Raw genomic sequence first — 213,271 nt, 5'->3', positions numbered from 1 at the left:
GACGAACACGGCGCCTTTGTCCATGCCGGTGGCGCCGAGGATGCTCGGGTTGACGAACAGGATATAGGCCATGGCGAGGAAGGTGGTGGCCCCCGCGAGGATTTCGGTGCGCACAGAGGTGTTGTGCGCTTTGAGCTTGAACAAGGTTTCCAGCATGTCGGTCCCCGGTGGTGGCCGGCAGGGCGCCTGGCCAATCGATAATGTGCGTGGTTGGAAGTGAACTTTATGGTCAGCTTTTCAGCTGGCGCTGCCGAAGCAGTTTCCGGGCCAACCCTTGAAAACCCTATGCCGTGTTTGTTTTAGTTGACCGTTTGGTCAGCGTTATGCACTGAATCCGCGCACCACCGTTCAGCAGCGCACTAACTGAACGCGCTTAAGCCCTGGCCGGCTTCGCCGATAACCCGTCAAACGGTTCACTTCTTGCAGTGATTCCAATTTGCCATACCGCTGTAATGGCGGCATGGCCAGGCTCGTGGAGAAGTTGGCACTATGCAATCGCTTTTATCCCCCGGAATTCGGCTGCTCAGCCGTTTTAGCTTTGCGCGTAAGTTCCAGCTGTTGTTTCTGTTGTTCATGTTACCGCTGGCCGCCAGCTTGCTGCTGCTGGGGCGCGACTACCAGCAACGCCTGCAGGTGATCTCGGGCGAGCGCACCGGCGTTCGCCAACTGTTGGCCTTGGAACAGGTGGATAACCTCTTGGTCGCCCAGCGCAATCGGGCGGCCCGCTGGAAGGCGGTGGATATTCTGCGCGAGCCCACCCCCGCTGCCCGCCAAGCCATCGCCGCACTGCAGGCCGGCGCGCCGTTACTGGCCCGGGCCGTGGAGCAATTGGGCGCCGAACTCAAGGCGAGCCATGCCAGCGAAGATGCGACCAAGCGTTACCAGGCGTTTCAGCAGGCCAGCAAAGGTTTGGACCAAGACGGCCTGCACACACTGGGCTGGTGGCCCGATGGCTATGAAAAATTCACCGCCGCGGTCGCGTCGCTACAGTTGTTACGCGAGCAACTCGCCATGGACAGCGGGCTGATCCTCGACCCGTGGATGGAAACCTACCTGCTGATGCAGATGAGCACTGAACAGATTCCCGATGCGGTCGAGCGTATCGGGCGCCTGGCCAGTGTGGGCGAAGCCTCGGTGGTCGCGGGGCAGTTCAGCCTGCAAAGCCGCTTGCAGATGCGTGACCTGCGCGGCCGCATCGGCGATGCCCGCGAACAATTGGTCAAGAGCGCTGAGGTGCTCAAGGCGCGCTTGCCCGACAGCATGCAGGGCTGGGCCCAGCAATACACTAAAAGCCTGCAGCACTTGGATGTTGAGCTCAAACGGCTGGACGATAACCTCTTCGGCGGCAGCGTATCGCTCTCGGCAGCCGATTTCGAGGCGAGCCTGGACGGCCTGATGGCGGACATGGCCACTTTGCGCCAGCAGTCGCTGGCATCGTTGGAGCAACGCCTGGGTTATTACCACGACCAAGCTATCGCCCAATTCGTGCCGGTGGCGGCGGCCTTCGCGGTATTGCTGTTGGCGGCGCTGTACCTGTTCATGTGCCTGCAGGCGTCCATCCGGCGAAATGCCAACGGTATTACCACGTTGGCCGAGTCGCTGCGCGACGGCAACCTGTGCGTGCAAGTCGTGGTCAGCGGGCGCGATGAATTGGCAACGATCAGCACCGCGCTGAACACGGCAGTGGTGCAACTGCGCGGCAGCCTGAGCAGCGTAGACCGGGAAACCGTGCAACTCGGCTCGGCCGTGCAAATGCTCAACACGCAATCGGCGGGCACCTTGATGGAAGTCGAGCTGCAACAACAGCAAATCAGCCAAATCGCTACCGCGGCCACGCAACTGGCAGCCACCGCGCAAGGGGTCGCGCAAAGCTGCGAGTTGGCCGCTGGCAGCGCCCAGCAAACGCGGCAGATCGCGATGGACAGCAGCCGTGACAGCCAGCGCACTACTAGCAGCATCCGGCAATTGAACCAGCGGCTGGCCGACACCGCCCAAGCCTTGGGCCGGGTCAGCGAGCAGGGCCAGCAGATCCAATCGGTGGTTGACGTCATCGGCGGCATCGCCGGGCAAACCAACTTGCTGGCGCTCAATGCGGCCATCGAGGCCGCCCGCGCCGGTGAGCAGGGCCGCGGGTTCGCCGTGGTGGCCGACGAAGTGCGCAGCTTGTCGCAACGTACCCAGGCGTCCACCGCACAAATTGCCAGCACTGTGGACAGCCTGCGGGCAACGGTACAGCAGGCGGTAGAGCTAATGGAGGCCGCCTGCGTGCAGGCGCAGCAAGACGCCTCGGCCGTGACCGGCCTGGGCGAAAGCCTGGGCAAGATCGCCGGTGCGGTGCAGGCTGTGACCGACAACCTGGCCATGATCGCTACGGCGGTGGAGCAGCAAGCGGCCACGGCCGATGAAGTGAGCGCGAACATTCAGCAAATCGACCAGGCGGCGCTGCGCTTGCTCGACGGTGCGCGGGCGGTGAACGGTGCGGCCGATAAACTCAGCGAAGGCAGCCAGGCCCTGAGCGGCAACACTGCGCGATTCCAGTTGGCTTGAGAAACATTTTGTAACTTTGCGTGGCGCGGGGCGCGACAAAATGGCACAGTGGCGCACCTGAACAGTGCGTCATTCTTCTCAGGTACTCGTGATATGGCCATGACCAACGCCTCCAGCCAGGCGGCCCCCGCTGCGCCCTCAGTATCCAACCCCCTGGTAATGAGCATCGTTGCCTCGTGTGCGCTGGCCCACCTGATCAACGACCTGATCCAGTCGGTGCTGCCCTCGATTTACCCAATGCTCAAAGAGAACTACGGGCTCACCTTTGCCGAGGTCGGGCTGATCACCTTGACGTTTCAGGTCACCGCCTCGCTGCTGCAGCCATGGATCGGTTTTTACACGGACCGCCACCCCAAACCCTTTCTATTACCGGCCGGCATGGTGTGCACCCTGGTGGGTATCGTACTGCTGGCGTTCGTCACCAGCTTCCCGACCATCCTCATGGCGTCTGCACTGATCGGCATCGGTTCGTCTACCTTCCACCCGGAAACCTCCCGGGTGGCACGCCTGGCCTCCGGCGGGCGCTTCGGCCTGGCGCAGTCGACCTTCCAGGTGGGCGGCAACGCTGGCACCGCGATTGGCCCGCTGTTGGCAGCGGCCATTATCATCCCCTTTGGGCAAACCTATGTGGCCTGGTTCGGCCTGTTTGCGGTGTTCGCCATTGGCGTGCAATACCGGCTGAGCCGCTGGTATCGGAACCACCTGAATGCCTCCAAGGGTAAGAAAACCAGCCGCAGCACCCACGGCCTCAGCCCCGCCCGGGTCAAGTTCGCGCTGGTGGTGCTGGCGCTGCTGGTGTTCTCCAAATACATCTACATGGCCAGCATCACCAGCTACTTCACCTTCTACCTGATCGAACGCTTCGACCTCTCGGTGGCCAGTTCGCAATTGCACCTGTTTCTGTTCCTCGGTGCGGTGGCTGCCGGCACCTTTTTCGGCGGGCCGATCGGCGACCGCATCGGGCGTAAGGCGGTGATCTGGTTCTCGATCCTGGGCGCGGCACCGTTTACCCTGGCCATGCCCTACGTCGACCTGTTCTGGACCAGCGTGCTCAGCGTGATCATCGGCTTTATCCTGGCCTCGGCGTTTTCCGCCATCGTGGTATACGCCCAGGAATTGGTGCCGGGCAATGTGGGGATGATTGCCGGGGTGTTCTTCGGTCTGATGTTTGGTTTCAGCGGCATCGCTGCGGCGTCCCTTGGCGAACTGGCCGATATCCATGGTATCGAGTTCGTCTACAAACTATGCTCGTTCATGCCGCTGCTAGGGATGTTGACGGTGTTGCTGCCATCGACCGATGGCAAGCGTTAGCGGACGATATATAACGTCGTATTATCGGTGGGCGCCGCCATGGCACTTGCGCAACTGTCAGCGATTCTCGGTCATGACAAGCGCGCGGCGCTGATGCAGGGGGCGTTGGCGAGTACATCGTGAAACACCGGCCAATAGCACGCCGCTGGCAGGGTATTTGGCCTGTGGCGCCAGCGCGCGGTCGACGGTGCAGCTTCTCAGGAGGCGATGCGCTCTGGATGGTAAAGGCCTTGTTCCATACCGATAGCTAAATTGCCAGGCGCCACCACCTGGGCAACTGCACGCGTTCACGGTGCACCTTCTGGTATCGCGCAACCTCAAGGATTTCCCTCCCAGCGAAACAGATGCACGCGTGCCACGCGCGCCGACACGGCTCAAATCTGCCCCAACAACCACCCCCTGAACGCCCGCAACGACGGCAACGCCTCGTTACGCGGCGGGTACAGCAAGTAATAGCTGCGCCGGCTGGCAAACGGCTGGCCGCTGCAGCGCAATTCGCCGCTGGTCAGTTCCTCCTCTACCAGCACGCGGGGCACCAAGCCGATGCCGATACCTGCGCGCACTGCCTGGACCAAGTGCGAGGTGAGTTCGAAACTTGGGCCCAGGTGCATCGCCCGGTGCGGCAGGCCGTGGTGGCTGAACCATTCCGGCCAGGCCTGCGGGTTGTTCGCCACGTTCAGCAGCAAGTGTTCGGCGATTTGGCCTGGGGTCAGTTCCGGCCGATCGGGGGTGTGGATCACCACCAGCTCTTCTGCCTGCAGCCGGTGGCAGGTAAGCCCTGGCAGTTCGCCCACGCCCACGCCGATGGCGGCATCGATTTCGCTGGTGGCAAAGTCGATTGGCTCGATGCGCGAATGGATGTGCACCAACATGCCCGGGTGGGCGCGGTAGAACAAATGCAGGCGCGGCAGCAGCCATTTCGAGCCGAAGGTGGGCAAGGTGGCCAGGCGCAACGTGCCCACGCCAGACTGGAACGCCAGCGCCTGGAGGGTGGCGCTGCGCAGTTGCCCGAGCGCTTCGGCCACTTCCCGTTGGTACAGGCGGCCCACGTCGGTGAGTTGCACCTGCCGCCCGGCGCGGCGAAACAGCGTCAGCCCCAGGCTTTGCTCCAAGGCTTGTACCTGCCGGCTCACGGCGCTTTGGGTGAGCGACAGTTCCTCCGCGGCGCGGGTGTAGCTTTCATGGCGGGCCGCTGCCTCGAAGGCCAGCAGCAACGACATCGACGGCGTTAGGCGGCGGTAATTCATTCAGAGAAGTCATGGGTAATGGGCTTATTTTCCGTTTGTCTTGCCCGGGTAAACGCGCGAGCATGACAACATCGAATGAGAGAGGCTGCCGCAGCCACCGCCTGATGGCAAGCGCGCCCGTGTGTTTTACGCTGACAGAGGCCATCGACCGATGATCGCCGCATTGCAACCGGCCGCCGCCGCGGCCAGCTACCGTGACTTTCTCGCCGCGCTCAAAAGCGCCGGCTTCAACGGCGACATCAGCACCGATTACGCCAGCCGCACGGTACTGGCCACCGACAACTCGATTTACCAGCGCCTGCCACAAGCGGCGGTGTTCCCGCGCGATGCCGGCGACGTCGAATTACTCGCCCGGCTGCTGGGTGAGCCGGCGTTCAGCGCCATCAAGCTGGCGCCGCGCGGTGGCGGCACCGGCACCAATGGCCAGTCGCTGACCGACGGCCTCGTGGTCGACCTGTCGCGGCACATGAACAACATCCTTGAAATCGACGTGCAAGGGCGCTGGGTGCGGGTGCAGGCCGGGGTGGTCAAGGACCAGCTCAATGCCGCACTCAAGCCCCACGGGCTGTTCTTCGCGCCGGAACTGTCCACCTCCAACCGCGCCACCATCGGCGGCATGGTCAACACCGACGCCAGCGGCCAGGGCAGTTGCACCTACGGCAAAACCCGCGACCATGTGCTCGACCTGCACAGCGTGTTGGTCGGCGGGGGCGCGTTGCACAGCCGCCCGCTCGACGCTGCCGAACTCGACCGCCAATGCGCGCGTAATGACCGCGTGGGCCACGTGTACCGCGTGGCACGGGAAATCCAGGATACCCAGGCCGAGCTGATCGCCGCTCGCTTTCCCAAGCTTAACCGTTGCTTGACCGGCTACGATCTGGCGCACCTGCGCGATGAGCAAGGCCGTTTCAACCTCAACAGCGTGATGTGCGGGGCCGAAGGCTCGTTGGGTTTCGTGGTCGAGGCGCGGCTGAACGTGCTGCCCATTCCGAAATACTCAGTGCTGGTCAATATCCGCTACGCAGGTTTCATGGATGCGCTGCGCGACGCCCGCGCGTTGATCGAACACAAACCCCTGTCCATCGAGACGGTCGACTCCAAGGTACTGTTGCTGGCGATGCAAGACATCGTCTGGCACAGCGTGGCCGAGTACTTCCCCGCCGAAGCCGAGCGCCCTACATTGGGCATCAACCTGGTGGAGTTCAGCGGCGACGACCCACAGGATGTCGACGCCCGGGTGGCCGCCTTCGTCGCGCACCTGCAGCGCGATACCAGTGTCGAGCGCCTAGGCCACACCTTGGCCGAGGGCCAAGACGCCGTGAACCGCGTGTACACCATGCGCAAGCGCTCGGTGGGGCTGTTGGGCAACGTTGAAGGGGAAATACGCCCGCAACCGTTCGTGGAAGACACGGCCGTGCCGCCGGAGCGGCTGGCCGATTACATTGCGGATTTTCGCGCGCTGCTCGATAGCCACGGGTTGGCCTATGGCATGTTCGGCCACGTAGACGCCGGCGTGCTGCACGTGCGCCCGGCGCTGGACATGAAAGACCCGGCCCAAGCTGCGTTGGTGCGGCCGATTTCCGATGCGGTGGCCGCGCTGACCCAGCGCTACGGCGGGCTGCTGTGGGGCGAACATGGCAAGGGCGTGCGCTCGGAATACGCGCCGGCGTTTTTTGGTGAGCTGTACCCCTCGCTGCAAGCGCTGAAGGCAGCATTCGACCCGCACAACCAGCTTAACCCCGGCAAAATCTGCACCCCGCTGGCCAGTGCCGAGCCATTGCTGAAAATCGACGAGGTCACGATGCGCGGCGACCTCGACCGCCAGGTCGACGAGCGGGTGTGGCAAAGCTACGGTACGGCCGTGCATTGCAATGGCAATGGCGCTTGCTACAACTTCGACCCCAATGACGCCATGTGCCCGTCGTGGAAGGCCACCCGCCAGCGCCAGCATTCGCCCAAGGGGCGCGCTTCGTTGATGCGCGAATGGTTACGCTTGCAGGGCGAGGCCGGGGTAGACGTATTGGCGCCGGCCCACCGCCGCCCCGGTTTTTTCTCGAACCTGGCGCAGCGCGTGCGCAACACCCGGGAACAGCGCCGCGGCCAGGCAGACTTCTCCCACGAGGTGTACGACGCCATGGCCGGTTGCCTGGCGTGTAAATCTTGCGCGGGGCAGTGCCCGATCAAGGTCAACGTGCCGGAATTCCGCTCGCGCTTTCTGGAGCTGTACCACGGCCGGTACCTGCGCCCAGCACGCGATTACCTGGTTGGCTCGCTGGAGTTCACCCTCCCGTACCTGGCGTACTTCCCCAGCCTTTACAATGGCCTGATGAGCGCCGGCTGGGTGCGGAAGCTGTTTGCACGCCAGTTGGGCATGGTCGATAGCCCTTTGCTCAGCCGCTTCGACTTCCAGGCCGTGATCCGGCGCTGGAACGTGCAGCCGGCCACGGCCCAACGGTTGATCGGGCTGAGCAGCGAACAGCGCGAGCGCAGCGTGATCATTGTGCAGGATGCCTTCACCCGCTATTTCGAAACGCCGCTGCTGGGCCAGTTCATCGAGTTGGCCGCGCGCCTGGGGTACCAGGTGTTCCTGGCGCCGTTCAGCGCCAATGGCAAACCGCTGCACGTGCAAGGCTTCTTGGAAGCTTTCAACAAGGCGGCCATCCGCAACGCCAGCCAATTGCAGGCCCTGAGCGGTTTCGGCGTGCGCCTGGTCGGGCTCGACCCGGCCATGACCCTGGTATACCGCCAGGAGTACCAGAAGGTGCCGGGCATTGCCCAGGCGCCGAAGGTCGAGTTGCCGCAGGAGTGGCTGCTCGACGCCTTGCCGGCGAAACAGGGCGGCAGCGGCGGGCGCTTTCGCCTGCTGGCGCACTGCACGGAAAAAACCAACGTGCCAGCCAGCACGCGCCAATGGGAAACCCTGTTTGCCCGCGTGGGCTTGGCGTTGACCACCCAAGCCACCGGCTGCTGCGGGATGTCGGGCACCTATGGGCATGAAGCGCGTAACCAGCACACGTCGCGGGCCATCTTCGACCAATCTTGGGCGCGCCAAGTGGCGGCCCCGGCCGAGCAGCAGGGTGAAGCGCTGGCCACCGGTTACTCGTGCCGCAGCCAGGCCAAGCGCTACACCCAGCAAAGCTTGCGCCACCCGTTGCAGGTGCTGCTGCAACTGCAACGAGGCTGATCGTTCGGCACCGGCTGGGGTCACAATGGAGTGAGAGACCGCCCCATTGCCCAAGGAGGCTTCGCCATGGCCACCCAACCTCGCCGCGACTTCATCCGCCTGCTCGCCGTTGTCGGCTTGGCCGGCGCCGTGCCGCTTGGCCGCGCCCAGGCCGGGCAGCCCCAGGTAGAGCCGCTGTTGCTCGAACGCAACGGTTGGGTGCCGAACAACCCGCGCCTGCCCGTATTGCTGTACCGCCAGGCGCTGCCAGCCAGCGAAACGGCCATGGCCAGCGCGTTCGAGGCGCTGTTCGGCCGCAACCAGTGGCCGGCGCAGTGGCGTAACGGCGTGTACCGCTACCACCATTACCACTCCACCGCCCATGAGGTGCTGGGCTTTGCCGCTGGCCATGGGCGGCTGCTGCTGGGTGGGCCGAATGGCCATGAGGTCACGGTGCAGGCCGGGGATGTGGTGTTGCTGCCCTGCGGCACCGGGCATTGCTTGCTTGATGCCAGCGGCGACTTTTTGGTAGTGGGCGGTTATGCCCAGGGCCAGGATTGGGACATTTGCCGCCAAGCGCCCACCGCGGCGCAAGAGCAACTGATGGCCGGCTTGGGCTTCCCGGCCAGTGACCCGGTGGCGGGGGCGCAAGGGCCCTTGCTGTCGCTGTGGAAAGCGGCCTAGCCGCGCCACTAGCCCAACTTGATCACGCCAATTCCGACCGCCACCAGCAGCGCCGCCAGACCGCGGCGCAGGCCGAAACGTTCCTTGAACACGACCGTGGCGATCACCGCTGCGATGATCACGCTGCTCTCGCGCAGCGCTGCGACCTTGGCCACGGCGTCCAAGCGCATAGCCACCAGCACCAAGGCGTAGGCGGCGGTGTAAGTGAAGCCACCGAACAGCGCCGGCCGGCATTGCCGGCGTAACTGCTTGAACAGCGCCGGGCCGCGGCGGGCTGCGGTAAGCGCCGGCACCGGTAGGCTCAGCACCAGGGTGAGGTACACCGCATATTGCAGGGCGCTGTCGCTCTGGCGCACGCCTTGGGCATCAATCACGGTGTAGAGCGCGGTGCACAGGCCTGCGGCCAATGCCGCGACGGTAGCCGGCCAATGGCCGTGGCCGTGCAGCAAACTCAAAATGCCGGCCGAGACCAAGCCAATGCCCAACACCGCTGGCGCGCTCAAGCGCTCGCCAAACCAAAACGCGGCGATGGCGGCCACCAACAGCGGCGGTAATCCACGCACCAAGGGGTAAACTTGGCCGAAATCGCCCACCCGATAAGCACGCAGCAGAAAGAACCGATACGCGAGGTTTACCGCCATCGACAGGCCGATCAACCCCCACACCGGCGCTGCCGGTGGGGCAAAGAACGGCACCAGCAGCAAGGCGCTGAACAGCGCCACGGTATCCAGGGCGGCCATGGTCGCCACGCGGTCGCCGCTGGCCTTGACCACGGCGTTCCAACTGGCATGCATCAGCGCGGCCATCAAGGCGAGCAGGGTGGCGAGTTGGCTGGGCGTCATACTGCTTCGCTGGCAAAGGAACGTGCTTGCAAGGGTGCCGGGTGTAGGGGGGCGCGGTCCAATCGTTATGGCTGCGCCGGCGCATCAGCCCGGGTGATGGCAGCGTGTGATAACGCAACGTGTCACACTATCGGCCCCAATGGCTCGCTGTGAGAAGACGAGGTAGCACGATGCAGCACGCCCACTGCTTGCCCGCTGGTTTCATGATCGTGCATGGCAACCGCCTGGACGACTTGCGTGCGCTGGCGGTCAACTGGATGCAGCGTTATCCGCTGGCCCCTTTGGAAAACGAAACCGTGCTGGTGCACAGCAATGGGATCGCCCAATGGCTCAAGCTGGCGATGGCCGCCGACCGTGCCGAAGGCGGCTGCGGCATCGCCGCGGCGCTGGATGTGCAATTGCCTTCGCGGTTTCTCTGGCAGGCCTACCGCACCGTGCTCGGGCACGCGTCCACCCCGGAAACCTCGCCGCTGGACAAAGCCCCGCTGCTGTGGCGGTTGATGCGCTTGCTCCCGGAGTTGCTCGGGCAACCCGCGTTCGCTGGGCTTGCGCGCTTTCTGCGGGACGACGACGACGGCCGCAAGCTGCACCAATTGGCCGAGCGCCTGGCGGACCTGTTCGACCAATACCAGGTGTACCGCGCCGATTGGCTCGATGATTGGGCCGTGGGCCGCGACCAACTGCGCAGCCTGCGCGGTGTGGCGCTACCGCTGGACGATGAGCAGCGCTGGCAGGCGCAGTTGTGGCGCGAGGTGCTCGCCGATGTGGGCCCAGGCGCATTGGACCAAAGCCGTGCCGGGGTGCACCGGCGCTTCCTGGCCCGCCTGGCCGAACCGGGCCCGGCACCGGCCGGGCTGGCGCGGCGGGTGGTGGTATTCGGTATCTCATCGATGCCGGCGCAGGTGCTCGAAGCGCTGGCCGCGCTGGCGCGCCATAGCCAGGTGCTGCTGTGCGTACACAACCCGTGCCGGCACCATTGGGCCGACATCGTTGCCGACAAAGAACTGCTCGGCCATGCCTACCGGCGCCAACCGCACAAACTTACCCCTAATGCGGCGACCGGCTACGGCCAGCCGCTGTTGGCCGCGTGGGGCAAGCAGGGCCGCGACTACATCAACCTGCTCGACAGCTACGATGACCCCAGCCACTACCAGCCGCTGTTCCAGGCGGTGAACGGCGGGCGCATCGACCTGTTCGACGACAGCCCGCCGCAGCACCTGCTTGGCCAGTTGCAAAACGACATACTCGAATTGCGCCCATTGGCTGAGAGCCGTGACCTATGGCCGCCCGTGGTGCTGGCCGAAGACCCTTCCGTGCGGTTTCACCGGGTGCACAGCGCGCAGCGCGAGGTCGAGGTGCTACACGACCAATTGCTAGCGCGTTTCGCCGCAGACCCTGCGCTGCAGCCGCGCGACGTGATCGTGATGGTGCCCGACATCAACGCCTACGCACCGCATATTCAGGCGGTGTTCGGCCAACTGCCGCGGGAAGACCGGCGCTATATCCCGTTCACCTTGGCCGACCAGGGCCAGCGTGGCCGCCAGCCGTTGCTGATCGCCCTGGAGCACCTGCTGCGGCTGCCACAAAGCCGCTTCAGTGTCAGCAATATTCTCGACCTGCTCGACGTGCCGGCGGTGCGCGCGCGGCTGGGTATCGAGGAGGCCGACCTACCGACCCTGCAGCGCTGGATCGACGGCGCCGGTGTGCGCTGGGGGGTGGACGCCGCGCAGCGCGAAAGCCTGCAGATGCCGCCTGGGTTGGAGCAGAATACCTGGCGTTTTGGCCTGCGCCGGATGCTGCTCGGCTACGCCAGCGGGCGCGCCCCGGCACTGGGCGGCATCGAGCCCTACGATGAAGTCGCTGGGTTGGAGGCCGCCTTGGCCGGGCCGCTGTTAACTTTGATCGAGCGCCTTGACGTGGCCCGCCAAGACTTGCTCCATGCGGCCACCCCCGAGGTGTGGATCGAGCGCCTGCAAGCGCTGTTGCGGGTGTTCTTCAAGGCCCAGGGCGAGGCCGACCAACTGTTGCTCGACCAACTGCTCGGCTTGCTCGAACAGTGGCGGGTTACCTGCGAATTGGCCGGCTTTGCCGAGCCGATACCGCTGACGGTCGCCCACGAAGCCTGGCTGGCCGGCATGGAAGAAGGCCGCCTGACACAACGGTTTTTGGCCGGCGCGGTGAATTTCTGCACGCTGATGCCGATGCGTGCCATCCCTTTCAAGGTGGTGTGCCTACTGGGCATGAACGATGGCGATTTTCCCCGCCAGCAGCCGGCGGTGGACTTCGACCTGATGCGCAACGATTACCGCCCTGGCGACCGCTCGCGCCGCGAGGATGACCGCTACCTGCTACTGGAAGCGTTGTTGTCGGCGCGCGACCAACTGTACGTCAGTTGGGTGGGGCGCAATATTCGCGACAACAGCGAGCGCGTGCCCTCGGTGCTGGTCGGCCAATTGCGCGACCACGTGGCCGCCGGCTGGTCGCTGGCCACGCCCGGTGGTGGCCAGGCGCTGTTGGCCGCGCTTACCCAGGAGCACCCGCTGCAGCCCTTCAGCGCCCGTTACTTTGCTGGGCAGCGTGGCCCGGACGGCCTGTATACCTACGCCCATGAATGGCGCCAAGTGCATGCGCCGCAGGTGGCCGGCAGTGAGCCGGCCAGCATGCTTGCGGCGCTGTTGCCCGAGGTGCCGCTGTCGCTGCGGCAGTTGGGTAACCTGTTGCGAGACCCAGTGGCGGCCTTCTTTGCGCAACGGCTGAAGGTGCAATTCGCCGAGCAAGCGCTGGCCAGCCGCGACGACGAAGCCTTCGCCCTCACCGGCCTGGAGGCGTGGCGGCATCAGGATACACTGGTTCAGGCGCTCAAGGGTTGGGTCGAACAGGCGTATCAGCCCGAGCAACTGCCGGCCCAGTTGGCCGCCGAGGTTGAGCGCCTTGGGCGCCAGGGTGAATTACCCCTTGGGGCGTTCGGCATGCTCAACGCCGGGGTGTTGGCCGCGCCATTGCCGGATATGCTGCAGCGCTACCACGCGCACTTGGCCCTGTGGCCCACCGTGGTGGAAGGCCAAGCCGCGGCCAGCGTGCCCGCGCAAGCGGATGCGCCAGGGCTGGAGGACTGGCTCGGCGGCCTGCGCCGCAACGCGCAGGGTGCGCTTGCGTATATCCAACTCGACAGCAAAAAGCTCTGGGTGGACGGCCACTACCGCTGGCACAACCTGGTCCGCCCCTGGGTACGCCACCTTGCCTTGCAACTGGGCGAGCGGCCCTGCACCAGCGTGTGGGTCAGCCTCAAGGGCGATGTGGTGTTCCAGCCGATGGCCAGGGCCCAGGCCCAGGCCCAACTGCAAGGTTTGCTCGGCGCCTGGCTGGAGGCCATGCGCGAACCCTTGCCGGTGGCTTGCAAAACCGCCTTCGCCTGGTTGCAGGCGGATGCCGAGGGCGACGCCGAACATGCCTTGGAAAAGGCCCGGGAAACCTACGAGGGCAATTACACGGTGGCCGGCGAAGTGGCCGGGTCTTTCGCGCTTCGCCGGGCTTACCCGGATTTTGACTCGCTGCTGGCCAGCGAGCGTTTCACCGCCTGGGCCACGCGCCTGTATGGCGGGCTATTCCATCACTTGAGCGGGAGCGCCGCATGACGCCTCTGAACCTCGACCCGCTGAGTTTTCCGCTACAGGGCAGCCGGCTGATCGAAGCCAGTGCCGGGACCGGCAAAACCTTCACCATTGCCCTGCTGTACGTGCGCCTGGTGCTCGGCCATGGCGGCACACAGGCATTCGAGCGGCCGCTGACGCCGCCACAGGTGCTGGTGGTGACTTTCACCGACGCCGCTACCCAAGAGCTGCGCGACCGTATCCGTGCCCGCCTGAGCGAGGCGGCAGCGTGTTTCCGTGGGCCGGGGCCGGGTCACGACCCTGTGCTGGAACAACTGCGCCAAGCCTACCCGGCCGAGCAGTGGCCGGCTTGTGCCCAACGCTTGCAACTGGCCGGCGAATGGATGGACGAAGCGGCGGTGTCGACCATCCATGGCTGGTGTTACCGCATGCTGCGCGAACATGCCTTCGACAGCGGTAGCCTGTTCACCCAAACCCTGGAAACCGACCAGCGTGAATTGCTTAGCGAGGTGGTGCGCGATTATTGGCGGCGGCACTTCTATGGCCTGCCCCTGGCGCAGGCGCAAGCCATCGAGGATTGTTTCGCCAGCCCCCAGGCCTTGGAGCGCGCATTGGTGCCTTTGTTGTCGCGCAGCGACGCGCAGTTTTTGCTGGCGGGCCAGCCGTTGGCCGCGCCGCCTTCACTGGCCGAATTGCTGCACGAGCCGGGGCAGTGGTACGAGAAAGTCCCACAGTTAGAGCAGAAGGCCCGTGAGCTATGGCTCAATCACCGCGATGAAATCGAAAGCCTGCTGCATCAGCTGCGCCCGGTATTGCACGGTAACAGCTACCGCAAGTACGACCAGGACGAAGTCTTCGAGGCTGCCTTGGGTGATTTGGCCGCCTGGGCGTTGGGCGGGCCGGCACCGTCGAACATCGAGCGCTTCGGCCGCCAGGGCTTCAGGTTAAAGGCCAAGGCGCAGGCTCCGGAGCATGTGGCGTTCACCGCCATCGATGCCTGGGTGCTGGAGCGTGCGGCACAGGTGAACATCCGCCCGCATCTGCTGATGCATGCCCTGGGGGAGGTACGTGTACGCTTCGACGAACAAAAACGGGTGCGTGCGCAGATTGGCTTCGACGACCTTATCAGCCGCCTCGACCATGCGCTGCGCGGGCCCGCTGGGCCACGCCTGGGGCAGTTGATTCGCCAGCAGTACCCGGTGGCATTGATCGACGAGTTCCAAGACACCGACCCGGTGCAGTACCGGATTTTCGATAACATCTACCAGGTGGCCAGTAATCTGCCCGACCGCGGGTTGTTCATGATTGGCGACCCCAAGCAGGCGATTTATTCGTTCCGTGGGGCCGACATCTACACGTACCTGCAAGCGCGCGAGGCCACCGCCGGCCGGCATTACACCCTGGGCACCAACTACCGCTCGACCCAGGCCATGGTCGATGCGGTCAACCATTGCTTCAGCTATGCCGAGCAATACCCACGCGGGGCGTTTCGCTTTCGCAGCGAACAGCACAACCCGGTGCCGTTCACAGCGGTCGCGGCCAAGGGGCGCGACAGCGTGCTGCAACTCAACGGCCAGGCCCCGGCGGCGCTGACCTTCTGGCAATTGCCCCAGGCGCAGGTGATCAACAAACGCAGCTACTTGCAGCACGCCGCCGAAGCCTGCGCGTCGGCCATCCAGGCTTGGCTCGACCCTGCTGCTGCGGCACCCAGCGGCCTGTGGCACGGTGATGGCACGTTCGAGCCGCTGCGCCCGGCCGATATCGCGGTGCTGGTGCGTAACCGCGAAGAGGCCGAAACCCTGCGCGGTGCCTTGGCACGGCGGCAGTTGGCGAGTGTTTATTTGTCTGACCGCGACTCGGTGTTCGCCAGCGATGAGGCCCACGACCTGTTGTTCATTTTGCGTGCCTGCGCCCAGCCCGGCAGCGACCCGCTGTTGCGTGCGGCGTTGGCCACCCAGAGCGTGGGGCTGGCTTGGGCGCGGCTGGAGCAACTCAACCACAACGAGCGCTATTGGGAAGAGCAGGTAGAGCTGTTTCGTGAGTTGCGTAAGCTGTGGCAGCAGCAGGGCGTGCTGCCGATGCTGCGGCGGCTGCTGAACCAATACGAGGTACCGGCCCGCTTGCTGCAAGCACCCGGCGGCGAGCGGCGGCTGACCAACCTGTTGCACCTGGCCGAATGGCTACAGCGCAGCGCTGCCGAACTGGACGGCGAACATGCCTTGATTCGCCATTTGGCCGAGCAGATCGACAACGCCAGCGAAGAAGAAATCCTTCGCCTGGAAAGCGACGCCGACCTGATCAAGGTGGTGACTGTGCACAAGTCCAAGGGCCTGGAGTACCCTTTGGTGTTGCTGCCGTTCGCCTGCCTTGCACGGGAAATCGACGGGCGCGGCGGCGCCCTGCCGATGTTCCACGACGCCGACCTTGCCCTGGCCGTGGAACTGGCCCCCGGCGACGGGGCGAAGGCCGCGCGCGAGCTGGCCAACGATGAGCGCCTGGGCGAAGAAATGCGCCTGCTTTATGTGGCCCTGACCCGCGCGCGCTTCGCCACTTTGGTGTGCATGGCCGAGCAGGGCCGCGCCGGCGCCAAGGCCACCGACCTGCCCAAGGCGGCCTTGGGTTACCTGCTCAGCGGTGGCCAGCCGATCGAAGCCGGCATGCTCGGCGAGCGCTTGCAGGTGTTAGCGGCCGGTACCCAGGCGCTGGCCTTGCAGCCGGCGCCCAGCGTGACCCATGCGGTGCACGCCAAGCCCGAGGCCAACGCGCTTGGCGAGGCCCTTGAGCCTTTGGCCAAGGTGAGCCGCAACTGGTGGATCGCCAGCTATTCGGCCTTGGCCCTGGCCGAAGGCGATGGCCGCGCGGGTGCGGCGCAACCGGCTGAGCCCAGCACGGCAGTGGAAGCCAACCTGCGCGAAGAAGACCCCACCGAGGAACCGGCACAGCCTGGTGTCGGGGGCATTCTGGGCTTCCCCCGTGGGGCCGGCCCGGGCACGTTTTTGCATGGGCTGTTGGAGTGGGCGGGTCGCGAAGGGTATGGCACGGTGGCCGGCGACCCGCAGCGCCTGCGTAATGCCGTGGCGGGGCGTTGTAACCTGCGCGACTGGGAGGCCTGGATCGACCCGCTAAGCCAATGGCTCGGCGATTACCTGCGCCTGCGCCTGCGGCTGCGCGTGCCGGGGCGCGGCGAGGTGTGCCTGGCGGCGCTCAAGGGCTACCAGGTAGAGATGGAGTTTTGGTTTGCCAGCCACCAGGTGGATGTGGCGCGCCTCGACGAGCGGGTGCGCACCACGTTGGGTGGCGCGCCGCGGCCGGTGCTGGCGTACAACCAACTCAACGGCATGTTCAAGGGGTTTATCGACCTGGCGTTCGAACACGAGGGGCGCTATTACGTGGCAGACTACAAATCCAACTGGCTGGGCAGCCATAGCGATGCCTATGATGGGCCCGCCATGCGCCAGGCCATGCTCGACAAGCGCTACGACCTGCAACTGTGCCTTTACCTGTTGGCGCTGCACCGGCAACTTACGGCGCGGTTGCCCGGCTACGATTACGACCAGCACATGGGCGGCGCGCTTTACCTGTTCGTGCGCGGCCTGCAGGCGCCGGGCCAGGGCGTGTACTTCGAATGCCCGCCGCGCAGCCTGATCGAACAGCTAGACGCGTTATTCCAGGGCCAGGGCAGCGAGGTGGTGCTATGAACTTGACCCTCAAGGCCCTCAGCGACAACCTGCGCCTGCAAGAGCGCCCTGTGCACGGCGTGGCCCAGGCCAGCAGCGGGCAATTGCTGTTGCAGCTCGACTACTGGGTGCTGCGCGGCTGGTTGCGCGCGCTGGACCGCGCTTTCGCCGGCTTCGTGCTGGAGCAGGCGCCGCACAGCCCGGCCAGCGTGCTGCTGGCTGCGGCGATGGTCAGCCACCAATTGGGCCGCGGGCACACCTGCCTCGACCTGGACGCCACGCTCAACGCACCGGACTTCACCCTGTCGCTGCCGCCGGAGGGCGAGGCGGGCGGCCAGTTGCCGTCTACCTGGCTGGCCGGCATGGCACTGGCTACCTGGCGCCAGTCCTTGGCCGAAAGCCCCTTGGTCGAAGACCGCGACAGCGCCGTTGAACACGCTCAGCGGCCCTTGGTGCTGGCCGGCCAACGCCTCTACCTGCGCCGCTACTGGAACTACGAACGGCGCATCGCCCAAGCACTCGCCCGGCGCCTGGCACGCCCGGCCGATACGCCAGCACACTTGGCCGAGCGCCTGCAAACGCTGTTCCCCGAGCCGCTTTGGGTGAAGGGCGAACGCCACAGCGACTGGCAAAAACTGGCCTGCGCCTTGTGCGCCCGGGGGCATTTCAGCGTAGTGACCGGCGGCCCTGGCACTGGCAAGACCACCTCGGTGGTGCGCCTGCTGGGGCTATTGCAAACCCCCGCGGTAGAAGCGGGCCGGCCGCTGCGCATTCGCCTGGCGGCGCCGACCGGCAAGGCGGCGGCGCGCTTGTCGGAATCCATCGGCCGGGCGGTGAGCGCGTTACCGGTGGCCGAGGCGGTACGCCAGGCAATCCCTACCGAGGTGTCTACCCTGCATCGCTTGCTGGGTAGCCGGCCCGATTCGCGTAACTTCATCCACCATGCAGGCAACCGCTTGCAACTGGACGTGCTGGTGGTCGATGAGGCGTCGATGATCGACCTCGAAATGATGGCCTGCCTGCTCGATGCATTGCCTGAGGCGGCGCGGCTGGTGTTGCTCGGCGACAAAGACCAATTGGCCTCGGTGGACGCAGGCTCCGTGCTCGGCGACCTGTGCCGCGACGCCGAAGCGGGCAATTACAGCCAGGCCACGCTGCAATGGCTCGCCGAGCAAACCGCCGAGCAGGTTCACGCGCCGGGGCTACGCACGGCGCCAGGCCGCGGCGACCCGCTGGCGCAGCAAACGGTGATGTTGCGCTATTCACGGCGCTTCGATGCCGAGCAAGGCATCGGCCGCCTGGCGCGGCTGGTGAACCAACAACAGGCCAGCGCGGCGCGGCAACTGCTGGCGCAGCCCTCCCAGCAGTTGCTGGCCTTGAGCTTAAGCGGCGAACGCGATCACGCCCTGGATCGGTTACTGATCGAGGGCGAGGGCGAGCGCCCTGGCTACCGGTGTTACCTGCAGTGCCTGCGCGATGGCCGCCCGCCAGCCGGCACCGCCTGGGACAGCCCCACTTGGCAAGCCTGGGCGCTGCAGGTATTGGCGGCCTTCGACCAGTTCCGCCTGCTCTGCGCCCTGCGCCGCGGCCCCTGGGGCGTCGAAGGGCTGAACCAGCGCGTGGCCGGTGCCCTGCATAAGCGCGGCTGGCTGCTCGCCGAGCACGGTTGGTATGAAGGCCGGCCGGTGTTGGTCAGCCGCAACGATTACAGCCTGGGCTTGATGAACGGCGATATCGGTATCGCCTTGCAGGTGCTCACCCCAGAGGGCCAACCGGCCCTGCGCGTGGCTTTTGCGCGCAACGACGGCACCGCTGGCGTGCGCTTCGTGTTGCCCAGCCGGTTGGCGGAGGTGGCCACCGTGTTCGCCATGACCGTGCATAAATCACAGGGCTCGGAATTCGAGCACACCGCGTTGGTATTGCCGGATGTGCTCAACCCGGTGCTCACCAAAGAGCTGTTGTACACCGCCATTACCCGCGCCAAGCGCTGGTTCAGCTTGGCCGAGGTGAACCCGGCAGTATTCGAGGGCGCCGCCAGCCGCCAGGTGCAGCGCACCAGTGGGCTGCCGGAACAGTTGGCCCATGCGCTGGCCACCGCGCCCGGGCACACCAAGGAGACCTGACATGTTCGACGCCACGACCCTGCAGTGGGCCTGCGCCGCCCTGCTGGCTGCCAGCGCCGCGCTGGGAATGGCCCTGGCTTGGCAAGCGGCCCGTAGCCGAAACGCCCAGGGGCAACTGGAGCAGGCCTTGGCGCAGTTGGAGCAACAACGCGACACCGCCCTGGCCCAGCAACTGGAACTGGGCGAGCTGAACGCCGCGCTGCGGGCCGAGCAGCAGCAGGCCCAACATTGGCAGCAACAATGCGCCCAGGCCCGCAGCGATACCCTGCAATTGCGCGAGCAGGCCCACCAGGGCCAACTTCAATTAGCCGAGGCGCAGCGCCAGGCCAGTGTAGCCCAGGCCCAGCGCGAACAGGCCCAGGCCCAGCAGCAGGAACACAAGGCCGCCCTTGCCCAGTTGCAGCAAACGCACCTGGCGCTGCAAGAGCGTTTTGCCGAGCTTTCCCGCGAGCACGCCACCCTCACCAGTTCCCTGGAGCACAAGCAGCAACACTTTGCCGAACAGCAGCAACTGCTAAAAGAAAGCCGCGAACAACTCAAGCTCGAATTCGAGCAACTGGCCGGGCAAATCTTCGAGGCCAAGGGCCGGGCGTTTTCCGAGCACAGCCAGCAGTCGCTGGGCGCGTTGCTCAAGCCCTTTCGCGAACAAATCGAGGGCTTTCGCGCCAAGGTCGAAGACATCCACCACAAGGACGTACAGCAGCAGGCGGCGCTCGCCCAGGAGCTGTTGCACCTCAAAGAGCTGAACCGGCAAATCACCCAAGAGGCCCACGACCTCACCACAGCCTTGAAGGGCCAGAAAAAAGCCCAGGGCAACTGGGGCGAATTGATCCTGGAAAACGTCCTGGAACGTTCTGGCCTGGTGCTCAACCGCGACTTCAAGCGTGAGGTAAGCCTGGCCGGCGAGCACGGCCGCCAGCGCCCGGATGCCATCGTGTACCTGCCTCAGGGTAAACACCTGATCATCGACGCCAAGGTGTCGCTCAATGCCTATGTGCGTTACATCAATGCCCAGGACGACACCGAGCGCCGGTTGGCGCTGGCGGAACACGTGAGCGCCTTCAGCGCCCGCATCAAGGAACTGGCCGACCGGCATTACTTCGACTTGCCCGGCCTGAACGCCCCGGAAATGGTGTTCATGTTCGTGCCTATCGAATCGGCCTTCGTCGATGCGCTCAAAGCAGACGAAAGCCTGTTCCACAAGGCCATCGAACAAAATGTGCTGGTCGCCACGCCCACCACCTTGCTGACCAGCCTGAACATCGTGCGCCAGTTGTGGCGCTTCGAAGACCAGAACAAGCACACCGCGGAGCTCGCCGACCGCGCCGCCAAGGTTTACGACAAACTGCGGACCTTCCTCGGCAGCATGGACGTGGTCGGCACCAGCCTGGACAAAGCCCAAGACGCCTACCGCAAGGCCTGCGACCAACTGGTCAGTGGCCGTGGCAACCTGGTCAAGCAGGTTAACGATTTTCGCCAACTGGGCGTGGCGGTCAAGGGTGAGCTCAGTGGCGAATGGGTAGACCGCGCAGAACTTGAGCTTGGGCGCGTGAGCGACGAAAGCGTGTAAGGCGTACATCGGCAATCAAGCGCCCTGCAAACCTTGGCTGGGCGCGCTTCGCACCGCCTGTCGCGAGCAGTGGGGTGCGTTGCCGTGCGCTTTACTAACGGTAATGTTAATCAACCGATTAATTTATGGCGCGAAAACTGCTTGCCTGATACCAGGCGGGCCCGTTGGGGTGCTCGCAGCGTTTGCGCGAGGTGCGGTATATGAAATTCGGCCTATTCAACCTGATGGGTTACCGTGATAACCCCCGTGGGGTGGCTGGGGTGGTCGAAGACACACGGTCTATGGTGCTGCTGGCCGAAGATATCGGCTTTGATGTGGCCTGGTTCGCCGAACACCACTTCACCAATTATTCGGTCAGTGTGTCGCCGCTGATGGTAGCTGCGCATATGGCCGGCTGCACTCGAAGCATCAAGCTGGGCGCGGCGGTGGTGGTGCTGCCCTTGTACGAGCCGATGCGCGTGGCCCAGGAAATCGCCCTGCTCGACCAATTGAGCGGCGGCCGCGCGGTGCTGGGGGTGGGTACCGGCTACCAGGCCTACGAGTTCGAACGCTATGGCCAGGATGTAGCACGCAAGGCCGAGGTGTTCCTGGAGTATTGGCAAGTGTTGGCGCAGGCGCTCGGCGAAGGGTTCGTCGACTTCCACGGCCAATACGTTAGCGTACCGCCCACCCCGATGACCCTGGGTACCCGCCGGGGTGGCTTGCCGCCGTTGTATTGCACCTCGTCGGCGCCGCAGATCCTCGCCGCGCTGGCGCCCTGGAACCCCACACCCTTCATGACCGCGGGCTGGCGCGGTACGCCGGTATTGCTGCAAATGGTGGCGCATATGCGCGAACAATGCAGCAAAGCCGGCCTGGACGGTGCGCAGATTCCGGTGGCCTTGCAGCAGTACGTGCATGTTACCGACAGCCCGGCCGAGGCGCTTGAGGCGGCAGAGCGTGCCCGTTATGTGGGGCGTATGGTGGCTGCCCTGCGTTCGCCGGCGCTGGTGCTCGAGGGCTCGATGGTGCAAGCCCCGCCGCTGGAGAACGAACCGCCCCTGGAGACGTTCCGCGACAACTTGATCATTGGCCCTGCCAGTTATGTGGCCGAGCGGATCGCAGCGGAGATCCGCGCGGTGCAGCCCACGCACTACAATGCGTTCTTCCAGTTCGGCGACCTGCCGATCGCCCGCGCCCGGCGCTCGCTCGAGCGCTTCGGCAGCGAGGTATTGCCGCTACTGGAGCGGGAGTTTGGCACGCTGGCCTGAGGTTTAACCGAGCAGGTCCCGCAGCGCCTGGTCAATGTGCAGGCTTTCGGCGGCGAAGCGGCCCGGGGCGCCCGCGCAGTGCCCATAGGGTGATTTCAAGGGCCGCCATTGAGCGTGGCGCAGGGCGTTGTATTCGATGCGCGCTTCTTCGAGGGTGAAGTAGGCATCGGTGCTCGATGGCATCAAAATGCAACGAGCCTGGATCGTCGCCAGTGCCTCGCTCAGCCTCAGGCCATGGTGGGCGCGGCTGGGGTCGGCGCGTTGCCAGGCATGCAGCACGGCCAGTAGGTCGTTGGCGTCATGCTGGCAATGGTCTTCTTCCCAATCGCGCAGCAGCGCCTCCAGGTCGGCAAAGCCCAACGTGCGATACAAACCCTCTCGAAAGAACTCGGCGCTGTAGGCCCAGCCGGCGTAAGCACGGCCGAAGGCGCGCAGCCCGCGCAGGGGCGGCTGGGCATAGCGCCCGGCCAGGTAATCGCCGTCGGCTTGCAGTGCAGCACGCACGCCGTCTAGAAACACCTGGTTAAGCGGCCAGCAGCGCGCCGTGCCGCACACCGCAAGCACTGCGCGCACGCTGTCGGGGTAGCGTACAGCCCACTCGAACGCCTGCATGGCGCCCATGGACCAGCCGGCCACCAACGCCAGGGAGCTTACCCCCAAGTGCGCCAACAGCCTCGCCTGGGCCTCCACGTTGTCGGCCAGCTCCAGGAGCGGAAACGCTGCCCCCGCTTGGCGCGTAGAATTGCTCGGTGAGGTGGAAACGCCGTTGCCGAACTGGTTGACCGCGATAATGAAGTGGCGGGCAGTGTCCAATGGCCGGCCGGGCCCGATCCAGGCGCGGTATGAGCCATGGTTGCCGGTGTAGTAGCTGGGCAGCAGCACGGCATTGTCGCCGGCGGCGTTCAAGGTGCCCGTACAGGTATAGGCCAACTGGGCGTCGAGCAGCGTTGCGCCGTTTTGCAGGGGCAAGTCGCCAAGTTCGAAACGGCTGGGTTCACTGATCATCGAAGCCTCTCTGTGCGCTGGTTAGTGGTAGGGGGCGCCTGCCCGGTTAGGTTTCAATCGTACGATCAAATAATTCATGCATAGACGAAAACCTTTGCGCACCGGATAATCGGCAGCCACCCGCATGGGGCAGGGTGGTATGTTCAAGGGCGTGACATGGCAGTGAAAAACAAAGCGGCCAGCAAAGCTTTGGCCGGTATTTCCGACGAAGCGGGCATTGCTGCGGTGCGTGATAAGCGCCAGCAATCGGAGGTTGCGAAGATCTTGCAAACCGCTGCACTGAACCTTTTTGCCGAACAGAGCTATTCCGCGGTCACCATCAAGGATATCGCGAAGGCCACCGGCATGAATTCGGCACTGATCTACTACTATTTCGGGAGCAAAGAAGAACTGTTCCTGGCGGTGATCGAATCCACCGTGGAGGATGCCTTTCGTCAGTTCAATTCGGTCAAGGCCGAAGAGTCCGACCCGCAGTCGATCATCGCGCTGTGGTTGCAGATCCATATCCTGCAATTCGCCCTGCTGCAAAAGCTGGCGAAGATGAGCCTCGACTATGCCGGCTCGCCCAATCACACGCCGCGCATCGACAAGGCCATCAAGAAGTTCTACGACAAAGAGTCGGTGGTGCTGCGCAAGGCCATCAAGGACGGAATCGCCCACGGCGTGTTTCGTGAGGTCGACCCGGTGCAAATGACCAGTTTCATCTCCACCTACCTTGACGGCGTGCTGTTCCGCTCGATGATGTTCCCCAAGTTCAACTATAAGCGCGCCATCTCCGGCATGCGGGATTTGCTGCTTGAGCACATGGGCCCGCACGGCTGAACAGGGGCGTTGTCAGTCGGCAATCTCCAGCTCGACCAGTGCGCCCTGCTCGAACCAGGTTTCCATGCCGGTGACCTTGAGCTGCAGGGCGCCTTCGATCACTTCACCGATGTACGAGATCGGTAGCGGCTCGGCTGAAACGTCATCGCCATAAACGATGCACAATTGCTGCCGAGGGCTATAGAAGCACACCGCACCGGCGGCATGGCCGGTTTTCTCGATGCGCTCGCGGCCCACGTCTTGGGTCAGGTAGCGGTTTTCCCACGGCGCAACGATCGGCAAGGTGAAAAACACCAGGTCACCGAGCAGCTTGCCGTGCTGTAAAGAACTCTGCAGCGGGAGCTTTTCGCGGAAGATCTTCGCAAGGTTGGGGACTTTGTCTTCCCACACTTCAATCAGGCAAATGGATTGGCCTTCGACTTTCAAGCGCAAACGCATAGCGGTACCTCGGTAGGGTAAAAGGAAAACGAGCCCGGTTCAGGCGACCTTGGCCTTGGGCCTGCGAAAGCCATCGCCCACGCCCCAGGGGTAAACGTGGTCCACCCACATGTGAAAGCGGTTGGCCCACGACAATGCCGCCCCCGTCAGGCGTTCCAGCTCGCCAACCGACGTGGTGACCTCAGCCACCGAGACGTACTGATGCACCAGCGCCGCCGCTGCCGGCAGGCCCACGAAATCGAAGAAGTCAGCTTTGTAACCGATGATCTGGCTGATGATCATTTTCAGCGTGGCCAAGTCCGCGCCGGGCTGGCGGCACACCTCGATCAAGCCCCAGAACATCTCGTCGGCCAAGGTGCGGGCCTCGCCTTCGGCGAACATCAGGGTACTGAGGTACTGCCCGCGCGCGCCGGTGCCGCGGGGTATCTCGCCGCGGCCGATGGCTGCTACTTCGTCAGGCAGGGTACGCCAGATCGCTTCACGCTCGCGCTCGAGCCGCTCGATCATTTGCTCGGTGGTCAATAATGTGCTGGACGGGTTACTCATGCTGGGGGCCCTTCTTGAGGTTCTGCTGGAAGTGCGAAGATCCTATGCCCAGCATCCACGAGCTTGCAACAATAAATTAATCGATGAATTAACATGCACAGCTTTGGTGTTTTTTACACTGGTCGTGCGCCGCGGTGGTGCGACTATGAGCGCTCGCATAGCCAAGCGTGGCCGGCGAAAAAACGAAAGCGATCAAGGGCCGGTTTTTATTAATCATATGATTAAGTTCGGTGGCATGCTTGTTGCTCCGCCCACGTTGCGGCCGGCTTTGCGTGGAGGCCGCAGGTTTGGCTGAACGCACCAGCCGTGCGTACCGACACGAGAATCAGAAGCCGATGAACGCTACACAGTCGCTCCGCTTGCACGTGCCCTTTCTGGCCCTGGCCTGCAGCCTTGGGGCGTATGCCCATGCCGCCGGCGAGCCCGCCATCCCCGCCGAAACCCTGGACCCTGCGCTTCAGGCACTGCTGCCGGAGGCGATCCGCACGGCAGGTGTCATCCATTTGGTCACCGACGCCCATTACCCGCCGTGCGAATCCTTTGCCGCCGACAACAAGACCATGGTTGGGTACGAGCCGGACCTTTGGAACGCCATGGGCGAAAAACTTGGGGTCAAGGTCGAGCCTACGTCCATTGCCTTCGATGGCTTGATCCCGGGCGTGCAAAGTGGGCGTTACGACATGGCGATGGAGTGCATCTCCGACTCGCCCGAGCGCGAGAAGCAGGTGACGTTCGTCGACTTTTCCTACGCGACCAACGCCTTTTACGCCCTTAAAAACAATGCCAAGGTCAATGAAGACCCGCTCTCGCTCTGTGGCCTGACGGCGGCTGTACAGTCGGGCACTGACTTTGCGCCGACCATCACCGAACTGTATTCGCCCCACTGCGTGAATGCTGGCAAGGCGCCGATCAAGCTGGCGCAATACCCCAGCGCCGACGCGGTGTTGATGGCGCTGTATTCCGGGCGGGCGGATTTTGTGGTCAACGATGCCGCCTCGGCCAAAGATATCGAAAAGGCCGCACCCAAGCCGATCAAGGTGATCACCTCCGACCTGATGCCGAAGTTCTATTTGGGCATCGTGATCAAGCGGGAAAACACCGACTTGGCCAACGCCATGCTCGCCGCGCTCAAGGCGGTGCATGCCAGCGGCAATTACGACCGGATCATGGAAAAGTGGGACCTGGCGCCGCTCAAGCTGCCGAACCCCGGTATCAACCTGACCGCTACCCAACCTCTGCAAAACCCTAAGCCCTGAGATGGGCGGCCGGCTCACAGATAACCCCGCGGTGGCTCGCCCCCGGCCACCGGCGGTGCCTGACCAAATGCTGGAGTGCGACGTGCTGGTGGTGGGGTCCGGCTCTGCCGCCCTGGCGGCCGCCCTCACCGCCGCGGCAGGCGGGCTGAAGGTGCGGGTGCTGGAGAAAACCCAGTGGCTCGGCGGCACCAGTGCGATGTCGGGGGGCGCGACCTGGGTCCCCGGCAACCACCACGCCCGCGCCGCCGGCCTGGCTGATAGCGCCGGCGAGGCCCTGGCCTACCTGCGTGCCAGCGCCCCCCCGGGGTGGCAGCAAAGCGAAGACCTACTCTGGCAACGCTTCAGCGCCGAGGCCGGGCCGATGCTGGCCAGCCTCGAAGCGCATTCACCCTTGCGTTTCGCATTGACTACAGAGCCTGACCCGCTGCTGCACCTGCCGGGCGCCAAGGCAGGCGGGCGCATGCTCGCACCGCGCTCGTTGCGCACGCGCGGCTTGGGCTTGGGTGCGCTAGCCAAGCGGCTGCGGCCTTCACCCCTGCCGCAGTGCTACAGCTATCAGGAAATCATCGGCCTGGACGTTTACCACCACCCGTTCGCCGCTGCGCTGCGGCTGGCGCCCCAGCTTATCTGGCGCAGCCTGACCGGTACCCGTAGTAAAGGCGCGGCGCTCATTCTCGGCCTTCTGGCCGGTTGCAAGCGGCACGGCTGCGCCTTCGAAGTGGGGGCCCGGGTTAGCGAGCTGACCCAGGATGCAGAGGGGCGGGTGAGCGGGGCGTGGGCCGAACAGGGCGGGCGCTGGCTACGTGTTCACGCCCGCCGCGGGGTCATCCTTGCCAGCGGCGGTTTCGAGTGGGATGCCGAACGCCTGGCGCGGCACTTTCCTGGGCCGCTGGACTTCATCGCCAGTCCCCGCAGCAACGAAGGCGACGGCCAGCGCATGGCTGAGGCCGTGGGCGCACAATTGGCCCATATGGACCAGGCCAACATCAACCCGGCCATGCCCTGGCGTTATGAGGGCCGCGCCCACAGCCTGGCGGTGTTCTTTCACTATGAGCCCAACGCGATCATCGTGAACCGCCATGGCCGGCGCTTCGTCAACGAGTTTACGTTCAATATCGGTGAGGCGCTCGATGAGCGCGAGCGCCCGGGTGACGGCCCATTGCAGTTGCCGGCCTGGGTGATCTCCGACGTTCGCCTGTTGCACCGGGCGCCGCTGTTATGGGGGTTCTGGCGGCTTGACCGTGGCTGGCTCGCCCAGGCCGATACCCTGGAAGCATTAGCCGCGCAGATTGGCCTGCCGGCAGATGAGCTGGTAGCGACCGTTGCCCGCTTCAATGGCTTTTGTGCGCAAGGTGTCGACCAAGACTTTGGCCGCGCGGCGGCCCGCGGCGCCCACGCCGCGCAAGACAAACGTATCCATGCGGGGTTGGAAGCGATCGAGGGCCATCGTTATATCGCGATATCGTTCAATCGGTCGTTCCTGGCGACCAAGGGCGGGCCGCGTACCGACGCCGGCGGGCACGTGCTGCGCAGCGATGGCAGCCGCATCGAAGGCCTGTACTGCGCGGGCGTGGCCATGGCCAACCCCATTGGCACGCGCGCGGTAGGGGCGGGAACCACCCTGGGGCCGAACATGACCTGGGGTTATATCTGTGCACAGGAAATCCTCGCCGGTGCTTGAGCCCCGCACCATTAACCGGTGGGCCTGGGCACGGCCCCACCGGCCTTGGCCGTTAGCCCGCCAGGTACCATGTGTTCACGCTACCGCCGTCGACGATGAGCATGTGCCCGGTCACGTAGCTGGCATCATCGCTGCCCAGGTAGGCCACCGCCTTGGCCACCTCGCTGGGCTCGCCAGCCCGGCGCAGCGGCAGGCGCGTGACTTCCTCGGCCAGCGCGGGTTCACGGGCCTGCCAGCCACTGGCCGCCTCGCGGATCGGCCCGGGGCTGACACCGTTGACTCGAATGCCCAGGGCTGCCCATTCCAACGACATCTGCACCGTAAGGCTGACCACCGCTGCCTTGCTCGGCCCATAGGCCCCCGCGCCAGGGTAGGAACGGTGCGCCGAGGCGCCAGCAATATTGACGATGGCACCCAAATTGCGTGAGGCCATGGCGCGTGCCGTGGCAACGCTGAGCAAAAAGCACGACTTAAGGTTGCCTGCCACTACGGCATCCCAGCGTTGTTCGGTCAGCTCCAGCAACGGGGCGGCCCCGTTAGTGCCGGCATTGTTGACCAGCAAGGCGATCGGGCCGAGGCCGCTTTCGACTTCGGCCACCAGGGCGGTAACGGCGGCGGCGTCGGTGAGGTCGCACAAGCAGACCAGGGCCCGGCGCCCCAATGCGCGGATTTGCGCGGCGGTGGTCTCTGCCGCATCACGGTCGCTGCGCACGGCAATGGCAACGTCGGCGCCTTCGGCCGCCAATTGCAAGGCGATGGCGCGGCCAATGCCCTTGGCACCACCGCTGACCAGCGCCACGCGCCCGGCCATGCGGGTCGATACAACGGTTTCATGCGTCATGGGAGTTTTCCAGAAAGGCCGAGGGATTCGGCGTTCAAGCGTGACTTTGCAAGTTCGGCGCCAGGGTGATGAACACGCTGGCTGCCCCACACCGGAGTGACACCAGATGAATGAAACCCTTTCCAGCCAGCCTCCTGTGATTTGCGCCCGGCAGGTGCTCAAGCGTTTCAAGGGCCAGGAAGTCTTGCGCGGCGTGGACCTTGCCATCGAGCAAGGGGAGGTGGCTTGCCTGATCGGCCCGTCGGGCTCTGGCAAATCGACGTTTTTGCGTTGCATCAACCACCTGGAAAAAATCGACGGCGGCGCGCTCTATGTCGATGGCGAGATGGTCGGCTATCGCCGGGCCGGCCAGCGCTTGTACGAACTGCGCGATGCGGAGATCGCCGCGCGGCGTGCGCGCATCGGCATGGTGTTCCAGCGTTTTAACCTGTTCGGGCATATGACGGCCCTACAGAACGTTGCCGAAGCGCCCGTCCAGGTAAAGGGCGAGCCCCGGGAGTTGGCGATGGAAAACGCCCGGCAGTTGCTGACCCGGGTAGGCTTGGCGCACCGGCTCGACGCCTATCCGCGCCAGCTTTCCGGGGGCCAGCAGCAGCGGGTAGCCATCGCCCGGGCGCTGGCGATGAAACCCAGGTTGATGCTGTTCGATGAGCCTACCAGCGCCCTGGACCCGGAGCTGGTGGGGGAAGTGCTCGATGTGATGCGCGATTTGGCCAGCGAAGGCATGACCATGCTGGTGGTGACCCATGAAATGGCCTTCGCCCGGGAAGTGGCGAGCAAGGTCGCGTTCATGGACCAAGGCGTGGTGGTGGAGGTCGCCAGCCCCCAGGTGTTGTTCGAGCAGCCGCGCCAGCCACGTACCCGGGCGTTTTTGTCGAAGGTTATTTCCTCGGCCGGGCGCGCTTAGCACTTGCATTAGTTAATCGATTGATTAATAGTGTCGCGAAAGCAAGTCGCTTGGCGCCACGGTTGCAGCTGATATTCGAGAGGCAGGCCATGACAGGATTAACCCCAGGCGACACTTCAGCCCATACCACGCACGGTGTGGCCAGGGCCCAACCGCTGGCGCGCGATCGGGCTTGGGACGAGCAATTTCCGGAGGACCAATTGGTCGTGGTACGCCAGCGCCACCCCGGGCGTTGGGTGTTCGCCACGGTGCTGGCGTTGTTGGCCGTGGCGATGCTGCGTTTGGTCGTTTCCAACCCCAATTTCGCCTGGCCTACCGTGGCCCATTACTTATTCAACCCGACCATCCTCAGCGGTATGTGGGTCACTTGCTGGCTCACGGTGGTGACCATGCTGCTGGGCGTGCTGCTCGGGGTGGCTCTGGCGGTGATGCGCTTGTCGCGCAACCCCTTGATCGCCGGGGCCAGCGCTAGCTTCATCTGGTTCTTTCGCGGCACACCGGTGCTGGTGCAGATTATCTTCTGGTACAACCTGGCGATCCTGTTCCCGGAGGTTCACCTGGCGGTGCCATTTGGCCCGACACTGTTCAGCGCGTCGATGAACGACCTGATCACGCCGTTCACCGCGGCGATACTTGGCCTTGGCTTGAACGAAGCGGCGTACATGGCCGAAATCGTGCGGGCCGGCATCGCCTCGGTGGACGAAGGCCAACAGGAAGCGTCGCGCGCCCTTGGCATGCGCGAGCTGAAAGTGATGCGGCGGATCATCCTGCCGCAAGCCATGCCCTTCGTGATACCGCCGACCGGCAACGAAACCATCGGCATGCTCAAAATGACCTCGCTGGTCAGCGTGATTTCGCTCTCCGATGTGCTCTATTCGGCACAGACCATCTATTCGCGTACCTACGAAACCATTCCGCTGCTGCTGGTCGCCTGCTTCTGGTACCTGCTGGCCACCAGCGTGTTGAGCCTGTTGCAACGCCGTATCGAACGGCACTTCGACAAGGGCCGCCGAGAGCCCGGTTGATTCATAACGCCCCTTGCCCTGCCGTAATACGCACCGCCGCACAGCGTTCAGGAGTTGCCAGCATGACCGAATTGATCAGCACCGACATCACCGACCCCACCCAGGGGGTTGCTCATCTGATCGAGGCGCTACGCGAAGACCTCGGCAAAGACGCGGAGCATTCGCGTACCTTGCCACCGCAAACCTATTACAGCCCAGCCTTCTTTGCCCTGGAACAGGCCAAGGTGTTCCGTGCGGACTGGATGTGCATCGGCCACGTTGCACAACTGGCTAACGTCGGCGATTATTTTTCCATCAACATCCTTGGCGAGCCGCTGCTGGCCGTGCGTTCGGCCGAAGGCATCGCGGTGATGTCGCGGGTATGCCTGCACCGCTGGATGCCCATCGTCGAAGGCGCCGGCAACGCACGCGGCTTCGCCTGCCCCTTCCACCATTGGAGCTATGGCCTGGACGGCCAGATGCTCGGGGCCCCGAGCATGGAGCAGGCCGCGGGCTTCGATGCCAAAGCGCTGCGCTTGCCACGGGTACGCAGCGAGGTCGTCAGCGGCCTGATCTTCATCACCTTCTCCGACGCGGTCGCATCCATTGGTGATCGGCTGCACGACCTGGTGCCGTTGCTGGGCAAGTATCACTTGGCGGACCTCGGCGTTGCCTTCACCCTCGATTACGACTGTGACTTCAACTGGAAGATCGCTGCCGAAACCTTCATGGAGTGCTACCACCATAGCGCCGTGCACCGCGGCACCCTGGAACACAGCTTTCCCGGCAGGCTCAGCTCGATCGGGGAGGGCGGCGAGGGCTGGAGCATCTGCCAGCAACCGCTGCGGGCCAAGGGCGAATTAAGCGAGATACTCACCCCAGGGCTGGTGCCGTTCGAAGGCTTGAGCGAGGCGGACATGCGCCGGATCAACCTGGTGCAGATTTTCCCCAACTGCCTACTGGGTCTGGATCCGGACCGGGTCAGCGTGACCACGCTGTTGCCCATCAGCGCCGAGCTGACCGTGTGGCACCGGGTGGTGCTGGTAAGCCCGGCGGCCATGGCCCAGCCGGACTTCGCCGACACCTGCGCGCGCATGCAGGCGCGCGGCAAGACCATCGCCGGCGAAGACGTAGCGGTCAACGGCATACAACAACGCGCATTGCACTCGGCCTATGCCGGCCCCGGGCGGCTCAGCCACCTGGAGCGCACGGTGTGGCAGCAAGCCAACTACCTGCGTTCTCGGCTGCTCGATTGACCCCAGCCGGTGGGCCATCCCGGCCCCCCATTGCGAAAGGAAAACCACCATGAAATATCAAAAACTCGGTCGTTCCGGCCTGGACGTCTCGCGCCTGTGCCTGGGTTGCCTGACCTACGCACCGCCCTCGCGCAGCGGCTACGCATGGTCATTGGACGAAGAGCAAAGCCGGCCGTTCATCCGCCAGGCGCTTGAGCTGGGCATCAATTTCTTCGACACCTCCAACGCCTATGGCAAGGGCGCCAGCGAGGAAATACTCGGCCGCGCCCTGAAGGACTTCGCCCGCCGCGACGAGGTAGTGATCACCAGCAAGGTGTGCATGCCCATGCGCCCCGGCCCCAACGGCAGCGGGCTGTCCCGCAAGGCCATCCTGCATGAGGCCGACCAGAGCCTTAAACGTTTGGGTACCGACTACATCGACCTCTACGAGATCCACCGGTGGGATTACCACACGCCGCTGGAAGAAACCCTCGAAGCGCTGCATGACTTGGTCAAAATGGGCAAGGTGCGTTACCTCGGCGCCTCATCGATGTACGCCTGGCAACTGTGCAAGGCCCTGTACGTGGCCGACCGCAACGGGTGGACGCGTTTCATCGCCATGCAGAACCACCTCAACCTGCTTTACCGTGAAGAAGAGCGGGAGATGCTCGGCCTGTGTGCCGCCGAGGGCGTGGCCGTTACCCCATGGAGCCCGCTGGCGCGCGGCAAGCTCACCCGCCCTTGGGCCGCTGGCACCGACCGCTCAGGCAACGATGCCTATGCCCGTACCCTCTACGACGCCACCCAGGAGGCCGACCGCCAAGTGGTGGAGGCCGTTAACCGCATCGCCACGGCCCGCGGCGTACCGCCTGCGCAAATCGCCCTGGCGTGGCTGCTGCAAAAAGAGGCCGTGGCCGCGCCGGTGATCGGTGCGACGCGCCTTGAGCACTTGCGCGACGGCGCCGCCGCCGTCGAGCTGGCCTTGGAGCCCGAGGAAATCCGCCAATTGGAAGCGCCTTACGCGCCCCACGCCGTGGTCGGCTTTTCCTGACCCTGACTGACCTACCTGATCGATGCCGATAAGCGAGCTACCATGAAAACCGAAGAACAGATTGACGCACTGGAACAAAGCCTGCGGGCGAAGGGCGTGGAATATTGCATGGGCGCCTACGTCGATATCCATGGCGTACCCAAGGGCAAAGTGGTGCCTATCGGCCACCTGCGGCAGATGGCGGCCGGCTCCGAGCGCTACACCGGTTACGCGCTCGATGGCCTGGGCCAAGACCCGCACGAGGATGAAATCACCTCGGTGCCGGACTTGGACGCCGTGGTGCAATTGCCGTGGCAGCCGAAACTGGCCTGGATGCCCGCCGACAATGCCTTCAAGGGCCAGCCTTACCCGTTGAGCACCCGGGTGGCGCTGAAGAACGTGCTGGCGCAGGCTGCCGCCATGGGCTTCGGCATGAACCTGGGCATCGAGTGTGAAATCTACCTGCTGCGCCGCGGCGAGGATGGCAGCCTGAACGTCCCGGACGCCGACAACCGCCTGCTCAAGCCATGCTACGACCTCCAGGGTTTCGTCAACCAGTTCGGCTGGCTCGACAAGGTTTCGCGGACCATCAACGAGCTGGGCTGGGATCTGTATTCGCTGGACCATGAAGACGGCAACTCGCAGTACGAATTCGATTTTCAGTACGCCGATGCGCTGACCATGTGCGACCGCTTCGTGTTCTTCCGCTTCATGGCCAAGCACTTTGCCAGCGAAGAGGGCCTGATCGCCACCATGATGCCCAAGCCCTTTGCGGACAAGACCGGCACCGGTGCGCACTTCAACATGTCGCTGTACGACCTGGAAACCGGCCGCAACGCCTTCGCCTGCGACCCCAAGGACGACCCCCGCGGCCTGGGCCTGACCGACATCGGCTACCACTTCATCGGTGGCATTCTCAAGCATGGCCGGGCGCTGTGCGCCGCTTTCGCGCCCACCGTGAACAGCTATAAGCGCCTAGTACGCCAAGGCGCTGGTGGCAACTTTTCCTGGGCCCCAGTGTTCAACTCCTATGGCTCGAACAACCGCACCAACTCGGTCCGGGTGCCGGCCGGTGGCGGGCGCTGCGAGTCGCGCAACGCCGACGGCGCGGTCAACCCCTACCTTGCCGCCGCGCTGGCATTGGCCGCGGGCCTTGAGGGTGTGCGCGAAAAAATCGACCCCCGCGAGCCCAACGAAGACAACCTGTATGCCATGAGCGAAGCCGAACGCGCCGACCGTGGCATCGAGTTCCTGCCCCAGAACCTGCCCGAAGCGATCAAGGCGTTTGCCGACGACCCACTGGTGGAAAGCACGCTGGGCAAAGCGCTCAAAGATGAATTCATCCGGTACAAGACCAAAGAATGGGAGACGTACCATCGCACCATCAGCCAATGGGAGGTGGAGCAGTACAGTTACATCTTTTGAACCCACGCGGGCGGGCCAGGCCTGGGTATGAAAAACCCCTCGACGCGTGAGGCGTGGAGGGGCTGTGTTTGCGGTGTGGGCGTTTAACACTCGCGCTCAGTCTTCCGTAGAGCATTTCGATGACCTGAGGTGTTTAACGTGCCAGCGGGGGAGGGAGCTACCGGTAGATCAGTTCGGCTCGTGTCTGTGCCCGGATTTACACACGCTACCAAAAGGGGGCAATTATTAGTCCAAACTACCCTATTTAATCGTCGGATGCCCTGTTTCTGCTTTCCAGTAACGTGCAAAGGCCCCCAAAAAGGGAAAGGCACCGTTCAAGCCGCCGTCCTTACCAGTTCCCAGCGGTTCCCACGCTGGTAGCCCTTAAAAGGCCCAGCGCGGTTCATTCACGTCCAATGCAGTGCTTAGACGTTAAACCGAAAATGCATCACATCCCCATCCTTAACAATGTACTCCTTACCCTCCAGCCGCCACTTGCCCGCTTCCTTCGCCCCGCTTTCGCCCTTGTATTGGATAAAGTCGTCATAGGCCACCACTTCGGCACGGATAAAGCCTTTTTCGAAGTCGGTGTGGATCACGGCCGCCGCTTGCGGCGCGGTGGCGCCTACGCGGACCGTCCAGGCGCGCACTTCCTTCACCCCGGCGGTGAAGTAGGTTTGCAGGTTGAGCAGGGCGTAGCCTGCGCGAATCACGCGATTCAAGCCGGCTTCTTCGAGCCCCAGCGATTCGAGGAACATGTCTTTTTCCTCGCCGTCGTCCAGCTCGGCGATTTCCGCTTCGATTTTGTTGCACACCGGCACCACCACGGCGCCTTCTTCCTCGGCAATGGCCTTGACCACGTCCAGGTGCGGGTTGTTCTCGAAGCCGTCTTCAGCCACGTTGGCGATGTACATCACAGGCTTGCTGGTGAGCAGGTGGAAGCCATGGATGGTGGCTTTTTCGTCGGCACCGAGGGTTTTCATCAGCCGGCGCGCGGGTTTGCCTTCGCTGAAGTGGGCGATGAGTTTTTCCAGCAAGGCCTTTTGGGCGAGGGCGTCTTTATCGCCGCCCTTGGCGTTGCGGGCCACCCGTTGCAGTTGCTTCTCGCAACTGTCGAGGTCGGCGAAAATCAGCTCCAGGTCGATCACTTCGATGTCGCGCTTGGGGTCGACGCTGTTGGACACGTGAATCACGTTGTCGTCTTCGAAGCAGCGCACCACGTGGGCGATGGCATCGGTTTCGCGGATGTTGGCCAGGAACTTATTGCCCAGGCCTTCACCTTTGGACGCACCCGCCACCAGGCCGGCGATGTCGACGAACTCCATGGTGGTGGGGATCACGCGCTCGGGTTTGACGATCGCCGCCAGCGCCTCCAGGCGCGGGTCGGGCATGGGTACCACGCCGCTGTTCGGTTCGATGGTGCAGAACGGAAAGTTCTCGGCGGCGATGCCAGACTTGGTCAGCGCGTTGAACAGCGTGGATTTGCCGACGTTGGGCAGGCCGACGATGCCGCAGTTGAAACCCATGGTGCTTCCCTCTTCGAAGAGTCAGGCCTTCTGGCTGTGCAGCTCACGCATCGCGCGGGCCCAGTCGCCAGCGAGAATGTCTGGCAGCACGCCGAGGGCGAAATCGATACTGGCGTCGAGTTTTTCTTGCTCTGCGCGCGGGGCGCGGCTGAGCACGAAACCCGACACCTTGGCCGCCTCGCCCGGGTGGCCGATACCCAGGCGCAGGCGGTGAAAACCGTTGTTGTTGCCGAGCGCGGCGATGATGTCGCGCAATCCGTTATGCCCGCCGTGGCCGCCGCCCTGCTTGAGTTTGGCGACGCCCGGCGGAATGTCGAGTTCGTCGTGGGCCACCAGGATGGCGCTTGCCGGAATCCGGAAGAAATTCGCCAATGCCGCCACGGCCTGGCCGCTGCGGTTCATGTAGGTGGTGGGCACCAGCAAACGAACGTCTTGGCCCTTGTGGCTAAAGCGTGCCACGAGGCCGAAATATTTGCGATCGGCGACCAGGTTCACGTGTTGGTCGCGTGCGATGCGTTCAACGAAAAGAGCCCCTGCGTTATGCCGGGTCTGTTCGTATTCGGGGCCGGGGTTTCCCAGGCCAACGATCAACTGGATGGCGGTCACGGCAGGGGCTCTTCCTTGCAGGCAGAAGGCCCAGGCTGTGCACAGTGCGCAACCTGGGCGGCACGATTACTCGGCAGCGCCTTCTGTACCTTCAGCGTCTTCAGCCTGAATGCGCGGGGCGTGCACGTTGGCAACGGCCAGGTCGTTGCCGTGGGCCAGGGCCACGAACTCAACGCCTTTGGGTGCCTTGACTTGCGACAGGTGGATGATGGTGCCGATTTCGGCATCGGCCAGGTCCACTTCGATGAACTCGGGCAGGTCTTTCGGCAGGCAAGACACTTCCAGCTCGGTCACGGTGTGGGAGATTTCGCCGCCTTTCTTCACTGCAGCTTCCTGGTTCATGAAGTGAACCGGGACGTTGGCGGTCAGTTTTTGGCCAGCGACCACGCGCAGGAAGTCGGCGTGCAGCACATGGCCTTTGGCCGGGTGACGCTGCAGGGCCTTGATCAGCACGCTTTGCTTTTGGCCAGCGACGTTCAGCTCGATCACGTGAGCGTAGGCCGCTTCGTTTTCCAGCAGTTTGGCCAGTTCTTTGGCCAGCAGGCTGATGGACTCAGGCGATTGGGTGCCACCGTAGATAACGGCGGGCACTTGGGCGGCGGTACGACGCAGGCGGCGGCTCGCACCTTTCCCCAGGTCGGAACGCACTTCGGCATTCAAGGTAAATTCGTTCATGGTGTATCTCCAGGTTGGCCTGTATGCCCCACGTTTGCGACCGACGCAGGGCGTTCGAGGCAAAAAAGCCCCGCCCGGGCGGAATTGCCAGGGCGGGGCGCTTTACATCAGTGCTATGCCGGAGGGTTACCCCTCAGCGGAACATCGCGCTGATCGATTCTTCGTTGCTGATGCGGCGAACCGCTTCGGCGACAACGGGTGCGATGTCCAGTTGGCGGACCCGCGAACACGCTTGTGCAGCAGCCGACAGCGGAATGGTGTTGGTCACCACCAACTCGTCGAGCATGGAACCTTCGATGTTCTCGATGGCACGGCCTGACAACACCGGATGGGTGCAGTAGGCGTATACCTTGGCCGCGCCGTGCTCTTTCAGCGCCTTGGCGGCGTGGCAGAGGGTACCGGCGGTGTCGACCATGTCATCGACAAGTATACAGGTACGGCCTTCCACATCACCGATGATGTGCATCACCTCGGAGTGGTTGGCTTTTTCCCGGCGCTTATCGATGATGCCCAGATCGACGCCCAGCGACTTGGCCACGGCGCGGGCACGCACCACACCACCGATGTCGGGCGAAACGATCATGAGGTTTTCGAAACGCTGGTCTTCGATGTCATCGACCAGTACGGGCGAGCCGTAGATGTTGTCGACCGGGATATCGAAAAACCCTTGGATCTGGTCGGCATGCAGGTCGACGGTCAACACCCGGTCTATACCGACCACGGTGAGCATGTCGGCCACGACCTTGGCACTGATCGCCACGCGCGCCGAACGCGGCCGGCGGTCTTGGCGGGCATAACCGAAATAGGGGATAACCGCGGTGATACGTGAAGCCGAGGAGCGGCGGAAAGCATCTGCCATCACTACCAGCTCCATCAGGTTGTCGTTGGTCGGGGCGCACGTAGGCTGAATGATGAAAACGTCTTTGCCGCGAACGTTTTCGTTGATTTCAGCACTGATTTCGCCGTCGGAAAACTTGCCGACCGAAACATCACCCAGTGGGATATGAAGCTGACGTACAACACGCCGAGCCAGATCGGGGTTTGAATTCCCCGTAAAGACCATCATCTTGGACACGCGCAGTACCTGCCGGCTGAGGGTATACCTGGATGAGTATAGAGAAAATGGCAGGGGCGGCTGGATTCGAACCAACGCATGGCAGGATCAAAACCTGCTGCCTTACCGCTTGGCGACGCCCCTGTGGCGGATCAACCGAGTGCCTGGCACTCGTTTCTTAGAACAGGCCTTGTAACGTGCGATGCAACAACGACGTGTTGCTTCCCTTTGCTACAAACCCTGTAAGGGTCCCTGTCAGAAGGCCCGAGACCTTATCAGCTTCGGCTTCGTTTGGGAAGGCCCCAAACACACAACTTCCAGTGCCGGTGAGTCTAGCGTAAGTGAATTTACTTAGCAAACTCAAAGCGTTACGAACTTCTGGGTAACGCCGCTCTACCACCGGTTGGCAATCGTTTCGACTGTTTCCCTCGAGAACGGGGCGCACTTTAATGGGCTTCGAGTTACGTGTCAACAGCGGATCGGAAAAAATTTCTGCTGTACTTACAGATACTTGCGGCACCAGCACGAGGTACCACGGCTCGGCGGGTTGCACCGGGGTGAGGATTTCGCCCACGCCCTCGGCGAAAGCGGCCTTGCCACGCACGAAAACCGGTACGTCGGCCCCCAGGCTCAGGCCCAGGGCGGCGAGGCGGTTTTCGCCCCAGTTAAGCTTCCACAGGTGGTCCAGGCCCAGCAGGGTGGTGGCGGCATTGGAGCTGCCGCCGCCGATACCGCCGCCCATGGGCAGCACCTTGCGCAGCCAGATATCGGCGCCCAGCGGGGTGCCGCTCTGGGCTTGCAATGCGCGTGCGGCGCGCACGATCAGGTTGCTGTCATGGGGCACGCCGGCCAGGTCGCTGTGCAGGCGGATTTGCCCATCGTCCCGCCGGGCGAAGTCGAGTTCGTCGCCGTAATCGAGAAATTGAAACAGCGTTTGTAGCTCGTGGTAGCCGTCGGCGCGGCGGCCGATAATGTGCAGCATCAGGTTCAGCTTGGCCGGGGAAGGCAGGGTCAGGCGTGGCGCGGCCATGTTCATTGGCCTAGCCGGCGCGGCTGCCAGTCCTTGATCACCAGCGTGACATCGAGGTCTTGGCCTTGCAGTTTGATGCGCTCGGGCAGGGTGTAGTCGCCTTGCGCGCTGTAGCGGGTGTAATCGATGCGCCAGCCATCCTGCTCCAGGTGGGCCAGGCGGCTGTCGCCATCGAGGGTTACGCTACTTTTGCTGCCGGGCGCGGGTAGCCCCCGTACCCAGTACACCAAATGCGATACCGGCAGGTTCCAGCCCAACTGCTCTTTGAGCAGGGTTTCCGGGCTGTCGGCCTGGTAGCGGCCCTGGTTGGCCACTTCCAGGCTCACTTGCCCCGGGTGGCCGGTCAGGCGAGCCGCGCCGCGGCCCAGGGGGCCCGATAGGCGAATGTCGTAATAGTCTTGGCGTTGCAACCAGTACAAGGTGCCGCTGCCAGAATCTTGCGGGGCGCGGATGCCCACCTTGCCGCTGATTTCCCAGCCGTTGATGCCGCTGAGTACGGCCTTGTTGGCGTTCCATTGGGTGGGCGAGCCGGTGCCTTGCACCGCTTCACGGGGCCCGAGGCCGGCGCAGCCAGCGAGCAGGGCGAGGGCACATACAGCGAGGCAGTGGCGCAATTGCATGGGTCAGAGCGTCTCCGATCCGGTCAGGCGCAACACAGTGCTGTGCACCAGGGGGCTGTCGGGCTGGTCCTTGAGGCCGGCGGCCCACACTTGCCGCGCTTCGCGCTGCTTGCCACGGGTCCATAGCACTTCACCCAAGTGGGCGGCCACTTCATGGTCGGGGAACAGGCTGAAGGCCTGGCGCAGGTAGCGCTCGGCGCTGTCGAGGTCGCCCAGGTGGAAATTCACCCAGCCCAGGCTGTCGAGTATGGCCGGGTCTTGCGGGGTGAGCGCGTGGGCTTTTTCGATCAGCGCCTTGGCTTCGGCATAGCGGGTGGTGCGGTCCGACAGGGTGTAGCCCAGCGCATTCAAGGCCATGGCGTTGTCCGGCTCATGGGCGATGATGGTGCGCAGGTCACGTTCCAATAAGGCCAGGTCGCCGCGTTTTTCGGCGAGCATGGCGCGGGTATAGAGCAGGCTCGAGTCGTTGGGGTGCTGCCCCAAGGCCTTGTTCAGCACCGCCATGGCCTGGTCGTTACGCTCGTTGTCAGCCAATGCCTCGGCTTCCACCAGCCACAACTGCACGGCGTAGTCAGGCGCGGCCGCGCGGCTGCTGGCCAGGCGGCGCGAGGCCTCATCGCTGCGGCCATTGGCGATCAGGATATCGGCCAGCCGCAATTGTGCCGGCAAATAATCCGGCCCTGGGGTTACCAGCGAATATTGGTCCAATGCCCGTTGCGCGTTATCGCGTTCTTCGGCCAGGCGGCCCAGGTTAAGGTGCGCCGAATCTACATGGGCGCCGCGGTCGATCAGCTCGTTCAGGTAGCCTTCGGCTTCGTCCCAGTCTTTTTCTTCCAGGCATATCAGCGCCAGCGAATAACGCAGGTCGTCGTCCTCGGGATACTGCTGCAGCAGTTGCGAGAATTGCACCTTGGCGTCGGCGATGCGGTTCTGTTCCACCAATGTACGGGCGTAAGTCAGGCGCAGGCGCTTGTCATCGGGGTTCTTGCGGATGGCGCGCTCGAGCAGGCGTATCGCCGCCTTGGGCTGGTCGGTGGCTTGCAGCAGGCGCGCCTGGAGCAACACCGGGGCGATTTCGCCGTCTTTGGCCGGGTTGTCTTCGAGCAGCTTCAGCGCGCCGGCGGTGTCGCCGTCCTGCTGCAACAACAGGGCTTTGCCGAACACCAACTGGCCGTTGTTCGGGTATTTGGCCAACAGTTGGTCGAAGCTCTTGAGCAGCCCGTCGCGGGTAGGCTTGTCGGTTTCGGCCGCGCTCAGGGCGAGGAAGTCGAAATGGGTTTCACCGCGGCCCTGGAGTACTTTTTCCATGTACGCCATGGATTCGTCGTAACGCCCGGCACGTGCCAATTGTATGGCCGCGGCCCGTTGCGCTTCGACGTTGGCCGGGTCGTTACGGGCCCACAGCAGCGACATCTCCAGCGCCGGCTGGTCGGCACCGAGGTATTCGGCGATGCGCAAAGCCCGTTCGGCCACGCCAGCATCCTGGGTTTTGCGCGCCTGGTCGACATAATTGGCCAAGGCGATATCGAAGCGGTTGCGCTGCCCGGAAAGCTCGGCCGCCAGCAGGCTGTACACCGTGCCAGGGGGGAAGCTTGCATATTGCACGGGCTTGGCCGGGGTACTGGCGGGGGCGTCGTCCTCGGCTTGCCCGGATGGCTGGCCGACAGGCGGCAGGCTTTGGCAGCCGCTGAGCACGGCAAGGGCGAGAAGCAACGCGGGGGTTCTATTCATAAAGAGGCTTTTAGGGCGATTGACCTGCGGTTGGCGGCATGATGACACAAGCGAAGGGGCAAAACCCATACGCAAGGCCTTATCCCGGTTCGCCTATTGGGACAATAGAGAGCGGTGGTTGTTCTGGAACCGTCGAAGTAGGACAATTGGCGGCTCTTTACATCGTCAGCGACAATCAATGGCCTTCCTCGCCCTGGGTATCAACCACAAGACTGCCTCGGTAGACGTGCGTGAGCGCGTTGCGTTCACGCCCGAGCAATTGGTCGATGCCTTGCAGCAGCTGTGCCGGCACACCCATAGCCGCGAAGCTGCAATTCTGTCTACCTGTAACCGCAGCGAGCTGTACCTGGAGCAGGGCGACCTGGCCGCGGAAACCGTGTTGCGCTGGTTGGCCGATTATCACCGGCTGAGCCTCGACGAACTGCGTGCCAGCGCCTATGTGTTCGAGGGCGATGCCGCCGTGCGGCATATGATGCGGGTGGCGTCCGGGCTCGATTCGCTGGTGTTGGGCGAACCGCAGATTCTGGGCCAGATGAAATCCGCCTACGCCGTGGCGCGGGAGGCCGGGACCGTGGGGCCATTGCTCGGGCGCCTGTTTCAAGCCACCTTCAATGCCGCCAAGCAGGTGCGTACCGACACCGCCATTGGCGAAAACCCAGTGTCGGTGGCGTTCGCCGCGGTGAGCCTGGCCCGGCAGATCTTCAGCGACCTGCAGCGCAGCCAGGCGCTGTTGATCGGTGCAGGCGAGACCATTACGCTGGTCGCCCGCCACCTGCATGAGCAAGGCGTTCAGCGTATCGTGGTGGCCAACCGCACCTTGGAGCGGGCCAGCCTGCTGGCCGAGGAGTTCGGCGCACGCGCCGTGTTGCTGGCCGACATCCCACAAGAGCTGGCCACCAGCGATATCGTGATCAGTTCCACCGCCAGCCAGTTGCCGATCCTTGGGAAAGGGGCGGTCGAGAGCGCGCTGAAGTTGCGCAAGCACAAGCCGATCTTCATGGTCGACATCGCCGTGCCCCGCGACATCGAACCGGAAGTGGGCGAGCTCGACGACATCTACCTGTATTCTGTCGACGACCTGCATGAGGTGGTGGCCGAGAACCTCAAAAGCCGCCAGGGTGCGGCGCAGGCTGCCGAAGACATGGTCGCCGCCGGTGTTGGCGAGTTCATGGCGCGGCTGCGCGAACTGGCGGCGGTGGATGTGCTGCGCGCCTACCGCCAACAGGGCGAACGCCTGCGTGACGACGAGCTGCAAAAGGCCCAGCGCGCGCTGGCCAACGGTGCTAGCGCGGAGGAAGCGCTGGCGCAGCTCGCCCGCGGGCTGACCAACAAGCTGTTGCACGCACCCAGCGTGCAACTGAAGAAATTCTCTGCCGAAGGCCGCCTCGATGCGCTGGCTACGGCCCAGGAATTGTTCGCCCTCGATGAGGGCCCCACGGATAAACCCCCGCAATGAAAGCGTCGCTGCTGAACAAACTGGACGCCCTCCAGGACCGCTACGAGGAACTGACCGCACTGCTCGGCGATGCCGAAATCATCACCGACCAAGCGAAATTCCGTGCCTATTCGCGCGAATACGCCGAGATCGAGCCGGTGGTGCAAACCTATGCCGGCTGGCGAAAGGCCCACGCCGCCCTCGACGGCGCCCAGGCCCTGCTCAAGGACAGCGACCCAGACCTGCGTGAAATGGCCGTGGAAGAAGTGCGCGAAGCGCGCGAGGCGATCCTCGCCCTGGAGGCCAGCCTGCAGCGCATGCTGCTGCCCAAGGACCCTAACGACGGCCGCAACGTGTTCCTCGAAGTGCGCGCCGGCACCGGCGGCGATGAGGCGGCGATTTTTGCCGGCGACCTGTTCCGCATGTATTCCCGCTACGCCGAGCGCCAGGGCTGGCGGGTGGAGGTAATGTCGGAAAGCGAAGGCGAACATGGCGGCTTCAAGGAAGTGATCGCCCGCGTCGAAGGCGCCAACGTATACGGCAAGCTCAAGTTCGAGTCTGGCGTGCACCGCGTGCAGCGGGTGCCAGACACCGAATCCCAGGGGCGCATCCATACCTCGGCCTGTACCGTGGCGGTGCTGCCCGAGCCGGACGAGCAAGTGGCCATCGAGATCAACCCGGCCGACCTTCGCGTGGATACCTACCGCTCTTCCGGTGCCGGCGGGCAACATGTGAACAAGACCGACTCGGCCATTCGCATTACCCACCTGCCCAGTGGCATCGTGGTCGAATGCCAGGAAGAGCGCTCCCAGCATAAGAACCGCGCGCGGGCCATGGCCTGGTTGCAGGCCAAGCTTAACGACCGGCAAACCACTGCCCAGCAGTCGGCCATCGCCAGTGAGCGTAAGCTGCTGGTGGGCTCCGGCGACCGCTCCGAGCGTATTCGCACCTATAATTTCCCGCAGGGCCGGGTGACCGACCACCGCGTCAACCTGACCCTGTATGCGTTGGACGAAGTGCTGGCCGGCGGCGTCGAGGCTGTGATCGAACCGCTGCTGGCCGAGTACCAGGCCGATCAACTGGCGGCCCTGGGTGAGTAAATGACCATCATCGCAAGCCTGCTGCGCGATGCGCAGCTTCCGCAATCGCCCACCGCGCAACTGGATGCCGAGCTACTGTTGGCTGCTGCCCTGGGCAAAACCCGCAGTTACCTGCGCACCTGGCCCGAGCGCATCGTCGGTAGCGAGGCGGCCGCGGCTTTCGCCAGCTTCCTGGCGCGGCGCCGTGCCGGTGAGCCGGTGGCCTATATACTCGGGCAGCAAGGCTTTTGGTCGCTCGACCTGGAAGTGGCGCCGCATACGCTGATCCCCCGCCCGGAAACCGAGCTGTTGGTGGAAACCGCGTTGCAACTGCTGCCGGCCCAAACGGCGCGGGTGCTCGACTTGGGCACCGGCAGCGGCGCGATTGCCCTGGCCTTGGCCCGGGAACGTGCCGGTTGGCAAGTGACCGCGGTAGACCGCGTGCCGCAGGCGGTAGCATTGGCCGAACGCAACCGCCAGCGCCTGGCGCTGAACAACGTGCGGGTGCGGGCCAGCCACTGGTTCGGCGCGCTGGCTGGCGAGCGCTTTGAACTCATCGCCAGCAACCCACCTTACATTGCTACCGAAGACCCGCACCTGGCGGCCGGCGATGTGCGTTTCGAACCGGCCAGCGCCTTGGTGTCGGGCCCCGATGGGCTGGACGATATCCGCCAGATCATTGCCCAGGCGCCGCAATACCTCACCCCCGGCGGCTGGCTGCTGCTCGAGCACGGCTATGACCAGGCTGTACGGGTGCGCGAATTGTTCGCCCAGCGCGGCTTCGAGCAGGTGCAAAGCCATCGAGACCTTGGCGGCCATGAACGCATCAGCCTGGGCCGGTTACCATGCTGAGCGACGACGAGCTGTTGCGCTACAGCCGGCAAATTTTGCTAGCGCAGGTGGACGTGGCTGGGCAGTTGCGCCTGAAAGCCTCGCGCGCGCTGATCGTGGGGCTCGGCGGGCTGGGCTCGCCCGTGGCGCTTTACCTGGCGGCCGCCGGGGTAGGCGAATTGCACTTGGCCGATTTCGACACGGTAGACCTCACCAACCTGCAACGCCAGGTGCTGCACAGCCAGGCCAGCATTGGCCTGGCCAAGGTGGACTCGGCGTTGCAGCGGCTGGGCGAACTCAACCCGGGCGTGCGCCTGGTACCGCACCGTGGCGTGCTGGGCGCCCAGGCGCTTGCCCAGGCCGTGGCGGGGGTGGACGTGGTACTCGACTGCTCCGACAACTTCACCACCCGCGAAGCGGTCAATGCGGCTTGCGTGGCGGCCAAGGTGCCGCTGGTCAGCGGCGCGGCGGTTCGCCTGGAGGGGCAGTTAGCGGTGTTCGACCCGCGCCAGGCGAACAGCCCCTGTTACCACTGCCTGTACGGCCATGGCAGCGATGAGGCATTAACGTGCAGTGAGGCTGGCGTGCTCGGGCCGTTGGTGGGGCTGGTCGGTAGCTTACAGGCGCTGGAGGCGCTCAAGCTGCTGGCCGGCTTCGGTGAGCCATTAATAGGCCGGCTATTGCTGGTCGATGCCCTGGGTGCACATTTTCGCGAGCTGCGCGTGAAGCGCGACCCAGGCTGCGCCGTGTGCGGCACTGGCCATGGCGGCTAACGCGGCGGTGGCTGTATTTGATTCCGGCATCGGCGGGTTGTCGGTGCTGCGCGAATTACAGGCCCTGTTGCCGAACGAATCGTTCCTGTATGTGGCCGACGGCGGGCACTGCCCTTACGGTGATAAAACACCGGCGTTCATCCGCGAGCGTTTGGCCCGCGTGGCGCAGTTTTTCCGTGGGCAAGGTGCCAAGGCCCTGGTGCTCGCTTGCAATACCGCCACCGTGGCAGCCGCCGCCGACCTGCGCGAACGCTACCCAGGCTGGCCGCTGGTGGCCATGGAGCCTGCCGTGAAGCCGGCCGCCAGCGCCACCCGCAACGGGGTGGTCGGTGTGCTGGCTACCACTGGCACCCTGCAAAGTGCGCGCTTTGCGGCGTTGCTCGACCGTTTTGCCACCGACGTGAAGGTGCTCACCCAGCCCTGCCCGGGGCTGGTGGAACTGATCGAAACCGGCGACCTGCACAGCCCCGCGCTGTGCGCGCTGCTCGACTGCTACCTGCAACCGTTGCTGGCGGCCGGTTGCGACACACTGATCCTGGGCTGCACCCATTACCCCTTCCTACGCCCCTTGCTTGCCCAGCGTGTGCCACCTGAGGTGGTGCTGATCGATACCGGTGCCGCGGTGGCCCGCCAGGCGCAGCGCCTGCTTGGCCAATTCGGGTTACTGTCAGACACGGCATCGGCGCCGGTGCGTTACTGGACCAGTGGCGACCGCGAGCAGTTCGCGCAGGTACTGGGCCGGCTGGGTTTTGCGCCCGGCGAAGTCGCCTCGCTGCCGGTGTAAAAAAAACGTGAAAAACCCGTAGTGCACCAGTGAACTTACAAACCTATGCCGTTTTCTATAGCTGCGCCTATTTGGAAAAAACAACACAGGAAGTTCATCGATGAAGCGACTGATGGGGCTTGCCGCATTGGCGGCATTGGCGGTGGGGTACAGCGTGGCAGCACAGGCCGACGGCCTGACTTTCTCGGCAGGGGAAACCGGGGAGTCTACCCAGGTGTATCGCTTGGGTTACCAGATCGATTGGGACAAAAGCTGGTGGCAAACCGGCGCGGGCCGGCTCACGGGCTATTGGGACGCCGGGTACACTTATTGGGACGGCGACGACCACTCCAGTAACAACAGTATTTCCTTTGCCCCCGTGTTCCGTTATGAATTCGGCGGCGGCTCGGTCAAGCCCTTCGTCGATTTAGGCATCGGTGTGGCGTTGTTTTCGCAAACCCAGATCGAAGACAAAAAACTGGGCTCGTCTTTCAACTTCGAAGACCGCCTTGGCCTGGGTGTGCAATTCGCCGGTGGGCATGAGTTGAGCATTCGCGCGATTCACTATTCCAATGCCGGCATCAAAGAGCCGAACGATGGTATCGAAGCGTATTCGCTCAACTACAAGATGCCGCTATAGCCCCCTGGGCGTTGCCTGCATTCCGCGTTCATAAGTTTCTGAAGGCACTCAACGCCCGCTCCCGGCTGTGTTTGAGGTCGACGATCGGCTTGGGGTAGGCCACTTGCCCAAATAAGTCGCCTAGCGCCGCCGGGTTATGCACCTCTTTGCTGGCCAGCCCCCTGAGTTCGGGCAACCACTGTTTGAGGAATACCCCGTCGTGGTCGAATTTCTCCGACTGGCTTAGGGGGTTGAACAGCCTGAAGTAGGGCACCGAATCGGTGCCGGTGGACGCGCTCCATTGCCAGCCGCCATTGTTGGCCGCCAGGTCGCCGTCGATCAGGTGGCGCATGAAGAACCGCTCGCCCTCGCGCCAATCGATCAACAGGTTCTTGCTCAGGAACATCGCCACCAACATGCGCAGGCGGTTATGCATCCAGCCCAACTCGAGCAACTGGCGCATGGCGGCGTCAATGATCGGAATCCCCGTGCGGCCTTGTTGCCAGGCCTGCAACTCGCTGGGTGCATGGCGCCACGGTAGCGCTTCGGTTTCCCGGCGAAATGCCCGGTGCATCGAAACCCGCGGGAAACCCACCAACACGTGCTTGTAGAATTCCCGCCAAATCAGCTCGCCGATCCAGGTGATGGCGCCTGCATTGCCGCTGTCGAGTTCGCCGTTATTATGCTGCAGCGCAGCCTGCAAGCACTGCCGGGGTGATATCACGCCGGCGCTGAGGTAAGCCGATAATGTGCTGGTGCCCAGGCGCGAGGGCAGGTCGCGTTCACTGGCGTAATAGTCCAGCCGGGCATCGATGAAGTCTCCCAGCCGTCGCCGGGCTTCGCCTTCCCCTGCTGGCCAATGCTCGCGCAGGCGTGCTGGGGGTATGGCAAAGCCTTCTACCGAGTCGGGCACGCCATCGCTGGCAATACCCAGTGGCGCTTGCACGCTGGGCCGCATGGCAATACCCGGCGGGCTGTGCTGTAGGCGCTGCATGCAGACCTTGCGGAATTGGCCGAACACCTTGAAATAGTGGCCGTCGCGGGTCAGCACGGTGCCGGGCTCGAACAGGGTGGCATCTACCCATGAGGTCAGCCCCACCCCGCGCTGCTCAAGGGCCCCGGCTACCGCGGCGTCGCGGCGGGTTTCGTTAAAGCCGTGCTCGCGGTTGCAATGCACCTGCTGCACGCCATGCTCTTGGCACAGTTGCGCAACCACTTGGGGCGCTTGTGCCCAGGTAGGGGTGCTGCGTATCAGCAGCGGAACGTTCAATGCCTGAAGTTCGGTGGCCATGGCCTTGAGGTTGCGAAGCCAGAAGTCGACCTTGCACGGGGCATCGTCATGTTGTTGCCATTGGCCCGGGCTGATCAGGTACAGCGCCAGGGTGGGGCCGGCGCCGCAGGCCTTGGCCAAAGCGGTATTGTCGTGCACCCGCAGGTCAGTGCGTAGCCACAGCAACTGGCGGTCGAGGCTGGCGGCCATGGATGCCTCAGAGCAGCTTGGTCGATTGCAATTGGCGGTAGGCGTCCAAAGGCGAAGCGGCCAGTGGCAGTTCGCCCAAGTCGGCATGCAGCGCCAAGTCGCTACGGTGGATTTCAACGCAGGGCCCGGCCAACAGTACATAGCGCGATGTGCTCACCCGCCCGGCAAGGGTGTCGAGATTAAGCGGGCGGCTGGAATACAGCACCGCCCCGCGCGCGCCAAGGCGCTCCAGCGCCGGGTCCAACTCCCCGGGCGGCAACGGCCAGTCGAACACTTCTACTGGGCAGTCGGCGCTGCTGGCCAGCCAGGCAGTAAACCACAGAGCCGGCTCCAGCATCGCGTCGGACAGGTTGATGAACAGCAGCGGCGCGCCATTGAGCTGGCGGTTGTTGTGGTAGATCCGCGCCCCCAGTTTGCTGCGCAGCCAACCGAAGAAGAACGCCCGCTCAGCCGCGGTGCCCGGCTGGCCTTGCCAGCGCAACTCCAACTCGCGCAGCAGCGGCATCAGCAACTGGCCGCACAGGGTGGCGGGCGGGTACAGCGCCATGGCCTGGTTGAAACGATCATCCAGGCGCCGTTCGGCTAAGTCGGCAATGGCGCTGATCAACTGCTGCTGCGCGGGTACCCATTCACCCTCGGTGCGGTGCTGGATGCGTTCGGCAGGTTTGTTTTTGTCGAGCAGCGCCTTTACTTGGCTAACCGCCACCCCGCGGTTGAGCCAGGTCAGCACGGTTTCGATACGTTCGAGGTGCTCGCTCGAATACAACCGGTGCCCCTTGGGCGTGCGGTGCGGCACGATCAGGCCGTAGCGCCGCTCCCAAGCGCGCAGCGTCACCGGGTTCACCCCCGTGCGCCGGGATACTTCGCGGATCGGCAGCCAGCCATCGGCCAGGGCTTTGCCATATTCGGCGTCGTCTTGCGGGGCGAGTGATGGGGTCATGGTTCAAATCGCATTTCTGAGGCTCAGGTTTTCAGGGTGCGGTTGCAAGTAGACCTGCTGAGCGATGTAAGGGTCCGGATATAGGCGAAACAAATGCTTGATCAGTGTAAGCGGTACGATGAGTGGCACGATACCATCACGGTACTGCAAAATCAGGCCGCTGAGCTCTGCTTTGTCTGCGGCGCTCAACGAGCGGCGCAAATAGCCACAGATATGCATCAACACATTGGTATGGCTACCTCGGGTCGCGCAGCGCTTCAGGGCCTGCATCAGGCCGCCGAAATAACGCTGCGCCACAGCCTCCAGGCTCGCCTGCCCAGCCGTGCCCAACAGCCTACCCAATGCTTTGTATTGCAGCGGGTCATTGGCCATCAACTGGTATTTGTAGCGAGCATGGAAGCGCGTCATCGCCTGGCGACTCAGGCCCTGTGCCAGCAACTGCTGCCAGGCGGCATAGGCATACACCCGTACGATGAAGTTCTCCCGCAGTACCGGGTCGCACAGGCGGCCCGCTTCCTCGACCGGTACATCTGGCCTGTGCTCGCAAAACACCTTGGCATACACGCCGCTGGCCGTATCAAATTGTGGGGTGCCGTTTTCACGGTACAGCTTCACGCGCTCTACACCGCAGGAGGGCGATTTTTGCATAAAGATGTACCCACAAATGTCACCCAACTGCCGCGCCATGTGCTTGGCGTAAGCGGCCAGGGCGTCAGTGGCGTCTAGCCCTGGGTCCACCGCGCCGACCGCCCTTACCCGCCCGGCCGCGCCGACCAGGCGTATAGGCTGGCGCGGCGTACCCAGGCCGACGGCCACTTCCGGGCACACGTTTACGAAATCGAAATGCTTGCTGAGCGAGTCGCGGCAGTAGGCTGACTGCTTATGGCCGCCGTTGTAGCGCACCGGCGCGCCCATTAAGCAAGCACTGATAGCGACCTTGGGCTTGGCTGGCGTGGATTCAAGCACATGGACCTCGGCATTAAGTTGTACAGGCTATAGCCTTTGTACAAGTATGCCGATGATAAGTCTACCTCGCGTACACCAAGCCGGTGCCGGCGGGCACGTGTCACGATGGGTCAGTCCAAATGTTCCAGCAGCTTGCGTGCGGCCTCTTGGCCGCTCAGCCAAGCGCCTTCGACCCGGCCAGATAAGCACCAATCACCGCACACATACAGCCCCAGGTCGGCATCGGCCAGCGCGCCCCACTCGTGGTTGCCTGCCGGGCGGGCATACAGCCACCGGTGGGCCAGGCTGAACACCGGTGGCGGCATCGGGCAATTGGCCACTTCAGCGAATGCGCCATACAAGTGGTCGACCACCGCTTCCCTGGCCAAGTCAATGTGCTGGCGGCTCCATTCGCCACTGGCGTGCAGCACCCAGGTATCCAACGTGGCGTCGTGCCCGGGTTTGCTGCGGTTGGACGCTAGCCAGTCGAGCGGGCTGCCTTGAACGAAACAGCCCTGCAAATCGGTGGCCAGCGGCTGCTCAAAGGCCAGCGCCACTGCCCAGGTGGGGTCCATCTTCACGCCGGCGGCCACCGCGGCCAGTTTTGGTGCTGCCGACAAAAGCGCGGTGGCCTGCGGCGCGGGTACGGCGCACACCACATGGCTAAATGGCCCGTGGCTTTGGTTGTTGGCATCGAGCAGGTGCCAATATTGCTTGCCGCGAAAAACCTCGACGATACGGCAGCTGTATACCGCTTGCAGGTCTTTGGCCAGCTCACGGCCGATGGCGCCCATGCGCGGGGTGCCCACCCAACGCACTTGTTCGTCGGGGGACAGGCTTAGTGCATTGCCGTTGGCGCTGTACAACGTTGGCGACCATTCGGCCACTACCCCTTGCGCCTGCCATTGCTGCAGTTGCGCGACGAAGCGGCGGTCACGGGCGGTAAAGTATTGCGCGCCGAGGTCCAGATGGCCGACCTCGCTGCGCTTGCTGGCGGCGCGGCCGCCGGGGCCTCGGCTTTTATCGAAAAGGTGTACGACCAGCCCGGCTTTCGTCAGAGCCTGGGCCGCGGAAAGCCCAGCGATGCCAGTGCCGATGATTGCGATGGGTACAGTCGTCATGGATAGCCTCTTAACGTCTCATTGGACAGACTACGCTTGCCTTGCCAGCCTGTACAATCGGTAAAACGGGTATAAGTTATCGCTTGCTCAACACCCTTGTTTTATCTGAGAACGGGCACCGCCATTAGTGCGTTGCGATTGTGAAAATAGACCACATCGGCCCTGCGGCCAGACACATCGAGGTGACTGCCATGCACATTTTGCTGACCGGCGGTACCGGGCTGATCGGGCGCAGCCTGTGCAAACGCTGGTTGGCCGACGGCCACCGCTTGAGCGTCCTGAGCCGCCGGCCCGATACCGTGGCGGAACGCTGCGGGCCGGCGGTGCATGGCGTAGGTAGCTTGCAGGCACTGGGCGATGACCCGGTCGACGCGGTGGTGAACCTGGCTGGGGCACCGATTGCCGACCGCCCTTGGACGGGCCACCGGCGCAAGTTGCTGTGGGCCAGCCGCGTTAGCCTCACCGAACAGCTTCTGGCTTGGCTCGGCGAGCGCAGCCAGCGCCCTAGCGTGTTGATTTCGGGGTCGGCGGTGGGTTGGTATGGCGACGGCGGGCAGCGTGAGCTCACCGAAGCCAGTGGGCCGGTAAGCGAGGATTTTGCCAGCCAGTTATGTATCGCCTGGGAAGAAACCGCCGAGCGCGCAGCCGAGTTGGGCCTACGCGTAGTGCTGGTGCGCACGGGCCTGGTGCTCAGCGGCGAAGGCGGCATGCTGGCGCGCATGGCGTTCCCGTTTCGGTTGGGTTTAGGGGGGCGCCTGGGCACCGGGCGGCAGTGGATGCCGTGGGTTCACATTGACGATCAAATCGCCCTCATCGATTTTTTGTTGAACCGCGAAGGCGCCAGTGGCCCCTATAATGCGTGCTCGCCGCACCCGGTTCGCAACCGCGAATTCGTTCAGCGCCTGGGCAAGGCGCTGCGCCGCCCGGCGCTCGTGCCGCTGCCCGAATCGTTGCTGCGCCTGGCCTTGGGCGAAATGGCAGGGTTGCTGCTCGGCGGCCAGAAGGCCCTGCCCCAGCGCCTGCTGGAGGCCGGGTTCGTGTTTCGCCACAGCGACCTTCAGGCGGCCCTGGATAACGTTTTTTCGCACCACTGAAAGGACACTGAATGACCGATCATGCTTTGCTGCTGGTCAACCTCGGCTCGCCGGCCTCCACTGCCGTGGGCGATGTGCGCCGTTACCTCGATCAATTTCTGATGGACCCTTATGTCATCGACTTGCCCTGGCCGCTGCGGCGCTTGCTGGTGTCGCTGATACTGCTCAAGCGCCCAGCCCAATCGGCCCATGCCTATGCCTCGATCTGGTGGGAGGAGGGCTCGCCATTGGTGGAATTGACGCGCCGCCTGCAACAGCGGGTACGCGAGCATTGGCCCCATGGGCCGGTGGAGATCGCCATGCGCTACGGCGAGCCGGCGCTGCCCGGCGTGCTGGGGCGCCTGGCGGCCCAAGGGGTGCGCCAGGTGACACTGGCGCCGCTGTACCCGCAATTTGCCGACAGCACCGTGACCACGGTGGTCGAAATGGCCAAGCGCACGGTCGCCGAACACAACCTGCCTATCACCTTCAGCACTTTACGCCCGTTCTACGATCACCCGGCTTACATCGCGGCTCTGGCGGCAAGCGCCCAGCCTTGGTTGGAGCACGACTACGACCATCTGCTGCTGAGCTTCCATGGGTTGCCAGAGCGCCATATCCGTAAATTGTTACCCAAGGATAGCCGCCACGACCTGCGCGCCGCCGACTGCTGCGCGCATGCCACAGCCGAGGAGCGGGCCGTATGTTACCGTGGTCAGTGCTTGGCCACCGCGCGGGCGTTCGCCGCGGCCACGGGCTTGCCGGAGGGCAAATGGTCGGTGGCGTTTCAGTCGCGCCTGGGTAAAAACAAGTGGATCGAACCCTACACCGATGCCCGCCTGGCCGAGCTCGCCGCGCGGGGGGTGAAGAAACTGCTGGTGATGTGCCCGGCCTTCGTTGCCGATTGCATCGAAACCTTGGAGGAAATCGGCATCCGCGGTAACGCACAGTTTCGCGAGGCGGGTGGCGAGGAGTTGGTGCTGGTGCCCTGCCTGAACGACCACCCACAGTGGGCGCAGGTGTTGGCGCAACTGTGTGAGCAGGCCACACCTATGCCGTGAGCCGCGGCCGCAAGCAGCCGCTTGCGGCTCCAAATCAAGCGGGTGGCGCGCCACTGGCCTTGGGTAAAACCAGGTTCAACGCGACCGCCACCAACGCGCATAGCGCGATGCCCTTAAGGCCAAAATCGCCTGGGCCCGTGCCGGTGCCCACTAGCACGCCGCCGATGCCGAATACCAGGGTCACCGATACGATCACTAAATTGCGTGCCTCGCCCAGGTCTACCTGGTGGCGGATCAACGTATTCATGCCCACTGCCGCGATCGAGCCGAACAGCAGGCACAGGATGCCGCCCATCACAGGCATTGGAATGCTTTGCAGCAACGCGCCGAACTTGCCGATGAACGCTAGGGCGATGGCGAACAGCGCCGCCCAGGTCATGATCTTGGGGTTGTAGTTCTTGGTTAACATCACCGCGCCGGTGACTTCGGCGTAGGTGGTATTGGGCGGCCCGCCCAATAGGCCGGCGGCCGTGGTGGCCAGCCCGTCACCGAGCAGCGTGCGATGCAGGCCCGGTTTACGCAGGTAATCCCGGCCGGTCACGCTACCCACCGCGATCACCCCGCCGATGTGTTCGATGGCCGGCGCCAGGGCCACCGGCACAATGAACAAGATCGCCTGCAGGTTGAACGCCGGCGCGGTGAACGCGGGCAGGGCGAACCAGGAGGCGGCGGCGATGTTCGCGGTGGCGACCACGTGAAAGTAGAACGACAACGCAAAGCCCACCAGCACCCCCGAAATAATCGGAACCAAGCGCACGATACCCCGGCCGTACACCGCCACTGCCAGGGTGGTCAGCAGCGCTGGCATGGAAATCAACATGGCTGTGCGGTAGGGGATCACTTCGATACCGGCGGCATTTTTGCCCATGGCCATGTTGGCGGCGATCGGTGCCATCGCCAAGCCGATGGAAATCACCACCGGGCCGATCACCACCGGCGGCAGCAGCCGGTCGATGAAACCGGTGCCTTTGATTTTTACCGCCAGGCCCAAAAAGGTGTACACAAAGCCTGCAGCCATCACCCCGCCCATGGTCGCCGCTACGCCGAACTGGCCCTTGGCAAGGATGATCGGGGTAATGAAGGCAAAGCTTGAGGCCAAAAACACCGGCACCTGGCGCCCGGTCACGGCCTGGAATAACAAAGTGCCGAGGCCGGCGGTAAACAGCGCGACATTTGGGTCCAACTCGGTGATCAACGGCATCAGCACCAGCGCACCGAAGGCCACGAAAAGCATTTGCGCCCCGGACAACACCGTACGCCACAGCGGGTCGTTGAATTCGCTTTGCATGGTCAGGCGTCCTTCTGCTTGGTGCCGAAAATCTTATCGCCGGCATCGCCCAGGCCCGGGATGATGTAGCCTTGCGCGTTCAAGCATTGGTCGATCGAGGCGGTGTAGATCTGCACATCCGGGTGCGCCTTTTCCACCGCGGCGATGCCTTCGGGGGCCGCCACCAGCACCATGGCGCGGATGTCGCGGCAGCCGGCCTTCTTCAACAGGTCGATGGTCGCCACCATCGAGCCGCCGGTGGCCAGCATCGGATCGATGATCATGGCCAGGCGTTCGTCGATCCCGGTCACGAGCTTTTCGAGGTAGGTATGCGCCTGCAGGGTTTCTTCATTGCGCGCCACGCCCACGGCGCTGACCTTCGCCCCAGGGATCAGGCTGAGCACGCCGTCGAGCATACCGATACCCGCGCGCAGGATGGGCACCACCGTGATCTTCTTGCCGGCGATCTTCTCGGCCTGCACCGTGCCGCACCAGCCTTCTATTTCGTAGGCCTCCAGGGGTAGGTCCTTGGTCGCTTCATAGGTCAACAACGCGCCAACCTCCTGTGCCAGTTCGCGGAAGTTTTTCGTGCTGATGCCGGCGCGGCGCATCAAGCCGAGCTTATGGCGGATCAGCGGGTGGCGTATTTCGCGTATGGGCATCGGAAAAATCTCCAGTGGGCGTAGGAAAAAGCGCGCTAGGTTAAGCTAATCAGCCTGGGCTGTCTGGTGCCTTTACCGACGTTAGTCCACAAATGCTTGATTCGTGGCGCCCGCATGCGTACCTTTGCCGGCTTTTATTCGAACACCCCTTGGAGAGCGCCCATGCCCGCCGATCTCACGCACATCCGCCAAGTGATGGACGAGGCCGATTGCCTGTACACCGAAGCCGAAGTCGAAGCCGCCATCGCCCGCGTCGGCGAGCAGGTCACCGCACGGATGGCTGATACCAACCCGGTGGTGTTTTGCGTGATGAACGGCGGGCTGATCTTCGCCGGCAAACTGCTGACCCACCTGCGGTTTCCGTTGGAGGCCTCATACTTGCACGCCACCCGCTACCGCAACGAAACCCGTGGCGGTGACCTGTTCTGGAAGGCCAAGCCGGAAATTTCCTTCATCGACCGCGACGTGCTGATCATCGATGACATCCTCGACGAGGGGCATACCCTCAGTGCCATCCTCGACTTCTGCAAGCACGCCGGTGCCGCCTCGGTGAGCACCGCGGTGTTGATTGACAAAGAACACGACCGTAAGGCCAGCCCCGACTTGAAAGCCGACTTCGTCGGCTTACCGTGCATCGACCGCTATATTTTCGGCTATGGCATGGACTACAAGGGCTACTGGCGCAACGCCGCCGGCATCTATGCGGTGAAGGGCCTGTAGGGCGCTTGTTCCCGGGCCGTTGAAGGGGCGCTGTGCTACAGTTCAGCGCCACCCCCGCCGGAGCCTGCCATGCGCCTGTTGTTCGCTGCCCTTTTGAGTTCGCTGTGCGCCCTGCCATTGGCCGCCGCCCCCCTGCACGCTCAGTACCTGCCACCGGACGATGCGCAGTTACGCCAGGGTGAACCCACCCAGCAGCAGTTGATGCAGGTGAGCGAGTTCAGCGTGGTGGCGGGCAACGAAAGGCTGTCGAACGAACAGCCGATCCCGGTTACCGCGCCGTTGACCGTGCGCCTTAAAGGCAAGCCGTTACCCAAAGGCGGTGCCTTGGCCGAAGTGCTGATCAGCTTCGACAGCGAAAGCAAAAGCCTTAAAAAGGCCAGCTACGATGAAGCCAGCAAAACCCTCAGCCTGAACTACCCGCTGGGCCAATACCGCATCATCATGGATTTGTTGCGCAACGACACCGTGTACGTGCAATACCTGGCCTATGGCAACGGGCACGTTTGGGCTGACCTGCACACTGCCAGCGGCCGAGCACATTGAGCCGCGCCGGGCCCGGCGGTACACTGCCAGGCTTGTGAAACCATTCGTGACCTGAGAGTGAAGTGGCAATGCGCAAAGACAAAAAGCAGGTGATCGGCGACGAGATCAGCGACGACTACGTCAAGGCCTTTTTGCGGTTCGAACCGGCCGACGATACCCCGCCGGCGCTGCACAAACTGGTCAAAGCCTACCGGGGCCTGCGCGCGCATGACTTCGAGCGTTTCGTGGGGTTCTTCAAGCAGGCAGGTTTCGACCTGGGCACCCAAGACGCCCACGGCCACGACTTCATTGCATTGGTGAAGGACCAGCGCAACGCCGCTGAGTACATCGAGATCATCCAGGCCGCGCGCTGACCTGCAAACAGGCGACAACACTCGGCAAGCACGGTGGCATACGGTGCTCAACCACGGCGTGCCGCCGCTGGAGCGGTAACGCCAGCGTCAAGCGGCCAGCCACGCTGGCCGCTTGAAGTGTACTGCCGATCAGGCGTACCGCTCACCGCTGCCCAGGGCCGGCTGCACCAGTTCCAATGCTTCGTTGCTTTGCGCGCTAACCCGCCGATACAGCTCGGCATCGCTGGCCAGGGCTTTTTCCCGTGCCGGGAATATCTCTGCCAGCTTGCTGCCCCAGGTGTTGGCATACTGCTCGGGGAAGCACCGCTCGATCAACTCGAGCATGATCGAAACCGTGACCGACGCGCCCGGCGAGGCGCCGAGCAGGGCGGCGAGGGTACCGTCCTTGGCAGCCACCAGTTCGGTGCCGAATTGCAGCACACCGCCTTTTTTCGGGTCTTTCTTGATGATCTGCACACGTTGCCCGGCCACCTCCAGGCGCCAATCCTCGGCTTTGGCCTCGGGGTAGAACTTGCGCAGTGAGGCCAGCCGCTGGTCCATCGACTGGCGCACCTCGTTGACCAGGTAGCGGGTCAGGTCCATGTTGTCGCGTGCCACGGCCAGCATCGGCCCGATATTGCTCAGCCGTACCGACAGCGGCAGGTCCATCAGCGAGCCATGCTTGAGGAACTTGGTGGTGAAGCCCGCATAGGGGCCGAACAGCAATGATTTTTTGCCATCGACCATGCGTGTGTCCAGGTGCGGTACCGACATGGGCGGTGAGCCCACCGCGGCCTGGCTGTAGACCTTGGCCTGGTGCCGGTTGACCACCTCGGGGTTATCGCAGCGCAGCCATTGGCCGCTGACCGGGAAACCGCCGAAGCCCTTGCCTTCATCGATGCCCGAGGCCTGCAGCAACGGCAACGCGGCACCGCCGGCACCGAGGAATACGAACCGTGCATCGACCTGGCGGGTGCTGCCGCCGTTCACGTCCTTGATGTCTACCGTCCAGCCGCCGGCCGCGCCACGGCGCAGGCCAACGACCTTCTGCGAGTACTTGACGGTGGCATCCTGGGTTTGCCCCAGGTAGCCCAGCAGCTTATTGGTCAGCGCGCCGAAATTCACATCGGTGCCGCCTATCACGCGGGTCGCGGCCAGCCGCTCGGCAGGGTCGCGGCCGGGCATCATCAGCGGAATCCACTGCTCCAGCACGGTTTTATCTTCGGTGTACGCCATCTCGGCGAAGGCATGATGGGGCTTGAGCGCTTCGTAGCGTTTTTTCAGGAAGGCCACGCCTTTATCACCCGAGACATAGCTCAGGTGTGGCAGTGGGTTGATGAATGCCTTGGGCGTGCCAAAGGCATCCTTGCGGATCAGGTAGGCCCAGAACTGCTTCGATACCTCGAACTGGGTGTTGATGTTCACGGCCTTCTTGATATCGACCGAGCCGTCCGCCGCTTGTGGCGTGTAGTTCAGTTCGCAGAGGCCGGCATGGCCGGTACCGGCGTTGTTCCAGGGGTTGGAGCTTTCCGCCGCACCCGAGTCCATCGCCTCGACCACCTCCAACCGCAGGGCTGGGTCGAGCTCCTTGAGCAGTACCGCCAGGGTGGCACTCATGATGCCCGCGCCCACCAGCACTACGTCCACTGCTTCATTCTGCGCCATTAACGCATCTCCGAAATCATCCACATCTGGTTTGGCAGCCAGGGCCGGTTTGAGGTGTGACCGCACAAAGCAGGCATGCTCACCCGGGCCTGGCCGATGATCATCGCCAGCGCCCGCCGCGCTACCGGTTGCCGAACGTGCTTATCTACGCATGCCCACGCATGCCGGGCAATTCGACCATCGGCCGAGGCGGCGCGCCGTAGCGGGCTCAGCCCCGGTATCGGGAACGGTTCGATGTGTTGGAACTTGCGGTTAATGGTGCATTCGCTGCTGCAAGACTGTTCATTTTGCTCGCCACACTCTTGTGAAGTTGTGAAAACCCGTTGTTTTTCACGCTCTTTTGAAGACGTGAACCTCAAAAAAAGCTTCACCGCGCCGCGGCGGCGATGCCAGTAAGCCAGCGGCAGCCAGGCCTGGCCTAAATGGGCGGCTCTCTGTGGGCGATGGTCGAGCGCCGTGGCACGGCGATGGAGCGGGGCCCGATCAGGAGACGACCTTATAATCGGGGCCAGATTATAACGGTGAACGCGGCGGAAAGGTCGCAAATTAAGCGCTTTTCTTCAGGCCGTGGGCTGCGGGCGAGGCGTGCAGGGGTTTGGCCAGCCTTTTGCGGGTACACCCGTGTGGCGGCAATTGCCATTGGCCGCACGCTGTTGGCGGGTGCGTTTTGCCGCCGTGCGCGTGGCCGCACCCCGCACTGGCCGTACTATGGCGGCGGTGGGCGCTTTGGCCGGTAGCCACCTTCACCCGGCAAAGTTGCCGCGAACTTTTGAAGCACCAGCCAAGGCTGAAGATTATCCTGATACCGCCGGCCCTGCCGTGTCGCTATACTGCCGGCCTGTGCCCTTTTTGGAGAATCGCGCATGTCGCCACGCCTGTTGTTCGGTTTGCTCGCTGTGTCCGCCCTTGCGCTGGCCGGTTGTGCCAGCAGCCCCCAGCAGTTGAGCCCGCAGCCGAAGCTGACGGAGCAATTGGCGGCGGTGGGGCAGGGCCAGCCGGTTCAGGTACGGGTGGTCGACGGTCGCCCTTCGGCGGTGCTCGGCACCCGTGGCGGGTTGTACCCGGAAACCAGTACGGTAAGCGTGCAAGGCAACGATATCGTGCCCAAATTGCAGGCCCAGGCTGAAGCGGCCGTGCGCCTGCTCGGGTACACGCCCAACGCCAGCGCGGCGGGCGCACCGACCCTGACCGTGACGCTGGCCGACCTTAAATACCAGTCGCCGAAGGATTCCACCTACGTGACCGAGGCCACCATCGCGGCGACCTTCCGTGCCGACGTGCGCGGCCCCAGCAACAGCTACAGCGGCCGTTATAGCGCCTCGCTGAACCAACGCTTCGGTATGGCGCCGAACCAGGAAACCAACACCAAGTTGGTCAGCGATGTGCTCAGCGACGCCCTGACGCGAGTATTCAAAGACCCCACCATCGGCCAGACCCTGCGCCAATGACGCGGTACGCGGCTGCCCTCTAGGCTCGCCCACTGTTCGTGGGCGCAGGGCCCGGCATCAAGGCGCCAGGCCGGCCTTGATGCGGTACTGGTTGCGTACGGGGGTGGCGTATTGTTGCACCAGGTACGGCCGGTGCTCGGCCGGGCACTCGTTTAGCCGGCGCTGCCACTCTTCGCGCGCCTGGGTCAATTCCTCGGCGCCGAACAGTTGCCCGGCCGTGGGCACCTCCAATGCCGGGTCGGCACCTTCCCATTGCGCATAGGCCAGGTAATGCACCGGAAACAACCGGTAACCGGCAAGGATCTTGCGGTCGATCTCGGCCGCCAACTGCTTGGTGTCTTCGTGCAGGTCGGTGACCGGGGCTGAAAAGTTGATATGCACCCGGCCCTTATAGCCAGTAATGCCCTGGGCGATGCTCAGGTCATCCTCGCCTGGGGCTTTCTTGTATTCGCCGGTGCTGGCACGAATGTACAGCTCACGGGCTTTCGCCGCGTCGCACGGGTCGTATTCGTAGCTGATCGATACCGGGGTCAGGTTCAGCGACCGCACTACCTCGGCAAAGGGTTCGTCCTTGCGGCTCATGTGGAACATTTTCAGGATTGCCGAATCGGTACGGTCATCGCCATCCTTGGCCCGGCCTTCGGCCTGGGCGATCCAGATCGACTGGCAGTCGGTTCGGATCGAATGGTTGATGTACGCCGACAGCAACTGGTAGGCGGCGAGCCGCTCGCGACGCCCGCTCAATGAGCGATGCACGATGAAACTTTTGTTAAGCCGCATCAGGTCGCTCACGAATGGGCGTTGCAGCAGGTTGTCACCGATCGCGATGCGTGGCGTGGGCAAGCCGGCGTGGTACACGGCATAGTTGACGAAGGCCGGGTCCATCACGATGTCGCGGTGGTTGGCCAGGAACAGGTAGGCACTGCCAGACTTGAACTGTTCGACACCGGTGTAGGTTACCCCATCGGTGGCCCGTTCGATGGTATGGTCCACGTACATCTCGACCTTGTCCTGCAGTGCCGCTACGCTGTCGATGCCGGCAAATTCGCGGCGCAGTTTCTTGGCGATCATCGGCTTGAGCAACCAGCCGAGGGCACCGGCAAAGCGCGGGAAACGGAAGTGGGTGAGGGTGTCGAGAAACGCCGGGTCTTTCAGGAGCCTCGTCAGTACTGCTTTGACCTCGGAGTCGTCATAAGGTCGGATGGCATCGAATTCGCCCATCATGCTCTCTTGTTGGCAACGGCTTAAGTAGTGAAACAGACCGGCGATTATACGCATAACTGAAGGGTAGGGCCGCGATGCTAGAAACCGAGCGCTATTTTTGCCCCTATTGCGGGGAGCCGGCCGAGGCCATACTCGACCTGTCGGCGGGCGACCAGGATTATATAGAAGACTGCCCGGTGTGCTGCCGCCCCATTCGCTTCGTGCTGCGAACCGAGGGCGATGCTTGGTCATTGGATGTGTATAGCGAGAATGAATGATGAAGCGCATCTACGAACCGGAAAGCCTGCTTGAAGCAGAGCTGCTGCTGACCATGCTCGCCAGCGAAGGCATCTACGCCCACTTGCTGGGGCGTGATCTGGTCGGGGGCATTGGTGAATTGCCGGCCATCGGGCTGCTTAACCTGAGCGTCGAAGATCCCCTGGCCGAACGCGCACGGCTGTTGATCAGCCAGTACAATAGCGCTTCGCCGCTGGCGGACGAGGAGCCCGATAGCGGGCCTGGTATCTTGCTGTGTTGACCGGAGCCTTGCCTTTCTGATGTGTGGACGCTACGCACTGTTTCGCTGGACCTCAGCCTTCGCAGCCTTGCCGGGTTTCCCGGCGCAACATGCCCCGCAGTGGAACATCTCCCCCGGCCAGTCGGTGCTGATCCAACGCCAGCAGGCCGAAGGATTGATGCTGGCGCGTGCACGTTGGGGCCTGACGCCCGGCTGGGTCACGGATTTCTCCCGTACACCGGCCCAGGCGCGCGCCGAAACCTTGGCCGAGCAGCCGCTGTTTCGTGAGGCCTTTCGCCAGCGCCGCTGCTTGCTGCCGGCGAACGGTTTCTATGAATGGCGCGGTTCGGTGCGTAAGCAACCGTATTGGCTTACCCCGGCGCAAGGCTCGAACCTGTATTTCGCCGCGGTTTGGGAAGCCTACCCGGTGGGTGACCACGTGTGGTTGAGCACCGCGGTGGTCACCCAGGCCGCCGCCAGCCAGCGCCGGCCGTTGATTCTCGATACCGCTGAACAGGCGCTATGGCTGTGCCCGGAAACGCCTTTGCCGCAGCTTTATAGCCTGTTGGCCAAGCCCTGCGCCAGCCTGCGCGAGCGGCCGCTGGCCAAGCTTGTGAACGACCCCGCACTCGATGCCCCTGAGTGCCTGACGCCAGGTTGAAGGGCATCGGCCGCGCCCGGGTAACGGCCTTGCGCCGTGCCCCGCTGCGGCGCCAGCCGGGCTAGAGCCAACCGCTCACCCTCATCGCCTTATACACCGAATACACCGCCAGCACGAAGAACGCCGCGGCAGCCAAGCGGCGGATAAGCGCCAGTGGCAGTTTGTCGGCGGCGAAGTTGCCGGCCAGTACCACGGGTACGTTGGCGATCAACATGCCCAGGCTGGTACCGATGATCACCAGCAGCAGGTGCGGATACTGCGCGGCGAGCATCACCGTGGCGACCTGGGTCTTATCGCCGATCTCGGCCAGGAAGAAGGCGATCAGCGTGGCCATGAACGGGCCAAATTGCTTGCCGCGGTTGGCTTCGTCGTCGTCCATTTTGTCGGGCACCAGCGTCCACAGCGCGGTCGCAGTAAAGCTTGCGGCGAGGATCCAATGCAGCACGGTATCGGTCAGGTAACTGCTGACCCAGGCGCCTACTGCGCCGGCGGCCGCATGGTTGGCCAGGGTGGCGGCAAGGATGCCCAATATGATGGGGACAGGCTTGCGAAAGCGAGCCGCCAGGACGAGTGCGAGGAGTTGAGTCTTGTCGCCGATTTCGGCCAGCGCCACGATACCCGTGGGAACAAGAAGGGATTCTAACATCAGGCTTCCTATTGGGGCGGGTCGACACGGCTATGACACGTACAGCCTCCCCGCCCCGGGTAAAGGTGTGCGTGTCATAGGTCTGGTCAAACCGTGGGGCCCCTCTGATGTGGGCCCTCAGGTCGCACGCGCCATGGCCGGTAGGCCAAGTATGTTGACGCGTGCCAATGCGAACAGTGTGCTCGCGGGAGACTACTCCCCTAGGACGGAGCGGATTCTGCCTACGCTTTGCGCCGATGGCAAGCGTTGTGATTACCCTTTGCGTGCCCGATAAATGCGAAAGCCATCGCGCTGGGCGAGGGTTTCGCAGTGGCCAAAGGCGCTTTCCAATAAGGGCGGGTAACGCAGAAAACTATTCGCAACCAGGCGAATTTCGCCGCGTATTTCTAGATGTTCGGCGCTTTTTAGCAGCAGGTTTTCTGTCGCTTCATAGTGGGTATGCACCCCGCTGTGAAACGGTGGGTTACTCACGATCCCATCCAGCAGCGCCGGTGCGCCGTCGATGCCATCGGCGCAGATCAGTTCCCCCTCCAGGCCGTTGGCCTGCAGTGTCAGCGTAGCGGCGGCAATGGCGAAGGCGTCGACGTCCAGCAAGCTCACCCGGTTGCTGGGGTAACGGCGCTTGATCAGCGCGCCGATGACCCCGGCCCCACAACCGAAATCCAGAATGTGCCCGGCCGGCAGGTTATCCAGGTGGTCGAGCAGTAGCGCGGTGCCGCGGTCCAGCCGGCCGTGGCTAAACACCCCGGGCAAGCTCACCACCTGCAACTCGCCGCCGGGCGCCGCAACCCCGAAGCGTTGCGCCAAGGGCGGCAGGGAAGGGGCGGCCGGGGCATGCTCCACCTCAACCTGCCATAGCTGGCAGTGGCGGGCGCTGTCGAGCTTGCGCGGTGTGCCATAGGTTTGCAGCAGGCGTGCCGAACCTTCGATGCCGCCGCGTTTTTCGCCCACCAGGTAAAGCATGCGGCCGGGCAGCTTGGCCGCCAGCGCATCGAGCAGGTAGGCCGCCAAGTCCTTCGCCTTGGGTAGGTACAGCACAGCGGCGGCCACCTCTGTAGGGGGCGGCTCGGTGCCGAAGTGGCAGCGCTGGCCGAAACGCCCAGCCAGCACGGCGTGGTCGGCAGCGTTCCAGCCCCAGCCACTGGCCTGCGGCAACGTCCCCAGCAGGCCGTCGGCGGGCAGCCCCGCCAGCAGCACCGGGCCGGTGAAGCGTTCGGCCTGGCGTAGCAGCACTTCACTGCGCGGGTCCATGTTCAGCTCCTTGGCGAAAAAAGCGCGCAGTCTAGCAAATCACGCCACCACCCGTTGTGGTGCGCCCTGGGCGAAGCTGTGGGCGTTTTCGCTGAGCTGGCCGACGATACGCTGCCGTGCTTCGCGGCTACCCCAGGCGCTGTGAGGGGTTACGATCAGCCGTGGCAAGTCGCTGGCCAGCAGTGGGTTGCCTTCAGTGGGTGGCTCGGTGGTCAACACGTCGGTCGCTGCGCCGCCCAAATGGCCGCTGCGCAGGGCATCGGCCAGCGCGTATTCGTCGATCAGCCCGCCACGCCCGGTGTTGAGCACGAACGCGCCGCGCTTGAGCAAGGCCAACTCGGTGACGCCGATCAGGTTGCGGGTGTGTTCGTTGAGCGGGCAATGCAGGGTCAGCGCATCGACCCGGGGCAACAATTCGGCTAATGGCAGGCGCCCGTCGCGGCGCGGGCGGTTGGGCAGTTGCCCTACCAGCACGGCCATGCCGAATGCTTCGGCCAACCGCGCGACGGCGCTGCCCAACTCACCATGGCCCAGCAGCCCCAGGGTTTTGCCTTGCAGCTCCACGATAGGGAAATCCAGCAGGCAGAACTGCCGGGCCTGCTGCCACTTGCCGGCGGCGACGGCCTGCTGGTACTGCGGCAAGCTGGTGGCCAGGGCCAGCAGCAACATCAAGGTGTGTTGGGCCACCGACGGGGTGCCGTAACCTTGGCAATTGCACACGCATATGCCCCGTGCCCGCGCCGCCTCCAGGTCGACATTGTTGGTGCCCGTGGCGGCCACCAGGATCAGCTTCAATTGCGGGTTGGCGGCCATGGCTTGGGCGTCGATCAGCACCTTGTTGCTGATCGCCACGTCGGCACCGGCCAGGCGCGCCGAGGTGTCGCCGGCCTCGGTACTGGCATACAACTGCAGCGCGCTGAACGCCCCGTGCAAAGGGGCAAGGTCGAGGTCGCCGAGGTCCAGCGAACTGTGATCGAGAAAAACCGCACGCATCGAAAAAGGGCCTCTAGTGGTGGATTGAAGACGTATAACGGTAAACTTAGCCGTTCCGCCCGCTGCCTGTTACACATTTTGAGGCCCACTGCCATGTATTGGACTGAATTTCTGACCGTTGCGCTGATACACCTGCTCGCCGTGGCCAGCCCGGGCCCGGATTTTGCGGTAGTGGTACGTGAAAGCGTGGCCCACGGCAGGCGTGTCGGCAACTGGACGGCCCTGGGCGTGGGTTCGGCGATCTTCTTGCATGTGGGTTACTCGTTATTGGGCATTGGCCTGCTGGTGTCGCAGTCGATCATGCTGTTCAACCTGCTTAAATGGCTGGCGGCCGCCTACTTGCTGTACATCGGCATCAAAGCGCTGCGCGCGCGCCCGGCCGCAGGTGCCGGGGCTGCCGCCCAAGTGGATAAACAGCCCCGCACGGCGCGCCAGGCCTATGCGGCAGGCTTCATGACCAACGGCCTCAACCCCAAGGCCACGCTGTTCTTCTTGTCGCTGTTCACCGTGGTCATCGACCCGCATACGCCACTGTGGGTCCAGGCCGGCTATGGGGTATACCTGGCGTTCGCCACCGCAGGGTGGTTTTGCCTGGTGGCGTTGTTGTTCAGCCAGGCGCGGGTGCGGGCGGGCTTTGCCCGCATGGGCCATTGGTTCGACCGCGCCATGGGCGCCGTGCTGGTGGCGCTGGGGGTGAAAATTGCCCTGACCGAGATGCACTAGCCTGGCATCTCGGGTGTTCGCCCAAGCCTTGACGCCCGAACGCCAGAAACCACGCTAAGGGCGATCGCGAAGCAGTGCTGTACCCGCGTTGAACGGCTTTTTCTTGAAACTTTAAGCGTGAAGCTTGAAGCTCGCCCTTTTGCAAATGGGCGAGCACCTTGCGTTTTACAGACAGGCTTGGCGTGTGGGCATGGGGGGTGCTGGGGGTAATGGCGGCGCCTGCCTACGGGTTGCCGTTCAATATAGGGCCGGTCGAAGGCCAGTTCGATTCGCAATTCTCCCTTGGCACCGCCTGGGGCATGGCCACCCGCAGCCAGCACCTGGTCGGGGCCAGCAACGGCGGCGGCGCCTGGGCCGCCAGCACGGATGATGGGCGGCTGAATTTCAAGCGTGGCGAGGCGTTCACCCAACAGTTCAGCGGCACCCATGCCCTCGAATTGCGTTACCAAGACAGCGGCCTGTATGTGCGCGGGCGCTATTGGTACGACTTCAAGCTCCAAGACCAGCAGCAGGCCTTCAAAGACATCGACGACAGCGGCCGCGCCCAGGCCAGCCGCAGCGCTGGCGGCCAGTTGCTCGAAGCCTTCGCCTGGCATAACTACCAGTTTGGCGGCCAGCCCGGCACCGTGCGCGTGGGGCGGCAGGTCGTGCATTGGGGCGAGGCGCAGTTTATCGGCGGCGGCATCGATGCTATCAACCCGCCCGGTGCCGCGCTATACCCCACCGCGGCCAGCCAATGGCGCGACGAGGCGATGCCCACGAGCCTTGTATACGCACAACAAGGCATCACCGACCGGTTATCGGTAGATGGCTTCTACCAACTGGCATGGGACGCTGCCGGGCAGCGCAACTGCGGCACGTTCTTTTCCAGCAGCGACGCGCTGGCCAAGGGCTGCGACGCCAACCTCGCGCTCGGGGCCAATGGCGCGCAACTCGATGCACAGTTGGCCGGCGCGGGCCTGGGCGCGGCGCAGCGCCAAGCCGCACTGCGATTGCTGGGCAGCAGCGGGGCGCCCGATGAAGGCGTGGTGGCCCGCCGCGGCAGCGACCAGGAGGCCCGCGACGGCGGGCAGTTCGGCTTGGCGGTGCATTACCATGCCGACCCATTGGCCACGGATTTTGGCGCGTACTGGCTGAACTATCACAGCCGGCTGCCGATCTTCAGCGGGCGCGCGGGCGGTGGCCAGAGCCTTTCCAGCGCCCTGGCCTCGGCTGGGGTACCGGTGTCGGCTGCCTTGTTGGAGGCATTGCAGCCCAGTTGGTTGGCGGGGCAGGCCAGCTATTACGTGCGCTATCCAGAAAACATCCACCTGTACGGCGTGAGTTTTTCTTCCACCCTGCCAGAAGGCACCCGCTGGCGCGGTGAACTCAGTTACCGGCCCAACGCGCCGGTGCAAGTGAATTGGCTGCAGGTGCTGCAGGCCAGTGCGGATGGCCAGGCAGACGCCGGTTATCGGCGCAAGCCCCTTACCCAACTGCAAACCAGCCTGGAGCACACCTTCGATGGCGGCCTGGGGGCGGACCAGTTCACCCTGGCCGGTGAGGTGGGCCTGACCCATGTAAGTGGCTTGGGCGGCCAGTATTATGGCCGCGATGCCGCGTTTGGCCCCGCCCCGGGGCAGTGCCAAGCCGGCAGCCGCTATTGTGAGAATGATGGTTTTACCACGGAGAACGCCTGGGGCTATCGCGCCCGTGCGCAGTGGGCGTTCTACAACCTGCTGCCGCGCCTGGAGCTGCGCCCGAGCTTGGCCTGGGCCCATGACGTGAAGGGTTATGCGCCGGACCCTGGCGGTAACTTCCAGGAAGGCCGCAAGGCCGTCACCGTTGGCTTGGCCGCCGATTACCAGCGCACCTACAGCGCAAGCCTGGCTTACACCAATTTTTTTGGCGGCAAATACAGCACGGTGAATGATCGCGACTTCCTGTCGTTTACCCTGGGGCTGCAATTCTAACGGTACCCCGCCGGCAAAAAGCCGCTCGCCCGGGTAGTGGCGGCCAGTGAGCTTGCGGCCGCCGGGCATTTCGCTATTGCGCCGGCACCGCTTGCCCGCCGAGGGCTCAAGCCACGCTGTAACAATTCTATCGATTAGCTGTCATCAAAAAGTCACATAACCCGCATTAAATCGGCACGGCTTACTCCTGTGGAGCGATTCCACATCAATGTTCTTTGATTGAGGTGTGCCGTGAGACTGTTGACCAAGACCCGCCTTTCGATTCTGCTCGCTTCGCTGTGCCTGTCGGGCTTTGCCCACGCAACCGATGTGACCGGCGCGGGCTCCAGCTTCGTGTATCCGGTGCTTGCCAAGTGGGGCCAGAAGTACCAGGAGTCGTCGGGCAACCGTATCAACTACCAATCGATCGGTTCCGGCGGCGGTATCGCCCAGATCAAGGCCGCCACGGTCGACTTCGGCGCCTCCGACGCCCCGTTGTCGGCCGAAGACCTCAAGGCCGCGGGGCTTGGCCAATTCCCCAGCGTGATCGGCGGTATCGTGCCAATCGTCAACGTTGAAGGCGTCACCCCCGGCGCCCTGAAACTCGACGGTGAAACGCTTGCGAAGATTTTCCAGGGCACCGTCTCCACCTGGAACGACCCGGCCATCACTGCGTTGAACCCCGGCGTGAAGCTGTCCAACGGCAAGATCACCGTCGTTCACCGTTCGGACGGTTCGGGCACTTCGTATAACTTCACGAATTACTTGAGCAAGGCCAGCGCCGACTGGAAAGCCAAGGTCGGCTTCGGCGCCGCTGTGCAGTGGCCGGTGGGCGTTGGTGGCAAGGGCAACGAAGGCGTGGCCGCGTACGTCAAGCAAATCAAAGGCTCGATCGGCTATGTGGAGTATGCCTACGCCAAATCGAACAGCCTTTCGCACACCCTGTTGAAGAACGCCGCGGGCCATTTCGTAGCGCCTGAGGCGAAGACGTTCCAGGCGGCTGCCGGCACTGCGGATTGGGCCAACGCCCAAGACTTCAACCTGCTCTTGACCGACGCCCCGGGTGCCGATGCCTGGCCGATTGCCGCGACGACGTGGATCATCATGTACAAACAACCGAAGAAGGCTGAAGAAAGCAACGCCGCTTTCGACTTCTTCAAATGGTCGCTCGAGCATGGCCAGGACCAAGCCGCCGCGTTGGACTACGTCGCGCTGCCCGATTCGCTGGTCAAGCAGATCGAAGCGTATTGGGCAGCCGAATTCAAGGTTGCCGGCCAGTAACTGAAACACGCGTCACCCTCGCCTCTCAAGGCCCCGCCCTTGGGAGGATTTTTTTCGAGTGGACTTAACATGACCGATAACTCTCAAGCACTGACCACTGTGATGGCCACAGCACCACATGCCGGCGAAGCGCGCAGTGCACGCGATCACCGCCACGACCTGTGGTTTCGCCGCACCGTTTGCGGCGCGGCCATGGTGGTGTTGGGCTTGCTGGCGTGCATTGCCGGCTCCACCCTCTGGGGCGGTGCCGAGGCTTTTCGCACCTTTGGCTTGGACTTTTTCACCCGCACCGACTGGGACGCCGTAGCCGGGCGTTTCGGCGCCGTGGTGCCCATCTATGGCACGCTGGTGACGTCATTCCTGGCCTTGCTGATCGCCGTGCCGGTCAGCTTTGGCATCGCGATTTTTCTCACCGAAGTGGCGCCGCCGTGGTTACGCATGCCCATTGGTTCGGCGATCGAATTGCTCGCCGGTATCCCGTCGATCATCTATGGCATGTGGGGCTTGTTCGTATTCGCCCCCTTCATGGGCGAGTACCTGGCGCCCTGGATCAACGACAACCTGGGCGCCATCCCTGGTATCGGTGCACTGTTCCAGGGGCCGCCGCTGGGCATTGGTACGCTCACTGCCGGCATCGTGCTGGCGATCATGATCATGCCGTTCATTACCTCTGTGATGAACGAAGTGTTTCGCACCGTGCCCAGCCAACTCAAGGAGTCGGCCTACGCCCTGGGCGGGACCACTTGGGAAGTGGTCTGGGACATTGTATTGCCCTACACCCGCTCGGCCGTGGTCGGCGGCGTGTTCCTCGGCCTGGGCCGCGCCTTGGGTGAAACCATGGCGGTTACCTTCGTGTTGGGTAACGCCCACCAACTGTCGGCTTCGTTGCTGATGCCGAGTAGCTCGATCGCCTCGGTGATTGCCAACGAGTTCAGCGAGGCCTACACCGACCTGCACCGCAGCTCGCTGATCGCCTTGGGCTTTTTGTTGTTCGTGGTCACCTTCATCGTGTTGGCCTGTGCACGCCTGATGCTGATGCGCCTGTCGCGCAAGGAGGGGCTGTGAGTTCGCCCAATGAAAACCTGTACCGTATGCGCGCCTTCAAGAACGGGATCGCCATGGTGTTCGCCTGCGCCGCCACCGGCTTTGGCCTGCTGTGGCTGGTGTGGATTCTTATCACCACGGTGGTCAATGGCGCGGCGGCGCTGGGCCCGGCGCTGTTTACCGAGATGACCCCGCCACCCGGCACCCCGGGCGGCCTTGCCAATGCCTTCTATGGCAGCCTGTTGATGTCGGCACTGGCGCTGCTGGTGGGCACACCGATCGGCTTGATGGCCGGTGTGTGGCTGGCTGAATTTGCCCGCCATACCCGCTTGGGCATGGTGGTGCGGTTCATCAACGACATCCTGCTGTCGGCGCCGTCGATTGTGCTGGGGTTGTTCATCTATACCGCGTTCATCCTGCCCGTGAGTGCGCTGACCAACCACCAGGTGGGTTTCTCCGCGCTAGCCGGTGGCCTTACCCTGGCACTGTTGGTGATCCCGGTGGTGGTACGCACCACCGATGAAATGCTCCAGTTGCAGCCGGGCACGCTGCGCGAAGCCGCCCTGGCGCTGGGTGTGCCGCAATGGAAGATGACCCTGCAGATCGTATTGCGGGCGGCCCGTGCCGGGGTGGTCACCGGCATATTGCTGGCGCTGGCGCGTATCACTGGCGAAACCGCGCCGCTGCTGTTCACCGCCTTCGGCAATCAGTTTTGGAGTAGCGACCTACTCAAGCCCATCGCCAGCGTGCCGGTGGTGGTTTTCCAATATGCCATGAGCCCCTTCGAAGATTGGCATGCCTTGGCCTGGGCTGGCGCGTTGGTGCTAACGCTGTTCGTATTGACGCTAAGCCTGCTTTCCCGCCTCATTCTTTTGCGTGATAGGTCTTACTGATGAACACTGTTGCCCCCATGCGAACCAAGATCCAGGTCCGGGACCTTGAGTTCTTCTACAATGGCAATCGCGCCCTGAAGTCCATCAACATGGACATTCCGGAAAAGCAAGTCACGGCTATCATCGGCCCCTCCGGTTGCGGCAAGTCGACCCTGCTGCGGGTGTTCAACCGTATCTATGCGATGTACCCCAAGCTGGAGGCCCGGGGCGAGGTACTGCTCAACGGTGAGAACATCCTGGCGCCGAATTACTCGATGAACCGCCTGCGCAGCCATGTGGGCATGGTGTTCCAAAAGCCGGTGCCGTTCCCCATGTCGATCTACGACAACATTGCCTATGCCGTGCGCCACCACGAGCGCCTGGGCAAGCGCGACATGGAAGCGCGTGTAGAGCAGGCCCTGCGCGGCGCGGCGTTGTGGGAAGAAGTCAAAGACAAGCTCAAGCAAAGCGCCCAGGGCCTTTCCGGTGGCCAGCAGCAACGCCTGTGCATCGCCCGCACCATCGCGCTCAAACCCGAGGTGTTGCTGCTCGACGAGCCCACATCTGCGCTGGACCCGATCTCTACCGGGCGCATCGAGCAGCTGATTACCGAGCTCAAGGAACACTTCACGGTAGTGATCGTGACCCACAACATGCAGCAAGCGGCGCGCTGTTCCGATTTCACCGCGTTCATGTTCATGGGCGAGTTGATCGAACACGGCGACACGGACACCCTGTTCACCAAGCCGGGCAAAACCCAGACCGAGGATTACATCACCGGCCGGTTCGGCTGAGGCCTTGCGATCATTAGCGGTGGCCCGACTGTGGGGCGCGTTGCAGCCCCCGTTTGCATCCGGCAGTTCAGTTGAACACCGTGGTGTGATCAGGCCCCCCGTTGCGGCGCCTTGAACCACCCTTGCAAAAACGTTTTCAGCTCAAAGAACGCCGCCCCCTGCGGGCGCGCCTGCGCCCAGGCCAAGCCCACGTCCATCGTCGGTACCGGGTCGGCCAGTGGGCGGCGCACGATGCGCTGGCCGTCCAGCGACCACGGCCGGTATACGAGGTCAGAGAGAATCGTGACGCCATGGCCGCTGGCCACTAGGCTGCGCACCGCTTCGATCGAGGCGCTGCGAAAGTGCGGCGTTACCGGCAAGCCAAAGGCCGCCCAGTACTTGGTCACGGTGCCCACGTGTTCGTCCATGTCCAACAAGATGTACGGTTGCGCGGCCACGTCGGCCAGGCTGACGCGGTCGGCACTCATCAATGGGTGCTCCGGGTGCCCCCACAATTGCCGTGGCGAACGTACCAGCGGCTGGGTTTGCAGGGCACCGGGCTGCAGGTTCGAGGCCAGTACGATGGCCAGGTCCAGTTCGCCCTGCTGTAACCCCTGCTCGATCTGTTCGCGTTGCTGCTCCAGCACATGCAACTCCAACTGCGGGAATTGCTCGGTAAGGGTACCTAACAGGGGTGCCAGGACATAGGCTGAAATGGTTTCCGTGACGCCCAGGCGCAGCGGCCCGCTGACCGGGGACGGCCGCTCGGCGAGCGAAGCCACGGCTTCGCGCAGGGTAGCCTGCACCTGCTGTGCATGCCGCAGAAAACGTACACCGGCCTCGGTCAGCCGCACGCCGCCAGGGTGGCGGCTGAACAATGTAGCCCCCACGCCGCGCTCCAGTGCCTTGAGCGAAGCCGTCATTGAAGACTGCGTCACATGGCAGCGCAGCGCCGCCTTCGACACCTGCCCGGTTTCGGCGATGGCGATGAAATGCTGAAGTTGCTTGGTGGACGGCAGCATTGGTTTTTTCGATACCCCGGCAGTCGATCAATGAATTATCAATACGGAAAAGCCAGTAATACCATCCGGCCATGACGTTGACCACCCGGTAAGGGCGCAGATGACACACCCTTCGTCGCACGATAAGCCTGGTTACTGCACACTGTGCCGCTCGCGCTGCGGAACCCTCAACCGCGTCGAAAACGGCCGGTTGATCGCCGTGCAGCCCAACCCGAGCCATCCTACCGGCAAGGCCATGTGCCTGAAGGGCAAGGCTGCCCCGGAGTTGGTTTACAGTGCCGACCGCGTGCTGCAACCGATGCGCCGCACCACGCCCAAGCACCACCCGGACCCCGGCTGGGAGGTGATCTCCTGGGAGCAAGCGCTCGATGAGGTGGCCCGGCGGTTGATCGATGCCCGGCAAACCCATGGTGCGGAGTCCGTCGGTTTTGCCGTGACCACCCCCAGCGGTACGCCGTTATCTGACAGCATCGACTGGATCGAGCGGTTCATTCGGCTGTATGGCAGCCCTAACACCTGCTACGCGACTGAAATCTGCAATTGGCACAAAGACCACGCCCACGCCTTCACCTTTGGCTGTGGCATGCCCACGGCCGATTACCGCAACGCCGAGGTGATTCTGCTGTGGGGGCACAACCCGAGCAATACCTGGCTAGCCCAAGCCGAGGCCATCGGCGCCGGCACCCAGGCCGGGGCCCGGCTGATCGTAGTGGACCCTCGCGAAACCTCCCTGGCGGCCCAAGCCGATAGCTGGCTGCGGGTAAAGCCCGGCGCGGATTTGGCCCTGGCCATGGGTTTGGCCAACCAGTTGATCCAGCGTGGCGGTTACGATGAGGCGTTTATTCGCCACTACAGCAATGGGCCGCTGCTGGTGCGTGAAGACACCGGCCTGCTGCTGCGCACCGCAGACCTGGGCCTGGAGGGTGATGATTACCTGCTCTGGCACGCTGGGCACCCGTGCTTATCCGCCAGCGCGACGCCCGCCCAGCTCGACCAGGCTGAGCTGCACGCGCCGGTGCAGGTGCGTGGCCGCGACGGTCAGCGCTTGCCCTGCCTACCCGCCTTCGCTGCCTATGCCAAGGCCTGTGCAGCCTATACCGCCGAGCGCGTGGAGCAGTTGGCCTGGGTGGCGCCGGCCCAGCTCGAGCAAGCTGCCAGCGTGCTGGCGAGCGCCAAGCGGGTAGCGTTTCATGCGTGGTCCGGCGTTGGCCAGCAGGAGAACGCCTCGCAAACCGACCGCGCCATGGCCTGCCTGTACGCCTTGACCGGCAGCTTCGACCGCCGCGGCGGCAACCGGCAATATCGCAAGCCGCCGTTCAACCCGGTCAGCCACTTCGACTTACTGGCCCCGACACAGCGGGCCAAGGCCCTGGGCTTGGGCGAGCGCCCGCTGGGCCCACCGAGCCAGGGCTGGGTCACTGCCCGCGACCTGTACCGGGCGATTGTGCACGAACAGCCCTACGCCATCCGCACGCTGGTGGCCTTCGGCACCAACCTGCTGGTGTCGCAACCCGACACCCACCTGGGCCGCCAGGCGCTGGAAAAGCTCGACTTCTATGTGCACTGCGACCTGTTCGAGTCGCCCAGTGCCCGGTACGCAGACCTTTTTCTACCGGTGAATACCCCCTGGGAGCGTGAGGGCCTGCGTATCGGTTTCGAAATCAGTGAGCAGGCTGAGCAATGGGTGCAGTTGCGCCAGCAAATGGTGCCGGCCCAGGGCCAGTCGAAGTCCGATTGCGAGTTGGTGTTCGCCCTGGCCGAGCGCTTGGGCTTGAGCGAGCAGTTCTTTGGCGGCTCGCTCGAACGGGGCTGGGATTACATGCTCCAGCCCATGGGCCTGAGCGTGGCGAAGTTGCGCGGCCACCCCGAAGGCATCGCGGTGCCCACCCAGAATACCGAGCGGGCGTTCAGCCAGCGCCCGCGCGGGCAGGCCTTCAACACCCCGAGCGGCCTGGTCGAGCTGTATTCCGAGCGGCTATTGCGCCATGGCTACGCGCCATTGCCACAACCCTTGGCCGGGCAAGAAGACGCCGCGCTCGATGCCGCCTATCCATTGCTGCTCAGTTCGGCCAAAAACGGCTACTTCTGCCACAGCCAGCACCGCAGCCTGGCTTCGTTGCGCAAAAAGGCGCTGGACCCGGTGCTGGAAGTTTCCGCGCAACTGGCCCGCAAGGCCGGCATCGCCGCCGGCGACTGGGTGCTGCTGAGTACGCCCAGCGGCCAAGCACGTTTTTCCGCACGCATCACCCCCAGCCTGCACCCAGCGGTAGTGGTGGGTGAGTACGGTTGGTGGCAGCGTTGCGAAGCGCTGGGCCAAGCCGAATTAGCGGTGGATAACCAAGGCAGTAACTTCAACGGTTTGATCAACGATGTGCGCCAAGACCCCATCAGCGGTTCGTCGCCGCTGCGGGCTTACCGCTGCCGCGTCATTCGCGACCCGGCCCAGCCGGTTCAATTGCGCCGCTGGGCGGGCCTGCGCGGGTTCACCGTGACCGCCCTGGAGCGGGAAGCGTGCGATGTGATCGCCGTGCATTTCGAGGCCGAGGATGGCGGCCAGGTACCGGATTTCCAGCCCGGCCAACACATCACCTTACAGGTGCAAACCGCTCGCGGCCCGCTGTTGCGCTCTTATTCGCTCACCGGCCCGGCGCGGTTGCCCAACCGGCGCGGTTACAGCATCGCGGTACGCCATGCCGCGGGCCTGGATGCCGAAGGCCGGCCCGTGCAGGGGTTGATGTCGAGCTTCCTGCACCGGGGCCTGGCGCTGGGCGACCGGGTCGAAGCGCGTATGCCCGCGGGCACGTTCATTCTACCTACCCAGGGCCAGCGGCCGTTGCTGATGGTCGCCGCCGGCATCGGCATTACGCCGTTCCTGAACCTGCTCGAATCGTTGCCGGCCAAGCGCGCGGCACCGCCGATCCTGCTGCTATACGGCAACCGCGACGGTGCCAGCCATGCCTTCAAGGCGCGGATTCGCGCGTTGGCCAGTAGCTTGCCGGCGGTGCAAGTGATCAACCTATACAGCCAACCCCGCCCAGAGGACGTGGCCGGCGTGGATTACCACCTGTGCGGGCGCGTTGGCTTCGAGCAGGTACCCAAGGCACTGCTCAAGCGCCGGCCGCTGGTGTACCTGTGCGGGCCACAGGCGATGATGGCGCATTTCACCGAAGGGTTGATCAGCGCCGGTGTACCGCGCCTGGATATCCAGCAGGAAGCGTTTCGTTCTCCGCAGGTGGCCAGCATCACCCCTGGCCAAGCTTTCGACGTGACCTTCGCCCGCTCCGGTATCACCCGTACCTGGACCTCCGCCGATGGGCCCCTGCTCAATTTTGCCGAACGCTTGGGGCTTAGCCTGCCCAGTGGCTGCCGTGTGGGGCAGTGCGAAAGCTGTGCGGTGCGCGTGGCCCATGGCCAAGTGGCGCACCTGCATGGCGAGGAACCCGACAGCGACGACACCTGCCTGGCATGCCAGGCGATACCCACCAGCGCATTGACGCTGGATGCCTGATGGAGGCCTTTTGAGCATGTTGATTTTCGATGCTGAGCAAACCCGCGCCGCGTTGCCGTTCGAGCAGTTGATCCCGGCGTTGGAAGCAGCATTCTGCGAACCGGCGCGGGTGCCGCTGCGCCACCTTCACGACTTGAGCACCGAGGCAGGTTGCCCGGCGTCGGTACTATTGATGCCGGCCTGGAATGCCCGGTTCTTCGGGATCAAAACCGTGGCCATCTACCCGGAAAACGGCCAGCGCCAATTGCCCGGCCTGCATTCGACCTACTTACTGCACGATGCCACCAGCGGCGCGCCGCTGGCCTTGATCGATGGCAACGAAATCACTTCCCGGCGTACCGCCGCCGCCTCGGCGCTGGCCGCTTCGAAGCTGGCCCGTAGCGATGCCGAAACCCTGCTGGTGGTGGGCGCTGGGCGAGTCGCGAGCCTGTTGGCGCCGGCCTACCGTTGTGTGCGGCCAATCCGCCGGGTGCTGGTGTGGAACATCCACCAAGCCCAAGCCCACGCGCTCGCCGCACGCCTGGCCGAGCAAGGCTTCGCCGCCCAGGCGGTGAACGACCTTGAGGCGGCCTGCGGCGAGGCTGATATCGTCACCTGCGCCACGCTGTCGACCGCGCCGTTGGTTCGCCGCGCTTGGTTGCGCCCCGGCACCCATCTGGATCTGATCGGCGGCTTTACCCCACAGATGCGCGAAAGCGACGACGCCTGTTTCGACGGCACCTGCGTGTTCGTCGACACCGACGAAGCCCTGCTCAAGGCCGGCGACCTGCTCAGCCCTATCGCCAACGGCGTGTTCGCGCCCGGCCAGGTGCTGGCAGACCTCGCTGCCCTATGCCAGGGCCGCCACCCAGGCCGCACAAGCGATACCCAAACCACCGTGTTCAAAGCCGTTGGCACTGCCCTGGAGGACCTGGCCGCCGCCCAACGGGTGTACCTGAACCACGCATAATAACGATAAAGCGCTACGTACTTTTTTCTGCCTGTCCAGCCCACCCGAGGAAGACAGCTATGCAAGACACCCTGTTGCACGCAGCCAATCCCCCCGCCCAGCCGGGGTTGTTCGAACGGATCGCCGTGGGCGTATCCAACTGGTCGGAGCGCTGGTTCCCCGACTCGTATATCTTTGCCGCCCTGGCGGTTATCGCCGTCGCGCTCGGCGCGCTCGCCTGTGGCGCGCCGCTGCGCGCGGTGGCCGGTGCGTTCGGCGATGGTTACTGGAGCCTGATCCCGTTCACCATGCAGATGGCCTTCGTGGCGATCTCCGGGTACGTGGTGGCGGTTTCGCCGCCGGCCTCGAAGCTCATCACCCGGCTGGCGGCGCTGCCGCGCACGGCGCGCGGCGCGGTCGCCTTCATTGCCCTGGTGAGCCTGACCACCGCGCTGTTCAACTGGGCCATCAGCCTGGTGTTCAGCGGTTTGCTGGTACGTGCCATCGCGCGCCGTGAAGGGCTGAAAATGGACTACCGCGCCGCCGGCGCCGCCGCCTACCTGGGCATGGGCGCTACCTGGGCGCTGGGCCTGAGTTCCGCGGCGGCCCAGTTGCAGGCCAACCCTGCCAGCTTGCCCAAGTCGCTGCTGGACATCACCGGGGTGATCCCGTTCTCGCAAACCATCTTCCTTTGGCAGTCGCTGGCCATGGCCGCGGTGTTGACGGCGGCGTCGCTGCTGGTGGCCTGGGCCTCTACCCCTTCGCCGGAGCGCGCGCGCACCGCCCAGGCCATGGGCGTAGACCTGGCCCAAGCCGACGACGACATGGCGCCTGCGCAGCGCCCCGGTGAGTGGCTTGAACATAGCCCGCTGCTGACCTTGTTGATCGTGGCGCTGGGTGCGGTGTGGCTGTTCGGTGAATTCACCAGCAAAGACCCGATCTACGCCATCTCTGCGTTGAACACCTATAACCTCCTCTTCCTGATACTGGGCATGCTGCTGAGTTGGCGGCCCAAGCGCTTTTTGCGGGCGGTGGCGCGCTCGGTGCCGTCAGTGGCGGGTGTGCTGATCCAGTTCCCACTCTACGGGGCGATTGCCTTTATCCTCACCAAGGCGGCCGGCCCCGATGGCGTGACCCTTTCCCAGCACCTGGCGGCCGCGTTCGTGTCGGTGGCCAACCACGACACCTTCGCCGTGGTGATGGGCGCCTACTCGGCCGTGCTGGGCTTTCTCGTGCCCTCCGGCGGCGGTAAGTGGATTGTCGAAGCACCTTACGTGATGCAAGCGGCCAATGAGCTGAAGGTGCACCTGGGCTGGGCGGTGCAGGTGTACAACGCCGCCGAGGCGCTGCCCAACCTGATCAATCCGTTCTGGATGTTGCCGCTGCTCGGCGTGCTGGGCGTCAAGGCGCGCGATGTGGTGGGTTTTACCTTTACCCAGTTGCTGGTGCACACGCCGCTGGTGTTGTTCATGCTGTGGGCGTTTTCCATGACGCTGGCCTATGTGCCCCCGGTCATGCCCTGACCGTATGCCGCGCCCACGCGGCACGTCAGCCGCCGCTGGGCGCCAGTACTTGCGGGCCCAGCTCATCGAGCCGGCACAGCCCCAGCAGCGCCAGGTTACGTGACACCTCCGCGCCAAGCAGGCCAATGGCATGGGCCACGCCTGCTTGGCCGCCTACCGCCGCGGCGAACCCGAACGGCCGGCCGACGAACACGAACGTTGCCCCCAGCGCCAGCGCCTTGAGCACATCGCTGCCACGGCGCACGCCGCTGTCGAGCATCACCGGGATATTCGGGCAGGCATCCACCACCGCCGGCAGGGCACGCAGTGACGCCACCGCCCCATCGAGCTGGCGGCCACCGTGGTTCGACACGATCAAGCCGTCGGCGCCCAGGTCGCAAGCACGCCGAGCGTCAGCCGGATGCAGAATGCCCTTTATCACCAAGCGCCCCGGCCAGCGCTCGCGAATGCGCGCCAAATGCTGCCAGTTCAGGTGCCCCCGGTCGCTGTAATCACGCAATGCCCGGGGCGACAGTGCCGGTGCGCCGCGGTAGGCGTAGTTGTTTTCGAAATGCGGCATGCCGTGGTGTAGCAAGGTGCGAAGAAATGTGCCGAACAACCAACGCGGGTGGCTCAACCCATCCCAGGCCAGCCGTGGCGTGGGCCGCAGCGGCAGGGAGAAGCCGCTGCGCAGGTTGTTTTCGCGGTTGGCCGCCAGGGGCACGTCTACCGTAATCACCAAGGTGCCGAACCCAGCGCGGCGCACTCGGTCCAGCAGCGCCAGGATGTTGGGTTCATCCCCTGGCAAATAGGCCTGGAACCAGGCGTCCGGGTTGGCCTTAACCACCTCTTCCAGGCGTATCAACGACGAGCCGCTCATGATCATCGGCACCTGTGCTTCCCGCGCGGCCTGTGCCAACACCAGGTCGCCACGGTACGCGGTGAGTGCGCTGATCCCCATCGGCGCCAGGCCAAACGGCTGGCCATAGCGCTGGCCGAACAACTGCACCTCGGTACTGCGCCGGGAAATATCCACCAACACCCGCGGCAGCAACGCATGCTCGGCAAAGGCCTGGCGGTTGGCGTGGAATGATTGGTTATCTTCGGCGGCACCGGCGATGTAGCCGAACAGCGGGCGCGGCAGGTGCCGGCGGGCGGCGTGTTCGAAGTCATCGAGGCTGAGCAGGCGGCGAGCGAGGCGTGGGGGCAGGGTGGCCATGGGGGTTCCGGTGGGTCATGAGGGTGGGAGCCAGGTCGCCATCATGCCAGGGCTGTACCTCGCAAGTCATGGCTTTGGCCCCTCGGGCGTTTATCCGGCAAACCGCCGCGCACCGGCCACGCACAGCGCCACCGCCATTGTGGCCCCGAACATGCCGGCAGTGACGTGCTCACCGAGCAGGGCGCCGGCCAACAGCAAACCGAACAATGGCTGCAGCAACTGCAGTTGGCCCACGGCGGCGGTACCGCCCAGGCTCAGCCCGCGGTACCAAAACACGAAGCCCAGCAGCATGCTGAACAGCGACACATAACCCAGGCCCCACCAGGCAGGGGCCGCGACACCCGCCAGCGAGGTGGGCGCGCGCGCGGCCGCCAGCACCGCCATCACCGGCAGCGCCAGCAGCAGGGCCCAGCAGATGACCTGCCAGCCACCCAGGCTGCGGGACAACCGCGCGCCTTCGGCGTAGCCAAGGCCGCACACGGCCACCGCCAGCAGCATCAACAGGTCGCCCCGCGGCGATGCCTGTAAACCCTGGGTGGCGGCGAAGCCCACCACCAACAGGCTGCCCAGTAGCGCAAAGCACCAAAACGCAGGCTTGGGCCGCTCGCCGCCGCGTAGCACGGCAAAACCGGCCGTGGCCAGCGGCAGCAAGCCTAGCCACATGATCGAGTGGGCCGAAGTCAGGTGCTGCAGGGCCAGGGCGGTTAGCAGTGGAAAGCCCAGTACCACCCCCAGCGCTACGATGAACAGGGCAGCCCATTGCCGGCCGGCCGGCAGCGGTGGCTTGCACCGCCATAACAGCAACAGCGCCAACAGCCCAGCCAGGGACGCCCGTGCGCCGGTCAGGAACCACGGGTCGAATGCTTGCACCGCCACGCGGGTGGCTGGCAGCGAGCCGCTGAAGATCAGCACCCCGATAAAACCATTAAGCCAGCCCGCGGCGTTATCGCCCAGGCGGATGTTGCCACTGCGTGCCATAAGCGGCCTCGGTGCCGGTTGCCTGGCCACAGTGTGGGGCGCACTATCAGTGCAATCAAAAAATTGTACTGGATACAGTTGATGCCCAAAGCGCGCTACAAGCAGGTGGTCGACCGCCTCAAGGCTGCCATTCATAGCGGCCAGCTAGCCCCAGGTACCCGCTTGCCCACCCACCGCAGTTTGGCCGAGGAGCATGGCCTGGCACTGGCCACTGCCAGCCGGGTATACGCTGAGCTTGAAGCCATGGGGTTGGTCAGCGGCGAAACAGGGCGCGGTACCTTCGTGCGCGAAAACGCCCTGCCGCGCGGTTTAGGTGTCGAGCAGCAAGACATTGTCGAAGGTGTGGTAGACCTTAACTTTAACTACCCTATATTGCCCGGCCAAGCCGACCTGCTGCGTAGCGGCCTGCGCCAACTGGCGGCGGCTGGCGATTTGCAGGCCCTGCTGCGTTATCAGCCCCATGCAGGGCGCTTGCACGAGCGCGCGGCGGTGGCGCGCTACCTGCATACCCACGACGTACCCGCGCGTGCCGAGCAGGTGCTGATCACCAACGGCGCCCAGCACGGTTTGGCAATCAGCCTGCTGAGCCGGCTGCGGGCGGGCGACGTGGTGGCCGCCGACGCCCTGACGTACCCAGGGTTCAAAGTGCTGGCTGCGGCCTTGGGTATCGAATGCGTGCCGTTGCCCGCTGGCGACCAAGGCCCGGACCTCGGTGCGCTGGCCCGCGCCTGCAGTACGCGGCCGGTGCGTGCGGTGTACTGCATGCCCACCGTGCATAACCCCTTGGGTTGGGTGATGCCGCTGGAACAGCGCCAGCGCCTGGTGGCCATTGCCCGCACCCATGACCTCACCTTGATCGAAGACGCCGCCTATGCCTACTTGGCCGCTGCACCCGCGCCACCCCTGGCGCAGTTGGCCCCGGAGCGCACGCTGTACGTGTGCGGGCTGTCCAAGAGCGTGGCCACGGGCCTGCGCATCGGCTTCGTTGCGGCGCCGTTGGCGTGGGTGCCGGCCCTGGAGCGGATGATCCGCGCAACCACCTGGAACACCCCCGGGGTGCTTACAGCCCTGGCCACCGCCTGGCTCGAAGACGGCACCGTCGCCCGCCTCGAGGCGCATAAGCGCGAAGATGCCAGCCGCCGCCAGACCATCGCCCGTGACGTACTGCAGGGCCTGAGTTACCTAAGCCACCCCGCGTCGTATTTTATCTGGCTACCACTGGCTGAAGACGCACGGGCGGACCAAGTGGCCATGGCCTTGCTGAACGCGGGCATCTGCGTCGCCACCGCCGAGCCGTTCACCGTCGGCGCCCAGGTGCCCCATGCGCTGCGCCTGGCCCTGGGTTCCGTCCCGCTGGCGACGCTACGGGTAGCGTTGCTGGCGGTCAGGCAAGTGGTGGAGGGCGCGCAGGTAGGCGTGTACCGGCGCTAAGGAGGGCCCCCCGCTGGCCGCTTAAAGTGGTTCGCCACGGCTGGGGTGATGCATTGGGCACCCGTTGTGTTCGGCGCGCCATTGCCCAGACATCTCGTACGCCGGTTTGCGCGAGCGCATGATGCCGCCCAGCGGGCGGTGGGCGGCCAGGGCTTGCCAAGGGCTGAACAGCATGCCGTCATCGATTTGTTTCGAAAGCGCCTCGGTCCAAGCCGGTTGCGCCGGCACTTCGATGCGCGCCACGGTGACATAGGGGGCCAACGCCTCCGGCCACACCACAGAGGCGTCTTCAATGGGCGTTTTTTCGATGTCGACGCCCAATTGCACGCGGATTTCCCACACCCCGCCCTGGGTGGCAAAAAAATCGTTCACTGCCTCGCGCAGGCCGTCGGGCTTCCGGTTCACGTTCAGCGGTGCGTCGGTCAATGCTTGGAGCTCCGGCGACACGGGCGCCACGCTGAGCTTGGCGAAATGCTTGCCGTACAGGATAGGCACCAGGGTGTAGAAGGTTTCACCCAGCGGGTGGGTTTCCGGGTGGCCGCCCAGGCTCTTGAGGGTGGGGCTCTGCCCGCCGAAGGCTTCGACGACTTTTTCGCTGCCGCGTAACACCGCGGACAACGCCTTTTTCAGGCCCTCGGCGCGGTCGGTGGTCTTGGCCAACAGCTTGAGGGTTTTCAAGAAGGCTTTCGGGGTTGGCGCGCTGAACGCCGGTGCATCCTGCATTACCCAATCCTGAGTTTGCAGGCCTTCGCTGCCAGCCAGGCGGGTGCCGGGCACTCCGATCATTTTCACCGCCAGGCCCCTGGGGGTAGACACGCTGTCGGCCAGGATATCGCCGGGGTTGGTCGAAAGCCGCAGCACGCAAGGGCCTTTGAGCGGGGCAGCGAACGCCCCCTGGGCATATTCGGCCGGTAAGCCGCCGAGTACCTCGAAGGTGCCCTTGAGCAAGCCATGGCTTTTGGCGTGCACGCTGCGTAGCGCATGGCCACCGCTGGCATAGGTTGTTTGCGAGATGCTGCGTAGTACCTCGACCATCTCGGCGATGGTCTGGTCTTCGTCATCAGGTTTTTGTTCGAACGCAGGGTCGAACGGCAGCGGCTGCACGTCTGGCATGGGCGGGTACTCAGTTGGGCTGAACACGGTAGGTTCGCTGACCTTATGGCGGGCCAGTCTCAACGGTGGACCCAACCGCTAGCCCGTTGTTCGAAGTGCATGCCTGGGCGGTGGATGAGCGGTGGTCAATGCCCGGTGCCAGGCTTTCGTTTGCCGCCGCCCACCTCGATCCAGGTAGGTGCATGGTCACTGGCATGGGGCTCGTTGCGCACCCAGGCATCGACACCGCCGCTTTTCAAGTAGGGTGCCAGCGCCGGGTTCAGTAGCAGGTGGTCGATGCGCAGGCCGCTGTTGCGTTGCCAATGCTGGCGAAAATAATCCCAGAAGGTGTAAAGCCGCTCGTTTGGATACAGCGTGCGTAGCGCATCGCACCAGCCTTGGTCGAGCAGGCGCTGGAAGGCCTCCCGGCTTTGCGGTTGCAGCAGCGCGTCTTTGCGCCAGGATTTCGGGTCGTAGATGTCGAAGTCGGTGGGTACCACGTTGAAATCCCCGGCCATCACCACCGGGTGGTCGTTGGCCTTCAGGGTGGCGGCGTGGGCTATCAGCCGCTCGAACCAGGCCAGCTTATAGTCGAATTTTGGCCCTGGCTGAGGGTTGCCGTTGGGCAGGTACAGGCAGGCCACCAGCACACCGTGCACGGCCGCTTCGAGGTAACGGCTGTGGCTGTCGCCAGGGTCGCCGGGCAGCCCACGCAGGTGCTCCAGCGGTTGGGTATCGCGGCCCAGTATTGCCACCCCATTCCATGACGCTTGGCCTTGCCAAAGTGCGCCGTAGCCGACGGCTTCGATCTCGGCGGCGGGAAACGCGTCGTCGGCGGCCTTCAATTCCTGCAGGCACACTACATCCGGCCGTTCGCGCTCCAGCCACCCCAGCAGCCCTGGCAGGCGTGCACGAATGCCGTTGATGTTGAAGGTCGCGATCTTCAATGGGGTCATGCGGCAGCCCTGGCCATGGGAAAGATAAACTTATGACCGCCGGGTGCCAGGGTGGTGCGAAATAGGTCACTATGCCCTACCCATTCAAATGCTTTTTTCGCCATGGATGCACTGCCTACCTTTACCACCGCGCGCCTGTTGCTCACCCCCCTGCAACTGGCCGATGCGCCCGCCATCCAGCAGTTGTTCCCACACTGGGAAGTGGTGCGCTACCTCGACAGCCGCGTGCCCTGGCCGTACCCGGCCGACGGTGCGTTGGCGTTCGTGCGCGACCATGCGCTGCCGGCCATTGAGCGGGGCGAAGAGCGGCACTGGATGATCCGCCTGGCCGCTGAGCCGCAGCAATGTATCGGCAGCATCGGCCTCTATGAATACCCCGGCAACAACCGCGGTTTTTGGCTGGCGCCGGCGTGGCAGGGCCGCGGGTATATACGCGAAGCGTGCGAGGTGATCAACCACCACTGGTTCGCCACCCTCGGGCGCCCGCTGTTGCACGTACCCAAGGCAGAGGCCAACCTGGCGTCCAAACGGGTGTCTGAACGCGAGGGCATGCGCCTGGTGCGGGTGGAAGAAGGCCGCTTCGTGGCCGGCCCGATGTTCAAGGAAATCTGGGAATTGCGCCGTGAGCAGTGGTTGAATAGGCCGACTGCCCAGCGCCGCCCTCCCACTTTAGGAAACCCGCTTATGAGCACCTTGCAGTTGCCTACTTATGCCGATGTAGAAGCCGCCGCCCAGCGCCTTGAGGGCCACGCCCATCGCACGCCGGTGCTGACCTCGCGCACCGTGGACCAAGCCCTCGGTACGCAAGTGTTCTTCAAATGCGAAAACTACCAGCGCATGGGTGCTTTCAAGTTCCGCGGCGCTTTCAATGCCCTGGCGCAGTTCGGCGAGCGCCAGCGCGCGCTCGGGGTGGTGGCGTTTTCTTCCGGTAACCATGCCCAGGGCGTTGCCCTGGCGGCGCGCATCCTCGGTATCCCGGCGACCATCGTGATGCCGCAAGACGCCCCGGCGGCCAAGCTGGCCGCCACCCGTGGGTACGGCGCCGCGGTGGTGACCTACGACCGCTACCTGGAAGACCGCGAGGCCATCGGCCGGGCCCTGGCCGAAGAGCACGGCATGGCGCTGATCCCACCCTACGACCACCCCGGCGTGCTCGCCGGGCAAGGCACCGCGGCCAAAGAGCTGTTCGAAGAGGTGGGCCCACTCGATGCACTGTTCGTACCGCTCGGTGGCGGCGGCCTACTCGCCGGTACGGCCCTGGCCACCCACGCCTTGGCGCCGCAGTGCAAGCTTTATGGCGTGGAACCGGCCGCCGGCAACGACGGCCAGCAGTCGCTACGCGCCGGGCACATCGTTCACATCGATACCCCTAAAACCCTGGCTGATGGTGCGCAAACCCAGCACCTGGGGCAGTACACCTTCGCCATTATCCAACGGCACGTAGACGACATCCTCACCGCCAGCGATGAAGCACTGATCAGTTGCCTGCGGTTTTATGCCGAACGCATGAAAATGGTGGTCGAGCCCACCGGTTGCCTGGGGCTTGCAGCCTTGCGGCAAGTGGCTGAGCAATGGCAAGGCAAGCGAGTGGGGGTGATCATCAGCGGTGGCAATATCGACCTGCCGCGCTATGCGCAGCTATTGGGCGGCGATCAGGCATAGCCGGGGCAGGGCAGGTTGTGCTGTGATGGGGCTTAACTTTCTCGTGTTCAGTGCCGCCGCCATGCCAACCACTCCGAAGCTTATCCGCGAAACCTTCCCCGTCGGCCCGTTGCAGTGCAACTGCACGATCATCGGCGACCCGCTCACGAAAAAAGCCTTGGTGGTGGACCCTGGCGGCAACCCCGAGCAGATCATGGCGCGGCTGGAGCAGCATGGCCTGAAGGCGGTGAGCATCCTTCACACCCATGCCCACCTGGACCACTTTCTCGCTTCCGGCAAAATGAAGGAGCAAACCGGCGCCACGTTGCATCTGCACCGGGGCGACCAGTTCTTATGGGATAACCTCGAAATGCAGTGCCAGCTGTTCGGCGTGCCCTATACCTCGGTGCCGCCGCCGGATCGCTGGCTCGAGCATGGCGAAGCACTGGCCTGCGGCTGCGGGGTGGCATTGCATACGCCTGGCCATACGCCAGGGTCGATGAGTTTCTGGTTCGAGGGCGCCGGGTTGCTGATTGCCGGCGATACCTTGTTCCGCCGGGGGATTGGCCGCACCGACCTGTGGGGCGGGGATGCGCGGCAGATCGTGCGTTCGGTGCAGCAGCTTTATACGCTGGATGAAACCGCCGTGGTCATAACGGGTCACGGTTCCGACACCACGCTGGGGGAAGAAATGCGCGAGAATCCCTTCGTTCGCGCCTAAAGCTTTTGTCATTGAATTTCAATCGCTTCCGGCGTTCCAATGGCCATGCGCAGCTGTGTGCTGTGGCCACCTTTTGCCTGAGTAGGAGCCTTGAGATGTTCACCTCGCGTCGACTGATTCTCGCCACCGTAGCCGCGGCCCTATTGTCTGGCTGTGCGTCGCCGAATCCTTACGATAACCAAGGGCAGGCTCAAAGCGGCCAGGGCGTTAGCCGCACCGCCAAGTATGGCGGGCTGGGTGCGTTGGCCGGTGCCGTCGCTGGGGCAGCCATCGACCATAACAACCGTGGCAAGGGCGCGCTGATCGGCGCCGTGGTCGCGGGTGCCGCCTCGGCCGGTTACGGCTACTACGCCGACCGCCAGGAAGCGCAACTGCGCGCGAGCATGGCCAACACCGGCGTTGAGGTGCAACGCCAGGGCGATCAGATCAAGCTGATCATGCCCGGCAACATCACCTTCGCCACCGACTCCTCGGCCATAGCTCCCAGCTTTTATTCGCCGCTCAATAACCTGGCGACTTCGTTCAAGCAGTTCAACGAAAACATCATCGAGATCGTCGGCTTTACCGACAGCACCGGCAGCCGCCAGCACAACATGGACTTATCCCAGGCCCGCGCGCAGGCGGTGGCTACCTACCTGACTTCGCAGGGCGTGGACACCACCCGGCTGGCGGTGCGCGGCATGGGCCCGGACCAGCCGATCGCCAGCAATGCCGATGCCAATGGGCGTGCGCAGAACCGCCGGGTTGAGGTCAACCTCAAGCCGATTCCAGGGCAGCAGTATGAGGCGCCGGCGCAACAGTAGACCGGTGGCGGTCCGGTTGGCGGCGTTGCGCTTGAAGTGCCTGCCGGCGGATGCGCCGGGTATGCCAGGGCGCCCCCGGGATGTTTTTTGTACGCCCCGGCGTGCGCCCTGCATTGCCCTGGCCCGGCAGGCTCGAATAAGCCTGCTAATCGATGAACGGAAACGCTTCATCCTCGACCAGAAATTGTTCTTGCGGGTCGTAGCTGAAGGGCTGTGCCGCCCCAATGCGCAGCCGCAGCAGCGGCCGGAAATGGCCGGTTTGCTTCACGAAGTCCCGTTGCAGGAATTGGCCAGAAACAACCGGGTCGAAAACTGAGCCCAAGGCGTTGTGGGTGTAAAACCAAGCCTGCAACGGAATATCCAAGGGCTTGTTTTGTGGCCAGGCGCTTAAAATCATTTCGTTATACCCATAAGCGTCGGTGACAAGCTGCGAGCGGATCGCGATATTCAGCGAAAACTCCTTGGCCGAGGGATTGAATGAGCAACTGGTGTCTTCCGCCTCGCCGTATCGCGCGGCCCACCCTTGCACGGAGTCAACTCCGAGCGCTTGGCAGGTGTTCTGAAACGTGCAGCGGTCACGGCTTCCGGCGCTGGCCACGTCCACCGGGTAACCGCAGCGATAACGGACAGGATATTCCGCCGGCGCCATGGGCGTGTCGAATATGAAGCCGGTACTGGTCAGGGTATGTTTGATATTGGCATCCTGGCGCAGAAAGTTAAAAGAAATACCGTCATATTGAATATTCTGCGCAGTGGGGTTTTACGCGTGTTCAGCGGAGGTGGGTTGAACGCCTCGTAGGAAAATCCCATTGCAATTATAGCCGGGTGTACCGTCAGGGCATTCTGCCCGTGTATCGCTGTAGCGAGCATTCAACTCGCTAGCAATCGCATAACCGTTATACAGCTGGTCAGCCAGTTCGAAATCAAACCGCTGTGTCGCCGGTTGGCTTACATCCATTCGCAAAATGGGTAACCAGTTTCCCGTCGCCAGGAAGTAGCTGTTTTGCGCGCGTTGGGCAGCGGTCAATGCGCCCTGCCGGGCAAAGGCCACGTCGAAGTACAGGGCTTGGATAGGCGCCACCGGAACATCGCTGTCAGTGTTGTTGCGAACGAGCCACGCGTTTGGCTGCGCCGCCACCCCAGCTTGTAGCAACTGGCGTACGCCTTTTTCGATAGCCAGCCCATTGCCATCGCGGGGGTTCAAGGAGCATTGCCGCCTGGGGTCTTGTTGCTCTTGCCGGTAGCGGGCCATGAACGACGGCGCGTCGGCCACCCCTTCACTGGCGCAACTGCTAACCTGCTCGGCACCCGGCACCGTACCATCCAGTAGCCCGCAGCCATGGCTGGCCCTGGACGGGGTCAGGTCGAGCGAAAGCGGATAGTTGCACAGCACCTGCACAGGCGCCTGGCCGTTATCTTGGCCGCTTAGAATGAAGCCTTGAGGGTACTGCAGGTGTTGGATGCCCAAGTCTGCACGAAGGAATGCATAGCGCTCAGCCCCCAGTGCTTGTGCCGTCTGCGAAGGGCGCCAGAAGTACTCCAGCGAGCCGGCGGATATCGCCCTGACAAAAACCCCCGTGCACGTATAGGCCGGCATTTCATTTGCACAGCCCTCTTGAAGGTCGGTATACCGGGCATTCAGCCGGTGGGCGATGCCCTCATCGCTCATACCTGTGGCGCTGGATGTTTGGCAGCCGTTGACAAGAACGCACACGATTACGATTAAAACGTGTGTTCTGTTCATGCTGCTTCCCCTTGGCTAAATATTCCATGGCCCAACGAGCCCGTGAACCGATACCACGCCATTCTGCAGGGGGGAGGGTGTGCCGGTAACTAGCAATATTGCTAGTGTGGGATTTCAAAGTTGGCTGCACGATTCTGACGGTGCCTTTTGCTGCCGGGCTGCGTTGCCGTGGCCGGCAGTAGCATTCACCGGCCAATGCGTGTGCGAGCATCGTAGGTGTTCCAGAAGTTGATATGAACCCAGTTGCCGGTGCTCGTATCAACGTTTGAAACGGCCGTTTATATCTCCACCACGCGGCTCGCTTGGATGGCGGTGAGGGCAATGGTGTAAACGATGTCGTCGACCTGGGCGCCGCGGGGCAGGTCGTTCACCGGCTTGCGCAGGCCCTGCAGCATGGGGCCGAGGCTGACGCAGTCGGCGCTGCGCTGCACGGCCTTGTGGGTGGTGTTGCCGCTGTTCAGGTCCGGGAACACGAACACCGTGGCGCGGCCTGCCACTTCGCTGTCAGGGGCCAGTTGGCGGGCCACCTGCTCATTGCTGGCGGCGTCGTATTGCAATGGGCCATCGATTTGCAAGCTGCGCTGGGCTTCGCGGGCCAACAACGTCGCTTCGCGCACTTTTTCCACATCTTCGCCCGTGGCGGCCTGGCCGCTTGAGTGGCTGAGCATCGCCACCCGCGGGACGATGCCGAAAGCTTGGGCAGAGTCGGCACTTTGCAGGGCGATTTCCGCCAACTGCTCAGCATTGGGGTGCGGGTTCATCACGCAGTCGCCGTACACCAGCACTTGGTCGGGAAACAGCATGAAGAACACCGACGACACCAGGTTCCAACCTGGGGCAGTCTTGATCAGCTGCAATGCTGGGCGAATGGTATTGGCCGTGGAATGCACCAGCCCCGACACCAAACCGTCCACTTCATCGAGCGCCAACATCATGGTAGCGATTACCACCGGGTCTTCAAGTTGCTGTTCGGCCATCGGCTCGTTCAAGTTCTTGCTGCGCCGCAGTTGCACCATCGGCGCCACATAACGTTCACGAATGGCGTCTGGGTCTAGGATTTCCAGCCCCGGAGGCAGCTCGATACCTTGGGCGCGGGCCACGGCCTGGACCTCGTCGGGCCGGGCCAGCAGCACGCAGCGGGCGATGCCCCGGGCCTGGCAAATAGCCGCGGCTTGGATGGTCAGCGGCTCGTTGCCTTCTGGCAGCACGATGCGTTTGTTGGCTTGTTGCGCACGTTGGGTCAATTGGTAGCGGAACACCGCCGGCGACAAGCGCAGCTCGCGTGGGGTGCCGCAGTGTTGCTCAAGCCAACGGGCTTCGAGGTGGCTGGCAACGAAATCGGTGATGGTTTCGGCGCGTTCATGGTCATCCACCGGGATTTCCCGGTTCAATTGGTTGAGCCGGGTGGCGGTGTCGTATGAACCGCTGCTCACCGACAGTACCGGCAAACCAGCCTGCAGCGCGCCGTGGCACAGGTCGAGAATGCGTGGGTCGGGCATCGAATCGCTGGTCAATAGTAGCCCGGCCAATGGCACGCCGTTGAGCGTGGCCAGGCTCACGGCCAGGATGATGTCGTCGCGGTCGCCTGGCGTGACCACCAGCACACCGGGTTTGAGCAGCGGCACGGTATTCACCACGGTGCGCGCGCAGAGGATGATCTTGGCCATGCGCCGTTGTTCATAATCACCGGCATTGATCACGTGTGCGCCGAGTAACTCGGCCACATCCCGGGTACGGGGGGCGTTAAGGTCTTCTTGGTAGGGCACGCAGCCCAGCAGGCGGAAGTCGCCGCCGCGTAGCAACGGCGAGTGTTCACGCAACCGGCTGGCGAAGCCCTCCAGGCTTTGTTCGGTGCGTACTTTGTTGAGGATTACCCCCAACACCTTGGGGTCGCGCGGGCCACCGAACAGCCGCGCTTGCAGTTCTACCCGGCCCGAAAGTTCGGCCAAGGCTTCGCTCTCCGGGGCAGAGACAAGGATCACGTCGGCGTCCATGCTTTTGGCCAGGTGTTGGTTAACCCTCGCCGCGTAGCTGGCCTGGCGGGTAGGCACCATGCCTTCGACGATCAGTACGTCCTTGCCGGCGCTGGCCTGCTGGTACAGGGTCACGATGGCTTCGAGCAGTTCATCGAGCTGGCCATCGCCGAGCATGCGTTCGACTTGCGCCAAGCTCAGCGGCGCGGGGGGCTGCAAGCCGTGGGTGCGTGCGATCAGTTCAGTGGACCGTTCTGGGCCGGTGTCGCCCGGGTGTGGCTGGGCCACTGGTTTGAAGAAGCCCACCTGCAGGCCGGTGCGCTGCAGGGCGCGTACCAGGCCCAGGCTGATGGAGGTCAGGCCTACGCCGAAGTCGGTTGGCGCGAGGAAAAAGGTCTGCATGTGAGAGGCTCTCGAAGGGTGCAGGGTGCGTGTCGGCCTGTTGGCCGGCCGATCACGTAAGATAACGTCACGGGGCCAGAGTATCGCCCACCGTGCCCCGGCGGCACCAGCCACAGGTGAAGGCTTGGCCGATGCGCCGCGCGCGTTCTTCCGGGTCTATTACCCAGGCCCTTTGTTGCCAAGGCGGATCGTGGCGCAGGTGTTGGGTATGCCCGCACGACAACCGCGCGAACCAATGGCCATGCTCGTCCTGGGCGAAACCGGTGATCAGTGTGCGCCGCTGCGGTTCGCAATCGCCCGAAGGCTTGTTTACACTGGTGCTTTCCACATACTCATGCAAAAGGTCTTACCCCATGCCGATCGCCGCCAACAAGGCTGTCTCCATCGACTATACCCTGACCAACGATGCTGGTGAGGTCATCGACAGCTCCGCCGGTGGTGCACCGCTGGCGTACCTGCATGGCGCCGGCAATATTATCCCCGGCCTGGAAAAAGCGCTTGAGGGCAAACAAGCCGATGATGAACTGAATGTGACCATCGAACCGGAAGACGCCTATGGCGATTTTCAACCGGAACTGGTGAGCACCCTGAGCCGCAGCATGTTCGAAGGGGTCGATGAGCTGGAAGTGGGCATGCAATTCCATGCATCGGCACCCGACGGCCAAATGCAAATCGTGACCATCCGCGACCTGGACGGCGACGACGTGACCGTAGACGGCAACCACCCGCTGGCCGGCCAACGCCTAAACTTCGAAGTCAAGGTCGTTAGCGTGCGCGACGCCACCCAGGAAGAAATCGCACACGGCCATATCCACGGTGAAGGCGGCCATCACCATTGAGCGTGGGGCCCGCCCTTCGCTGAACGGGGCACCCTTTTCGTTGTTGGGGGCGCCCATTGTTTTTAAGCCTGTACGTTGAAGGAGCCTGCCATGGGTGCGTTTCATGAACTGACGCTGCAATCGCTGGGCGACAAGCCCTTGCCTTTGGAAACCTTCAAGGGCCAGGTAGTGCTGGTGGTCAATGTGGCGTCTAAATGTGGCCTTACGCCACAGTACGCTGCGCTTGAAACCCTTTACCAGAAATACCATGGCCAGGGTTTCAGCGTGCTGGGCGTGCCTTGCAACCAGTTCGCCGGGCAAGAGCCGGGTAGCGCGCAAGATATCCAATCGTTCTGCAGCGTCAACTACGGTGTGAGCTTTCCGCTCGCAGCCAAGGTAGACGTGAACGGGCCTGGGCGTGCACCGCTCTACAGCCTACTGGCCGGCGAGGGGGCCGAGTTCCCGGGCGATATCACCTGGAACTTCGAAAAATTCCTGGTTGGGAGGGATGGCCAGGTGCTGGCGCGGTTTTCACCGCGCACAGCGCCCGACGATCCGGCGGTGGTCGCCGCGATCGAAACCGCATTGGCTCAATGAAGTCGGTCGATAACTGCGTTCACCAATTGAAAGAAGTGGCCCACATTGAATGCCGGGGTGTCAATGCGATCACCCGCCTCAAAACTGCCCCGGCGAAGGAATACGCCGACTTCGGCGTGCCTAGGCCAGGTCAGTGAATGGTTCTCCTGCACCGCTTCGGCGGCGAACTCGACCAATGGCTGCGAAGAAATCACGTAGCCTTGCTTCACGTCGTTGACGCCGTTAACGAATAGCGCATCGGTGGGGCAGCCGATGCCTGCCTCGGCCAGCGCTTCGTCCAGGCGCCAGCGCAGTTTGTGCTTGAGTGTTTCCCAGCCATGCAGGTGTTGCGCGATGTCGCTGAGGTCCAACCAATCGCGTTGGGTTGGGTCGATTTCCATATGCGTACCTCGTTGGGGAATAGGGCTCAGGCCGCGTCGTAGGCTTGGCCGACGATGTACCAGAAGTCGATTGCCTGGAACGTGGGTTCTACCCGGAACGCATCGTCGAAGGTATAGGCCTGGGTGAACACGCCTGCGTGGGGATAGCCTGCATGGTATTCCGGTGGGTCACGCTCGATGATGCGGTGCACGGTGGCATGCAGTAGCGATTGTGAGTCGATCACGGTGCCACTGGCTGGGTCGATGCCGTTGATGAACAGCGTTTCGGGCGTTACCCCGGCCAGCTCCGTGTGCTCGGCGAGCAATTGCACCAGCAGCGGGCGAATGTTTTCCGATATGTCGTTGAAGGCGGCGTCGTAAGCATCGTTCATAAGAAGTTCTCTGGTTGGGCGCAGCATTGCGCAGGCCGGATTGAACCTCTCTGAGCGCGGTGGGGGGCCATAGATAGTGCTCGTGTGGTGTCTTCAGAAGTTGGCGGCCCCCCTTTGACGGCGCCTTTTACCGCTGGTTACCGCTGAGCTGCGCTGCCGCGCCGCGCCATAGCCCTGCTATGACGCGTCACGGCGCCTTACCGGCAGCAACATTCACGTGTCAATTCCTGGGCGAACTTCAGAGACACCACATTAAGTGTTTATTGCGTGCCGCTCGCGAACCCAGAACAGGGTCGCGCCGGCCACTGCGGCAGGCATGATCAGGATATTGAGCAACGGCACCAGCAAGGCCAGGTAAACAATGCCGCCGAAGCTCAAGCTTTGCCAGCGCTTCTGGCGCAGCCAGGCGAGCATGTCTTGCCAGCTCATTTTGTGGTTGTCCGCCGGGTAGTCGATGTATTGGATGGCCATCATCCAAACGCCGAATAGCAACCACAACGGTGGGGCGACCACGTTGGCCACCGGGATGAACGATAGCACCAGCAAGGCCAGCGCCCGTGGCAGGTAGTAGCCGAGTTTGCGCATCTCGCGGCTCATGGTGCGCGGGATCATGGCCAGCAATTCGCCCCAACTGAAGGCAGGGAAATGGTCCTGGCCGGTGATTACCACTTCGACTTTCTCGGCAAGAAACCCATTGAAAGGCGCCGCGATAACGTTCGCCACCAGGGTAAAGGTAAAAAACACCATCAGCAGCATCAGCAACACGAACAGCGGCCACAGCAACCAACTGAGAAAACCCAGCCAGGCGGGCAGCGCGGGCATCAATTGGTCGACCCACAGGTTGAACTGGTGCCCGGCAACATACACCAGGGCCACGAACAGCACGAGGTTGATTGCCAGCGGCAGGATCACGAAGGCCCGCAGTTCGGGGCGGGCGATTAGGCTAAGGCCCTGGCGCAGGTAACCGGGGCCGCTAAGAACGGAAGGGGTGGGCATGCAAGGCTCCGTAGGCAAAGACAAGCGCGACCTTACCCGCTGAGACGCTGCGCAGGAAGCGCGTTTACATCGTGTTACAGCCAGGGGGTATTGGCCCGCTCTATGGGCGGCATTGTCTGCGGGTATTTCCCTAATCGCTGTGACCTCGCTAAGCTTTGCGCTTATACAGTTCTCAACCTTTAGCACCTACCGGAGAATCACATGAGCATTCTGGTCAACAAGCAAGCCCCCGATTTCGACGCCCCAGCGGTGCTGGGCAATGGCACGCTCGTCGACAGCTTCAAGCTGTCGGCGCTCAAGGGTAAATACGTGGTGCTGTTTTTCTGGCCCCTGGACTTTACCTTCGTCTGCCCGTCGGAGATTATCGCCCACAACAACCGCATCGCGCGTTTCCGTGAACTGGGTGTCGAGGTGGTGGGGGTGTCTATCGATTCGCAGTTCACCCACCATGCCTGGCGCTCTACGCCGGTTGAGAAAGGCGGCATCGGTGAGGTTGAATTTCCCATGGTGGCCGACGTCAAGCACGAGATCACCCGGGCCTATGGTATCGAGCACGAAGACGGCGTGGCGTTGCGTGCCTCGTTCTTGATCGACCAACAGGGCGTGGTGCAGCACCAGGTGGTCAATAACCTGCCGCTGGGCCGTGAAGTCGATGAGATGCTCCGCCTGGTCGAGGCGCTGCAGTTCATCGAAGAGCACGGCGAAGTGTGCCCTGCTGGCTGGCGCCCGGGCCAAAAAGGCATGAAGGCCACCAGCCAAGGTGTGGCCGATTACCTGGCAGAGAACGCCAAAGCGTTGTAACCCGTTCGCCATGCCAGCACGGCATGGCGCGTATTCGGGGTTGCCGAACCGGCCTTGCACAGGTGCGCCGGCAACCCGTTTATCCCAGCCGGCGCCGCCGGCGCTGCGACCGAGGCAATGGTGCCTGCCGGTCCAAAGGAGTGTGACATGTCTGATGTTCGCCATTCGCGAGTGATCATCCTCGGTTCCGGCCCCGCGGGTTACAGCGCTGCGGTGTATGCCGCCCGCGCCAACCTCAAGCCGCTGTTGATCACCGGGTTGCAGGCGGGTGGCCAGTTGACCACCACCACCGAAGTCGACAATTGGCCCGGCGACGTCGAGGGCCTGACCGGCCCCGCGCTGATGGAGCGCATGCAAAAGCACGCCGAGCGGTTCGAAACCGAAATCGTCTTCGACCATATCAACGCCGTGGACTTGGCCGCCAAGCCATTTACCCTCAAGGGCGACAGCGGCACTTATACGTGTGACGCGCTGATTATCGCCACCGGTGCCAGCGCCCGTTACCTGGGCTTGCCGTCTGAAGAAGCGTTCATGGGTAAGGGTGTTTCTGCCTGCGCCACCTGTGACGGCTTCTTCTATCGCAACCGTGAGGTGGCGGTGGTTGGCGGCGGCAATACCGCGGTGGAGGAGGCACTGTATTTGGCCAACATCGCCAAGAAGGTCACCCTGGTGCACCGCCGTGAAACCTTCCGCGCCGAGAAGATCCTCATCGACAAGCTGCACGCGCGGGTAGCCGAAGGCAAGATCGCGTTCAAGCTCAATGCCGTAGTCGAGCAAGTGCTGGGCGACAACATGGGCGTGACCGGTGCACGGCTGCGCAACAACGATGGCAGCAGCGATGAGCTGAAAGTCGATGGCGTGTTCATCGCCATCGGCCACACGCCGAACACCGCGCTGTTCGAAGGCCAACTGGAGCTCAAGGACGGTTACATGGTGGTCAAGGGCGGCCGTGAAGGCAACGCCACTGCGACCAGCGTGCCAGGCGTATTCGCCGCGGGCGACGTTGCCGACCACGTTTACCGCCAGGCGATCACGTCTGCGGGCGCCGGCTGCATGGCCGCGCTGGACGTAGAGCGCTACCTGGATGGCCTGCAGAGCGCAACGTTCGAATAAGCCTGCCGGCTGCCCATTAACACCGGCCAGTTTGCGTTCCGGCTGCTGATAAGCCCTCGTTTTCAACGGGGGTTTATTATTTACGCGATTTTGCGCGTTTAGCGGTCGGCCCCGAGCGCGATAGCGTGATTTCCCATGAGCCACTGTGCAACGCGCGCTAGCGGCCAATTTCACTGGGGCCGCTGGAAGCGCGCCCGAGACACGGTACTAGCCCTTACGCGTGAGCGCCTGGCCCTGGAAGCTGACCCCGGCCAGGCCATGAGCGATCAGTGCGCGAATGTTGCCATGGTCACTGCCTTCGGGCGTGGCTTTTACCGACCGGTAGTGTTCGCCAAAGGCCAACAGGGCTTCTTCATCGCTCAAGCCTTCGAGCAGGGCCATGGCCAAGGTTTTACAGGAACCTTCGTTGTGCCCGGCGGCATTGTTCACTGGGCCGTTGCTGAAGGCGGTAGCGGTGTAGCGGTAGCGCTCGGCGATGAACGCCAGGGTGTCGGCGAACAGGTTTTCGCCGCTGTTCAGGCTGGCGCGAAAGCTAGTGAGGTCAGCCATGTGGGTGCCCTTTGCTGAACGCGGTTTGCTGCTCGGCGCTGGCTTCTTTCTGGTATTGCGCCTTCCACTGCTCGTAAGGCATGCCGTACACGGTTTGCCGCGCTTGATCGAGCGAAAGCTCGATACCCCGGTCGTCGGCTGCGGCCTTGTACCACTTGGACAGGCAGTTACGGCAAAAGCCTGCCAGGTTCATCAGGTCGATGTTCTGCACGTCGGTGCGGGTTTGGAAGTGCTCGACCAGCCGGCGAAAGGCGGCGGCTTCGAGCTCGAGGCGTTGTTGGTCGTTCATGAGGGGCTCGTGGTGGCGGGCCGGCTGGCGGCCAGGGTGATCGATACCGATTCGGCGAAACGCAGCGCGTGGGGCTTGTCGACTTCGACTTCGGCATAGGTAACGGCGTCGTGGCGCATCACCAGGTCCAGTACTTCCTGGGTGAGGCGCTCGAGCAAGGCGAAGCGGTTGTCTTCGATGTGGGCAATCACTGCCTTGGTGATGGTGCGGTAGTTCAACGCATGGTCGATGTCGTTGTCGCGCACCGCTGCTTGGGCGCGATAGCAGATCGTCAGGTTGATCAACACATCCTGCTTGTTGAGGATTTCATCCTGGTTGATGCCGATATAGGTGCGCAGGCGCAGGTCCTTGACCCGGATGCGCGCCAAGCCTGGGTCCAGCTTTGCCATAGGTTGCTCCACTCGGTCGCTTGCCGCGGTTATTTCAGATGCCGCCCGCCATTGACGGACAACGTGGTACCCGTGATATAGGGCGTGTCGAGCAGGTAGCGCAGGCTTTGGTACACCACCTGCGCGCCAGGCTCCATCGCCAGTGCTGCCTTGGCGAGCGTTCGTTCGCGGTAGGCGGCATCATCGTGCTCGTTGAACATGATCATCGCCGGCCGCAGGGTATTTACCCGGATTGCCGGCGCCAGGCGCGCGGCAAACGATAACGTGAGGTTTTCCAGCGCCGCCTTGCTCGCGCAATAGGCAATGTGTTGCGCGCTTCCCTTACGGGTAACGTCGTCACTGAGGTGAATGATATCCGCTGGGCCGCCGTGGCGCAGCATCGCTTCACAGGCAAAGTTGATCAGGTAGGGCGCCTGCACATGCACAGCGAGCATTTGCTGCAAGGTGCGGGCCTCGTGCCCGGGTTGCTCGGGCAACCACGCCGAGGCGTTATGCACAATCGCCCGCAGGTGCGTGGTGGTGGCCTTGAGCGCTTCGATGAACGTGTAAACACCCGCCTCGCTAGAAAAATCCGCTTGCAGCACCGTGGCACCCGCTTCACGCAGCGGCTGCAACCCAGGGCGCGGGGTGCGGTAGGTGGCGATCACCGGTTGCCCCTCGGCCAGCAACTGCAACGCACAGTGCAGCCCGATACGCTGGGCGGCACCGGTAATCAGAATCGGCAGGGGTTCGGGCATGGGCGGCTCACACGGCAGTTGGCGGCAAAGCGAATTTATACCACCGCCCGCTGCCTTCAGCGAACCTGGGGTAACCCGTCGGGCACCGGGCGGGGGCGCGCCGGTGGGTTCAACCAGTTGGCCAACAGGCGCGTGGCCAGCGGGATGAACAGGCACACCATGATCGGCGTAAGCACCAACGTGCTGATCAGCACCCGCGGCAGCAAGCCGAACTGCCCGAGCCAGTCACCGAACAAAAAATTGAATGACAATGACACCGGAAAAAACGCCAGCCACACGGCCACCGATTGTTTCCAGCGAGGCGGGCGCGGCTGCCCAGGGTTGCCGAACCAGCCGGCGAGCCCTTGCGCGCGGTGTTCGCAAGGCTCTGCGAACAGCCCGTCGCCGCGTATCAGCCAGGCGCGGCGCGAAGCGGAATGCTCCCAGGCATATAAGGTGTTTTCACAGGCGAAACGAAAGATTATCTGGAATTCATCGTCACCGCTTGGTGGGGCGAGCACGCCAGAACCCAAGTAACCGGGAAAGTCGGTGGCCAGGCGTTCGCCTTCGTGCAACCACGCGAGCAGTTCGGGATAACGGCCTTTGGCCGCGCGGCGGGCGACCAGCAGGGTAACGGGTGACGTAGACATTGTGTATCTCCGTGTGCTGGCGAGCGCCCGGGTAGGGGCTCGCGAAAGGCACGGCTGGGGTGGTAGCCATGCGCTTGGTAAAACGTGCAAGTATTATTCCGAAAAAACCGCCAGCGTCCAGGGCCAGCCATTGGGCCTTTCTGGCGCCTGTGCCTCGGCACACTCAGGGTCCACCCCTCGGGTTTATAGGGCGTTAGGCTTTTGTGCAACCGTTGCGCCGCGGGGTGTTTCCGTCCGGCAAGCTTTGGCGCGGTCCTGGCAATGTTGCGCGCCAGAGGGCGCCATTAGCGGAATCTCGGCCATGGCGCACCGAAAGCGGGCACCGTTTACATTCCTGGTAGGGATATACGAGTTCGCCTTAATCCTGGGTGGCTCGCCCAAGGCGAGTGCCGGGCCTGGCGCCGGGCCACCTCGTTCAACCGGTATGCAGTTGCGGGTGCGACAGGCGGTGCTGTTGCAGGATGTAATAGCGTAGCCGCTCGGTTTCCTGCGGGTTGCACAGCGTCAACCGGTACGCCACTAGCCCTTCTGGCGTTTTGCGCTCTTGGGCGCCGCGTACGGCCACCGGCGCATAGCCTTCGGGGTTGAACCACAGGGCGAAGTGCTTCGGCGCCTTGGTACCGTTGCGCATCTGTACCAACACACCGTTGAAGGAAATTTCCACCACCCACAAATCGGTGATACGGCCCTGTTCGTCTTCCAGTGCTACCGGGTGCTTAAGCGCCAAACGCCAAGGCCGCAGCATAGGCCCATCTTCGTAGATGGTCGGTGCGCCGAGCTTGATGTGCTGGGCGTGGAATTCATCTTCGACCAATTGCAGGGGGAAACTCAGTTGCTGGTTTTCGAATTGCGCCTGGATCGTGACCTGCTCATTGGCCATTAGCCGGGTAAGTAGGTCTTTGATCTGGCTGCCGCCGTTCACCAGCAAGCTAGAGCTGGTGTCGCCCAGGCTCGGCTGGGTACGGTGCATGGTTTGAATGAAATCCAGCTCATCCTGGGTAAGGATCGCGTCGGGTTGCATGGCATGCTCGGGTCGGATATGTAACCGGCGGCACGGCGGCCCGCATCAGCGGGGGCGTGGCACCCATTGATATGGCAACCAATCGGTAACCGCATCATTACCGTCGATCGTTTTCAGGCCTTGCGGTACAACCATGACAATAGCACCATTAGGCGTGATTGGCCCGTTGCACCAGGGCCGGGTAACCCCGGCGAAGCTACCTGCGCCGTGGCCGTTGTAGCCATTATAGAAACATATCCCGTTCGGTGATGCTGTGTTGTACGGGTACGGATGTAATCACGGATGTAATCACCGATGTAATCACGCAGTGCTCATTTGTAGCCAGCAAACCCAAATGCGGATGCGCCCGCTTGATCGCCAATTTTCCCTTGCCTGGCTTCGCCCGAAAATTCTCCGTTCAGCGCCTAAAGCGCTGGCAGGGCGCGCTATCGATGGAACTGATAAACTGCCCCGCTTCGCATTGTTAGGGGTTCGCTCATGAAGCTCGTTGTCTTCTCTGGCACTGTTTATGGCGCCGCCGAAGAGGTGGCCCGCCACGCGGTGGCGCGGCTGCAACATGCCGGGGTGCAGTGCCAGTATTTCAACCGCACCCAGCTCAGTGAGCTACTGGCCGCCGAGCCGCAGGCCCTGTTGGCGGTCACCTCCACCACCGGCCTGGGCGAACTGCCCGATGACCTGGTTCCGCTCTACAGCGAGTTGTCCGCGCAATTACCCACTGCGCTGCGTGGCTTGCCAGGGGGCATCATCGGCCTGGGCGATTCAAGCTATGACGATTCGTTTTGCGGCGGCGGTGAGTTGATCAACGAGCTGTTCGAGGAGCTGGGCATTGTGCAATTGCTGCCTAGGCTGCGGCTGGACGCTTGCGAAACGGTCACGCCAGAAACCGACGCCGAGCCATGGATCGACCAATTTGCCGCAGCGCTGTTGCAATACACCAATGTGGCGCCTTAGACGCGCGCACAAGCAATGACGTGTGAGTTTCGCTGCCGGGCAAGGCGCCCTGGCGAGCCGTAGCAGGGCCATGGCGAGCAAATGGCCACGCCGCCCGGGGCCCGCAAGGCACCCCTACTAGAGCCGCCCCGGGCGCTCGTGGAGCAGCCTGAGCCAGGCCCGCGCGGGGGGTGACAGGTATGCGCCGCGCCGCCAAATAAAGACGATGTCCCAGCGTAAATCGGCCGGTTCGCTGAGCCTCAGGCGGATCACCCCAGGCCGCACCAGTGCCCGTGCCACCACGCTGGGCAACAGCACCACGCCCAGGCCCGCGGCCACCAGTGCGGCGAGAAAATCTGCCTGGCCGCTACGGCCGGCTTCGCGCGGAGTAAAACCGTAGCGCCGGCAGGCTTGCAACAAGCGGTCGTTCAGCACGAAGCTGCGCTGGTACAGCAAAAAAGGCGTGTTGGCGAGCTCCCCCAGGTTAACTTGCTGGTTGCCGGCCAATGGGTGGTCAGCCGGCAACAACGCATCCAACGGCTCATCGCAAAACGGCTGGAAGTCGAACTGCGGGTCGGAAGGCGTGAGGCTGCCGCCCAACTCCAACTCGCCATCCAGAATTGCCTGCTCTACCGCCAGCGTGCCACCTTCGCTGAGTTGGATCTGCACGTTCGGGTAGCGTTGGCGGTACTCGGCGAACAGGTTGGCGAACAGCTCGTTGCCGCCCATCATTGGCAGCCCGAGGCGTAACTCCCCCCGGGTCAGTTGGTGTAGGTCGTCCAACTCGTGGAGCAAGTCGTCGCGCAGCCGCAGCATGTGCTCGGCCCGCTGTTTGACCGCATGACCCGCAGCGGTCAGGTGTAAGTGCGAACCTTGGCGGTCGAGCAGCGTTACCCCCAGGTTCTGCTCCAACTGCGCCACCTGTTTGCTCACCGCCGATTGGCTGATGTGCAGCGTGGCCGCCGCCTGGGTGAAGCCGCCCCGGCGCACCACCTCGAGAAAGCTGCGTAGCTGCCGAAAATCCATCGCCTGGCATTCCATTTTGGAATTGCGGCCAGTCTAACAATTCGCTTCGGCACTGGCGAACGGGTTTGTACACTGCGAAGGTCGTTCGCGGGGGTGCCCAGTGAAAGCTTTGAACCGTTATGCCAGGGCAGTGGCCGAGTTGTTGGTGCTGTTCGCCCTCTATGCCCTGGGTACCTGGCTCGCCCAGGCGCTCGGCTGGCCCATTCCCGGTGGGGTGGTGGGGTTGGCATTGTTGTTGCTGGTGTTCGCGCTTAACGGGCTCAAACCTGCCCACCTGCAACTCGGGGCGGGGCTGTTGATGGCCGAGATGCTGTTGTTCTTTATTCCCGCGTTGATGAGCCTGCTGGACTATGGCGCGCTGGTGCGCCAACAGGGCCTGCGCATTTTGCTGGTGATCGCCATCAGCACCGTGGTGGTCATGCTGGTGACCGCCTTTACCGTTGATGCGGTGTTCCGCTGGAGAATGCGCCGTGACACTTGAGCCCATGCCGCTGGCTTGGTTGGGCCTGACGCTGTTGGCCTACCTGGGCAGCCGCTGGCTGTACCGGCGCACCCGTATCTACGTATTGTCGCCGTTGATTCTGGTACCGGCCCTGCTGCTGGCCATTGCGGCGCCACTGCATACCCGCTACGCCGAATATTCGGCCGACACCCACTGGCTGATGGCGGTGCTTGGGCCGGTGACGGTCGCCTTCGCGGTGCCGATTTGGCAACAGCGTGCATTGCTGGTAAGGCACTGGGCGGCCTTGTTGCTGGGCATGCTCGCCGGCAGCCTGGCCTCGATGCTGTCGTCATGGTGGTTGGCGCGCTGGCTGGCGTTGGACCCGGCCGTGGCGTTATCGCTGGTGCCGCGTTCGATCACCACGCCGTTCGCCATGCCGCTGGCTCGTGACTTGGGCGGGGTGCCGGAAATGACCGCCGTGTTCGTCATGTTCACCGGGGTGTTCGGCGCCATGCTCGGCGGCGTGTTGTTGCGCTGGCTACCGTTGCGCAGCCCGCTGGCGCGCGGTGCACTGTTCGGGGTGGGCGCACACGGTGCCGGGGTGAGCCGCGCCCAGGAAGTGGGCCGGGAAGAGGGCACGGTGGCAGGGTTGGTGATGGTACTGACCGGTTTGCTGAACTTGTTTGCAGCACCGGTGCTAGAGCGTTTTTTCTAGCAAAAAAAAGCCGCTGCGCACACAGCGGCTTAAGCCAGACGTTGACATTCGGAGCAACACACAACGCCATCGGTTCACCCAACTGCCATGCTATGCCAGTTCGCTTAAGGGGGGTTAAGCGGGGCGCAGCACCCAGTGGAGTGCGCGAAGGATAAAGAAGCGCGCCGGGGCGATAAATCCGTGGTGCCGACATTCACCCTTACGCCGCCGGTAACAGTTGTAGCCCTAGCACCGTAGTGCCTTTACCGGCTTACGCCGCTGGGCTGGTCAATGCACCGAACCGCCGGGGTGCGGCAACTGCTGCAAGCGGTCAGTCAGGCGTAAGCGCTGGATTGCGTCATCGCTGAGCAGCAAGGCCCGTTCGATGTCGAACCGTTCGGCCTGCGGGCAACCCAGCCTTTGATACAAGCTGGCGCGGGCCATATAGTCGCTGGCGTTGCCGGCGCCCAGTTCCACGACCCGTTCGGCATCCTTGAGCGCGGCAATCAATTGGTCATGCTGGGTATGCAATTGGCGCAGGTTGCGCGATAAGCGCTGAAGCATCTGTAAGGGCGTGGCCAGCGCCATGTGTTCGGCGCGCAGCGGCACCTGCGAACCGAATAAGCGGTTGAGCAGTTCGCGGCAGTCGGCCGGGTAAAGGCGCCGGCCACCGCACGGGTCGAGCAAATGGTCGGCACCGGGTACCTGCAACAAAAAATGCCCAGGAAAATTCACCCCCATCAGCGGTATGTTCAAGCGCCGGGCCAGCTCCAGCGCCAGTAGCCCAAGCGCCAAGGGTTGCCCGCGTTTGCGCGCGAGCACCTGGTTCATCAGCGCGGCCTGGGGGCGCAGTGGGTGGAAGTCGTCCTGCTGGTAGCCTAGCTCGTTCAACCGGCGCAGTAGCGGCTGGGCCAGTTCACGTGCCGGTAGCATGGGCAAGCCGACACTGACGCTCATGTGCAGGTCACGCATCTGCTCAAGCAACTGCGCAGGCGCTGCGGCCGGTTCATGCTCGGCGGCAATCCACAGCGCCGCTTCGAACGTCGCGCTCGGCTCACGGGCCAGGCAGGCCAGGCAGGCTTGGCGTGGATTCATAGGGGTCTCCGCGGTGAGCCGTGTTGGCCCGCATTGCATACTATTAACTGGGCGCCGGAAGATAGTCCAGCCCACGCCGATAAACGAAACGGCGGCGCCCACCTATACTTTGTGCTACTAGTCGACAGCGGGGAGCCTGGCCGATGTTCGCGCTCATGCAAGATGCCCGTGTGCAAAACCTGCAGGTGATCGTAGACCCGGCCAGCGGGCTGCGCGCGGTGGTGGCTATCCATGGCGGCCGCTACAGCCAAGCGGTAGGCGGCTGCCGCTTTCTGCATTATTCCGACGAAGCCAGCGCAATCGCCGAAGCGGTGCGCCTGGCCGAAATCATGAGCTTCAAGGCCGCCTTGGCCGGCCTTGACGTGGGCGGCGCGCAAGCGGTGATCATGCGCAACGCCCCCATCGAAAACCGCGCCACGCTGTTCGAGGCGTTCGGCTGCTTCGTTGAGCGCATGGGCGGGGCATACGTGGCGGCGATCGACAGCGGCACCTCCACTGAAGACATGGACTGCGTGGCTGTGCACACCCAGCACGTGACCTGTACGCGCGGCACTGGCGACACCTCGCGGCCCACGGCCGAAGGGGTGTTCTGCGGCATACGCGCTGCCGCCCTGGCCCGCTTGGGCAGCAGCGACCTGCAAGGCTTACGGGTAGGGGTGCAAGGCCTCGGGCATATCGGCTACACCCTGGCCAACCTGCTGCATGGCGCCGGTGCAGAGCTGTTGGCCAGTGACGTAGACCCAGGGCGGGTGCAGTTGGCAATCGAGCAGTTCGATGCGCGGCCGGTCGCTGCCGAGCGCATGGCCTGCACCCCGTGTGACATCTTTGTGCCCTGTAGCATCAGCACCGTACTTACGGCCCAGGCCGTGGGCCATTTGCGCTGTGCGGCCGTAGCCGGTTGTGCCAACGGCCAATTGGCCAACCTCACGGTGGCGGACCAACTGGAAGCGCGTGGGATTCTCTATGCACCGGATTACGTGATCAATGCCGGTGGTTTGATCCATGCCGCCTTGAGCCACCGGGGCGAGGGGCTGGCGCAGGTCAGCCAGTACCTGGAAGGCATCGGCAAGCGCCTGACCGGCATTTTTGCCCAGGCCCAGGCGCAACATCGCTCGCCGGCCCGGGTGGCCCAGGAAATGGCAGAGCGGCTGGTTTACGGTTGATCACCGGCCAGTAGCTCCGACAGCGCGTCGGGTTGGTTCTTGAATGCCCGCGCGAACACATCGCGGTGGCGCGCCATATAGATACCGGCGTCTTCCAACTGTTTGTCGTCCAAGCCTGGAACGGCCTTTTTCAACACCTCGGCGAGCAACTCGGCCAGCTCGAGCATTTTGTCATGACGGTCCGCTTCGGCTTTATCCATGAACAAACGCTCCGGGTCTCGGCTGCTGCGGTATACCACTTCGACGGCCATCTACCACCTCACATGCCTGGATGGGTCAATTTGAAAACACTGGCGTTTTATACAGTACCGGCCTGCGACAATCAAGCCCGTGCCTTTTTCCGCCGTGGGGGTATCTTAGGGGCCCGAACCGCTCTATCTTAAGGAAGCCTCATGAAACCGAACTGGGCCGACGCACTGCGTGAACAGGTGCATCATTACGCCGAGTCGCTGGGCAATCTGCTGGTCGAGAGTTTCCACTACTTGGCGCTGTTCGCCATCGGCGGGGTCACCGCCTGGGCGGCGGTGCTGGCGTTCTTCAGCATGCTCGATAAAGGCCATATCACGGTCGATGACATCCTGCTGCTGTTCATCTACCTGGAATTGGGGGCGATGGTCGGAATCTATTTCAAGACCAACCACATGCCCGTGCGGTTCTTGATCTACGTGGCCATCACCGCGCTTACCCGGCTGCTTATCTCCGACGTGTCGCACCACGGCCCGGCGGATGTGAGCGTGGTGTACGTATCCGGCGCGATCCTGCTGTTGGCATTTGCCATTTTGGTGGTGCGCTATGCATCAGCGCGTTACCCGTCTATCAAGATAGAAGGGCCGCGCAGGCGCGGGCAGGGCGGTAAAGAAGCGGTGGTGGAAATGGAGAAGGGCGAGATCTGAGCGGCTCAGATCCCCACGGCGATGCCGCTGCGCCCCTTGAACCAGTCGGGCCGTTTGGCTGCGGGCGCAGGCAGCGCAGGTGGGGTGGCGGCTTTCTCGCTATCGGTCATGGCGGTTAGCAGCTCGATGGCGCTGTCGCCCTGCTCGATGGCGATGCCGAACTTGATGCTGTCGATCAACCGCTTCAGGCGCTGGGTATCGTTGCGCTGGGCGGCGCTGATCATGCGCTTGGCAACCACGCCGATATCGTTCGACAACGTCAGCATGATGGTGCCGTCCAGGCCCTGGATGCTCAAATTCACCCGGTAATCGGGCTGGAACGCATCGCTGATGATTTGGAAGGGGTTGTCCATAGCTTCACCTGATTAGCAAGACTGCTCGTATTGACTGGGCATATTCACGATTAGTTCGACAGGCCCAGACCATTGGCGGGTCTTTTATTTCATTCCTTGTGCACGCCGCCCTTCGCTACACCCGGCAAACACAGCGAAGCAAGCAGCATGCCGAGTTTTCAAATGCTTACAAAAAAGGCGAGCATCACGCTCGCCTTTTTTTGATTGACCATTCGATCAATGTTCGCCTAAGCGGCAGTCGCCCGTCGGCTTTTCAGCTTGCCGAACTGATGGCTTAGTGCGTGTTCCAGCTTGGTCGCTGCACCGTCTACGGCGGTTTCCAGCGTAGGGGATTTGTGGCTGACCGAAATGGGCGTAAGGCCCTTGGCCCGCGCTTCGAGCTGGCAGCGTTTGTCGTGGGGGCCGGGCTTGTCGCCGTTTTCGTCGCGTAGATGCACCTCTATGCGTGTCAGGTCTTCTTCGAAGCGTTCCAGTGCGGCCTCAAGCGTGCTGCGGACCCAATGTTCCAGCCGGCTGCCGCCTTGGATGTGGTTATCGCTATTGACTTGGATATGCATGGTGTAGCCCTTCTTCAGGTTACGGAACAGGGTACCGGTGCCGCCAGGTGCAGGCGGTTTCCACTGGCCCTTGCACACAAGGTCGAACATGTTCGGGCCGATTTCAAGCGCCGGCGGCGATAAATATTTTACAGGGCTTTACTTGACGGAATGGCGATCGACGCCACGGGAAATGGGCATTGGGCCAGCATTTGCAGCGCACCCCCGCGGTGCGTAGGGCCCCGTTTTGGGCGGCGCTGAACGGCGGCGGCAAATTGGCCTTTGATTATGAGAATGTTTATCAATAAAATCTGCCGTCTACTCTTCAGCGGCTGCTCTGCCCCATGAAAACCAAAACTTCCGGCGTGCCATTAGCGTACCGCCTGGCCGTGACCTCGCGGGTGGTTGCGGCAGCCCTGGGCGGCTATGCCGTGGCAGCGCTGGCCAGCGTGTGCCTGGCCTGGGTGTTACCTATGGCCCAGGCCCAGGGCGTGATCACCAGCATGATGCTGGGGTTCGTGGTTTACCTGGCCGCGGCGCTGTGGTGCTTCGCCTGCCGTTCGGCTTGGCGGGCCTGGGCGGCTATGCTGGGCTGCGCGCTGGTACTGGGCGTGCTCGACGCCGGCCTTTATTGGGCGCACCTTCGATGAGAGAGGGTTTTCGCCAAGCCATGGCTTGGCTGCATACCTGGGCCGGGCTGCTGTTTGGGTGGCTGCTGTTCGCTATTTTTCTCACCGGGTCGCTGACGTATTTCCGCCAGGAGCTGAACCGTTGGGCCCATCCAGAGGTGCTGTACCAGCAGGCCGGCACCCCTGAAAGCCTGGCCAGCGCGCAGGCCTTCTTGGAAAAACACGCCCCAGGCGCGCCGAACTGGTTGATCATCGCCGCTGATGAGCGCTTGCCCGTGCTCACGCTTTATTACCGCCAAACCAGCGAAAGTGGCCGCGGCAGCCTCGTCGAAACGGTGGTCGACCCCCGTAGCGGCGAGGCCGTGCAGGCGCGTGACAGCCGCGGCGGTGAGTTTTTCTATCGGTTCCACTATGAGTTGGAAATGGGCTACCCGTGGGGGCGATGGTTGGCGAGCCTGGCAGCGTTCGTGATGTTCGTCACGCTGGTCAGCGGCATCATCACTCACAAGAAGCTTTTCAAGGATTTCTTCACCTTCCGGCCGGGCAAGGGCCAACGCTCATGGCTTGATGGGCATAACGCGCTCGGCGTGCTGGCATTGCCTTTCCACTTGATGATCACCTATAGCAGCTTGGTGATCTTTATGACCATGACCATGCCGGCCAGCATCCTCAGCCGCTATGACGGTAACACCCGGGCGTTTTTCAATGAGCTGTTCCCGGCCACGGCTGGTATGGGCGACACGGCCCAACGCCAGGCGCCGATGTTGCCGCTGCCAGCGTTGTACGCCCGTTACCTGGCGCTGGTGCCAGGGGGGCAAGTAGGTATGGTGTCGGTGGACAAGCCCGGCACTGCCAGCGCAACGGCCACCTTTACACCCAAGGTGGGCGCGCGGGTGGCCTACTTGCCCGGTGGCGGCGTTACGCTTAATGCCGTAGATGGCAGCGTGGTGCGTGGATTGGCAGCCGAGCCTGTGCCGCAACGGGTTGCCGGTGGTTTTTATGGCATGCACATGGGCCGCTTCGCGGGGCCCGTGTTGCGCTGGTTGTACTTCATCAGCGGCTTGGCGGCCACGGCGATGATCGGTACAGGCTTGGTGATGTGGCTGGGCAAACGCCTACTAAAACACGCCGGGGCCACGGTGCAGCCCTTCGAACTGCGCGTGGTCGGGGCGCTGAACCTGGCGGGTATGGTGGGGCTGGTGTGCGCGGTGGCGGCGTTCCTGTGTGCCAACCGCCTGTTACCGTTAGCACTGGCCGGGCGCGCCAGCTGGGAAGTGCGCGTGTTCTTCCTGGTGTGGCTGGCCAGCCTGTTGCACGCCCTATGGCGCCCCAATGGTGCCGGTTGGCTGCAGCAGTTGTCGGCCGCCGCGGCGATGTTGCTGTCGGTGCCAGTGCTTAGCCAATTCGCCACCAGCCGTGGCCTGGCAGTGACGCTGCCGCAGGGGGATTGGGCGGTGGCCGGGGTCGACCTGGCATGCGCGGGTTTCGGCTTGGTGCTCGCCTGGTTGGCCCGGCGGGTATGGCGCAGGGCCCTACAAGCAAGGGCTGAGCAGGCGCCGCCGCGTGCTGTGCGAATAAAACGGGAGGCCCATTGATGTTGGTTAGTGCGCTGTTGTGTTACGCAGGCTTCATGGCCCTGTGCCTGGCGATGCAAAAACACCATGCCAGCCTTGTCGGCCGCCAGGGTGCCCCAGGCCTGCTGCGCGCATTGCGCTGGGCCGGCTGGTGTTTATTGGGCCTTTCGCCCTGGCCGGCCATGGCCGCGCAGGGCTGGGCGTTCGGCTTGGTGCAGTGGTGCGCGGTATTGATGGCCAGTGCTGGCCTGCTGGTGTGGTTGTTGCCGTATCGCCCTCGCCTGGCCGTGGGCTTGGCCGGTGTGTGCGTGATTGCAGGGCCAGCAGGGGCGTTGTTGGCGGGCTTCGGTTAACCGCGTGCCAGGGCTTGCGGGTTGACCAGGTCCTGCGGGCGTTGGCCCTTGAGCGCGGCGGTGAGGTTGGCCACCGCTCGCTCGGCCATGGCCTGGCGGGTTTCGCCTGTGGCCGAGCCGATATGCGGCAAGGTTACGGCGTTGGGCAACTGCCACAGCGGCGACTCGGCCAGCGGCTCCTTCTCGTACACATCCAGGCCGGCGCCGCGGAGGGTCTTGTTGCGCAACGCCTGAACCAGCGCCGCTTCATCGACAATCGGCCCGCGTGCGATATTCACCAGAATCGCCCCAGGCTTCATCAGCCCCAGTTCGCGGTGGCTGATCAGATGCTTGGTGTTCTCCGACAGTGGCACCACCAAGCACACGAAGTCAGACTCTGCCAGCAACTCATCGAGGCTACGCATTTGCGCGCCCAGTGCTTGCTCCAAGGCGGGCTTGCGGCTGTTGCCGCTGTACAGCACGCGCATGTTGAAGCCCAAATGGCCACGCCGCGCCACGGCCGCACCAATGTTGCCCAGGCCGACGATGCCCAGGGTTTTGCCGAACACATTGGTGCCGAAATGCTCGGCACCAATGCTGGCCGTCCACTTGCCAGCCTTGGTCCATGCATCGAGTTCGGCCACCCGCCGCGCCGTGCTCATGATCAGCGCGAAGCCCAAGTCGGCCGTGCTTTCAGTGAGCACGTCGGGGGTGTTGGTCAGGAGGATGCCGCGCGCGGTGAGGTAGGCCACATCGTAGTTGTCGTAGCCCACCGACACGCTGGAAACCACTTCGAGTTTGCCCGCACTGGCCAGTTGCTTCTCTCCCAGGGGCCGCCCGGCGCCGATCAGGCCATGGGCTTGGGGCAGGGCTTCGTTGAATTGCGCCGCCACGTCCCCTTGTTTCGGGTTGGGCACGATCACGTCGAAATCCTGTTCCAGGCGTTCGACCATGTCTGGGGTGATGCGGCTAAAGGCCAATACGGTTTTTTTCATTGGGCGTCTCGTCGGTGGCGGCTCTAAAAGTAGCAACCTAACATTCTCGCTGTGCCCCGTGCCAGCTGCTTCAAACCGCGAAGTTCAGCTCATGGGTGCGCAAGTCCGCATCCTGCCCGGCGAGTATTTCCGGCAATGAACCACGCAGGTATTCGACCCACGTCTTGATCTTGGCATCCAGGTATTGGCGCGAGGGGTAGATCGCATACAGGTTCAGCTCTTGCAGGCGATATTCAGGCAGCATACGTACCAGCGTGCCGTCACGCAGGCCATCGATGGCGGCGTAAATCGGCAGCACGCCCACCCCCATGCCACTGCAGATAGCCGTGGTCATGGCATCGGCCGAGTTCACTTGGAACGGCGCGTTGCTGATATTGACCATCTCTTGGCCGTCCGGCCCGTCGAACAGCCACTTTTCCAGCTGTACCACGGGGCTTACCAGCCGCAGGCAAGCATGTTGCTTGAGGTCGCTCGGTTTACGCGCCACACCGTGGGCTTTTACGTAATCCGGCGATGCGCAGACGATGCTGTAGGTAATGCCCAGGCGTTGCGACACGAAGCCCGAATCTGGCAGCTCGCTGGCCAGCACGATAGACACGTCGTAGCCTTCATCGAGCAAATCCGGCACACGGTTGGCCAGGGTCAGGTCGAAGGTCACATCCGGGTGCGTTTTCCGGTAGCGGGCGATGGCATCGATCACAAAGTGCTGGCCGATACCGGTCATGGTGTGAACCTTCAATTGCCCCGCAGGGCGCGCATGGGCATCGCTGGCTTCCGCCTCGGCCTCTTCCACGAATGCCAGGATTTGCTCGCAGCGCATCAGGTAGCGCTTGCCGGCTTCGGTCAGGGCGATACGCCGGGTAGTACGGTTGAGCAGGCGGGTTTGCAAGTGGGCTTCAAGGTTCGATACCGCCCGGGAAATATTCGCGGTGGTGGTGTCTAGTTGTACAGCGGCAGCAGTAAAACTACCGGCCTCTGCTACACAGCAGAAGGCCCGCATGTTTTGCAGGGTGTCCATGGTTCACTCTCTTAGAGACAGCGAGTTGTCGCATATGGTTACAAATTCGTACGCTAAGAGTACCACGGGATTGTCACTGGTTTTGTAACAAAGATTCACTCGAAACACTGCTTATCGCCGTGCCGGGGGCGCTCTAGAATCTGCGCCGTACCCCGCCACCTGTCTACTTCTGAGACTCTGCGTTGTGTCGCGTCGCATTCCCCGTGAATTGAAAGCCCTGGCATTTTGGGCGGTGTCCCTGTCTTTGGGTGGCTGTATCGGTACCGGGGGCATCGTTGCCCATAGTGCTGCGCCGAAGGCTGAAGCGTTGGCCACTGACGATGCGATCGACCATGCACGCCGCGAGGCAGGGTGGCCAGCCGACCAATGGTGGCAAGCCTATGCCGATCGGCAACTGAATGCCTGGGTGGCCAAGGCCGTGAACGGCAGCCCCACGCTCGCCATGGCCGCTGCCCGGGTGCGCCTGGCGCAGGCCGCCGCAGGGTTGGCCGAAGCCAGCGAGGCCCCGCAAATCGATGCGCGCGGCACCCTGGCCCGGCACAATTGGCCGGCAGATCAATTCTATGGCCCGGGCGAGCTCTCCGGGCAAACCACCTGGGACAACCAGGCAGGCCTGGGCCTGGGCTATGACCTCGACCTTTGGGGGCGTGAGCGCAACGCCAGCGAGCAAGCTGTAGACACCGCCCATCAACGGGTGGCCGAGGCACGCCAGGCCGAGTTGGAACTGGCGGCCAACGTCGTCACGGTTTACATCCAACTGGCCCTGGCCTACGACCTGCGCGAGGTTGCCCGGGAAACCCTGGCACAACAGCAGCAAATCCTGGACATTGCGCAAACGCGCCTGCGCCACGGCATCGGCACACAACTGGAAGTCAGCCAGGCGCAAACGCCGCTGCCAGAAACCCATCGCCAAGTGGATGCGCTAGACGAGCGCATCGCGCTGGCCGGCAACCAGTTGGCAGCGCTGGCGGGCCAAGGCCCTGGCGCGGCGGCCGGGTTGCAACGGCCGACTTTGCACCTGGCGGCCGACCTGCCGCTGCCGGCGGTATTGCCCGCGCAACTGCTGGGCCAGCGCCCAGACGTGGTCGCCGCCCGTTGGGGGGTGGCCGCGCAGGCGCGGGGCATCGATGTCGCCCATGCCGGCTTTTATCCAAACGTGAACCTGGTTGGCAGCTTGAGCTACATGGCCACCGGCGGCGGCATGTTGGAGTTTTTGACCGGGCAAAAGCTCAGTTATACCGCCGGCCCAGCCTTCACCTTGCCGTTATTCGACGGCGGGCACCTGCGCGGGCAACTGGGTGAAGCCACTGCCGGCTACGATTGGGCAGTGGCGCATTACCAGCAAACCCTGGTGCAGGCGCTCAAGGGGGTGTCTGACCAATTGCTGCGCCGCGAATCCATGGAAAAACAAGCCGCCTTTGCCGCTGAAGGGGTCGCCAGCGCGCAAAAAACCTACGACCTGGCCACCACCGCCTACCAGCGCGGCCTCACCGACTACCTTGAGGTGCTCAACGCACAAACCTTGCTGCTGCATCAGCGGCAGGTGCAACAGCAGGTGCATGCCGAGCGGCTGCAGGTGTACGCCGGTTTGGTCACGGCACTGGGCGGCGGCCTGGGCGCCGGTGCCGACAACCCGGCCGAGCCGCGCCTGCAGGCGCCGGCCACGCCCAAGGCATTGGCGCGGCTGGATCGGCTGTTGCCGGCGCACACCGTGCCATGAGCCTGCTCACCCAACGCCTGGGGGCGTTGCCCTGGCGCCGCGCCGGTTTCGAATGGGCCCGCAGCGACGGCGTAACCTGGGTGTTTATCTTCAAGGTATTGCTGGCCGCCTTCGTTACGTTGTGGCTGGCCATGCGCCTCGAATTGCCACAGCCGCGCACCGCCATGATCACCGTGTTCATCGTGATGCAGGCGCAAAGCGGGCAGGTGTTCGCCAAAAGCTTCTACCGCTTGCTCGGTACGCTGGCCGGCTCTGCGGTCACGGTACTACTGGTGGCGTTGTTCCCGCAAAACACCGAATTGTTTTTGCCCAGCCTGGCGTTGTGGATAGGCCTGTGCTCGGCCGGTGCCCAGCGCCACCGCAATTTTCGAGGTTACGGCTTCGTGCTGGCCGGCTATACGGCAGCGATGGTGGGCCTGCCGGTGCTGTCGCAGCCAGACGGCGCCTTCATGGCCGCCGTGTGGCGGGTGTTGGAAATCTCCCTCGGCCTGCTGGTATCGACCTTCGTCAGCGCGGCGGTGTTGCCACAAAGCTCCAGCGCCGCCATGCGCAATGCCCTTTACCAGCGCTTCGGGGTATTCGCCGCCTTTGTGTTGCAGCATCTGGGCGGGGAGGGTGACCGCGCCCAGTTCGAGCATGCCCACGTGCGCTTCATCGCCGAGGCCGTGGGCCTTGAAAGCCTGCGCGCGCTGACCGCCTTCGAAGACCCGCACATGCGCCGGCGCAGTGGCCGGGTCAGCCGTTTGAACAGCGAGTTCATGGCCATCAGCACGCGCTTCAATGCGTTGCACCAATTGCTCGAACGTATCCACGACCACGGCCAAGTGCGCGCGGCACTGGAGCCTGCGCTGCAAGGGTTGGCGAGCCTGCTCGCACCGTTCGCCGGGCGGCCCCTCACCGACGTGGATGCCCGGCGCCTGACGCAAGCCCTGGAGCACTACCAGGCCGGCTTTACCGACGAGGTGCGGCGCCTGCGCGCGCTTTTTGTGGAACGTGAGCCCAGTGAGGCAGACCTGCTGGATTTTCACACCGCATTCGAGTTGCTGTTCCGCTTCGTGGTGGAACTGCACAGCTACGCACAAACCCATGCATCGCTGGCCGCCCATAACCACGCCCGCGAGCAATGGCGCGAGCCGTATAGGGCCCAGACCAATGCCTGGGCCTGCATCGCCTCGGGTGTGCGCGGTGCAGTGGTGCTGCTGGCCCTGGGCAGTTACTGGTTGGCCACGGCCTGGCCGAGTGGGGCGATGATGACCCTGGTGGCCGCGGCGACCGTTGGGTTGTCGGCGGCCACCCCCAACCCGCGGCGGTTTTCTTTCCAGATGGCCTGCGGCACGGCCCTGGGGGCGGCGGCCGGGCTTGTCGAATACTTTTTCGTGTACCCCTCGCTCGACGGTTTTCCGCTGCTGTGCATGGCGCTCGCACCGGTACTGGCGTTCGGTGCGTTTCTCGCCTCGCGGCCGCAGTGGGTGGGTTATGGCGTGGGCCTGCTGATCTTTTTCTCGATCGGCTCGGTGCCGGGTAACCTCACCGTGTACGACCCCTACGGGTTCATCAACGATTACATCGGTATGGTCCTCGGCATGCTGTTCTGCGCAGCGGCCGGTGCAATCATCCTGCCCCCCAACAGCCGCTGGTTGTGGCGGCGCCTGGAGCAAGACTTGCGCGGCTTGGTGGTGTTTGCCATCAGTGGCCGCAGCAAGGGGCTGAGCAGCGCCTTCGAAAGCCGCGTGCGTGACCTGGTGCATCAAGCCTATGGGCTTGCGGCCGGCCAGCCGCAGGTACAGCGCGATTTGCTGCGGTGGATGTTCGTGGTGCTGGAGGTAGGCCACGCGATCATCGAGTTGCGCCGTGAACAGGAGGGCTTGCCTATCCACCCGGCTTACCACGAGCGGCAACCATGGCGCCAGGGCATCCGCGTGTTAGGGCGTTCGCTGATTCGTTTGTTCATCCAGCCCAATCAAGCCAACCTCGAACGCAGCCTGTATGCGGTGGACCACGCCATTGTTGCGGTACAACGCGCCGACGAGCCCTTCGCCCGCCACTTCGACACCTCGGTGCTGCGGCGGGTGCAAAGCTACCTGCACTTTATCCGCAGCTCCCTGCTCGACCCACAATCGCCGCTGGCGCTACTGGCCAGCCAAGGACCCCGCGATGTTTCGTGAGATCGCCTTCCATGGTGTGTACATGCCCAGCCTGACACTGGTGTTCCTGCTCGCCATGGGCGTGACCTGGGCGGTGGACCGGTGGCTTTCCAGCCTGGATGTGTATCGATTTTTTTGGCACCCGGCGCTGCTGCGGCTGTGCCTGTTCGTTTGCATTTGCACCGCGATGGCCTTGCCCGTTTACCATTGAGAACACCCGATGAAAAAGCTCTTCAGCCTGCTCGGCACCCTGTTGGTCCTGGCCTTGGCGGTTTGCCTGGGGCGCATGCTCTGGGTGCAATACATGGACACCCCCTGGACCCGCGATGGCCGCGTACGTGCCGACATCATCAACGTCGCCGCCGACGTGGCCGGCTACGTGGTGGCCGTGCCGGTGCGCGATAACCAGCAGGTGAAAAAGGGCGACGTGTTGCTACGCATCGACCCCGAACATTACCGTATCGCGGTGAGCCAGGCCCAAGCGCTGGTCGCCTCGCGCAAGGCAAGCTGGGACATGCGCAAACTCAACGCGAACCGCCGCGCCGACATGGACGCCTTGGTGATCTCCCGAGAAAGCCGCGACGACGCCAATAACCTGGCCAGCGCCGCGCTGGCCGATTACCAGCAAGCCCAGGCGCAACTGGCCGCGGCCGAGCTCAACCTGTCGCGCACCGAAGTGCGCGCCCAAGTTGACGGCTACGTCACCAACCTCAACGTGCACCCCGGTGACTACGCCCAGGCGGGCGAGGCAAAAATGGCCGTGGTCGATGAACACTCATTTTGGGTGTACGGCTTTTTCGAGGAGACCAAACTGCCCCACGTGAAAGTAGGCGATACGGCGCACCTGCAGATGATGAGCGGCGAAACGCTCGAAGGCCACGTTGAAAGCATCGCCCGCGGCATCTACGACCGCGACAACCCACAAAGTCGCGAAGGCGTAGCCGACGTGAACCCCACCTTCAACTGGGTGCGCCTGGCCCAGCGGGTGCCGGTGCGTATTCATATCGACCAAGTGCCGCCGGGAATGTTGTTGGCGGCGGGGATGACGTGCACGGTGGTGATACAGCCGTAAACGCCGCAGCTCACACCTTACGCCCGAAATAAGTTCTCGCAGCATGTGCTGATACAGCGATTCCTTCACTCGCTGGTTGGCCAGGGCGTCAAGGCCGGCCGGGTGGGGAATGTATTTGCCTTGGAGGGTATAGGCGCCGAGTATCCGGTCGGCGGGTATGGAATCGATGAAATTGGTCTCCAGGCCCGCGCTGGTCAGCGGCTTGCGCTGCACCGCCAGGTCGGCACCCTGGTAAAGGTCGGCGCCCGACCATGGGTATTGCGGGCGGTGCTGCGCCGCGAGTCGGGGGCGGGGTGAAGGGTAAGGGTAAGGGTAGGCATAACCCGTGGAATGGGTGATCAACGCTAAAGCCGAGGGCGCACCGCGCGCAGCATCAGTGCGGCGAGGTCTGAAATCCGTAGCTCAGGCCAGCCCGAAGCGCCGGCGCAAAACAGCGTCTACCAGCCTGCCCGGCACCCACCGCGCTAGCCAGGGCAGCGCCCGGCTACCTCGCCCGACCCGCAATACCCGCGGTGGCCGAGGTAGGGCGCGGGCGATGGCCCGGGCCACTGCCTCCGGCGCTGTGCCGTGCTGTTGCGACGCCCGGGCACGGTTGCGAATGTGCTCACGCAGCGGCCACCAGGGCGAACCCTCGGCCAGGTTAAGTTCAGCCTGGGCACTGGCGTTGTCGGCAAAGTGGCTGCCGATGGCGCCGGGCTGCACTTCCATCACCCGCACTCCCAGCCCTGCCAGTTCCATGCGCAGTGCGTCACTCACCGCATGCACTGCGGCTTTCGACGCGCAGTAGGCCCCGGCGAATGGTGTGACCAGCATCCCCGACACGCTGCCGATGTTCACCACCAATCCCCGGCTGGCGCGCAGGTGGCCCAGGCATGCGCGGGTCACGGTGAGCAAGGCGAACAGGTTGGTATCGAACTGCGCCTGCAACGTGGCCGGGGGCATGTCCAGCAAGGGGCCAATGGCGCCGTAGCCGGCGTTGTTGACCAGCACGTCCAGTGCCGGCAGCTCGGCCGCCAAGGCCTGCACCGCGGCGCTGTCGGTCACGTCGAGGCGGCGGGCGGTGAACCCTTCACCTTCGAGGCGGGTAAGGTCTTCAGCCTTGCGCGCGGTGGCCCATACTTGGTGGCCAGCGGCCTTGAGTGCGCGGGCGGTGGCTAGGCCGATGCCGCTCGAGCAACCGGTAATCAGTGTGACGGGCATGTGGCGTTCTCCAGGCAGTGGCGTGCATGGTAAGGCCGTGTGCCGAAAAAGAAAGGCCCCGCGGCAAGCTGGGTAGCTTGGCGCGGGGCCTCTCGTTCAAATGCAACTGTTACTGCTGGGTGATGCTCTTGACCGACACGCCGCGGTCGATGGCGGCTTGGTTCGAGCGGCCGTAGATGTCTTCGAAGCGCTCGATGTCATCTTCGCCCAGGTACGAGCCAGACTGCACCTCGATGATTTCCAGCGGGATCTTGCCCGGGTTGCGCAGGCGGTGCACCGACGCGATCGGGATGTAGGTCGACTGGTTCTCGGTCAGCAGGAACACGTTTTCGTCGCAGGTGACCTCGGCGGTGCCAGACACCACGATCCAGTGTTCGGCGCGGTGGTGGTGCATTTGCAGAGACAAGCACGCGCCAGGCTTGACGCTGATGTGCTTGACCTGGAAGCGCCCGCCCATGTCTACCGAGTCGTACGAACCCCATGGGCGGTACACTTCGCAGTGGTTCTGGGTTTCGCTGCGGCCTGCCTCATTAAGGGTGGCGACCATTTGCTTAACGCCTTGGACCTTGTCCTTGTGAGCGATCATCATGGCGTCTTTGGTTTCGACCACGACGATGTTGTCCAGCCCGATCACCGATACCAGCTTGCCGTTGCCGTGGACCATGCAGTTGCGGCTGTCTTGTACCACCACGTCGCCCTTGGTGACGTTGCCGTTGTCGTCTTTGGCATGCACTTCCCACAGCGACGCCCAGCAGCCCACATCACTCCAGCCCGCCGACAGCGGTACCACGCAGGCGCGCTGGGTTTTTTCCATGACCGCATAGTCGATGGAGTTGTCTGGGCAGCAGGCGAAGCTGGCTTCGTCGATGTCGATACTGTCGCCCACATGCTTGCTGCGCTCGAGGGTCAACAGGCAGTTGTCGTAGATGTCCGGGTCGTGTTTTTTCAGCTCTTCGAGGAAGCGGCTGGCACGGAACAGGAACATGCCGCTGTTCCAGAAGTAGCCGCCGGCTTCTACGTATTCTTGAGCACGGGTTTCGTCGGGTTTCTCGACGAAATGCGATACGCGCGATACGCCTTCGGGCAGCAGGGCGTCGTTGGTCGACTTGATGTAGCCGTAGCCGGTTTCCGGCCGGGTGGCCGGTACGCCGAACAGCACCATTTCGCCGCGCTCAGCGGCGACGGTGGCCAGGGCCAAGGCGCGCTGCAGGGCTTTTTGGTCTTCGATCACATGGTCGGCGGGCAACACCAGCATCAGGTCGTCGCGGCCTTCGTTGATCAGCTTCATCGCAGCCAGGGCCACGGCGGGCGCGGTGTTGCGGCCGAACGGCTCCATCAGCAGGCCCTGGGTTTCAAGCTTGAGGGCCGACAGTTGTTCATTGACGATGAATTTGTGGTCTTTGTTGCAGACCACGATTGGCTTATCCATGCCTTCGAACAGCAGGCGCTCCAGGGTTTGCTGGAACAGCGTGTGTTCACCGGTCAGGGCCAGGAACTGTTTCGGAAATTGCTTGCGCGACAGCGGCCACAAACGCGAGCCACTACCACCGGACAGGATCACTGGAATCATGACGTTTCTCCAAGGTATTCGTAAATGAAGTTAACTGCGTTGTTGCCGTTTTCTTCTTGTTCCTAAGGGCCGCCCACACGGGCGGCCACCACTTATCAGTCATCAGGAGGCAGGCGGAATAACCCACTCTGGCTTTAGATTGCTGCCGGAACCGGTAACGTAGAGCGAAGTAATTTGCCCTCGCTCAAGCGTGACCGGTTTTACGTCTGCAACTTTTTTATCACCGCTATACAGAGCGAGCGAAACTTTTACGGGGTTGATTTCACGGGCGCCGCCTTTACTGGGTGCGACGTTCGGAACCACTTCTGTTTTGCCGTCGGCCGTTTTTAGCGTCAACGATTGGTCTGTCAAATTTTGGACGTCTAAGCGGGCTTTCTGCTTATTCTCAAACTTGCTCTCTTCGACAAGTTTCGCGCCCGAAGTTTCATTGACCACCGTGTAATAATGATCACTGGTCAAAGTTATTGGCAAACTGGAACCGCCGAGCTGGGCGGTGTAGCTGCCGCCCGGCACGAAGGCATAGGCGCTGCTTTTTGTCGGCGAGATCGCGGTGAATTTAGCAGTGCCGATGCTCGGGGTGATTTCCTGTGAGCTGGCGTTGTAAACACGCACGAACGCCGAGCCTTTGGGCGCGGTGGGGTACAGCGCCGAGTCACCGCCCGCGAAGGCGTTGAGCGAAAGCAGCGAAAGGCCAGCGGCCAGCGCGCACAGCTTGGCGACGCGGGTTGTGGTGTTGCGGCGTGGGGCAGTAGCAAGTGTTTGCATAGGGTTCACCTCTTTCTGGAAAAAATCAGGGCGGGGCTGTTTGGGGTCAGTTGGTCTGGCCCACCGCCAGGTTCTGGGTGTTGTCTTGGGCGTTTTTCAGCTCGGCCAGCCACTTGGCGTCGAAGGCGCTCAGGTCCGCATTCATCGGCAAGTAACGCTCGGGGAATTCCCAAATCACCACCTGAGGCGGGTTGGCCTTGAAGGCGTCGCTTTGCAGGAACTTCAGCATCGGCGGGAATGGCCCATGGCCGTCCTCGGCATAATTGACCACGTCACTGTGTAAGGCCTCTTGCAGGGCGCCGAGGAAGTTCCAATGGGGGTTGGCGCTGTAGCTCGTACCCACCAGGGCCACCGGTACCGTGCTGTCGGCGAACAGCGCATCGCCACCTTCACCGCCATCGTTGGCCGGTTTGGTGGTGTGCTGCGAGAGGTCGTCCGGCTTGGGCAGCAGGTTGGTGAACAGCGGGTCCAGCGGCAAGAAGGTGGTCAGGTCGCCTTTGTAGGGCTGCACCGGGCCCGCTTCGGTTACGTACTGCACAGGGTCCGTGGTGAGCGGTGCCTGGGCCTGGATGTAGCTGCCCAGTTGCTTGGCCACCAGGTCCGCACCCATCGGCGTCCAGTGGGTATCGGTGCGCAGGAATACCTGGCCTTGCTGCTTGCCCTGTTCCAGCGGCGCCAGCAGGTCCGGCGCGGCGATGCCGGCTTGTTGCAGTTGGCTATGCAACTGCTGGTAAAGGTCGGCGTGCAGGGCGGCGGGTTTGTCGTCGCCAATGTGCTCCGGGTACACCCGGGCTTTGGCCGGCACCACGGCCATGACCAGCTTGATGTTGTGGGTTTTCAGCCGTTTGGCTACGGCGCGTACCAGGGCGACGTTGTCGGCTTCGACCCGGTCGCCATGGGCCACCGGGTTGAATTCCTCATCGGTGTATAGCCACTGGTCACGCCCGAGCACCACGCCGGGGCGGCCTTCCTTGAACAGCTTGTAGTCCACAGCCGCCCAGAGGTTGGTGCCCAGGCGCTTGATCGGGAACTCATCGTCATAATGCCCTTCAAGCGCATGGGTGAACTTGCCGTTGAGCACGGTCATTTGCTCGGTTTTGCTAAAGCTGCCGAAGCTCACCAGCGACCACAGGCCCAGGGCCACGAGGATGCCGAAGAAGGTCAACACATACAGCAGGCGAAGTGTGCGAGTCATGGTCGTCGCCTCAGAACTGGAAGTAGAGAAACGGCGAGAAACTTTGCGCCGAAAGCTTCAGGATCGATGCCACGAACAACAGCAGAATCAACGCGCGCATCGCATAGCGGGGCAGGTCTGCCGTCCAGTACGCCGCTTGCACCTGGTGGCCCGCGCCCACGTGGGCTTGCACCACCGCGGGCCGGTCACCCGGTACGGCTTTGATTTGCCCAGGCTGGGCGGTAGCTGGGCCGTTGGCTTCGGTGTCCCGTGTGGCTTCGGCTTTTTGCGCCTTGCCGCTGATCGGTGCGTAATAGAAGTCACGCAGGCCAAAGTAGGCCAGCGAAATATAGGCAACGATCAAGGTGGCGATTTGCAAGCCGGTCAAGCTCGATTCCAGCAGCTCCGACAGGTGCCAGTTATCGAAGCTGAACATGGCGCCATACATGCGTGCGGCCACGTGCAGGTTTTCCGAGCGGAAAATCACCCAGCCCAACACCACCAACAGGAAGGTAAGCACCCACTTGATCGGGTTGAAGGTACGGGGGCCGGCATTGATGCCCAACCCGCGTTCGATGGCCAGCCACACGCCATGCCAGGCACCCCAAATGATGTAGGTGATATTGGCGCCGTGCCATAGGCCGCCGAGCAACATGGTCAGGAACAGGTTGCGGTAGGTGGCGAAGGTGCCGCCGCGGTTGCCGCCCAAGGTGATGTACAGGTAGTCGCGCAGCCAAGTCGACAGGCTGATGTGCCAGCGCCGCCAGAATTCGGTGATCGACTGGCTGACGTAGGGCTGCTTGAAGTTCTCCATGAAGCGAAAGCCCATCATCAGGCCCAGGCCGATGGCCATGTCGCTGTAGCCGGAGAAGTCGAAGTACAGCTGTGCGGTATAGGCCAGCGCGCCTAGCCAGGCGTCGCCAGTGGTGGGGTGTTCAAGGGCGAAGGCGTGGTCGGCAATCACGGCGATGGTGTCGGCGATGAACACCTTCTTGATGAAACCCTGCATGAACCGGGTGCAGCCCTCGCTGAATTTGTCCAGCGTGTGGGTGCGGTGGTTGAATTGGTCGACCAGGTCCTTGAAGCGCAGCACTGGGCCGGCGATCAGGTGCGGGAAGATGGCCACGAACGCCGCGAAGTCGATCAGGTTCTTGGTGGCCGGGGTGTCGCCGCGGTACACGTCGATGATGTAGCTGATCGACTCGAAGGTGTAGAACGAAATACCGATCGGCAACAGGATGTGGGTCAGGATGAACGGCTCAAGGCCGAACGAGGTGACGATCGCATTGAGGCTGTCGACACCGAAGTTGGCGTACTTGAAATAACCAAGCACCGCCAGGTCAAGCGCCACGCCCATCAGCAACCAGCGCTGCGACGCCTTGGTGCGTACGCCGTTGGCGCCGATCTTCAGGCCAATGAAGTAGTTCCACAAGGTAACCCCAGCGAACAACGCCAAAAAGTCGATGCGCCACCAGGCGTAGAACACATAGCTGGCGACCAGCAGCAAGAGGTTGCGATAGCGTATCCCGCACAGGTAGTACAGGCCGAAGAAGATCGGCATGAACAGGAACAGGAACACGTTGGATGAGAAAATCATCCCGATCTCTCCATGTTGAACATCCCGAGGGGCCAAGCCCCCCCCAAACCCCCCCTTGGCCCAGAGCCAGGGGGGGCATTCAAAACAGCGATGCAGCAGGTGCTGGCTATGGCCCTTTCAGGCCAGCCGGGTCACCACTGGTCATGGTCCTTTTCATCGCCGCTGTCATTACCCTTCGCTTGGCCCTTGCCATTTTTCTCGCCAGCCGGGTCGAAGGTTCGGGTCAGGTCACCGCCCAGGCGGAACGTTTTGAACGGCTCCATATCCCGCTTGCGCTGCAGCGTATCGGGTGAGCAGGTATAGAGCGTGCAGTAGGGTTCGAGCCAGGCGTATTTGCTGTCGACCTTAAGGTCGGTCATGTCTTGTTTTTGGCCGTTCTTGGCCTGGAACGCAGACGGGTCTTTGCTGCCCGTTAGCACCCGATCGGCCAAGCGCTGGAGTGCCCCATTGTTCTCACCGCGCAGGTCTACGCCATTGGCCTGGGCGAAGCTGGCAATCATCATCAGCGGCGGCAGCGCGTAATTGTGGTACGACAAGGCCCGTTGCTGGCGCTTGAGCTCGTTGGGCAGGAACCCGTCGGGGTCGACCTGGCTGGCGGCGGTCTTGTACTCCTTGACGGACCAATCGAACAGGTCGCGGCGGTTGGTCACCACGGCGGTCGCCATCACCGACCATGCTGCCCAATAGAAGTGGTTGTTGACCCTCTCCAAGGGCTGGTTGCTCCAGTCGCTTACCACCTGGTCGCCCAACTTGCTGAACCACGCTTCGATCTGCTGGGCTTGTTGCTCATGGCCTTGCAACGGATGGGCCTCGGAGAACTTAAGGCGCAGGTACGATGACGACATGCTGCCTAATGCCCATTTGCGCATCGATTTGCCGGTGTGGTTGAAGTCGGTGGACTCCAGCGCCCCGGCCTGGGCCCAGGTGGTCAGCCAGTTCAGCGTGCAGTCCAGTTGTGCCGGGCGGCCATCACGCATGTACTGCATCACCAGTTTGGAAACACCGCGCTCCATGTTGGTGATGTCTTTGGTGGCATCACGGAATGCCTGGTCGCTGGCGGCATTGAAGGTGGACCGGCTTTTATCGGAGCCTTCGTACTTGCTGCGAAATTGCAGTGTATCGGTGTAGGGCTTGGGTACGGCCGGGCAACTGAAGTTGTCGTCTTTGTCCTTCGCTTTTTCGATCCCTTCGTAGTAACCCTGCGGCGGCACCAAGGTGCCAGCCGCCCACGCGGCCGGGCCAACCAGCGCCAGGCCGAGTAAGGTTGAAGCCAGCACACGGGGTAGCAGGTTGCGGCTTTTGGGGGTATTTACGTGGTTCATCGTCACCTCACAGCCCGGCTTGCGCGTTTTGCTGCGTTTTCACGCCGGGGAACACGTTACGTTTGCAGATCGACGCTTCGACTTGCTGCGGCCCCGCCGTGGGGTCTTCCGGCCCGTGCAACTCAAGCGCGAGCAAGTTTTGCTTGGGCCAGTCGGCATCGTCGCGCAGTTCGAAGGCGAAGCGCCCGTCGGTATCGGCTGTATCAGGTTTCTCGATCTTGATGTCTTCGTGGCGGCCGTTCATGTACCAAAGGGTCGCCTTCATCTGCTTGACCGAGGTATCGGCGAAGCGGATGTCGATCTGGTGGTTGTAGTTCTCAAGCTCTTTGATGCCGTTGCGTCCGTTAACGAGCAACTCGCTGATTTGGTTGGGCTTGAGCGTGGCCTTGCCAGTAAGCTCAGCCGTTTTGCCTTCGCAGCCATTGCCCATCATGGCCATCATCTGGCGGTAGATGGTTTCCTGGTCCAGCGGGTAGAGCGGGGAGAATTCCCATACCAGGATCTTCGGTGGGTTCTTCTGGAAGTCCTCGCTGCCCAGGTATTGCAGCATCGAGCCTTCGAAACCACCGCCGGGGAAGGCGACGTTGAGCACATCGGCGTTGGTGTCTTGTTCCAAGAAACCGGCGAAGTTGTAGTTCTTGCCGCTGTGCGACGTCCCTACCAGGGTGATCTGCGGCAGCGTGGTGTCGCCGAAGAGGTCGCCATCACCTGCCTCACCCTTGGGCTCGGTAGAGAACTGGTCCATGTACTGGATGGCGTAGCTGGTGCCGCACAGTTGGCCGGCCATGTTCTGCAATGTTCCGGTTTTGCCCATGCGGCCCGACAGCTTGGTTTCGAACTCATGCTTGGGCACGTCTTTGTAGGCCGGGATCTGCTTGATGGTATCGGCCACGATCTGGGCGGTACGCTGGGCGCCATAAGGGGTCCAGTGCTGGTCGCCACGGAAGTAGAAATCGTGGGCCTGCTGCTCGTTGGTCAACGGCGACAGGTCGGGTACGTGGTAGCCCATGGCGGCGAAGCGCCCAAGCATGTCTTTGTAGTTTTTCAGCGCCGTGGCGTAATCGAACTTGTCGCGCACCGCAGGCAACATGTGCGCGCGGTCTACCAGGCCCCGGGTGGGTTGGTACACGATCACCACTTCTACGCCCTTGCTCTTGAAGGCATCGTGCAGCTCTTGCATGCGCCGGTAGCCCTCGGGGCTGGTCTTGAATTCGGTGCGCAGGTCTTCGATGGTACGGAACAGCCAGTCGCCTTCACCCTGCACCAGTGTGGTGAAGTTACGCTGGTAGCGGGTCACGTAGTTCTTCGCATCGGCTGCGGCCGGGCACAATTGGCAGCAGGGCTGCGCGGTGAAGTTGGGCGCCTGGACGTCTGCGGCCTGTGCCATACCCGCCGCGGCGTACAGCGCCGCCGCCAAGCCAGACAAACCGAACCATTTGATCAACGGTGAATACATGAAGGTCTTCCTCAATCCTGCGCCATGTCCGACTGCCTCTCGACCGGGTCGATCAGCACCGCTTTTTGCTGGCGTACCAGCAAGTCCATGATTTCTGCTTGGTTGTCACCCAGCACACCGTTGAAGGTGATGCCGCTGGATTTCGATGGGGCCAGCATCGACACCTTGTACAGCTCCACCGACAGCGGCGAGTCGATCGCCAGCGGGCCGGTGCCATTGCCGGAGAGCTGCCCGCCCACCAGAATCAGCGACACTTCGGCGTCGAACGGGTCGAGCTTGATGTCGCGGTCGGTGTTGGACAGGTCCTTGATGTGCCCGTACACGCCGGTCAGCTTGTTGGCCATCGCGATGTTTTCGTACAGGCGAATGTTGGTGCTGTTACGTACCCGGATGCCGTGGCGCTTGTTGGCCAGCACCTTGTTGCCCCAAATGAGGTTGTCGCCACTTTCGTACAGCGTGATGCCGTCGCTGTCGTTTTGGTAAATCTCGTTGTAAGCCACCACGTTGCCCACGCTGTTCCGGTCCAACACCACCCCGGAAAGGTTATTGCCGTGGCTGCGGTTGTTGATGATGAAGCTGTTGTCCACCTCACGGGAGACGATGATCCCGTGTTTTTTGTGGGTGCCGTACACATCGTTGTCGGCGATGATCAACCCATGGGACCGGTCATGCGGGTCGATACCATAGATCACGTTGTCTTTGTAGGTGTTGCTCTTGACCACGAAGTCGCGGGTTTCATAGCAGTAGTAGCCGTACCACATGTCGCTGAAGGTCGAACCGATGATCCAGCCGGTGGGCTCTTCACGGTTCATCTGCGCCTTCATGCTCGGCGTGTATTGGGAAATCGAAACCCCGTAAGATTTCGAGGCGTTGTAGCCCATGCTCGCCATTACCGTGTTGACCAGGTACGTCTCGGTGCCGCCCCAACTGACCAAGAACGGGCGGAACTCATCCGGGCTCTTGAAGGTGGACGGGCGGTTGGCCGCTTCGCTCCAGCCGGTGACCTTGGTGTCGAAGGTAAACAGCTTGCCGTCGTTGACCAGGAACGAACCGCCGTCCTGGGACAGGCGCAGGTCTTTAACCCGCCCGTCGATTTCCAGGGTGGCGCCATGGGAAACTACGATAGGCACCCGTGCGACCCAGATCCCGGGCGCGGTTTCGTGCAGGTACTGTTTCGGCACGGTTTTAGCCAGGTCGGCAAAGTTCATGTAACCGCCGTCGATAAAAATCGCCACCGGAATACCACGTTGCTTGCCTACCCAGGCCGCCAGTTTGTTGTCACCGCCGATGAAGGCTTTGAGAGGGCTTTCCTGCATCATGCGGCGAACGGCGACCTTACCTTGCTTGCTACGGTCGACCTTGCCCTTGGCGGCCTCAACGGTGTAACCGCTGAGGTCGGGCAGTTTCGGCGGCGCCATGGCCAGGGGCCCGGCGTCGGCTGCGGTGATGTTATAGGTTTTGGCTTCCTGCAATTCCTTCACCGCGCCGGGTTTGCCCGGTGCCGGTGCCGGCGCCGGGTTGGCCCACGCGGCGCTGCCGGCGAGCAACAACGCCCCGGCCAGTGCAGCGAACGGCCATGCGGGTTTGTGGCCACTGCTGTAAGGATGTTTCATCTCAAATGCACTCCATTGGCGGTACGCATCAAAAACGCCAGATCACATCGACGATGGCGCGGTGCATGTAGTTATCGACGCCGCCGGCATACGCATCGCCCGGCTTAAACACACCGGCACGCAAGCGAATCAGCGCGGAAGGGTCGTCCAAGCTTTTGGCGACGGCGGCAGGCAGCAGGCCCTGCTTGAAGTACTTGGTCACGACCAGGTCCATCTCTTGGCCCAGGTCTTTCTCGCCGTCATTGAGCGGCAGCGTGGCCAGCGACAAGTCGCCGTTGCTGTCGGTGTTTTCGTAAGCGGCGTTGATGTTGCTTTGGCCAATCGGCGAATTACCGTCGACACGCCAGAACTTGTGGTAAATCAAGCTGGCGTCGTAGTCCTCTTGCAACTCCCAGGACGCGAACACCGAAGCGGTTTGTACGTTGGCCAGTTCGGCCTGGAACGCCTCGCCGAAACGGCTGATACGTGAGCGGGTGCCGGTCCAGTTCGAGCGGTTACTTTGCAGGCCGTTCTGTTGGTAATCCTTGCTTGCCCGGGCATAGGCGGCGCCAACCTGCCATTGCGGGTCGAGGCGGTAACGCAAGCCGATGTCGGTGGCCCAGCCGTTGACGTGGTCGCTGTAGCGGTCGCCGGCAGTCACCAGGCCGGTGGTGGTGTCGGTGCTGCGGTCGAACGTGTGGCGGTTGCCGGTCAAGTAGGTCAGGCTGCCCCAGTAGTTGAGCGCGTTGAGGTTGCGGTGGTTGTAGGCATCGCTGTCCGCCTCCAGGCCCAACCAGGTGAGGTTGCCGTTTTCGGTTTTATCCAAGTCGTCGATTTCTTCGCCCGCGTGGGCCAGCTTGCCGTCGTCATGGATGTGGTGGGCACGGATGCCGACCCATTGGCCGGGCGTCCACTGGTACGAGGCGTCGCCCCAGATGTGGGTGCGGTCCTTGTCGTCGGGTGCCAAGCGCGAATAATCGGTGCGGTAGTCGCTGAAGCGCTGGCCCACACCGACATCGGCACGCAACAGGGTGGTGTCGAAGTTCCAGGTCAGCGATTCGATGTAGTTGTCGTGCCACTGGCCGTCGTTCTGGCGCAGGCGCTGGCGGCCGAACTTCATGATTTCGCCTGGATACGGGGTCAGGCCGCTGTAGCCCACCCACAGTTCACGCAATGCCAAGTAGCTGTCATCGGCTTCGCGGTCCTTGCTGTAGTAGCGGTTGTTGCCGCTTACGCTTTCTTGGCCTGGCTGTACCAATGGGTCGGTTTGGATGGTGTCTGTGGCGGCCACCGCTTGGCCCATGAAGTAACCACTCCAGTTGCCCCTTTCCCCATAGGCCCATGGGCGCAGGTCAAGGCCGATACCGTTGACGTCACCGCCGGAGCGGGTACCCAGGTCGCGGTCATCTTCAGATTGCCCAGTGATTTTCACTTCCAAGCCGAAGTTATCTGTAGCGGTCAACGCCGCCAAGGTCGGGCACGACCACAATGTGGCAAACCCCAGGCCAATACCGGCCAACATCCAGTTGTTAAGCTTCATAGAGACTCGTCCTCACCCTCTTGATTTTCTGGCAGGGCGTGCATCGCCACCGCGGCGCTATCCTGACTCATGGCACCACGGGCGGCCATCTCTTGATGCAGTATTTGTTGAGCTTGCGCACGTTGTTCGGGTGTAACTTGCTGCTCGATGGTTTGGAACAACTCGTCGACCTCCGGGCGGGGCTGACCGATAGCTTGCATGCGGGCCTTGGCCAACTGGATGAACACATAGGCGTTGGTCAGGTTCGGCATCGTGCCGCGGCCACCGGAATACAACTGGGCCAGGGCGAAGTCGGCACTGTTTTGCCCACGCCGGGCGGCGGTGAGCAGGTTGTCTACGGCTTTTTGCGGTTCCACATAGCCCAGGTAACCGCGGCGGTAGATTTGGCCGATGTAGTAATAGCCGCTGACTTGCTCGGGCACCGATTTTTCGAAGTGTTCCAACGCGCCCTTGGCATCCGGCACGCCGCTTTTGCCTTCATAGGCGATGCGCCCCAGCAGCAGTTCGGCGCGGGTTGGGTCGGCATCGTGGCCTTTGTCGATATTGGCCTTGATTTGGTCGATGTCGGCCAGGTCCGGGTTGCCGTATTCCAGGTCCGCCAGGCTGATGTACGCCGCCGGGTAACTGGGCGCAGCGGCCTCCAGCAGTTCTTTGGCGGTTTTCGGGTCGGGGGTACCGAGCGTGGGGTCTGCCAGCACGCGCGCTACGCTGTCGACCCGTTGCCCAGACACAAAACCGAAAGCGAACTTGTTCTTCAGGTCTTGCAGCAAGCCATCGCGGTCGGCGGTGCGGTTCTGCTTCTGGTAAACCGTGGCCAGCTCTACGTAGCAGATGTCGTTGGTATTGAGCGCCTGCTTGCAGATGCTCTCAACCTCGCCCAGGTGCTGGTCGTAGGTGTTCTGAATACGGTACAGCACGATCTGCGCCAGGCCTGCTTCCGGGTAACCGGCGGCGCGCCATTGGCTGATCTTCTGCTGCGCGTTCACGTTCGGGAAGCTTTGCGGGTATTGCAGGTACAGCAAGGCCAGTGGCATCAGCACGCCGGGCTCGCCATTGTCGAAGGCCTGTTTAAGCAGGCTTTCGGCTTCGTGGTGTTCGGCTTCGGTGGCGTTGGGTTTCATCGCCAACAGCTTGCCCAAGCGCGATTGCGCCCGTGGCGAGGTGGCAGCGGCGGCCCGGTAGGTCGCCTCGGCCTTGGCCAATTGCGCAGGGTCGCCACTGTCGACCCAGGTATCGGCCAAGCCGATCTGTGCGTCGACATAACCCATATCGGCCAGTTGCTGGTAGTTGCGCTGGGCCAGCGCGATGTCGCCGTTCTTCAGTGCCTCATTGGCCAGGCGCTGGTCAGGCAACCCGGCGCAACCGGCAAGGCCGATGGCCACGGCCAGCCCTAGTAGGGCGGGCCTGTGCAGCTTCTTGAAGGTATCTGCCACGGTCATCTCCTTAGGCCCCCGCTCAGAAACCGTGCGCCACGGCTTTGTCGATCAGCCAGTCCAGGTTCGGGCCGCGATCGTTGGACACTTCTACTGGGCGGCCAGCCAAGCTGCTAGGCAGGGCTTGGTCAGGCTTGATGCTGACGCGCAGGTCCGACGACAGCTCATCGGTCTTCAACGGGGTGCTGGAGACGATGGTGCCGTCCCGGGTGTTGTCTTCGCCGGCAACATGGAACGTCACACGGGTGCCGGGGCGCACGTGTTGGAAGTCGCTGTAGGAGAAGCGGGCATCGACGTTGGCGGTAGCGTCGCGTGGCGCCAGATTGAAGATCACGTCACCTTTGCTCGCGTACTGGCCGTTAGCAACCAACTGTTGAGCGATTACGCAATCGCAGGGCGAGGTCAGCGTGCCAGTCATTTGCTTGCCGAACAACTCGGTCACTTTGGCCGGTGTCAGGTCAGCTTCTTCCAGGTGGCCCTTGAGCACATCGAGCATGCTGGTGCTGAAGGTGGCCAGCGGCGAGCCCTTGAGTGCGACACCGTCGGGGCCGACCAGGCTCGAAACGGTACCGTCACGTGGCATGGTGATGTTGGTGCCCGGTACGCTGACCACGGCCGCTTGCGCGTGGGTCACGAAGTAGGCCCCGTAGATGGAATGCAGCACGTAGCCAAACGCGGCGACCCCGACGATGAACACGCCCAGGCTGAAGCCCACCGCAGTAGCGCGGCCAAAGAAACCGCGGCCATCCTGGAGCTTTTTGTCTTTGCGCGCCTTGGTGAAGTTATCGCGCTGCAGGGTGCCGAGCACGTCGCCCACGGTCACCAGCTCACCGCTCATATGCGAGGTGATCAAGTGGCGCAAGGTGGCGATGTCAGACTGCTCCAGGTTTTGAAACTGGGCGCCGATGCGGCCGTCGCGGTCCACGGAGCGTGCCTGGAACTCGATGTCCATGCCCAGGCCGAGGTTGTCGATCACGAACATCAGGCGGCCGCGGTAGATCTCGCCCTCTTTGAGCGGCTTGGTGCTGACGAAGGAGAACCCACCGGCGGAAAGTTCTTCGACCTTCACTTCCTGGGTTTCCCGGTTCGGGCCGATAAAGCGCAGTTTGGCTGGAATCCGTACGCGGGCGAACTGGCGCTGGGCTTCGGACTCATGAACCACGTTGGGGTTGACGGCTGTATTCATGGCGATTTTTCCTACTTAATCCATTGAGGCCCGGTCAGATGATCGCGAACAGCGCAGCAACGAAGATGCTGCCTGCCGAGAACGTCATTGTCCGAGACGACCAGGTGTTGAACCATTGTTGAAAACTGGCGAGATCGCGTTTAAGCGCAGTGGGCTGGCGAGTCCAGGACTGCTTATCGAGGCGGAAGAACACGTAGATCTTCATCAGGGCGCCGACGATTTGGTTGTAATACAAGATCAGCGGGTAAGCCGGGCCGATCGGGTGGCCGCTAAGCGACAGCAGCACGGTGAGGATCAGGCGCGTGATGCCTATCCATAGGAAGTAAGCCATCAGGTACGCGACGTGGTACTTGACCCCGGCGATGAGCGCCGTGGTCAGGCCTAGCAGGCTGGTCCACATCGACACGCGTTGGTCGAACAGCACCACCGAGGTGAACACACCCAGGCGGCTCATGCCCAGGCCCAGGGCCCGCGAGTTCTGGCGTAGATTGTTGCCATACCAGCGGTACATCAACTTGCGGCTCGCCTTGAAGAAGCTCTTCTCCGGCGGGTGTTCTACGGTGTTGATCTTCGCGTCGGGCACATAGAACGTGTCGTAGCCCAGGCGCATCAGGCTGAACCAGCTCGACTTGTCGTCCCCGGTGAGGAACTTGAAGCGGCCCAGGCGCCAATGCTGCAGCGAGTCGCTTTCGACGTCGGCGATGAAGGTAGGGTCGGTGACGACCGTCGCGCGGAACATCGACATGCGCCCGGTCATGGTCAGCACGCGTTTGGACAGCGCCATCGAGCACATGTTGATGTGGCGTTGGGCAAAGCGCAGCTTGTGCCATTCGCTCATCACATAGCCGCCGCGTACTTCGCAGAACTCGTTAGTGGTCAGGCCGCCAACATTGGGGTAAAGGGCGAACCACGGCACGGTTTTGCGCACCACGCCTTCGCCGAGCACCGTGTCGCCGTCGATCACGGCCACGACCGCATTTTCGTCGGGCAGGTGGCGCGATATGGCGCGAAAGCCATAGGCCAAGCCATCACGCTTGCCGGTGCCGGGAATCCGCACGAAGTCCAGCGCAACGCGCTCCGGTGGGTTCATGCGTTCCCACAGCGCCTTGACCAGTAGTTCGTCGGACATCTCGACCAGCGAGCACACGACAGTGGTGGGGTAGCCGCATTCGATCGCTTCGCGAATCACCGAACCGTATACGGCCGCGGTGGTGCCAGCGTCGATGCGAAAGCTGGTGACCATCAGGAATACGTGGGAAGGGTCGGTGATGTCGCCCAGTTTGGCTACCTTGCGTTTGAGGAAGGGATACACCACGTAGAGAAAGACCATCGCCCGCACGAAATGGATCGCACCCATGGAATAGCGCCAGATTCCCACGGCGCCGATCAGGAAGATGAAATCCTTGGAATCGGGGTTGAACAGGCGCTCTGGCAGTGCCAGGGCCAGCACCATCAACGCGCACAAGTAAAATAGCCAACCGGCGGCCTGTAGCAGGCCGTGCTTTAGCCTGAGCATATCTGCATCCGTCTCGTTATCGGGGCGCCCGACCAGCGGCGGCCCGAATGTCTATGGGCAGGCGTCGAAGAACCCGTGGCGCTTGAAGCAAGCGCCACGGGTGCTCGGTTACCAGCAGATACCTTCGGTACCTTTTTGCACGTTGGTGGTGTTCTTCATGAACCCCACCAGGTCGACCACGTGCTTGCCGGCCGGAACGTTATCAACCAGCTTGCGGAAGCTTTCATCGCTGTTACCCAGGATGATCACGTCGGCGTTGTCGACCACGGCGTCGAAGTCCGAATTGAGCAGGGACGAGACGTGTGGGATCTTCGACTCGATGTACTCTTTGTTCGCCCCGTGAACGCGGGCGTACTCGACGTTGCGGTCGTAGATGCTCAGCTCAAAGCCCTTGCCGATCAGCTTTTCAGCCAGTTCTACCAAGGGGCTTTCACGCAGGTCATCGGTACCGGCCTTGAAGCTCAGGCCCAGCAGGGCGACCTTGCGCTTGTCGTGGCTAGCAACGATGTTGTAGGCGTTCTGCACCTGCGATTCGTTGCTGCGCATCAGCGAGCCGATCAGCGGCGCTTCGACGTCCAGGGAGCTGGCGCGGTAGTTCAGGGCGCGCACGTCCTTGGGCAGGCAGGAGCCGCCGAAGGCGAAGCCAGGGCGCATGTAGTATTTGGACAGGTTCAGGTGGGTGTCTTGGCAAACCACATCCATCACTTCGCGACCATCGACGCCACAGGCCTTGGCAATGTTGCCGATTTCGTTGGCGAAGGTGACTTTGGTGGCGTGCCACACGTTGCAGGTGTACTTGATCATCTCGGCCACTTCGATGGCCTTGCGGATGATCTGGGCGTCCAGTTCGCTGTACAGGCTTTCCAGCACGTCGCCGGAGGCTTTGTCCAGTTCACCGATCACGGTCATCGGCGGATGATCGTAGTCCTTGATGGCGGTGCTTTCGCGGAGGAACTCAGGGTTGACCGCCACGCCGAAGTCGACGCCAGCTTTTTTGCCGGAGAACTCTTCGAGGATGGGGATTACCACGTTCTTGACGGTGCCCGGCAATACTGTGCTGCGAACCACCACGGTATGGCGCGACGTTTTATCACGCAGTACCAAGCCGATCTCGCGGCACACCGACTCCATGAACTCCAGGCCCAGGTCGCCGTTTTTCTTGCTTGGGGTACCCACGCAGATCATCGACAGGTCGGTATCGCGAATCGCTTGGGAAAAATCGTTGGTGCCACTCAGGCGGCCAGTCTGGATGCCTTGAGCCAGCAGCTCTTCAAGGCCCGGTTCGACGATTGGCGACTTCCCTTGGTTGATCAGGTCGATCTTGGCCTTGGAGACATCCACGCCAATCACATCATGACCACGGGCCGACAGGCAACCCGCACAAACAGCGCCAACATAGCCCAAACCAAAGATGCTGATACGCATCGCATTCACCTCATGTGTTTTCACGCCAGCTCAACTAACGAGCCAGACTGGGTTTAATTAACCGGCAGTACTCAGCCACTCGGAAACCTGGCAAAAAGTTTGCCATCCGATTGCCGCTTCACTGTTGCAGGCCTATTTAATTCCGAGCACTCAAGGCAGAGTGCCCAACAGGGGCAGTGCTGAACCCGTGTTAACAGATTCGCCCTGGAATGTAGCCAGTCTTTATTACAAAACGGCTCACCTTCTCGTCGTTACTTGCCTTCGCTTATTGGAGTTGTCTTTGCGAACCAAGCATATAAGCCGATCTGTACGAGCCCGCGGAAGGGGCTCCGACTTGACCCTGGGTTGAGGGTTACTGTGCTGTTCTCTCCTGAGATTAAACTTATGGGCGTTGCCAGTTCCCGTTCAGTCAGCTGAACACGCCCTTCGGCTGTTCGTCCCTTTTACGCACTTTGTACGTCATCTCCTACACACCGCTCGAGAATCGTTACGGGTGGTATGAGCGACTATAACCCCACTAAGTTCCGAACGGCCCCGACCGGTGGCAGACTTTTCTTAAGGGTTTAGCGGGGTTTGGATAGTGCCATTGTGCCACTAACCAGGTACCAAAGCCTTGTACGGCGTGGCTTGGCGCGTGCCTGGTATTTTTTTGCCAGCACTGTGAAATTTTTTGTAATACCGAGGTGAAAAATCTACAAACGGCGCAAGTACTTGTTGTGCCAGGGAAAAAGCGACTAAGTATTGGCGCCGGAAAGCCGTCAAAAGCTATATGTGCACGATGGGGCGGGGCGTTAAAGTATCGGTTTATTGCACCCAGTTGAGGCGCAACTAGGCTGTTTCGGCCAGCGGCCGCCTACCTGGGGCGGTTTCCGTTTCACCCGGGCAGCGTTGCCGCGCCCGCTGTGGCACTTTCTTATGCGCTTATATCCCTGCGCGAACGGCGCAGTGCACCGCGAAACTGCAGGTGCCTCGCAAGTTAATTGCACCGGCCAGCGGCGCCTTTTGCTGCCGGGCCAGGTTGCCGCTTGCCATAACCCTGCGATGATGGGCCACGGCGCCTTGCCCGGCAGCACCCGCCACAGCCAATCAGTGTGCGGACTTCTGGGGCACCCATTAGGCAGGCGAATCTCGCAGGAACACCAGTTTTGTGTCACTGGAGCGCGCCGGGCTGAAGTAATAGCCGTCTAGGTCGAAGGCTTTAAGGTCGTCGGCCTGTTGTAGCCGTTCAGTGATAACGAAGCGGCTCATCAACCCGCGGGCTTTTTTTGCATAGAAGCTGATGATCTTGTATTCGCCGTTTTTCAGGTCGCGAAATTCGGTGTCTATCACCCGTGCTTTCAGTGCGGGGCGTTTGACTGCGGTGAAGTACTCGTTTGACGCCAGGTTCACCAGCAGGTTGTCGCCCTGCTCGGCCAGGGCCCGGTTCAGCCATTGGCTGATACGCTCGCCCCAGAAGGCGTAGAGGTCTTTGCCCCGGCCATTGGCCAGTTTCGTCCCCATTTCCAGGCGGTAGGGTTGCATCAAATCCAACGGGCGCAGCACCCCGTATAACCCGGAGAGCATGCGCAGGTGCCGCTGGGCAAAGGCGAAATCACCCGCGTTGAAACGGTCGGCGGCAAGGCCGGTGTACACGTCGCCCTTGAACGCCAGGATCGCCTGCTTCGCATTATGCGGGGTAAACGCTGGGTTCCAACTGGCGAAGCGCGCCGCGTTCAGGCCCGCCAATTTGTCGGACAGGCCCATTAATTGGGCGATTTGGGCAGGGTCGAGCTGCCGCAGTTGCTCGATCAGCACTTGGGCGTCGTCCAAGTGCTCCGGTTGGGAGAACTCAGGTGTGGCCGGTGGGGTTTCGTAGTCGAGGGTTTTGGCCGGGGAAATCACCAACAGCATGGCAAGGCTCCATTAAAGGGTGCAGGCGATTCTAGGTGGGTGGCGGGGTTAACTCCACCTATGGCGTAAGTGCTAGGCTTCGCACTGCTTTGTTTACCCGTGTTAACACCTGACGGAGCCTTGCCTTTGCGCGTTGCGTTGTTCCTGATCACCGCCTTGTTGGCCTTCGCCCACGCTGTGGCGGCACCGGTGGCCACGCTGGACCGTAGCGTATGGCCGGAGAGCATCGACAGCCCGGTACTGTTCGACGTGGCCTCACGTGCGCAGATACTGGGTTTTGCCCATGAGTTGGCCCTGACCGAAGCCCTCGATGAGGGCGCGCTGGCCAGCCGGTTGGGCTTGCGCCAAATCGACATGGAGGCCATCTCCAGCCTGCGTGGCCGGCTGTGGCAGCGGCTGTGGGAAAACTTCGATGCGGCCCAGCAAAGTTGTGAGCAAGACGCTTCTTTCTGTTATGCGGTCGACGACGTCGACAGCCTGAAGGCCGAAGCGAGCCAGTTCGTGGTGGCCGATGATTCGTTTTATGCCAAATGGCGCGACCCGGGCAGGGCGTTCAACCGCACCTACTTGGACGAGCTACTGCGCATGGCGGCGCTATTCCCAACGGTGAGCAGCGAAATAGCCAAGTTCTCGGCCAACGAGCACAACGGCGATGAACTCAACGACCGGGTATTCCTACTCACGTTCGACAGCGGCCCGACGCTTGCCGGCGGCAATAGCGATTGGGTCACCGATTACCTGCGCAGGCAAAAGATGACCGCGACCTTCTTCGTGTTGGGCAACAGCCTGCAATTGCGCCGTGACAACGCCCCACAGGGCGACCTGGAGCAGCTTTATGGCCAACAGTGCGTGGGCGTGCAGGGCTGGGAGTATCGGTCCCATGCGCAATGGCGCGACTGGCAGGATTCGATCCAGCGCAGCGTGGCGCTGGTGCAAGCGCAAGTGCCGGGCAGCTTCGTCGCGCAGTTCCGCCCCCCTTATGGGCAGCGCCGCGCCGACAGCGGCGAGTTCTTCGAACAGCAGCACCTGGCCGTGGTGCTGTGGGACATAGACGCCCAGGACACCAACACCCAAGTGCCGGCAGAACTGTTGGCCGACCGAGTACTGAGCCTGATGCTGTTGTGGCGCAAGGGCGTCATCGCGTTTCACGATGCCCAATCGAAAGTGAAAACGGCCTTGCCGGTGTTGCTGCAACGCACCGCGCAAAGCGGTATCGCCTGGGAGGATTGCCACGCATTCGCGCGTTGAAGAACCCCGGACTTTACCTGCCCCTGATGGCGCCGCCAAGCGCTGTTCGTCCATTGCGAAAATAAAGCGGGTGGCCGTGGTATTTCCCTTTGTATAGCAATGGGTTTTGCGGTACTAAGGTGTAGACCGCCGAACCCTGCCGACACAGGTGGCGTCGTTATTCGGCCCATCGCCTGTCGTGCAGCCCTCCGCCCTTGCGGAGCGCGGCGGCTTCGAGGCGCAGCACCGCACAGGTATTGCGTCGAACGGCTCTCACAAAGGTGACCGAGTATGGATGAACAAGGACGCACCACCTCCTCCAACCAGCCAATCCTTTATGTGCTCGATACCAATGTACTGATACACGACCCCAACGCCCTGCTTAATTTCGAAGAGCACCATGTCGCCATCCCGATGACCGTGCTTGAAGAGCTCGACAAACTCAAGGACGGCAAGCTCACTGTTGCGGCGGAATGCCGGCAGGCCATTCGGCTGATCGATAAAACCTTGGGAGAAGCCACCCCCGCGCACGTCGAGCGGGGCGTGCCGATCGCCCGCGGCAAGGGCCAGCCCAAGGGTACGTTGTCTATCTTGATGAACAAGCATGGCCATGCCGAAGACCCACTGCCCTCGCATTTGGCCGACAACGTCATCATCAACCAACTGCTGGCACTGAAGGAGAAACGGCCAGACACCAGCGTCATTCTGGTCACCAAAGACATCAACATGCGCCTTAAGGCCCGCGCCTGTGGCATCGAGGCTGAGGACTACAGCACCGACCAACTGGTCGATGATGTGGCGCTGTTATCCAAAGGCTACCACAGCGTGCCCGGCTCGTTCTGGGACCGCGTCGGCAAGGTCGAGACACGCCAGGACCATGGCCGCACCTGGCATCGTGTACAGCTCAACGAGGTGTTGCCGGCGGCGCACATCAACGAGTTCATCGTCGATGAGCAAGGTTTCGTCGGTTGGATCAAAGGCATTCGCGCCGATGAGCTGTTGATCCTCGACATGCACCAGGAACCCTTGCTGCACCAGGAGGCCTGGGGCCTTAAGCCACGCGACGTATACCAGGCGCTGGCACTGTTCGCCTTGCTCGACCCCGACATCCACCTGGTCAACCTCACCGGGGCGGCAGGCTCGGGCAAAACCATCCTGGCCCTGGCCGCGGCGATCGAGCAAACCATGGTCAGCAAGCGTTACCGGCGCATCATCGCCACCCGTAGCGTACAGGGCCTGGACCAGGAAATCGGCTTTTTGCCGGGCACCGAGGCCGAGAAGATGGAGCCCTGGCTGGGGGCGATCACCGACAACCTCGAAGCCCTGCACATGGATGACGAAAACACCCATGGCAGCGTCGATTACATCCTGAGCAAGGTGCCATTGCAGTTCAAATCGCTGAACTACATCCGTGGGCGCAGCTTCCAACAAAGCCTGATCCTGATCGACGAATGCCAGAACCTTACGCCGCACCAGATCAAGACCATCATCACCCGCGCCGGCAGCGGCTCGAAGGTGGTTTGCCTGGGTAACCTGGCGCAGATCGACACGCCGTATCTCTCGGCCACCAGTTCTGGCCTGACCTACATGACGGAGCGCTTCAAGGATTTCCCCAACGGTGTGCATATCACGCTGCAGGGCGTGCCACGCTCGGTGCTGGCCGAGTACGCTGAGTCGCATTTGTAAAGGCCTGCTTCACGCCGCGAGCCTCAAGCTGCAGGTGGCGCCACGCCGCTTGCGGCTTTTGTTTTTAGCTGATGCTGGTGCGGCATCTCAGAGATGCCCGCCCTGCTATGCCACTGCACCGCACCTTGCCCGCCAGCAACGTTTACGCGTCAATGCGTGTGCGAACGTCTGAGGCGCCACACCCGTGGCGTGAGGCAGGGGTACAATGCTCGCCTCGATCAAGCGGAGTTTCCCGATGTTGACCCATCTCGATTCCCAAGGCCATGCCAACATGGTCGATGTTACCGACAAAGCGGTCACATCGCGTGAGGCGGTGGCCCAGGCGCGTGTGCGGATGCGCCCGCAAACGCTGAAAATGATTGCCGAGGGCGGGCACCCGAAGGGTGATGTGTTCGCCGTGGCGCGCATCGCCGGCATTCAAGCCGCGAAAAAAACCGCCGACCTCATCCCCCTGTGCCACCCTTTGATGCTCACCAGCATCAAGGTCGAATTGCAGCCCAGCGGCGACGACAGCGTGCTGATCCTGGCCCGTTGCAAGCTTGCCGGGCAAACCGGTGTGGAAATGGAAGCCTTGACCGCTGCCAGCGTGGCAGCTTTGACGATCTACGACATGTGCAAGGCCGTGGACCGCGGCATGGTCATCGAAACCGTACGGCTGTTGGAAAAACAAGGCGGCAAGGGCGGCCATTTCAAAGCGGATGCACCATGAAACTCACCGTGTTGTACTTCGCCCGTTTTCGCGAAGCCATGGGCAAAGAGCGCGAAACCCTCGAGGGGCCATTCACTACGCTGGGCAGCGTGCGCCAGCACTTGCTGGCCCAGGGCGGCCACGACGTGCTGGCCGAACGCAATGTGATGTGCGCCCGCAATGAAGAACTGTGCAGCCTGAACGAGCCGGTTGAGCCGGGCGATGAGGTGGCGTTTTTTCCGACCGTGACCGGAGGTTAAGGTGAGTATCAAGGTGCAGCAAGAACGTTTCAGCCCCGGCACCGAAACCGAGGCGATGCATGCCGCGCAGTTGGGCATCGGCGCGGTGGTGACCTTCACCGGCTATGTGCGCGACTTCAACGATGGCCAGCCGGTCCATGGCTTGGCCCTGGAGCATTATCCGGGCATGACTGAAAAGGCCTTGGCCAAGATCGTGAGTGAGGCCGAGCAACGCTGGCCGTTGCTCAACGTGCGGGTACTGCACCGGGTCGGCGCCCTGGAGCCCGGCGAACCCATCGTGTTCGTGGGCACCGCCAGTGCCCACCGCCAAGCGGCATTCGACGCGTGTAGTTTCATCATGGATTACCTCAAGGCGCGGGCCCCGTTCTGGAAAAAGGAGCGCACCCCCCAAGGCGAGCGATGGGTAGAGGGCAAAGCGAGCGATAAGGCCGCCGAGCAGCGCTGGTAATCGCGTGGCGGCGCCGAACCGCCAAGGCGCATGCTTCAGGCGCAACCAGCGTGCAACGGGGCGGTTCTACCAACCAAAAACCCGGTACGCATTGGCCGTGCTGGCCTGCGCCAGCGCCTGCGGCTCAAGGCCCATGCATTGCGCCAGCGCCTGGCAAATATCCGGCAGGTGCAGCGGGCTGTTGCGCACCCCGGGGTGCATGGCCGGGGCCATGTCTGGGGCGTCGGTTTCCAGCACCACATGCTCCAGCGGCAGGCGCGGCAGTACTTTGTGCAGCCGATGGGCCTGGGGCCAGGTGGGGGCGCCGCCCACGCCCAGGCAGTAGCCGAGCTTGATGTATTCACGGGCCTCTTCATAGCTGCCGGAGAAGGCATGGATGATCCCGCGCCTGGCCAACTTGTAGCGCTTGAGGGCGGCGATCACCGGCGCATGGCAATGGCGCACGTGCAGCAGCACCGGCAACTCGAACTCCGCGGCCAGTGCCAGTTGCGCTTCGAACCAGTACTGTTGGGCATCCCGGGCCAGGCCCGGGACGTAATAATCCAGACCGAACTCGCCCAGCGCGCACAGCTTGTGTGCCCCGGCCAGGCGTTCGAGCCGGTGGCGCAGTTCGTCGATATGCTGCGGCCGGTGTTCCGCAAGGTAAACCGGGTGCAACCCAAGCGCGGCGTATAGCCGTGGATCCTGCTCGGCCAAGTCCCATACTCGCTGCCAATTGGCCCGGTGCACCGCCAATACCACCACACGCTCGACCCCGCGCGCCTGGGCTTGGTCGAGCAGGGCGCCGCGGTCGGCTTCGAACACCGGGAAGTCTAGGTGGGTGTGGGTATCGACCAGGCGCACCTCAAACCTCTTTGATGCGCTGCTTGAAGCGCCGGGCGATGGCCGATACCCCGGGGGTATAGGTTTTTTGCTCGAGCGCGGCCAGGGCCAGCTCCAGGGCGGTGTCGGCGATCAGCTTGTGCTGTTGGCCCATGGCGTTGATCGGCAGCGGCAAAAAATCGAGCAATTGGGTGTCGCCGAAGGTGGCCAGGCGCAATTGGCTGAAATCCATCGCCCGCTCCTGCAGCACATCGAATACCCCTTGCAGCAACACGTAAGAGGTGGTCACCAAGGCATCCGGCAACTGGCCCCATTGCTCAAGCAGCTGTTTCATCAACTGTTGGCCAGCCTCGCGGCTGAACCCCTCGGCATCCTTGACCGTTACCGTACCGTCGAAACCGGCCAAGGCATCACGGAAACCGGCGGTGCGCGCTTGGCTGATGCTCAGCTCTGGCCGTGCGCCGATCAGCGCGATGTGCCGTGGCGCCGGTTTCAGCAGGCTGGCCGTGAGCTGTTCGGCGGCGTGGCGGTCATCGCTGACCACCGAGCAGAACTGGCTAGGGTCCAACTGCCGGTCAATGGCGATCACTGGGGTGCCACGGCTTTGGATTTCCCGATAGCAACCGTCGCTGGGCGGTAAGCAACTGGCTACGAACAACGCATCGCAATGGCGGGCGCGGAACAGCTTTTGCAGTTGATGTTCGCTTTCGGGGTCGTCGTCGGAGCTGGCGATCAGCAGTTGATAGCCACGGGCCCGGGCGCCTTGCTCGAGGAACTTGGCGATACGTGCGTAACTGGGGTTTTCGAGGTCTGGCAGGATGAACCCCAGGGTGCGTGTACGCCGGCTGCGCAGGCCAGCGGCCTGGGGGTTGGGCGTGAAGCCGTGCTCCTCGACCACTGCACGCACCCGTTGCACCGTGTTGTGGCTGATGCGTTGTTGTTCGGCTTTGCCGTTGATGACGTAGCTGGCGGTGGTGACGGACACCCCGGCCATGCGGGCGATATCGCTGAGTTTCACGCGAAGGTTCCTTAGAGTCGCGACGAAGCGGGCGCGCCAATGTTAACGGGTTGGCCAGGCAGTGCGGCAACTATCCTGCCGGTACCGTGACTTGGCCGGGTGGGCTTCATCCAGGATCAATTATCGGGTAACGTGCCCGCTTTAATGGGTTAAACGTTTCAGCTTCAAGCATTTTCGGCGCTTCGCTGGTCGTAAGTGTAGCAGTCAGCGCAACTGCCGCCGGGCGGTGGATGCGTTCACAACAATACCTGCGCGCCAATGGTGCGTAAAAGGAGCGATGCAATGCTCGAGCTCACCTCTGAGCAGATTTCCATGAGCCAGCAGGCAGCGGACAAACCCGCTGCGTTGACGCTGTTGGCCGACTGTTTGCAGGCCGATGGCCTGGTCGCCGAAGGTTACCTAGCCGGCCTGCAAACCCGCGAAGCGCAAGGCTCGACTTACCTTGGCCAAGGCATCGCGATCCCCCATGGCACCCCGCAAACCCGCGAGCTGGTTCATGCCACCGGGGTGCGCCTGTTGCAGTTTCCCGACGGTGTGGACTGGGGCGATGGCCAAATGGTGTACCTGGCCATTGGCATCGCCGCTAAATCAGACGAGCACCTGCGCTTGCTGCAGTTGCTCACCCGCGCCCTGGGCGAAACCGACCTGGGCCAGGCACTGCGTACCGCTGCCACGCCCGAGGCACTGCTAAAGCTGCTGCAGGGCGCGCCGCAGGCCCTGGCCTTGGATGCGCAGATGATCACCCTGAATGTAGCGGCCGACGACTTCGAAGAGTTGCTATGGCGTGGTGCCAAATTGCTGCGCCAGGGCGATTGCGTGAGCCCGGGTTTCGCCGCGGTGCTGCAGCAGGTGGCGCCGCTGCCATTGGGGGATGGCTTGTGGTGGTTACACAGCCAGCAAATGGTCAAGCGCCCGGGCCTATCGTTCGTTACTCCCGCAGGCCCGCTGCGCCTGCTCGGCCAGCCGGTCAATGGTTTGTTCTGCCTGGCCAGCCTGGGTGAAGCCCACCAGGCATTGCTGGAGCGGCTGTGTACGTTGCTGATCGAAGGGCGCGGCGAGGCGTTGTTTCGGGCTAACAGCAGCCGCGCCGTGTTGCAAGCGCTGGGTGGCGATGCGCCGGCCGATTGGCCCAGCCTGCAGGTGCCCTTGGCCAACACCCATGGCCTGCATGCGCGGCCGGCCAAGTTGTTGGCGCAACTGGCCAAGGGGTTTGCCGGCGAAGTCCACCTGCGGGTGGTCGACAGCGGCGAGCCGGCGGTTTCGGCCAAGAGCCTGAGCAAACTGCTCAGCTTGGGCGCGCGGCGCGGCCAGGTGCTGGAGATCATTGCCGAGCCGGCCATTGCCGCGGATGCCTTACCCGCCTTGCTGGCAGCGATCGAGGCGGGGCTGGGCGAGGAGGTCGAAGCGCTACCGCCCATGGCCGCCGAGGTGCTGGCCGAGGCTGTAGAAACCGCCGCGCAGGTGTGCGCACCGGCCGCCGGTAGCCGTTTGCAAGCGGTGGCGGCGGCGCCTGGCATCGCCTCGGGCCCCGCGCACCTACAGGTGCTACAGGCCTTGGAATACCCCGCCCTGGGTGAGTCGTTCGAGGCCGAGCACGGCCGCCTGCGTGGTGCGCTGGACAAGGTCCGGGCAGACATCGACGGGCTGATTCGCCGCAGCACCGCCCAAGCCATACGCGATATTTTCGTGACCCACCAAGAAATGCTCGACGACCCGGCCCTGGCCGAAGATGTGGTTGAACGCCTTAAGCAGGGCGAGAGCGCTGCAGCCGCCTGGATGGCGGTGATCGACACTGCTGCACGGCGCCAGGAGGCGCTGCGCGATGCCCTGCTCGCTGAGCGAGCGGCTGACCTGCGCGATATCGGCCGGCGTGTGCTGGCTCAGTTGTGCGGTGTAGAAACCTTCCATGAGCCCGATGAGCCGTACATTCTGGTGATGGATGAAGTGGGCCCGTCCGACGTCGCCCGCCTCGACAGCCAGCGCGTGGCCGGTATCCTCACCGCCCGGGGCGGAGCCACCGCACACAGTGCCATCGTGGCGCGGGCGCTGGGTATCCCGGCGGTGGTCGGGGCAGGCGAGGCGGTGCTGCTGATCGAGCCGGGGACGCCGTTGTTGCTCGATGGCCAGCGCGGGCGTGTCGATGTCGCGCCCGCACCTGACGTGCTCGCGCGTGCCAGCGCCGACCGTGAACGGCGCGCGCTACGCCTGGCCGCCGCGGCTGAGCACCGGTTGGAGCCGGCCTTGACCACCGATGGCCACGTAGTCGAGGTATTCGCCAACATCGGCGAAAGCGCGGCGGTGGCCAACGCCGTGGCGCAGGGTGCCGAAGGGGTCGGGTTGCTGCGCACCGAGCTGATGTTCATGGCCCACACGCAAGCCCCGGACGAAGCCACCCAGTTGGCCGAGTACAGCCGTGTACTCGACGGCCTGGGCGGGCGCCCGCTGGTGGTTAGAACACTCGACGTGGGCGGCGACAAACCGCTGCCGTACTGGCCGATCCAGGCCGAGGAAAACCCTTTCCTCGGTGTACGCGGCATTCGCCTGACGCTGCAGCGGCCCGAGCTGATGCAAACGCAATTGCGCGCCTTGTTGCGCTCAGCCGGCGGGCGGCCCCTGCGCATCATGTTCCCCATGGTCGGGGCCGCCGAGCAATGGCGGCAGGCACGTGACATGGTGGCGCGGCTGCGCGAAGACATTCCGGTGGCCGACCTGCAACTGGGGATCATGATCGAGGTGCCTTCGGCCGCGTTGTTGGCACCGGTGCTGGCCCGCGAAGTGGATTTCTTCAGCATCGGCACCAATGACCTGACCCAATACACCCTGGCCATCGACCGTGGCCACCCCACATTGTCGGCGCAAGCGGACGGCCTGCACCCAGCGGTGTTGCAATTGATCGACATCACCGTGCGCGCGGCCCATGCCCAGGGCAAATGGGTAGGGGTGTGTGGTGAATTGGCGGCCGACCCCGAAGCCTTGCCGGTACTGGTGGGGTTGGGCGTCGATGAACTCAGCGTCTCGGCGGGCAGCATCGCCGAGGTCAAGGCCGGGGTGCGAGCGTTGAGCTTCAGCCAGGCACAGCAATGGGCGCAGCAAGCCTTGGGCGCGGCTACGGCCGCCGAGGTGCGCGCGCTGGTGGAGACTGCATGATGGCAAGAATTCTAACCGTTACCTTGAACCCGGCGTTGGACCTGACCGTGGAGCTCGGCGCCCTACACCTGGGCGAAGTGAACCGCAGCGACGCGCTGCATGTGCATGCCGCCGGCAAGGGCCTGAACGTCGCACAGGTATTGGCCGACCTGGGCCACCAATTGACCGTGACCGGCTTTCTCGGCCACGACAACGCCGACCGCTTCGACGCGCTGTTCGCCGAACGCGGTTTCGATGATGCCTTTGTCCGAGTTCCAGGCGAAACCCGGCGCAATTTCAAACTGGCCGAAAGCAGTGGGCGCATCACCGACGTCAACGGCAGCGGCCCATGGGTCGATGAAGACGCCCAGGCCTGGCTGATGGCCCGCCTGGAACGCATTGCCCCCGGGCACGACGCCGTGGTGGTCGCTGGCAGCCTGCCGCGGGGCATCAGCCCGGCGTGGTTCGGCCAACTGCTGGAGCACTTGCGCCAGTTGGGCCTGAAGGTCGCATTGGACACCAGCGGCGCAGCCTTGCGCGCAGGGCTTGGCGCCCAGCCCTGGTTGGTCAAGCCAAACACGGACGAATTGGCCGAAGTATTCGGCACAACCGTGGCGACCCTGGCCGAGCAACAGGCGATGGCTAAGCGGCTGCGTGCTCAAGGCATTACCCATGTGGTGATCTCCCAAGGCCCCCAGGGCGTCAATTGGTTCGCCGAAGGCATCGCCCTGCAGGCCCTGCCGCCCACCGTAGACATTGCAAGCACGGTGGGGGCGGGTGATTCGTTGCTAGCGGGTATGGTGCATGGCTTGCTCAGCGCGCAAACGGCCGAGCGCACCCTGTGTACAGCCACGGCCATCGCGGCCATGGCGGTGTCGCAAATCGGTTTCGGCATCCCTGACCTCACGGCGTTGGCATGCCTGGAAAGCGGCGTGTGCGTGCGCGCGCTAGTACCCCAACAAGAGGCTTGAACATGAAGTTAGCCATCGTCACCGCATGCCCCGGCGGGCGGGTGTCCAGCGTGCTCAGCGCGCGTTTGCTCGAGGCCGCGGCGCAGCGCCAGGGCTTGAGCACCAGTGTCGAGGTGCATGACCCGCAGCACCCGGAAAAACAGCTTTCGCCGGCCGCCATCGCCGAGGCCGACTGGGTGCTGGTGGTGCGCACCGGCCCGCTCGACCTGGCGCGCTTCGACGGCAAGCGGCTGTTCGAAAGCACCCCTGCCCAGGCGCTGAACGACGCCGATGGGTTTTTGCATGACGCCCAGCAACAGGCCCAAGTATACCGGGCCCCGACCGCCGCCGAGGTGCCGGCCGCCGGGGCGGCACGGCGGGTTGTCGCGATCACCGCCTGCCCCACGGGCGTGGCCCACACCTTCATGGCGGCCGAAGCCCTGCAGCAGGCCGCGCGCCAGTTGGGTTACGCATTGCAGGTTGAAACCCAAGGCTCGGTGGGGGCGCGTAACCCGCTCAGTGCGGCGGCCATTGCCGAGGCCGAAGTGGTAGTGCTGGCCGCCGACATCGACGTGCCCACCGAGCGTTTTGCCGGCAAACGCATTTACCGCTGCGGCACCGGGATTGCCCTGAAGCAGCCGCAGGCCACCCTGGACAAGGCGTTGGCCGAGGCCAAGGTCGAAGCCGCTGGCGGGGCGCAGGCCCCGGCCCAGGGTGAGCGCAAGGGGGTGTACAAGCATTTGCTCACCGGCGTGTCGTACATGTTGCCGATGGTGGTGGCCGGGGGCTTATTGATCGCGCTGTCATTCGTGTTTGGCATCCACGCCTTCGAACAGCCAGGCACCCTGGCCGCGGCGCTTAAACAGGTGGGGGACGCGGCGTTCACCCTGATGGTGCCGCTGTTGGCGGGCTATATCGCCTACTCGATCGCCGACCGCCCGGGCTTGGCGCCGGGAATGATCGGCGGCCTGTTGGCCAGTACCCTGGGGGCGGGGTTCATCGGTGGCATCCTGGCAGGCTTCATCGCAGGCTTCGCCGCCTGGGGTATCAACCGCGCTGCGCGCTTACCGGCGAGCCTGGAGGCGCTCAAGCCGATCTTGATCATTCCGCTGTTGGCCAGCTTGGTCACTGGCCTTGCCATGGTCTACCTGGTCGGCACGCCAGTGGCGGGCATGCTCGCCGCCCTCACCGAGTTCCTCAACAGCATGGGCACCACCAATGCCATTTTGTTGGGCATCCTATTGGGCGCGATGATGTGCGTGGACCTTGGCGGGCCCATCAACAAGGCCGCCTACGCGTTCTCCGTGGGCCTGCTGGCCAGCCAAACCACCGCGCCCATGGCGGCGACCATGGCGGCCGGTATGGTGCCGCCCATCGGCCTTGGCATTGCTACGTTGCTGGCCCGGCGCAAGTTTGCCCAGGGCGAGCGTGAAGCCGGCAAGGCCGCCCTGGTACTGGGGTTGTGCTTTATTTCCGAAGGCGCGATCCCGTTTGCCGCCAAAGACCCGCTGCGGGTAATCCCCGCCAGCATCGCCGGCGGCGCACTCACCGGCGCGCTGTCGATGCTGTTCGGCTGCAAGCTGGTCGCCCCCCATGGCGGGCTATTCGTGTTGCTGATCCCCAATGCGATGAACCATGCGTGGTTGTACCTGCTGGCGATCCTGGCCGGCAGCGTGGTCACCGGGGTGGTGTACGCGGCGATCAAGCGCGGCGAGGTGCAGGAGGTGGCCCTGGCCGCCGAGTGAGCGGTAGATACTGAGGTGCCTGAGCAATGAATTTGCACCCTGTTGGCGGTGCCCTTCGCTGCCGGGCTGGGTTGCGACTACTCGCCATGGCCCCGCTATGGCCCGTCATGGCGCCTTGCCCGGCAACCCCATTTACGCCTCGATGCGTGTGCGAATGTCGGCTGCACCCTAAGACGCCCTGCCATCCCCCTGTCACATTCCCCGCGTTTGATGTGTGCTTTCCCCGCCGAAGGAGACACACTATGTACCACTTTCCCCTGGCGCGCCGCCGGCTATTGCAAACCGTGGGCGCTGGCTTATTGGTGCCTGGGTTTGCGCCCGCGGTGATCGCCTCGGCCAAAAGCCGCCCGGTGATGGCCGACGGTGTGCAAGCCGGCGATCCGCTGGGTGACCGGGCAATGGTCTGGAGCCGCTGCGACCGCCCGGCAAAGATGGTGGTGGAGTGGGACACCCGCAGTATGTTCAGCGCACCGCGGCGGGTGGTTTCTACATTGGCCGATGCCCGCACTGACTTTACCGCGCGGGTAGAACTCAGCGGGCTACCGGCGGGGCAGGCGATTTTTTACCGGGTGTGGTTCGAAGACGCCAACACCGGTGTGAGCAGTGAGCCGTGGTTCGGCCATTTGCGCAGCGTACCGGCGCAAAAGCGCGACATCCGTTTTGTCTGGAGCGGCGATACCGTAGGGCAGGGTTTCGGCATCAACCCCGACATCGGCGGCATGCGTATCTACGAAGCGATGCGCCTGCGCCTGCCAGACTTCTTCATTCACAGCGGCGATACCATCTACGCCGACAGCCCGGTGCCAGCGAGCGTTGCCACTGAAGGTGGCCGGGTATGGCGCAACCTCACCAGCGAAGCCAAGAGCAAGGTGGCCGAGACGCTGGCGGACTACCGAGGCAACTATCGCTACAACCTGATGGACGAGAACGTGCGCCGCTTCAATGCCGAGGTGCCGCAGATCTGGCAGTGGGATGACCATGAGGTGACCAATAACTGGTCATCGAGCAAGCAGCTCGATGAGCGTTATCACACCAAGGCTATCCCCGCCTTGGTGGCCAATGCTCGGCAAGCGTGGCTGGAGTATTCTCCCATGCGTTTGCAGGCGGCCGATGAAGGGCACCGCGTATACCGCAAGATCGCCTATGGCCCGTTGCTGGATGTATTCGTACTCGACATGCGTAGCTACCGCGGGCCCAATGATGCCAACCTGGGTACGGTCATGAACGCCGACAGCGCGTTTCTCGGTCGTACCCAGTTGGCCTGGCTCAAGGCGCAACTCAAAGCCTCGACCGCGCAGTGGAAAGTGATTGCCGCCGACATGCCGGTCGGCCTGGGCGTACCGGACGGTGAAGTGAGCCCGGGCGTGGGCCGCTGGGAAGCGATTGCCAATGCCGACGATGGCCGGCCGTTGGGCCGGGAGCTGGAAATCGCCGAGTTGCTGGCGTACCTGCGCGAGCAGCAGGTGCGCAATACGCTGTGGCTCACCGCCGACGTGCATTACTGCGCGGCACACCACTACCACCCCGACCGCGCGGCGTTCCAGGATTTCGAGCCGTTCTGGGAGTTCGTCGCCGGCCCGCTCAACGCTGGCAGCTTCGGGCCCAACCCGCTCGACGGCACCTTTGGCCCACAGGTGGTATTCCAGAAGGCGCCGCCGGCGCCAAACACGTCGCCGTTCGCCGGCTATCAGTTCTTCGGCGAAGTGAACATCCAGGCGCAAACCGGCGAATTGACCGTGACCTTGCGCGATCTGGACGGCGTGGCAGTGTACGAACAGGTTTTGCAGCCTGCCGCCTAGCGTGGCGGTTCAGTATTTGCAGCCAACGTCTGAACCACTAATAAACGTCGCGGCGGTAGCGGCCCTCTTCGATCAACCGCTCTACCGCCGCCTCGCCGAGCATCTCGCGCAGGGCTCGGTCGACTCCGTCGGCCATGCCCTGCAGGCTGCCGCACACATAAAGCCCGGCACCTTGTTGCAGCCACTGCTCCAGCTCGCGGCGTGCGGCCCGCAGGGCATCCTGCACATACACCTTATGCGCTTGGTCACGGGAGAAGGTGAGGTCCAGCCGGGCCAGCGTGCCGCTGGCAAGCCAAGCGTCGAGTTCTTCGCCACACAGCCGGTCGGTGGCCCTGTTGCGCTCGCCGAACAGCAGCCAGTTGCGCGGCTGCCCGAGCAGCCGCCGTTGCCGCAGCAAACTGCGCAAGCCCGCCAAGCCGGTGCCGTTGCCGATGAAGATCAGCGGGCGGTCATCGCCGGGCAGATGGAAAGCGCTGTTGCGCCGCAGGTGCACCTGCAGGCTGCTGCCCAGTGCCGCTTGTTCGGTCAGCCAACCTGAGCCCAGGCCGAGGCTGCCGTCGGCATGCCGGTGCTGGCGAACCAGCAGTTCCACTGCGCCATCGCCCGGCAGCGAGGCGATCGAGTACTCACGTGCTTGGGTCTGGTCGGCTGCGGGGCCGGGTATGATTTCGGCGATATCGCCCGCCGCCCAGGCCATGGGTAGGTCGCTGCGCAGGCACACCCGATAAACCGGCGCGCCCTGGCTGCCCGGGTTCAGCAACTCGCGGTGTACCAGCGCCCAGCGGCTGAACCGTGGGGCGCTGGCCAGCACGTCGCGAGTACCCGCTTGCTCGGCCACCTGCCGTGCCCAATGGCTTAGGGCGCCTGGGTCGTTGTTGTCCACCTCCACCCGTTCGAACAGGGCCGTGGCGCCTTGGTCGGCCAGCCAGGTATCGATGCGCCGGGCAAAGCCGCAAAATTGCGAGTAATGGCGGTCGCCCAAGGCCAATAGCCCATAGCGCAAGTGCGGCAGCGGCCAGTGCAGCGCGGCTATTTGTTTTTCGAACAGCCGTGCGCTGTCTGGCGCCTCACCATCACCGAAGGTGCTGACCACGAACAGCGCGCGCTGGGTACCCTTCAGGTCGCTTTCACTGATGGTGGCCAGTGCCCGCACCTTGGCGCCGCTACCGCCCGCCTGCAGTTGCGCGGCGGCTTGCCAGGCTAACTGCTCGGCTTGGCCGCTTTGGCTGGCGAAGCCGATCAACCACCCTTCGCTGGCACTGTCCAGGCCCTGGCGGCTTTGCGCGATCAGCTTCTTTTTGCGACGCCGGTCCAGGTACAGCAGCCAACCGGTGACGAAGAACAACGGCATGCACAGCGAAGCGAAGAAAATCACCAAGCGCCCGGGCAGGCCCAGGTAACTGCCGGTATGGATCGCGTAAATGCTGGTCAACAGTCGGTCGCCCAGGGTTTTGTCTGTGTAGCGGTCATGCTCGCGCACTTCGCCGGTGGCCGGGTCTAGTTGCAGTTGGCTGAAGGCGCGGTCGTGGGCAGAGTCGTCAAGTAAATAGAACACGGTTGCGGCGCCCCCGCTGGCGGCGGGCAGGCGTAGGTTGTAGCGCGCCAGGTGTGGCCCGGCGGCTTGGTGCACGCTTTGGTCGATTGCGTTGAAGTCCACATTGATCGGCGTCGCGTTGCTGGTGCGATCGCGCCGTTTGGCGGGCGGTGGGCTGGCCGCCTCACTGGACAGCAAGGCCACCGCACCGTTGCGGAACCACTGATACGACCACGTCAGGCCGGTGATGGCACTGACCAGGTAGAACAGCAGGCACCACGTGCCGACTACCGAATGCAGGCTCCAGTTAAAGGCGCGGCCCTTCTTGGCCCAGTCCAGGGCCAACCAGGCGCGCCAGTCCAGCGCCCGCCGTGGCCAGCGCAAGTAAAGCCCGGAAAGGCAGAAAAACAGCAGCGCCAGCGTGCTGGCGGCGGTCAGTTGCTTACCCACTTCGCCCAGCACCAGGTAACGGTGCACCTGTAAAATCAAGTTGAACAGCGCTTCGCCGCGCACATTACCTTGCAGTTGCCCGGTGTAGGCATTGACATAGCGCGACTCGCCACGCCGCTGGCCGGGCGCGGGCACGAAGTACACCTGCGACGCCTGGTCGGTGTTCACCTCCAGGGTGAAGCCGGCCACTTCCTTGCCCACCTGTTGCTGAACCCGCTGCACCAGGTCGGTTACCGGCAACGGGCCTTCGGGCCGTGGCTGCACCTTGAGCGGCTCGGGGTTCAGCGCATGAAGAATTTCATCTTCGAACGAATATGCAGCGCCCGTCAGCCCCATTACCGCCAGGATTAACCCGGCGGTAATGCCAAAGAACCAATGCAACTGGAAAAGGATTTTCTTGAACACGTCCCGGCCCATGAGAAAAGAATGAAGGCAACTGGCTTAGAAGGCCTTGAGTGGCCCGGTCACTGATCGCGCCCAGGTGCGATGAATGCCACTGTCGCCTAGGGGAGCGGGGGGACTATACGGGGAAATGAATCCACGTATCAATTGAGAGCTAATCGTATTCACGGGGAATGCAGGTTTTTGTGGGAGGTGTATCCCTTTTGGGCTACAGAGGCAGGCTTGGGGCCGGCAGCAGGGTGGCGATCAATGCCCGCACCGCCCCTGGCAGTGCCTCAAGTTCGCGAACCAGAATGCTTCGTTCGCGTACTGCCCAGGGCTCGTCTAATTCGAGGGTCACCAACTCCATGGTGCGGCTATGCCGCAGCGCGGCCGACTCTGGAATGATACCGATGCCCACGCCCGCTTCGACCATGCGGCACACCGCTTCGAAGCTGGCCATCTGGATGCGCAGCGACAGGCTTTGGCCGAGGCGCTCCACCTGGTCGCGCAAAAAGCTCAGCAGCGTGCTGCCTTCGTGCAGGCCGATGTGCTGGAACGCCAGGGTTTGTTTCAGCGTTAGGCTTTTTTGCCCGGCCAGCTCGTGGCCAACCGGCACCGCCAGCACCAGGCGGTCGGTGCTGAAGTGGATCACCTGTAGCCCAGGGGCCGCTACCGGGCCCGCGATAACGCCCATGTCGGCAGCGCTGTCGAGCACACCCCGGACGATGTCGCGCGACAAGCGCTCTTGCAGGTCTATGGTGACGCCCGGGCGCTTGGCGAGGAACCCGGCTAGCACCTCGGGGAGGAATTCGGTCACTGCCGTGGTGTTGGCGAAAATGCGGATATGCCCGGCCGAGTCGGTGCCGTAGTGCACGAATTCGCTTTTCAGGTACTCGGCCTGGCGCAGGATCAGCCGCGCATGGCGCAGCAGCTTATGCCCGGCCGGGGTGAGCTCCACGCCGCGGCTGTCGCGGTAGAGCAAGCGGGTGCCGAGTTGGCCTTCCAAAGCCTTGATCCGTGCGCTGGCCGCTGCCGGGGAAAGGCACGCGCGGCGGGCGCCTTGGGTCAGGCTGGGGGCCTCGCCAATATGGACGAAAAGCCGAAGGTCAGGCAGGTCGAAGTGCATGGCAGCCCCGTGATAAGCAGCGCGCGTTCAGCAAACATGAACGCCGGCTTACAAAAAAGCAAATTCACAGAATGCCAGCCCTGCCCGGATCATCAGCTTATAACGACCGATAACAACAATTCGGAGGGCACCCGCTATGCCTGCTGCAGATTCGCCGCCCGATTACGCGGCCTGGCTCGGCCGCACCGAAGACGCCGAAGACTACTTCGGCCAGCACTTGATCAAGCGTATCGCTGCCACCTTTGGCGAGCCGGCGCCGGCTGATGGCGAGCCGTTGCCATTGCTGTGGCATTGGTGTTTTTTTCAAGACCCGGTGCCAGAAGCGCAACTGGGCAGCGATGGGCACCCCGCCCGGGGCGGGTTCCTACCGCCGGCCGATAACCGCAACCGCATGTGGGCCGGTGGCCGGGTTGAGTTCATCGCACCGCTCAAGGTAGGTGCCGCGGCCCAACGGCGCTCCACGGTGTTACGCATTGACGAGAAACAAGGGCGCACCGGCGCGCTGCTGTTCGTGACCGTGCGCCACGATTACTCGCAACACGGCGAACTTTGTATGCGCGAGGAACAAGACATCGTTTACCGCGAGCCCAACCCGCCCAAGCTGTCCAGTGGCGAACCGCCAGCCGCCGGCGGCTGGGGCGAAACCATCGAGCCCACGCCGACTTTGCTGTTTCGGTACTCGGCCGTGACCTTCAATGGCCACCGCATTCACTACGACTACCCCTATGTGACCGGCACCGAAGGCTACCCCGGCCTGGTGGTGCATGGGCCGTTGATCGCCACGCTTAACCTGCACGCGTTTTGCCGGGCCCACCCGGCTAGGCGGGTACGCCGGTTCGGCTTCCGGGGCGTCCGCCCGCTGACCCTGCCCACGCCATTTCGTGTCGGTGGCCAGTTGGCCGAGCCCGGCACGGCGCAACTGTGGGCGGGCAACGACCAGGGTGTGGCGCAGAGCGCCGAGGTCACTTTCGACTGATCGCCTTAACAATACACAGCCCGGCCCGGTGAACGGCGGCGGCCGGCAGGCCTGGAGAGCAGAACATGAACCCTGACGAAAACGAAGACCTCAACGCCATCCGCGAGGGCGTGCGCGCGCTGTGTGGCGAATTCCCAGCCGAATACTGGCGCAAGGTAGACGAACAAAAGGGCTTCCCCGAAGCCTTCGTGCGGGCCCTCACCGAGGCCGGCTGGCTGTCGGCGATGATCCCCACCGAGTACGGCGGCTCCGGCTTGGGCCTGGCCGAGGCCTCGGTGATCCTCGAAGAGGTCAATGCCTGCGGTGGCAACTCCGGCACCGTGCATGGGCAGATGTACAACATGTTCACCCTGCTGCGCCACGGCAGTGAGGCGCAAAAGCGTTATTACCTGCCCAAGCTTGCCAGTGGCGAGCTGCGCTTGCAGTCGATGGGGGTGACCGAACCCACCACCGGCACCGACACCACCAAGATCAAGACCACGGCGGTCAAGCAAGGCGACAGCTATGTGATCAACGGCCAGAAGGTGTGGATTTCCCGGGTGCAGCATTCCGACCTGATGATCCTCTTGGCGCGCACCACGCCCTTGGCCGAGGTGAAGAAAAAAACCGAAGGCATGTCGATTTTCCTGGTCGACCTGCGCGAAGCGATTGGCAACGGCCTGAGCGTGCAACCGATCGCCAACATGGTCAACCACGAAACCAACGAGCTGTTTTTCGACAACCTGCAATTGCCGCTCGACAGCCTGATTGGCGAAGAGGGTAAGGGCTTCAAATACATCCTCGACGGCCTCAATGCCGAACGCACCCTGATTGCCGCCGAATGCATCGGTGACGGCCGCTGGTTCATCGAAAAAGCCAGCGCCTACGCCCGCGAGCGCACGGTGTTCGGCCGGCCCATTGGGCAGAACCAAGGGGTGCAGTTCCCCATCGCCGAAGCCCATATCGAAGTGGAGGCTGCCGACCTCATGCGCTGGCGCGCCTGTGAGGAATACGACAGCGGCAAGCCTGCTGGGGCCAGTGCCAACATGGCCAAGTACCTGGCGGCCAAGGCGTCGTGGGAGGCGGCCAATGCCTGCCTGCAAACCCATGGTGGGTTTGGTTTTGCCTGTGAGTACGACGTAGAGCGCAAATTCCGCGAAACCCGGCTTTACCAAGTGGCGCCGATTTCGACCAACTTGATTTTGTCGTATGTGGCCGAGCATTTGCTCGAACTACCCCGCAGCTTCTGAGGGCACGCCTGTGAACCCTACCCATGCGTTGGCGGCGTTTCTGGCGGGCCTTGATTATCGCCAGCTCCCACCGGCCGTACTCGACCGCGGCGAAGAGCTGTTCCTCGACTGGCTCGGCTCAGCGCTGGCCGGTGCCGGCGCGCGGCCGGTGCCGCTGTTCGAGCGCTATGCCCAGCGAATGGGGCCAGCAAGCGGCCCGGCGAAAATCCTCGCCAACGGCCACGGCACCTCTGCGTATTTTGCCGCCTTGGTCAACGGTGCGTCTTCGCACTTGGTCGAGCAGGATGACCTGCACAACAGTTCGGTGCTGCACCCCGGCACGGTGGTGTTCTCCGCGGCGCTGGCCGCCGCCCAAGATCTGAACAGCACTGGCAAGGACCTGCTGTTGGCCGCCGTGGCCGGTTATGAAGCCGGCATTCGCATCGGCGAGTTCATGGGCCGCTCCCACTACCGCATCTTCCACACCACCGCCACCGTGGGCACCCTGGCGGCTGCCGTCGCGGTGGGTAAATTAATGGGTTTCGACCAGGCGCAGTTCATTCACTTGCTGGGTAATGCCGGCACACAAGCGGCCGGTGTGTGGGAGTTCCTGCGTGATGCAGCCGACTCCAAGCAACTGCACAGCGCCAAGGCCGCGGCCGACGGTGTGCTCGCCGCCTACATGACCGCCGACGGCCTGGCCGGGGCGCGGAACATACTTGAAGGTGACCAGGGCCTGGCGGCGGGCATGTCTACCGACGCGCAGCCGGGCAGGCTCTGCGACCGCCTCGGCGAGCGTTGGGCGTTGCTGGAAACCTCGTTCAAGTTCCATGCCTCGTGCCGGCACACCCACCCGGCCGCCGACGCCTTGCTGCGGTTGATGCAGCGCGAAGGCTTGCGGCATGAGCAGGTTGCCCAGGTGGTGGCCCATGTGCACCAAGGGGCGATCGATGTGCTGGGCCGTGTAGACGTGCCAACCACCGTGCACCAGGCGAAGTTTTCCATGGGTACCGTGCTGGGGCTTATCGCCGTGCACGGCAGCGCCCAACTGGTCGAGTTTCGCGACCTGGCGCTCAGCGACCCCAATGTTGCCGCGTTTCGCCAAAAGGTCCGCATGCAGTTCGACCCACAGGTCGATGCGGCGTACCCGGCACGCTGGTTGGGCCGGGTGACCGTGACCAGCACCGACGGGCGCACCTTGGCCGCGGCCATCGACGACCCCAAGGGCGACCCGAACAACACCCTGTCGCGCCCTGAGCTTGAGGCCAAGTTCCAACGGCTGTTGGCGTTCTCCGGTGCACGAACGGTTGAGCAGGGGCAGGCATTGATTGCCAGGGTTTGGCAACTGCGCGATGCGCAGGCGCTGGGCGACCTGGTTTGACGGGCATTACCGCGGGCGCGTGGCTGGCTGGCACGGCCCTTGGCACAAGAGGTTCAGTACATGTCTGAGCAAACACCTCGTCCTTTGGACGGCATCACCGTGGTCAGCCTGGAGCACGCCATCGCCGCGCCGTTCTGCACGCGGCAATTGGCTGACCTGGGCGCGCGCGTGGTGAAGATCGAGCGCCCCGGCAGCGGCGACTTCGCCCGCGGCTACGATCAGCGTGTAGACGGCTTGGCTTCGCATTTCGTTTGGACCAACCGCTCGAAAGAGAGCCTGACCCTAGACCTGAAACAAGATGCCGCCGCCGACATTCTGCAAAGCCTACTGGGTAAGGCCGACGTGCTGGTGCAAAACCTCGCACCGGGTGCGGCGCAGCGTATGGGGCTGGGCTTCGAGGCGCTGCATGGGCGTTTTCCACGGCTGATCGTATGCGATATTTCCGGCTACGGCGAAGGCGGCCCTTACGAGAAGAAAAAAGCCTACGACTTGTTGATCCAAAGCGAGGGTGGGTTCTTGTCGGTGACCGGCAGCCCGGGTGAGGAGGGCATGGCCAAGGCCGGCTGCTCCATCGCCGATATCGCCGCGGGTATGTACGCCTACACCGGCATCCTTTCGGCGCTGTTGCTGCGGGATAAAACCGGCGTCGGCAGCCGCATCGACGTGTCGATGCTTGAGAGCCTGGTGGAATGGATGGGTTACCCGATGTACTACGCCTACAACGGCGCACCGCCACCGCCTCGCGCGGGCGCGGCCCATTCGACGATCTACCCCTATGGGCCGTTCCCCACCCAGGGCGGTGGCACGGTGATGTTGGGCCTGCAGAATGAGCGTGAGTGGGCATTGTTCTGTGAAAAAGTGCTACTGGCCCCGGAACTGGCCAGCGACCCACGCTTTGCCGCGAACTACAAGCGCTCGGAAAACCGTGAGCTGCTGCGGCAAATCATCGTCGAAGGCTTCGCCCAACTGACCGTGGATGAAGTGGTGGCGCGGCTGGAGGTAGCGCAAATCGCCAACGCCCGGGTCAACGACATGCAGGGCGTGTGGCGGCACCCGCAACTGCACGCGCGCGACAGTTGGCGCGAAATAGACAGCCCCGCCGGCAAGCTACCGTCGCTGCTTCCGCCGGGGCGCAATGCGGCGTTCACCCCGCGCATGGACGGCGTGCCGGGGCTGGGCCAACATACCACGGCCATTCTTGCCGAGTTGGGCATCGATACCGCCGAGCAGGCGCGCCTGGCGGCGGCCGGTATTGTCTAGCATGTCAGAACCTATCCTGCGCTCGGCGCTGTTCGTGCCGGGCAGCCGCCCGCAGCGTTTTGCCAAGGCACTGGCCGCGGGCGCGGACGCGGTGATCGTCGATTTCGAAGATGCCGTGGAAGAAGCCTTCAAGGCGCAGGCCCGTGGCCACCTGGCGAATTTTCTGGGCGCCAACCCCGCTGCGCGCGTGTGGGTGCGCGTCAATGCCCCGGGCCATGCCGAACACGCCGGCGACCTGGCCTTTTGTAAACAGCACAGCGCAGTGGCCGGGGTGGTGTTGCCCAAGGTCGAAGAGGCCGCCCAGGTCGGCGTCGCCTGGCAAACCGGCAAGCCGGTATGGCCGATCATCGAGAGCGCCAAAGGCTTGTTGGCGCTGGGCGCCATTGCCCAGGCCGAAGGGGTGCAACGCCTGGCATTTGGCAGCCTCGACCTGGCGTTGGATTTGAACCTGAAAACCGGCTCGGCGGCCGCTGGGCATGTGCTGAACAGTGCCCGCATGGCCGTGCTGGTGCATTCATGCGGCGCTGGGCTGCTACCGCCGCTGGATGGCGTGTACCCCGCCATAGGCGACCACGAAGGCTTGCGCCAGGCCATAGGCTATGCCCACGCCATGGGGTATGGCGGCGCGTTGTGCATCCACCCGGCGCAGGTAGCGGTGATTCATGCAGCGCTGGCCCCCAGTGCGGCCGAGTTGGCCTGGGCGCGCAAGGTGCTCGATGCCAGTGTGGCCGCCCACGGCGCCGGTGCCTTCCAACTGGACGGGCAGATGGTCGATGCGCCTGTGTTGCTGCGGGCCCGGCGTTTGCTGGCCCTGGCGGCAACCTGAACACCTGTGAACGGCGTTCAGCTTGGCCGAACGCCGACTTATAGAAAAGCTAATTCTCTAAACGCCTGAAGCTGGGCCATCTTTACCCGGCGCAACACCTGGGGGCCACGCGCCCTCTGGCCGAACGACCCACAACAACAAAAAAGGGTGACATCGATGTTGAAGCTGACCAAGGCGCTGCTGTGCGCCACCGCACTCTCCTTGGCGGGCCTGGCTCAGGCCGCCGACCCGATCATCATCAAGTTCGCCCATGTGGTGGCCGAGAATACCCCCAAAGGCCAGGGCGCCTTGATGTTCCAGAAGCTGGTGGCCGACGACCCGCAGCTTAAAGGCCGCGTCACGGTCGAGGTGTACCCTAATTCCTCGTTGTTCGGCGATGGCAAGGAAATGGAAGCCCTGCTGCTGGGCGATGTGCAGATGCTGGCGCCCTCGCTGGCCAAGTTCGAGCAATACACCAAGAAAGTCCAGGTCTTCGACTTGCCGTTCCTGTTCGATGACCTCGCCGCTGTCGACCGCTTCCAGCAGGGGCCCCAGGGCAAGGCATTGCTGACCTCGATGGACGATAAAGGCATTCACGGCCTGGCGTATTGGCACAACGGCCTTAAGCAATTATCGGCGAACAAAAAAATCATCGAACCCAAGGATGCGCGCGGCCTGAAGTTCCGCGTGCAGGCTTCCAGTGTGCTCGAAGCGCAGTTCGTGGCCCTGCACGCGAACCCACGCAAAATGAGCTTTGCCGAGGTGTACCAGGGCCTGCAGACCGGCACGGTCAACGGCACAGAGAACACCTGGTCGAATTATGAAAGCCAGAAGGTCAACGAGGTACAGCCGTTCTTCACCGAAACCAACCACGGCTTGATCGACTACATGGTGATCACCAACGTCAAGTTCTGGAACAGCCTGCCGGACGACGTGCGCCCTGAACTGCAAAAGCTTATGGACCAGGTTACGGTGGAGGTGAACAAGCAGGCCGAGGCGCTGAACCAGACCGCCAAACAAAAAATCATCGATGCCAAAACCAGCGAGATCGACCCGCTCACGCCCGAGCAGCGCAGCAAATGGCGCGAGGTGATGAAACCGGTTTGGGATAAGTTCTCCGACGAGATCGGCGCCGACTTGATCAAAGCCGCCGACGAGGCCAACAAGGCGTCTTGAGGGGCGTGATGCCTATATGGCCTGCCCTGGCGGGTGGGCCACCCATTCCTACATTGGGAGAATGCCTATGCAAGCGCTCAGGCGGGTTTGGCAGCACCTGGAAGAAGGCATGATCGCCTGCCTGCTGGCGGCCATGACCTTGGTGACCTTCATCTACGTGGCCTTGAACAATATCTACACCCTGTTCTACACGCTCAGTGACCAATGGGCCGTGACCAGCGATTTTTTCGCCGGTATCGGTGACCACCTGATGGGCTATGCCCAGGGGATGACCTGGAGTGTGGCACTGACCAAAGCGCTGTTCGGCTGGCTGATCTTTTTCGGCATCGCCTACGGGGTGCGTACCGCCGGCCACTTGGGCGTGGACGTGCTGGTGAAAAAAACCAGCACACCGGTGCAACGCCTTCTGGGCATGCTGGCCTGCGCCTGTTGCCTGGCCTATGCAGGGTTGTTCCTGGTGGCGAGCTACAAATGGGTGTCGGCGTTGTTCGTAGCCGGTATCGGCGCCGAAGACCTCGATCGCTATGGTGTTCAGGTGGCCTACATTACCGTGATCGTGCCTGTTGGTTTTGCCTTGGTGATCGTGCGTTATCTCGAAATTTTCTATCGCATCTTCACCCACCGCCAAACCGGGCTCGGCCTGGCGGACGAAGCCGCGCACGCCAGCAAGCTGGCCAGCCCGGTTGAGGAGCGGCACTGATGACGGTTCTGTGTTTATTCCTGCTGTTGTTCGTGTTCATGTTCCTGGGCGTGCCGATTGCCATTTCGTTGGGCCTGGCCGGGGCGCTTTCGATTCTGCTGTTCAGCCAGGATTCGCTCAGCTCCTTGGCGATCAAGCTGTTTGAAACGTCCGACAGCTACACATTCTTGGCAATCCCGTTCTTTTTGCTTTCTGGGGCGTTCATGACCACCGGGGGCGTGGCGCAGCGGCTGATCGATTTTGCCAACGCTTGCGTGGGGCACATCCGCGGCGGCTTGGCGATCGCCGCGGTACTGGCCTGCATGCTGTTTGCCGCTTTGTCGGGTTCGTCGCCGGCCACGGTGGCGGCGGTGGGCTCCATCGCGGTGGCCGGCATGGTGCGCTCGGGCTACCCGAAAGCCTTTGGTGCCGGGATCATCTGCAACGCGGGCACGCTGGGGATCTTGATTCCGCCGTCGATCGTGATGGTGGTGTACGCCGCCGCCACCGAAACATCGGTAGGCAAGCTATTCGTGGCCGGCGTGGTGCCGGGCGTTCTGCTGGGCGTGGTATTGATGGTGGTGATCTACATCGTCGCGCGGGTCAAGAACCTGCCGGCACAGCCTCGCGTGAGCTTGCGCCAGTGGTTGCATACGGCGCGGCGGGCGTTCTGGGGGTTGCTGCTGCTGGTGATCATACTGGGCGGCATCTACAGCGGCATGTTCACCCCCACCGAAGCCGCCGCGGTGGCCGCTGTGTATTCGGCGTTCATCGCCTTGTTCGTGTACAAGGACATGAGCCTGAAGCAATGCCCAAAGGTGCTGCTGGAATCGGGGCGGCTGACGATCATGCTGATGTTCATCATCGCCAATGCCATGTTGTTTGCCCATGTGCTGACCACTGAGCAGATCCCGCAGCAGATCACCAATTGGGTGGTTTCCGAGGGCCTCACGCCCGTCGGCTTTTTGATCATGGTGAACATCGTGTTGCTGGTGGCGGGCAGTTTCATGGAGCCGTCGGCGATTATCTTGATTCTTGCACCGATCTTCTTTCCCATCGCCACCCGGTTGGGCATCGACCCGATTCACTTGGGTATCGTGATGGTGGTGAACATGGAGGTCGGCCTGGTGCACCCGCCGGTGGGGTTGAACCTGTTCGTGACCTCGGCGGTCACGGGTATGCCGTTGGGGCAGACCATTCGCGCGGCGCTGCCATGGCTGTCGATCCTGCTGCTGTTCCTGGTGCTGGTGACCTACGTACCGTTTATTTCCCTGGCGTTGCCGAACTGGTTGGGCATGCCGTGAATATGCACCCCTTTGCCGTTGGGCAAAGGGGTGTGGCAGGGGCTTCAGAAACGCACGCGGGTGGTCAACAGCGCGGTGCGGCCGGCCGCCATACTGGCGTAGTGGTTGCCCAGGGCCTTGTCGTAGTACACCTTATCGGTCAGGTTTTGCACGTTCAGTTGCAGGCCTATGTGGCGGGTGAGCTGGTACCCGGCCATGGCATCGAACCGGGTATAGGCCGGTACGTACACCGTATTGCCCACATCGCCGAACACCGTGCTCATGTAGTACGCGCCGCCACCGAGCACCAGCCGTGGCGTCACCTGATAGGTGCTCCACAGCGAGAGGCTTTGCCGCGGCGTGTTGGGCATCCGGTTGCCGCTGTTGGACGGTGCGCCAACGCTGACCTCACCGCGCCGCCCGGGCAGCCCGGCGTCGACCAGCTCGCTGCGCAGGTAGGTGTAGCCGGCGAACGCCTGCCAGCCTGGGGCGAGCAGGCCACTGGCGCTCAACTCCAGGCCGTCTACCCGGGTGGTACCGGCGTTACGGTAGGTGTTGTTGTCGACCAGCACCCGGGTGTTGGCTTTTTCGGTGCGGAATACCGCCGCGGTCAACGACAGGCGCTGTTCGAGCACGTCCCATTTGCTGCCCAGCTCATAATTGCGGGTGGTTTCAGGCTTCATTTCGCTGCGGGTGTTGCCCGACGCCAGCGGGTTGCCTTCGCTGCCCTCACCCACCAGGGCGCCGGGCGGGGTGGCCGAGGTGGCGTAGGACACATACACGCTTGCGTTTTCGGCAGGCTTCCAGGTCAGCCCGGCTTGGCCATTCCAGAATGTACTGGTGTGCTCGGTACGCACGCCCTTGTCTTGCACGCGGGTGGCGAAGCGATCGAAGCGGGTACCCAGGTTCAACTGCCAGGCCGGTGCCAGCTCAAGGGTATCCATCGCATACACGGCCAGGGTATCGCCGCGGGTGGCGACGCGGGTGGCCGCGTCGCGCCACGCAGAACCGGCCCAGGGGTCGTTTGGCCGTGGGCGCGTCAAGCTTGTGCATTGGCCGTCACCGATCAAGCTGGGCAGGCAACCGCTGGGCACCGGGTTCTTGTTCGGGCTGACCTTGTACCGGGTTACGTCGTTTTTTTCACGGGCGGCTTCCAGCCCTGCGCTGTAGCGGTGTACCACCCCGAGGGCATTGAACTGGCCGAACAGGTCGGCTTGGGCGCTGGCCGTATCGGTGTCGGAGTAGCGCGAGTTGGCCCGGCGCCACACCGTGCCATAACGGTCTATGTTGTGCTGGCTGCCGTCGGGGTTGGTGAGGATGTAGTCCTGGCCGGTGTTGCCGATGCGCAGTGTATTGCGCAGGGTGGCGTGCTCGTTGAGGTCGTGCTCGAACGCCAGGGTGGTGATGTCGGCGTGGGTTTTACGAAAGTCCCGGGCCTTCAGGCCATAGAAGTTGCCGCGGTCGCCGCCGTGGTAGGGGCGGTCTTTTACATGGCCGCTGGGCGAGCCATAGGCATAGGGTATGCCGGAGTCCGGTAGCTCATCGCTGCGCAGGTGGTAGTGGCTCAGCGTTAGCCGCGAAGCAGTGCCCAGGCCCAGGCTCAGCGACGGTGCCACCCCCCAGCGTTGCTGCTCGATCGCATCGCGGCCGGCCACGTTCTGCTCATGGCTGAGCAGGTTCAGGCGAAACGCAGCGGTGTCGGTTAGGGGCCGGTTCAGGTCGAGGGTGTAGCGCCGCGTTTGGTCCGAACCATAGGTAAAGGTACCCTCGGTGAAGGCATGGGCTTTGGGCAGCTTGGTGACCAGGTTCAGGCTGCCACCGGCCGCACCGCGACCGCTGAACGTAGAGTTGGGGCCGCGGCTGACTTCTATCGCCTCGACGTTGAACAACTCGCGGCTTTGCCCGCCAATGTCGCGCACGCCGTCGACGTAGGTATCGGCCTGGGCATCGAAGCCGCGGATGAAGGGCCGGTCCCCTAGCGGGTTGCCGCCCTCGCCAGCACCAAAGGTGATGCCCGGGGTAAAGCGCAGGGCTTCCTGCAAGGTGCTGGCGGCGGCGTCACGCAGTAACGCTTCGTTGATCACATTGACCGAACGCGGCGTGTCGAGTAGGGGGGCCGTGTATTTCGCGGATTGGCTGTGGGTGGCCCGGTAGCCCTCTGCCTTGGCGTTGATGTCGGTGGCCTCCAGTTCTAGCGTTTGCTGCGCATGGGCCGGGCTGGCAATGGCTGCCGCGAGGCTGATGGTCGATGCCCAGTGGCATCTATAGCGTTTCAAATTATTGATTTTACGAAACATTTCTAAGAATCCTCCCCCTCTTTTACGAAGGGGCGGACTGTAAAAGCCGGTGCCGGCCGCATCAAAGTAGATACGTTTTCAAGATGTGAATACCGCCCAACCTTCAGGGCCGGGGGGCTTGATAAAAGCCAATAGGAATCAATACCATTGGCCCACTTTCGGTCGCCGGTATCCAATTATGCTGTTACACATTCCCCAACTGTTCACCGGCGAGGAAGTCGCGCGTATCCGCCAGGCCCTGCAGCAGGCCGATTGGGCCGATGGCAAGGTCACCGCCGGTTACCAGTCGGCCAAGGCCAAGCACAACCGGCAGTTGCCCGAGGGCCACCCGTTGGCCAAGGAAATCGGCACGGCCATCGTCGAGCGTTTGTGGGCCAGCCCGCTGTTCATGTCGGCGGCGCTACCGGCCAAGGTGTTCCCACCGCTGCTCAATTGCTACCGGCCCGGCGACAGCTTCGGCCCGCACGTAGACAACGCCGTGCGCCAACCGCGGGGCAGCGCCGAGCGGGTGCGCACCGACCTCTCCACCACGGTGTTTTTCAGTGACCCGGATACTTACGACGGTGGCGAATTGGAGATCCAGGACACCTACGGCACGCAGCAGGTCAAATTGCCTGCCGGGGACGTGGTGTTGTACCCGGGCACCAGCGTGCACAAGGTCAACCCCATCACCCGTGGCGAGCGCTATGCCGCGTTTTTCTGGACCCAAAGCCTGGTGCGCGAAGATGCCCAGCGCGCCTTGTTGTTCGACATGGACGGCGCGATCCAGGCATTGACCCAGGCGCTCCCCGAACATTCGGCGCTGGTGACGCTGACGGGCACGTATCACAACTTGCTGCGGCGTTGGGTAGAGGTATGAGCATGCTGCGCAGTGCCCATCGATAACGGCTACTTGGTGCTTGATCGCTCGGCCCTGGAACCGGTACAGCCTTAACGGGCTTGCTGCGCCAGGGCGATGCTGTGGCACCTTTGATGCCACGTAGGAGCAGTACCATGGCAGCGCCTTACCTTACCGACTATTCGTTCGTTGCCCGGCTGAGCGCAACGAACACGCAATACCCGGGGCCGGTCGGCACCTGGGAATACAGCCCGGGCATGCACAACAGCAAGCTCTGGCACGCGGGCAGTTGGTTGACTACCACGCGGCGCGACAGCACCCCGCAAGCGCTATGGTTCGGCGCGGTGGAGTATGGCGATGAGGGCCACGTGTTCGAAATTCGCCTGTGGGCCGGTCAGCCGGGCAGCCCGCTGTACAACCGCCGTATCGACAAAAGCAAGAACGGCTACCTGGGTGTGTACGGGTTGGGCCCCGCGGTAGGGCCGCTGTGGCGGCTAAGCCAGGAGGGTGGGCAATTGCGGATCGCCACGCTCGAAGGGCAGCCCGTCGGTGTGGCCTGGGACCACGCGGTGTGGACCAGCGGGCGCCGGGGCAGCTACCTGTGCATAGCTGAGGGCGGCGGCGCCCGCTTCGATATCGAAATCGTGCAGGGGGCGGTCGCCGAACCGCTATGAATCCCGCTGGCGTGCCCACGTACCGGGCGCACCAGCAGCACGCCCAGCTTTACAGGTAAAACGACTTCAGCGGCGGGAAGCCATTGAACTCGATGGCGCTGTAGCTGGTGGTGTAGGCACCGGTCGACAGCCAGTACAGGCGGTCGCCGCTGGCCAGGTTAAGCGGCAGGCCGTACTTGTAGTGCTCGTACATGATGTCGGCGCTGTCGCAGGTCGGGCCTGCGATTACCACTTCTTCGTTCTCGCCTTTTTTATCGCTCCAAATGGGAAACTTGATCGACTCGTCGGTGGTTTCGATCAGGCCGGAGAACTTGCCCACGTCGGTGTACACCCAGCGTTCCACTGCGGTACGCGACTTGCGCGCCACCAGTACCACTTCGCTGACCAGGATGCCGGCGTTGGCGATCAACGAACGGCCGGGTTCCAGGATGATTTCCGGCAGGTCGTCGCCAAAATCTTCCTTAAGGAAGCGGATGATTTCTTCGGCATAGGTTTCCAAGCTGTTGGTGCGTTGGATGTAGTTGGCCGGGAAGCCGCCACCCATGTTGATCATCTGCAGGGTAATGCCGTCTTCTTCCTTCAGCCGCTCGAAAATCACCTTGACCTTGGAGATGGCCGCATCCCACACATCGATGTCACGCTGTTGGCTACCCACGTGGAACGACACCCCGTACGGCACCAAGCCCAGCTGCTTGGCCAGGATCAACAGGTCCAGGGCCATGTCCGGGTTGCAGCCGAACTTGCGCGACAGCGGCCAGTCGGCAGAGGTGGAGCCTTCGGTGAGGATGCGCACGTAGATTTTCGAGCCCGGCGCGGCCTTGGCAATGTTGCGCAGGTCCGCTTCGGCGTCGGTGGCGAACAGGCGCACGCCCTTGTCATAGAAGTAGCGCACATCGCGCGCCTTCTTGATGGTGTTGCCGTAGCTGATCCGCTCGGGCGCCACGCCGCGGTCCATGACCTTGTCCAGCTCGTAGATGGACGCGATGTCGAAATTCGAGCCCTTGTCGCGCAGCAGGTCGATGATTTCGACCGCCGGGTTGGCCTTGACCGCGTAGTACACCTTGGCAAAGTCGAAGCCGGCGCGCAGGTCGTCGTAGGCTTGGGCGATCATTTGCGTGTCGATGACCACGAACGGGGTTTCGTGCTGGTCGGCGAACGCCTTCATTTTCTGGAAGGTTTCCCGTGGGTAATAGTCTTCGAGCTGGATCGACATCGGCAGGCTCCTGAGCTGGCAAACAATAAAGGTAAGGGGTTGACACCGCGCGCCCTCCGTATCCCCACTTTGGTTCGCCTACTTCCCAAGGCATGTCGCCGAAAGCAAAAAGGCCACGCCGCGATAGGGGTGACCTTGCTGTCTCGTCGTCAGTACTTGAGCCGGATGGATCGTTTCCAGCATGGACGCTCGGCGCGCACTGTAGGACGTGGATGAGCCAAGATCAACTAAAAATGTCGCGTTTAAATAAATTCAACAAAGCACTTAAATAAATTAAACAGACTAAAGAATATTCAAACTTAATTTAACGACCCATAGCGCCAGCCAGTGTTCCCGCGCCGTAGCGATACGCAAGGGCGCGGGCAATAGAAACGCTCAGCTCGCCACTTGCTCGGCGGGGGATACGATGTTGGTTTTCATGCCCCGCGAGCGGCCAGAACTCAAGTAGGCGGCGATTGACTCTTGGGTCACCTCGCCGAGGAACACGTTCTCGGCGTCGAGCACGGGCAGCCAGGCGCGGTTGAACTCATACATGCGCGACAGCAGGATGCGCAGGTTTTCATCGAAGGCCGCGGTGGCGTTGAACCCTTGCAAGAAATCGCTGCAGGTGCCCTGTTGGCGGTGCAGGTCGCGGCGGCGCACATAGCCCATGGCCTTGTTGGCGCCATCGGTGACCACCACATAGCGGCGGTCATGCTCGTCCATCAGTTCCAGCGCTTCGGCCACCGGCGTTTGCGGGCTCACCGAGGGGGCATTGTCGGCGGCGTCTTCGGCCTTCACCAACAGGAGGCGCTTCAGGGTGCTGTCTTGGCCTACGAAGTTGCTCACGAAGTCATCGGCCGGGTGCGCCAGCAGGGTGTCGGGGTGGTCGATCTGCACCAGTTTGCCGGCGCGGAAAATGGCGATCTTATCTCCCAGCTTGAGCGCTTCGTCGATGTCGTGGCTGACCATGATCACGGTCTTTTTCAACGCCCGCTGCATCTCGAAGAATTCGTTCTGGATCATCTCGCGGTTGATCGGGTCGACCGCCCCGAACGGTTCGTCCATCAGTAGCAGCGGGGCGTCGGCGGCCAGCGCGCGGATCACCCCGATGCGTTGCTGCTGGCCGCCAGACAATTCGCGCGGGTAGCGGTGCAGGTATTGCTTGGGTTCGAGCTTGATCATGCTCATCAGCTCGCGGGCGCGTTCCTGGCACTTTTGCTTGTCCCACCCCAGCAGGCGCGGCACCACCGTGATGTTTTCCTCGATGGTCATGTTCGGGAACAGGCCGATCTGCTGGATCACATAGCCGATTTGGCGGCGCAGGGTCACGGCGTCGAGCGAGGTGGTGTCTTCGCCGTTGATCAACACCTTGCCAGAGGTGGGCTGGATCAACCGGTTGATCATCTTCAGCGTGGTGCTCTTGCCGCAGCCGGAAGGCCCTAGGAACACGCAGATCTCGCCCTCGTTGACGGTCAGGCTGACCGCATCGACGGCGCGCACTTCCTTGCCGTTGCTGTGGAAGGTCTTGGTGAGGTTCTGAAGTTCGATCATTTAAGCAGTCCTTTCGGGGTCAGCGAGCGTTGTAGCCACTGCAGCAGCAGGTCGGCGATGATGGCGAGCACACTCACCAACACGGCGCCGACGATCAGCATCGACATATCGCTTCGGCTGATGGAAGTCAGGATAAGAACACCGAGGCCGCCGGCCCCGATGGTGGCGGCGATGGTCATCACGCCGATGTTCATCACCACGGCGGTGCGCACCCCGGCTAAAATCACCGGTACCGCGATCGGCAGTTCGACCATGCGCAAGCGCTGGCCGAAGGTCATGCCGATGCCTCTGGCCGCTTCACGGATGCCCGGCTCGACGCTGGTCAGCGCCAGGTAGGTATTGCGCAAAATCGGCAGCAGCGAGTACAGGAACACCGCGGTGATGGCCGGCAATGGCCCCAGCCCCTGGCCAAACTTGGAGTAAAACGGTAGCAGCAGGCCGAACAGGGCGATCGAGGGAATGGTCAGCAGCACCGTGGCGCTGGCCTGCAGCGGGCCAGCCAGCACCGGGAAGCGGGTCATCAATATGCCCATCGGTACCCCGGCGATGATCGCCAGGCTCACGGCAATGCCCACCAGCATCACATGCTGGCCAGTCAGTTGCAGCACCTGGTGCCAGTCGATATGGGCGAAGGTGTCGAGAAAACTCATGGCGCCTCCTTCGTCAGTTCAGGGTGTTGTGCCAAAAAGTCCCGCGCCACCACAGTGGGGTTTTCATGGTCGACGTCTACCCGGGCATTGAGCTGGCGCATGGTAGCGCTGTCGAGCAAATCGGCCAGTGGCTTGAGCAGGCCGGTCAGCTCAGGGTGGGCGTCCAGGTACGCTTTGCGTACCACCGGCGCGGCGGTGTAGTCGGGGAAGTAGTGCAGGTCGTCGTCCAGCACCTTGAGGTGGAACGAATCCAGCCGGCCATCGGTGGTGTATACCAGCCCCGCGAACACCTGGCTGTTCTTCAGCGCCGTGTACACAAGGCCCGCGTCCATTTGGCGGATGTCGCGGCGGGTAAATTGCAAGCCGTAGGTCTTGGTCAGGCCCACCAAGCCGTCGGGCCGGTTGGCGAACTCGGTATCCAGGGCTAGCACATGGCTTTTACCGGGTTCATCCTTGAGCACCTGGTTGAGCTCGCTGATGTTGTTCACGTGCGGGTACTGCTTGGCCACCTCCTCGGGGAAGGCCAAGGCGTAGGTATTGTTGAATTTCGACGGTGATAGCCACACCAGGCCTTTTTGGGCGTCCAGTGCCTTTACACGTTGGTAGGTCGCGTCGCTGTCGAGCTTCTCGTTGACGTGGTTGTAGGACACCAGCGACACCCCGGTGTACTCCCAAAGCAGGTCGAGTTGGCCGGTTTCCTGGGCGCTGCGGGCGATGTTGCTGCCCAAGCCCGAGGTGATCTGAACATCGTAGCCTTTGGTTTTCAAATATTCGGCGGTGAGGGTGGCCAGCACGGTCTGTTCGGTAAACACCCGCGCCCCTACCCGCAGCACCGCGTTTTGCGCGCTGGCGTTGGCGCACAGCAGGGCCAGGCCCAGCATCAAGCAGATTTTTTTCATGTTCGGTCCTTGTCGGCGGGCTCAGCGAGCCGGGGCCAGGCCACGTTCCAGCCAGGTGCGGCTGGCGAAGGTCATCAGGCCGTCGAGCAGCAGGGCCAGCAGCGCGGTGCAGGCGGCGCCCAGCACCAGTTGTGGCTGGTTGTTCAGGGCAATGCCGGGGAAGATCAAACTGCCCAGGCTGTTGGCGCCGATCAGAAACGACAGCGGCGCGGTGCCCACATTCAGCGCCAGTGCCACCCGCACCCCGCCGATGATGATCGGCATCGCGTTCGGCAACTCGACCTGCCACAGCACTTGGCGCGGGGTCATGCCGATGCCGGTGGCCGCTTCCTTGAGCGAGCCCTCGACGTTCTTCAGGCCTTCGTAGGTGTTGCGCACGATGGGCAGCAGCGAGGCCAGGAACAAGGCGAAGATCGCCGGGCCCGCGCCGATGCCCAGAATGCCCAGGGCGATAGCCAGCACGGCCAGCGGGGGGATGGTGTTACCGATATTGAACACCTGCATGAAACGCTCGGCGCTGTGGGCGCGTTGCGGGCGGCTGAGCCAGATACCGGCGGGGATACCCACCAGCACCGATGCCAGCATCGACGCCAACACCAACTCCAGGTGCGCCTGCAGGTAGAACCATAGATCGCCCTGGTATTGGCGCAGGGCGTCTATGCCGATCCAGTGGACCAGCAGGGCCAGAACAACCACGATAGCCGTGGCGCCCAACAGCCCTTTTCCATAGCCATTAGCCACAGATGGACTCCTATTTTCAGTCGGCGCAGCCAGCCCGTGGGCGGTGACCCAAGTGGGCCGCCAAGGCTGGCTGCGCGAGAAGCAGCCCGTGCGCGGAGCCTGGCGAACAGGGCGCGGCGCGGACCATGAGCACAACCCCGTCGGGCTGAAAATTGCCGATGTAACAGCCCGGACGCAGAGGCGTATAGGGGGCAATGGACGTCTCCATGGTTTAAAAGGTTCCCATGTGAGGCGGCGTTTGGCTAGTGGTTTGTACCTCCCATACGGGGCGACCTAGCCGCCAGGCTAAGGGCTTAAACGCACAAGGGCGAAACCTCAAGGTTCTGATTTCAAAGGCATACGTGTTGGAATAAGGGCCGATTCTTTAGGTGAGGCAACCCATCGGCAGGGGGCTATATGCCGCAGTGAGGGTACGCCGGTGCGGTGCAAGCTACGCTTGGATAACGGCGCCAGCGGGATGGCAGGAGTTGAACCCTGGCCAGGTTTTATACGCTATAATCCCCGCCCTTTTTTACCGTCACCCTGGGCACCCTTCATGACCCAACAGGCCGCTGAAGTCGCGAAGCGCCGTACCTTCGCCATTATTTCCCACCCCGATGCGGGCAAAACGACCATCACCGAAAAGCTGCTGCTGATGGGCAAGGCGATTTCCGTGGCCGGTACGGTGAAGTCGCGCAAGTCTGACCGCCATGCGACCTCCGACTGGATGGAAATGGAAAAGCAACGGGGTATTTCCATCACCACCTCGGTGATGCAGTTCCCCTATCGCGAGCACATGGTCAACCTGCTCGACACCCCCGGCCACGAAGACTTCTCCGAAGACACCTACCGCACCCTCACCGCGGTGGACTCGGCGTTGATGGTGCTCGATGGTGGTAAAGGCGTGGAGCCGCGCACTATCGCCCTGATGGAGGTGTGCCGGCTGCGCGACACGCCCATCGTGAGCTTCATCAACAAGCTCGACCGCGACATCCGTGACCCGGTGGAACTGCTCGACGAAATCGAAGCGGTGCTCAAGATCAAGGCGGCCCCGATCACCTGGCCGATCGGCTGCTACCGCGACTTCAAGGGTGTGTACCACCTGGCGGGCGATTACATCGTGGTCTACACCCCCGGCCATGGCCATGAGCGGACCGAGGCGAAGATCATCCACGGCTTGGCCTCGGCCGAAGCCCGGGCATGCTTGGGCGATGAATACGAGCGCTTCGTCGAACAACTCGAATTGGTGCAGGTGGCGTGCCACCCGTTCGATGCCGGCGAATTCTTGCGCGGTGAACTCACGCCGGTGTTCTTCGGCACCGCGCTGGGCAACTTCGGCGTGGATCACGTGCTCGACGCCGTGATCGACTGGGCGCCCCAACCACTGGCCCGCGAGGCGCGCGAACGCACGGTGGAACCGACGGAAGAGAAATTCTCCGGGTTCATCTTCAAGATCCAGGCGAACATGGACCCCAAGCACCGTGACCGCATCGCGTTCATGCGGATTTGTTCGGGTAAATACGAAAAAGGCATGAAGATGCGCCACGTGCGCCTGGGCAAAGACCTGCGCATCGGTGATGCGCTCACGTTCTTCTCATCCGAACGTGAGCAACTGGAGGAGGCCTGGGCAGGCGACATCATCGGTTTGCACAACCACGGCACGATCCAGATCGGCGACACCTTCAGCGAAGGCGAAGCCCTGGGCTTCACCGGCATTCCCCACTTCGCGCCGGAACTGTTCCGCCGCGTGCGCCTGAAAGACCCGCTCAAGTCCAAGCAATTGCGCCAAGGCCTGCAGCAACTGGCCGAGGAGGGCGCTACCCAGGTGTTCTTCCCGCAGCGCAGCAACGACATCATCCTCGGTGCGGTGGGCGTGCTGCAATTCGACGTGGTCGCCAGCCGGCTGAAGGAAGAGTACAAGGTTGAATGCGCCTACGAGCCGGTGACCGTTTGGTCTGCGCGCTGGATCGAGTGCGCCGACAAAAAGAAACTCGAAGACTTCGAGAACAAGGCCGTGGAAAACCTGGCCGTGGATGGTGGCGGCCACCTGACCTACCTGGCCCCCACGCGGGTGAACCTGGCGGTGATGGAAGAGCGCTGGCCGGAGGTGAAATTCCGCGCCACCCGCGAGCACCATTGACTCACGCGCGTGCCAGCGCCCTTACACGCGCAATAGGCTGATGGGGTGAATAAGGGGCCTTTCGGCCCCTGCTGGGTGCTTACTGCACTTCCACCGCCAAGCTTTCAGCAATCTTGCTTTTCCAGATCGCCGGGCCTGTGATGTGGACCGATTCGCCCTGGCTGTCTACGGCCACGGTTACCGGCATGTCCTTGACCTCGAACTCGTAGATCGCTTCCATGCCCAGCTCGGGGAAGGCCAATACCTTCGATTGCTTGATCGCCTGGGCCACCAAGTAGGCCGCGCCGCCCACGGCCATCAGGTACACGGCCTTGTTGTCTTTGATCGCTTCGATGGCGGTGGGGCCGCGCTCGGATTTGCCGATCATGCCCAACAGGCCAGTCTGCTCAAGAATCTGGCGGGTGAATTTGTCCATCCGGGTGGCCGTGGTAGGGCCCGCCGGGCCAACGACTTCATCGCGTACCGGGTCGACCGGGCCGACGTAATAAATGAAGCGGCCTTTGAGGTCTACCGGCAATGGCTCGCCCTTGTTGAGCATGTCGACCATGCGTTTGTGCGCGGCATCGCGGCCGGTGAGCATCTTGCCGTTGAGCAGCACGGTTTCGCCTGGCTTCCAGCTTTGTACGTCTTCTGGGGTGAGGGTGTCGAGGTTAACCCGGCGTGCCGAGGGGCCGGCTTCCCAAACGATCTCCGGGTAAGCGTCCAGCGGCGGGGCTTCGAGGCTGGCCGGGCCACTGCCATCGAGCACGAAGTGCGCGTGGCGCGTCGCGGCGCAGTTGGGGATCATGCACACCGGCAGCGACGCAGCATGGGTGGGGTAGTCCATGATCTTCACGTCGAGCACGGTGGTCAGCCCGCCCAGCCCTTGGGCACCGATACCCAGTTGGTTGACCTTCTCGAACAGCTCCAGGCGCAGCTCTTCGATGCGGTTTTGCGGGCCGCGGGCCTTCAGTTCATGGATGTCGATCGGGTCCATCAACACCTCTTTGGCCATGACCGCGGCTTTTTCGGCGGTGCCGCCGATGCCGATGCCGAGCATGCCAGGCGGGCACCAGCCGGCGCCCATGGTCGGTACGGTCTTCAATACCCAATCCACGATGGAGTCGGATGGGTTGAGCATGGCCATTTTCGATTTGTTTTCCGAGCCGCCACCCTTGGCCGCGACGTCCACCTCGACCGTATCGCCGGGCACGATCGAATAGTGGATCACCGCCGGGGTGTTGTCTTTGGTGTTCTTGCGGCTGCCGGCCGGGTCGGCCAGGATCGAGGCGCGCAGCACGTTGTCGGGCAGGTTGTAAGCCCGGCGCACGCCTTCGTTGATCATGTCGTCAACGCTCAGGGTCGCGCCGTCCCAGCGCACGCCCATGCCAACCCGCACGAACACGGTCACGATGCCGGTGTCTTGGCAAATGGGCCGATGACCGGTCGCGCACATCCGGGAATTGATCAAGATCTGGGCGATCGAATCGCGAGCGGCAGGCGATGCCTCGCGCAGGTAGGCCTCATGCATGGCCTGGATGAAATCGACGGGGTGGTAGTACGAAATGAACTGCAGTGCATCGGCAACGCTTTGAATCAGGTCGTCTTGCTTGATCACGGTCATGCGGCGCGCTCCTCTTTTAGGCGGGAACATGGGCGTTGGTCGGCGGCCGGCCAGCGCGTGGGGGCACTGCTTCGGTGCGCCGGTCGCGGCGCTAAAAAGGCGCGGCAGTATACCGCAGGCTGGCGGCGGCGGGGAGCGCTTGAGGTGTAAACGATGGTCGATGATCGGCCGGGATTTTTGGCCCAGCGGGCAGCTTTTGCCTTGCGCTAACGCAAAGAAGGATGGTTATTTCTGATGTATGTCACTACAGTGGCAACTCGCCATACACGTGGTATCGGCCAGGGATGGAGTCGCCTTGAGCACGGTGAGTCAACGAGTGACTGAAAAGAACCTGCAGGCATTGCTGCTTAAACGTTATGCCCTGGCGGCCGGTACCTATCTGTTGGTGCTAGGGCTGGCATGGCTGGCGTGGCTGGCGGGTTTGGCCAGGGTATCGCTAAGCTGCGCCGTGGTTGCCAGTGCCTTGGTGCTGGCGAGCCAGGCGGTGCTGCTGGCCCTGTTCACCAGCGGTGCCAACCGGCGCTACGCCGACCCGAGCCTGACCGAGGCCCAGGTACTGCTGGCGATCGCCCTGGTTACCATGCTGTTGGCTGGCCTGCAGAGCGCGCGGGGGCTGTTCATGGTCCTCTACGTTATATTGCTGCTGTTCGGCATGTTCCACCTTAGCCGGTGGGTGTTCATTCGCTGCGCATTGGTTGCCTTCGGTAGTTTTTGCGCGCTGTTATGGGCCCTGGCCTGGTTCGGCCGGCTTTCCGACTGGCCCCAGGCGTTGCTGCAGGTCAGCGTGCTACTGGTGGCCTTGGTATGGCTGTGCCTGTATGCCAGCTACGTGCAGGCGTGCCGCCAGCGTATGCGCCAGCGCCGTTACGCCTTGCAGGCTCACCAAGACACGCTGCGTGGCATGATGCGCCAGCTCGAAGACCTGGTGGCCACCGACGAGCTCACCGGGTTGTTCAACCGCCGGCATTTCTTGCGCCTGGCCTCTCAGGAGTTGGCGGCGCTGCGGCCTGGCCGCAGCCATGGCTTGGCGTTGATTGACCTGGACCACTTCAAACGCATCAATGACGTGCATGGCCACGCCGCCGGCGACCAGGTGCTGCAAGCCTTTGCCCAGGTCGCGGCCACTTGCCTGAGAGACGGCGACGTGCTGGCCCGCTATGGCGGGGAAGAGTTCGTGTTGTTGCTGCTCGAGTGCGACGTTGACCGCTTGAGCCTGTGCTGTGAGCGCCTGCGCCTGGCCTACCAGAACGCGGCCCCGATCGCCGGGCGAGCATTGCCGTTGAGCCTCTGTGCCGGTATGACCCTGCTCAATGTTGGCGATGACCTGGATGAAGCGCTGCAGCGCGCCGACAAGGCACTGTACCGGGCCAAGCGCAATGGCCGTAACCAATGCGCGGCAGCCTGGACCCACGCCGATGCCTGAGCTGGCCGTGGGTGCGCGGCGCTGGCACGTCGCGCCTGGGAGCAACCTGCTCGATGCACTCCATGGTGCCGGCATCGCCGTACCCTACAGTTGCCGGGCCGGCAGTTGCCATGCGTGCCTGGTCCGGTGCTTGGTCGGCGAGCCAGACGACGCCAAGCCCGACGCGCTGGCCGCTGACGCGCGTGAGCAGGGTTGGCGCCTGGCGTGCCAATGCCGGGTGCAAGGCGACCTGCGGGTGGCCGCTTTCGACCCGGCCATCGATGGTGCCGAGGCGACGGTGCTGGAGCTGGCCTGGGCCGCCGGCGGCGTGCTGCGCTTGCGCTTGCGCCCGGCGCGGCCACTGCGCTACCACGCGGGGCAGCACTTGGTGTTGTGGCTGGGCCAGGTGGCCAGGCCTTATTCGCTGGCCAGCTTGCCCGGCGAAGACCCTGACCTGGAGTTTCACATCCAGTGCCACCGGCCCGGGGCATTTGCCAGCGCTGCGCAGCAGTTGCAGGTGGGGCAGGCGGTCGGGCTGGGCGAGCCCTACGGCGGGGCTTTGCATTACGACCCCGGCTGGCAAGGCCGGCCCTTGTGGCTATTGGCCGCGGGCACCGGCCTTGCGCCACTGTATGCGGTGCTGCGCGAAGCGTTGCGCCAACAGCACAATGGCCCGATCCGGCTGCTGCATGTGGCCCCCGAGCATTACCTGCGCGCTGAGCTCGACGGGCTGGCGCAGCAATGGCCCATGCTGGCGCTGGAATACCTGGAGACTTTGCCGCGCACCGTGCGTGCCCCGCGCCAGGCGATCGCACTGGCCTGTGGTGGCCCGGCGAGCGTCGAGGCGTTTACCCGGGCGCTGTTCATGGCTGGCGTGCCGCGCAGCCAGGTTTATGCCGACACCTTCAGCGCGAGGTGCTGATCGCTTGCTGGTGCGCATCGACGCGCTTCATGCTGGCCAATGCCAGCAGCGCGATCAACGCCACCAATGCGCTGAACACTTCGCCCGTGTGGCTCAGGCCGAACCGCGGAATGCTCAGCCCCAATGCGATTACCGGCAACGACATGGAAAAGTAGAACACCACGAATAACGCCGAGGTCACCGCGGCCTTTTGTGCCGGCGGGGTGGCCCGGGCCACCGCGGCCATGCCGGCGCGAAACACCATACCCTGGCCGGCACCGGCCAGCACGGCGGCCAGCAGCAACAGCGGCATCAACCCCAAGGCGATCGCCAGCCCCAACGCCAGCATGCCCAGGCACAACCCGCCACAACCGGCCGCCATGTGCTGCGCGGCCGGCAGCCATTTCAAGACGGCCTGGCCAAACACCGAGGCGACGAAAAACAAGGCAATCGCCGCCCCCACCACCAGCGCGTTGTGAACGCCCATCACCTGGTTGACGAGCGACGGCACCAGGCTGGTGAAAACACCGGCCACGCTGAACCCGGCCAGGCCGCCGATGGAGGCCGGGATGAACCACGGCCGCACGGCCGCGGGAATAGCCGGGTGTTGCACCTGTAGCCGTGGCCGGGCTGGGCGCGGGGCGGTTTCCCGGCAGGCGGCGATGGCCAGTAGCGCCAGCGCCAGCAAGGCCAGGTGCAGCCAGAACACCAGGTGCAGCGGCCAGGGCAGGTATTGCGCGGTAAACCCCGCCAGCAGGGGGCCCAGACCCAGCCCAAGCATGTTGGCGGCGGTGGCCATCAACGTGGCGTGCTCACGCCAAATGGCGGGCGCGGCTTCGATCACCGCCACCGTGGCGGTGCCGGCCATGATCCCGGCGCTGAAACCTGAAAACAGCCGCCCCACCAGCAGTGCCGGTATCGAATGTGCAAACAGGAACACGGCCGCGCTCGCCGCCCCCATCAGCAGGCCGGCCGCCAGCATCGGCCGGCGCCCCAATTGGTCGGACCAACTGCCCACCACCAGCAGGGCGGCGATCACCCCCGCGGCGTAGATCGAGAAGATCAGCGTTAACCAGGTAGGCCCAAAGCCCAGGGTTTGTTGGTAGAACACATAAAGCGGTGTGGGCAGCGTGGTGCCCACCATCGCCACGGCAAAAACGAAGGCCGCGAGCAGAAAATCGCGGCGGCTACCGGTGGTGTCGGTCATGGGAAACGTATCGTCGTCAGCGCAGGGCCTGTGATCTAAACCCGCCAGGCGTTCGCGCGCAAGGGGGCTTAGGCGAGCAATTCGGCGAATTGTTTGTCTGCGGCGATCACCGGCACCAGGGCAGCGAACAATTGGTCCAGGTCCAGGGGCTCTATCAACGGTGGTATCAATGCCGCCTTGGCCGCGTCGGTAAGGCCGCCGTGGTTTTCGAGGGCATCGGCCACCAAGACGGCCTGCGCCACTACCCACGGCTGGGTGTTGCCTTTTGGTGCCTGGCTGGGGTTGGCCTGGTAGGCGATCGCGTCCTGGATCACCTTGGGTAGGTTCCAGCGGCGCGCCAGCTCCGCGCCCACCTCGGGATAGCCAAAGCCTAACTGCAGGTTTTCGTGAGCGACGTGGCCAGGGGTGTTACCTCGGTGCCCAGCATTGATACGTTCAGCCACCTCCGGCGCGCCGGTCTGGATCAACAGCTCGCCGATGTTGTGCATCATGCCGCTGGTGAACGCGGTTTCGCTGTCGGCGCCTATTTTTTTGGCGATTACGCGGCAAATACCGGCCACCTCGAAGCTCTTCAGCCAGAACGCTTTGAGGTCGAAGGAAGGGCCGGCCTTGAACAGGCCGGTGACCGCGCTGGCCAGTACCAGCGTACGCAGGGTATTGAAGCCCAACCGGGCCGCGGCGTCTTCGATGCTGGCGGATTCACGCGCGCCGCGAAAACGGGGGGCGTTGGCCAGGCGCAGAACTTTCGCCGAAATGACAGGGTCTTTTTCGATCGTGCGCGCTACCGCATCCAGGCTCGAATGGGGGTTGTCGAATTGCACGGTCAAGTCTTGAGCAACCTTGGGAATATTGGGCAACGTGTGCAATTGGGCGAACAACGTCGCGATTTCCATGGGCGGCACCTTTGGGTGGGGTTCTTTCAACCATAGGCGACTTTTCTGATGGGTACGTGAAATCTATGGGGCGTTACAACACGCGCGCAAACAGGTAAAACCCCCCGCGCTGTTCAATACGCAGGCCTGCTGCTGTGCGTGTCGAACCCAGGCGCAGCCGGCTTAGGCTTTCAAGCGAGCCATGATCTCGGCCCGCCGCGGGCTGGTCAGGGTCGCCGCGGCGCCGTACTCCAAGGGTGACAGCGCTTCGGCCGCCGGGTACATGATCGGGTCGTTCAGCAGTTCGGTTGGCAACAGCGGGTCTACCCGGCGGTCGCCGCACGGGTAGCCCACCTCCAGCACTTCACGTTTGTTTGTGGCGGGGGTGAGCACGTAGTCGATCAGTGCATAGGCGGCGTTTTTGTTTGGGCTGCCCCGGGCGATGCAGTAGAAGTCGGTCCAAATCTCGCCGCCTTCGCTGCCCAGCACGTAGGTCATGGCCGGGTCGCCCCGGTGCAGCAAGGTGGCATCGCCGGTCCAGGCCATAGCCAACCATGCCTGGCCGCTTTGCAGCAGAGGTTGGATATCGGAGGTAATGGCCAGCAGGTGCGGCTTGGCGTCCATCAGCACCGCCTCGGCTTGGGCAAGCTCTGCGGGGGCCAGCGAATTGAAGCTGAAGCCGCAGGCTTTCAACGCGTTGCCGATGGTCGTCAGCGGGTAGTCGTGCACCAGGGTGCGGCGGTGCCCTTCGGTTTTGGCCAGGGCCCAGAAGTCTTTCCAGGATTCCGGCTTGGCCGCCAAACGGCGGGCATTGTAGACCATGCCGGTGGTGCCCCAGTTTTTCGGTACCCCATACACCGTGCTGCCCACCTTGCCTTGGGCGAGCATGCGCGCATCGTAGCTGCCAGGGTCGAAGTTCGGCAGCCGTGCGAGGTCCAGGGGTTCGATCAAACGTTGTGCGGCATAACTGGCAATCACGTAATTAGTGGCTACCAACAGGTCGACTTGCCCAGCGGCGTCGCGGGCTTTACCGAGCATTTCTTCGTTGGACCCGGATACGTCGAGCACCACCTTCACCCCGTGGCTTTGCTGGAAGTGTTCCAGGTTGGCCGCGCTGTGGTAGTTCGGCCAGGTTTCCAGGCGCAGTTGGCCGGGCGCGGCCTGCGCCCGTGGCAGGTTGGCGGCGAGTATGGCGGCGGCTACGCCCAAGCCGCTGCGGCCGAGGAAATCGCGGCGGCTCATCGAGCCGTTTTGCCAGCTGCGCATTAGCTTGAGAAAAGTATTCGCGTCCATATCGAGCCTACCCAACCAAGCGGGAAGCGCCATGGAAGCACACTGGCCGTGGGCTTGCTAGTGCGGTGTTTCAGAACTTCACACAAGAATAGACGTGTGAATTTTGCTGCCGGGGTGCATTGCCGCACTACACCCCGCGCGCCAATGCTTGTGCGAACTTGCAGGGTATACGCCGCAGCGGCTCAGGCGTCGAGAAAGTCCCCCAGCACATCGTCGCGCAGCGCCACCAGCCGGGCGTCGCTGCGTTGGCGTGGGTGCGGCAAGCCGACATCGACGATGCGCTTGATACGCCCCGGGTTGGGCTGCATCACCACCACGCGGTCGCCGAGAAACACCGCTTCTTCCACATCGTGGGTCACCAGCACCATGGTGATGTTCTCTTGCGCCCAAATACGTTGCAGCTCGTTTTGCAGGCGGGCACGGGTGAGCGCATCCAGCGCGCCGAACGGTTCGTCCAACAGCAGCACGCTGGGGCGGTTGACCAGGCCGCGGGCGATGGCTACACGCTGCGCCATGCCACCGGAGATCTGGTGCGGGTAAGCCTCGGCAAAGCGCTCCAGCCCCACCAGTGCCAGGTGTTCACGTACCACCTGTTGCTTGGCGGCGCTGGCCAGCGGGCTGTTCTTCAAGCCCACGGCAATGTTGTCGCGCACGTTCAGCCAGGGAAACAACCGGTGGTCTTGGAACACAATGCCGCGCTCCAACCCGGTACCACGGATGGCCCGGCCGCCCAGCAGAATCTGCCCCTCGAATTCGCTTTCGAGGCCCAGGATCAGCCGCAATAAGGTGGATTTGCCGCAGCCGCTGGCACCGACAATGCTGATGAACTCACCCGGTGCGATGTTCAAGGCGATGTCGTCCAGCACCTGCAGCGCGGCGCCGTTGTTGGGCTGGGTGAAGTGTTTGCTGACGTGGTCGAGCACTAGGCTGTTGGCCTGCATGGGTTTACCTCAATAGTGTTAGAACGTGCCATACAGGCGCTGCAGGCGGCGTTCGGCGAGCCTGGCCAGGCTGTTCAGCAGCCAGCCGACGGTGCCGATCACCAGCATGCCGAACAGCACCAGGTCCATGCGAAAATGCTCGCTGCCGTCGATCAATGTATTGCCGATGCCTTCACCAGACACCAACAGGTATTCGGCACCAATGGTCGCCAGCCATGAATAGATCAAACCCAGGTACAGCCCGGTGAAAATCGATGGCAATGCAGCGGGCAGGCGCACCAGGGTGAGGCTTTGCCAGCGGCTGTAGCCATACACCCGGGCGACCTCCAGCAAGGGCAGCGGTACGTTGCGCAGGCCGTCGGCCGTGTTGACCACCACCGGCACCAACGCCGCCAGCGACAAAAACACCACCTTGGCCACGTCGCCCAAGCCGAACCACACCGATATCAGCGGGATCCAGGCAAACAATGACACCTGCTTGAAGGTATTGAAGCTAGGCCCTAGCAGGCGGTTGCCCAAGGCTGATAGCCCGAGCACGCAGCCCAGCGCCAGGCCCAGCCCAGCACCGATGGCAAAGCCACTGAGGTCGCGCGCAAGGCTCGCCCCCAATGCCACCCACAGGTGGCCGCTGGCCACCTCGTGAATGGCGGTGGCCAGCACCTGCTGCGGCGATACCCAGAGGCCGGAGCGGCTCCAACCGTATTCACTGGCCAACCACCACGCGCCCAGCGCCACCAGCGGCAGCAGCCAGCCACGATAGGCTTTCACACCGGCCTCCAGGCGCCCAAGCGCCGCTCCAAAGCGTCGAAGCCGCGGTCGATCAGGTAGCCAATGGCGCCGACCACCACCACGGCCGCCATCACCAGGTCGAGCTGGAACAACTGCCGGCCATACACGATCAGGTAACCCAAGCCTTCGCTGGAGGCCACCAGTTCAACCACCACCAGCGACAACCATGCCTTGGTAAAGCCCAGGCGTAGCGCGGTGAATAGGGTAGGCAGTGCCGCCGGCAAAACCACGCCGGTGACCAACTGGCGGCGGCTGAAGCCGTAGGCCCTGCCCACTTCGAGCCATTTGACCGGCGCCTGGCGAAATGCCTGCAACGTGCCCAGGGTCACCGGCACCAACGCGGCGTGGGCAATAAGCGCGTACTTGAGCGGCTCGCCGATGCCGAACAGCAGTAGGGCAAACGGCAGCCAACCCAGCACCGGAATTTGCACCAGGGCGTTGAAGCTGGGCAACAGGTACGCCTCGGCGGCGCGCGATAGCCCCATCAGGCCGCCCAGCACCAGCCCAAGGCTGGTCCCCAGCGCATAGCCGAGCAGCACCCGTTGCAGGCTGGCACTGGTGTTGGCCCAAAGGTCGCCGCTAATGGCAAGGTCTTTGAGCGTGTCATACACATAGGCCGGCGCCGGCAGCACCTGGGGCGACACCCAGCCTTGCTGCGCACCCACGGCCCAGGTGGTGAACAACGCCAGCGGCAGCAGCCACGGCAGGCTGCGTGCCAACCCGCGCGCAGGCCAGGTGGGCCAGGCCCAGCGCTGTTGGCGCAGCCAGGTGGCGCTGTTAGCCCGGCTCATGGTCATGCTCCTTGCCCGCTGGCGCGCTGGCCGTGGCGGCGTTGTGCTCGGCTTGCTTGCCGTCGGCCCCATAGGCGGTCCAGAACCCTTGCAACCCCTTGGCCTTGAGCGCGGCATCAAGGTAGTGGGTATCGAACCAGCCATCCACCCTGACCGGGCGGCGGATGAGTTTCTCCTGCAGGGCCTGGTCGGCGACGGCTTGGTAGCGCCCAATCACGTAGCTGTCCACCAGCGGTGACAGCCGCTCTTTGAGCGGTACTGGGGCAAATTCCGCCTGCCAGGAACTCACGGGCGTACCGCTTTTGGCGAACTCCTCGTACACTGCCTGTTGGTTGGCCGGGTCGCTGCTCCAGCGCGCGGCGTCGACCAGGGTATCGACCACCTGCTGCACCTGTTGCGGGTGCTCTTGGGCATAAGCTGTACGCACCAACAGCGCGGTCTGGCGGGTGAGGGCAGGGTCTTGCGCTTCGTTGGCGTATATCAGGTCTACCAGGCCCTCATCGCGCAACTTGAACAGCTCATAGCCGCCAAAGGCGGCGTCAACCCCGTTGGAAACCAACGCGGCCTGGCTGCTGCCGGTATCGAGGTTGATCACCTTCAGGTCTCGTTCGGTCAACCCCGCGGTCGCCAGCACTTTGATCGCCAGCAAGTGGCCGTTGGTGCCACGGAAGATAGCCACCTTTTTGCCTTTAAGCTGTGCCAGGGTGTGGATATCCGAGCCCTTGGGCACCGCTACATACACCGGCGCGCGAGTGCCGATGGCCGCCAGCAGGCGCGTGTCCAGGCCGTTGGCGCGGGCTACCACCTGCGGCAAATCACCCTCGTAGGCAAAGTCGATCTGCTGGTTCGACAGCGCCTCGTTCACCGCCGGGCCTGCCCCTTTGAAAAAGAACCACTGCACCTCGGTGCCCGACCCGGCGAAGGCTTTTTCCAGCAATTGCTGGTTACGCACGATGCTCAGTGACGAGCCGCCAAAGGTGACCGGGTCGCCCCCGCCGGCCGCCGCCACACCCACGCGCAGCACGTCGGCCGACGCGGCGGGGGCGCCGCCCAGCCAGCTCACCCATGCCAGGGCCCCAGCCACGGCTACGAAACGTTTCAGGCGGTCACGGTTCATGTGCGGCTCCCTCAAGCGGCCAGGTGCTTTTTGTCAGCTTCGGTGCGCGGCGACCGGGTGTGGGCGTCGGGCTTGATCGCCCGGCTGGGCTGGCCATCGACCCCCAGCAAAATATCGCCATCGAGCGTGGTGCGGCGCACGATGCGTTCGGCGTCGCCATAGTCGTTGATTGCGATGTGTTGGGTGGCGCGGTTGTCCCAGATCGCCACATCGCCGGCCTGCCAGCGCCAACGCACGGTGTTGTTGAGGTGGGTGACGCGGTCGTGGAACAGCCGGAATAACTGCTTGGAGTCGTTAGGGCTCAGCCCCACGAAGTGTTTCACGAAGTGCCCCAGCACCAATGCGCGTTCGCCGGTTTGCGGGTGTACATGCACAACGGGGTGTTCGGTTTCGTACTCCAGTGCCGTGAATTCCTCGCGGTAGCGCTTCAGGGCTGCCTGGGCGGCATGCTGTGGCGGCACATAGTCGTACAGGTTGCTGTGCACCGCGCGCAGGTTGTCCGCCAGTTGCTTGAGCGGGGCGGGTAGCTCGTCGTACGCGGCCGCCGTGTTGGCCCACACGGTGTCGCCGCCATAAGGCGGTACCACCACGGCTCGCAGAATCGAAATTTTCGGGGGGTTGGCCACAAAGGTGACGTCGGTGTGCCAAGAGTTTGCCCGGCTTTCACGCGAATCGAGGTTAAGCAAGGCGGTGCTGTTGTTCGCCGAGCGCACGGTGGGGTGGGGCACCTGCTCGCCGAATAACCGTGAAAAACGCTCCTGTTCTTCATCGTTTAGCTGCTGGCCCCGAAAAAACAACACCTTGTGGCGCAGCAACGCTTGCTGCACCGCTTCGAACTGCTCAGGCGGCAGGTCGCCACTGAGGGTAATGCCGTCGATTTGAGCACCGATGCGGCCCGCGACCGGTTGAACGTTGATAGCCATGAATGCGCTCCTTTGCCGTGTTCAGGTGTGGCAAAGAGCCTAGGGCTAATAACGCCGAGACATGAAATCACCTTTTTTTATATGCATATTGACCATGGTGGTTCTATTTTTAGAACCATACAGGGTTATATGCTTAGGCGATTTGGGCGCAACCTTACGCGTTCGTAATGTTCTGATCAGCGTACTGACAGGCGCCATAGGCCATGCTGGCCGGCGTACGCAACCCTTTTGACGAGGCGGCATGCACAGCAGAAGAACATTCGTGACCGGCCTTGCCGGCGGGGCCCTGCTCAATGGCCTGGGGCTATGGCGCGCACCGGCATGGGCTGCCTCCGCCGGCACCGCGCCGGTGCTGCAAGGCAGCGACTTCGACCTTTTCATCGGCCAAGCGGCGGTGAACCTGGGCGGGCGCCCGCGCACGGCGCAAACGATTAACGGCAGCCTGCCGGGGCCTTTGCTGCGCTGGCGCGAAGGCGACACGGTCACGCTGCGGGTGCGCAACCGGCTGGCCGAGGCCACCTCGCTGCATTGGCATGGCATCGTGTTGCCCAGCGCGATGGATGGCGTGCCTGGCCTGAGCTTTCAAGGCATCGCCCCTGGGGGCCTTTACCAATACCGCTTCAAGGTTCGCCAGCACGGCACCTACTGGTACCACAGCCATTCCGGCTTCCAGGAGCAACTGGGGGTGTATGGGCCGTTAGTGATCGACCCGGCGCAGCCGGCGCCCTACCGCTACGACCGTGAACACGTGGTGATGCTCAGTGACTGGACCGACGAGAACCCGCGGAGGGTGCTTGCCCGGCTCAAGGAACAGGCAGACTACTACCAGCAGCCGCGCACGCTGGTCGACTTCATCCATGACGTGGCCGAGCAGGGCTTCGCCGCCACCATGAAGGACCGCGCCATGTGGGCGCGCATGCGCATGCAGCCCACCGACATCGCCGACGTGACCGGGCAAACCTACACCTACTTGGCCAACGGCCAAGCGCCGGATGGCAACTGGACCGGCCTGTTCAGCCCCGGCGAACAGGTGCTGCTGCGGTTCATCAATGGCTCGGCGATGACCTACTTCGACGTGCGCATCCCGGGGTTGAAGATGACTGTGGTGGCGGCGGACGGCCAATATGTGCAGCCGGTCAGTGTCGATGAATTCCGCCTGGCCGTGGCCGAAACCCTCGACGTGCTGGTGCAGCCTGCGGACCAGCCGGCCTATACCCTGTTCGCCCAAGCGATGGACCGCAGCGGTTACGCCCGCGCGACCTTGGCCCAGCGCGAAGGCTTGAGCGCGCCGGTGCCAGCCTTGGACGCGCGCGTATTGGTGAGCATGGCCGATATGGGGATGAACCCTGGCGACATGCAGGGTATGAGCCATTCGAAAATGGACCACGGCAGCATGGCGGGCATGGACCACATGAAAATGGGCCAGGGCGCCATGCCGGGTATGGACCACTCGAAAATGGGCCAGGGCGCCATGCCGGGTATGGACCACTCGAAAATGGGCCAGGGCGCCATGCCGGGTATGGACCACTCGAAAATGGGCCAGGGCGACATGCCGGGTATGGACCACATGAAAATGGGCCAGGGCGACATGCCGGGTATGGACCACATGAAAATGGGCCAGGGCGATATGCCGGGTATGGACCACATGAAAATGGGCCAGGGCGACATGCCGGGTATGGACCACATGAAAATGAGCCAGGGCGACATGTCGAGTATGGACCACATGAAAATGAACCACACGCGCATGCCAGGCATGGACCCCTCGCACAGGGGCCCCGCCAGCCAACCGATGGCGGGTATGGAGGTGAGCCACCCCGGCAGCGAGCAGGGTAACCCTATGGTCGACATGCAAACCATGAACCCCACGGCGCGGCTAGGTGACCCCGGTATCGGCTTGCGCGGCAATGGCCGCCGCGTGCTGACCTACGCAGACCTTGCCAGCGCATTCCCTGACCCGGATGGGCGCGAGCCCACCCGCACCGTCGAACTGCACCTCACCGGCCACATGGGTAAGTTCGTGTGGGCGTTCGACGGGGTCAAGTTCGCCGATGCCGAGCCGATTCGCCTCACTTATGGCGAGCGCATTCGCATCGTGCTGGTCAACGATACGATGATGGCCCACCCTATCCACTTGCACGGTATGTGGAGCGACCTGGAAGACGAACACGGCCGTTTCAAGGTCCGCAAGCACACGCTGGACATCCCCCCCGGCACCCGCCGCAGTTACCGGGTGACCGCCGATGCCCTCGGCCGCTGGGCCTACCACTGCCACATGCTCTACCACATGGAGGCGGGTATGTTCCGCGAGGTGCGTGTCGATGCGTAAGGCAATCATCACCGCGCTGTTGGCCGCCAGCCCCGGCGCCTGGGCCGACGGCATGGCCGGCATGGGCATGCACGACAGCGACCTGCACAGTTACTTCTCCTTCGACCGCCTGGAATACCAGAAAGCCGACGCCGGCACGGCCTTGGCCTGGGAGTTCGAAGGCTGGGTGGGCGGCGACACCGACCGGTTGTGGCTGCGCTCCGAAGGCGAACGCACCAACGGCAGTACCGAAGAAGCCGAACTGCAGGCCCTGTACGGCCATGCCATCAGCCCCTGGTGGGATGTGGTGGCCGGTGTGCGCCAAGACTTCAAACCGGCCAGCCCACAAACCTGGGCGGCGCTGGGGCTGCAGGGCGAGCCGCTGAGCAACCTTGAAACCAAGGCCACCGCCTACCTGGGCGAACGCAACCAACGTTCGCTGCGCCTGGAAGCCGACTATGACCTGAACATCACGCAGAATTTGATCCTGCAACCGATGCTCGAAGCCAACCTGTTCACCCGTAACGACCCTACCCGCGAAGTGGGTGCGGGCCTGTCTAACCTGGAAACCGGCCTGCGCCTGCGCTACGAGATCATCCCGGAGTTTGCCCCCTACGTGGGTGTGTATTGGAACAAGCAATACGGCCGCACCCTCGACTACGCCCGCGAAGAGGGCGAGGACGCCGAAGAAGGGCGGTTGGTGGTGGGGGTGAAGATGTGGTGGTGAGGCCGTTCAATCGTGCTGTAGGGCGGCGGGCTGGGCGCGACTTAAGCGCCCGCCCACTGGGCTGAACAGGCGTTCGATAGCACGGTCTATCATGCGCAGCGCCGGGGCGTTGCGCACGGGCAAGTCAATACAGGCCTGCATACGCATCAGGTAACGATAGACCCGACGGTCCGTCAATGCGGGGTCGGTGGACCAAAACAAATAATCAGCCAAATGGCGCAGTAATTGGCCAACAAAGTACAGCACTACCGTGCCCTCAAATATTACCAAGGTACCCGCGACGGTAACGGCCACAATGAATTGCCAGTGTGCGAGCCCCTCGAATACGTTATCGATGCTGCCACCCAGCGTAAGCAGCGTGGCAACGATGGCCAGAAGCCCTGTAAACCATGCGACCAAGCGAGGCGTATCCGGAACGCTGAAAAACGCTTTTAGGCGGTCGTCCAGCGCGTCGCGGCCGGCGAGCCGTACCAACCGCTGGTGGGCTTCCCATCGGTTCAATAACTGTTGGCTGGTGTTTTCCAAGTCGTCGGCTGTGCAGCTATAGCGTCTGCAAAACCACAATTGCTGTGTGCGGTTCAATTGGGCGCAGGCATCCGGCCCCACCGCATTGAGGGCTTCAAGGCGAAGGCGGGCATAGACCTCTTCGATTTGGACGGCGCAGACCACGCTAAACGCGGCAAAAACCACGAGTGACAGAAGGTGCGCTGCCGACGGAGCCGGATAGTTCCAAATCACGAGGGCGCCCATCACCGGCAGGTACAAGAAAAACCACCGCAGGCACACGCGGTAGTCGGCTTGTCGCAATGCACCGCGAAATGGCACCTTAAGAAAGAGGGCGCTATGTTCGTTAACATCGTTGCGTAGGCTTCGCAGGCTCATAGAAAGCATTCCTTAGCGCGTATAGGGCGTATAGGTTCAGGTAGTGGCATAACGGCCGCTGCGATTGATAAATAAGCTGGGCCGGCATATCGGGATCCGCTTCATGTCGCCCGCCGTTGGCTCCCACATTAGCGCGCGGTTACTGCCGTTTGGTTCTGCAAAATCACCTGCGCAATGCGTTCAAGGCTGACCACATGGCGTGCCGCCCCCAGGCGGATCGCTTCTTTGGGCATGCCGAACACCACGCAGCTCGCCTCGTCCTGGGCGTAGGTGTCGGCGCCGGCATCAAGCATTTCCTTAAGGCCCCGGGCGCCGTCGTCGCCCATGCCGGTCATCAATATCCCGGTGGCGTTGCGGCCGCCATAGCGGGCGACGGAGCGAAACAGCACATCCACCGATGGCTTATGGCGGTTCACATGGGGGCCGTCGGTGACCTGCACGTGATATTGCGCGCCGCTTCGTTTAAGCAGCATGTGCCGGCCGCCCGGGGCGATCAGCACACGGCCGGCGAGTACCCGGTCGTTATCTCGTGCTTCCTTTACCTCTACCGCGCACACCTGGTTCAGCCGTTCAGCGAAGGCGGCGGTGAATTTTTCGGGCATGTGCTGCACCACCAAAATGGGCGGGCATACCCGGGGCAGGGCGCTGAGTATGTGTTCCAGCGCCTGGGTGCCCCCGGTGGAGGTGCCCAGCGCCACCACCCGCTCGGTGGTGCGGGCCATGGCATGGCTGTGGGCGGCGGGTAACACCGCGTCGGCGCTGTGCCGTGGCGGGGCTGGCGCCGGGGCCGGCCGGGTGCGCGGGCGCAATGCGTTGACGTTGGCCCGCGCGGCGGTGCGTACGGCCTGGATAAGCTCAGCGGCCGACTGCTGGAGGAAGTCACGCAGCCCGGCCTTAGGCTTGGCAATGATATCGGCCGCACCGGCGGCCATGGCCAGGAGCGCGGTTTCGCTGCCAGTTTCGGCCAGTGTCGAGCAGATCACCACCGGCGTGGGCCGCTCGGCCATGAGCTTGCGCAAAAACGTGACGCCGTCCATGCGCGGCATTTCGACGTCGAGCACAATCACGTCGGGCCACTGCCTGGCCATTTTGTCGAGGGCGAACAACGGGTCGCTGGCCACGCCGATCACCTGCAGGTCTGGCGCTTGTTCCAAGATGGCCTGCAGCACCTGGCGCACCACCGCCGAGTCATCGATGATCATCACCGAAATGGGCATACGTGTAGGGCTCATGGTTTGCGGTAAATCGAAGGCGAAACCAACGCCAACGTGTCGTTCATACCGTTCAGGCTTTCAGAGTGGCTTACCACGAAATAGCCACCTGGGCGCAGCAATGGCACCAGCCGTTCGATCACTCGGCGCTTGGTCGGCGGGTCGAAATAGATCAGCACGTTGCGCAAAAAGATCACGTCGAACTCGCCCAGGCGAGGCAGCCGGTCGTTGAGGTTGACCTGCATGAACTGCACCCGCTCGCGCAGGCTGCGCTCCACCAGGAACGTGCCGTCCTGGCTGCCGATGCCCTTGAGGCAATAGCGGGCCAGATGCTGGGGGGCCAGGTTGCGGCCGCGTTCCAGCGGGTAATGGCCGCGGGCGGCTTTCTCCAGCACCCGGCTGCTGATGTCTGACCCCAGCACTTCCCAGGGGCGTTCACCCAGGCGGTCGGCCAATAACATGGCCAGGCTGTACGGCTCCTCGCCCGAGGAGCAAGCCGCACTCCACACCCGGAAGGTACGCCCAGGCCGGTGCAGCGTGCCGAGCACTTGGCCAAGCCACTCGAAGTGCTTGGGCTCGCGAAAAAAATAGGTTTCATTGGTGGTCAGCAGGTCCAGCGCCACCTGCGCCTCGGCCAAGCCATCGGCGGCGGTGATCATCTGGAAATACTGGCTGTGGTCAGCCAGGCCATGGTGGCGCAGGCGGCAGGCGAGCCGCCCGGCGACCAAGGCTTTTTTGTTGGCCGACATGTGGATACCTGCGCGCTGATAAAGCCAGCCCTGGAAGTGGGCGAATTCGGCATCGCTGATACCCGTGTTGCTCACGCCGCCTCCCCAGCGAGGGTGGCCATTTGCGCCAGATCTTGCAGCGACAGCACGCGGTCAACGTCCAGTACGATCACGAAACGGCCATCCAGGCGCGCCATGCCGGCGATGAAATCAACCCGGATGCGCGAGCCGAAGCCCGGCGCTGGCTCCATGGCGTGGGCGGCGATGTCCAGCACGGCGCAGACCGCGTCCACCAACAGCCCGAACACCAGCGTGTCGCCCTCAGCGCCGCGCACTTCTAGGATCACGATGCAACTGCGCCGGCCCGCTGTGCTGGTGGGCTGGCCAAAGCGGGCGGCCAGGTCGATCACCGGGACCACCGCACCGCGCAGGTTGATGACCCCACGCACGTAGGCGGGCATCATTGGCACCACCGTCATGTGGCCCAGCTCGATGATCTCCTTGATGCCTTCGATGGCCAATGCATAGGTTTCACCGGCGACGGAAAAAGTCAGGTACTGCGCTTCTCCGTCCGCAGTGGCGAGGCTCTGCGTGCTCATAGCCCTGCCTCCTAGAAATGGGTGAATTCGGTTTCGGACAGCTCTTGCGCCGGTGCGCCGCGCCAGCTTGGCCGTGCGCTCGGCGCCGTGGCGGGGGCTTGGGCGCGTGCGCGGTGCGGGTGGCTTTGCGCGGTTTTTGCCATGCCGTCACCTTCGGCCCTGAAGAAACTCATGGCGCGCTGCAATTGCTCGGCCTGGCTGCTCATTTCTTCGGCGGTGGCGGCCAGCTCTTCGCTGCTCGATGCGTTCTGCTGGGTCACCTGGTTGAGCTGCACCATCGCCATGTTGATTTGCGAAACCCCCGCCGATTGCTCTTCGGAGGCTGCGCTGATCTCTTGCACCAGGTCGCTGGTTTTGCCAATCGACGGCACGATTTCGGCGAGCAACGCGCCCGCGCGCTCGGCCAACTGCACGCTGCCCGACGACAGCTCACCGATTTCTTGCGCCGCCACCTGGCTGCGCTCGGCCAGCTTGCGTACCTCGGCCGCCACCACGGCGAAGCCTTTACCATGCTCGCCGGCACGGGCCGCTTCGATGGCCGCGTTAAGTGCCAGCAGGTTGGTTTGGTAGGCGATGTCGTCGATGATGCCGATGCGCTGGGCGATCTTTTTCATCGCCTCTACCGTGGCCTGCACCGACTCGCCACCCTCGACCGCCTCGCGTGCGGCCTTGCTGGCCATGCCATCGGTGACCTTGGCGTTATCGGTGTTCTGGTTGATGCTGGCGCTCATCTGTTCAACCGAGGCGCTGGTCTGCTCTACGCTGGCGGCTTGTTCGCTGGTGGCCTGGCTCATCGATTGGGCCGTGGCGCTCACTTCTTCGGAGGCGCTGGCCAAGTTGTCGGCGGCGTGGCGCACTTCACCGATGATTCGCCCCAGTTGGCCGACCATATTTTGCATCGCCATCAGCAGCCGGCCGGTTTCGTCGCGGCTGGTGACCTCGACCTTCGCGTTCAAGTCGCCCTCGGCCAGGCGCGTGGCCACGTCCATGGCGTGGCGCAGCGGGCGCGAGATGGTCCGCGACACGAACCAGGCCAGGAACAACCCCAGCAGCACCGAACCGCCCAGCACCAGGGCAATGGCCAGCCGCGCACGGGTAAAAGTAGCCGCTGCTTCGTCGCCGGCTGCCGTCGCATAGTTGTCGTTCACTGCCACCAATTTCCCCAGCGTCGCCGAGGCGCCCTCGAACACGGGCTTGGAGTCTACGGCCAACATGGTTTTCGCCGTGGCTTTGTCACCTTGGCGCGACAGGCTCAGCACTTTTTCGCTGACTTTCAGGTACTGGCGGTAGTCGGCGATGAAACTGTCGAACAGGCCCTGTTCCTCGGGGCTGGAAATCAACGGCTTGTATTTGTCGATACTGGCCTCTACATCGGCCCTGGATTGCGTGGCGTTTTGCTGCAGCTCGTCCATTTCCTCGGGGGTGTCGGCCAGAATATGCCTTGCCTCGCGGGTGCGGTACTGGGACAGGTTGTAGCGGATGTTCGCCGCCGCGCGAATGGAAGGCACCGAATCGTCGTTCATCTTAACGGCTGCGTTATTCACCGCCGCCAGCTCGATGATCGAGAACCCGCCCAACACCACCGACAGTGCCAACACCAGCAAGAAGGCAAGAAGCAATTTGGCGGAAATATTCAGGTTATAGAACCATTTCATGAGAACACCTCGGGAGGAACCCTGCCCTTATACGGCTTGGAAAAACGTGGATGACGGTATGAACGAGGTGCTTTCGCACTCGGTCAGGTGCTTGAGCAGGGCCGGAACGTCGAGGATCAATGCCACCACGCCACTGCCCAGTACACTGGAGCCGCTGACCCCTCGCACGCCACTGAACAGCGGGCCGAGAGGCTTGATTACGGTTTGGTATTCGCCCAGCAGGCGGTCTACCACCAACCCGGCCTTCAGGCCATGGGCCCGAATCACTACGATGTTTTCTCGCCGGGGCGCTGCGCCTTGCAGGCCGAAATGATCGCGCAGAAACACCAGCGGTAAAACTTCACCGCGCAAATCGACATGGCCGCGGTTGCGCAGCGTGCTGCGTTCGGCCGGGGCCAGTTCCATGCATTCGTGGACCATGCTCAGGGGGATGACATAGGCACTGTCGGCGGCCTCCACCAACAAGCCATCGATCATCGCCAAGGTCAGCGGCAGGCGAATCCGAACCGTGGTGCCTTGGCCCGCCGGGCTGAGCAGTTCGACGCTGCCGCGCAGGCTGGTGATGTTGCGCTTGACCACGTCCATGCCGACGCCGCGCCCACTCAAATTGGTCACCGTGGCGGCGGTGGAGAACCCGGGTTCGAAAATAACCGCCAGCAGCTCGCGGTCGCTGGGCTCGGCGGCACCCAGCAAACCGCGCTCGCGGGCTTTGGCCAAGATGCGCGAACGGTCCAGCCCGGCACCGTCGTCGCTCAGCTCGACCACGATATTGCCCGCGTCATGGCAGGCAGCCAGGTGCAGGCGGCCACGGGCCGGCTTGCCGGCGGCCAAGCGCACTTCAGGCGCCTCGATGCCGTGGTCCATCGCGTTGCGCAGCAGATGCATCAGTGGGTCGCCGAGTTGTTCGACCAAGGCTTTGTCCAGTTCGGTGTCGCCCCCGCTCACCACCAGTTCTATGTCTTTACCCAGGGCTTGGCTCACGTCACGCACGGTACGGTGGAAACGGTTGAACGTTTCACCGATGGGCACCATGCGCATGGCCAGCGCCCCTTCAAGCAATTGCTCGACCAGCGCGTTGACCGCCACCGTGGCCTCGGTCATCGGCTCATGGCCCTGGGCTTCGGCCAACAGCCGAGCACCGGCGCCCGCGGTGATCAGTTCACCCGCGAGGTTGATCAGCGCTTCGAGTTTGTCGGCACGCACCCGCACCCAAGCCCGGCGGCCATCGGCGTCTGCCCGGGCAGGGGCGGCTTGCTCGGTGGCCGTGGGCGGCGCGGCCACCGTCGGTTCCATCGCCGGCACCGCCGCTTGCGGCAGTGGCCAAGGCTCGCCCATGGCGGCGCACAGCCACTGGGCATGGGCCGGGGGCAATTGTTCCAGCCACGCGGCATAACCCTGCGCGTCGCTGCCCAGGTCAAAGATCGCCAGTTGGCATTCACCCTCGACGAACCCGAAGGCATCGGCCAAGGTAGTGGCTTCACAGGCGGCCTGGAGCCTCAGGTCAAACCCCAGGTAGCAGCTTTCAGGGTCGAATGGGCTGGCTTCGGCCAGTGCCTGGTCGTAAAGCGCCAGCGCTTCGCGTTGGCCGAGGCCGTCGAGGTAGCGCAAAAACGACAGCGGGTCCATGCCGTGGCGGAAGGTGTCTTGGCCAAAACGCACCGAAACATGCCAACGGCGCGACTCGCTGGCCGAATGGGTGGGCGCCGCGGCGGCGCTGGGTTGTGCCTGCCCGCCGCTGGCCGCCAGCCGCTCGCGCAACGGTTGCTCGGCCGCCAACAGCGCCGCGGTGGGCGCACTACGGCGCACCGCCACCTGTTCGAGCAAGGCGCTCAGGTGGTCGTTACAGGCCAACAGCAGGGCGACCCGTTCGCGGTCGGCCGGCAACGCCCCGGCACGTAGGCGGTCGAGCAGGTCTTCCAGCACATGGGCGAAACTCACCAGCGGCTCCAGCCCGAACAGCCCCGCGGAGCCTTTGATGGTGTGCGCTGCGCGAAACACCGCCGCCAGGCAGTGTGCGTCGGCCGGCTCGCTTTCCAGGCGCAGCAGGGCTTGCTCCATGTCCTGGAGCAGTTCACGGGCTTCGGCGATGAATGTCTGCAGCGCAGCATCGAGGTTCATAGGCACGGCGGCAGTTCCATGGGAGAAAACATTCAGGCGGCGAGCGCCAGTCCGGTGTTCGGGCACCACTGCAGCAGCTCGCTCACGGCGGGGCTGGCGTGGCTGATCACCAAGCCGTGCCCGGCCCTGCGCAGGTGTTGGTGCAGGTAAAGCAGCCACTGCAGGCCGGCGCCGTCCACTTCAGTGACCTGGCTCAGGTCCAGCACCCACTGGCAAGGTTGCGCAAGCCAGGGCTGGGCCGCCGTGTGCAGTTCGCCCACTTGGTAAATGGTCAGCTCCGCGCCCAGCTTTACATTCAACTGCTCGCCCGCTGGGCAGGCGCTGATCATGGCGCGATCAACTTGGCCACCGCGGCCAACATCTGCGCCGGTTGGAATGGCTTGACCACCCAGGCCCGGGCGCCAGCGGCCTGGCCTTCTTGTTTGCGGCTTTCTTGGGATTCGGTGGTGAGCATGATCACCGGCGTGAACTTGTAGGCCGGTAGCTTTTTGAGCTCTTTCAAAAAGGTGATGCCGTCCATGTTCGGCATGTTTACATCGCTGATCACCAGGTGAACTTTTTGGCCGCTAAGCTTGGCCAACGCGTCTTTGCCGTCGCACGCTTCCGTTACGTCGTAACCCTGGCTTTTCAGGGCGATACCGACCACTTGGCGGATGCTCGCGGAGTCATCCACGACTAATATGGATTTGGCCATGTCTTCTCCTAGAAGAACGTAATCGAACTGTCGGCCGCTGCCGTGCTGGCGCGGCCGTGGTGGTTGTTGCGCTGTTCTTGCATCGCATAGGTGCGCTCGGTTTCGGCCAGCCAGGCCTTTACGTCGAGGGTAAAAGGCTCGTTGGCCGCCTGGCAGTGCTCCAGTTGCTGGTGCAACTGGCCCATCCGTTCCTGCACCTGGGCCAGAATCTGGTTAACGCGGTCTTGGAACTGCAACGCGACCAATACGTCGTTCAGTTCCTGGCTGATGCCAGCGCTTTCGGCATGCAGTAGGTGCGATGACGACTGCAACTGCGCGGTAATCCCCTGGAACCGACCGAGCACCCCTTCGATGGTTTGCTCGGCATGCACCACGGTGTCGCTGCTTTGGTCGGTCGTGCTGCCGGCCACTTCCACCAGGTGCGCGATGGCGTTGTTGATGATGTCGACCTTGGCCGACATCTTTTGCCCGGTTTCACTGGACTGGCTAGACAACGAGCGCACCGCGTCAGCCACCACCGCAAAGCCTCGCCCGGCTTCACCGGCGCGGGCCGCTTCGATAGCGGCATTGAGCGCCAGCAGGTTGGTTTGCGCGGCGATGGCGGCCACGTCGGCGGCCATGGCCCGAAGCTCGCCGGTGTAATCGGTGAGGTGGCGCACGGCGGCGAGCATCTCGTCTCGGCTTTGTTGGCTTACCCGCAGGCTGTCAACCACTTGGCTCAATTCACCCTGGCTGTGGGCCAAACCTTCCCCCGCGCCGCCCTCACCCAGGTCGCCAGCGGCCTGGCGGGAAGCCTTCAGGGTTTGCTCCAGGCGTGCAGCGATGTCTACGAACTGCTGGGTCAGCGCACCCACGGCGGTTTCGGTTTGGCCGCGGGAGGTGTCCAGTTGGCGCATCCACACTGGGAACGCCGCCAGGCACAGTTGCTCAGCATAAGGCTGCGGCCCCGGGGCCGGCTCGCCGGCAGTGGGTTCCGCGCCGGGAACGGCGATGGGCGCTCGACCTCTCTGCCAGGCCAACACTACGCCGGCCAGGGCCAAAGGCGGCAAGATGGCCAACGTGACCTGCCATAGCGCATCGGGTTGCAGCGTGCTGACCAGCGCCAACGCAGCCAGCGCTGCTGCAAGGTTGAGCAGCAGCGGGGCAGAACGGGCAAGCAGGTTGGCATCGCTGGCGACGGACTTCATGGGTACCCCGGGGTCGAACGCCCCAAAGCGGGGCAGGTACCCGGGTTATCTCCGAATTGGTCGATAACCTTAGCCAAATAAGCGGCCGTTCGTCGTTAACGTGGGCGTTATTGTACGAGGCTTGTACAGGCCTGCGGGCCTGTAAAGCCGGGCCTTGTACGTGTTCAGTGGCGGCGGGCGGCAACAGCGGAGGGCTGCGCCCGCACAGCGCGCGTTGGCCGCGGCGTGGGCCCTGTATAAGGTTTGGCGGTGCCGGTAGCGCCGATGCGCAAGTGGCCGCAAAGGTAGCATGGAGGCGGCCAACGCCTAGCGACCACTGGCCAGCCAAATGGAATTCCCGCGCGGCGCGCGACTCGGTTGTACATAACCAGAAGTCGTGTGAAAACACGGGAGTTTCGCGATGCTTGCACTCAACCCCGGCCTGCCAGCCATCAGTAACAGCCTGCCTCACCCCGGCGCCATGGATTCGGCCCCGCCGATACGCGCTTTTTACGAACAACTGTTGTACGCACCGCACACGGTGCCGGCCAAATGCTTGGCGGCTTTTCTCGACGAGCACTTGCAGGCCGCGCAAGGCTTGCCTTGCGATCTCCCGGCCGACGCCCATGGCCTTGAAGCCTGGGTGTGCGAGAAGGCTGCACAGGTAGGCGAACAATACGCCCGGTACCTGGCGCGCCGCCACGCCGGGGGCGGGCGGGAATACTTTGGCAACAAAGCCCATGCGCTGTATTTTTTGCAGCAAGTGGCGCCCACCAAGCTGGTGGACGGGGCCTGGCTTTATGGCACGGTGCGCCATGCCCATGACTGGCGCTACGATGGGTTGCTGCGCACCTATCTGGAGGAGTTGGGCGACGGCGAGCCGGCGCAGAACCATGTGGTGCTGTACCGCCAGTTACTCGAAGAGCACGATTGCCAGCCGCGCGCCGAGTTGCCGGAGCGCAATTACCTGCAGGGTGCGCTGCAGTTGGCACTGGGTGAGGCCGGCGAGGCCTATTTGCCCGAGGCGGTGGGCTACAACCTGGGGTATGAACAGTTGCCGTTGCACCTGTTGATCACCTCGTTCGAGCTTAACGAGCTGGGCATCGACCCTTACTACTTCACCCTGCATGTCACCATCGACAATGCCTCCAGCGGCCATGCGCGCAAAGCCGCCCAGGCGGTGCTCAACTTGCTGGCGCCTGGGCAAGACCCCACGCGCTTCCTGGCCCGGGTCGCCCGTGGCTACCAACTGAACGAACTCGGGCACGGGGCGCGCCAAGTGATCGGCAGCTTCGACCTGGAGGCCGAGTTGGTCGCCATGTTCGAGCGCAAACGCTTGTTCGGCCAATGCATGCACTCGGATTACTGCAAGCTGGAGGGCCGCACAGTCAATGAGTGGTTGGGCCAGCCGGGGCAGGTGCCAGCGTTTCTCGACGTACTGATGCGCAAGGGTTGGATCAAGCGAGGCGAGGCGCCGGAGGGCAGCCGCTTCTGGCAACTGATCGACGGCACCGGCGCGGCGATGTTTGGCGTGTTCGACGGGTACGAGAAGCAACTGGTGTGGGATTGGATCGCGGACGGTTGGCAAGCACCGGCACGTGGGACCAACGCCTTTCGCTGGGGTTTTCGTAAGCCGGGGCGGGCCGCTGATGCCAATGAGCTGCGGCCGGCGGAACGGGCACTGGAACGTACCTTGGCCAAACTGCCTGCCGCCCGGGCCGAAGAGTACCTGTTGCGCTTGCTTGCGCCAGCCGCCCATGCCACGCCCGACGGGCTAGCTGCGACGCGGCTTTTCCGCCGCCGTTATTGCAACCGCGCCTCGCTTTGACGGGAGCCTTCATGACAGCGATAGAAACCGGTGCCCTACCCGAGGGCAGCGTTGGCCGAAGCAGCGATACCAGCCTGGTGGAACTCGGGCGGCTACTGCGCCAGCAAGGCTACCGCTTTACCACCGTTACCCCGCTGACACATCAACGGGTGCTGGCGCGCAACCGCCACGGCGGCGCCCGCGACCTGCGTGACCTGTTTGGCTGGAGCTTGCCGTTCGACGCCGCCGTCGCTGGGCCGCAGGTGTTGCGCCAGCTACAGCATGCCGGCGCGTTGCAGCCCGAGGGCGAACGTTGGCGCAGCACGGTGCGTTGGTCGAGCCTGGATGGCCTGCTGCTGGTGCATTCGAGCTTCCCCACCCAGGCACAGGACGCCGTGTTCTTCGGCCCCGACACCTACCGTTTCGCCCGGGCCATCAAGGTGCATTTGGCCGCTGCCGGTGCAGTGCGGCGTGCCGCGGATATCGGCTGCGGCAGCGGTGCCGGGGCCTTGCTCATTGCCCGCGCGCAGCCCCACGCCGAAGTGCTGGCGTTGGACATCAACCCGCGGGCGCTGCACTACGCGCAAGCCAACGCCAGGCTGGCTGGCACGGTGAATGTGAGCTGCCGGCACAGCGACGTATTGCAACACACCGAGGGGGCGTTCGACCTGATCGTGGCCAACCCGCCCTACATGCAAGACCCCGAGCGCCGCGCCTACCGCCATGGTGGCGATGACCTGGGCAGTAGCCTGTCGCGGCGTATCGTCGAAGAGGCCATGCAGCGCTTGGCGCCGGGCGGCAGCCTGTTGCTGTATACCGGCGTCGCCATGGTCGCTGGGCAAGACCCGTTTCTCGCAGGGCTGCGGCCTCTGCTCGAACAGCCGGGTTGGGCCTGGCGCTACGAGGAAGTGGACCCGGACGTGTTCGGCGAAGAGCTGGAAACCATCGCCTACGCCAGTGCAGAGCGGATCGCGGCGGTGGTATTGACCCTGACCCGCGAAGGTTGACCCGAGCGCTGGGGCAGGATTATCGGCTTAGCGCCCGTTAGGGGAGCGGCTTGAGGTTTGGGGTGGTTGAAGGGGTGCATGAAGCTCCGCGTGTGGGCAAGGGACTGCCCTAATTGTCGCCAAACAATGGGTGGCAGTTACACGCCGGTTAGCGAACCGGGATACACGGAACCCGACAGACACGACGGTCTCCCATGCGCAGCCGCCGCCGAATGGGCGACCTGAAGCGATAACCGGCTCACCATCACTGTGCGAGGCCGCGGCCGGGCGATTTGCATTGGCCCAAGGTACCCCCGTGTACCTACTATTAGCGCATTCTCAGTAGGCAATTTACACGCTACCTATCCCCCGGTAAGTGCTTTACCCGCATCGCCCTTCAGCTGCAAACACACCGGCACCGCAAGCAAGGCGATCAGCGCCAATGCCAAATAGGTCCACGCGTAACTGTGCAGGGTAGGGGATGCATCGCCACTTAAACCCGCGAATAGATTCAACAGCCATGCCGACAGGGCGATGCCTATCGCCGCCGCCAACTGCTGAAAGGTCGTATTGAGGCTGGTGGCCGCGCCGGTTTGTTCGCGGCGGGTGTCTGCGTAAGCGATCGAGCCCAACGCATTGAACTGGACAGACCTGGAAATACCACTGATCAATAGCAAACACAGGGTCGCATACGCGCTCCACCCCGGGCCGAGCAGCGCGCACACGGCCAACCCCACCGCGCACAGCAGGCCATTGGCGATCAGTACGCTGCGAAAACCGAAATACCTGAGGATCTTAACCGTCGCTGTTTTCATCAGCATCGACGCCAGGGCGCTGCCCGCGATGACCAGGCCGCTTTGCATCGGGCTCATGCCCATGCCGAGCTGCAAGGTGAGCGGCAGCAAAAACGGAAGCGCGCCGTAACCCACTCTCACCAACGTGCCCGACACCAGTGATACGCGAAAGGTGGTGATGCGCGCCAGCGAAAAGTCCAGCAGCGGGTTGGGGTGGTGGCGGCTGTAGAGCCAGTATGCGAATACGCACAGCAACGCGACGATCAGCAACACCGGCGCCAGGTGGGCCACGTTATTCTTAGCGTGCGACAGGTCAAGGCCGATGACCAGGCAGCCAACCCCCAGCGACAGGATGAGCCAGCCCAACAGGTCGATGCGCCGCCGGGTAGTGACCGCGAATTGGGGCACGAGGCGCTGGGTTAAATACAGCCCCACGATGCCGATCGGCACATTCGCCCAAAAAATCCACGGCCAACTCAACCAGGTGACGAGCACGCCACCCAAGGGCGGGCCCAGCAAGGGGCCGATCATTGCCGGCGTTACCATCCAGGCCATGGCGGCGACCAGGTCGGCGGGCCGGGTGGCGCGAACCATGGCCATGCGCCCAACCGGCACCATCAGCGCGGCGCCTATCCCCTGCAGCGAACGCGCCAACAGTAAGGTTGGCAGGCTGTGGGCGAAACCGCAGGCCAGGGAGCTGAGGGTGAAAATAGTGACCGCTGCGCTGAACACCCGGCGGGTGCCGAAACGGTCGGCCAGCGCGCCGCTGATGGGTACAAAGACCACCAGCAACAGCAGGTACAGCGTCATCGCCAGGTTAAGCTGCAACGGCTCGACGGCAAAAGCCTTGGCCATGGCGGGAATCGCCGGGGCAATGATGGTTGCGTCCAACTGTTCCATGAAAAACGCACACCCCACCAGCATGGCCAAAGGCTTGTAGGAGGGGCTGTGAAGGTCGTTGCCATCATGCTTTGCATCGACCAGGGAGGGCGCTGGCATAGGGCTTGCCGTAGGCTTAAAGCGCCTGAGTATAACCAGCGAAGCCGCCAGCGCCAGCAGATGAAAACGTTATTAGGGTATGCATTTAAAGTCTTACCGGTGGTATTTCCGTGGCTATAAGCTCACGCGCAGGTTACCGGCCCACCGGATTCCTTTTCGTGAAGCTGTCGCATTTATCGACCTTACCCAAGGAGGTATGCAGACCCACCCCCGGGTTAAGAATCAACTATGAGCGACAACATTCTTGCTTCTCAGCAGCGTGTGCTGGATGTCTCTGCCTGGCGCGTTCCGCCAGCGCACTTCGGCAACACTACTGTCGAGGCCTGTAGCGCAACGCTGGGTGGCCAGGTTCGCGGTTTACGTATCAACGCGGGTGAACCCGGCGAACACACGCAAGGTGTTAAAACCTTCTTGGCCGAGCAATTGCGCCAACGCGGGTTTTTGGTATTCGAGCCTGGCACCGTAGACGCCGATGGCTTCGTCGAGCTGGTGGGCTGGTTCGGTACGGCGCAGTATCTGGGCACACCATATACGCCTAAATCCAATGTGGCCGGTACGGTCAACACGATCGATTCGGCGACCAAGAAAACCCTCGCCAATTATATTTGGCACACTGATCAAGCCTATCGCGCGGAGCCGACCCGCTTTACCGCACTGTTCGGCGAAATTATCCCCAGCCTGGGCGGGGACACGATTTTTGCCAATGCCACGGCAGCTTACGATTTGCTCGACCCCTTGCTCGCCCAATACCTGGAAACCCTTACCGCGATCCAGAACTACGATGCCCAGGGCTTTTTGACCTACGCCTATGGCCATGATCCGGAGAAATTGGCCGCCCAGCGCGCGCTTTACCCGCCGCTGGAAACACCGGTTATTCGCACCCACCCGGAAACCGGGCGCAAACAAGTGTTTGTCACCGAGCTTTATACCACCCGCATCGTTGGCTTGACGCCCGTCGCCAGCCAGAGCCTGCTCAACTTGCTGTTCGACCTGATCAAGTCCCCGGAAATACAAGCGCGCGTGCAATGGGAAGAAGGCGCGGCGCTGATTTGGGACAACCGCTCGGTCCAGCACCGTGGCGTCAACGATTTTGGCGACAGCCGGCGCCTGCTGCATCGCGCCGTTATTTCCTGAACGCATTGAGCCGGGAGCCCCCATGACTTCTTTCAATAAGGCCGTCCATTCGGCCACGCGCCGCTGGTTTATCAAAGGCTCGGTGGCCGCTGCCTCGCTTTATGCCTTCGGTGCAACCCGCCAAGGGCAAGCGGCCAGCGACCCGGCGGCGGCCATCCGCATCACCTTGCCGTCCAAGGGCAGTGCCGGTTATGTATGGCAAACAGTGATCGAAAAATATCTCGACCCAGCCTACAGCGAAGGCCTCAAGCTGGAATGGGTGGTTGCCGACCCCGGCAAGATGCAGGTGCAACTGGCCGCCGGTTCATTGGACGTGGGCGTGTTCGGTGCGGTCGGGCTGGCCACCCTGAACAACAAAGGCTATGACATTTCCCTGTTCGGCCCTGCGCTGAACAACCATGGCCGTTGGTTGGTGAAGGGTGACAGCCCATACCAGAGCCCCCAGGACCTCAAGGGCAAGCGCCTGGCCAGCCAGCCTGAAACCACGGAAACCTACCAGCAGGCCCGTATTGCCTCGTCGCTTAACGGCCTGGATTTGAAAAAGGATTTCCAGGTCATCTTCGGCCCGCCGACGGCCAACCTGGCGCTGTTCGACCGCGGCGACGTCGATGGGGTGATCGTGCTCGAGCCCACCGCCACGCGCATGGTCGCCAACGGCGCCCGTGAGATCGCCCGGGTGGGTGACTTGTGGAAGCACGCCACCGGCACACAGGAGGACCCGTTTTTGGTCGGGCTTGCCGCGCAGCGCAAATGGTTGGCGGCCAACCGTGAAGTCGCCAGCCGGTTGGCCAGCCTGTTCGCTGCCGCCAACCAATTGCTGCATGACCGCCCCGAGGTACTGAAGGACATCCACCAGGCCTTCGGCCTGGGCGACACTGAAACAGCGGCCATTGCCTTGCTGCCGCAGCGCTTGCCATCGGCTTACGCCACCCGCTGGGACGAATCAGTATGGCGGCAGATTGACAAGGAGCTGGAGGTCGCCGTGAGCGTCGGTGTGCTGGATAAAAAGCCGGACCAACCCATTTACGACGGCGTGCCGCTGAAGGTGCGAAATGCCTGAGCTGGCCCGCCCACTGATTCGGCACCGTTCACCGGGCCGCGGCGCCGCTGGGCTACTCGCCATTGGCCGCTGGTTGGTCAAGGTCGCCCCGGCAGTTGCCTTTTGCCTGTTGGCCATCATCAGTTGGGAGGTCATGGCCCGCAGCCTCGCCAGCCCATTGGTGCCCGGCGTGGGCAAAATCGCCGGCGCTTGTGAAAGCATTGTGCTCAGTGGCGAGGCTTTCACCCAGATCGGCATCACCTTGTGGCGTATCGCCCTGGGCTTTGTGCTGGCGTTTGTTTTGTCGTTGCTGGTCGGCATCAGCAGCGCACGTTACGACCCGGTACGGGTATTTTTCGAGCCGGCTATCCTGCTGGGCCTGACCGTCCCTGGGTTGGTCTGGGCGCTGCTGTGTGTGATCTGGTTCGGTGTGAGCCTGGCCACCCCGGTGGTGTCCATCGCCCTGGGCATTACCCCGGCGCTGGTGTTGTCGGTGGTGCAGGGCATCCGTGGGGTAGACCCAGACATCATCGAAATGGCCCACGTTTACCAACTGCCCCGCCGAACCCGCCTGATGAAGATCTGGCTGCCGGCGTTGGTGCCGTCTTTGCTCAACGGTGGCCGCGTCGCGTTCTCCCTGGCCTGGAAGGTGATCGTGCTGGTGGAGATTTTTGGCCTTTCCGACGGCGTGGGCTACCAGATCAATTCGCAGTTCAGCATGCAGAATGTGGAAGGCGTGATCGCATGGACGCTGGTGTTTTGGCTGGGCATGTTGCTGCTCGAATACGCCGTGTTCCAGGTGCTCGACCGGCGCCTCACGCGCTGGCAGAGGAGGGCGAGCGTATGAGCGCCGGTATTCGTTTCGAGCACGTCAGCAAAGCGTACCCCAGCAAAGCCGGGGCGCGGGGCAGGGCTGTACTGGACAACTTCAGCTATAACATCGCCAGCGGTAGCCTGGTCGCGTTCGTCGGCGCCTCGGGCGTCGGCAAATCGACGTTGCTGCACCTGCTGGCCAAACTCGATACGCCAGACGCGGGCAGCATCCATTGGCCCGCCAACCCGGCCGGTAGCGCCCGCCTCGGCGTTGCGTTCCAGCAGCCACGCTTGCTGGACTGGCTGAGTGTAAGAGACAACATCACCCTGGTGCTGCCTGCCGGCGCCGATACCCAGCAGGTCGACGAGCTGCTGGAAGCCGTGGGGCTGGCCGAACACGCCTCGGCGTTTCCACAAACGCTGTCTGGCGGCCAGCGCCAGCGGGTTTCGCTCGCCCGGGCGTTCGTTGTCAACCCCAGCATCCTGTTGCTGGATGAGCCGTTCAGCGCCCTGGACGAACTCACCGCACGGCGTTTGCGCCTGCTGCTGCAAGCGCTATGGGCCAAGCGCTCACCCACCGGCGTGCTGGTGACGCACAACATGCAAGAGGCGGTGTTTTTGGCCGACAAGGTGGTGATCCTCAAGGGGCGCCCCGCGCAGATCGCCGAAGTTATCGAAGTGGATATTCCCAAACCGCGCAACCCTGAAGACCCGGCGCTCTTTGCCTATTACACGCAAATCATGCAAAGCCTGACCTGACCACCGATTACACGAGGCCCCCACCATGGCAGACCTGATCACCGTTGAAGCCTTGGCGCAACGGCGCAACGACGTTGGCCTGATAGTGCTGGACGTTCGCTTTACACCCGGCAAAAGCGATGGCAAGCAACGCTACCTTACCGGGCACATTCCCGGTGCGGTGTACCTGGACCTGCCCACCGAGCTGTCCGACCCCACCGCCGTGGGGCAGGGCGCCAACCCCCTGCCAACCCCGGCGCAATTGCAAGCCACCCTGCGCCGCCTGGGCATCACCCATGAAAGCCACGTCGTGGTGTACGACGACAGCAACCTGTCACCGGCCGCGCGGGCCTGGTGGGTGCTGCGCTGGGCCGGGCTGGCCCAGGTGTCCGTGCTCGATGGCGGCCTGGCAGCCTGGGTTGCCAGCGGGCAGCCGTTGGCAACCGATGATGTGCAGCCCAAAGCCGCCAGCACCCTCGAAATCACCGTCGGGGCGCTGTCCCAATTGACGGTGGAAGACGTACCCCACGCGCCCGTTCAGGGCACGCTGCTGGACCTACGCCCTGCGGCGAGTTTTGCCTTCAACGCCGAGGGCAAGGGCGGCCATATCCCCGGTGCGGTCAGTTTGCCGGGTGCTCAATTGTTGGATGAACAGGGCCGGCTGGTCCAGCCACCGGCCTTTCGCAGCCGCTTGCAGCAAGCGGATGTGGACCTATCCCGGCCGTTGGCAGCCTACTGCGGCAGCGGCGTCGCCGCTTCGCTGTTTGTGCTGGCGGCCCATACGGCAGGGCTGAGCGCGGCGCTGTACCCTGGCTCTTGGTCGCACTGGAGCAGTGACCCGAAGCGGCCGGTGGAAGGGTGATTCAGTTAGCCCCAGGGCAGTGTCGCATCCGTTCGCACAGGCGTTGACTGGTGAAGGGCGTTGTCGGGCAAGGCCGCCCGGCCGCCTGGGGCATTGCCAAAGAGGTGCAGCCAACGACTGAAACCGCTCACTGTGCGACCGATGTTCGAAAATACCCCGGCGGAACCTGCCGTAGTGGGCGATTGGTGGCGGCATCAGGCTGCCGCCCTGCTCCTGGTAGATCCCCATGTCTGCAGGTGAGGGCTTGTGGCGAAGAATTAAACGCCAGCCCTTCAGTTGCCGGGACCTGCTGATAGCCTTGCCGCCTTCCTCGATGCCCAGCATGCAAAAAACGCATGCATAGGCCGCTGATAACCCGTTTGATAGCCCTCGCCCCCGCTGCCACCATTACTCCCATGAATCAAGCCGTGTCACAGCTATGCCCGGCTAAAAAGCCTGTATGACTCAGTGGAGATAACCCCGATGGATCTGCAAATCAATAATAAGACAGCCCTGGTGCTTGGTGGCGGGGGCGGTTTGGGCAGTGCCATTGCCTGGGCCCTGGCCAACGAAGGCGCCGCCGTGGTGGTGGCCGATATCAACCTGGAGGCGGCGCAACAGGTCGCCGGCAAGATCCAGGAGGCTGGGCTGCGGGCGCAGGCGTTGGAGTGGGATTTGTCCCGGCTTGAGGCTATCGATGGCAAGGTCAGCGAGATCGAGGGCCATTTCGGCGCCGTGGATATTCTGGTCAATAACACCGGAGGCCCACCACCTACCCCAGCCCACGGTCAGGAGGCTGAACTGTGGCGCACTCATTTTGAGAACATGGTGTTGTCGGTGATCAAGATCACCGACCGGGTGTTGCCCGGCATGCGCGGTAACCAATGGGGGCGGATCATCACCAGCACTTCGTCCGGGGTGGTAGCCCCCATCCCCAACCTGGGGATTTCCAATGCCTTGCGCTTGTCGTTGGTGGGCTGGTCGAAAACTTTGGCCAAGGAGGTCGGCCGCGACGGCATCACCGTCAATATCGTGCTGCCCGGCCGTGTGGCCACCCCGCGCATCAGCTTTTTGGACGAAAGCAAAGCCCGCCGCGAAGGGCGTTCAGTGCAAGACATCGCGGCACAGAGCACCGACGCCATTGCCCTCGGCCGCTACGGCCAGCCCAAGGAGTATGGCGAGGTCGTCACCTTTCTGGCCAGCGAGTGCGCAAGCTATATCACCGGCTCTACCGTGCGCATCGACGGCGGCTTGATCAGCAGCATCTGAACCTGTAGCGGCGCCCGTGGGTGTGCCGGGCGCAAGCGGTGGTCACACTATTGAAGGAGTTCTTCCATGCCTTTGACTCATGAAGCGAAGGGGGTGTTTCCCATCGCGCCAACGCCTTTTTTGGATAATGGCGAAATCGACTATCAATCGATCGACCGGATGGTTGCGTTTTATCTGGAGTGTGGGTCGACCGGGCTGACCGTACTCGGCCAACTGGGCGAGGCGCCCAAGCTTGAATTTTCCGAGTCGCTGGACGTGGCCCGGCGGGTGATCGAAAGGGCCGGGCAACTGCCCGTGGTGGTCGGTGTGTCGGCCCCCGGGTTTGCCTCGATGCGCGCCCTGACCCAAGAAGTGATGGGGCTTGGGGCTGCGGGGGTGATGATCGCGCCGCCCAACACCCTGCGAACGGATGATCAGGTTTTCAACTATTACCACCAGGCCATTGAAGCCATTGGCAGCGACGTGCCCTTTGTGATTCAGGATTACCCGCTCACGTTTTCCGTGCAGATGGCGCCTGCGGTCATCCGGCGCATCGTCAACGAGTTGCCGTCTTGCGTGATGCTCAAGCATGAAGATTGGCCAGGGTTGGAAAAAATCTCCACGCTGCGCCAATACGAGCGAGACGCCACCATGCGGCCTATCTCGATCCTGTGTGGTAACAATGGGCTGTTCCTGGATTATGAACTGGAGCGCGGTGCCGATGGCGCCAACACCGGCTACAGCTTCCCTGACATGCTCTGCGATATCGTGCGGATGAAAGCCGACGGCCAGGTCGAGGCGGCACATGACCTGTTCGATGCACACTTGCCGCTGCTGCGTTACGAGCAGCAACCCGGCGTGGGCCTGGCCGTGCGCAAGTACGTGATGATGCGCCGTGGCATCATCAGCTACGCAGCCCAGCGCCGGCCCGCCAGCCCGATGTCGGGGCGGGCCCAAGGGGAGGTCGACAACCTGCTGCGGCGCTTGGCCCGCCACGACCCGCGCGCGAGGGTGGCGGCCCACCCCTGAGGGTCAAGGCCGAACAGCATCAGCAGGAAGCTCGGCGCCCAGGGCGGCCTCTCGCTGTACCCATTCGCGAAAGGCCTTGGCCGGTGGAAAATCCAGGCGCTGCTCGGCGGTAAACACGAAATAGTCGATGCCGTGGCTGCTGGCGCCCTCGCAGGCCTCCAGCAGTTGCCCCGTCTGCAATTCCTTCTCCACCAAAAAGCGTGCGACCAGGCCAATACCGATGTCGGCTTGCACCGCTTGCAGCAAGTGGTGGGTCAACTCGAACACCGGGCCTACACGCATCCGGTTCAAGGGCAACTGTTGGCGTACGAACCAGTCGCCCCACACGTTGGGGCGTGCCGCCACTTGCAGCAGCAGCTTGGAGGCCAGGTCGGCGGGCCGGCGGCCTTTGAGGGTGCTGGCCAGTGCCGGGCTGATCACCGTGACCAATTCCTCGCCCATCAATTTATGCGCTACAGCCCCTGGCCATTGCCCGTCTTGGCTGTTGCTGATGGCCACATCGATGCCCGCCAGTTCCAAATCGAACTGGCCGATGCGCGAATGAATGTGTACCTGGATGCCCGGATGCTGCTCATAGAAGCGGTGAATACGCGGTAGCAACCATTTGGAGCCCACGGACGGCAACACGGCCAGGTGCAGTGACCCGCCGCCGTGCCGGTAGCTGATGGCCTGCAAGGTGGCGCTGCGGATCTTGCTCAGCCCGATGCTGACTTCCTTGAGGTAGGCAGCGCCGGTATCGGTCAGCTTGATCTTGCGACCCTGGCGCTGGAACAGGGTGATTTCCAGCAACTCTTCGAGATTCTGCACGTGCCGGCTGACCGCGCTTTGGCTCAGGGACAATTCCTCTGCCGCCCGGGTAAAACTCTGGTGCCTGGCCGAGGATTCGAACGCCAGCAGCAGCGACATCGATGGGGTCAAACGCCTGGGGTTCATGTGAAATACTCATGCATAGCCGACTAAAAAGCCGCTTTCACGGGGGTAATGTGCCTTCTAGACTGAGCTTAATACAAGGTTAAAGCCAACGCTCGATTCAAATGCCGTACCCGCGAGCCCTTCGCCATCCAGCTTCAGCCGCCATGGCTGGGCTTAACGAACAACGACAAAACAGGATGACCCGCTATGCCACGTATCCAATCAGTGTCGGTCTGCGTCGCCCGAGTCCCATTGGCCAACCCGGTGACCTTTTCCACCCGAACCGTTCGGGCACGGGAGTATTGCCTGATCAAAGTGCTCGGTGAAAATGGCGAAGAAGGCCTTGGCTACTGTTATGCGGTGAACAGCTCCGGGCGAATCCTGGCCGAAGCTGTCACCAGCCTGTTGGCGCCGGTGGTGGTCGGCCACGAGTCGCTGCGCGTCGAATGGCTGTGGCGCAACATGTATCAGGAGGCGCTGCTGCAGGGCCGCACCGGTGGGGTGATGCGGGCGTTGTCGGCCATCGACACCGCGGTGTGGGACTTGAACGCCCGCAGTGCCGGCCTGCCGCTTTATCAGTACCTCGGCGCGATGGCCGATGATCGCGTGCCCGCTTATGCCAGCGGCGGCTATTACCTGGAAGGTAAAAGCGATGCCGACCTGGCCCAGGAAATGGCCGACCATGTGCAAGAGGGCTTCACGGCGGTGAAGATAAAGTCAGGGCTGCTCAGCCCGCGCGAAGAAGAAATGCGCCTGGCGGCGGTGCGCGAAGCCATCGGCCCGGATGTACTGCTGACCCTGGACATCAATAATGGCTGGAAGGACCTCCCCCAAGCGCTTCAGTATGTTTCGCGTTTCGAAAAATACGACCCTTATTGGATCGAAGAGCCGTTCTCGCCAGATGACCTCGATAACCACGCACGCCTGGCCCAGGCGACGCGCATCACCATCGCTACCGGCGAAATCGAAGCCGGGCGCTGGCGCTTCAAAGACCTGATGGCCCGTGGCGCTGCGTCGCTGCTGCAAACCGATGCCACCGTGTGCGGCGGGGTCACCGAATGGCGGCGTATCGCGGCCACCGCGGCCAGCTTCGGGATCTCCGTTTCCCCCCACGCCTGGCATGACCTGCATGTTCATCTGGTGGCCTCGACACCCAACGCCACCCTGGTCGAGTGGATGCCCGATGACCATATCGTCAACTTCAGGCGCCTGATCGACCGGCAACTGACCGCGGAAAAAGGCCAGATCCTGTTGCCCAAAGCGCCGGGCCTGGCCTTTCGCTTCGACGCCGCCGCCATCGAACGCTACGGCCAGCTCTACCCAGGCCAGCCGACGCCTTGGGATACCACCTCGGCTGGTTGATTCCGGCGGCCACGCCCACCACGCTGTGCCCTTATAACAACAATAATTGCGCGGCGCTTCGGCCCGCGCGAGGAGGCTACATGCTCAGTACCTCACCCGTCGCCACGCTGGAAAAAAGCGCTATGCGCAAAGCCATGTGGCGCATCGTGCCTTTCATCATCGCCTGCTACTTCTTCGCTTACCTGGACCGCGTCAATGTCGGCATCGCGGCCTTGCAGATGAACGACGCCATCGGCCTGAGCGCCGAAGCCTTCGGCTTCGGCAGCGGTATCTTCTTTGTCGGGTACTTCATCTTCGAGGTGCCCAGCAATATGTTCCTGGAGCGCTTCGGGGCACGCCGCTGGATCGCCCGGATCATGGTGACCTGGGGTATTCTGGCGGGGTGCATGGTGTTTGCCAGTGGCCCGGTTTTTTACTCGGCTTTGCGTTTTCTGCTCGGTTTGGCGGAAGCAGGCTTCTACCCCGGCATCATCTTGTACATCACCTACTTCTTCCCGAAGTCCTATCGCGGCCGCGTTATTGCCATCTTCACCACCGGGGTACCGCTTTCGGTGTTCCTCGGCTCGCCAGTCTCGACCTTGCTGCTGGAACTGCACGGCTTGATGGGCCTCGAAGGCTGGCAGTGGATGTTCCTGATGGAGGCGCTGCCTTCGGTGCTGCTGGGGGTTGCCTGCCTATGGGTGCTCAGCGACAGCCCCCGGGAGGCCAAGTGGCTGGCGGCAGAGGAGCGTGAGTGGCTGGAGCAGACCCTGCAAGCCGAACGCCTGGCGCAAACGCCCGGGCCGCGCCGCCGGGTTTGGTCGATACTGGCGGACCCGCGGGTACTCGCCTGCGCATTCGTGTATGCCGGCGTGGCGGCCTCCAGTATCGGGCTTGCGGTGTGGCAGCCGCAGATCATCAAATCCCATGGGCTGAGCAATATTCAGGCGGGCTTTCTCAGTGCAGTGCCCTATGGGGTTGCGGTGGTCGGGATGATCCTGTGGGCGCGAATGTCGGATAAAAGCCTCCACCGCGCGCCCTATGTACTGATCCCCCTGCTCGTGATCACCTTTTCCCTGGCCAGCCTGGGCGCCATCGATGCATTGTCGTTGACCGTGTTGGGCCTGAGTTTGGCGGTGATGTCGACCTATGCGTTCAAGGGGCCGTTCTGGGCGTTCGTCACCGAGACATTCGATGCCAGCGAGGTGGCGGTGATCCTGGCCCATATCAACGCCATCGGGGGCTTGGGCAGCTTCCTGGGCTCATGGGCGTTCGGTGTGGTGAAGGGCGCAACGGGCAGTTATGCCTTGGGCTTGTTGCCCATCGTTGCCCTCACGGCGCTCGGGGCCCTCACGGTAGCTTTGATCAGCACCCGGGCGCGCCATCGGGCCAGGGCGCTGGGCGGCGCCACCCCCGGCACCGCGCAACGGGCAAAGATCAAACCGGCGAGTTCGTAGCCGGGCAAAGCCGGCGTTGGCTACCGGCTGGCGGGCACCCCAAGCGCTGCCGGGTTGACGCTGCCCGCACAGCGCACCCTACAGGGGTACTCAGCGTGGCTGGCAACCCGTGGTGGGGGAATGGTTTTGTAACGGCGCGTTAAATGAGCGCCATGGGCAGCCGCGGGCGCTATGATCGACATGTTGCCGCTGCCCTGCTGCCCGGAGTGCTCACCTATGCCGCCCCCGCTCACC

The 213,271-nt window shown here is 63.2% G+C and carries 189 protein-coding genes, 1 tRNA gene, 3 pseudogenes and 1 riboswitch; of the genes and pseudogenes, 98 read left to right on the top strand and 95 right to left on the bottom strand.

All coding sequences use genetic code 11. The features are described from left to right. Positions 1 to 156 (bottom strand): annotated as a pseudogene (locus HAQ05_RS06685) (NCS2 family permease); the annotation flags it as partial. A 333-nt stretch (positions 157 to 489) separates the two neighbouring features. Here HAQ05_RS06685 and HAQ05_RS06680 point away from each other — a divergent pair. Both HAQ05_RS06680 and HAQ05_RS06675 read left to right on the top strand, forming a co-directional pair. After that, a complete protein-coding gene (locus HAQ05_RS06680; RefSeq protein WP_190418655.1) occupies positions 490 to 2,547 on the top strand; it encodes a methyl-accepting chemotaxis protein in 2,058 nt (685 codons plus the stop codon). A gap of 93 nt (positions 2,548 to 2,640) precedes the next feature. Then, a complete protein-coding gene (locus HAQ05_RS06675) occupies positions 2,641 to 3,858 on the top strand; it encodes an MFS transporter (RefSeq protein WP_190418654.1) in 1,218 nt (405 codons plus the stop codon). Positions 3,859 to 4,232: 374 nt separating this feature from the next. Here HAQ05_RS06675 and HAQ05_RS06670 read toward each other — a convergent pair whose 3' ends face one another. Beyond that, complete coding sequence (locus tag HAQ05_RS06670) at positions 4,233 to 5,105, bottom strand: LysR substrate-binding domain-containing protein (RefSeq protein WP_190418652.1); 873 nt, start codon at positions 5,103 to 5,105, stop codon at positions 4,233 to 4,235. A 151-nt stretch (positions 5,106 to 5,256) separates the two neighbouring features. Between HAQ05_RS06670 and ydiJ the strand changes: the two genes are divergently transcribed. Further along, positions 5,257 to 8,289: a D-2-hydroxyglutarate dehydrogenase YdiJ gene (gene ydiJ / locus HAQ05_RS06665; protein WP_190418650.1), complete on the top strand. Its 3,033-nt coding sequence runs from the start codon at positions 5,257 to 5,259 to the stop codon at positions 8,287 to 8,289. A 66-nt stretch (positions 8,290 to 8,355) separates the two neighbouring features. Then, complete coding sequence (locus tag HAQ05_RS06660) at positions 8,356 to 8,952, top strand: cupin domain-containing protein (protein WP_190418649.1); 597 nt, start codon at positions 8,356 to 8,358, stop codon at positions 8,950 to 8,952. 8 nt (positions 8,953 to 8,960) lie between these two features. Here the strand turns inward: HAQ05_RS06660 and HAQ05_RS06655 are convergent, their stop codons facing one another. Then, positions 8,961 to 9,794, bottom strand: a complete 834-nt coding sequence (locus tag HAQ05_RS06655) for an EamA family transporter (protein ID WP_190418647.1) — start codon at positions 9,792 to 9,794, stop codon at positions 8,961 to 8,963. A 170-nt stretch (positions 9,795 to 9,964) separates the two neighbouring features. On the opposite strand from HAQ05_RS06655, the gene recC reads away from it, so the two are divergent. The 5 genes from recC to HAQ05_RS06630 all read left to right on the top strand — a co-directional run bounded on the left by recC (position 9,965) and on the right by HAQ05_RS06630 (position 22,025). Then, positions 9,965 to 13,429 carry an exodeoxyribonuclease V subunit gamma gene (recC, locus tag HAQ05_RS06650; RefSeq protein WP_238936477.1) on the top strand — a complete coding sequence of 1,155 codons (3,465 nt, stop codon included), beginning with the start codon at positions 9,965 to 9,967 and terminating at the stop codon, positions 13,427 to 13,429. Continuing rightward, positions 13,426 to 17,103: an exodeoxyribonuclease V subunit beta gene (gene recB, locus HAQ05_RS06645; RefSeq protein WP_190418645.1), complete on the top strand. Its 3,678-nt coding sequence runs from the start codon at positions 13,426 to 13,428 to the stop codon at positions 17,101 to 17,103. The genes recC and recB overlap by 4 nt, the downstream gene beginning before the upstream one ends. Further along, on the top strand, positions 17,100 to 19,205 hold the full coding sequence (gene recD / locus HAQ05_RS06640) for an exodeoxyribonuclease V subunit alpha (RefSeq protein WP_190418643.1): 2,106 nt from the start codon (positions 17,100 to 17,102) through the stop codon (positions 19,203 to 19,205). The genes recB and recD overlap by 4 nt, the downstream gene beginning before the upstream one ends. 1 nt (position 19,206) lies before the next feature. Further along, a complete protein-coding gene (locus HAQ05_RS06635; protein WP_238935264.1) occupies positions 19,207 to 20,775 on the top strand; it encodes a DNA recombination protein RmuC in 1,569 nt (522 codons plus the stop codon). Between the two features lie 200 nt (positions 20,776 to 20,975). Further along, a complete protein-coding gene (locus tag HAQ05_RS06630; RefSeq protein ID WP_190418642.1) occupies positions 20,976 to 22,025 on the top strand; it encodes an LLM class flavin-dependent oxidoreductase in 1,050 nt (349 codons plus the stop codon). 3 nt (positions 22,026 to 22,028) lie between these two features. On the opposite strand, the gene HAQ05_RS06625 is transcribed toward HAQ05_RS06630, so the two are convergent. After that, the gene (locus HAQ05_RS06625; protein WP_190418640.1) at positions 22,029 to 23,030 is read right to left on the bottom strand and encodes an alpha/beta fold hydrolase; all 1,002 of its coding nucleotides are present in this window, start codon (positions 23,028 to 23,030) and stop codon (positions 22,029 to 22,031) included. Between the two features lie 156 nt (positions 23,031 to 23,186). Between HAQ05_RS06625 and HAQ05_RS06620 the strand changes: the two genes are divergently transcribed. Next, complete coding sequence (locus HAQ05_RS06620; RefSeq protein WP_190418638.1) at positions 23,187 to 23,852, top strand: TetR/AcrR family transcriptional regulator; 666 nt, start codon at positions 23,187 to 23,189, stop codon at positions 23,850 to 23,852. Positions 23,853 to 23,864: 12 nt separating this feature from the next. Here the strand turns inward: HAQ05_RS06620 and HAQ05_RS06615 are convergent, their stop codons facing one another. After that, positions 23,865 to 24,290, bottom strand: a complete 426-nt coding sequence (locus HAQ05_RS06615) for a DUF3830 family protein (RefSeq protein WP_190418636.1) — start codon at positions 24,288 to 24,290, stop codon at positions 23,865 to 23,867. A gap of 39 nt (positions 24,291 to 24,329) precedes the next feature. Next, complete coding sequence (locus tag HAQ05_RS06610) at positions 24,330 to 24,836, bottom strand: cucumopine synthase-related protein (protein ID WP_202988046.1); 507 nt, start codon at positions 24,834 to 24,836, stop codon at positions 24,330 to 24,332. Between the two features lie 335 nt (positions 24,837 to 25,171). Here HAQ05_RS06610 and HAQ05_RS06605 point away from each other — a divergent pair, with 335 nt between their 5' ends. Further along, a complete protein-coding gene (locus HAQ05_RS06605) occupies positions 25,172 to 26,092 on the top strand; it encodes an ABC transporter substrate-binding protein (RefSeq protein WP_190418634.1) in 921 nt (306 codons plus the stop codon). Between the two features lie 55 nt (positions 26,093 to 26,147). Further along, the gene (locus tag HAQ05_RS06600) at positions 26,148 to 27,773 is read left to right on the top strand and encodes an FAD-dependent oxidoreductase (RefSeq protein WP_202988045.1); all 1,626 of its coding nucleotides are present in this window, start codon (positions 26,148 to 26,150) and stop codon (positions 27,771 to 27,773) included. 52 nt (positions 27,774 to 27,825) lie between these two features. Here the strand turns inward: HAQ05_RS06600 and HAQ05_RS06595 are convergent, their stop codons facing one another. Next, positions 27,826 to 28,614, bottom strand: coding sequence for an SDR family NAD(P)-dependent oxidoreductase (locus HAQ05_RS06595; RefSeq protein WP_190418633.1), 789 nt, complete (start codon positions 28,612 to 28,614; stop codon positions 27,826 to 27,828). A 106-nt stretch (positions 28,615 to 28,720) separates the two neighbouring features. Here HAQ05_RS06595 and HAQ05_RS06590 point away from each other — a divergent pair, with 106 nt between their 5' ends. The 5 genes from HAQ05_RS06590 to glnT all read left to right on the top strand — a co-directional run bounded on the left by HAQ05_RS06590 (position 28,721) and on the right by glnT (position 34,215). Continuing rightward, a complete protein-coding gene (locus HAQ05_RS06590; RefSeq protein ID WP_190418631.1) occupies positions 28,721 to 29,521 on the top strand; it encodes an amino acid ABC transporter ATP-binding protein in 801 nt (266 codons plus the stop codon). Positions 29,522 to 29,610: 89 nt separating this feature from the next. Further along, positions 29,611 to 30,546, top strand: coding sequence for an amino acid ABC transporter permease (locus tag HAQ05_RS06585; protein WP_190418629.1), 936 nt, complete (start codon positions 29,611 to 29,613; stop codon positions 30,544 to 30,546). Between the two features lie 62 nt (positions 30,547 to 30,608). Beyond that, positions 30,609 to 31,781: an aromatic ring-hydroxylating oxygenase subunit alpha gene (locus HAQ05_RS06580; RefSeq protein WP_190418627.1), complete on the top strand. Its 1,173-nt coding sequence runs from the start codon at positions 30,609 to 30,611 to the stop codon at positions 31,779 to 31,781. A 49-nt stretch (positions 31,782 to 31,830) separates the two neighbouring features. Further along, positions 31,831 to 32,811, top strand: coding sequence for an aldo/keto reductase (locus HAQ05_RS06575; RefSeq protein ID WP_190418626.1), 981 nt, complete (start codon positions 31,831 to 31,833; stop codon positions 32,809 to 32,811). A gap of 42 nt (positions 32,812 to 32,853) precedes the next feature. Beyond that, entirely contained in the window at positions 32,854 to 34,215 is a 1,362-nt protein-coding gene (gene glnT / locus HAQ05_RS06570; protein ID WP_190418624.1) for a type III glutamate--ammonia ligase, read from the top strand. A 404-nt stretch (positions 34,216 to 34,619) separates the two neighbouring features. Here the strand turns inward: glnT and ychF are convergent, their stop codons facing one another. The 8 genes from ychF to HAQ05_RS06530 all read right to left on the bottom strand — a co-directional run bounded on the left by ychF (position 34,620) and on the right by HAQ05_RS06530 (position 41,436). Then, on the bottom strand, positions 34,620 to 35,720 hold the full coding sequence (ychF, locus tag HAQ05_RS06565) for a redox-regulated ATPase YchF (protein WP_190418622.1): 1,101 nt from the start codon (positions 35,718 to 35,720) through the stop codon (positions 34,620 to 34,622). A 21-nt stretch (positions 35,721 to 35,741) separates the two neighbouring features. Further along, positions 35,742 to 36,326 (bottom strand): aminoacyl-tRNA hydrolase, encoded by a 585-nt coding sequence (gene pth, locus HAQ05_RS06560; protein WP_190418620.1) that lies wholly within the window; start codon positions 36,324 to 36,326, stop codon positions 35,742 to 35,744. Positions 36,327 to 36,392: 66 nt separating this feature from the next. Beyond that, entirely contained in the window at positions 36,393 to 37,001 is a 609-nt protein-coding gene (locus HAQ05_RS06555; protein ID WP_190418619.1) for a 50S ribosomal protein L25/general stress protein Ctc, read from the bottom strand. Positions 37,002 to 37,134: 133 nt separating this feature from the next. After that, positions 37,135 to 38,076 (bottom strand): ribose-phosphate diphosphokinase, encoded by a 942-nt coding sequence (locus tag HAQ05_RS06550; RefSeq protein WP_190418617.1) that lies wholly within the window; start codon positions 38,074 to 38,076, stop codon positions 37,135 to 37,137. A gap of 48 nt (positions 38,077 to 38,124) precedes the next feature. Next, positions 38,125 to 38,199, bottom strand: a tRNA-Gln gene (locus HAQ05_RS06545). 34 nt (positions 38,200 to 38,233) lie between these two features. Beyond that, positions 38,234 to 39,085, bottom strand: a complete 852-nt coding sequence (gene ispE / locus HAQ05_RS06540; protein WP_190418615.1) for a 4-(cytidine 5'-diphospho)-2-C-methyl-D-erythritol kinase — start codon at positions 39,083 to 39,085, stop codon at positions 38,234 to 38,236. Positions 39,086 to 39,087: 2 nt separating this feature from the next. Next, positions 39,088 to 39,705 (bottom strand): lipoprotein insertase outer membrane protein LolB, encoded by a 618-nt coding sequence (gene lolB / locus HAQ05_RS06535; RefSeq protein WP_190418613.1) that lies wholly within the window; start codon positions 39,703 to 39,705, stop codon positions 39,088 to 39,090. 3 nt (positions 39,706 to 39,708) lie between these two features. Continuing rightward, a complete protein-coding gene (locus HAQ05_RS06530; protein ID WP_190418611.1) occupies positions 39,709 to 41,436 on the bottom strand; it encodes a tetratricopeptide repeat protein in 1,728 nt (575 codons plus the stop codon). A gap of 178 nt (positions 41,437 to 41,614) precedes the next feature. Here HAQ05_RS06530 and hemA point away from each other — a divergent pair, with 178 nt between their 5' ends. The 6 genes from hemA (at position 41,615) to HAQ05_RS06500 (ending at position 46,957) form a co-directional block, all read left to right on the top strand. Continuing rightward, entirely contained in the window at positions 41,615 to 42,892 is a 1,278-nt protein-coding gene (gene hemA / locus HAQ05_RS06525) for a glutamyl-tRNA reductase (protein ID WP_190418609.1), read from the top strand. Beyond that, positions 42,889 to 43,971: a peptide chain release factor 1 gene (prfA, locus tag HAQ05_RS06520; RefSeq protein WP_190418607.1), complete on the top strand. Its 1,083-nt coding sequence runs from the start codon at positions 42,889 to 42,891 to the stop codon at positions 43,969 to 43,971. Before hemA ends, prfA begins: the two co-directional genes overlap by 4 nt. Next, on the top strand, positions 43,972 to 44,802 hold the full coding sequence (gene prmC, locus HAQ05_RS06515; protein ID WP_190418605.1) for a peptide chain release factor N(5)-glutamine methyltransferase: 831 nt from the start codon (positions 43,972 to 43,974) through the stop codon (positions 44,800 to 44,802). It begins immediately after the preceding gene. Further along, positions 44,796 to 45,554: a molybdopterin-synthase adenylyltransferase MoeB gene (locus HAQ05_RS06510; protein ID WP_190418603.1), complete on the top strand. Its 759-nt coding sequence runs from the start codon at positions 44,796 to 44,798 to the stop codon at positions 45,552 to 45,554. The genes prmC and HAQ05_RS06510 overlap by 7 nt, the downstream gene beginning before the upstream one ends. Continuing rightward, the gene (gene murI / locus HAQ05_RS06505; protein ID WP_190418602.1) at positions 45,544 to 46,338 is read left to right on the top strand and encodes a glutamate racemase; all 795 of its coding nucleotides are present in this window, start codon (positions 45,544 to 45,546) and stop codon (positions 46,336 to 46,338) included. Before HAQ05_RS06510 ends, murI begins: the two co-directional genes overlap by 11 nt. Positions 46,339 to 46,438: 100 nt before the next feature. Continuing rightward, complete coding sequence (locus HAQ05_RS06500; RefSeq protein WP_190418600.1) at positions 46,439 to 46,957, top strand: acyloxyacyl hydrolase; 519 nt, start codon at positions 46,439 to 46,441, stop codon at positions 46,955 to 46,957. 28 nt (positions 46,958 to 46,985) lie between these two features. Here HAQ05_RS06500 and phrB read toward each other — a convergent pair whose 3' ends face one another. The 4 genes from phrB to HAQ05_RS06480 all read right to left on the bottom strand — a co-directional run bounded on the left by phrB (position 46,986) and on the right by HAQ05_RS06480 (position 51,422). Next, positions 46,986 to 48,416: a deoxyribodipyrimidine photo-lyase gene (gene phrB, locus HAQ05_RS06495; protein ID WP_190418599.1), complete on the bottom strand. Its 1,431-nt coding sequence runs from the start codon at positions 48,414 to 48,416 to the stop codon at positions 46,986 to 46,988. A 7-nt stretch (positions 48,417 to 48,423) separates the two neighbouring features. Continuing rightward, entirely contained in the window at positions 48,424 to 49,356 is a 933-nt protein-coding gene (locus HAQ05_RS06490) for a MerR family transcriptional regulator (RefSeq protein WP_190418597.1), read from the bottom strand. Positions 49,357 to 49,359: 3 nt separating this feature from the next. Further along, on the bottom strand, positions 49,360 to 50,322 hold the full coding sequence (locus HAQ05_RS06485; protein ID WP_338050135.1) for a YbgA family protein: 963 nt from the start codon (positions 50,320 to 50,322) through the stop codon (positions 49,360 to 49,362). Between the two features lie 110 nt (positions 50,323 to 50,432). After that, positions 50,433 to 51,422: an NAD(P)/FAD-dependent oxidoreductase gene (locus HAQ05_RS06480; protein ID WP_190418595.1), complete on the bottom strand. Its 990-nt coding sequence runs from the start codon at positions 51,420 to 51,422 to the stop codon at positions 50,433 to 50,435. A 191-nt stretch (positions 51,423 to 51,613) separates the two neighbouring features. Here HAQ05_RS06480 and HAQ05_RS06475 point away from each other — a divergent pair, with 191 nt between their 5' ends. Together HAQ05_RS06475 and hemH are read left to right on the top strand one after the other, a co-directional pair. Then, positions 51,614 to 52,516, top strand: coding sequence for a TIGR01777 family oxidoreductase (locus HAQ05_RS06475; RefSeq protein WP_190418593.1), 903 nt, complete (start codon positions 51,614 to 51,616; stop codon positions 52,514 to 52,516). A gap of 11 nt (positions 52,517 to 52,527) precedes the next feature. Continuing rightward, positions 52,528 to 53,556, top strand: coding sequence for a ferrochelatase (hemH, locus tag HAQ05_RS06470; RefSeq protein ID WP_190418591.1), 1,029 nt, complete (start codon positions 52,528 to 52,530; stop codon positions 53,554 to 53,556). A 34-nt stretch (positions 53,557 to 53,590) separates the two neighbouring features. Here the strand turns inward: hemH and HAQ05_RS06465 are convergent, their stop codons facing one another. Further along, positions 53,591 to 54,844 carry a uracil-xanthine permease family protein gene (locus HAQ05_RS06465; RefSeq protein WP_190418589.1) on the bottom strand — a complete coding sequence of 418 codons (1,254 nt, stop codon included), beginning with the start codon at positions 54,842 to 54,844 and terminating at the stop codon, positions 53,591 to 53,593. A 2-nt stretch (positions 54,845 to 54,846) separates the two neighbouring features. Further along, positions 54,847 to 55,485: a uracil phosphoribosyltransferase gene (gene upp / locus HAQ05_RS06460; RefSeq protein WP_190418587.1), complete on the bottom strand. Its 639-nt coding sequence runs from the start codon at positions 55,483 to 55,485 to the stop codon at positions 54,847 to 54,849. A 162-nt stretch (positions 55,486 to 55,647) separates the two neighbouring features. Between upp and HAQ05_RS06455 the strand changes: the two genes are divergently transcribed. From HAQ05_RS06455 to HAQ05_RS06445, 3 genes are all read left to right on the top strand, one after another. Then, positions 55,648 to 56,205, top strand: coding sequence for a hypoxanthine-guanine phosphoribosyltransferase (locus tag HAQ05_RS06455; RefSeq protein WP_190418586.1), 558 nt, complete (start codon positions 55,648 to 55,650; stop codon positions 56,203 to 56,205). Positions 56,206 to 56,274: 69 nt separating this feature from the next. After that, positions 56,275 to 56,748, top strand: a complete 474-nt coding sequence (locus HAQ05_RS06450) for a hypothetical protein (protein ID WP_190418584.1) — start codon at positions 56,275 to 56,277, stop codon at positions 56,746 to 56,748. Positions 56,749 to 56,816: 68 nt separating this feature from the next. After that, positions 56,817 to 57,101, top strand: coding sequence for a PA4642 family protein (locus HAQ05_RS06445; RefSeq protein WP_190418582.1), 285 nt, complete (start codon positions 56,817 to 56,819; stop codon positions 57,099 to 57,101). 129 nt (positions 57,102 to 57,230) lie between these two features. Here the strand turns inward: HAQ05_RS06445 and mqo are convergent, their stop codons facing one another. Then, positions 57,231 to 58,745: a malate dehydrogenase (quinone) gene (gene mqo, locus HAQ05_RS06440; protein ID WP_190418580.1), complete on the bottom strand. Its 1,515-nt coding sequence runs from the start codon at positions 58,743 to 58,745 to the stop codon at positions 57,231 to 57,233. A gap of 863 nt (positions 58,746 to 59,608) precedes the next feature. Between mqo and HAQ05_RS06435 the strand changes: the two genes are divergently transcribed. Then, a complete protein-coding gene (locus HAQ05_RS06435; RefSeq protein WP_190418579.1) occupies positions 59,609 to 60,193 on the top strand; it encodes a YajG family lipoprotein in 585 nt (194 codons plus the stop codon). Positions 60,194 to 60,250: 57 nt separating this feature from the next. Here HAQ05_RS06435 and HAQ05_RS06430 read toward each other — a convergent pair whose 3' ends face one another. Then, positions 60,251 to 61,417, bottom strand: coding sequence for a 1-acyl-sn-glycerol-3-phosphate acyltransferase (locus tag HAQ05_RS06430; RefSeq protein ID WP_190418577.1), 1,167 nt, complete (start codon positions 61,415 to 61,417; stop codon positions 60,251 to 60,253). Positions 61,418 to 61,491: 74 nt separating this feature from the next. Here HAQ05_RS06430 and HAQ05_RS06425 point away from each other — a divergent pair, with 74 nt between their 5' ends. Genes HAQ05_RS06425 through HAQ05_RS06415 form a run of 3 tightly spaced genes read left to right on the top strand, consistent with a single transcriptional unit; the run spans position 61,492 to position 62,574 of the window. Continuing rightward, positions 61,492 to 61,674 carry a CPXCG motif-containing cysteine-rich protein gene (locus HAQ05_RS06425; RefSeq protein WP_190418576.1) on the top strand — a complete coding sequence of 61 codons (183 nt, stop codon included), beginning with the start codon at positions 61,492 to 61,494 and terminating at the stop codon, positions 61,672 to 61,674. Then, the gene (locus HAQ05_RS06420; protein ID WP_190418677.1) at positions 61,674 to 61,934 is read left to right on the top strand and encodes a putative signal transducing protein; all 261 of its coding nucleotides are present in this window, start codon (positions 61,674 to 61,676) and stop codon (positions 61,932 to 61,934) included. The genes HAQ05_RS06425 and HAQ05_RS06420 overlap by 1 nt, the downstream gene beginning before the upstream one ends. Positions 61,935 to 61,953: 19 nt before the next feature. Next, positions 61,954 to 62,574: an SOS response-associated peptidase gene (locus HAQ05_RS06415; RefSeq protein ID WP_190418574.1), complete on the top strand. Its 621-nt coding sequence runs from the start codon at positions 61,954 to 61,956 to the stop codon at positions 62,572 to 62,574. Between the two features lie 61 nt (positions 62,575 to 62,635). On the opposite strand, the gene HAQ05_RS06410 is transcribed toward HAQ05_RS06415, so the two are convergent. From HAQ05_RS06410 to HAQ05_RS06400, 3 genes are all read right to left on the bottom strand, one after another. Next, positions 62,636 to 63,220 (bottom strand): TMEM165/GDT1 family protein, encoded by a 585-nt coding sequence (locus HAQ05_RS06410; RefSeq protein WP_190418572.1) that lies wholly within the window; start codon positions 63,218 to 63,220, stop codon positions 62,636 to 62,638. Positions 63,221 to 63,324: 104 nt separating this feature from the next. Continuing rightward, positions 63,325 to 63,434: riboswitch (yybP-ykoY riboswitch) on the bottom strand. A 38-nt stretch (positions 63,435 to 63,472) separates the two neighbouring features. Beyond that, positions 63,473 to 64,471: a class I SAM-dependent methyltransferase gene (locus HAQ05_RS06405; RefSeq protein ID WP_190418571.1), complete on the bottom strand. Its 999-nt coding sequence runs from the start codon at positions 64,469 to 64,471 to the stop codon at positions 63,473 to 63,475. Between the two features lie 39 nt (positions 64,472 to 64,510). Then, positions 64,511 to 65,464: a 2-hydroxyacid dehydrogenase gene (locus tag HAQ05_RS06400; protein WP_190418569.1), complete on the bottom strand. Its 954-nt coding sequence runs from the start codon at positions 65,462 to 65,464 to the stop codon at positions 64,511 to 64,513. A 93-nt stretch (positions 65,465 to 65,557) separates the two neighbouring features. Here HAQ05_RS06400 and HAQ05_RS06395 point away from each other — a divergent pair, with 93 nt between their 5' ends. The 6 genes from HAQ05_RS06395 (at position 65,558) to pstB (ending at position 72,109) form a co-directional block, all read left to right on the top strand. After that, the gene (locus HAQ05_RS06395) at positions 65,558 to 66,187 is read left to right on the top strand and encodes a LysE family translocator (RefSeq protein WP_190418567.1); all 630 of its coding nucleotides are present in this window, start codon (positions 65,558 to 65,560) and stop codon (positions 66,185 to 66,187) included. Positions 66,188 to 66,345: 158 nt separating this feature from the next. Further along, on the top strand, positions 66,346 to 68,139 hold the full coding sequence (locus HAQ05_RS06390; RefSeq protein ID WP_238936476.1) for a DUF1302 domain-containing protein: 1,794 nt from the start codon (positions 66,346 to 66,348) through the stop codon (positions 68,137 to 68,139). Between the two features lie 231 nt (positions 68,140 to 68,370). After that, positions 68,371 to 69,399 (top strand): phosphate ABC transporter substrate-binding protein PstS, encoded by a 1,029-nt coding sequence (gene pstS / locus HAQ05_RS06385; RefSeq protein WP_190418566.1) that lies wholly within the window; start codon positions 68,371 to 68,373, stop codon positions 69,397 to 69,399. A 69-nt stretch (positions 69,400 to 69,468) separates the two neighbouring features. Then, positions 69,469 to 70,464, top strand: a complete 996-nt coding sequence (pstC, locus tag HAQ05_RS06380; RefSeq protein ID WP_190418564.1) for a phosphate ABC transporter permease subunit PstC — start codon at positions 69,469 to 69,471, stop codon at positions 70,462 to 70,464. 26 nt (positions 70,465 to 70,490) lie between these two features. Then, entirely contained in the window at positions 70,491 to 71,336 is an 846-nt protein-coding gene (gene pstA, locus HAQ05_RS06375; RefSeq protein ID WP_190418674.1) for a phosphate ABC transporter permease PstA, read from the top strand. Beyond that, complete coding sequence (gene pstB, locus HAQ05_RS06370) at positions 71,336 to 72,109, top strand: phosphate ABC transporter ATP-binding protein PstB (protein ID WP_190418562.1); 774 nt, start codon at positions 71,336 to 71,338, stop codon at positions 72,107 to 72,109. The genes pstA and pstB overlap by 1 nt, the downstream gene beginning before the upstream one ends. Before the next feature lie 89 nt (positions 72,110 to 72,198). Here pstB and HAQ05_RS06365 read toward each other — a convergent pair whose 3' ends face one another. Beyond that, positions 72,199 to 73,110 (bottom strand): LysR family transcriptional regulator, encoded by a 912-nt coding sequence (locus HAQ05_RS06365; RefSeq protein WP_190418561.1) that lies wholly within the window; start codon positions 73,108 to 73,110, stop codon positions 72,199 to 72,201. 100 nt (positions 73,111 to 73,210) lie between these two features. On the opposite strand from HAQ05_RS06365, the gene HAQ05_RS06360 reads away from it, so the two are divergent. The 3 genes from HAQ05_RS06360 to HAQ05_RS06350 are packed head-to-tail and all read left to right on the top strand — an operon-like array spanning position 73,211 to position 79,069. Continuing rightward, complete coding sequence (locus HAQ05_RS06360) at positions 73,211 to 76,618, top strand: molybdopterin-dependent oxidoreductase (protein WP_190418559.1); 3,408 nt, start codon at positions 73,211 to 73,213, stop codon at positions 76,616 to 76,618. Positions 76,619 to 76,634: 16 nt separating this feature from the next. Then, a complete protein-coding gene (lhpI, locus tag HAQ05_RS06355; RefSeq protein WP_190418672.1) occupies positions 76,635 to 77,567 on the top strand; it encodes a bifunctional Delta(1)-pyrroline-2-carboxylate/Delta(1)-piperideine-2-carboxylate reductase in 933 nt (310 codons plus the stop codon). Positions 77,568 to 77,626: 59 nt separating this feature from the next. Continuing rightward, entirely contained in the window at positions 77,627 to 79,069 is a 1,443-nt protein-coding gene (locus tag HAQ05_RS06350) for a short-chain fatty acid transporter (RefSeq protein ID WP_190418558.1), read from the top strand. Positions 79,070 to 79,094: 25 nt separating this feature from the next. Here the strand turns inward: HAQ05_RS06350 and HAQ05_RS06345 are convergent, their stop codons facing one another. Further along, a complete protein-coding gene (locus tag HAQ05_RS06345; protein WP_190418556.1) occupies positions 79,095 to 80,267 on the bottom strand; it encodes an alpha-hydroxy acid oxidase in 1,173 nt (390 codons plus the stop codon). Between the two features lie 90 nt (positions 80,268 to 80,357). After that, on the bottom strand, positions 80,358 to 81,245 hold the full coding sequence (locus HAQ05_RS06340) for a DMT family transporter (RefSeq protein WP_190418555.1): 888 nt from the start codon (positions 81,243 to 81,245) through the stop codon (positions 80,358 to 80,360). A gap of 81 nt (positions 81,246 to 81,326) precedes the next feature. Between HAQ05_RS06340 and HAQ05_RS06335 the strand changes: the two genes are divergently transcribed. Further along, positions 81,327 to 82,676: an aminotransferase-like domain-containing protein gene (locus HAQ05_RS06335; RefSeq protein WP_190418553.1), complete on the top strand. Its 1,350-nt coding sequence runs from the start codon at positions 81,327 to 81,329 to the stop codon at positions 82,674 to 82,676. 21 nt (positions 82,677 to 82,697) lie between these two features. On the opposite strand, the gene HAQ05_RS06330 is transcribed toward HAQ05_RS06335, so the two are convergent. Next, positions 82,698 to 83,789: a catalase family protein gene (locus HAQ05_RS06330; protein ID WP_190418671.1), complete on the bottom strand. Its 1,092-nt coding sequence runs from the start codon at positions 83,787 to 83,789 to the stop codon at positions 82,698 to 82,700. Between the two features lie 125 nt (positions 83,790 to 83,914). Further along, complete coding sequence (xth, locus tag HAQ05_RS06325; protein WP_190418551.1) at positions 83,915 to 84,724, bottom strand: exodeoxyribonuclease III; 810 nt, start codon at positions 84,722 to 84,724, stop codon at positions 83,915 to 83,917. A gap of 102 nt (positions 84,725 to 84,826) precedes the next feature. Here xth and HAQ05_RS28445 point away from each other — a divergent pair. From HAQ05_RS28445 to HAQ05_RS06310, 4 genes and pseudogenes are all read left to right on the top strand, one after another. Beyond that, positions 84,827 to 85,366 (top strand): annotated as a pseudogene (locus HAQ05_RS28445) (GNAT family N-acetyltransferase); the annotation flags it as partial. Between the two features lie 42 nt (positions 85,367 to 85,408). Beyond that, complete coding sequence (locus HAQ05_RS28440) at positions 85,409 to 86,386, top strand: threo-3-hydroxy-L-aspartate ammonia-lyase (RefSeq protein WP_190541260.1); 978 nt, start codon at positions 85,409 to 85,411, stop codon at positions 86,384 to 86,386. Between the two features lie 61 nt (positions 86,387 to 86,447). After that, positions 86,448 to 87,086 carry an MBL fold metallo-hydrolase gene (locus tag HAQ05_RS06315; RefSeq protein ID WP_190418548.1) on the top strand — a complete coding sequence of 213 codons (639 nt, stop codon included), beginning with the start codon at positions 86,448 to 86,450 and terminating at the stop codon, positions 87,084 to 87,086. 95 nt (positions 87,087 to 87,181) lie between these two features. Next, positions 87,182 to 87,889, top strand: a complete 708-nt coding sequence (locus tag HAQ05_RS06310) for a YiaD family glycine zipper/OmpA-like lipoprotein (protein ID WP_190418546.1) — start codon at positions 87,182 to 87,184, stop codon at positions 87,887 to 87,889. A gap of 145 nt (positions 87,890 to 88,034) precedes the next feature. On the opposite strand, the gene HAQ05_RS06305 is transcribed toward HAQ05_RS06310, so the two are convergent. The 4 genes from HAQ05_RS06305 to HAQ05_RS06290 all read right to left on the bottom strand — a co-directional run bounded on the left by HAQ05_RS06305 (position 88,035) and on the right by HAQ05_RS06290 (position 92,348). Further along, entirely contained in the window at positions 88,035 to 88,538 is a 504-nt protein-coding gene (locus tag HAQ05_RS06305; RefSeq protein ID WP_190418544.1) for a hypothetical protein, read from the bottom strand. 111 nt (positions 88,539 to 88,649) lie between these two features. Beyond that, complete coding sequence (locus HAQ05_RS06300; protein WP_190418543.1) at positions 88,650 to 89,558, bottom strand: hypothetical protein; 909 nt, start codon at positions 89,556 to 89,558, stop codon at positions 88,650 to 88,652. Positions 89,559 to 89,911: 353 nt separating this feature from the next. Further along, positions 89,912 to 92,008, bottom strand: coding sequence for a phosphate acetyltransferase (gene pta / locus HAQ05_RS06295; protein ID WP_190418541.1), 2,097 nt, complete (start codon positions 92,006 to 92,008; stop codon positions 89,912 to 89,914). A 67-nt stretch (positions 92,009 to 92,075) separates the two neighbouring features. Further along, complete coding sequence (locus tag HAQ05_RS06290; RefSeq protein WP_238935152.1) at positions 92,076 to 92,348, bottom strand: DUF3565 domain-containing protein; 273 nt, start codon at positions 92,346 to 92,348, stop codon at positions 92,076 to 92,078. A gap of 13 nt (positions 92,349 to 92,361) precedes the next feature. On the opposite strand from HAQ05_RS06290, the gene HAQ05_RS06285 reads away from it, so the two are divergent. Together HAQ05_RS06285 and HAQ05_RS06280 are read left to right on the top strand one after the other, a co-directional pair. Beyond that, positions 92,362 to 92,847, top strand: a complete 486-nt coding sequence (locus HAQ05_RS06285; protein WP_190418539.1) for an FKBP-type peptidyl-prolyl cis-trans isomerase — start codon at positions 92,362 to 92,364, stop codon at positions 92,845 to 92,847. Positions 92,848 to 92,937: 90 nt separating this feature from the next. Then, on the top strand, positions 92,938 to 93,423 hold the full coding sequence (locus HAQ05_RS06280; RefSeq protein WP_190418537.1) for a glutathione peroxidase: 486 nt from the start codon (positions 92,938 to 92,940) through the stop codon (positions 93,421 to 93,423). Here the strand turns inward: HAQ05_RS06280 and HAQ05_RS06275 are convergent. The 3 genes from HAQ05_RS06275 to cysZ form a co-directional block, all read right to left on the bottom strand. Continuing rightward, positions 93,417 to 93,803 (bottom strand): hypothetical protein, encoded by a 387-nt coding sequence (locus HAQ05_RS06275; protein WP_190418535.1) that lies wholly within the window; start codon positions 93,801 to 93,803, stop codon positions 93,417 to 93,419. The genes HAQ05_RS06280 and HAQ05_RS06275 overlap by 7 nt on opposite strands. 26 nt (positions 93,804 to 93,829) lie before the next feature. Continuing rightward, positions 93,830 to 94,174 carry a hypothetical protein gene (locus HAQ05_RS06270; RefSeq protein WP_190418528.1) on the bottom strand — a complete coding sequence of 115 codons (345 nt, stop codon included), beginning with the start codon at positions 94,172 to 94,174 and terminating at the stop codon, positions 93,830 to 93,832. 252 nt (positions 94,175 to 94,426) lie between these two features. Then, the gene (cysZ, locus tag HAQ05_RS06265; RefSeq protein WP_190418526.1) at positions 94,427 to 95,170 is read right to left on the bottom strand and encodes a sulfate transporter CysZ; all 744 of its coding nucleotides are present in this window, start codon (positions 95,168 to 95,170) and stop codon (positions 94,427 to 94,429) included. A gap of 201 nt (positions 95,171 to 95,371) precedes the next feature. Between cysZ and HAQ05_RS06260 the strand changes: the two genes are divergently transcribed. Then, a complete protein-coding gene (locus HAQ05_RS06260) occupies positions 95,372 to 95,971 on the top strand; it encodes a peroxiredoxin (RefSeq protein ID WP_190418524.1) in 600 nt (199 codons plus the stop codon). 147 nt (positions 95,972 to 96,118) lie between these two features. Beyond that, the gene (gene trxB, locus HAQ05_RS06255; protein WP_190418522.1) at positions 96,119 to 97,084 is read left to right on the top strand and encodes a thioredoxin-disulfide reductase; all 966 of its coding nucleotides are present in this window, start codon (positions 96,119 to 96,121) and stop codon (positions 97,082 to 97,084) included. Positions 97,085 to 97,291: 207 nt separating this feature from the next. Here the strand turns inward: trxB and HAQ05_RS06250 are convergent, their stop codons facing one another. The 6 genes from HAQ05_RS06250 to HAQ05_RS06225 all read right to left on the bottom strand — a co-directional run bounded on the left by HAQ05_RS06250 (position 97,292) and on the right by HAQ05_RS06225 (position 100,698). After that, positions 97,292 to 97,633, bottom strand: a complete 342-nt coding sequence (locus HAQ05_RS06250) for a HopJ type III effector protein (protein ID WP_190418520.1) — start codon at positions 97,631 to 97,633, stop codon at positions 97,292 to 97,294. Beyond that, complete coding sequence (locus HAQ05_RS06245) at positions 97,626 to 97,922, bottom strand: DUF1244 domain-containing protein (protein WP_190418519.1); 297 nt, start codon at positions 97,920 to 97,922, stop codon at positions 97,626 to 97,628. The genes HAQ05_RS06250 and HAQ05_RS06245 overlap by 8 nt, the downstream gene beginning before the upstream one ends. Further along, on the bottom strand, positions 97,919 to 98,311 hold the full coding sequence (gene folX, locus HAQ05_RS06240) for a dihydroneopterin triphosphate 2'-epimerase (RefSeq protein WP_190418517.1): 393 nt from the start codon (positions 98,309 to 98,311) through the stop codon (positions 97,919 to 97,921). Before folX ends, HAQ05_RS06245 begins: the two co-directional genes overlap by 4 nt. A 29-nt stretch (positions 98,312 to 98,340) precedes the next feature. Further along, positions 98,341 to 99,048 (bottom strand): dihydromonapterin reductase, encoded by a 708-nt coding sequence (gene folM / locus HAQ05_RS06235; RefSeq protein ID WP_190418515.1) that lies wholly within the window; start codon positions 99,046 to 99,048, stop codon positions 98,341 to 98,343. A gap of 56 nt (positions 99,049 to 99,104) precedes the next feature. After that, positions 99,105 to 99,677 (bottom strand): putative antibiotic biosynthesis monooxygenase, encoded by a 573-nt coding sequence (locus tag HAQ05_RS06230; RefSeq protein WP_190418513.1) that lies wholly within the window; start codon positions 99,675 to 99,677, stop codon positions 99,105 to 99,107. 415 nt (positions 99,678 to 100,092) lie between these two features. Next, positions 100,093 to 100,698, bottom strand: coding sequence for a hypothetical protein (locus HAQ05_RS06225; protein ID WP_190418511.1), 606 nt, complete (start codon positions 100,696 to 100,698; stop codon positions 100,093 to 100,095). Between the two features lie 477 nt (positions 100,699 to 101,175). On the opposite strand from HAQ05_RS06225, the gene HAQ05_RS06220 reads away from it, so the two are divergent. After that, positions 101,176 to 101,649: a flavodoxin gene (locus tag HAQ05_RS06220; RefSeq protein WP_190418510.1), complete on the top strand. Its 474-nt coding sequence runs from the start codon at positions 101,176 to 101,178 to the stop codon at positions 101,647 to 101,649. A gap of 117 nt (positions 101,650 to 101,766) precedes the next feature. On the opposite strand, the gene HAQ05_RS06215 is transcribed toward HAQ05_RS06220, so the two are convergent. After that, positions 101,767 to 102,654 (bottom strand): LysR family transcriptional regulator, encoded by an 888-nt coding sequence (locus HAQ05_RS06215; RefSeq protein ID WP_190418508.1) that lies wholly within the window; start codon positions 102,652 to 102,654, stop codon positions 101,767 to 101,769. A 100-nt stretch (positions 102,655 to 102,754) separates the two neighbouring features. Here HAQ05_RS06215 and HAQ05_RS06210 point away from each other — a divergent pair, with 100 nt between their 5' ends. Together HAQ05_RS06210 and HAQ05_RS06205 are read left to right on the top strand one after the other, a co-directional pair. Beyond that, positions 102,755 to 103,135: a CidA/LrgA family protein gene (locus tag HAQ05_RS06210; RefSeq protein ID WP_190418506.1), complete on the top strand. Its 381-nt coding sequence runs from the start codon at positions 102,755 to 102,757 to the stop codon at positions 103,133 to 103,135. Beyond that, complete coding sequence (locus HAQ05_RS06205) at positions 103,125 to 103,811, top strand: LrgB family protein (RefSeq protein WP_190418504.1); 687 nt, start codon at positions 103,125 to 103,127, stop codon at positions 103,809 to 103,811. The genes HAQ05_RS06210 and HAQ05_RS06205 overlap by 11 nt, the downstream gene beginning before the upstream one ends. A 267-nt stretch (positions 103,812 to 104,078) precedes the next feature. On the opposite strand, the gene HAQ05_RS06200 is transcribed toward HAQ05_RS06205, so the two are convergent. Continuing rightward, positions 104,079 to 104,885 (bottom strand): transglutaminase family protein, encoded by an 807-nt coding sequence (locus HAQ05_RS06200; RefSeq protein WP_190418502.1) that lies wholly within the window; start codon positions 104,883 to 104,885, stop codon positions 104,079 to 104,081. A 143-nt stretch (positions 104,886 to 105,028) separates the two neighbouring features. On the opposite strand from HAQ05_RS06200, the gene HAQ05_RS06195 reads away from it, so the two are divergent. After that, entirely contained in the window at positions 105,029 to 106,048 is a 1,020-nt protein-coding gene (locus tag HAQ05_RS06195; RefSeq protein ID WP_190418500.1) for a Glu/Leu/Phe/Val dehydrogenase family protein, read from the top strand. Here HAQ05_RS06195 and HAQ05_RS06190 read toward each other — a convergent pair. Beyond that, entirely contained in the window at positions 106,039 to 106,299 is a 261-nt protein-coding gene (locus HAQ05_RS06190) for a YebG family protein (protein WP_190418498.1), read from the bottom strand. The two genes, HAQ05_RS06195 and HAQ05_RS06190, sit on opposite strands and share 10 nt — an antisense overlap. 141 nt (positions 106,300 to 106,440) lie before the next feature. Between HAQ05_RS06190 and HAQ05_RS06185 the strand changes: the two genes are divergently transcribed. Next, positions 106,441 to 106,941, top strand: coding sequence for a phosphate-starvation-inducible protein PsiE (locus tag HAQ05_RS06185; RefSeq protein ID WP_190418497.1), 501 nt, complete (start codon positions 106,441 to 106,443; stop codon positions 106,939 to 106,941). A gap of 5 nt (positions 106,942 to 106,946) precedes the next feature. On the opposite strand, the gene HAQ05_RS06180 is transcribed toward HAQ05_RS06185, so the two are convergent. Together HAQ05_RS06180 and HAQ05_RS06175 are read right to left on the bottom strand one after the other, a co-directional pair. After that, entirely contained in the window at positions 106,947 to 107,294 is a 348-nt protein-coding gene (locus tag HAQ05_RS06180; protein ID WP_190418495.1) for a DUF3509 domain-containing protein, read from the bottom strand. A gap of 233 nt (positions 107,295 to 107,527) precedes the next feature. Beyond that, positions 107,528 to 107,851 (bottom strand): annotated as a pseudogene (locus tag HAQ05_RS06175) (HPF/RaiA family ribosome-associated protein); the annotation flags it as partial. Between the two features lie 323 nt (positions 107,852 to 108,174). Between HAQ05_RS06175 and HAQ05_RS06170 the strand changes: the two are divergent. Genes HAQ05_RS06170 through HAQ05_RS06160 form a run of 3 tightly spaced genes read left to right on the top strand, consistent with a single transcriptional unit; the run spans position 108,175 to position 110,386 of the window. Beyond that, a complete protein-coding gene (locus HAQ05_RS06170; RefSeq protein WP_190418493.1) occupies positions 108,175 to 108,480 on the top strand; it encodes a DUF3649 domain-containing protein in 306 nt (101 codons plus the stop codon). Further along, on the top strand, positions 108,477 to 110,054 hold the full coding sequence (locus HAQ05_RS06165; protein ID WP_190418492.1) for a PepSY-associated TM helix domain-containing protein: 1,578 nt from the start codon (positions 108,477 to 108,479) through the stop codon (positions 110,052 to 110,054). The genes HAQ05_RS06170 and HAQ05_RS06165 overlap by 4 nt, the downstream gene beginning before the upstream one ends. Further along, entirely contained in the window at positions 110,054 to 110,386 is a 333-nt protein-coding gene (locus tag HAQ05_RS06160; protein WP_190418490.1) for a DUF3325 domain-containing protein, read from the top strand. The genes HAQ05_RS06165 and HAQ05_RS06160 overlap by 1 nt, the downstream gene beginning before the upstream one ends. Here HAQ05_RS06160 and HAQ05_RS06155 read toward each other — a convergent pair. Beyond that, a complete protein-coding gene (locus HAQ05_RS06155; RefSeq protein ID WP_190418488.1) occupies positions 110,383 to 111,360 on the bottom strand; it encodes a 2-hydroxyacid dehydrogenase in 978 nt (325 codons plus the stop codon). The genes HAQ05_RS06160 and HAQ05_RS06155 overlap by 4 nt on opposite strands. 70 nt (positions 111,361 to 111,430) lie before the next feature. Continuing rightward, positions 111,431 to 112,378: a LysR family transcriptional regulator gene (locus HAQ05_RS06150; RefSeq protein ID WP_190418486.1), complete on the bottom strand. Its 948-nt coding sequence runs from the start codon at positions 112,376 to 112,378 to the stop codon at positions 111,431 to 111,433. Between the two features lie 184 nt (positions 112,379 to 112,562). On the opposite strand from HAQ05_RS06150, the gene HAQ05_RS06145 reads away from it, so the two are divergent. From HAQ05_RS06145 to HAQ05_RS06125, 5 genes are read left to right on the top strand one after another with little or no spacing between them, the layout of a single operon-like run. Further along, positions 112,563 to 114,098 carry an efflux transporter outer membrane subunit gene (locus HAQ05_RS06145; RefSeq protein ID WP_190418485.1) on the top strand — a complete coding sequence of 512 codons (1,536 nt, stop codon included), beginning with the start codon at positions 112,563 to 112,565 and terminating at the stop codon, positions 114,096 to 114,098. Further along, entirely contained in the window at positions 114,095 to 116,263 is a 2,169-nt protein-coding gene (locus tag HAQ05_RS06140; RefSeq protein WP_190418483.1) for an FUSC family protein, read from the top strand. The genes HAQ05_RS06145 and HAQ05_RS06140 overlap by 4 nt, the downstream gene beginning before the upstream one ends. Then, the gene (locus HAQ05_RS06135) at positions 116,253 to 116,453 is read left to right on the top strand and encodes a DUF1656 domain-containing protein (RefSeq protein ID WP_190418481.1); all 201 of its coding nucleotides are present in this window, start codon (positions 116,253 to 116,255) and stop codon (positions 116,451 to 116,453) included. The genes HAQ05_RS06140 and HAQ05_RS06135 overlap by 11 nt, the downstream gene beginning before the upstream one ends. A 9-nt stretch (positions 116,454 to 116,462) precedes the next feature. Continuing rightward, entirely contained in the window at positions 116,463 to 117,314 is an 852-nt protein-coding gene (locus tag HAQ05_RS06130; RefSeq protein WP_190418479.1) for an efflux RND transporter periplasmic adaptor subunit, read from the top strand. Positions 117,315 to 117,359: 45 nt separating this feature from the next. After that, positions 117,360 to 117,611 (top strand): hypothetical protein, encoded by a 252-nt coding sequence (locus HAQ05_RS06125; protein ID WP_190418477.1) that lies wholly within the window; start codon positions 117,360 to 117,362, stop codon positions 117,609 to 117,611. Positions 117,612 to 117,716: 105 nt separating this feature from the next. Here the strand turns inward: HAQ05_RS06125 and HAQ05_RS06120 are convergent, their stop codons facing one another. From HAQ05_RS06120 to yaaA, 14 genes are all read right to left on the bottom strand, one after another. Then, a complete protein-coding gene (locus HAQ05_RS06120) occupies positions 117,717 to 118,514 on the bottom strand; it encodes an SDR family oxidoreductase (RefSeq protein ID WP_190418475.1) in 798 nt (265 codons plus the stop codon). Between the two features lie 109 nt (positions 118,515 to 118,623). Next, positions 118,624 to 120,084 carry a mannose-1-phosphate guanylyltransferase/mannose-6-phosphate isomerase gene (locus HAQ05_RS06115; protein WP_190418473.1) on the bottom strand — a complete coding sequence of 487 codons (1,461 nt, stop codon included), beginning with the start codon at positions 120,082 to 120,084 and terminating at the stop codon, positions 118,624 to 118,626. Between the two features lie 102 nt (positions 120,085 to 120,186). Further along, entirely contained in the window at positions 120,187 to 120,849 is a 663-nt protein-coding gene (locus HAQ05_RS06110) for an alginate O-acetyltransferase AlgF (RefSeq protein ID WP_190418471.1), read from the bottom strand. Between the two features lie 46 nt (positions 120,850 to 120,895). Further along, the gene (locus HAQ05_RS06105) at positions 120,896 to 122,044 is read right to left on the bottom strand and encodes an alginate O-acetyltransferase (protein ID WP_190418469.1); all 1,149 of its coding nucleotides are present in this window, start codon (positions 122,042 to 122,044) and stop codon (positions 120,896 to 120,898) included. A 10-nt stretch (positions 122,045 to 122,054) separates the two neighbouring features. Then, positions 122,055 to 123,620 carry an MBOAT family O-acyltransferase gene (locus HAQ05_RS06100; RefSeq protein WP_190418467.1) on the bottom strand — a complete coding sequence of 522 codons (1,566 nt, stop codon included), beginning with the start codon at positions 123,618 to 123,620 and terminating at the stop codon, positions 122,055 to 122,057. 131 nt (positions 123,621 to 123,751) lie between these two features. Continuing rightward, a complete protein-coding gene (locus HAQ05_RS06095; RefSeq protein WP_190418465.1) occupies positions 123,752 to 124,942 on the bottom strand; it encodes a mannuronate-specific alginate lyase in 1,191 nt (396 codons plus the stop codon). A 7-nt stretch (positions 124,943 to 124,949) separates the two neighbouring features. Beyond that, the gene (locus tag HAQ05_RS06090; RefSeq protein WP_190418463.1) at positions 124,950 to 126,398 is read right to left on the bottom strand and encodes an alginate O-acetyltransferase; all 1,449 of its coding nucleotides are present in this window, start codon (positions 126,396 to 126,398) and stop codon (positions 124,950 to 124,952) included. Between the two features lie 11 nt (positions 126,399 to 126,409). Then, the gene (gene algG, locus HAQ05_RS06085) at positions 126,410 to 128,011 is read right to left on the bottom strand and encodes a mannuronan 5-epimerase AlgG (protein WP_190418461.1); all 1,602 of its coding nucleotides are present in this window, start codon (positions 128,009 to 128,011) and stop codon (positions 126,410 to 126,412) included. A 28-nt stretch (positions 128,012 to 128,039) separates the two neighbouring features. After that, positions 128,040 to 129,512 (bottom strand): alginate export family protein, encoded by a 1,473-nt coding sequence (locus tag HAQ05_RS06080; protein ID WP_420825750.1) that lies wholly within the window; start codon positions 129,510 to 129,512, stop codon positions 128,040 to 128,042. A gap of 14 nt (positions 129,513 to 129,526) precedes the next feature. Beyond that, positions 129,527 to 130,963, bottom strand: coding sequence for an alginate biosynthesis protein AlgK (locus HAQ05_RS06075; RefSeq protein ID WP_420825748.1), 1,437 nt, complete (start codon positions 130,961 to 130,963; stop codon positions 129,527 to 129,529). Positions 130,964 to 130,985: 22 nt separating this feature from the next. After that, positions 130,986 to 132,149 (bottom strand): alginate biosynthesis protein Alg44, encoded by a 1,164-nt coding sequence (locus HAQ05_RS06070; RefSeq protein WP_190418456.1) that lies wholly within the window; start codon positions 132,147 to 132,149, stop codon positions 130,986 to 130,988. Positions 132,150 to 132,183: 34 nt separating this feature from the next. Beyond that, positions 132,184 to 133,665: a mannuronan synthase gene (gene alg8, locus HAQ05_RS06065; RefSeq protein WP_190418454.1), complete on the bottom strand. Its 1,482-nt coding sequence runs from the start codon at positions 133,663 to 133,665 to the stop codon at positions 132,184 to 132,186. Between the two features lie 108 nt (positions 133,666 to 133,773). Then, a complete protein-coding gene (locus HAQ05_RS06060; protein WP_190418452.1) occupies positions 133,774 to 135,090 on the bottom strand; it encodes a nucleotide sugar dehydrogenase in 1,317 nt (438 codons plus the stop codon). A gap of 1,113 nt (positions 135,091 to 136,203) precedes the next feature. Beyond that, positions 136,204 to 136,980, bottom strand: a complete 777-nt coding sequence (yaaA, locus tag HAQ05_RS06055; RefSeq protein WP_190418450.1) for a peroxide stress protein YaaA — start codon at positions 136,978 to 136,980, stop codon at positions 136,204 to 136,206. Between the two features lie 126 nt (positions 136,981 to 137,106). Here yaaA and HAQ05_RS06050 point away from each other — a divergent pair, with 126 nt between their 5' ends. The 5 genes from HAQ05_RS06050 (at position 137,107) to moaE (ending at position 141,289) form a co-directional block, all read left to right on the top strand. Then, a complete protein-coding gene (locus HAQ05_RS06050; protein WP_190418449.1) occupies positions 137,107 to 138,228 on the top strand; it encodes a polysaccharide deacetylase family protein in 1,122 nt (373 codons plus the stop codon). 270 nt (positions 138,229 to 138,498) lie between these two features. Then, entirely contained in the window at positions 138,499 to 139,893 is a 1,395-nt protein-coding gene (locus tag HAQ05_RS06045; protein ID WP_190418447.1) for a PhoH family protein, read from the top strand. Between the two features lie 235 nt (positions 139,894 to 140,128). Then, positions 140,129 to 140,602 (top strand): cyclic pyranopterin monophosphate synthase MoaC, encoded by a 474-nt coding sequence (gene moaC, locus HAQ05_RS06040; RefSeq protein ID WP_190418445.1) that lies wholly within the window; start codon positions 140,129 to 140,131, stop codon positions 140,600 to 140,602. Next, on the top strand, positions 140,599 to 140,841 hold the full coding sequence (locus HAQ05_RS06035) for a MoaD/ThiS family protein (RefSeq protein ID WP_190418443.1): 243 nt from the start codon (positions 140,599 to 140,601) through the stop codon (positions 140,839 to 140,841). Before moaC ends, HAQ05_RS06035 begins: the two co-directional genes overlap by 4 nt. A gap of 1 nt (position 140,842) precedes the next feature. Then, entirely contained in the window at positions 140,843 to 141,289 is a 447-nt protein-coding gene (moaE, locus tag HAQ05_RS06030) for a molybdopterin synthase catalytic subunit MoaE (RefSeq protein WP_190418441.1), read from the top strand. A 66-nt stretch (positions 141,290 to 141,355) separates the two neighbouring features. Here the strand turns inward: moaE and HAQ05_RS06025 are convergent, their stop codons facing one another. Then, complete coding sequence (locus tag HAQ05_RS06025; RefSeq protein ID WP_190418439.1) at positions 141,356 to 142,132, bottom strand: TatD family hydrolase; 777 nt, start codon at positions 142,130 to 142,132, stop codon at positions 141,356 to 141,358. Between the two features lies 1 nt (position 142,133). Then, on the bottom strand, positions 142,134 to 143,129 hold the full coding sequence (gene cra, locus HAQ05_RS06020) for a catabolite repressor/activator (RefSeq protein WP_190418437.1): 996 nt from the start codon (positions 143,127 to 143,129) through the stop codon (positions 142,134 to 142,136). Positions 143,130 to 143,411: 282 nt separating this feature from the next. Here cra and ptsP point away from each other — a divergent pair, with 282 nt between their 5' ends. From ptsP to HAQ05_RS06000, 4 genes are all read left to right on the top strand, one after another. Continuing rightward, complete coding sequence (gene ptsP, locus HAQ05_RS06015) at positions 143,412 to 146,276, top strand: phosphoenolpyruvate--protein phosphotransferase (protein WP_190418435.1); 2,865 nt, start codon at positions 143,412 to 143,414, stop codon at positions 146,274 to 146,276. Beyond that, positions 146,276 to 147,226, top strand: coding sequence for a 1-phosphofructokinase (pfkB, locus tag HAQ05_RS06010; RefSeq protein WP_190418433.1), 951 nt, complete (start codon positions 146,276 to 146,278; stop codon positions 147,224 to 147,226). The genes ptsP and pfkB overlap by 1 nt, the downstream gene beginning before the upstream one ends. Positions 147,227 to 147,228: 2 nt before the next feature. Beyond that, positions 147,229 to 148,950, top strand: coding sequence for a PTS fructose-like transporter subunit IIB (locus HAQ05_RS06005; protein ID WP_190418431.1), 1,722 nt, complete (start codon positions 147,229 to 147,231; stop codon positions 148,948 to 148,950). 242 nt (positions 148,951 to 149,192) lie between these two features. Continuing rightward, positions 149,193 to 150,749 carry an alkaline phosphatase D family protein gene (locus HAQ05_RS06000; RefSeq protein WP_190418429.1) on the top strand — a complete coding sequence of 519 codons (1,557 nt, stop codon included), beginning with the start codon at positions 149,193 to 149,195 and terminating at the stop codon, positions 150,747 to 150,749. A 37-nt stretch (positions 150,750 to 150,786) separates the two neighbouring features. Here the strand turns inward: HAQ05_RS06000 and HAQ05_RS05995 are convergent, their stop codons facing one another. Together HAQ05_RS05995 and HAQ05_RS05990 are read right to left on the bottom strand one after the other, a co-directional pair. Beyond that, the gene (locus HAQ05_RS05995) at positions 150,787 to 153,138 is read right to left on the bottom strand and encodes a PepSY domain-containing protein (protein WP_190418427.1); all 2,352 of its coding nucleotides are present in this window, start codon (positions 153,136 to 153,138) and stop codon (positions 150,787 to 150,789) included. A gap of 205 nt (positions 153,139 to 153,343) precedes the next feature. Then, on the bottom strand, positions 153,344 to 154,243 hold the full coding sequence (locus HAQ05_RS05990; RefSeq protein ID WP_190418425.1) for a LysR family transcriptional regulator: 900 nt from the start codon (positions 154,241 to 154,243) through the stop codon (positions 153,344 to 153,346). A gap of 136 nt (positions 154,244 to 154,379) precedes the next feature. On the opposite strand from HAQ05_RS05990, the gene HAQ05_RS05985 reads away from it, so the two are divergent. The 8 genes from HAQ05_RS05985 (at position 154,380) to dctM (ending at position 163,032) form a co-directional block, all read left to right on the top strand. Next, positions 154,380 to 155,219, top strand: a complete 840-nt coding sequence (locus HAQ05_RS05985; RefSeq protein WP_190418424.1) for an HTD2 family dehydratase — start codon at positions 154,380 to 154,382, stop codon at positions 155,217 to 155,219. 65 nt (positions 155,220 to 155,284) lie between these two features. Then, positions 155,285 to 156,448: an acyl-CoA dehydrogenase family protein gene (locus HAQ05_RS05980; protein WP_190418422.1), complete on the top strand. Its 1,164-nt coding sequence runs from the start codon at positions 155,285 to 155,287 to the stop codon at positions 156,446 to 156,448. Between the two features lie 10 nt (positions 156,449 to 156,458). Beyond that, on the top strand, positions 156,459 to 157,808 hold the full coding sequence (locus HAQ05_RS05975; protein ID WP_190418420.1) for an MmgE/PrpD family protein: 1,350 nt from the start codon (positions 156,459 to 156,461) through the stop codon (positions 157,806 to 157,808). A gap of 60 nt (positions 157,809 to 157,868) precedes the next feature. After that, entirely contained in the window at positions 157,869 to 159,068 is a 1,200-nt protein-coding gene (locus HAQ05_RS05970; protein WP_190418417.1) for a CaiB/BaiF CoA transferase family protein, read from the top strand. 1 nt (position 159,069) lies between these two features. Beyond that, a complete protein-coding gene (locus tag HAQ05_RS05965; RefSeq protein WP_190418415.1) occupies positions 159,070 to 159,894 on the top strand; it encodes an HpcH/HpaI aldolase/citrate lyase family protein in 825 nt (274 codons plus the stop codon). Between the two features lie 156 nt (positions 159,895 to 160,050). Beyond that, positions 160,051 to 161,049 carry a TRAP transporter substrate-binding protein gene (locus tag HAQ05_RS05960; RefSeq protein ID WP_190418413.1) on the top strand — a complete coding sequence of 333 codons (999 nt, stop codon included), beginning with the start codon at positions 160,051 to 160,053 and terminating at the stop codon, positions 161,047 to 161,049. A 67-nt stretch (positions 161,050 to 161,116) separates the two neighbouring features. Then, a complete protein-coding gene (locus HAQ05_RS05955) occupies positions 161,117 to 161,749 on the top strand; it encodes a TRAP transporter small permease (protein WP_190418411.1) in 633 nt (210 codons plus the stop codon). Further along, complete coding sequence (gene dctM, locus HAQ05_RS05950; RefSeq protein WP_190418409.1) at positions 161,749 to 163,032, top strand: C4-dicarboxylate TRAP transporter large permease protein DctM; 1,284 nt, start codon at positions 161,749 to 161,751, stop codon at positions 163,030 to 163,032. The genes HAQ05_RS05955 and dctM overlap by 1 nt, the downstream gene beginning before the upstream one ends. Before the next feature lie 44 nt (positions 163,033 to 163,076). On the opposite strand, the gene HAQ05_RS05945 is transcribed toward dctM, so the two are convergent. Further along, the gene (locus HAQ05_RS05945) at positions 163,077 to 165,308 is read right to left on the bottom strand and encodes a TonB-dependent receptor (protein WP_190418407.1); all 2,232 of its coding nucleotides are present in this window, start codon (positions 165,306 to 165,308) and stop codon (positions 163,077 to 163,079) included. 178 nt (positions 165,309 to 165,486) lie between these two features. Here HAQ05_RS05945 and HAQ05_RS05940 point away from each other — a divergent pair, with 178 nt between their 5' ends. Next, on the top strand, positions 165,487 to 166,167 hold the full coding sequence (locus HAQ05_RS05940; RefSeq protein WP_190418405.1) for a Fe2+-dependent dioxygenase: 681 nt from the start codon (positions 165,487 to 165,489) through the stop codon (positions 166,165 to 166,167). A 134-nt stretch (positions 166,168 to 166,301) separates the two neighbouring features. After that, positions 166,302 to 166,820: a hypothetical protein gene (locus tag HAQ05_RS05935; RefSeq protein WP_190418403.1), complete on the top strand. Its 519-nt coding sequence runs from the start codon at positions 166,302 to 166,304 to the stop codon at positions 166,818 to 166,820. Positions 166,821 to 166,869: 49 nt separating this feature from the next. Here the strand turns inward: HAQ05_RS05935 and HAQ05_RS05930 are convergent, their stop codons facing one another. The 5 genes from HAQ05_RS05930 to HAQ05_RS05910 all read right to left on the bottom strand — a co-directional run bounded on the left by HAQ05_RS05930 (position 166,870) and on the right by HAQ05_RS05910 (position 171,856). Then, a complete protein-coding gene (locus tag HAQ05_RS05930; protein ID WP_190418401.1) occupies positions 166,870 to 168,033 on the bottom strand; it encodes a type III PLP-dependent enzyme in 1,164 nt (387 codons plus the stop codon). A gap of 375 nt (positions 168,034 to 168,408) precedes the next feature. After that, positions 168,409 to 169,566, bottom strand: a complete 1,158-nt coding sequence (locus HAQ05_RS05925) for an osmoprotectant ABC transporter ATP-binding protein OsmV (protein ID WP_190418399.1) — start codon at positions 169,564 to 169,566, stop codon at positions 168,409 to 168,411. Next, positions 169,563 to 170,216: an ABC transporter permease gene (locus HAQ05_RS05920; protein WP_190418397.1), complete on the bottom strand. Its 654-nt coding sequence runs from the start codon at positions 170,214 to 170,216 to the stop codon at positions 169,563 to 169,565. The genes HAQ05_RS05925 and HAQ05_RS05920 overlap by 4 nt, the downstream gene beginning before the upstream one ends. After that, complete coding sequence (locus tag HAQ05_RS05915; protein WP_190418395.1) at positions 170,213 to 171,115, bottom strand: glycine betaine ABC transporter substrate-binding protein; 903 nt, start codon at positions 171,113 to 171,115, stop codon at positions 170,213 to 170,215. Before HAQ05_RS05915 ends, HAQ05_RS05920 begins: the two co-directional genes overlap by 4 nt. A gap of 21 nt (positions 171,116 to 171,136) precedes the next feature. Further along, positions 171,137 to 171,856, bottom strand: coding sequence for an ABC transporter permease subunit (locus tag HAQ05_RS05910; RefSeq protein ID WP_190418393.1), 720 nt, complete (start codon positions 171,854 to 171,856; stop codon positions 171,137 to 171,139). 535 nt (positions 171,857 to 172,391) lie between these two features. On the opposite strand from HAQ05_RS05910, the gene HAQ05_RS05905 reads away from it, so the two are divergent. Then, positions 172,392 to 173,975, top strand: a complete 1,584-nt coding sequence (locus HAQ05_RS05905; RefSeq protein WP_190418391.1) for a peptide chain release factor 3 — start codon at positions 172,392 to 172,394, stop codon at positions 173,973 to 173,975. A 79-nt stretch (positions 173,976 to 174,054) separates the two neighbouring features. On the opposite strand, the gene HAQ05_RS05900 is transcribed toward HAQ05_RS05905, so the two are convergent. Further along, a complete protein-coding gene (locus HAQ05_RS05900) occupies positions 174,055 to 175,578 on the bottom strand; it encodes a fumarate hydratase (protein ID WP_190418389.1) in 1,524 nt (507 codons plus the stop codon). A gap of 316 nt (positions 175,579 to 175,894) precedes the next feature. On the opposite strand from HAQ05_RS05900, the gene HAQ05_RS05895 reads away from it, so the two are divergent. Together HAQ05_RS05895 and HAQ05_RS05890 are read left to right on the top strand one after the other, a co-directional pair. Further along, the gene (locus HAQ05_RS05895) at positions 175,895 to 177,001 is read left to right on the top strand and encodes a diguanylate cyclase domain-containing protein (protein ID WP_190418667.1); all 1,107 of its coding nucleotides are present in this window, start codon (positions 175,895 to 175,897) and stop codon (positions 176,999 to 177,001) included. After that, positions 176,994 to 177,902, top strand: coding sequence for an iron-sulfur-binding ferredoxin reductase (locus HAQ05_RS05890; protein WP_190418387.1), 909 nt, complete (start codon positions 176,994 to 176,996; stop codon positions 177,900 to 177,902). The genes HAQ05_RS05895 and HAQ05_RS05890 overlap by 8 nt, the downstream gene beginning before the upstream one ends. Here the strand turns inward: HAQ05_RS05890 and HAQ05_RS05885 are convergent. The 8 genes from HAQ05_RS05885 to HAQ05_RS05850 all read right to left on the bottom strand — a co-directional run bounded on the left by HAQ05_RS05885 (position 177,886) and on the right by HAQ05_RS05850 (position 185,814). After that, complete coding sequence (locus tag HAQ05_RS05885) at positions 177,886 to 179,088, bottom strand: MFS transporter (RefSeq protein WP_190418385.1); 1,203 nt, start codon at positions 179,086 to 179,088, stop codon at positions 177,886 to 177,888. The two genes, HAQ05_RS05890 and HAQ05_RS05885, sit on opposite strands and share 17 nt — an antisense overlap. Positions 179,089 to 179,156: 68 nt before the next feature. After that, positions 179,157 to 179,981, bottom strand: coding sequence for an HDOD domain-containing protein (locus tag HAQ05_RS05880; protein WP_190418383.1), 825 nt, complete (start codon positions 179,979 to 179,981; stop codon positions 179,157 to 179,159). 162 nt (positions 179,982 to 180,143) lie between these two features. Continuing rightward, entirely contained in the window at positions 180,144 to 181,253 is a 1,110-nt protein-coding gene (locus tag HAQ05_RS05875; protein ID WP_190418381.1) for an ABC transporter substrate-binding protein, read from the bottom strand. 182 nt (positions 181,254 to 181,435) lie between these two features. Further along, positions 181,436 to 182,194: an ABC transporter ATP-binding protein gene (locus HAQ05_RS05870; RefSeq protein WP_190418379.1), complete on the bottom strand. Its 759-nt coding sequence runs from the start codon at positions 182,192 to 182,194 to the stop codon at positions 181,436 to 181,438. An 18-nt stretch (positions 182,195 to 182,212) separates the two neighbouring features. Next, positions 182,213 to 182,962 carry an ABC transporter permease gene (locus tag HAQ05_RS05865; RefSeq protein ID WP_338050130.1) on the bottom strand — a complete coding sequence of 250 codons (750 nt, stop codon included), beginning with the start codon at positions 182,960 to 182,962 and terminating at the stop codon, positions 182,213 to 182,215. After that, positions 182,959 to 183,774, bottom strand: coding sequence for an ABC transporter permease (locus HAQ05_RS05860; protein WP_190418377.1), 816 nt, complete (start codon positions 183,772 to 183,774; stop codon positions 182,959 to 182,961). The genes HAQ05_RS05865 and HAQ05_RS05860 overlap by 4 nt, the downstream gene beginning before the upstream one ends. Next, positions 183,761 to 184,891: an ABC transporter substrate-binding protein gene (locus tag HAQ05_RS05855; protein ID WP_190418375.1), complete on the bottom strand. Its 1,131-nt coding sequence runs from the start codon at positions 184,889 to 184,891 to the stop codon at positions 183,761 to 183,763. The genes HAQ05_RS05860 and HAQ05_RS05855 overlap by 14 nt, the downstream gene beginning before the upstream one ends. An 11-nt stretch (positions 184,892 to 184,902) precedes the next feature. After that, positions 184,903 to 185,814, bottom strand: coding sequence for a TauD/TfdA dioxygenase family protein (locus HAQ05_RS05850; protein WP_190418373.1), 912 nt, complete (start codon positions 185,812 to 185,814; stop codon positions 184,903 to 184,905). Positions 185,815 to 186,055: 241 nt separating this feature from the next. On the opposite strand from HAQ05_RS05850, the gene HAQ05_RS05845 reads away from it, so the two are divergent. Both HAQ05_RS05845 and HAQ05_RS05840 read left to right on the top strand, forming a co-directional pair. Further along, the gene (locus HAQ05_RS05845) at positions 186,056 to 188,140 is read left to right on the top strand and encodes a copper resistance system multicopper oxidase (protein ID WP_190418371.1); all 2,085 of its coding nucleotides are present in this window, start codon (positions 186,056 to 186,058) and stop codon (positions 188,138 to 188,140) included. Continuing rightward, complete coding sequence (locus HAQ05_RS05840; RefSeq protein WP_420825747.1) at positions 188,133 to 188,846, top strand: copper resistance protein B; 714 nt, start codon at positions 188,133 to 188,135, stop codon at positions 188,844 to 188,846. The genes HAQ05_RS05845 and HAQ05_RS05840 overlap by 8 nt, the downstream gene beginning before the upstream one ends. Positions 188,847 to 188,852: 6 nt before the next feature. On the opposite strand, the gene HAQ05_RS05835 is transcribed toward HAQ05_RS05840, so the two are convergent. From HAQ05_RS05835 to HAQ05_RS29380, 9 genes are all read right to left on the bottom strand, one after another. Beyond that, positions 188,853 to 189,611 (bottom strand): hypothetical protein, encoded by a 759-nt coding sequence (locus HAQ05_RS05835; RefSeq protein WP_190418367.1) that lies wholly within the window; start codon positions 189,609 to 189,611, stop codon positions 188,853 to 188,855. A 245-nt stretch (positions 189,612 to 189,856) separates the two neighbouring features. Continuing rightward, positions 189,857 to 190,960: a protein-glutamate methylesterase/protein-glutamine glutaminase gene (locus tag HAQ05_RS05830; RefSeq protein ID WP_420825746.1), complete on the bottom strand. Its 1,104-nt coding sequence runs from the start codon at positions 190,958 to 190,960 to the stop codon at positions 189,857 to 189,859. Further along, positions 190,957 to 191,763 carry a CheR family methyltransferase gene (locus HAQ05_RS05825; RefSeq protein ID WP_190418365.1) on the bottom strand — a complete coding sequence of 269 codons (807 nt, stop codon included), beginning with the start codon at positions 191,761 to 191,763 and terminating at the stop codon, positions 190,957 to 190,959. Before HAQ05_RS05825 ends, HAQ05_RS05830 begins: the two co-directional genes overlap by 4 nt. Next, a complete protein-coding gene (locus tag HAQ05_RS05820) occupies positions 191,760 to 192,266 on the bottom strand; it encodes a chemotaxis protein CheW (protein WP_190418363.1) in 507 nt (168 codons plus the stop codon). The genes HAQ05_RS05825 and HAQ05_RS05820 overlap by 4 nt, the downstream gene beginning before the upstream one ends. 11 nt (positions 192,267 to 192,277) lie before the next feature. Next, positions 192,278 to 193,921, bottom strand: a complete 1,644-nt coding sequence (locus HAQ05_RS05815; RefSeq protein ID WP_190418361.1) for a methyl-accepting chemotaxis protein — start codon at positions 193,919 to 193,921, stop codon at positions 192,278 to 192,280. Between the two features lie 27 nt (positions 193,922 to 193,948). Beyond that, positions 193,949 to 196,045 (bottom strand): chemotaxis protein CheA, encoded by a 2,097-nt coding sequence (locus tag HAQ05_RS05810; RefSeq protein ID WP_190418359.1) that lies wholly within the window; start codon positions 196,043 to 196,045, stop codon positions 193,949 to 193,951. Between the two features lie 26 nt (positions 196,046 to 196,071). After that, entirely contained in the window at positions 196,072 to 196,368 is a 297-nt protein-coding gene (locus HAQ05_RS05805; RefSeq protein WP_190418357.1) for an STAS domain-containing protein, read from the bottom strand. Further along, the gene (locus HAQ05_RS05800; RefSeq protein ID WP_190418355.1) at positions 196,365 to 196,733 is read right to left on the bottom strand and encodes a response regulator; all 369 of its coding nucleotides are present in this window, start codon (positions 196,731 to 196,733) and stop codon (positions 196,365 to 196,367) included. The genes HAQ05_RS05805 and HAQ05_RS05800 overlap by 4 nt, the downstream gene beginning before the upstream one ends. Positions 196,734 to 196,741: 8 nt before the next feature. Next, positions 196,742 to 197,404 carry a methyl-accepting chemotaxis protein gene (locus HAQ05_RS29380; RefSeq protein WP_420825749.1) on the bottom strand — a complete coding sequence of 221 codons (663 nt, stop codon included), beginning with the start codon at positions 197,402 to 197,404 and terminating at the stop codon, positions 196,742 to 196,744. A gap of 916 nt (positions 197,405 to 198,320) precedes the next feature. Between HAQ05_RS29380 and HAQ05_RS05790 the strand changes: the two genes are divergently transcribed. Continuing rightward, positions 198,321 to 199,727 carry an iron-containing redox enzyme family protein gene (locus tag HAQ05_RS05790; RefSeq protein ID WP_238936474.1) on the top strand — a complete coding sequence of 469 codons (1,407 nt, stop codon included), beginning with the start codon at positions 198,321 to 198,323 and terminating at the stop codon, positions 199,725 to 199,727. An 11-nt stretch (positions 199,728 to 199,738) separates the two neighbouring features. Continuing rightward, positions 199,739 to 200,713: a methyltransferase gene (locus tag HAQ05_RS05785; RefSeq protein ID WP_190418351.1), complete on the top strand. Its 975-nt coding sequence runs from the start codon at positions 199,739 to 199,741 to the stop codon at positions 200,711 to 200,713. Positions 200,714 to 201,054: 341 nt separating this feature from the next. Here the strand turns inward: HAQ05_RS05785 and HAQ05_RS05780 are convergent, their stop codons facing one another. Continuing rightward, complete coding sequence (locus tag HAQ05_RS05780) at positions 201,055 to 202,485, bottom strand: MFS transporter (RefSeq protein WP_190418349.1); 1,431 nt, start codon at positions 202,483 to 202,485, stop codon at positions 201,055 to 201,057. A 228-nt stretch (positions 202,486 to 202,713) separates the two neighbouring features. On the opposite strand from HAQ05_RS05780, the gene HAQ05_RS05775 reads away from it, so the two are divergent. The 7 genes from HAQ05_RS05775 to HAQ05_RS05745 all read left to right on the top strand — a co-directional run bounded on the left by HAQ05_RS05775 (position 202,714) and on the right by HAQ05_RS05745 (position 209,327). Further along, entirely contained in the window at positions 202,714 to 203,619 is a 906-nt protein-coding gene (locus tag HAQ05_RS05775; RefSeq protein ID WP_190418347.1) for a TauD/TfdA dioxygenase family protein, read from the top strand. Between the two features lie 22 nt (positions 203,620 to 203,641). Beyond that, complete coding sequence (locus HAQ05_RS05770) at positions 203,642 to 204,679, top strand: ABC transporter substrate-binding protein (protein WP_190418345.1); 1,038 nt, start codon at positions 203,642 to 203,644, stop codon at positions 204,677 to 204,679. Further along, on the top strand, positions 204,672 to 205,505 hold the full coding sequence (locus HAQ05_RS05765) for an ABC transporter permease (RefSeq protein WP_190418343.1): 834 nt from the start codon (positions 204,672 to 204,674) through the stop codon (positions 205,503 to 205,505). Before HAQ05_RS05770 ends, HAQ05_RS05765 begins: the two co-directional genes overlap by 8 nt. Next, positions 205,502 to 206,230 carry an ABC transporter ATP-binding protein gene (locus HAQ05_RS05760; RefSeq protein ID WP_190418341.1) on the top strand — a complete coding sequence of 243 codons (729 nt, stop codon included), beginning with the start codon at positions 205,502 to 205,504 and terminating at the stop codon, positions 206,228 to 206,230. The genes HAQ05_RS05765 and HAQ05_RS05760 overlap by 4 nt, the downstream gene beginning before the upstream one ends. Before the next feature lie 25 nt (positions 206,231 to 206,255). Then, positions 206,256 to 207,071 carry a sulfurtransferase gene (locus tag HAQ05_RS05755; protein ID WP_190418339.1) on the top strand — a complete coding sequence of 272 codons (816 nt, stop codon included), beginning with the start codon at positions 206,256 to 206,258 and terminating at the stop codon, positions 207,069 to 207,071. Positions 207,072 to 207,533: 462 nt separating this feature from the next. After that, positions 207,534 to 208,319, top strand: coding sequence for an SDR family oxidoreductase (locus tag HAQ05_RS05750; RefSeq protein ID WP_190418337.1), 786 nt, complete (start codon positions 207,534 to 207,536; stop codon positions 208,317 to 208,319). Positions 208,320 to 208,385: 66 nt separating this feature from the next. Continuing rightward, entirely contained in the window at positions 208,386 to 209,327 is a 942-nt protein-coding gene (locus HAQ05_RS05745) for a dihydrodipicolinate synthase family protein (RefSeq protein ID WP_190418335.1), read from the top strand. Positions 209,328 to 209,330: 3 nt separating this feature from the next. Here the strand turns inward: HAQ05_RS05745 and HAQ05_RS05740 are convergent, their stop codons facing one another. Next, a complete protein-coding gene (locus HAQ05_RS05740) occupies positions 209,331 to 210,260 on the bottom strand; it encodes a LysR substrate-binding domain-containing protein (protein ID WP_190418334.1) in 930 nt (309 codons plus the stop codon). A 186-nt stretch (positions 210,261 to 210,446) separates the two neighbouring features. On the opposite strand from HAQ05_RS05740, the gene HAQ05_RS05735 reads away from it, so the two are divergent. Continuing rightward, positions 210,447 to 211,601, top strand: coding sequence for a mandelate racemase/muconate lactonizing enzyme family protein (locus HAQ05_RS05735; protein ID WP_190418332.1), 1,155 nt, complete (start codon positions 210,447 to 210,449; stop codon positions 211,599 to 211,601). 80 nt (positions 211,602 to 211,681) lie between these two features. Beyond that, entirely contained in the window at positions 211,682 to 213,037 is a 1,356-nt protein-coding gene (locus tag HAQ05_RS05730; protein ID WP_190418330.1) for an MFS transporter, read from the top strand. Positions 213,038 to 213,271: the final 234 nt, after the last annotated feature.

The organism is Pseudomonas typographi (assembly GCF_014694385.1).
GTDB lineage: Bacteria > Pseudomonadota > Gammaproteobacteria > Pseudomonadales > Pseudomonadaceae > Aquipseudomonas > Aquipseudomonas typographi.
Note: the sequence above shows the minus strand (reverse complement) of the source record. Positions and strands in the feature narration are given on the sequence as shown.

Bases quoted from the DNA above. Each gene is read 5' to 3' on its own strand.
- dctM (WP_190418409.1), top strand. From the start codon at position 161,749: ATGACGGTTCTGTGTTTATTCCTGCTGTTGTTCGTGTTCATGTTCCTG.
- hemA (WP_190418609.1), top strand. From the start codon at position 41,615: ATGGCCTTCCTCGCCCTGGGTATCAACCACAAGACTGCCTCGGTAGAC.
- ispE (WP_190418615.1), bottom strand. From the start codon at position 39,085: ATGGCCGCGCCACGCCTGACCCTGCCTTCCCCGGCCAAGCTGAACCTG.
- HAQ05_RS06305 (WP_190418544.1), bottom strand. From the start codon at position 88,538: ATGGCGCCGGCGGAATATCCTGTCCGTTATCGCTGCGGTTACCCGGTG.
- HAQ05_RS06280 (WP_190418537.1), top strand. From the start codon at position 92,938: ATGGGTGCGTTTCATGAACTGACGCTGCAATCGCTGGGCGACAAGCCC.
- pstA (WP_190418674.1), top strand. From the start codon at position 70,491: ATGCGCGCCTTCAAGAACGGGATCGCCATGGTGTTCGCCTGCGCCGCC.
- HAQ05_RS06005 (WP_190418431.1), top strand. From the start codon at position 147,229: ATGAAGTTAGCCATCGTCACCGCATGCCCCGGCGGGCGGGTGTCCAGC.
- HAQ05_RS05885 (WP_190418385.1), bottom strand. From the start codon at position 179,088: ATGACCGACACCACCGGTAGCCGCCGCGATTTTCTGCTCGCGGCCTTC.
- HAQ05_RS06310 (WP_190418546.1), top strand. From the start codon at position 87,182: ATGTTCACCTCGCGTCGACTGATTCTCGCCACCGTAGCCGCGGCCCTA.
- HAQ05_RS05755 (WP_190418339.1), top strand. From the start codon at position 206,256: ATGGCAGACCTGATCACCGTTGAAGCCTTGGCGCAACGGCGCAACGAC.
- HAQ05_RS06580 (WP_190418627.1), top strand. From the start codon at position 30,609: ATGACCGAATTGATCAGCACCGACATCACCGACCCCACCCAGGGGGTT.
- HAQ05_RS06415 (WP_190418574.1), top strand. From the start codon at position 61,954: ATGTGTGGACGCTACGCACTGTTTCGCTGGACCTCAGCCTTCGCAGCC.
- HAQ05_RS06575 (WP_190418626.1), top strand. From the start codon at position 31,831: ATGAAATATCAAAAACTCGGTCGTTCCGGCCTGGACGTCTCGCGCCTG.
- HAQ05_RS06090 (WP_190418463.1), bottom strand. From the start codon at position 126,398: ATGTATTCACCGTTGATCAAATGGTTCGGTTTGTCTGGCTTGGCGGCG.
- HAQ05_RS06510 (WP_190418603.1), top strand. From the start codon at position 44,796: ATGCTGAGCGACGACGAGCTGTTGCGCTACAGCCGGCAAATTTTGCTA.
- HAQ05_RS06250 (WP_190418520.1), bottom strand. From the start codon at position 97,633: ATGGCTGACCTCACTAGCTTTCGCGCCAGCCTGAACAGCGGCGAAAAC.
- HAQ05_RS06630 (WP_190418642.1), top strand. From the start codon at position 20,976: ATGAAATTCGGCCTATTCAACCTGATGGGTTACCGTGATAACCCCCGT.
- HAQ05_RS29380 (WP_420825749.1), bottom strand. From the start codon at position 197,404: ATGCTCGCCGCCGTGCGCCACCTCACCGATTACACCGGCGAGCTTCGG.
- hemH (WP_190418591.1), top strand. From the start codon at position 52,528: ATGACCGATCATGCTTTGCTGCTGGTCAACCTCGGCTCGCCGGCCTCC.
- HAQ05_RS06190 (WP_190418498.1), bottom strand. From the start codon at position 106,299: ATGGCCGTCGAAGTGGTATACCGCAGCAGCCGAGACCCGGAGCGTTTG.
- recB (WP_190418645.1), top strand. From the start codon at position 13,426: ATGACGCCTCTGAACCTCGACCCGCTGAGTTTTCCGCTACAGGGCAGC.
- HAQ05_RS05785 (WP_190418351.1), top strand. From the start codon at position 199,739: ATGACAGCGATAGAAACCGGTGCCCTACCCGAGGGCAGCGTTGGCCGA.
- HAQ05_RS06395 (WP_190418567.1), top strand. From the start codon at position 65,558: ATGTATTGGACTGAATTTCTGACCGTTGCGCTGATACACCTGCTCGCC.
- HAQ05_RS06445 (WP_190418582.1), top strand. From the start codon at position 56,817: ATGCGCAAAGACAAAAAGCAGGTGATCGGCGACGAGATCAGCGACGAC.
- HAQ05_RS06610 (WP_202988046.1), bottom strand. From the start codon at position 24,836: ATGAGTAACCCGTCCAGCACATTATTGACCACCGAGCAAATGATCGAG.
- HAQ05_RS05890 (WP_190418387.1), top strand. From the start codon at position 176,994: ATGCCTGAGCTGGCCGTGGGTGCGCGGCGCTGGCACGTCGCGCCTGGG.
- HAQ05_RS05905 (WP_190418391.1), top strand. From the start codon at position 172,392: ATGACCCAACAGGCCGCTGAAGTCGCGAAGCGCCGTACCTTCGCCATT.
- ydiJ (WP_190418650.1), top strand. From the start codon at position 5,257: ATGATCGCCGCATTGCAACCGGCCGCCGCCGCGGCCAGCTACCGTGAC.
- HAQ05_RS05965 (WP_190418415.1), top strand. From the start codon at position 159,070: ATGTCAGAACCTATCCTGCGCTCGGCGCTGTTCGTGCCGGGCAGCCGC.
- HAQ05_RS06585 (WP_190418629.1), top strand. From the start codon at position 29,611: ATGACAGGATTAACCCCAGGCGACACTTCAGCCCATACCACGCACGGT.
- HAQ05_RS06105 (WP_190418469.1), bottom strand. From the start codon at position 122,044: ATGACTCGCACACTTCGCCTGCTGTATGTGTTGACCTTCTTCGGCATC.
- recD (WP_190418643.1), top strand. From the start codon at position 17,100: ATGAACTTGACCCTCAAGGCCCTCAGCGACAACCTGCGCCTGCAAGAG.
- folM (WP_190418515.1), bottom strand. From the start codon at position 99,048: ATGCCCGAACCCCTGCCGATTCTGATTACCGGTGCCGCCCAGCGTATC.
- HAQ05_RS06360 (WP_190418559.1), top strand. From the start codon at position 73,211: ATGACACACCCTTCGTCGCACGATAAGCCTGGTTACTGCACACTGTGC.
- cysZ (WP_190418526.1), bottom strand. From the start codon at position 95,170: ATGCCCACCCCTTCCGTTCTTAGCGGCCCCGGTTACCTGCGCCAGGGC.
- HAQ05_RS06140 (WP_190418483.1), top strand. From the start codon at position 114,095: ATGAGCCTGCTCACCCAACGCCTGGGGGCGTTGCCCTGGCGCCGCGCC.
- HAQ05_RS06170 (WP_190418493.1), top strand. From the start codon at position 108,175: ATGAAAACCAAAACTTCCGGCGTGCCATTAGCGTACCGCCTGGCCGTG.
- HAQ05_RS05875 (WP_190418381.1), bottom strand. From the start codon at position 181,253: ATGGACGCGAATACTTTTCTCAAGCTAATGCGCAGCTGGCAAAACGGC.
- HAQ05_RS06060 (WP_190418452.1), bottom strand. From the start codon at position 135,090: ATGCGTATCAGCATCTTTGGTTTGGGCTATGTTGGCGCTGTTTGTGCG.
- HAQ05_RS06595 (WP_190418633.1), bottom strand. From the start codon at position 28,614: ATGACGCATGAAACCGTTGTATCGACCCGCATGGCCGGGCGCGTGGCG.
- HAQ05_RS05830 (WP_420825746.1), bottom strand. From the start codon at position 190,960: ATGAGCCCTACACGTATGCCCATTTCGGTGATGATCATCGATGACTCG.
- HAQ05_RS06670 (WP_190418652.1), bottom strand. From the start codon at position 5,105: ATGAATTACCGCCGCCTAACGCCGTCGATGTCGTTGCTGCTGGCCTTC.
- HAQ05_RS05770 (WP_190418345.1), top strand. From the start codon at position 203,642: ATGACTTCTTTCAATAAGGCCGTCCATTCGGCCACGCGCCGCTGGTTT.
- HAQ05_RS06340 (WP_190418555.1), bottom strand. From the start codon at position 81,245: ATGGCACGCAGTGGCAACATCCGCCTGGGCGATAACGCCGCGGGCTGG.
- HAQ05_RS06435 (WP_190418579.1), top strand. From the start codon at position 59,609: ATGTCGCCACGCCTGTTGTTCGGTTTGCTCGCTGTGTCCGCCCTTGCG.
- HAQ05_RS06680 (WP_190418655.1), top strand. From the start codon at position 490: ATGCAATCGCTTTTATCCCCCGGAATTCGGCTGCTCAGCCGTTTTAGC.
- upp (WP_190418587.1), bottom strand. From the start codon at position 55,485: ATGCCCATACGCGAAATACGCCACCCGCTGATCCGCCATAAGCTCGGC.
- HAQ05_RS06035 (WP_190418443.1), top strand. From the start codon at position 140,599: ATGAAACTCACCGTGTTGTACTTCGCCCGTTTTCGCGAAGCCATGGGC.
- folX (WP_190418517.1), bottom strand. From the start codon at position 98,311: ATGGCAAAGCTGGACCCAGGCTTGGCGCGCATCCGGGTCAAGGACCTG.
- HAQ05_RS06330 (WP_190418671.1), bottom strand. From the start codon at position 83,789: ATGCCAGACGTGCAGCCGCTGCCGTTCGACCCTGCGTTCGAACAAAAA.
- HAQ05_RS06455 (WP_190418586.1), top strand. From the start codon at position 55,648: ATGCCCGCCGATCTCACGCACATCCGCCAAGTGATGGACGAGGCCGAT.
- HAQ05_RS06410 (WP_190418572.1), bottom strand. From the start codon at position 63,220: ATGTTAGAATCCCTTCTTGTTCCCACGGGTATCGTGGCGCTGGCCGAA.
- algG (WP_190418461.1), bottom strand. From the start codon at position 128,011: ATGAAACATCCTTACAGCAGTGGCCACAAACCCGCATGGCCGTTCGCT.
- HAQ05_RS06475 (WP_190418593.1), top strand. From the start codon at position 51,614: ATGCACATTTTGCTGACCGGCGGTACCGGGCTGATCGGGCGCAGCCTG.
- xth (WP_190418551.1), bottom strand. From the start codon at position 84,724: ATGACCCCATTGAAGATCGCGACCTTCAACATCAACGGCATTCGTGCA.
- HAQ05_RS06625 (WP_190418640.1), bottom strand. From the start codon at position 23,030: ATGATCAGTGAACCCAGCCGTTTCGAACTTGGCGACTTGCCCCTGCAA.
- HAQ05_RS06155 (WP_190418488.1), bottom strand. From the start codon at position 111,360: ATGAAAAAAACCGTATTGGCCTTTAGCCGCATCACCCCAGACATGGTC.
- HAQ05_RS05980 (WP_190418422.1), top strand. From the start codon at position 155,285: ATGAACCCTGACGAAAACGAAGACCTCAACGCCATCCGCGAGGGCGTG.
- HAQ05_RS06480 (WP_190418595.1), bottom strand. From the start codon at position 51,422: ATGACGACTGTACCCATCGCAATCATCGGCACTGGCATCGCTGGGCTT.
- HAQ05_RS06405 (WP_190418571.1), bottom strand. From the start codon at position 64,471: ATGGACCCGCGCAGTGAAGTGCTGCTACGCCAGGCCGAACGCTTCACC.
- HAQ05_RS06530 (WP_190418611.1), bottom strand. From the start codon at position 41,436: ATGAATAGAACCCCCGCGTTGCTTCTCGCCCTTGCCGTGCTCAGCGGC.
- HAQ05_RS05790 (WP_238936474.1), top strand. From the start codon at position 198,321: ATGCTTGCACTCAACCCCGGCCTGCCAGCCATCAGTAACAGCCTGCCT.
- HAQ05_RS06450 (WP_190418584.1), top strand. From the start codon at position 56,275: ATGCGCCTGTTGTTCGCTGCCCTTTTGAGTTCGCTGTGCGCCCTGCCA.
- HAQ05_RS05815 (WP_190418361.1), bottom strand. From the start codon at position 193,921: ATGAAATGGTTCTATAACCTGAATATTTCCGCCAAATTGCTTCTTGCC.
- HAQ05_RS05780 (WP_190418349.1), bottom strand. From the start codon at position 202,485: ATGCCAGCGCCCTCCCTGGTCGATGCAAAGCATGATGGCAACGACCTT.
- HAQ05_RS06365 (WP_190418561.1), bottom strand. From the start codon at position 73,110: ATGCTGCCGTCCACCAAGCAACTTCAGCATTTCATCGCCATCGCCGAA.
- HAQ05_RS06300 (WP_190418543.1), bottom strand. From the start codon at position 89,558: ATGAGCGATGAGGGCATCGCCCACCGGCTGAATGCCCGGTATACCGAC.
- HAQ05_RS05960 (WP_190418413.1), top strand. From the start codon at position 160,051: ATGTTGAAGCTGACCAAGGCGCTGCTGTGCGCCACCGCACTCTCCTTG.
- HAQ05_RS06655 (WP_190418647.1), bottom strand. From the start codon at position 9,794: ATGACGCCCAGCCAACTCGCCACCCTGCTCGCCTTGATGGCCGCGCTG.
- HAQ05_RS05820 (WP_190418363.1), bottom strand. From the start codon at position 192,266: ATGAGCACGCAGAGCCTCGCCACTGCGGACGGAGAAGCGCAGTACCTG.
- glnT (WP_190418624.1), top strand. From the start codon at position 32,854: ATGAAAACCGAAGAACAGATTGACGCACTGGAACAAAGCCTGCGGGCG.
- HAQ05_RS06400 (WP_190418569.1), bottom strand. From the start codon at position 65,464: ATGCGTGCGGTTTTTCTCGATCACAGTTCGCTGGACCTCGGCGACCTC.
- HAQ05_RS06555 (WP_190418619.1), bottom strand. From the start codon at position 37,001: ATGAACGAATTTACCTTGAATGCCGAAGTGCGTTCCGACCTGGGGAAA.
- HAQ05_RS06275 (WP_190418535.1), bottom strand. From the start codon at position 93,803: ATGGAAATCGACCCAACCCAACGCGATTGGTTGGACCTCAGCGACATC.
- HAQ05_RS06110 (WP_190418471.1), bottom strand. From the start codon at position 120,849: ATGCAAACACTTGCTACTGCCCCACGCCGCAACACCACAACCCGCGTC.
- HAQ05_RS06000 (WP_190418429.1), top strand. From the start codon at position 149,193: ATGTACCACTTTCCCCTGGCGCGCCGCCGGCTATTGCAAACCGTGGGC.
- HAQ05_RS06135 (WP_190418481.1), top strand. From the start codon at position 116,253: ATGTTTCGTGAGATCGCCTTCCATGGTGTGTACATGCCCAGCCTGACA.
- HAQ05_RS05945 (WP_190418407.1), bottom strand. From the start codon at position 165,308: ATGTTTCGTAAAATCAATAATTTGAAACGCTATAGATGCCACTGGGCA.
- HAQ05_RS06225 (WP_190418511.1), bottom strand. From the start codon at position 100,698: ATGCAACCCGACGCGATCCTTACCCAGGATGAGCTGGATTTCATTCAA.
- HAQ05_RS06345 (WP_190418556.1), bottom strand. From the start codon at position 80,267: ATGGCCACCCTGCCCCCACGCCTCGCTCGCCGCCTGCTCAGCCTCGAT.
- HAQ05_RS05840 (WP_420825747.1), top strand. From the start codon at position 188,133: ATGCGTAAGGCAATCATCACCGCGCTGTTGGCCGCCAGCCCCGGCGCC.
- HAQ05_RS06120 (WP_190418475.1), bottom strand. From the start codon at position 118,514: ATGCCCGTCACACTGATTACCGGTTGCTCGAGCGGCATCGGCCTAGCC.
- HAQ05_RS05940 (WP_190418405.1), top strand. From the start codon at position 165,487: ATGCTGTTACACATTCCCCAACTGTTCACCGGCGAGGAAGTCGCGCGT.
- prmC (WP_190418605.1), top strand. From the start codon at position 43,972: ATGACCATCATCGCAAGCCTGCTGCGCGATGCGCAGCTTCCGCAATCG.
- HAQ05_RS06620 (WP_190418638.1), top strand. From the start codon at position 23,187: ATGGCAGTGAAAAACAAAGCGGCCAGCAAAGCTTTGGCCGGTATTTCC.
- HAQ05_RS06615 (WP_190418636.1), bottom strand. From the start codon at position 24,290: ATGCGTTTGCGCTTGAAAGTCGAAGGCCAATCCATTTGCCTGATTGAA.
- HAQ05_RS06165 (WP_190418492.1), top strand. From the start codon at position 108,477: ATGAGAGAGGGTTTTCGCCAAGCCATGGCTTGGCTGCATACCTGGGCC.
- HAQ05_RS06185 (WP_190418497.1), top strand. From the start codon at position 106,441: ATGAAACCGAACTGGGCCGACGCACTGCGTGAACAGGTGCATCATTAC.
- HAQ05_RS05985 (WP_190418424.1), top strand. From the start codon at position 154,380: ATGCCTGCTGCAGATTCGCCGCCCGATTACGCGGCCTGGCTCGGCCGC.
- HAQ05_RS28440 (WP_190541260.1), top strand. From the start codon at position 85,409: ATGAGCACCTTGCAGTTGCCTACTTATGCCGATGTAGAAGCCGCCGCC.
- phrB (WP_190418599.1), bottom strand. From the start codon at position 48,416: ATGGCCGCCAGCCTCGACCGCCAGTTGCTGTGGCTACGCACTGACCTG.
- HAQ05_RS05935 (WP_190418403.1), top strand. From the start codon at position 166,302: ATGGCAGCGCCTTACCTTACCGACTATTCGTTCGTTGCCCGGCTGAGC.
- prfA (WP_190418607.1), top strand. From the start codon at position 42,889: ATGAAAGCGTCGCTGCTGAACAAACTGGACGCCCTCCAGGACCGCTAC.
- HAQ05_RS06500 (WP_190418600.1), top strand. From the start codon at position 46,439: ATGAAGCGACTGATGGGGCTTGCCGCATTGGCGGCATTGGCGGTGGGG.
- HAQ05_RS05880 (WP_190418383.1), bottom strand. From the start codon at position 179,981: ATGGAAATCGCGACGTTGTTCGCCCAATTGCACACGTTGCCCAATATT.
- HAQ05_RS05860 (WP_190418377.1), bottom strand. From the start codon at position 183,774: ATGAGCCGGGCTAACAGCGCCACCTGGCTGCGCCAACAGCGCTGGGCC.
- HAQ05_RS06095 (WP_190418465.1), bottom strand. From the start codon at position 124,942: ATGAACCACGTAAATACCCCCAAAAGCCGCAACCTGCTACCCCGTGTG.
- HAQ05_RS05990 (WP_190418425.1), bottom strand. From the start codon at position 154,243: ATGCACTTCGACCTGCCTGACCTTCGGCTTTTCGTCCATATTGGCGAG.
- HAQ05_RS05900 (WP_190418389.1), bottom strand. From the start codon at position 175,578: ATGACCGTGATCAAGCAAGACGACCTGATTCAAAGCGTTGCCGATGCA.
- HAQ05_RS06130 (WP_190418479.1), top strand. From the start codon at position 116,463: ATGAAAAAGCTCTTCAGCCTGCTCGGCACCCTGTTGGTCCTGGCCTTG.
- HAQ05_RS06100 (WP_190418467.1), bottom strand. From the start codon at position 123,620: ATGATTTTCTCATCCAACGTGTTCCTGTTCCTGTTCATGCCGATCTTC.
- HAQ05_RS06215 (WP_190418508.1), bottom strand. From the start codon at position 102,654: ATGGATTTTCGGCAGCTACGCAGCTTTCTCGAGGTGGTGCGCCGGGGC.
- HAQ05_RS06260 (WP_190418524.1), top strand. From the start codon at position 95,372: ATGAGCATTCTGGTCAACAAGCAAGCCCCCGATTTCGACGCCCCAGCG.
- HAQ05_RS06675 (WP_190418654.1), top strand. From the start codon at position 2,641: ATGGCCATGACCAACGCCTCCAGCCAGGCGGCCCCCGCTGCGCCCTCA.
- HAQ05_RS06180 (WP_190418495.1), bottom strand. From the start codon at position 107,294: ATGGACAACCCCTTCCAAATCATCAGCGATGCGTTCCAGCCCGATTAC.
- HAQ05_RS06150 (WP_190418486.1), bottom strand. From the start codon at position 112,378: ATGGACACCCTGCAAAACATGCGGGCCTTCTGCTGTGTAGCAGAGGCC.
- HAQ05_RS05955 (WP_190418411.1), top strand. From the start codon at position 161,117: ATGCAAGCGCTCAGGCGGGTTTGGCAGCACCTGGAAGAAGGCATGATC.
- HAQ05_RS05745 (WP_190418335.1), top strand. From the start codon at position 208,386: ATGCCTTTGACTCATGAAGCGAAGGGGGTGTTTCCCATCGCGCCAACG.
- HAQ05_RS06115 (WP_190418473.1), bottom strand. From the start codon at position 120,084: ATGATTCCAGTGATCCTGTCCGGTGGTAGTGGCTCGCGTTTGTGGCCG.
- HAQ05_RS05730 (WP_190418330.1), top strand. From the start codon at position 211,682: ATGCTCAGTACCTCACCCGTCGCCACGCTGGAAAAAAGCGCTATGCGC.
- HAQ05_RS06270 (WP_190418528.1), bottom strand. From the start codon at position 94,174: ATGAACGATGCTTACGACGCCGCCTTCAACGACATATCGGAAAACATT.
- HAQ05_RS06200 (WP_190418502.1), bottom strand. From the start codon at position 104,885: ATGAATCCACGCCAAGCCTGCCTGGCCTGCCTGGCCCGTGAGCCGAGC.
- HAQ05_RS05740 (WP_190418334.1), bottom strand. From the start codon at position 210,260: ATGAACCCCAGGCGTTTGACCCCATCGATGTCGCTGCTGCTGGCGTTC.
- HAQ05_RS06160 (WP_190418490.1), top strand. From the start codon at position 110,054: ATGTTGGTTAGTGCGCTGTTGTGTTACGCAGGCTTCATGGCCCTGTGC.
- HAQ05_RS05765 (WP_190418343.1), top strand. From the start codon at position 204,672: ATGCCTGAGCTGGCCCGCCCACTGATTCGGCACCGTTCACCGGGCCGC.
- lhpI (WP_190418672.1), top strand. From the start codon at position 76,635: ATGTTGATTTTCGATGCTGAGCAAACCCGCGCCGCGTTGCCGTTCGAG.
- HAQ05_RS06420 (WP_190418677.1), top strand. From the start codon at position 61,674: ATGAAGCGCATCTACGAACCGGAAAGCCTGCTTGAAGCAGAGCTGCTG.
- HAQ05_RS06245 (WP_190418519.1), bottom strand. From the start codon at position 97,922: ATGAACGACCAACAACGCCTCGAGCTCGAAGCCGCCGCCTTTCGCCGG.
- yaaA (WP_190418450.1), bottom strand. From the start codon at position 136,980: ATGCTGTTGGTGATTTCCCCGGCCAAAACCCTCGACTACGAAACCCCA.
- HAQ05_RS06590 (WP_190418631.1), top strand. From the start codon at position 28,721: ATGAATGAAACCCTTTCCAGCCAGCCTCCTGTGATTTGCGCCCGGCAG.
- trxB (WP_190418522.1), top strand. From the start codon at position 96,119: ATGTCTGATGTTCGCCATTCGCGAGTGATCATCCTCGGTTCCGGCCCC.
- HAQ05_RS06430 (WP_190418577.1), bottom strand. From the start codon at position 61,417: ATGATGGGCGAATTCGATGCCATCCGACCTTATGACGACTCCGAGGTC.
- HAQ05_RS05775 (WP_190418347.1), top strand. From the start codon at position 202,714: ATGAGCGACAACATTCTTGCTTCTCAGCAGCGTGTGCTGGATGTCTCT.
- HAQ05_RS05845 (WP_190418371.1), top strand. From the start codon at position 186,056: ATGCACAGCAGAAGAACATTCGTGACCGGCCTTGCCGGCGGGGCCCTG.
- murI (WP_190418602.1), top strand. From the start codon at position 45,544: ATGGCGGCTAACGCGGCGGTGGCTGTATTTGATTCCGGCATCGGCGGG.
- recC (WP_238936477.1), top strand. From the start codon at position 9,965: ATGCAGCACGCCCACTGCTTGCCCGCTGGTTTCATGATCGTGCATGGC.
- HAQ05_RS05850 (WP_190418373.1), bottom strand. From the start codon at position 185,814: ATGGCTATCAACGTTCAACCGGTCGCGGGCCGCATCGGTGCTCAAATC.
- HAQ05_RS06465 (WP_190418589.1), bottom strand. From the start codon at position 54,844: ATGCAAAGCGAATTCAACGACCCGCTGTGGCGTACGGTGTTGTCCGGG.
- HAQ05_RS05915 (WP_190418395.1), bottom strand. From the start codon at position 171,115: ATGAAAAAAATCTGCTTGATGCTGGGCCTGGCCCTGCTGTGCGCCAAC.
- HAQ05_RS05970 (WP_190418417.1), top strand. From the start codon at position 157,869: ATGTCTGAGCAAACACCTCGTCCTTTGGACGGCATCACCGTGGTCAGC.
- alg8 (WP_190418454.1), bottom strand. From the start codon at position 133,665: ATGCTCAGGCTAAAGCACGGCCTGCTACAGGCCGCCGGTTGGCTATTT.
- HAQ05_RS06425 (WP_190418576.1), top strand. From the start codon at position 61,492: ATGCTAGAAACCGAGCGCTATTTTTGCCCCTATTGCGGGGAGCCGGCC.
- pta (WP_190418541.1), bottom strand. From the start codon at position 92,008: ATGCAGACCTTTTTCCTCGCGCCAACCGACTTCGGCGTAGGCCTGACC.
- HAQ05_RS06635 (WP_238935264.1), top strand. From the start codon at position 19,207: ATGTTCGACGCCACGACCCTGCAGTGGGCCTGCGCCGCCCTGCTGGCT.
- HAQ05_RS06220 (WP_190418510.1), top strand. From the start codon at position 101,176: ATGAAGCTCGTTGTCTTCTCTGGCACTGTTTATGGCGCCGCCGAAGAG.
- HAQ05_RS06315 (WP_190418548.1), top strand. From the start codon at position 86,448: ATGCCAACCACTCCGAAGCTTATCCGCGAAACCTTCCCCGTCGGCCCG.
- HAQ05_RS05870 (WP_190418379.1), bottom strand. From the start codon at position 182,194: ATGCAGGCCAACAGCCTAGTGCTCGACCACGTCAGCAAACACTTCACC.
- HAQ05_RS06080 (WP_420825750.1), bottom strand. From the start codon at position 129,512: ATGTTGGCCGGTATTGGCCTGGGGTTTGCCACATTGTGGTCGTGCCCG.
- HAQ05_RS05760 (WP_190418341.1), top strand. From the start codon at position 205,502: ATGAGCGCCGGTATTCGTTTCGAGCACGTCAGCAAAGCGTACCCCAGC.
- HAQ05_RS05920 (WP_190418397.1), bottom strand. From the start codon at position 170,216: ATGAGTTTTCTCGACACCTTCGCCCATATCGACTGGCACCAGGTGCTG.
- HAQ05_RS06490 (WP_190418597.1), bottom strand. From the start codon at position 49,356: ATGACCCCATCACTCGCCCCGCAAGACGACGCCGAATATGGCAAAGCC.
- HAQ05_RS05805 (WP_190418357.1), bottom strand. From the start codon at position 196,368: ATGATCAGCGCCTGCCCAGCGGGCGAGCAGTTGAATGTAAAGCTGGGC.
- HAQ05_RS05925 (WP_190418399.1), bottom strand. From the start codon at position 169,566: ATGATCGAACTTCAGAACCTCACCAAGACCTTCCACAGCAACGGCAAG.
- HAQ05_RS06195 (WP_190418500.1), top strand. From the start codon at position 105,029: ATGTTCGCGCTCATGCAAGATGCCCGTGTGCAAAACCTGCAGGTGATC.
- moaC (WP_190418445.1), top strand. From the start codon at position 140,129: ATGTTGACCCATCTCGATTCCCAAGGCCATGCCAACATGGTCGATGTT.
- HAQ05_RS06335 (WP_190418553.1), top strand. From the start codon at position 81,327: ATGCCCAAAGCGCGCTACAAGCAGGTGGTCGACCGCCTCAAGGCTGCC.
- mqo (WP_190418580.1), bottom strand. From the start codon at position 58,745: ATGGCGCAGAATGAAGCAGTGGACGTAGTGCTGGTGGGCGCGGGCATC.
- HAQ05_RS05735 (WP_190418332.1), top strand. From the start codon at position 210,447: ATGCCACGTATCCAATCAGTGTCGGTCTGCGTCGCCCGAGTCCCATTG.
- HAQ05_RS06045 (WP_190418447.1), top strand. From the start codon at position 138,499: ATGGATGAACAAGGACGCACCACCTCCTCCAACCAGCCAATCCTTTAT.
- pstC (WP_190418564.1), top strand. From the start codon at position 69,469: ATGACCGATAACTCTCAAGCACTGACCACTGTGATGGCCACAGCACCA.
- ptsP (WP_190418435.1), top strand. From the start codon at position 143,412: ATGCTCGAGCTCACCTCTGAGCAGATTTCCATGAGCCAGCAGGCAGCG.
- pstB (WP_190418562.1), top strand. From the start codon at position 71,336: ATGAACACTGTTGCCCCCATGCGAACCAAGATCCAGGTCCGGGACCTT.
- HAQ05_RS06605 (WP_190418634.1), top strand. From the start codon at position 25,172: ATGAACGCTACACAGTCGCTCCGCTTGCACGTGCCCTTTCTGGCCCTG.
- HAQ05_RS06660 (WP_190418649.1), top strand. From the start codon at position 8,356: ATGGCCACCCAACCTCGCCGCGACTTCATCCGCCTGCTCGCCGTTGTC.
- HAQ05_RS05855 (WP_190418375.1), bottom strand. From the start codon at position 184,891: ATGAACCGTGACCGCCTGAAACGTTTCGTAGCCGTGGCTGGGGCCCTG.
- HAQ05_RS06230 (WP_190418513.1), bottom strand. From the start codon at position 99,677: ATGTCTACGTCACCCGTTACCCTGCTGGTCGCCCGCCGCGCGGCCAAA.
- HAQ05_RS06350 (WP_190418558.1), top strand. From the start codon at position 77,627: ATGCAAGACACCCTGTTGCACGCAGCCAATCCCCCCGCCCAGCCGGGG.
- lolB (WP_190418613.1), bottom strand. From the start codon at position 39,705: ATGCAATTGCGCCACTGCCTCGCTGTATGTGCCCTCGCCCTGCTCGCT.
- HAQ05_RS05750 (WP_190418337.1), top strand. From the start codon at position 207,534: ATGGATCTGCAAATCAATAATAAGACAGCCCTGGTGCTTGGTGGCGGG.
- ychF (WP_190418622.1), bottom strand. From the start codon at position 35,720: ATGGGTTTCAACTGCGGCATCGTCGGCCTGCCCAACGTCGGCAAATCC.
- HAQ05_RS05800 (WP_190418355.1), bottom strand. From the start codon at position 196,733: ATGGCCAAATCCATATTAGTCGTGGATGACTCCGCGAGCATCCGCCAA.
- pfkB (WP_190418433.1), top strand. From the start codon at position 146,276: ATGGCAAGAATTCTAACCGTTACCTTGAACCCGGCGTTGGACCTGACC.
- HAQ05_RS06070 (WP_190418456.1), bottom strand. From the start codon at position 132,149: ATGAATACAGCCGTCAACCCCAACGTGGTTCATGAGTCCGAAGCCCAG.
- HAQ05_RS06285 (WP_190418539.1), top strand. From the start codon at position 92,362: ATGCCGATCGCCGCCAACAAGGCTGTCTCCATCGACTATACCCTGACC.
- HAQ05_RS05930 (WP_190418401.1), bottom strand. From the start codon at position 168,033: ATGTCGATCCAGCTCGAAGACTATTACCCACGGGAAACCTTCCAGAAA.